Consider the following 184832-nt stretch of genomic DNA (forward strand, 5'->3'; position numbering starts at 1 on the left):
TACGGTAGTGTTTTGACCGTTCAATGCGGGCTTTTGCTCGGATACGACAGCGTTTTGCTCGCACCAGATGGTTTTGACCGGATACAGTGACTTTTTGCTCGGATACGGTAGTGTTTTGACCGTTCAATGCGGGCTTTTGCTCGGATACGACAGCGTTTTGCTCGCACCAGATGGTTTTGACCGGATGCAGTGACTTTTTGCTCGGATACGGTAGTGTTTTGACCGTTCAACGTGGGCTTTTGCTCGGATACGACAGCATTTTGCTCGCACCAGATGGTTTTGACCGGATGCAGTGACTTTTTGCTCGGATACGGCAGCTTTTTGACCGTTCACTGTCGACAGTTCTAAAACGATTTATATAACGTGTTAACTAAAAGAGATTTACTGTAGCACTTATTGATTTATCCATAGAAATAAGAAATATCTTTCTGTATAAAATTTCAAATTACTCTTAAAAAATATAGCTATATTTAACTAAATAATTTACAATATAAGTGTGAATATTCTAACATTTGAAGGAGGGATAATTGGAAGTGAAGAAAGGTATGTTGTTTATATTGTCAGTGGCATTGGTGATTTCACAATTGGTGCTGTACCCATTGGTCGGAAGTGCTGCGAGCTTAGTTCATTTTTCAAGTGAAAAGGAAGGGCAATATAACCCATTACATCCGTATATATTAAATTGGTATGGAGATGTGTTAATTAATGGTGGGTTAAATTTATCAGACATGAAATTGACAACGACTTCGAGCACAGCAGATGTCGTAATGACAACAAGTGGTTATATAGGCGCTAGCGCTATTGTCGAGTTAGGTACTGATGTGGATCTACAGGCGCCGATTGACTCTAGCAAGTTTGTAGGGAAATGGAAGACTTATTTAGAGTTGAAACCTACTATTTATTTACTTCGTACACATGATGACAAGTATGCTAAAATTCGTATCAATGACATTTTACCTGGAAAAGCTCTGTTCACCTATGTGTTGCAATCCGACTCACCAGGTGGCGAAGTCCCAACACAACAGTGGGAAACACATTACAATATCGATCCAGCCAAAATGTGGACCATCCGTTTTTCTAAAGCCGTAAATGCTACCTCGATCAACAAAAATAATATTTATGTACAATCTTCCACTGGACGTATTGTAGACACTAGGTTAGAAATATCGAGTGATGGCACTAAAGTGTTTGTCTATGCTCCAACGAACGGCTATACACCAGGCGAAACGTATACTTTATATATAAGTAATACGATCTCAGAACAATCATCTACTACAACTTTAAAAAGTAAAATTCACATGAAATTCACCATCGTAAAAAATCCACCTACTGATACAATTGCTCCAAACTCACCTACGAATGTTCGTGTCATCATGGAAGGGAATACCTACTACTTAAATTGGAATAATAATAGCGAATCTGACTTAGCAGGATACTTTATCTACTACAGTTTAAACGGCTCAAATTATACGAAATTGACAAACAATGAAGGAGGATATCTCTTCACTACGAACAAGATTTCCTTAAGTAAATGGAATGGGTCTAAAATTTCTATTTACGTTACAGCGGTAGATAAAAGTGGCAATGAATCGATAAAATCAAGCACAATCACAGCGACTCTTGAAGCAAAAGATACAACTCCACCAGCAGCACCAACTGGCGTGACAGCAGAGGCAATGGATAGTAGAGTGCAAATCGATTGGTATGAAAATATTGAATTAGATTTACTAGGTTATTATCTTTATGTGAGTGTAGGCTCTTCTAACAATTTCAAAAAAGCTTCTTATGAAGATGGTCAATCATTAATAGTGGATGAAACGATTGTCGATTTATTCGACTTACAAAATGGTACGACTTATTATTTCTATCTCACAGCCGTTGATAAAAGTTATAACGAATCGGCCCCTTCTAAAATCGTGTCTGCTACACCAACAGCTAGCTACAATACGACTTGGTCTGGATCCTGGAATTCTGATTATGGTGTTATCAAATTTACTCAATCTGGCTCAAATGTAACCGGTACTTATAGTTATGGTACTTATGGTTATGGTGAGCTCAAAGGGACAGTCCAGGGTAATACTTTAATTGGGACCTATTATGAAAACGACCTCACTTATGGTGAATTTATTTTCACGATGTCAAGTAATGGGATGAGCTTTGACGGCCAATACAGAAGTAAGGGCGGGATCGTTTGGGGCTATTGGGATGGTACAAGGTTAAAATAAAAATGTAAGTGTATGGGATGGTTATACAACACTAAAGCTTCTTAATTATTTGCAGTGAACAGAAGAGGGTGTCACAAATACCTTTGTGACACCCTTTCTGTTTTTCAGTGTAGTCACCTATTTACATTACTCCTGGCGCAACTGCTCATTGTAGTGATTATTCAATTAACGAAATTTCCTCTTTTGCACCAAATACTGTAATCGGTGTTTTTCCAATATTCTCTATCATTTTACTATCACCATTTATAATAAAATGCCCCTGTGTAATATATGCAAAATTACCTTCTTGCGTATTATTACCATCCGTCGTGATTTTATAAATCCCTTTTCCTGTTGGATCTTTTAGGTAAAGTCTTGTATCCTTATTAGCATTTACTTGCACTTTTTCCCCTGGTGCTAGTTCTAATTTTGTAAATAGCTCTTCAGTATGTTGTTCAAATGTAACCGCTCTTGTCGGTCCATATAAAAGTAGCGATGGCGTGCCTACGTTTTCAATAAGTTCTGAGAATTTCTCACTTACCGTAAACGCATCATCTCCATACTCATATACTTCTTGATTAAATTTGGCATTCATTACCTCATCTACATCGTAATGAATAGAAGAGTACACCCCTTTATTTGAAGGTTCCCTCATAAAGATAGTATGATGCTCTTTTAAATTAGACGTCACTTTCACTTTATCACCGTTATTTAACTCATAGAAAGTAAGTGGTTCTTCTTCTGTCTTCTCTAAACTAACATAGCGTGCAGGCCCTGAAATTGTTAATGGCTGATTTACTTCATTTTTAATAATTGTGTCATAACCAACCGTTACAGACGCCAATTCTTGACGATCATACCCAATACTTGACACATCATCTTTATCATAAGAGGCATAAGAAATTTTCCAATCCCCCTGTGGCACAGAATAGTTTAATTGAGTATGATATTCTGGTTCCTTAGATGTTGCTACAAGTTTTTCACTTCCTTCTATTGATAATGCGACAACTGCTTTTTCTTCAACTGCTTCCACTTGTGTTAAACCATATGTTGTTTTTGGAGCATATACATATAAAACTCCATCATCCTCATTTGTCACAATCATATTATCTAATTTAAATAACGAACTATTTTTAAACGCTTTATCTGCTTCTACTCGATATTCAAAATCACTAGCTTCTAAAGTTGAACTATATTCTGCATAGGAAGCATATACTTTTTCTGTAGCATTGCCAAAGAAGACTTGGGGGTAAGATTGTCGATCTTGACCTGTAATTTTTATATTATTACGCTCGTATAATTTATAAATGGTATGGGAAGCATCTTTAGATTCTTCTACTTTAAACCCTTCTTGCGCAGCTAAAGTCGTATTTGTCGTAAATGACACGGTCATCCGATCATTCTTTCCTAATGTTACATTTTGCTCTTGAGCTACTTGTACACCACTACGATGAGAGGTGCCACTTGTACCATATTCATCATAGGTAATGTACGTTGCCCCTACCGGCACTTTAAATGATTTCGTTTCATTTGAAGTGTTCGTTACGATATAACTATTTGCAAATAGCACTTCCTCTGGTGTTTTATAAATCATTTTAAAGTAGTACTTCGTTGGTGCAATCGCCTCTTTTGAGTCTTTTTGTTTAACACCTTTAATCGTTAACGTATAGGAATGATTATTTTCATATTCTTTCCCTTCTGCTAACTTAATCACCAATTGATGATCAGTTGCACCGATTTCTGCAACTGTCGCTACTTCCCTCTTCGCCGTTTCATCAAAAACTGTAATTTGTGCTAAAGAAGTCGGGTCTACCGCATGAGAGAATGTAATCGTCCGCACGTCATCATATAAATGATATGTATCCTCTACTTCATTCCATTTCACATACTCTACTTCTTCTGCACTAGCTACCATAGGTACAGCTGCTATTACAACCGGTAACACGAATGCTGCTTTCATATATTTATTCACTAACCCCCCCTTTAACCATATATTACAATATAATGGTTAAATTAGGTATATTCGACTTTTGTTAAAAAGTATTTTTGATTCATTCAAATGAATTTCATAATCCCGTTTCTAATTAGTACATAAGAACACTATTCAAGAAAATCGCTTTATCATTCATTCTCCACTGGATGCACTCGCTACAAGGCGAATACCATCAGCTACACTCGTCGCTCTTCACTGAGAAAATAAAAATAAACATGTTTCTAAATAGTCCAATAAAAAAACACTACTGAGAATTAACTCAGTAGTGTCATTAAAATTATTAGCAAGTCATTGTCTATTCAATCGAAAGAATCTCAAATTCAGTAGGGGAAATATCTCCTTTAACCGGAACATTATTGCCATTTGCATCGCTATAATTCCCTTGTGGAATAATGTTTTCAGGATTATTTTTATGACCATTTGCATTAGCTGCACCAATAAGCCCTAAATCATTTGCTTGTTTTAAGCTAGCTACACCTACACCTGAAAAATAAAGATAAATTTGAGCTGGTTGATTTTGGGAAAATAATGTACCTATCTTAACGATGGATAGCTTATCTAATTGAATAACCGTATAAAATTCTTTTGTCTTTTCAAAATAAATACCTTCTTTTACAGACGTTGCTGCTTGTACATTCGTGATAGGAATAACGATACATACCCCTAAAATAAAGGCAGCTAATATTTTTTTAATCTTATGATTCATGTCATTCTCCTCCAATAAATTTATATAGATTTATCATATCAATCAACATACTTTTATTACATTATATAACATTTAAGGGTTATTTGTATATATTAACTACCTATTTTAATCCATATCATTTTCAGGAGCCTAAACTGCTCTTATGAAGAAAACTTGTATTTATACATGTACTAAATTTTTGACTAAATCCTTTATCATTGGAATGCACTAACATTTTTAATATGAAATGAACGTAACTAAAAACCATTTGTAGTTAAAACAACAAAATTAAGGTAAAATAAAGGAGAGCCATTATGATGAAAGTGAGATTTTATGATGAAAAAACGCAAACTCTACTATCCTTTAATATTATCAACCTTGTTATTTGCATGTTCTGATTCAACAAATACAAATAATGAAAATAATCAAACTCAAGAACAACAAGAAATAAACGAAATTGTTGAAACACTTTCTTTATCTAGCAATGAAGATATAGTGCAAGAATTAGAATCACAAGATAAAGTAGAAAAAGTCGATATAATGATTATAGACGGCTTAAAAAAAGTATTAGCTACCATTCAAGTAACGGAAGACATGTCAAAAGAACAAGCCAATCAATTAGCTGAAGCTCAATTAGAAAAAATTAAACCCCAATACGAAAATCATTCTATTTTAATTACAATTATGCAAAATGAAGAGCAATTATCACAAAAAGTATTCGAGATTGATTGAGTACTGGTACGAAATATCAAAAGTAAGTCGAATTTCATGCCTATTTCCAAACATAAAGGGGCACTATCGAGAAGCTTTGAATCTCGATAGTGCCCTTTGAAAAACTACGCCCAACTATTCGAACATTGAGTACTCTATAGCTTTCTTAATACCTACAATGCCGTGCATAGTACTTCGTATATTAATGCCGCCATAAAAACGGATATGTCCCTTTCGGATAAATATCCGATTCTCCATATAAGTTGAATATTTCAGAACCTGTATAAATTCCTGCTTTCTGAATGATTGTATCTACATTTTCCAGCAATGGCTCTTTTCTCACTTTTCAGTAAAAAATGCTTGAGAATTTGCTGATTAACTCCTAACAAATATTTTCAACAAAAATATTTGTTACTTCAACTTATATAGTCTCATATGGTTTTATATGTGAATGCCCCTGTCGCCATATTCAAGAGTACGGTACCATCTACCGGACCTGCCGAAATAGAAATAACCTTAATTTTCCTGTTTTCAATTTCAGCTGATACAATTCCCTGTGCGGATAATTCTATTGACGTGCCCACGCTTGGTCATTGTTTAAAGTTCTCATATTTATATTCGGTACGCTATTCTCGTCTTATCCCTATTTGCCTATTGATTTTATAAAGAGCCCTCACCATGCAGGCGGCTTTCATTGCACACGGCGATCCGTCAGCAGTTTTTCTTTTAACTTATTTCCCCCCTTTATTATGATAAACAAAGGTTAAAATTCGGTAAAAAGAAAGGTGATTTTAGGTAGAATATTGGTTATTAAAGTAATTTTCGCGGTTTATCGTTTAGTTTTTCTATAACTTTATAAGAAAATACTAATGTAACTATAGCCGTTCCTTTGTGCAACGAATTTCTTTCAAAATCAGTTCTACTGACCGTGTCGCCCTAAAAACTGATATGTTCCTTTTGGATACTTATCCCACTCACCGTATAAGTCAAATCGTTCAGAGCCAGTATAAATCCCTGATTTTCTCACGATGGTTCCGCCATTTTCTAATAATTGTTCTGTCGAGTTTATATCTCCCAACACATCTACTATCCTGCCCTCTTTCTTTAAAACAAGCGCAGTTGTTTTGAATCTACCTGGATCAAATAAAAGAAACTCATCATTATAATAAGTAATGGGGGTTATATCAAATGCATTGTAAAAACTACTATTCAGAAAAATATATGGCATATTGGGTAATGCTTTAAGAATGGTTTTAGAAAAAGATCTCTTCGAATTGGTTTGTATATCGTATTGATAAACCTCCAACTCATATCCATGTAATTCCTCAGATGGATTACCGCTTCCTTTATAAAAAAGCTCTATTGCTATTCTGCCATCTCCACCATCCAAATACTCCGAAAAGAAAAGCTCGACTGCACCTTGTTGCTTAACTGACACATCCAGAATCACTGCAGTTCCATCTTCAGCTACTATCCATTCATACGTATTTATTGGCTGTGCTGTCCAGATCCTACCTGTTAATACATTTGGACCAAACAATGTGCTTGTAGGTGTTCCCTTATATACTAGAAAGCGGGTACTATTTGGAAATATTTCCGACAAATCATAAGAAACTCCTGTTACTCCTTGTTTCGTACTAATTTTTTTATAACCATTCGGAGCAAGTGGTGCGTTTCGCACAACAACAGTAGTACTTACCACTCCGCCCTGACCGTCAGTTGCAGTAATAGTAATCGTTACTTCTCCTGCATTTAAACCAGGGCTAATTTCTAAAATATTCCCCTTTATAATGGCACTAACCATTTGTGATTGATTGCTAACCGCTGAGTAGGACATTACATCTCCATCAGGATCATAAAACAGCTCATTTAAGTCAAAGATTCGTGATGGGGTAACACCTGCAGTTAATATTTGTTGGGCTATAACACTTTGCACAACTGGACTTTGATTATTCGCTGAGCTATTCTCACTTTATACCTCTCGGCTTTATAGTGAGCCTTCACCATGCAGGCGGCTTTCACCGCACACGGCGATCCGTCAATGAATCTTTCATTTCAATACCTATCTCCCTCTCCTTATGATACAACACAAAGATTAAAATTAGGTTAAATAGTGAAATCTTTCAACATAAAAAAGCTACGTAAAAATATTTAGCCGTAATATTTCGTTGAGTTGGCCCTATCTTTAATAATCTTAGGCAACAAATTTCTCCGATACTAAAATGAGATGATCCAGTACATCAATGCCTAAAATCTTACCTGCTTCTACAAGAGGCTCTGTCCCATCAATATCCTCTGGTGAACGTAATCGTCTCCCATGTAAATCTTCTCCTTGAATTGGAAAAAGCCCTCCACTCCATGACAGAATGAAAGGCTTGAACGATACTACTCATTAGTACGTTATATAGTTAAAGCTTTATTTGTTGCGATTTTGATTGATGGTGTGTGTTCATTGTCAAATCTAGATACAGCATCGTTATCAAATGGTTCTGGTTAGTATCTGCACAGGCGCGTGTTTTAGTTTTACAACTAAAGTTAACCAGGATATATTTTAGGATTACTGAAAATTAAATATCCAAGTCATTGTTCCAGTTACATTATTGCTATCTGTATAATCAAATGTAATAAAAGCTGCACCTGAACCAACTTTTGCTACATCTAAAAATACATCTCCTGAAGGATTTGGACCAGTAATCGCTGCAGTCGCAATACTTGGATCATTACTTCTTGGATTACTGAATGTTACAGCTGAGCCACTTTCCCCTGTTATTGCAACTGTTAAATTAACATTAGCTGACATTGAATATGGTCCGCCAATTGTTCCACCATCAATATGTGGTGCTGAAATGTTTACTCTTGGTGTATTCGGAATGGTAACCGTTACTGGAGCAGATTTATATGCCACTACACTTGTAGCATTATCCACAATTTTATAGGATACAGTTACATCCCCAGCTGCACTACCCCTTACAGCCCCCATACTTTGGTTAATTGTAGCCGAACCTGTACCATTCGTTACATACCAACGGATAGTTTGACCCGCACCTGGCACTGTAAAACCCGTTGCTGCTGCGCCCCATCCAATTACTGAGTAGGGCGCTGGAACTGTAGGTACTGCTCCTACGGCTGCTGGTGGATGAACCGTCACAGTTACTGTTCCTTTCTCAATGACCACTCCATTCGCATCCTTACCAACATACGTAATATTTGAAGTACCAGCTCCCACAGCTGTGACTTGACCTGTTGTAGCATTTACTGTGGCTACTCCTAATGTTCCAGATATAAAGCTCTTATTAGTGGCTGTTGCAGATAAGCCTGCTCCCACTGGTGCTGTCATTACTTCGCCCATTTGTAATACTTGCGTATACGTTGGATTTTTTGCTGTTGCTGCCGGAAATACCGTAACACTTACACTATTACTTTTAGCGTTACTTGATGTATAGCTAATCGTTGTCGTCCCTGGTGATAAAGCTGTGACTACGCCTGTAGTTGCATTAACAGTCGCAACAGCTGGATTACTTGATGACCATGTTTTTGTTCCTGCTTCCGTTGTTGCTACTGTTCTAGTAGTTGTCTCACCTAATTGTAAAACCGTTGAAGATGTACCTACACCTGTTATTGTTGCCCCTGTTGTTACGCTATTCTCGTCTTATCCTTTCTCTATCTCTTAGGTTTATAACGAGCCTTCACCATGCAGGCGGCTTTCACCGCACACGGCGATCCGTCAATGAATCTTTCATTTTAATACCTATCTCCCTCTTCTTAGCATATGACACAAAGGTTAAAGTTAGGTTAAATAGTGAAAAAATAGAGCCAAACTATGACTGTTTATTTATACAAATTTTTATAAACTTCGATGAATGACAGGCACCATACTGAAAAACACACTTAACTTTTTAAAATATGTTTGCTGCATATCATCTTCCTGATGTGCAAAAAGAAACCCCACCGAAAAAGGTGAGGTTAATTTCAAGTATTTTTTTAGGCTAATTATCGTGGAGCAGCAACTGAAGTCTGCTGCGCAGAAAAACCTGTTAATGTACTAGCTGTTGCTTTAACTCGAACTTGAGTAATATTTCCTATTGTTGTAACCCATTTAGATTCACCATCAGCATTGGTTGGATATAAGTTCATCCACTCTGTCCAAGTACTCCCTCCATCTTCAGAAACTCTACCTTCCAAATTATTAGCGTTGCCTGGTAATCCTACTAATAAATTAGTGGGACCGGCGTATGCTGCAGTAAATGTTGGAGCATTGGGAGACTCAGCGACTATTCTTACATTAGAAGGATTATTTTTTTCACGCACATAAACATTACCTACAAAAGTAGCTAATGTTACAGGTGTGTTTGATGATAATGCATCTATCCAAGTTCCATTTGTACCGTTTGTAGAATCTAAACTGTACTGCATAGTAGTAGAAGTGTTAGTGATATTCCCATCAAAAGTATTAATTCCAACACTCGATAAATCTAAAACACTATTCTCGTCTTATACCTTCTCTATCTATCAGTTTTATAACGAGCCTTCACCATGCAAGCGGCTTTCACCGCACACGGCGATCCGTCAACGAACCTTTCATTTCAATACTTATCTCCCACTTCTTAGTATATGATATAAAGGTTAAAGTTGGGTTAAATATTTAAAAGCTTTCAACATAAGTACTGGTGCTTCCCTAAACAAAAAAAGACTACTCAACAAAAGCCAAGTAGCCATTAAAATACGTATTTAAATCTTAACATCGCATGCGCTTTAAACATGCAATTATTTTACTGTGAATGCTTTTTCCCCCGATTTACTTAGTGCTTTACCGTTCGCACTTTTTACATCTTTCGTTACATATACAACATAATCACCTGCAGGATAGCCACTTGTCGGTGCTTTAATGTTAATTTCATTATCCTTTACTTCTAAAGTTACATTTTGCTTTATACCAGCTGCATTGATGACATAAACGGACTCTGACGTTACTGTTGTAGGATCAACAGACTCATTAAATGTTACTTTCCAATTTTTATTAGTAGGGGTACTCGGCTGTGCATCTACTTTACTCAATGTAAATACATTGCTTACACTTTCATAATGAGATTCTACTACTACATAATCACCTGTAACTGTATTATAAAATTTACTGCCCTTATAAGGTAATGTCGTAATGGCTTTTAATGTCGCAAAATCATAGACAATCGTGCCTGTAGGTGAGCTTACATATAAATGGTCATTATTCAATTTTGAAATTTTGAAATAGCTACTACCTACTGCAATTGTTCCACGTTTTTGACCTTGTTCATTTAAAAATGTAATAACACCTTTGTCTTCCTCTTCATAAATCGCATGAATTTCTTCGTTATAATCATAAGGTTTTACTGCTTCAATTGTCGAAATAACTTTTGCGCTATTTACATCAAAAATACGCACGCTATTGTCATTATATAAATAAATTTCTTCACGTTCTAAAGAATAGTCTGCCGAAGTATAGTCACTTGGCATCGATACTTGCTTATTCGTAAAACGATCTACAGCAACTACTTTAAAATCTACACTTGGTAAAGACAAGAAATAATATTTCGGTGTAGATTCCATATAAGTCACTTCAACCATACTTTCAATTGGTGAATCTAACGTTACACTCACTTTTTCATCATTAAGATAATCAGGAAGTTTACCATCCGCACCATATAAATGGAATTCATAACCATTATCTGTTGGATGTAAATACTCTGACCACACTGGAATTGTTAATGTTGAACTGCTTACAGTATTGCCATTATAGTCAAAGTGGAATGCATCTGCTCCATAAGGCCCCATACCAGAGTTTGCTTTTACATGTAGAATTGTAAAAGTGCTATCAGAGAAATGACGAATTGCAAAATAAGGTTTTGTATATTCCGAATTGTAATTTTCATAATTTAAATAGTTAGACCATAATCGGACGAAATTCTCATTATATCCTGTTAGTGTTTGTTTTTCATAATCTAATATTAAAATTAATAAATCTCCATTTGGCTGTTCTACTAAAAATGCTGCATCCGGACGTGTGAAATTAACTTCTTTTAATGTTTGTCCATCATTATTGTACTTAACAAGCTTATAATCACGCTCACCACTTTCTACTAACGCAATAATATCTCCTGTTGACGTAATAGCTACTTGACTACCTACAAAAGAATTACCTTCAAAGTCAAACTCAGTAAATGCATTTACCTCTTTGTATTCTGCCGCTGCATGAGAAGTCGTAGGTAATACTAGTGTAAAGATTAGTAACGCTGCAAAAAATAATTTAAAGAATCGCATCATTATACTCCTTTTTGTTTTTTTATATCATTATTTGAAAATTATAACATACAAAAATGGATTTACTTCCCTTTTTCTATTTTTTAGCAGGTGCGTTAGTAAACCATTTTGAGCCATCTCTAGTCAAGTGGGGGCTTTTCGCTACGGGATACAATTGCCAAATATATATACAGTACAAGAAAACCATCTACTAAATTCAGATGATTTAAGTGCCATTTTCTCACGGATTTACTTTTTGAAGAGGGACAATAGCTGACATTCGTACTTTTAAATTATTAGCATAATGAAGTTTAAGGATAAAAGAAAATCCCCCTCAAAAACCGAGTTTTTCATCGACTTTTGAAGGAGACTTGCTCTAATTTTTTATGGATTTTGAGCCGTTATTTTTCCGGCGTATCCACCAATACCACCAAACAGCGTAGGTTTTAAGTGTTCCATCTTCTGCTTTTACAACTACACTTACATAGGTACTGATAATATTCTCTATATTAATTAAGGTAGTATCATCGGATAATTCAATTGCGCTGTTAAATTGTTATACAGTTGTAATTTTCGGATAATTATATACTATCTTGAACGTTGCTCCTGAATGATTGGTTTGTAAAGCAGCCCTTAACTGTGCTGCCGTTATATATATGGAGTCTACTTTAATTTCTAAGATGGATTCTCTTAAATAAACAAAGTAGCCTAAACTTGCGTAACTGCTTGATAGAATGACTGTTGCATCATTGCTTACATACCCGCTATTCTCGTCTTATACCATTTTATCAATGGCTTTGGATTCGATCCGTCAGCAGTTAGTCTCCTTGTTTCCCCATGTACACCTCACATTACTAATGTTAAAAATAGGTTAAATTTCAAAAAGTTAAAACATAAGAATTAAACTACTACTCGCTATATACAAATTTCAAAAAACTTTAAAGTGTGAAATGCGCCTTACTTTAATTTACAACAACAGTATTAGATTTAGTGCCTAAATCTTCAACGCCATTAACTATTAAAATAACGTAATATTGTCCCGACCCAACATTGGTTTCGAACTTACTAACCAACGGAGTTACATTTTCAGTAAGTAATATACCATTTTTGTATAAATTAAACTTTGAACCTTGAGGTAATCCTGACACCCTTAATTTGCTTGCCGCAGGACTTGTTAAAACAATATTTACATTGCTATTCTCGTCTTATACCGCATACTTGCAGCTTTCGATTCGAGCCTTCACCATGCAGGCGGCTTTCACCGCACACGGCGATCCGTCAACAATAGATTTCTTACTTATTTCCCCTATTTTAAAAATATAGTATTCCAAAGTACTATTCAACCAAAAATTATAAAAAGAGTGTGAGCCTCTGCAGAAAACCATTTTTCCCACAGAGCGCTCTACTACACGATTATCGCTACTGCTTCACCCATTGTGAAGTCGCTTCATTTAATATAAATGTCCCTGGTGTTTGAGAGGCATCAATTGAAGCACTTATATTTGAGTTTATCCCATTCAGATTAAAAGTATTAAAATCAATTCGACTGATCGTACCTTTAAATGTAACAGATGTAAGTTTGTTTTGAATAAATGCCTTATCGAGTGTCTTTACACTACTTGGTATCATGACAGATGATAACTGATTACCTTGAAATGCACTGATCAAAATAGTTTCAATACCCTCTTCTAGCGTAAGTGATGTCAGTTGATTGGTACTAAATGCACCTTCCCCGATTACTTTAACACGACCCGGTATCGTGATCGATGCAAGTTGATTGTTACCAAATGCATTCTGACTAATTCTTAAAGCTGATCCAATACTTAGTATCGTAGCTGAGGTTAACTGATTGTTTTGAAATGCACCAATATTAATTGTTGTGACACTACTCGGTATCGTGACCGATGTGAGCTGATTATTACGAAATGCCCAATTTCCAATTGTTGTGACACCATCTAATATCACCACTTTTTCAATTCCAGATATTGTAAACTTTCCATTGTTGTCAGTATAACTAAAATTATTCATCGTTCCATTCGTACCACCACTTAAAGCTACGTACAATGTGTCATTATCTTTATACGATACAATATCTCCACCCCAAGCTATATCACTCCACAGGCTTGCTGTTTCTGGAATGCCTGGAATATTTATAACACCGCTATTCTCGTCTTATACATCATGATAGATGCTTTCGATTCGAGCCTTCACCGGGCAGGCGGCTTTCACCGCACACGGCGATCCGTCAGTGATAGATTACTTACTTATTTTCCCTATTTTAAATAGTATAGTATTTTGAAGTACTATTCAACTAAAAAAGTGTAAAAAGAGTATGAGTCTCTGCAGGAAATAATCTCTCCCACAAAGCGCTCTACTCTGAAACTTTACTAATTTTTTTGTGTATGCGGCAGCCACAACACGCTTAACGCTACTGCTTTACCCATTGTGAAGTCGCTTCATTTAATATAAATGTCCCTGGTGTTTGGCTGGCATTCATCGTAGCATGTACTCTACTATTTTTGCCATTGCCATGGAAGGCTTGCTCTGAAATCGTATTTACCCAGCCTTCAAAGGTTACAGATTCAAGTAGATTATTAATAAGCGCAATATCATTAATATACCTTACCGAACTTGGAAGCGTTACAGTATTTAACTTGTTATAACTAAATGCACCCACACCAATTGAATAAACGCCGTCTAAAATCGTAACCGATGTAAGCTCATTTCTAGGGAATGCAAATTCACCAATTGAAGTAATCCCTTCTAATATAACCACTTTCGTTATGCCATCACTTGATAATTTATTTTGATTATCACTGGCAGAGAAATTATTCATTTGTCCATTACTACCACCCTGTAAAGTTAAATACAGCGTGTCATTATATTTATAGGAGACAATATCACCGCCCCATTCAATATTCGTCCATAAACTCGCTGCCTGTGGAATGATGCTAGGGATATTGTTCGTTACTGGAATCATTTGTTCATTGTTAATTAAGTAGTTTTCTTTTTCAATGCCTACACCTATTGCATGATCTTTAGTTAATTTTGCTGCTGCCATAAAGGAAATTTCTACGTTCGCTCCGTCAATCGTTACTGTATAATCCGTACCTAAACGTAATAAATTTCCTTCTTTAAATACATAAATATTTTCAGTTGCTAACCCTGCTACGACAGCACTTAACGTAATGGTCATTTTCCCCGTTGCGGATTCGAGTACAGGTGCCGGTACTGTAATTACTATCGGTAGTATATCAGCCCTTACCCAACTATTTGATAACGTATAGTTGCCGGCTTGCGCCCCTGTAAGAGCATAGGAAACCGTTACACCTCTAGATGTTCCAGCATTTGCATTGTCAAATATCCCGACAGCACGGTCTACCGAAACCTCGTCAGAACCGATAATACCTGAAAGGGTTCCTGGTGTTACAGTTGCCGTATTTGTGCCATCATACTCCTTGTTCGCTACTGTTGGGGCTGTAATGGTTAATGCCTTTTTCGTAATTTCACCCGTAGTTAGCACGGTTGGGGCAGGCGCTGTGTATTTACTTGCATCGACCCCGCTTAAAGTATACGTTACGGTGATCATTTTACCTGTTCCGGCAGTAGCATTGTCATACACTGCTGTTGCACTTACGTTTACTACATCTCCTGCAACGACACCTCTAAGTGATCCCGCTGTTACAGTCGCCATATTTGTTCCATCATACGTCTTTTTGGTAGCTACTGTTGGAAGTGTAATGGTTAATGCCTTTTTCACAATTTCACCCGTAGTTAGCACGGTTGGGGCAGGGGCTATATATTTACTTGCATCTGCTCCACCTAATGTATACACGACTGTAATTATTTTACCTGTTCCTATATTACTATTATCAAAGGTTGCCACTGCTGAAACCATGACATCATCACCTGCTAATACACCACTTAGTGTGCCAGGTGTTACTGTCGCTGTCGTCGTTCCATCATACGGTTTCACTGTTGTTACGGTTGGTTCCGTAATGGTTAATCCTATTTGTGTGCTATTCTCGTCTTATACACATAACTGTGCTTTCGATTCGAGCCTTCACCATGCAGGCGGCTTTCACCGCACACGGCGATCCGTCAATGATAACTTTCTTACTTTTTCCCCTATTTTAATAACATGGTATTTTGAAGTACTATTCAACTGAAAAGTGTAAAAAGCGTATGGGTCTTTACAGGAAATCATCTCATCTATAAAGCGCTCTACTCCACGCATGAAATTCATTATTCGTATCTAATAGTAAGCATTGTTAGTGATTCTTTACCAATTATATTATCGGGTCCGATTGATTCATTTACTTCTAATATTTTTAAGAGTATTAAACCACTTACATCGAGACTCGTTAGTTGATTACCATTCACAAACAACCATTGCAAACTAGTTAAACCACTGACATTTAAATTTTCTAGTAGATTATTAGCCACATCTAATTTTTTTAAATTAATTAAAATACTTACATCTAGACTCGTTAATTGATTATCACGCGTTTCAACATATTCCAAGCTAGTTAAACCACTTATATTTAGATGCGTTAGTTGATTCTCATTCACATACAACTCTTCCAAGCTAGTCGAATTACTTACATCTAGGCTCACTAGTCGATTATTATTTACAGATAAATATTTTAAGCTGTTTAAATCACTGACATTTAGAGTCGTAAGCTGATTATATGACGTAGACAACCGTTGCAAGCTAGTTAAACCTCTTATTTCTAGACTCGTTAATTGATTTTCGCTCACCATCAATTGTTGCAAGCTTGATAAACCACTTACATCGAGACTTGTTAGTTCATTACTCGACGCATCAAGTTGCTGTAAGTTGGTTAAGCCAGCTACGTCTAAACTCGTTAATTGATTATATTCCACACGTAACTTTCGCAAGTTTGTTAAATCAGCTACGTTTAAGGCGGTTAGTTGACTATCATTCGCATACAACTCGTTCAATTCAGTTAAACCACTTACATCTAGATTTGTTAATCTGTTGTAGGAAACATCCAAATATTCCAAACTAGTGCCATTAAAAATATTAAACCCATCCATACTCGTAATGTCGGAAAAACTTAAGTCTATTTTGTATTCAGATGTGGCCAATTGACGATTAATATCATCCTTTGTAATTAGGGCATCAACAGTTGTTCCCATCCATGTTGCAATCACTTCTGCTAGGTTGGCATCTGGAAACTGTTGTGCGATCGTTTTTATTATCAGTCCGCTATTCTCGTCTTATACCACACTTTGGTGGCTTTCGATTCGAGCCTTCACCATGCAGGCGGCTTTCACCGCACACGGCGATCCGTCAATGATATTTCTCTTACTTTTCCCTATTTTAATTTTGAAGTGCTCTCCAGTTGTAAGATGGATGGAGCACCTTATTCACATTGGTTGAATGCCCATTTCCTAACGTGATGACTAATCTATCTGTTCTATATGCGTAATATATAAAATGGCTGGCTTCGAACCATATTCTTGGCGCATACCAGTTACTCTAATGCGTGTACCCACTTCCAAATTACTTAATGTTTGTACCAATGTTGTTGGCGTGTAATAACCGTCCCAGTTAGCAAGTTGTATCGTCGATGTGCTATTAATATTTGTATTATCGATCGTATCTGCTAGCAAATATACCGTATAAAAACCATTTCTAGTGTTTTTAGATGATAAATATCCTTCAACTATCATTTTTGTTCCTACCGATTTCGAATTGGCCGTTTGTACATTGATCGGCGTGACGTTATTTATTGTGACGGTTACATGAACATCCTCGTATCCCGTTGCCTTCACAACAATTGCGTGTGTACCGACGCTATAGTTTTGGTTAATCTTCAAATGACCAACGATATTTTTCGATATAAGAGATGAATCTACTAATACATCATTTATATACACACCCGTTATCTGACTACGCCACACGGCATCATCTTGAAATTTTAGGGTAATGCCATTGTTAAGAAATGCCTCATAACTCGTAATTGTTGGTGATTTTTTTAATGGACTATTCTCGTCTTATACCGCACTGTTACGGCTTTCGATTCGAGCCTTCACCATGCAGGCGGCTTTCACCGCACACGGCGATCCGTCAGTGATAGATTTTTAAAACTTATCTCCTTTAATACGCCATAACTGTTACAGTTACATCTTCATATCCAGTTGCTTTTATCGTCCAAGTAGAAGTGCCCCAAAGTACATATTGATCAGCATATAAGGTTAGTTCTCCTGGATTGATGTGTACGAAACGGAAAATATCGACATCTCTAGTCCCGTTCTGCTTCACAATAATACTCGTAATTGCTGCTCTCCACTCAGGATCATCTGTAAAGTATATCCAAATATGATGGTACACATCTGCAGTTAGAACTGGTGGTGTTTTTAAGCTACTGCTATTCTCGTCTTATACCGCACTATTGCAGCTTTCGGTTCGAGCCTTCACCATGCAGGCGGCTTTCACCGCACACGGCGATCCGTCAGCGGTTACTTTAATACACTTCAACGGTTTAAAATCCGTTTTACTTTTTAGGGAAAATTTTTTAAAAAGAAAATATACCACTGACTGGGTTCCTTCGCTCCTGCTAGTTTTCTCCTTCTCCCATGTTACCATGCAAGTCCAAACGGCTAGCGATCGACACTACTACGAACCCGCTGCCATCCAATCAGCCTCATCGGTGCTAATCCACCTCTTCTGATCGGACTTCAAACGTTCCATTCCATCTATCCCTTGTTTTGACAGCCTTAGGTTTCCACTATCTTATCAGGTGTGAGAAAGACGAGTTTAACAGTCAATTTTACTCATCTCCAACATATCATTCCAAATATCTGGATGAATACCGAACTCCTAGCAACTTTCGCGGTATTCACTACCTCACCCTGCCTACATGGATTCGTCTTCCTAACCATAGCTGTCTTTTAAAGAACCCCGCCTCGGGTACGCCCGAGTACGACTTCACCTGACTTAGCCCCTTACTGTGTATTAGCACATCACTGGACCCAGGAGGATTAGGCACTTGCGGTTTGACTGTTTCGCAAGAATAGGACTTGCACCTATCGATTCGATGGAGTAGTTAGAAATGATCTATAGGCATCATTTCCACTTATTTCACTAGCGCATTGGCTAGCTTATAAAGTAACGTTTCGTTTTGTTTTATTAAGGAGTGACTGCTGGTGTTACATTACTTGTTGCTGTCGATCCGTTAGCTCCGCCAATAACAACTCGTATAAATTTACCTTGCTCTGCTGAAGTTAATACAAAAGTTGAACTTGTTGCACTTACAATATTTGTATAGGTACCACCAACTGTATCGGCTACTTGCCATTGATACGTTGGGTTTGTTGCACCCTCATTTGCTACTGCCGTTAGTATTTGACCTACTTGTACTGTTCCGGTAATTGCTGCTGATGTTACGGCTGTTTTGGAAGTGACGGTAATCGCACTCGTAGCGGTTTTACCATTAACAGTCGTTGCCATAATCGTTGTGCTACCAGCGCCTACAGCTGTCACTAAGCCCGTGTTACTAACAGTCGCTACTGCTGGATTACTAGAAGTCCATGTGACCGTTTTATCTGAGGCATCGACTGGTGTTACTGTCGCAGTTAATTGGACGGTCTTCTTCGCTTCTAGTGCGCCTGATCCTACTTCTAAATCAGCCACAGTCGGTTTATCTAACGTAATACCTGCTACTGGAATTGCTGGTGGACCGGCGTATGCAGGTACGACAACTTGTGTAATCGCTCCTGCTGCATAGCCGGGTTTCGCCGCAAATCGTACTTCATATGTGCCTGCTGCTAGACCCGTAATTTCCGTTGCGGTTACTGGCGTAAATGCCGCAGCACCTTTCAGTCGGTATTCCATTGCTACGGTTGTACCTGTAATTTTCCCGTCATTGCCATTCACGGTTGGGGCAACACCTGCTAAACTTGTCGGTGCTACTTGTGGTAATACAAAAGTTACTGTTCCACCACCTGTAACAGTTGGCGCTGTTACTCCAGATGGTACCGTAACGGTTACATTCTGTCCTGCCGATACAGTTAACGTTCCTACGTTGCTGTTACCAATGACAAGGTTTTTTGGGTTAATTCCTGTTAAATCAAAACTAACACCAGGAGTAGTTGGTTCTAAAATGACTGTTGCATTGTTTAATGCACTACCTGTTTGGTCTGTCAACTGAGTGGGTGTTGTAATCCGTAATTCACCTTGCACCGTCGTGGAACCTGAAAACACAATCGCGGCATCCGCAATCATGGCAGGTGTTCCGACCGTTGCGGTGAATGCAACTGCCGATAAAACTGCATACCTTGTCGATTTTCTTTTGCTTGTCATGCACATCTTGCCTCCTTATTTTGTTATGACAAAGGTGGAGGGAGAAAAGCGTCCCTCCACCTTTTATTTCGATTATACAATTCAAAAAATATGTGGCTTATGATCATTACGGTGTTGGAATTGTTGTCACGAGCGTAATATCCCTATAACCTTCTGCTTTAATCACCACCGTATAAATGCCTGGACCATATGAAACGTCTAGTTTAACTTGACCTGCTACTGTCTGATCCACGGCTGCTTTGCTGAAATTTGTTCCATTTATAAAAAGTTCTTTTATCTTACTTCGCCAATCCGCATTATCTTCAAAGTATAGCGTAAACCCTCTTGTACTCGCTTGATGACTTGTAATCGTTGGCGGTGCGGATGGTTCCGGTACCGTCACATTCACTGTGACATCGTTATAACCTTCTGCTTTAATAACATACGTATAGGTTCCTGTGTTTGGTACTGTATTTATTCTGACCTGACCTGCTAAACTACAATTGTACCAATAATCACCAATTTTCACATTATCTCGATAGACTCCTATAATTTTATTGCGCCAATCCGCGTTGTCTTCAAAATTCAGGACAATTGCACCATTTAAGGTTGCTTGATAACTCGTAATCGTTGGTGGTGCGGATGGTTCTTGTACCGTCACACTTACTGTCACATCCCTATAGCCCTCTGCTTTGATAACATACGTATAGGTTCCTAGAGCTGGTACTGTATTTATTCGGATTTCACCTGCTGAACTGCGATTGTACCAATAATCATTAATTTTCACATTATCTCGATAGACTCCTATAATTTTATTGCGCCAATCCGCATTATCTTCAAAATTCAGGACAACTGCGCCATTTAGAATCGCTTGATAACTCGTGATCGTTGGCGGTGTGGATGGTGCAGGTGGTTCTGGTACTGTCACATTCACTGTGGCATCTTGATAACCTTCCGCTTTAATCACTACTGCGTACGTGCCTGGAGGATATAAAATGTCTAGTTTTACCTGACCCGCTACGTTTTTATTCACCACTGATGTGTTGAAATTTGTTCCATTTATAGAGAAACCTTTTATCTTACTTCGCCAATCAGCATTGTCTTCAAAGTATAGCGTGAACACGCTTGTACTCGCTTGATGACTTGTAATCGTTGGCGGTGCGGATGGTTCCGGTACCGTTACATTCACTGTGACATCGTTATACCCTTCTGCTTTAATAACATACGTGTAGGTCCCTGTGTTTGGTACTGTATTTATTCGGATTTCACCTGCTGAACTGCGATCGTACCAATAATCGCCGATTTTAACATTATCTAAATAGACCCCTAGAATTTTATTGCGCCAATCCGCATTGTCTTCAAAATTCAGGACAACTGCGCCATTTAGAATCGCTTGATAACTTGTAATCGTTGGCGGTGTGAATGGTTCTGGTACCGTAACGCTTACCTGAGTTTTTGGTGTTGTTCCGCTGGCAGAAGCAGGGGAGCGATTCCCTACTGTATCCATTAACCAACCATCTGCGAAATCAATCGAAGCGGACTGAGTTATACCGAATGCATTGATGATTGAATCCACATTTTCTTGTCCATCCGCTTTTAATGTAATGATGACGGCGTTTGCATTCGATGTGACACTAGCGATTGAATCGGCATCTAACACAACATTAGATGTTGTTAGATCATCATCTGCCGTATCGATTGTTATTTTAGTAGGGTCGATTTGCAGACCTGTTTCAAAGGCACCGGTATGTGTGAGCGTAATGGTATTTGCCTCTGTATCAAGAGCTACTCCAAATCCTGTATTTGTAACAGCTACATTTGGTGGAGTCGTATCCATATTTACAACAAGTGGTGGACTTTGCGCCCCGATATTACCAGCTGCATCGACCACACGCGTCGTAATGGACTTAGACCCATCGGCACCTAAATGACCTGGATATAATGTGAATGTCACACCATCCATGTGAGAAGGTGAATGCACGCTAAGATCTGAACCTACCACTAAGTTTCCATCAATCAGAAACTGCACTTTATCCCCAACTTGTGCGCCAGTTCCATAAAGACCACCTGTCGCAACAGGCACACCGGATGTCACTTCCTCAAGATTCAAGCCACCTAGTGCTTTACTTGACATGGGCGTATTGGGTGCGGTTGGAGCGGTAAAATCGGTGCTGAATGCTGTACTACTTGGTGCTGAAATCGCCCCATTTGATGTGATTGCGTAAACTACGTACGATTGGTTATCTCCCATTTTGGTTTCATCTACAGCCAATGTCACAACTCCTGCTGTAATCGGTGCTGAAGTTATGCTCGCTGCCTGAATCGCTGAAACGGTTTGTGCTGTATCACTCGGGACTACATAAAAAGTCCCGTTCCTTTGTGTTGAACTGACTTGTACTGTCACCCCACCTGCTTTTTCTAACCGATTTACGATGCCATCTGTTGCCACTGTCCCCACAAGGGTCGGCGCCGCTTGTGGGGATACAAACGTGACGGTTCCACCCGTAACCGTTGGCTGTGGTACGCCGTCTGGTATCGTGACGGTTAAACTCTGTCCTGGTGATACAGTTAACGCGCCTACGTTCCCATTACCAATGACAACATTCGCTGTTCTTATCCCCCTTAAATCAAAACTACTGCCAGGAATAGTTGGTGCTAAAATGACCGTTGCATTGTTTAAAGCGCCACTTATCGTTGAATCTGTCAACTGAGTAGGCGTTGTAATCCGGAATTCACCTTGCACATTTGTAGTTCCGTTAAACACCAAATCGGCATTCGCAACAAGGGTAGGTGTTCCGATCATGGCAGTACATGCAACGGTTGACAGAACTGCATACCTTGCCCGTTTACTTGTGGATATTCGCTTGCTTATCATACACATATCCCATCCTTATTTTGTTATGACAAAGGTGGAGGGGCGAAAGCATCCCCTCCACCTTTAGTTGATCGTTTTAGTGTACTGTTACATTTGTATGAGAAACAGAACTTAAATCTAAAGTAACACCTGCTTTATCATAAACTGTTAAGTTCGTCACAGTGCCATTCGATAATGTAATCGCTTCTCCTGCTGATAAACCTCTTATATCAATCGTTAAATTCGTGACCGTTTTCCCACCAAGATTAAATACAGTGCCGTTCGCTATATCCCCTCCAATGGTAATTGGTCCTGCAATTGGAGATGCTCCCGCAATCGCAGTATTAAATGTTGCTATATCACTAATAACATTGCTATTCTCGTCTTATACATCATTCGATGCTTTATAACGAGCCTTCACCATGCAGGCGGCTTTCACCGCACACGGCGATCCGTCAACAATCGTTTCTTAATTATTTCCCCATTTTCAATACTATTTCAAAGTAATATTTGACTAAAAAATTATAAAAAGCGTGGAAGCCTCTGCAGAAAATTATCCCACAGAGCGCTCTACTCTACTGTGACACTCTACTAAATGGTTTGTGTATTTCGGTAGTCACCACGGCTATCAGGGCTGCTTTACCCATGCTGGAGTCGTTTCATTTAATATAAATGTACCTGGTGTATTGGTTGCACCAATAGAAGCATTTATATTACGATTTGATCCATTCCGCTCGAAGCTATAACTACCTATATTCTCTACATTTCCATTAAATGTTACTGATATGAGATGATTCATATAAAATGCAGCTTCACCAATTGTTGTGACACTATTCGGAATCGTTACCGATGCGAGCCTATTATCATAAAATGCAATTTTACCAATTGTTGTAACGCCTTCCGGAATCGTTACCGATGTCAGCCGATTTAAACGAAATGCACCTTCACTGATTGTTGTAACACTATTCGGGATGCTTACGGATGGGAGCTGATTATTATAAAATGCATGGTCTCCAATTGTTGTCACGCTATTCGGGATTGTTACCGATGTCAGCTGATTATGACTAAATGCAGATCCACCAATGGTTGTGACACTATTCGGGATTGTTACCGCTGGGAGCTTATTTGTACTAAATGCCCATTCTCCGATTGTTGTAACTTTATCTGGGATCGTTACCGATGCAAGCTGATTATTATAAAATGCATATCTATCAATGATTGTGACACGATCTGGAATCGTTACCGATGTCAGCTGATTCGAACGAAATGCAGCTATACTAATGGTCGTAATGCTATCCGGGATTGTTACCGATGTCATTCGATTACTCTCAAATACACCATCACCAATAGTTGTTACGCTATCCGGGATTGTTACGAATGTCAGCTGATTATGATAAAATGCATGTTCACCAATTGTTGTCACGCTATTCGGGATCGTTACCGATGTCAGCTGATTCGAACGAAATGCAGATCCACCAATTGTTGTGACACCATCTAATAGAACTACTTTTTTGATGCCAGCTGTTGCTAACTTTCCGTTGTTCTCAGAAGAGTTAAAATCCTTCATCGTTCCATTCGTGCCACCACTTAACGTTAGATACAATGTATCATTGTCTTTATAGGACACGATATTGCCACCCCATGCTATGTTACTCCATAGGCTTGCTCCTTGTGGAACCCCTGGAATACTTATAACATCGCTATTCTCGTCTTATACTGCACTAGTGCAGCTTTCGATTCGAGCCTTCACCGGGCAGGCGGCTTTCACCGCACACGGCGATCCGTCAGCGAAAAATATTCTACTTTTGTTATTCCCCAAACCGTACCCAATACTATTTCAAAGTAGTATTTGACCACACCATACTATGATAGAGTGGACTTCTCCATGAATATATACTACTCGTAAGTAGTATTTGAGTAATATTGAAGGTGAGGATATTTCGCTTGTTTTTCTCACCTAATCATTCGTTATTAACAATCATTCCATACAACAATAAATACACGATTTCATTTGCGATAGCTTCCGGTTCTTTTCTTTTAGGAAGTAATTGTGTGAATGCCAGTCTTTCGATGATCCCAACTAAACATTCTGCCACCATTTCGGTATCAAGATCTGACCGGAAATAGCCTTCACTCACTTCAAAGTCTAGATTTCCTTTAATTTGTGCAACGAGTTGTGTTTTGATTTCAGCGGCTTCTGCTGAAATGTAAAAGCCAATCCGCGTTAAATCGGGATTTTTAGAAAAAAACTGCAATAAATTCGTTAAACCAAGTGCAATTCGCTCTTGTACAGTACCTAATTCGAGCGCTGGCTGTAAGCGACTTTTCTCCACAAAGTCAACGAGTCGAACATGAAATAAATCGACTAATTCCTGAAAAAGTGCCTCTTTATTTTTAAAGTACAAATAAAAAGTCGGTTGGCTCAACGATGCACTTTTGACAATCGTACTTACTTTCGTATCATGATAACCGTTTTGCGCAAATTCTTTTGCCGCCATTTCGAGTAACAACGCCCGGCTTTCCTCGCCACATGCGCCTTTTGGTCTTCCTCTTGCTGCCATAAACAAACATCTCCAAATATTTTTGAAAGAAAGATGAGCAGTTCAACTACTCATCTTCCTCCATTCTAGTTGTGTATACGCTCTAATCTAAATAAATAACAGATTACACCAAAATTGATACCTATCCATCTAAGAAAGAATTGAACAATTTCACTTTTTATTCCTTACTTTTAGGGAAATAAGTATTGAATCGATTCACTGACTGGGTTCCTTCGCTCCTGCTAGTTTTACCCTTCTCGACTGTTACCAGCCAAGTCCAAACGGCTAGCAATCAACACTACTACAAACCCGCTGCCATCAGACTCAGCATCATTGGTTCCATCTAACCTCCGCTGAGTAGACTTCAAACGTTCCATCGTGTTGGTCCCTTCTTTTAATGACCTTAGGCTCCCACTATACAGTATGTCCATCATCCGTTTAACAGTTCCAAATTGTACGGATGCTCAGATGATCATTGCAGATCACCGAAATACATGTGAACTCCTAGCCATTTCGCACATATACTTGTCACATACAGCCTACGTGGATTCGTCGTCCTAGCCATAGCCATTTTTTTAAGGAGCCCCGCCTCAGGAATTTCACCTAAGTACGACTTCACCTGACTTCACCCCTTCGCGCAGATAGACGCTCACTGGATGCAGGAGGATTAGGCTCATGAGCAGTTGGAACTGTTCCTCACGCATCAGACCTTCCCTGATGCCTCCAACCACGATAGTTAGAAAAAGACCCCATAAAGCACTACTAATAAAAGTATTGTCCATGAGGTCTAATTCCACTTATTTCACTAGTAAACTAGCTTATAAAGTAACGTTTCGTTTAGTTTTATTAAGGAGCAATTGTCCAGATAGTACCAGCTGCACCATAAGTGTATACTTTAGCAGCATATTTATTACCAGCAGCATCAGTTAATGCTGAAGCATCAGTTTTATGCGTGATAGTATTTGTATCTGCAGCATTTGCTAAAGTAAATGTTACTGTTTTTGCAGTTGCATCATAGATAGCAGTTGTAATTGCTAATGTTCCACCTGTAGCTGTAAATGCTGTTTTAACATCATCACCATTAGCTACCGCTGTACCATTGATGTAAAGTGCTTCATCAAACGTTGCAACTAATTTTGTTAAATTGTTTGTTGTTCCTGTTGTAGCTGGAAGTGTAGCAGTTGGTAAAGTATTATCAGCAACTGTGAAGTTTAAGAATGCTGATTGACTACCAGCTGTAACTACCACACGGAATTTAGCATTATCTTTAGAGAATCCAATAGCCGTAGAACTATCTGTTAGATTTACTGCTCCACCTGTGATTGCTACTGTATCACCGTCTGTATTTGTTAGTCCATCAACTGGAACAAACGATACTGTTGGAGCAATACCATAACCACCATACTGGTCAGTTACCCATACATATACATCAGTTGAACCTGTTAAATCTGTCTTAGCTGAAGTAAATGCATTTGAACCAGTAAATGTATAATCCGTATTTACTGCTTTTGCAGATGTTAAGTTAGATACACCTGCCGCTTTATCTTTTAATTCTAATTTTTGTGCAACTGGAGCTGCTACTCCTACTGTTACTTCTTTAGTGATTGATTTTACTGTGTCATCAGCATTAATAGTAGCTGTGATTGTAGCAGTAAAGTCTTTGTCTGCAGTATTATCGTCAGTTACGATATACCATTTTTTGCTTGTTGATTCTTGTTTTACTAATACATCTTTACCACCAGCAGCAACTGTCATAGTTACAATGCTAGATGAAGGTATTGTATATTTTGTACCATTAGCATCTGTAGCTGAGATTTTTACTTCTTTAGCATATCCAGCTTCGATAGCAGCAAGTAATTCTGTGTTATTTGCACCTGAACCTTGATCTACATTTGCATTTTGGTAAATTGTTGGAATATCTTCAATTGCATATGTTAAGTTAGTAGAGTTATTTGCTACTACATTTAATGCTAGCTCTTTCTTATCTACCTCAGTACCATCAGTTTTCACTAATTTTGCTACTAATACTGGAGCACCCGCACCTTTTGCAGCTACTTTAGCTGTTACGGATGTTTCGTTTGTTACATCAATAGAAGTTTGTTCTGAGCCACCACCATCAACAAGTTTTAAATAGTCAGTTGAACCAGTTTTCACTTCTAATACTACTTTATAACCAGAATCATCAGAAGATACTTTGTTGCCATATTGATCTTTAACAACGAATTTGATTTCTGATTGAGAACCTTTTACTAATGTAGTTGATGGAGTGCCATCTATTTCAATTGTTGATGGAGCCACCGCTTCACCAGCTGTTACTTCTACTTGAGCATATTGTTTACCAGTAGATGTATCTGTAATAGTAATTGTAGTTTTCGAACCTTTTGTTGCACCGGAAACTACTGGGATTTCTAGTTTACCATAGTTTGTATTTCCTACAGTATTGTTGATTTTTAAACTAGCATTGTTAGCTACTACTGATGGATTTGATGACGTAATATTGAACGATTTTCCAGCATAATCTTTAGCTGCTAGTGTTGTACCATAGTTATCAGTAACTGCTAAATCCACTACCGCTGTCGAACCAGCTGCCGCTGTTTTAGTAGTTTCAGCTGGAGTAATTGTTGAAACTACGCCTGGAGCTGCTTGAACATCAAGAGTTGTTGCAAATGATGTACCATTCGCTTTACTAATGATAGTAATTTTTACAGTGCCAGCTTTTTTGAACTTAGCAATTTTTAAAACTGTTTTACCATTTACATCTGTTGTAAATGAAACATCACCTGAGTCTAAAACTGTTTCATCTGAAATTGATAATTGATCGTCAGAAGTATTAGCCAGGTTTAAATCATTACCGTATTGATCTTTTGCAGTGTACGGTAAATTTAATGCTGTTAAATCAGCTGTTAAAATTGTTTTACCTGCAGGTAATTGTACTTCACCAAATGTTAATTCTTTTAATGAAGCTTGTGATGAAACAGTTAATGTTTTAGATGCTACTGTACCTGTTGCTTTATGAGCTACAGTAACTACTACTGAAGTCAATTTTTCTGTTTCGAAAGTATTTGTATTACCGCTGTGAGCATCGACTGTAATCAAACCAGTAGCTTTGGCATAGCTTGCTGAAGTGTTAGCCCCAGAAACTGTAATAGTAAATGCAGATGGATCTAATGTTTTAGCAATGTTTTCACCATATTGGTTAAGCACTTCTAATGCAACTGTAGCTGTTTGACCATTAGCAGCTTGTACTAAAGCATCGCCTTTTAAATTAACAGAAACGATTTTTTCTGCTTCTACAGTTGTAGCACCTGTTAGAGCTTGTCCAGTTAAACCTGTTACTGAAACTTCATAGTTACCAGCCGCTAATTTACCAACTGTTTTTTCAAGTGTTGCTACTGTTTTATCTTCATTCCACGTTGCAGCTTTGAATGATACTGTTGAACCGCCTACTTTTACAGCAAATGTTGCTTTTGAAGTATCTTCAACAGCTTTTGCAAACTTAACTTCTAATTTTGAAGCGTTAATCGCACTTACAGATTCAACTTTTAATTCAGTAGCTGCTGGTTCGCCGATTACAACAGAAGCACCATCTTTACCAACATAAGTACCACCAGGGATAACCTTTTCAGGTGCATCTTTATGGCCATTAGCATTAGCTGCAGTAATAAAGTCAGAAGCGTTCGCTTGTGCTAAGCTTGCAGTACCTACTCCTTTATAGTAGATATAAATTTTTTCAGGTTTATTTTTAGAGAATAACTCTCCGATTTGTTGAATTGATAAAGCTTCTAACTGAGTAGTTGTATAAAATTGACCCGTTGTTGAGAAATAAATACCATCTTCAACAGCTGTTGCAGCTGATGCACTCACAGGAACTACAATTGCAGAAGTCGCTAAAGCTGCTGCTAATAATTTTGACGCATTCTTGTTCATTATTAATCCTCCAATAAAAAATTATTGTTGATAATTCAAGGTTCATATAATTAAAATATGAACCTTGAATCTAGTACATTTAAAAGCTTAACTAATCATTAAAATGTGATTTCAGTTGAAGCTAATTCTTTACCGCTCGCATCATAAGCTTTTAAAGTAGCGCTTGCTGCTTTTGCATTTGATGTAACGAATTCAAATTTGCGATCTGCTGCATTGTAAGTTACATCAAGTGCATCTGTCGCTGAACCAGAAGCTGCTTTTAATACGATCTTCACAGAAGCTACTTCACCTACAGTATCAGCAATTGTACCAACGATATTGTAATCAGCTAATACACCGATTGTCGCATTTGGCGTAGCAGTTTTAGATGTAAATGTGAAGCTTTCTCCAGCAACAGGAGCCTCTTTTAGAGCTGCAATTGCTTTTTCAATTTCTTGAGCTGCTGTGCCTTTTGCTGCATCTGTAGTTGCTGCTTTCGCTGCTTCTACTGCATCAGTTACTGCTTTGTAAGATGCTGCAGTGTACTTCGTTGCATCAAGTTCTGCTGCTTTCTTAAGAGCTGCTGCTAATGCATTTGCACCTGGTGTTGGAACTTGAGCACCCTCTTCAACTGGTGCCACACCTGTGTTGCTTACATTTAAGATCGTGAATTTAGTACCAGTAGCATCTACAGTACGGTTTACTAATACTGCGCCAGAAGCGTTTTTCAGTGCAGTGATGAAACCAGTCTCATCTAATACAGTGTTATTGTAGAAGTAAGTTGCGTTTGCATAAGAAACAGGTACTTTACCACCGAATGTTAATGTTTTGTCAGCTGTGTTGAATGATGCCACTTGACCAGAATAGTTAGCTGGTACCATAGATGTTGCTACAAACTCAGCAGAAGCTGTTAATAATTGTGGTAAAGAAGCGATAGATGCAGAAGCAGTAACGTTTACTGTTGTACCTAAGCCTTTACCTGAAACGATCACTGAAGCTGTACCGTATTGGTCAGTTACAACTGTGAATGTTTCATAAACGCCACTGAAGTTACCCATGCTGTCTTGACCAACAGTTACATTTTGAGAACCTACGTTAATGAATCCAGTTGAACCTTTACCAGGTTTTACATCTACAGCATTGAAAGTAGTTGAAACTTGGAAAGTAATTGGAACATTATTTCCGTTTGGATTGTTAACATTTAGACCGTTTGCAAGTGGGCGGTATTTTTTACCGTTTTGATCCACTGTTTGGTAAGTAAATTCTACAGATTCGTTAGCTGATACAGAAGCTTTGCTTGCAGTAAGAACTGCTTTTGTTACGCGAGCATCTGAGAAGTAAACGATATCTCCAGCTACTTTTTGGTCGTTTTTATCAACTTTGCCTTGCTCATCACCAGAGTCAATTACAACTGTTGGTGTTGCATAAGCATCTTTATAACCGATTAAAGTGAATGATACTTCACCTTTAGCATCAGTAGTTAAAAGGTTAAGGTTTGAGTATTCAATAACTTTACCGTTATTAGCTGCATTAGCTGCATCAGCAGTTAACTTATGGATTTGACGAGTGTTGTTATCTACTAAGTAAACTGCGCCACCGTTTTGACGTAATGCAGAACCGATTTTAACATCGATACCTACTCTAGTTCCGATTGGAGCTAATTTACCAGTGCTGTCTTTAACAGTGATTTTGTAATCACGACCACCAGCATCAACTACTGCCGCTTTTAACTCATCAGCAGTTAAAGTACGACCGACATAAGTTTCTAAGTTGTTTGCAATATAGTCTGCATCATTGTTGTAGAATGCTGCTGCATATTGCTCACCTAATGCTTCTAATGTTAAGCCTAAAGTATGTTGTTTACCGAATGTTACTTTTGCTGCTTTAGCAAATAATTCAGTAGCTTCGAAACGACCTGAAGTACCTTTGTCGTTAGCTGGGTTTACTTTTTGGTCAACGAATACGTAAGGAGTTACTTCACCGTTTAAACCAGATAATGTAAAGATCGCTTGACCGTTATTATCAAGTTTGATTTTTACTTCTTTAACCCAAGTGTTTAAGCTATTAGAGCCAGATGTTGAAGTTGTATATTGACCTGGGTAGCCTAAGTTACGACCAGTTGCATCAATTACATCAATTGTTTTAACAGCTTTGTCTGGCGTTACGTCTGTATTTTCTTGGTAACCAACGTTTACATAGTCCCCTGCAGAGTAAACACCTTTAGCGTTGTAGTAAGCAACGTTAGCTGCATATTCTGCCGCTGTAATTGTTTCAACATGTTCTGTAGCTGCAGTCACTTTATATACTTTTTTACCACCGTTTTGAATAGCGCCGCCTTCAGTTACTTCAGTTAAAGTAAGTGGTTGGATTGAAGCCCAGTATACTTTAGAGAATGAACGTGCAGTCGGGTTACCCGTTGCATATGCTTGCACTTCATCGTGAGAAGCGATTTGGTAAGAAGTTTGCGCATAGCGAGTATAAGTATAAGTAGCTACACCGTCAGCATTAGTTAATGCTTCAACAACGATTGGTTGGTTTAAGTTTGTAGTATTTAAACCATGGTTGTTTACGATGTTGAACGTTACAGGGATATTCTCTTTAGATTGACCCTCTTTAACAGTTACTTGTGCTTTTAAAGTAACTTGAGTACCAACAGCTGCTTGTAAAGATTTTTCTGTGATATTCACAGATGTTGGAACTACCGCTTCGATACCGATGAACGTACCGATTTCTTCTTCATTTAAAAGTACTGTGTATTGTTTACCAACTTCTTGAGCAGCAGTTGTTAATACGACAGTGCTTTTGCTACCTTGTTTTAAAACAGCATTTTTCACATCTAGACCTTCGATTGCGAAGTCTAAGTTTTTAAGGTTATCTACTTCTTCTGGGAAAGTTACTTCAACAGTTGTGTTGTTGATAGCTTTCACGTTAGCGTAAGATACTGCAGTTGGCTCAAGGTTAATTGTGTTATATAAGAACTTCGCGAATTGTGCGCGAGTTACGTTTTCTGTTGGACGGAAGTTTCCGCTTGCAGTTGTAGAGATTTCAAGATCCGCTAATGCTTGGATTGCATCTTCGAATTCTGCACGAGCGTTGAATAAGTCGCGAACGTTCACGTCTTCTACTTTTTCAGCAAGCTCGATTAAAGATACTTCGTTAACAGCAGCGTAAGCACCGTTTAGTACTTTTGCCATTTGTTGACGAGTAATGTTGTTACCAGCTTGTAATTTACCAGCAGCACCAGTGAATACGCCAGAATCTTTAACTAATGCAGCATATTTTACTAATTCTGCATCTTTATGATTTACTGGCACGTCGCTGAAGCGTTGTTTTGAATTCCAGTCAGATGGAATTTCTACACCTTGAGATTCAACCCAACGACCTAACATCTTAACTACTTGGCCACGAGTTAAAGATGCGCCTGGTTTGAAAGTGCCGTCAGAGTATCCGTTGATGATACCTTCTTCCACTAATGCGTCGATGTATGGAGCGAATTCACTGTTTTCTGAAACATCACTGAATGATGCAGCTGAAGCTACAGGAACAATCGCAGATGCTACTAAAGTAGCTGTTGCAGCTGTTGCTACAAATTTTTTGTATTTCTTTGGTTGGTTAGCCATTGAAAATTTCCTCCTCGAATATCATTAATAATCTAGTTATCCGCACTAAAGATTCATAGTGTTAACAACTAAGTACACACTAAAGTTTATTAGTATATATTTGGTATGTCAAATGTTTTTTGACAAATTTCCCATATACATCTATTAAACTGTCAAATTCCATCTATACATTCCATATTATCGGATAACTTGGAATCTTTTTCATTATGCCATAAAAAAAGTATAAAAGACAGTCGTTTCTATAAAATTAATAATTTTTGTAAAATCTAGTATCCAAAAGTAATATAATTAGTTTTTTTTGGAATGCAAAAAACACATCGATACGTTATATGCAGGGAGAGATTTGAATATGAATTTTTTTAAAAAACGTTGATATACTAATGTTTTTTGAAGAAAAGCAAAAAAGGCAAAAGGAGCATTTGCTAAACAAATGCTCCTTTTGCCTCTGTCTCACTTGTAAGTATAGACAAAAATGGGCTACCAACCGTTTCCTTGCAGGGAAATTACATCTATACCTAATAAGAGGAAATCTTACTACTGTTTACAGTGTAACACTTCACCTAAAAAAGAACAACGAATTATTACAATGATTACAAAAATATTTTTAATTGTAATAATAAAACAGTTTATCTTTAACGTACTAAAGTTTATTTGGCTCTTTTATTTCTCGCTACTTCTAGTAGGAAGAGCGGTAATTTGATTTGACGCTTAATACGATGTGGTTCTTTCATTAAACGGTAAAACCATTCCATTCCGACTTTTTGGAATGCTTCTGGTGCACGTTTGACATTACCCGCTAATACATCAAATGAGCCACCTACCCCTTGATAAATCGTTGGGTGAAGCTGATCACGATTCGCATTAATCCAATTTTCTTGCTTCGGCGAGCCCATCGCCACGAATAATAGATCGGGTTGTGCCGCGTTAATTGTATCAAGTACCTTTTGATTATCCTTTTCATAGCCGTCTTGTGTTCCTGCGATTTGGATGCCTGGGTACAGTTGTTGTAGTTTTTCTGCCGCTTTTTCTGCAATGCCTGGCTTCCCACCGTATAGAAAAATCGGTTTTTGACGTTTTGCTGCTTCCTCGCAAAGGCGCAGCATCATGTCCACACCCGTCACACGCGATGTAATGTGCCCTTTTTGGATTTTCGACGCCAAAATCACCCCAATACCATCTGGAATTTGGAATTCTGCATTATTCAGCAGTGTTTTTAACGCTGGATCTTCTTTCGCCTTAATGATTTTTTCAGGGTTAATCGCCACGATCAGCGACTTATGCTTCGTTTCGATTCGCTCGAATACTTTCGGGAGTAATTCATCATAGCTTTCGGTATTCACTTGGATACCTAGTACGGTTTCTTTCATATTTATAAAGACCTTCTTTCTTTTGGTTGATTGGGCTTGCTTGGATTTTAAGTTTTGCTCGTTTGTGCGGTAGTTTTGACCGGATAGCTGGGCTTTTGGGCCGCATACGCGTTCGTTTTGCTCGGATGCTAGGTTTTTGCTCGTTTGCGCCGCGGTTTTGACCGGATAGACGGGCTTTTTGACCGCATACGCGTTTGTTTTGCTCGGATACACCGTGGTTTTGCCCGCATGCTGAGTTTTTACTCGTTTGTGCGACCGTTTTGACCGGATAGCCCGGCTTTTTGACCGCATACGCGTTCGTTTTGCTCGGATACACGGTGGTTTTGCTCGGATACACCGTGGTTTTGACCGCATGCTAGGTTTTTGCTCGTTCGCGCCGCTATTTTGACCGGATAAACCGGCTTTTTGACCGCATACGCGGTGGTTTTGCTCGGATACACATTAGTTTTGCTCACTTAGCGATTTCTAATCGGTCATTAAAAATCCTTTATCCTAAAGAAAAGCAGCGTGCCTATGCACACTGCTCCCCTATCATGTTTAGTTTTTCGCGTCGCCTAACAGATGGAACTCAAATCCTGCAGCTTCCCAAGCGCCGCGGTCTAAGCAGTTTTTCGTGTCAAAGACGATTTTGCCCTTCGATTTAATAGAAGAAACATCCATCGTTTTAAATTCATTGTGGTCTGTTAAGAAGAGTAAAATGTCCGCGTCTTTTGTTGCTTCTTCTAAGTTTTGCGTTTGTGTCGCGTGTTTATTCTCTTTAATATGTGGATCAAATGACACCACGTTTAATCCAAGCTTTTGTAGCTCGTCAACGACAATTGTCGACGGGCTTTCGCGCATATCGTCAATATTCCCTTTAAATGCAAGACCTAGTACAGCAACTGTTGCACCTGCAACGCCCGCTTTATTTAAAATGCTTTGCGTTTTTTGCGCCGTGAAGCTTGGCATAGAGTCGTTCGTGTTACGAGATAGGTGAATAATTTGCGCCGCTTCCCCACCAAGCTCCACAAGGAACCATGGATCGACCGCGATACAGTGACCACCTACACCTGGACCAGGAAGATGCACATTCACACGAGGGTGGTAGTTTGCAAATTTAATCGCTTCCCAAATATTGACCCCAAGCTTGTCTGCCATTTTTGCTAGCTCGTTCGCAAAGGCAATGTTCACATCACGGTATGTGTTTTCCATTACTTTTACTAATTCCGCCGTTGTTGCGTCTGTTAAATGAATTGTCCCTTGTACGAATGTTTCGTAAAGTTCCTTTGTCATTTCTGCCGATTTTTTATTAATGCCCCCAACGATACGGTCGTTGTTTACAAGCTCTTCAAATACTTTGCCCGGAATCACACGCTCTGGTGAATGCGATACGAATAATTCCTCGCCAATTGTTAAGCCTGATTTCACTAATTCTGGTAGCATAATATTTTCAACTGTCTTTGGCGGTACCGTTGACTCTAAAATGACAAGGTTACCTGGCTTCACATAAGGGACGATCGAAGCTGTTGCTTGACGTACATACTCAAGATTCGCTGTATTGTCTGGATTAATCGGTGATGGTACTGCTACGACGAACACATCTGCTTCTTGAGGTGTTGTCGAAGCTGTTAAAAAGCCTTCATCTACCGCTTTATTTAAACGCTCTTGTAAGCCTGTTTCCTCGATGTGTAATTGTTTTTCTTGAATACTTTTTACAGCAGCTGGATTCACGTCAACGCCGTGCACCTTAATACCGTGGTTTGCAAACATTACTGCCGTCGGAAGACCAATATATCCTAACCCAACGACACAGATTGATTTTGTCATGATGTGACTTCCTTTCTAGTTCAAAAAAAGAATAGATATTATTTTATAAACGTCTAGGAATGTAGTTTGGTTCCTAAAACTTTTCATAGCTTTTATAGCGTGAGCTCAAAATGAACTACCTTATAGTATACAACTTTGTCTAGGCTGTGGGAAATGATTTTTATTATAGATTGTTTGAGCGTTTCGGGCGGTTGTTGGGGAATCTTTGTTTTGCTTGTGTGGCTGCTTTTTGACCGGATACATGCTTGTTTTGCTCGCATAGCTGCTTTTTGACCGGATAACCTTGGCTTTTGCTCGGATAGCCTAGTGTTTTGCTCGTTCACCCGGGAGTTTTGACCGGATACACGCTTATTTTGCTCGCACAGCTGCTTTTTGACCGGATAAATCTGGCTTTTGCTCGGATAGTCCAACGTTTTGCTCGTTCAACCGCGGATTTTGACCGGATAGCCCAGCGTTTTGCTCGCACAGCTGCTTTTTGACCGGATAACTCGGGTTTTTGCTCGGATAGCACAGCCTTTTGCTCGTTCACCCGGGAGTTTTGACCGGATACACGCTTGTTTTGCTCGGACATCACCCTAATGAAGCAAAAAAACCGCTACTCTATTTGTAGCGGTAGTTCCTCAACCGATTCCTCATTTGCTTACAGCTGTAGTTTATAAATACTGTTTCGTTTAACTCCTTCTCTTTCTAGTCCGATACTTTTTAAGATTCTTGTTGCTTCTTGGCGGTTTCGCAGATGCAAAAATGCTACACATTCTCGATTTGTCATGACATTTGAAAATAGTACATAATATTCCCTTATAGCTTGAATATGGGCTACACGATCTGTGACACCGCAGCGCATACATTTCCATGTACGCTTAGTTCTTACCATTGGGATTGTTCCGCACTTTCTGCATTCTACGCCGGTTTGTAGAAAACTACGATTAATATTATAGTAGTCACATAATGGAAACCTGTGCCATGGGTCGGATTGTTTTTGTAATATACTTGCTACCTCTGCTGGATTTACAAACGTTTTTGTACTTGGTAGCAAGTGAATATAATTTAACACTTCTTTTCCTATCAGCACGGGATATTGTTTCGATTCATTTTGAATGATTGACGTATGGAATGGAAACAAAATTGCACTAAAAATCGGGAGTTCGATTTTATGCTTAGCAAACAAGCGATTTAATTCGATTTCACTTCGTTCTAACTGGACTTCTGGACTTTGGAAAACATCTTTATTGTCATCCATTTCACGAATCATTTGGCGCGGAGTTTTCATGATGGCAATATGCCCTTTAATATTTTTCACTTCTAGTACTACGCAAAAATAAGGTGTCAGGACGATACAATCGATTTGCGAAGAACCAATAAAAACATTTGAAAGCACAGTGACTTGATGCTGAAATTGTGTTTGAAGCAGCTTGGTAACATACTGTTCACCGTAGTCACCAGATTCAACATTTTTCAGCTCTTTTTGAATATGAGGATATTGATCGCAATTGGAAGAAAGTCTTTTTAGCAACGTATGCAGCCCAAAATAATGGAAAGAGCGTTGCATAATAAAAAGGCCTCCTTTTGCCTAAGCAAAAAGAGGAAAATATGGGTTGAGGAAAGATTCATTGTGTTTACATGAACCTACCCAAATTATACTGACAATACTATCGATTTTCAAATATTTTCTAGTATATTATTTTGATTTAATCGCATCAAACAGCAAAACTTAATGTTAGTATAATAGTTTTTTTGTAGTATGTATTTTTCAATTTTTTTGGCTAAAAAACACCGAGAAAAAATTTTTTCATCGGTGTTTTTTAAGTGGCGTATCTACTCACATTGCATATCCTCCGTTTAACTTTCCCTTCTGCATGATTAAATCATAAAATAACGCTTCATTGCGCTCGGCTAATGCATCATCAATTAAACGCGAAAGGTTTTCCTCTTCCAGTGATTGGATTAATCCTAAAATTTCCACGTCCATTTCCTCTACTTCATCCTTTGCTGGTTTGGCATCGGCAGCTGAGCTTTCAAGAATCGGCGTTAGATGCTCATTTACATTTGATACGAGTAACAATTGATACAATGGTAATCGAATAAAGCGATTGCCGCGCTGGAACACGAATACTTCTGATAAGTTTTCTACCTGCATCGTATTTAAATCAACAGTCATTTCTTTGCCTTCAATCGGAATGAAGTGGTAAATTTCATCGTCTTTCATAATTGAAAAATATTGATACGCAAACACTAGGCGTAGCTTCGTTCCCGATACTTTTGTGTAAAACGGTTTCATAAATTGAACAGTAATCAATGTCCACACCCTCCTAATAGTTAAAATATTCTGTGTATTGATAAAATAAAACTAATACACTGATAGGTATATTTATTCATTTTATGTAAAGCATCCTGCACATATTAGGTTTTCTCGTTAGAAAAAACATGACTAATAACAATAAGGTTACATAGTACTAATATATCCACAATTTAGTGAATTCAAACGCCCTTTTGCAGATAGATTGTGGCGTAACGGTTTATTTTTGCTCAGATATAAGCAGATTTTTTTCACTTAACCATTTACTTTTTTGCCCTAATCCAGAATGAACGTTTCATCTTTATTTACGCTTCGAAACAATTCACGTTATAATAGAAGGAACGACTTTTTTAGGAGAGGTTTTTTATGGGACTTTCGATTCCTGTCATTGCACAGGATAATGTCGATTTTATTAATAGAGAGTTAGCAAAATATGAGCGCGAGTTGCATCCTTCTGCGGCTGAAGATGAAGAGCTCGTGCGTCGTGCTGTGTTTTCAGTGCGCAATAAGTCTGTCTTATTTGAACGTTATAACACGGCATCATCCAAATTGTTTACGGTCGTGCAAGATGTGCGCCCTGCGGAAGTAACGATTGATTTCCGCTACCAGGCTACGCAATGTACATGCCCACAAAAAATGTGTCGGCACCAGCTCGGTGTACTGCTTGGCTTGTATCAATACTTTGGCTCTGTGCAAGAGTGGGCAGCGAACTGGCGTAATAAGAGTTCCGTCCAATTCGTCCAGTTAGCAACAGAGCGAACACCAGAAAGCTGGCAACGAATGGTCGAGGAAGTGATGAATCACTTACTACCAGCAGGACGCCGCATTGAAAGTTATTTAGTGACATCGATTATTGATCATGCACACGCTAAATTGCGCCGCTATATGCCACTTGAACGAGAATGGCAACCGATTTATAAGCTTTATATGGAGCTCGCCGTATTAAATAAAATTTGGTTTCACTTTATCGCAACAGCTTCACCGCTGCATTCAGATTACTTCCAATATGCGATGGATAGGCGTTATGAATATGCGCTTGATATTATCGATGAATTAAGCAGTAAGTCGAGACTTTTTGCGACGGATCCATTTTATGATGCGTTGCAACAACAGGTTCGCACACTCTTGTTGCAAGGGGAAGGATTACCGCACCTGCGAATTAGTTTTTATTTAGTATGCTGGGAAAAAATTTTCCATGACAAAAAACGAGCCGAGCAAGAGCTAGCTGCCTTAGCAGACATGAAACAAGCAGCGGATATCCCGCGTGATGCCATTAACCTGCTTTTCCATATCGTATTAAAAGATTACAAAGCACTTGAGCAAAGCTTGCAACACATACAACCTGAAGTTATTCATATTTATGAAGCCCTTGTGCATTTTGCCCGCAATGTATTCGATGAACGGGCAGCTACCCTTCTATTAAAAGCGATGTTGCCACATGTAAAACAGTATATTCAGGAAGTATTGCCTCCGCATCACCGCCAGCTCTTTACAAATACGTTAAATGATTTATATGGAGCAATTGAGCTCACCGAGGCAGAAGAACTAACCCTTTACGGTGCATTCGGCAGATATGGTATTCAACCGTATTCCGACTACTTATTGCAAAAGGGACGCTACGCGGACTGGGTAGCCCTTCATCAGCTCTACCCATCGTCTATTTCGTATTTGGAGTCGATTGGGCTCAAACAAGTATTATCAGAAAACCCGGCTGCTACATTACCGCTTTACCATCACTATGCCATGGAAGAAATTAAGCAAAAATCACGCATGAATTACAAACAGGCAGTTCGACTTTGGAAAGGGATGAAGTCTGCTGCGAAAAAAGCGGGCAAAACGGCTTACTTTGAAGCCTATATGGAAAACGTACGACTGCATTTTAAACGACTACGAGCATTACAAGAAGAGCTCGATAAAGCCAAATTATGTTAAGGAGTGATGAAAAATGATCGAGACAGTACCTTTCGTAAAAACGCTCCGCTTAAAAATCGAGTTAGTGAACGCGGGTTACTACTCCTTAACTGCATTAAATGAAGACGGGCTCATTCATGCAGCAGCGAGTTGGGCACCGCTTCTTTATTATAAATACGAACCAAACTTTTATGGGATTAGTGCGAAAATGGATGAGCGTGACCTCGTGATTTCGGCTGCTCATTTACTGGATGCCCTGTCGCCGCGCTATAAACATCCGTTTCTACACATTGAGCCGGCTGACCCAAGTTCGGCACGGCACCTTGCCCATATTAACGCTGCACTTACCTACTGGCAAGACGACACCCTGTGGCAACATGCGCATGTAACGGAAGACAAATTAACCTTTAATGTGGAACATGCAGCCATACTTGAGCAAGCTGTTACGCAGCAGTTAACAAAAGCCGGGCTGACAGTTGCAGATGTCCCTGCGCTACTGCCGTATTTTCAAAACGGGGGCTGGCCGCTACAAACAGAGCGTATGGCAGGCAATGTACAAGTTGCGCTTCGTTTAAGTGAACCGGCTGAGCAGGAGGAGGACTGGGTACTGGAAACGGTTTTGCTATCCCCTACCTCAGCGAAGCACTGGACACCCGCCATTCGTAAACGTACCTTACCTATTGAAATGGTACTTCCCGAGAAATGGGCAGAACTGACGCCAGATATTGAACAGCTACAAGATCAAATCATCAAACTGCTCACACTCGAACAGCATGCACCGTCTCCCACTTCCTTTATCCATCTACGATTGCAAGATGCGGATGTGCGGCATTTCTTACAGCATGATTTAGCGAAGTTACAAGCACTTGGATTTGAAATTATTTTACCTGCTTGGTTAAAAGAGCTAAAGCAGTCGAAATTAAAAGTACGAGTAAGCGCAGGGAATACATCCGCAAGAAAAACAGCCGGTCTGGATGATATTTTGACATTCCGCTGGCAGTTCTCGATGAATAATGAAGCCATCTCTGCGGAACAATTCCGCAAGCTCGTGGAAGAAAAGCGTGAATTTATGCGGATTGGGAACGAATGGTTCCGCATTGATGCAAACTGGCTCCAGGAGATGCGTGAGCTTATGAATCAAGCCGAAGAAGAAAACTGGACCGTTCGCGATTTACTGTTCCGTGAATTGCCGGAAACATTAATGGCACCACTTGAAGAGGAAGATGATGCAGAACGCGACGACCCGATGTTTGCCTTTGAAATGCAGAAATCATTGCAAGGGTACATTGAACAACTGCAACATAAGCAAGGGCTTCCACCTGTTGCACCTCCGATTCGTTTGCAGGCAACGCTACGTCCCTATCAGCAACAAGGATACGAATGGCTTGTCTTTATGCGACAGCAACAATTCGGTGCCTGTCTAGCAGATGATATGGGGCTCGGAAAAACGGTGCAGCTTATTTCTTATGTGCTTTATACGATTGAGACACTAGAAGTCGAAGAACCAACGATCATTATTTGCCCGACTTCCGTACTTGGAAATTGGCAAAAAGAGCTTGCGCGTTTTGCGCCAACGCTTACTGTGCATACACATTACAGCGCTAATCGTTTGAAGAACGAACAATTTGAGGGGTTCTTACAAACAGAACGCCCACATATTATTTTGTCCACATATGGAACAATCTCGCAAGATGCTGAGTTCTTACAGCATATACGTTGGGCAACGGTCGTGTTAGATGAAGCACAAAATATTAAAAATATGCAAACGTTGCAATCCCGCTCTATTCGCACATTAAAAGGGGCACATCATATTGCCTTAACCGGGACACCTGTTGAAAATCGCTTATCGGAGCTTTGGGCCATCTTTGACTTTATGCATAAAGGCTATCTCGGTAGCTTCGGCAAATTCCAAGAGCAGTTTATTTTACCGATTGAAAAGGATGAATCCGAAAAACATAAGCAAATCTTGCAGATGAAAATTCGTCCATTTTTACTGCGCCGAACAAAGCGTGACCCAGACTTAATGCTCAACTTGCCAGATAAACAGGAAACGCAAGAGTTTTGTCCATTAACACCTGAACAAGCCGCGCTATATGAAGGGTTTATTGAAGAAACTGTTGCCCAGCTTGAGAAGTTAACGGGCTTTGAGAAAAAAGGGCGCATTTTAAAAATGCTTAATAAGCTCAAACAATTATGTAACCACCCTGCCCTTTATTTAAAAGAGCCATTTGATGAAGCGCAAGTTGAGCTAGAGCGTTCTGTTAAAGTGAAACGGATCGTACAGCTGGCCGCAGACATCGTTGAAAATGGCGAGCAATGTTTAATCTTTACTCAATATATCGGGATGGGGCAACTGCTACAGCATTGTTTCTCAGAACTCTATGACCTGGACGTACCGTTTTTAACCGGCAGCATGCCAAAACAACAGCGGGACCGCTTAGTGGACAGCTTTCAAAAAGGAGAGTTCCCGATCTTTTTATTATCGCTCAAAGCGGGCGGGACAGGACTCAACTTAACAGCTGCCAATCACGTTCTACATGCCGATCGTTGGTGGAATCCAGCTGTTGAAAATCAAGCAACAGACCGCGCCTACCGTATTGGTCAAACACAGTTTGTGCAAGTGCATAAATTTATTACGATTGGAACGATTGAAGAAAAAATCGATAAAATGATCGCTATCAAATCCGCACTTTCAGAAGAATTGATTCAATCGAGTAAGTGGCTCACAGAACTGGATGATGCTGAGTTAATGAATTTAATGATGCTCGACACAGCGAATTTAACATAAAGAGGGAGAGTCTTTTTTGCCACGCGCGCAGGAAAGACTCTCTTTTTATCGGTTCTACTACTATTCAGTTGTTAAGAAGATAACGGTATAGATAGCGATATACCGTAGTTTAGTAAGTGGGGGTAAAAATTGTACAGTCTTTTGTACAGATTTGATTTGTTTGTTGCACTACTATAACGAAAGCAATTCGTCATGTTCTTTACCTTCTTACAATTGCATGTTCACCTGTCACTGACTCCGCATTTACGTCTACTTCTTGCTCCTCAGAAGGAAGCACAAAATGTTCCTCTAAGGGCGTTTCCTTTATTTCTTGCGTCGCTTTATATGCTGAAGCTTCCGATGCGAGCTGCTCTTCCCGCTGCTTCAAGGCAAAAAATCGGACATCTTCGACCAATACTTCCATTGTATATACTTTACTATTTTCCTTATTGACATACGTTTTTGATTGTAAGCGTCCACTCACCCCAATGAGCGAGCCTTTGCCGCAATATTTGGCGATACGTTCCGCAAGTTTTCCCCAAGCGATGCAAAGTAAATAATCTGCATCGACTCCGCCTTGAGTATTTCGAAAGTTTCGATTGATGGCAATAACAAAGCTTACAGTTACTTTATTGTCAGATAGTTGTCGAAGAACGGGATCTTTTGTCAATCGTCCGACTAGCCCGACTTGGTTCATTGATACACCTCCTTTCGTTGTTGTTATCTTATTACATAATGTATTTTTGAGCAAAATGCCAAAATAGAGATTTGCTATCATTTTGGCGTACCAAAAATCATTTTTGACTACACGCCAAAATAAAAAAATGCATCATTTTATATGCCTATCCTTGATTTATCAACAACGACAGAAAGAGCCGACTTTTTAAATTTGCAAAGTTTTTCTATGGTATAATGACTTCAAAAAGAAAGCCGGGTGGAGGAAAATGAAAACGTTTAAAATGATCTCTTTTGACTTACTGTTAGCTGGTCATGCACAGCAAATTCCGTTAATAGATGGCATTATTATTAATCAGGAAAATAGCCATCATTCGTGGATTTTAGAGCTATATATTCCAAACAACTTGAATGAAGTGTTTGAGCCACTGCTCACTTCTGGTGATGTGTTTGAAGCACGAGCCGTCATCTCATTCCCCGACAATGAACCCGCACCTTTTACACTAGTTGTCAGCAAAATTAAACACATCGGTGATCAGATTTCCGTTTTGTTAAAAGGGACATTAAAGGCACAGCGTAAGCGTTACGCAGAGCAATTATTGCAAGAGCTTTTAGCAGAAGGATTAGCCAGTGACCAGCTACTTGACCGCTTTAAACAAGGTATGAAAGAACGCCCAAAATTGAAAGGTATGTAAAATGGCGTGCTTAAGAGGTTGTTTTGCTTAAGGAGAGCGGATATGCGGTTGTTTTGACCGCTTAGCTGCGGCTTTTGCTCGTTAGCAATTTCCTTTTGTCCAGTTACAAATAATCATCTCAGATAACAAAATAAAAAACACGACTGCTCAATCAGCAGTCGTGTTCTTTGTTTATTTTTACCTAACCGTTCTGTCCATGCGTTCACGAGTATCAATAATGTCTTGTTCTTTATTAATGATGTCTCGTTCATCATTGATAATTCGCTGTTCCTTGTTATTTAGATCAGGAGCAGCAGCATTTTCATCGACGCCATCAATTCTTCGTTCTTCTAAACCGCGATTATTCGTCGAATTATTACCACTCATGCCATTGTTGCCCCCAGCACCATTCATGTTGTTACCACCGTTGAAGTCAGAACCACGATTATCTTTATTCGATGTTGGTGACTCAACATTGGCATTGTCCCCATTCATATAGAGACCACGATCAGAGCCGTTTGTGCCATTATTTACCCCATCAATTGTACCATTGTTGTTATCGTATGGTGTTACGATGTCACTTGCCTTTTCGTTGTTAGTCATCGGTGTTTCATGGTTGTTTGTGTTACAAGCAGCAAGTGTTGTACTAGCCAGTAGAGCAGCGGCGATTAGGCTCCCTTTACGCATAAAAAATTCCTCCTTTCTTCGGCTTCATTTGACTACAATGTAGTCAACAGTAGATTGCCCGAGAAAAGGAGGAACTATCCTAAATTTACGTATCTATTTTAATTGCTGTTTTAGTAGTTGTTCTACATATGCTGCTTCTGCTTTACAATCAAAAGTATAGTTTGTTCCAAGTTGTTTTTGCATTTTTTCAATCGAATCTATTTGCTTTTTTGTTGGTTTTTCATTTAAAATTTTTGCAATCACTTCGTCGATTTTCTTTGCCACTTCTTCATGGAACTCAGGATTCGTTAGTATTTCTTGTGGTACTTTGTCAAACCAAGCTGCATTTTCTGTAAAATACTTTTGCCAACTTGCGACAAAATCCTCCATCGAAAATTTATCTTCATCCCAGCCAATACTCCCCAAATACAATTCAAATGATGTTGAGATAGAACGGGTAATGCTTATCTTGACGCCTGAAGATAGTTCTTTATACATCTATTTTAAACCTCCTACGTTTAAAGCCAAACCTACGTACATAAACAATGTTAACCTTTGTATTTTATAACCTTTAGCTAATAAAAACAAATCAGCCTGTGACAGGGCCTAATGCAAATAAAATTTCAGCTTCACATACAAGTTCACCGTCTACTGTTGCAATCCCTTTGCCTTTACCCATTTGTCCGCGTAACTTAATAAATTCCACTTCCAAGCGTAGCTGATCGCCTGGCGTTACTTGACGTTTAAAACGACAATTGTCGATACCTGTTAAAAATGCTAAGCGTCCTTTATTTCCTTCTACGCTTAATAAAGCAACGCCACCTACTTGTGCCAATGCTTCGACAATTAATACACCTGGCATCACTGGATAACCAGGGAAATGTCCATTAAAAAAGTCTTCATTAATCGTTACATTTTTAAGTCCAACAGCACGTTTTCCTTCTTCTAATTCGACAATACGGTCTACTAAAAGAAACGGATAACGATGTGGTAAAATTGCTTGAATTTGTTCTACATTTAACATGTTAATACTCCCCTCGTGCGCTATGTATAAATAAAAAATTTGTTCGCATTATGTAAATGACGAATCGTTACATCTTCTATGTTAGAAAGATACATCTCGACCTAAAACAGGTCGAGATGTTAGCCTTGCCTTTGTTATGAATTATTCTATTCATTTTTATAAGCCACTACATATGCCTGAACTATTGTTTTACTGTTTTCCATTCAAAATATCAAGAATATGCTCCCACGTGCTCCATTTCAGGGCATCGCTCGCATTTCCTTCACCGATGACAGAATAGCCGAAAACAACACCGATTGCCCCTGCTACTACAAATAATAGTAGCACTAAAATGATACGAAGCCAAATTGGTATTAGACGAATTTGTACCCATCGTGTGGATGTTTCTTCAACCGGCGTCTCCGCTTGTCTTTTCTTTTTTGGCTGCTCTTTGGCGGTATGGTTTAATTCATTCGTCATTACTGTTCTCCCTAATTTACTTATCGGATGCCATTAATCAGGCCTAACATTTGGTCACCAATCGTAATGGCACGTGAATTAAATTGATAAGAGCGCTGTGCTGCAATTAAATCCGTCATTTCCTTCGATAAGTCTACGTTTGAAGATTCTAATGCACCAATTTGCATGCTCACTTCATTACGATTCAACCCTTGTAAATCAGTTAAAATCTCTTCTTCAGCATAACCAATTTCGTCCAAATTATTCGGTAAACTGATATATGCACCGCTGTTTACGTGCTCCATTACTTGCGGTTTTGTAATTTGTGTTACAGCTAAATCAAATTGGATGACTTGTCCATCTTCATAGTTGACATTTAATGTGCCTGCTTGTGACATCGTAAAGTCTTTCACACCATCTGGAAACGTAATCGATGTACCGTTAGCAGACAGGACCGGATAGCCATCACTTGTCACTAATACGTTTGTACCGTCTCCTTGTGGGGACATATAGAAATTCCCTTGGCGTGTATATGCTGTTGAACCATCTGCTAGCTCAACGTTAAAGTATTGATTGGACTTTGTAAAAGCAAAATCTAAGTTACGATCGGTCATTTGCAAAGAGCCTTGTGATTCATTTGATTGAATTTGGCTTATATGTGCCCCGACACCATAGCGAATGCCTACTGGTGATTGACGAAACGCTGGGTTATCTTGCTGATCATTATTAAATTGTTGATACAATAACTCTTGGAAATTTGCTTGTTTTGTTTTATAGCCAATTGTATTGCTATTTGCGATATTATTACTAATCGTATCTAGTTGAACTTGCAGTTGTCCGAGTGTGTTCGCTGCTGTATGCATTGTACGAATCATCTACTAAGCCTCCTATACTTTACCGATTTCATTTACCGCTTTGTCGATGCTCTTATCGTAAGCTTGTAGCACTTTTTGGTTTGCTTCATATGCTCGGTAAGCGGTCATTAAATTTGTCATGGATTGTGCAGAATCTACATTCGATGCTTCTAAGTATTGCTGTTGCATACTAAATGTGACCCCATCTACCTCATAAGCTGAAGGCAATGCCTCTCCCTCTAATAGACGGAATAACCCATTGTCTTGTTTCATTAAGAGATCCGTATTCGCTGCAAATGCAACGCCTAATTGTGCTATTTGCCCGCCGTCTTCATCTGTAATGATGCCATCAGGCGATATAGTGAACTGATCATTTTGTAATTGAATCGGATTGCCTTCTCGATCTAGCACATATTGCCCTAGTGCTGTGACAAGATTGCCTTGCCCATCTAATGTAAAATTCCCATTACGTGTGTAAGCCTCGTTCCCATCTGGGTGCTGTACACGGAAGAAAATTGCCCCTTGATTGCCCGATTGCTCATCCACTGGCAGTTGTCCATCAAGCAACGCGACATCTGTTAAAAGACCGGTTTCTCGTAATGCACCTTGCATATAGTTCCCCAGTGTTTCTTGTAAATACACCCCGGTATTTAATGCGCCAACAGGTGTGGCCTGTAATGCATTTAACCCTTTTTGTGTTGGAATACCATTGGATGTAATGGCTGACATCAGCATATCCGGAAATGAACGGATTGTCGATTGGTCTGCTTTATAACCTGGTGTATTAGCATTTGCCATATTATTTGTCAGAATTTCTGTTTTTCGTTGTTGAGCAGTCATACCAGACATGGCTGTATAAAACCCTTTAAACATGGAAGCTCACCTCGAGAATTAAAGTTTTGATGCTACGCGATCAATGTTATCAAGCATAATGCCTGTCCCAATGGCTACGCAGTCCATTGGATTTTCAGCGATAAATACAGGCACTTTTAATTCTTCCATTAGTAGTTGATCCATGCCATGTAATAATGCGCCGCCACCTGTTAAAATCACACCGCGGTCAATAATATCCGCTGATAACTCTGGCGGTGTTTTTTCTAGTACATTTTTAGCCGATTGTACAATCATCGCTACCGATTCCCGTAGTGCACTGTCGATCTCACTCGAATGAATCGTAATCGTGCGCGGTAAACCTGTCACCATATCACGACCGCGAATATCCATCGTTTCATCATGCCCTGCTTCTTTAAATACAGTACCGATTGTCATTTTAATTTGCTCTGCTGTACGCTCACCAATTAATAGCTTGTACTGTCTCTTTATGTATTGGAGTATATCATTGTCAAAAACGTCACCCGCTACTTTAATTGACTCACTTGTTACAATATCACCCATTGATAGTACGGCGACATCTGTCGTTCCGCCACCGATGTCGACGACCATATTGCCGCTCGGTTGGAAAATATCCATTCCTGCACCGATTGCCGCTACTTTTGGCTCTTCTTCTAAATATACTTTTTTGCCACCCGATTTTTCCGCTGCTTCACGAATCGCTTTTTGCTCTACACTCGTAATGTTTGTCGGGCAACAAATTAAAATACGTGGCTTCGATAAAAAGCCCTTTACATTTAACTTATTTAAGAAGTATTTTAGCATCGCTTCTGTCGAATCAAAGTCGGCAATGACCCCATCCTTTAATGGACGAATCGCTACGATATTACCTGGTGTACGTCCAACCATTTGACGTGCTTCCTCACCAACAGCTAGGACTTTATTTGATTTTTTATCAATTGCTACAACAGAAGGCTCATTTAACACGATGCCTTTGCCCTTCACATGAATCAGTACATTCGCCGTACCTAAATCGATGCCAATATCTTTAGAAAACATGTTTTTTTATCTCCTTCCCAGCTTCTCCAACATGTACACGTGCATATCTGTTTATCTTGAATATTTTATCATATTAAAGGCTAAATTACATCTATATTATCGGTAATACTTTCCTTTTACAACAATACCACCTACTCATTTCGACAATAAAAAAAGCATTTCGACGATTTTTGATACTCGTCAAAACGCTTTTTCGTCCATGTGGGTCTGTTGATCTTTGTGCTGTTTTTGCTGCCATTTCTTCCGTGTCGCTTCTCCTCCTCGGAGATGCCTGATTGATTTATGATACGCTAAAACTTGCTTAACATCTGTTGACAATGTCTCGTTAACTTTTTCTAGGCGTTCTGTCAGATCTTTATGGACCGTACTTTTCGAATACCCTGTCATTTTAGCGATGGCGCGAACGGTTTCCCCTGTCTCTACTAGCAGCTGCCCTAATTTCACGCAGCGATGCCGAATATGCTCGTGCACGCTCTCTTCCTTTCAATCGCGTGTTTATTCAGCTTATGCCGCGTGTAGGAACATTAGAACTTAGAATGCCAGTAACGTTCTAGGATTAATGTACTGACCGTCTTTTAATACTTCAAAATGAAGGTGAATGCCTGCTGTTGGGTTCCATTCATTTTCAATTGTCATCCCAATCGGCTCCCCTTGTACGACATTATCGCCTTCTTTTACGACAATATCCCCTACAGAAGTATACTGTGTTGTATAGCCATTTTCGTGTTCAATTGTCACTTTGTTGCCCGTAAATGCATCGAGCTTCACTTCTTTGACTGTACCACTTAATGCGGCTAACACTTGGAACGGTTCGCTATTAATAGCGATCGAAACACCATTTGACGCTGAGTATGTTTGATTAAATACAAGTAGTGCATTTTCACGTGTTTCAGCATCTGCTGTTACATCATAAAAGTCCTGTAAAATTTTCACGTTGTTTAATTGTAACTCATCAAACGGAAATTTCATTGTTTCTTCTACTGCATTTGTTTCAATAATTGTTTCCGGCTCTTGTGATACAGGTTGAAGTGTATCCGATTCCTCCGGTGTAACTAGTACATTATAAAGTACGATAAAGGCAATCATAATAATTGCAATGATTGCATAAACAGCTGGCCAAAACCATTTTTGATCGACCCAAGTTTTTGGAGAAGTAGTTTGTTTATCCTCTCGCATAATATTATCACCTCGAGTGCTATTGTTAACACATTTTGGTGATTTTAAACAAAGTTATACATAAATTTTACAATATTTTTTTGTGAAAATGTATAGTTCTTTCATAAAGGAAGAAATCATGCTGTCACCATTTTCATAAAAAAGCCTCATTGTTCTGCACAGGCAAGGGTAGCCATCTCTGTATTTGGATAATAATGCGCCAAAATTTGTTCCGCTGTTTTCCCTGTTTGGGCAAGTTCATTCGCTCCGTACTGACTCATTCCTACGCCATGCCCGTAACCTTTTGTAGCAATCGTAATGTCTGTATTCACCGTAATCGTGAAGTCTGTCGATTTTAAGTTTAACAATTCACGAAACTCGCGCCCTGTCCACGTTTTCCCGCCGATTGCAATCGTTTCGACACGCTTGGTATTGTTACGTGTTATTTTGGCTTGTTGCAGTTGAGCAAGCGTCAATGTTGTTTGTAGCTTGTCATTTAACTGCGTAAGCGTCAACGTTTGCGTATCTCGATATTCTTCAGGTGTAGAAACAGTTGTAAGATAGGCCACGGTCGTGCCACTATAGTTTTGGGCAGATTCTGTTTGGCCATTGGAAGCAGCATGAAACATTGCCGTAATCGGTTCATTATTATAAGTAAGAATTTGATTTTTCGTAGCCGTTACTGCTTCTTTTAGTTTTTCTTCATATTTCGGATCTCGTTCTTCTTTAAATACTTGGTGGGCTGTCGTTTGCTTAATGGGGGTTGTACCGAAACTAGTTTGGTGCATAGCATATGTTCTCGCCGCAATGGCTTGTGCCTTTAATGCTTCCGGATGAAAGCTTGCTGGCATTTCTCCAGCCACTACACCGATTAAATATTGCTCGAGCGGAATTTGTTCATTTGATTCGGCAAGCGTGATAAAAACTTCACAATCCTCCTCTTCCTGTAAATTTTGAGTTTGAGTTTGAGTTTTTTTGTACTGCAATGGAATGATAAATAACAAAATAATAAGGGCAACAAACATAATGTATTTTTTCATAACGCAATGTATGAGGAAAGAGCTTGTAATAATTCCGAGAAAGCTTTAAATTTTCTCCACCTGTTTTCGGCACAATTCTACTTGTTTTTTTGTGGATGGGATTGGGGGATTGATTTTTGCTCGGATAGCCTCGGCTTTTGACCGCTTACGGACTTGTTTTGCTCGTTCAGCTGCTTTTTGCTCGGATAGCCTCAGCTTTTGCTCGGATAGCACGGGCTTTTGACCGTTCAACGCGGGGCTTTTGCTGACAAATAAAAAAATTGCGAGCAAAATTAATTACTCACAATTTTTTATCATATAATTATAGAAATAAGCATAGCGTACATTTAAGCCGTTGCTTGTTTTTTGACAATCGCTTTATCTGTTACACGTTCGATATCTGCGCCTAATGCGGCAAGCTTTTCATGGAAATTGACATACCCACGGTCTAAATGATGAAGCTTTGTCACACGTGTCATGCCTTCTGATACTAACCCTGCTAAAATTAACGAGGCTGCTGCACGTAAATCAGTAGCTGCTACTTCAGCACCTTGCAAGTCTGCTTTTCCCTCAATAAACACAGAGCGACCTTCGATTTTAGACACTGCATTCATACGGCGGAATTCTTCGACATGCATAAAACGATTCTCAAATACCGTCTCCGTAATAATGCTTGTGCCTTCAGCCGTAAGCATGAGCGCCATTAACTGCGACTGCATATCCGTTGGGAAACCTGGATGTGGCATCGTTTTAATATCGACTGCTTTTAACGGACCATTGGCACGTACACGGAGTCCTTCTGCTTCTTCTGTGATTTCTACGCCCATTTCACGCATTTTCGCAATTAATGCGGTCATATGCTCAGGCACCGCATTTTCAATGACTACATCGCCACGCGTAATGGCCGCTGCTACCATAAATGTGCCCGCTTCAATACGATCAGGAATAATATAATGTGTCGTACCTGTTAATTCTGTTACACCTTCAATTCGAATTGTGTCTGTACCCGCACCTATGACGCGTCCACCCATAGCATTAATAAAATTCGCTAAATCGACAATTTCAGGCTCTTTCGCTGCATTTTCAATAATTGTTGTACCTTCTGCAAGTGCAGCTGCTGACATAATATTTTCTGTTGCCCCAACGCTCGGGAAGTCTAAATAAATTTTCGCACCTTTTAGACGATCTTTTACAACAGCTTCCACATACCCATGACCAACTGAAATTTCTGCACCCATTGCCTCAAAACCTTTTAAATGCAACTCAATCGGTCGCGATCCAATTGCACATCCACCCGGAAGTGCGACACGAGCAAACCCGTTACGTCCAAGCAATGACCCCATTACTAAAATCGAAGCGCGCATCTTGCTTACATACTCAAACTGAGCTTCACTTGAAAGGCTACCTGAAGCATCAATAACCATTTCATTTTGATCTGCTTTATATTCTACTTTGGCATTTAAGCTTTTTAGTACTTCACTAATCGTGTGTACATCTGCTAAGTCTGGTACATCTCTAATAATATGCTTTTTATTTGAAGCTAACAGTGAGGCTGCCAAGATGGGTAAAACGGCATTTTTTGCACCTTCTACTTTTACTTTGCCTGTTAATGTCCGGCCACCTGTTACAATAATTTTATCCACAATTCGTCCCTCCGAATACAATTGTTACGAAACTGCAAAACCCAATTTATAAAAAAAGTTTAATAGTCTAATTTATACAAACAATTTAATGTTAACTTGTAAGACCTCTCAATACAAGCGCCCAAATCACTATTTTACGTTATTTTGTAGAAATAAGCTACATTTTATAATACGCACGTTATACAAATATCGTGAATTACCTATTAATCAAAAAAATGTATAATTGTTTACTACACTACAGGCAAAATACTATTGTGGAAATAAAAACAAGTAACAATGTGGGCCATTATAAACTTTGTAGCGATAAACAAGGGCTTATTTCCCCCTACAATGCATATAACTTACTATGTATCCTTTTATTTATCGAAATAAATAAGGAATTTGCTGTGACCAATTCGAAAAATTGATAAAGAAATCAGCGACACTTGAACCAATCGCAATGCTTAATAAAATATAAATCAATTGAATTTGAAATACTTTCCCTTTTTTAAAAAGCTGCTCTAAGCGAAACGCTTGTAGCGCGTAAAAAGTAACGCCGATAAAAAAGAGGTACGCGCCAATCCCAAATGCAGCTTGCTGACCCGCTTCCGTATAAAAATCCATCCCGAATGCCTCCATGTTTAGAAAGACACCTCTCGACAAAAGTAGGTCGAGAAGGTGTCTTTTGCTTATGAGAAACTTATACTTCCCTGTCTGCTAAAAAAGAGCGGACAACAGTAATTGTCCGCTCCTATTTATTAGATATTACCCTCATGAACATTGATACGATTAATCGCGCGTTTAAGAGCTAACTCCGCACGGTTGAAATCAACGTTATCTTGTTTTTGTTGAAGTCGTTGCTCAGCGCGAGCTAAAGCTGCTTTTGCACGAGCGACATCAATCGATGAAGCAACCTCTGCAGATGATGCTAAAATCGAAATTTTGTCTGGACGTACTTCAATAAAACCACCGTTAACAGCCGCAAGTTCTGTTTGGCCGCCTTCTGTTTTTAGCTTCACTGCACCAATAGCAAGTGGAGCTACCATAGGAATATGGCCTGGAAGCACACCAATCTCACCTGAAGTTGTTTTCGCGATAACCATTGCTACTTCAGCATCGTATACTGGGCCGTCGGGAGTGACAATATTGACTGTTACTGTCTTCATATTTTTTCCTCCTCGCCGTTAGAATTAAACCTCTACGCCCATGCCTTTAGCTTTTTCTACTACTTCTTCAATGCCACCAACTAAACGGAAAGCATCTTCTGGTAAGTGGTCATATTTACCTTCAAGGATTTCCTTGAATGAACGTACAGTTTCTTTAACTGGTACGTATGAACCTTTTTGACCAGTGAATTGTTCCGCTACGTGGAAGTTTTGAGATAAGAAGAATTGAATACGACGAGCGCGTTCTACTGTTTGCTTATCTTCATCAGATAACTCATCCATACCTAAGATGGCGATGATATCTTGTAACTCACGGTAACGTTGGATCGTACGTTGTACACCAGTAGCTACTGCATAGTGCTCTTCACCTACGATTTCTGGTGATAATGCACGAGAAGTTGATGCTAATGGGTCAACGGCTGGGTAGATACCCATCTCAGATAATTTACGCTCTAAGTTCGTTGTTGCATCTAAGTGAGCGAAAGTTGTTGCTGGCGCTGGGTCAGTATAGTCATCGGCTGGTACGTAAATCGCTTGAATCGAAGTTACAGAACCTTTTGTAGTCGATGTGATACGTTCTTGTAATTTACCCATTTCAGTAGCAAGTGTTGGTTGGTAACCTACCGCAGAAGGCATACGACCTAATAGGGCAGAAACCTCAGAACCTGCTTGTGTGAAACGGAAGATGTTGTCGATGAATAAAAGTACGTCTTGACCTTGCTCATCACGGAAAAATTCCGCCATTGTAAGACCAGTTAACGCTACACGCATACGTGCACCAGGTGGCTCGTTCATTTGACCGAATACCATGGCAGTTTGCTTAATAACGCCTGAATCTGTCATCTCGTGGAATAAGTCATTACCTTCACGAGTACGCTCACCTACACCAGCGAATACAGAGATACCGCTGTGCTCTTGCGCGATGTTGTTAATTAATTCTTGGATTAATACTGTTTTACCTACACCGGCACCACCGAATAGACCGATTTTACCACCTTTGATGTATGGTGCTAATAAGTCTACTACTTTGATACCTGTTTCTAGGATTTCAACTGTAGTTGATAATTGATCGAAAGTTGGTGCTTCACGGTGAATTGAATCACGGCGAACTGAAGCTGGGATTTCTTCACCTAAGTCGATTACTTCACCAAGTACGTTGAATACACGACCTAGTGTTGAATCACCAACTGGTACTGAAATCGGTGCTCCTGTGTTAGTCACTTCTGCACCACGTTGTAAGCCATCAGTAGATGACATCGCAATTGTACGAACAGCGTCGTCACCTAAGTGAAGTGCAACTTCTAAAGCAAGAGTTGTTGGCTCTTCGTTTGGACGTTCAATCTTAACTGTTAATGCGTTATAGATTGCTGGTAATTGACCGTTCTCGAACTTAACGTCGACAACTGGACCCATTACTTGTAGAACGTGTCCTTTGTTCATTATGTGTACCCTCCTATCGTATTCTTATACGACATTGGCAGACTGCCGCCTATTCTAAGGCTGCAGCTCCACCAACGATTTCTGTAATTTCTTGTGTAATTGCTGCTTGACGTGCACGGTTGTATTGAAGAGATAAGTCTGAGATTAAGTCAGATGCATTATCTGTTGCATTACGCATTGCCGTCATACGAGAAGCATGTTCACTTGCTTTACCGTCTAATAGCGCACCATAAATTAAGCTCTCTGCATATTGTGGAAGTAATACTTCTAGAATTGCTTCACCAGATGGCTCGAATTCGTATGCAGCTTGAGTAGAAGCCGGTGCAATATCAGTTAATGGAAGAAGCTTTTTCTCAGTAACAACTTGAGAAATAGCACTTTCAAAGTGGTTATAGTACATATAAAGTTCATCATATGCGCCATCAATGAACATACCAACAGCATTACGAGCGATTTCTTTAATATCAGCGAATGTTGGTTGGTCAGGAAGAGCAACGACACTGCTAATAACATTATGATCACGTTTTACAAAGTAATCACGTACGATACGACCTACAGCTAAAACTACGTACTCGTCTTTTGACTTGTGACGTTGGTTGATTGTACGTTGCACTTGACGTAAAATACTAGAGTTGTAAGCACCTGCTAAACCACGGTCAGAACCGATTACAAGGTAAGCAGTTTTCTTAACAGGACGGACAGTTAACATTGGATGCCCGCTGTCTTTTGTACCTGAAGCGATTGCACCTACTACATCTTGAATTTTCTCCATGTAAGGAACGTAAGCTTTAGCGTTTTGCTCTGCACGACGTAATTTCGAAGAAGAAACCATCTGCATCGCTTTAGTCGTTTTTTGCGTACTCTTTGTAGAATTAATACGACCTTTAATTTCGCGTAAGTTTACCACTGGTATTTCACCACCTTTTGTTTTTTAATCACAGTCCGATATTACTCAGATTTAGCGAAAGTTTTTTTGAATGCGTTGATAGCTTCAACGATATCAGCATCCGCTGGAAGATCTTTTGTCGTACGGATATGATCTAAAACGTTAGTGTGGTTTGAATCTAACCAGCTTAACAATTCACCCTCGAAACGAGTGATGTCTGCTACTGGAATATCATCTAAGTGACCACGAGTTAACGCGTATAAAATAACAACTTGTTTTTCAACTTTAAGTGGTTTGTTTAGGTCTTGTTTCAGAACCTCTACCGTACGTTTACCACGCTCTAATTTAGCTAAAGTCGCTTTATCTAAGTCAGAACCGAATTGAGCAAACGACTCTAACTCACGGAAAGCTGCTAAGTCAAGACGTAATGTACCCGCTACTTTTTTCATCGCTTTGATTTGAGCAGAACCACCTACACGTGATACTGATAAACCGGCGTTGATCGCTGGACGTACACCAGAGTTGAATAAGTCAGATTGTAAGAAGATTTGTCCGTCAGTGATTGAGATAACGTTTGTAGGAATGTAAGCTGAGATATCCCCTGCTTGTGTTTCTACGAACGGTAACGCTGTGATCGAACCGTTTTGGTACGTTTCGTTTAACTTCGCAGCACGCTCTAATAAACGGCTGTGTAAGTAGAATACGTCACCTGGGTAAGCTTCACGACCTGGAGGACGACGTAATAATAATGATAACTCACGGTAAGCAGATGCTTGTTTAGATAAGTCATCATATACTACTAATACGTGTTTACCTTGTAACATGAACTCTTCTGCCATCGATACACCAGCAAATGGCGCTAAGTATAATAGCGGAGCTGGTTGAGAAGCTGAAGCTGTTACAACGATTGTGTAATCTAAAGCGCCGTTTTTACGTAATGTTTCAACTACGCCACGAACTGTAGATTCTTTTTGACCGATTGCAACATAGATACAAATCATGTTTTCACCGTTTTGGTTTAAGATTGTATCGATTGCTACAGATGTTTTACCTACTTGACGGTCACCGATGATTAACTCACGTTGACCACGACCGATTGGTACAAGCGCGTCAATCGCTTTGATACCTGTTTGTAATGGCTCATGTACTGATTTACGCGCCATTACACCGAAAGCTGGGCTTTCAATCGGACGAGATTTTTCTGTGTTGATTGGACCTAATCCGTCAACTGGTTGACCTAATGGGTTTACAACACGACCAATTAGTGCTTCACCAACTGGTACTTCCATGATACGACCTGTACGACGAACTTCATCGCCTTCTTTAATGCCAAGGTAGTCACCTAGAATAACGATACCTACGTTACCTTCTTCTAAGTTTTGCGCCATACCCATAACACCGTTAGAGAACTCTAAAAGCTCTCCAGCCATGACGTTGTCGAGGCCATGAGCAAGAGCAATACCGTCACCAACGCGGATAACTGTACCTACTTCGCTTACTTGTAATTCAGATTGGTAATTTTCAATCTGCTGTTTAATCAGACTGCTGATTTCTTCAGCTTTGATGCCCATGTATGTTCACCTCTCACATTTCTTAAAATTAACCAACTAACGTACGCTTTAGACCTTCTAGCTTAGAAGCTACTGTGTTGTCATAAATGTAGTTGCCGATTTGTACACGAATGCCACCAAGTAATGCTGGCTCGATTAAGTTTGTAATGTCTAGCTTCTCTTTTCCTACTAACTTGGCGAAAGATGCAGAAATTTCTGCGCGTTCTTCGTCAGTTAAAGCACGAGTTGAGTAAACTGTTGCTTCAGCAGCGCCTTGAGCTGATGCTGCTAGTGTTTGGAATGCTTCTGCTACTGCAGATACTTCGTTAATACGCTTACGATCTACTAATACATGTAAAAGATTCACTACTGCTGGATTTGCATTAGCAAGCACACCAGTAATCAATGCTTTTTTCTTGTCCGTAGAGATTTTAGGAGCTTGTAGTAAAGAAAGTAACTCTGGAGTTGCTTCTAAAGCTTTTGAAAGTTCCTTTAAATCTGCGCTTATTTCAGCTAGTGTGTTTTGTCCACTTGCTAATTGGAATAATGCTTCAGCATAACGCTTAGCTACAGTCGATTGACTCATTTCGCCTCGCCTGCCTTCGCAATCGTTTCTTTAATTAATGTGCTATTGTCAGCCTCAGAAATTTCTTTTCCAAGAACTTTAGATGCTGCAAGCACTGATAGTGAAACCACTTCTTCACGCACAGCAGCGATTGCTTTCTCTTTTTCTGCCTCGATATCACGAACAGCAGCTTCTTTTAAACGAGTTGCTTCATTACGAGCTGCAGATACGATTTCTTCACGAGTCACATCAGCTTGTTTCTTAGCACCTTCAATGATTGTTTGTGCTTCAGTACGTGCTTCTTTTAAAAGAGATTTTTGCTCTTCTAATACGGCATGTGCTTCTTTACGAGCTTTTTCAGCTGCATCGATTTCACTTGCAACTAACTCTTCACGTTGTTCCATGATGCCCATTAACGGACCCCAAGCGAACTTTTTAAGAAGAAGTAGTAATACTAGGAAGATAATTCCCGTTGCAAGGATATCACCAGTGTTAAGACCTGTTGCTCCAGCAGCAAGTACAAGTTTATCTAATCCCACGATTGTTTCACTCCCTTCAAGAGCTTGACTAAATTCAAAAATCTATAATGTTTAAAACTTTACGTTCAATGTCAAATACTACTTTAATATGTACGATTAAGCATTTACCTAACCATACAAAAGGAATGGCGAAGATGTGCTTCGCCATTATCATCTAATAATCCTAAGATTATTTGTTCATTACGATGAATGCTACTACTACCGCGATGATAGGAAGGGCCTCAACTAATGCAACCCCGATGAACATTGTAGTTTGAAGTACGCCACGAGCTTCTGGTTGGCGAGCGATACCTTCTACTGTTTTTGAAACGATAAGACCGTTACCGATACCTGCACCAAGTGCACCTAAACCGATTGCGATTGCTGCTGCTAATAAACCTAATGAACCTGTCATTTTAAAATTTCCTCCTTGGAATGTTTGTTTTTTGTTTGGTTCAAATTACCACGTGGTTAACGTGGAATTTTATAATTAATGGTCGTGACTCACTTTGTGCGCCATATAAACCATTGTTAACATAGTGAAAATGAAAGCTTGGATAAACCCGATGAAAATCGAGAATCCTTGCCATGCCATCATTGGTACGATTGCACCGACAGCACCAATTGCGCTAGATGTCGCTAAACCTGCGATTAACGCAAGTAAAATCTCACCAGCATAAATGTTACCGTAAAGACGTAGACCAAGAGTTAATGTATTCGCAAACTCTTCAACAATCTTTAATGGGAACATGAAAGACATTGGTTGGAAGTATGTTTCTTTTACATAACCACCAGCACCTTTTGCCTTTACACCATAGTAATGTGATAACACGATTACTAGTGCCGCTAATGTCATTGTTACTGTTGGGTCAGCTGTTGGTGATTTCCACCATAATACATCATCATAAATGATAGCGAATGGAAGACCCAGCAAGTTGGCAACTGCAACGAACATGATAAGTGTAATTCCTAGAACGTGGAATGGCTTACCTGTTTTCCAGTCCATATTTCCCGTAACGATGTTCTTTACGAAGTCCATAACCCACTCCATAAAGTTTTGCATGCCTGTTGGCTTAAGTGCTAAGCTACGTGTCGAAATAAACGCGATTAAGAACACGACTATAGCTGTTACTAATAACATCATTACTGTAGATAAGTTGAATGTAAGTGTTACAAACCCAAGATCTAAATGTGCTTCAGGACTTTTATGATTCATTTCTGCATTCACCTCTCTTTCCAATGCACTTTTTTATTGGTTTTTGATTGCATGTACAACACGTTCAATCACAAGCAATACATACGGAATCATTAAGCCTATAACCGTGCTAATTAAGTGAAAATATTGTGGCAACGAAATTGCAATTGCGACTGCCGCAACACCAGATCCGAACCGCAAAGCCGTACCGATTGATGGTGCTTTCGTCCCTTCACTTATGGAACGGTCAAACTTTTCCATTCGTCGAAGCAAAATCCAAAAGTTATACGTGCCAAAGAATGCACCGAGAGCTATTCCAGCGAATACTGTTTGATATGCAGTAAATCCCCAGCCTAAAGCACTGAGAGCAAGCAAAAAAAATAACGCTTTTTTCTGCATAGCGAAAATATGATGCAAATCTAGCATTGGCAATTAATCTCCTGAATCTTTTTTTTCGAGTAAAGAATCGTTTTAGACCATCAAGTGAACTAAATCGTAGCAAATAGATGCACTACAAGCTGTATTGCATCTAGAAATAATAGTTGCATTTTGAGCATGTCCGCTCCCTCAACAACAAGTCATGCTACTTACTAGAAAGCTAAACCACTTTTATGGACACTGATCCAGATGCATAAAAACGTTGCAAATTGACAATTTTGGTTTCAACTGTCAGTCTAGTAGAAACTTGATATAACAAGTGTTTCAACGCATTTTGACTACAAGAAACCCTTATCATTCTTACCCTTTGTTAGCATACAATAGGGGTTATTTGATGTCAATTGGTTCAGGTGAAAAACTTCACATTCTCACCTTTCTTGTCAAATTGTTGACAAATTTGTGTATGAAAATTCACATTTGCCAACAATATTTTTTATTATCGTCGTTTTTAGCTGCTTTAAGACAGTTTTCTTCTATTTTTTGTGAAATTAGCGTATTCGCAATTTTCCAATTTCTACGACAAGCATCTATTACTAAAGTAATAAGTGCATTTTCGCTACAATAGCGCAATAAATACATAAAAAAAGGGTCATATTGAGATAAAAATCGCCCGTTTCGAGTTAAAGCGTAACTCAACATTCCCCTTCATCAATATACTTTTTTTCTATTATTTCACACTATCTAAAAATTTAATAAGCGCTTCTACAATTCGTTTCGATGCAAATCCATCACCATAAGGATTGGAAGCTTGAGCCATTTTCGCATAGGCCTCTTCGTCTACGAGCAATTCTTTCGCTAATGTATAGATGGTATGTTCATCTGTACCTGCAAGCTTTAATGTACCCGCAGCAATCCCTTCTGGACGTTCTGTTGTATCGCGCAGTACCAACACAGGCTTCCCTAAAGACGGGGCTTCCTCTTGTACACCACCTGAATCTGTTAAAATCATATAGGAGCGCGCTGCAAAGTTATGGAAATCAAATACTTCAAGTGGTTCAATTAAGTGAATACGAGGATTATCCCCTAATACTTCGTTGGCTACCTCACGAACAGCTGGATTCATATGTACAGGATACACCACTTGTACATCTCCATGCTCTGCTAGTAAACGATTGATCGCACGGAACATATTGCGCATTGGGTCACCTAAGTTTTCACGGCGATGTGCTGTCAGTAAAATCATACGGTCCTGACCGACTTTCTCTAGCACAGGGTGTGTATACGCTTCTTTTACCGTCGTTTTTAAGGCGTCAATCGCCGTATTCCCTGTGACGAAAATCGCTTCAGCTAGCTTATTTTCCTTTAGTAAGTTTTCCTTTGACACTTCTGTTGGCGCAAAATGAAGATCAGCCATTACTCCTGTTAACTGGCGATTCATTTCTTCAGGGTACGGGGAGTATTTTTGGCCTGTTCGAAGCCCTGCTTCTACATGCCCAATCGCAATTTGATTGTAAAATGCAGCCAAGCTCCCAATGAACGTCGTTGCTGTATCCCCATGCACCAATACGATGTCTGGTTGTGCTTCTTTCATCACACGATCTAGCCCTTGCAATGCATTCGTTGCTACATCGACTAATGTTTGGCGATCTTTCATAATATTCAAATCGTAATCCGGTGTAATATGAAACGTCTCCAGTACTTGATCGAGCATTTGGCGATGCTGTGCCGTTACTGTTACAATCGATTCAATTTTTTCAGGATACTTTTGCAACTCCAGTACAAGCGGTGCCATTTTAATTGCTTCAGGACGCGTCCCAAAAATCGTCATCACTTTAAATTTTGCCATGATTCAATCTTGCCCTCTCTTTATTACAAAATGGGATGTCACATACGCAACATCCCTTTTGTTTCATATTATTTTGTACCAAATAAGCGGTCACCAGCGTCACCAAGACCTGGGACGATGTAGCCGTGATCGTTTAACTTCTCATCTAATGCCGCAATATAAATATCTACATCATCATGCTCATCTTGAATCGCTTTTACACCTTCTGGCGCTGCGATTAAGCACATAAACTTAATATTTTTTGCACCGCGCTTTTTCAAAGAGTTAATCGCTTCCACAGCTGAACCACCTGTTGCTAACATTGGATCTACAATAATGAAATCACGCTCTTCTACATCAGCTGGGAGCTTCGCATAATATTCCACAGGTTTTAATGTTTCTGGATCGCGGTATAAACCGATATGCCCTACTTTCGCAGCTGGAATCAGTTTTAGTACACCATCAACCATCCCAATACCTGCACGTAAAATTGGCACAATTGCAATTTTTTTACCCGATAATACTTTCGTTTTCGACGTTGTGACAGGCGTTTCAATTTCGATTTCTTCCAATGGCAAATCACGTGTAATTTCAAATGCCATTAATGTTGCTACTTCGTCTACAAGCTCACGAAATTCTTTTGTGCCTGTGTTTTTATCACGAATATAAGTTAACTTATGTTGGATTAGTGGGTGATCAAAAACATATACTTTACTCAAGGTGGATCTCTCCTAACTGTTGTTTATCTGAATCAGTATAGCATAAAAAAACAAACTGTAACATCGAGAGTTATCACAGTTTGTTTTTTGAAATATATGATTATTTTAGCTCAACATCAAAATGCATTTAGTGTTTAGTATACATGCTTACGGAAAAAATTTTAGTATAACATATGTGCTTTCAACAGTTTTCGAGTGCCCTTATAGCACTATAATATATTCTTTTCTTCGATTTCTGCCAAGGACATCGGTTTATAGAATAAGTAGCCTTGTCCACTTTTACAGCCAAGCTGATATAACAGATCTGCTTGCTCCTGCGTTTCAATGCCTTCTGCTACTACATCGATTTCTAAATTATACGCAATTTGAATAATTGATTGGACAATGACAAATGTCCCTACTTCATGGATGCGTGATGTAAAGCTCCGATCAATTTTTAATTCGGCAAACATTAACTTTTGTAAATAGCTTAGCGAAGAGTGGCCTATTCCAAAATCATCAACACTCGTTTTTAAACCACGGACAAATAAATCTCGAATGATTTTTTGTGCGCGCTTCACATCAACAAGCCCTAAATTTTCTGTAATCTCGATAATTAAATAGTTTGGATCTGCATAATATTTTTTTATTAGCCGCTCCAGTTCCTCTACAAAGTGGGGATGGTAGAAATGCTCGGGCGAAATATTAATCGCTACAGGCACAATCCGCTTTCCCTCATATTGCCGTTGCTGGAACCACTGAAGAACTTGTTCGATGATTTGCAAGTCAATTTGACGAATCAGCCCTGCACGTTCTGCAATCGGAATAAACTCAGCAGGTGAGACAAATCCAAGTACCGGTGAAATCCAACGCGCAAGCGCTTCCATACTTGTAATATACGCTTTCCCTAACGCTACTTTCGGCTGGAAATAGGCTGTTATTTCTTTATTTTTTAAAGCCTCTATAAGATGCTTTAAAACGATAAATTCTTTTTCTAATTGTCCATCGTTTTCTTGTGAGTAAAACTTCACACACGTACCAGACACTCCTTTTGCCTCCGATAGCGCATTTTCGGCGTATCGAACAGCATCTTGTACGGCTTTTTTATGTTGAAGTATGGCACTACCACATTTTAATGTAATATAAAACTCTTTTCTATCAATGACAAATGACTGTACTACTAAACCGTTTAAAAAATCTTCTGCATCCCCCTTGGTCGTTTCGATTATCTCTCGTTCCATATATAAAACAATCGATTCGCTAGAAAAACGACCGATTAAGGCTTGATTCTTCATATCTCTATGTAAAATACGTTCGTATAACTGTTTGAGTAGTTCTTCGCCTGCATCGCGTCCGTATAATTCCACAATACGTGAAAATTCACTCGGTTCTATTATTTGAATAGCTCCATCTACGACATCCAGTTCTGTTAAGCGCTCAATAAACCCCTGGCGATTCATCATGCCCGTCCGCATATCCGTATAAGCAAGCTGATAGATTTGTTTCTGTTTTTGCTCGTAAGAATGGGCCAAGATAATTAAATTTAGAATTTTTTTAATAAATAGTTTATATATTTTCGTATCATCCTGTTGTTCACTATAGTAAATCGTCATTACACCGAGCGCTTCTCCGTCTGCCTGGCGAATCGGGACAAATGCATAATTTGTTAATTCATGTTTGAGTGCGAGCTGTTTATGTAATAGATGAATGGGCATTTGATTGAGGTCATTGCCCATTGTCATATGCTCACGTTCTATTAATTGTGTATAGTAATCTATTTCTGCACATTGTTCCAGCAAATAATGCACGGGCTTTTCTGGATAAAATGCACTCGACTGCACCATGTGAAGTGCACCATCCTGCTTTAAAATAATCGATGTAAAGCTATACGGATGAAAAAAACAATCCATACTGTTACAAACAAGTTGAAGCTTTTCGATAAACGGTACTTCATGTTGAATGGCTGTAAACATATCCTTTTCGAGTCGATCTACAAAGCCATATAGGTGTGTATATGTAATGTCTTGAATACAAACAAGTACAAATTCCGTTTCATTGTCCTTGCTTTGAAGTGGAATACATGCTAATTCTGCATAAAAAGAAGCACCATTTTTTCTATTATGTATAACTTGTGCTTTCGTCATCTTGCCTTTCAGTAGACGTTGCTCCACTTCTTCCATATGTATATTACACTTTATATGCTGCAAAAGTTGTTGAAAAGGTATATACGTTATATCTTCAAAGTTGTAGTTTGTTAAATTTGTATAAAGCTCATTACAATAAATAACAGAAAATGTTTTATTTAGAATAATATACTGTTGATTCGACTTATCGCCTAAATCTCTTAATGTGCGAAAGAGAATATTCGATTCATACTCAACAAACTGAGTTAGCATCTCCCTCTCCTCCTTTCTCAATGAATGTTAAACAACAAATAATCTTTCGTCCATTATTACCCAACTCAATGCCATAAATCAACAAATAAATTATTTCCATATTACTGAAAAAAGATACTTTCCAACTAGTTGGAAAGTATCTCAAGATAGTATTTTATGCGTATAATGGGTATTTATCTGTTAACGCTTGTACACGTTGACGTGCTTCTGCTTTTACTGCTTCATCTTCTGGATTTTTTAGAACAGATGCAATAATTTTCCCAACTTCTGTTGCATCTTCTTCTTTGAAACCACGCGAAGTGACCGCTGCAGTACCAACACGGATACCAGATGTAACGAATGGTTTTTCTGTATCATATGGAATCGTGTTTTTGTTTGTTGTAATCGCTACTTCATCTAATAAATGCTCCGCTACTTTACCAGTTAAGCCTAGCGATTTCACGTTTAACAGTAATAAGTGGTTGTCTGTACCACCTGATACGATTTCAACGCCTTCTTCCATTAAGCTTGCTGCTAATGCTTTTGCGTTTGCTTTAATTTGTTTTGCATATTCTTTGAATTCCGGTTGTAATGCTTCACCGAATGCAACCGCTTTTGCAGCGATGACGTGCATTAACGGACCGCCTTGAATACCTGGGAATACAGATTTGTTTAATTCTTTTTCCCATTTCTCATCTTTTGTTAAAATCATACCGCCACGTGGACCACGTAATGTTTTGTGTGTAGTCGTTGTAACAAAGTCAGCGTATGGGATTGGGGATTGGTGTTCACCTGCTGCGACAAGACCGGCGATGTGTGCCATATCTACCATGAAGTACGCGCCTACTTCGTCTGCGATTTCACGGAATTTCGCGAAGTCGATTTCACGTGGATAAGCAGATGCGCCTGCCACGATTAACTTTGGTTTAGCTGCTAATGCTTTTTCACGCACATCGTTATAGTCGATTGTTTGCGTTTCTTCTGATACACCGTATTCTACAAAGTTATAAAGAATACCCGAGAAGTTTACTGGTGAACCATGTGTTAAGTGACCACCGTGAGAAAGGTTCATACCAAGTACTGTGTCACCCGGTTGTAAAATTGTATGGTAAACAGCCATGTTCGCTTGTGCACCTGAGTGTGGTTGAACGTTTACGTAAGCTGCACCAAATAATTCTTTTGCACGGTCACGTGCGATATCTTCTACTACGTCCACAAACTCACAGCCACCATAGTAGCGTTTGCCTGGATAACCTTCTGCATATTTGTTTGTTAAGTAAGAACCTTGTGCTTCCATTACCGCTTCTGATACGAAGTTTTCTGAAGCAATCAGTTCGATGTTTGTATTTTGACGCTTTTTCTCTGCTAAAATGCCGTCTAAAACTGCTTTATCTTGTGCTGCTAATTTTTCAAATGCCATGATAAAAATCCCCCTAAAGTTTAAGTTCTTGGCTTCCGCCATTAGTGCATCTCATATTGAGCGCGTACACCACCGATTAATTTCGGACGTGTTTTCGCCGCTGTGACAATGGCTTGTCCAATCGTTTTCACGGATGTACGAATTGGCACAGCTACTACTTTTAAATGCATACCGATTAATGTTTGACCGATATCGATGCCTGCATGTGCATGTACATATTCAACAACGACCGGATCCTTCATTTGCGTATAAGCATACGCAGACATGGAACCGCCTGCCGTTCTGACAGGAACAACTGCAACAGGCTCTAAATGATATTTTTCTGCGGCCGCTCGCTCAAGCGTAAGCGCTCGATTAATATGCTCACAACCTTGAAAAACTAAGTACAGATCATGCTTTTTCGCAAAACGTTCAAGCTCGTCATATAACAACTGTGCAACTTCTATTGCACCCGCTGTACCGATCTTCTCTCCTATCACTTCCGAGGTAGAGCAACCGATGACGAATAGCTGTTTCGGTTGAAAAGTGACTTGCTCTTCTACTTCACTTAACAATTGCGCGATTTCCTGCTTCAAATGCTGTAAAGTCATAAGCCTGTTACCCTTCTAACTCAGCAATTTTTTCAATGCGGCGAGTATGTCTGCCGCCTTCGAAATCCGTATTTAACCAAGTAGCAACAATTTCACGTGCAAGACCTGGGCCAATGACGCGCTCCCCCATGGCCAATACGTTCGAGTCATTGTGGCAACGTGTTGCCTTCGCTGAAAATACATCATGCACTAATGCACAACGAATACCTTTAAATTTATTTGCTGCAATCGATATCCCAATCCCTGTACCGCAAATTAAAATGCCGCGGTCAAACTTTCCAGCTGCAACACCTTCTGCTACTGGTCTTGCGTAATCTGGGTAGTCTACAGAATCGTTTGTTTGTGGACCGAAATCTTCATAGCTAATATTCAGCTCATCTAATAGCGCCATAATTTCTTTGCGTAAATTATTGCCGCCATGATCCGAAGAAATTGCGATTTTCACTAAGATTCCCTCTTTTCAAATATATTCATGTACAGTGTACCATTTCTGACCGCATTATGACACGTATTTTACGATAAACAAATGAATGTTTTTAGGTGAAATACGAATGTTTTCGCTTACAAAGCGAAAATCGTTCATTTTTATACCTATTTTTCGCTAGATTCGAAAGATAACATTCGCCTAAATTCGGAAAACTAAAAGAAAACTAAAAAAACGAGTTTCCTAATAACCTAACCTCTTATAGATTATTAAAAAGCTCGTTTCTCTTATTTTGTTCGATCAAATTGTAAAATGACTTTATGCAACTCATCTGACTGCTGTTGGAGGTTTTGCGATAGTTTTTCGATTTGTTCAATGGAATACGCCTGCTCCTCTGTCGCCGAGCTGACTTCTTGTGTGCTGGCCGATGTTTGCTCTGCAATGGCCGCTACTTCATGTGACTGTTGTGCGGTTGTTTCAATATTATGCATTTGTTTTTCAACAAGCTTAGAAATCGTAATGACCGCCTCCGCCATTTCATGGACATTCGCTGACATCTCCCCGACCGCAGTCGTTGTTTCTGACACGCGCGCCGACTCCGTTACTGCATACGCAACTTGTTCATTCATTTGATTTACGACAGTATCGACATTCTGTTGAATCGTTTTGATTAAGTCCGTAATCCCTTTGACTGCATTGGCACTTTCATCAGCTAATTTTCGCACTTCCTCTGCTACTACAGCGAACCCTTTCCCGTGTTCTCCTGCACGCGCTGCTTCAATCGATGCATTTAAAGCGAGCAAATTCGTTTGTGCTGCTATATCACCAACAAGACCAATAATCCGTTCAACTTGTTGTGCGTTGTTTTCTAATTCATGAATACTTTGAAGGGCCTGTTCATTTCCCATAGCGATATGCTGAATACTCTCTACTAAACTTTGAATGGCAGTCGTCGTGTGTGATAAGTTATCAATAATAACCTGTGATTTTGTTGCTGAATTGACAGCAACACTATTCACTTCACTCGCTAACATCCGGACATCTTCAATTGCCTCTACTGTATCTTGTACGGCATTGGCAGATGCATCTGCTCCACGTGAAATTTGTCCCACTGTCGTAGCAATATTCGACGCTTCGTTGCGTGCTACGACCGTTTGCTTGGATAATTGTTGAATTGTATCGTTCGTCGTTTGGAAATTTTGCTCAATGCCGTCAACCATACCACGTAAATTGATTAACATTCGTTGAAATGCCTCAGCAACCGAACGAATTTCATCATTTGTATTAGGCATCTTGACATCTTGTCCAATTTTCCCCTCTGCCACACGCGTAGCCGTCTGCTCTAGTTGTTGCAAAGGTTTCACAAGAACGATACTGAACACAGCCGCTAAAATACAGGACCATGCAATCCCTAAAATATACGTAATGATTTCAAATAGTTTACGGTTTACTGATGGAAAAAACAGAGGTTGGATAAACTCAATAAATATGAAACTCACTGAATACGTAATTAACGCTAATATCCCCACAAATAGTATTAGCTTCGTACGCAAATTGAATATTTTCCTTTCGGATTTCATAAACCTTTATCCCTCCTTATACTGAGCTTCAAATTGCTCAATTAAACGTTGCAACTCTTGATATGTTTGTTTATATGTAGTTAAATCCCCACCAAATGGATCTAATACATCTTGACTACTGTATGGGGTTACATATTCTTTTAATGTATAGGTCTTTCCTTTTGCTTCTTCAAATGTACGTAAAATCATATCTTTATGGGCGCTTGTCATCGTTAAAATTAAGTTGGCCCATTGGACATCTCGTTCATTTACTTGTTTTGAGACATGTTGATGTGGAATATTTGCTTGTATCAGAACTTCTCTTGCATTTTCTGACATTTCCCCACCTTCTAAAGCATAAATGCCCGCAGATTTCACACTAACATTCGGTAAATTTCTACTTTTTAAAATCGCCTCTGCCATCGGACTTCTGCAAGTGTTGCCAGTACATACAAAGTAAATATTCATGTCACACTCTCTCCATTGTCTTAGTTGTTTTATAACTATAGTAAATACTCATAATGAGTATTTACATAAATATATTACCATTTGAGTAACCGTTGCTTTCCGCTGCGGCACTCGCTTTCCACGGGCGAGATCAAGCCTCCTCGTCGCTCATCCTTCGCTCCTGCGGGGTCTTGATTGTCTCGCTTTTCCCGTAGGAAGCTTTGCTCTGTAGCGAAAGGCGCATGCCGTCAGCTACACTCTCGTGGCTCCGCTACAAGCAACTAGTGTTCAATAAAAAATAGGTTCTAAAAATTAATAAAATATCCTTATTGATTCTAGTAGAGACTAGGCGATTATACTTACAAATAGAAAGATAATAATTCCCTATAGAAAAGATAAATGCTTTTTCTAGAATATCGAGAAGTATTCACTTTATTTGCCGTAGCGCGCCATAGCCATAGGAGCCGTAACAGGAGATCCAAACAGGCCACGCCTGTTTTAGCTCCTGTGTAGGCTGTGGCAAAGCGCGAAGGCTACGATACCACTTTAGTTTAATTATCCTATCGATATTTTTAGGATGCACTTTTGCTCATTACCAGTAAATATATAAAAATTGATTGTATTTCATCATTAGCATATCAAATTTAAGTATAGAAGGAAAGTAATGAACTATTAAAAATGTAACATAATAGGTGAATTGTCTCATATGAGGTTGAAAATAACATTCAATAAAATTCAACACTTGAAGAGGTAAATTATGTAGAATATGAAGATAATTTTGGTTATTTACTAGTAATATATATAGTGATTTATATTCCATATAATTACTTAATTATAATATAACACTAGATAAAAAGGCATTAAAAGATAAGAATTTGCGCTATAAATAAAAAACTCCACATAAGTATGTGAAGTTTAGTCTTGCTTTTTATACCATTTATCACCAGCTGCTTTTTCTAGGCGGTTCATAATGGCCGAACCCACACCTGTTTTTGACGTAGCAGTTGCTAAAATAATCGTTGCATCTGTTTTGTCGCAGCGTCGAAGGACATCGTAAAGATTTGCGCCCATTTGTTGCTGGTTATGTTCATCACCAAATGTGAAAAAATAATCCGCTGCTATATGTGCATATGTTGTCGGTGCTAACAATGCTACTTGATGACCTTGCTGTTGTAACGTAGCCACAGCTGTTGCTATATCCGCTGTTTCTTCTATTAAATACACAGGGGCTTCTGGTGCATAATGTGTATATTTCATACCAGGAGCTTTTGGTGTTGATTCTTGTTTTTGCTCTACATAGGTTGGCTCTAGAACAGGCCCAATGACTGCTTCTAGCATATCCTTTGTCACACCACCTGGACGTAAAATCACAGGTGGATCTAGTGTGACATCAAGCACCGTTGATTCAATCCCGATCCCCGTTACTCCTCCATCTACGATACAAGGAATAATGCCGTTTAAATCTTCCGCTACATGTTCAGCCTTTGTTGGACTCGGCTTTCCACTTCGATTAGCACTCGGCGCAGCGAGCGGTTTTTTTAACAGGCGTAATAACGCTAACGCGACAGGGTGTGCTGGCATACGTAAGCCAACTGTTGATAACCCTGCTGTGACACTTGGCGCGAGTATACCTGGCTTTGCTTTCATGACAATCGTTAGTGGGCCTGGCCAAAACGCCTCCATACATTGCTTTGCCACAAGCGGAATGTCTTCAATATACGCTGTCACTTCCTCAGTTGTCCCAATATGTACAATTAACGGGTTATCAGATGGGCGGCCTTTCGCTTCAAAAATGCGCTTCACAGCCACTTCATCTGTTGCGACTGCACCTAAACCGTAGACCGTCTCCGTTGGAAATGCAACAACTTGACTAGCATTTAAAACGTCCACAGCTTGTGCATATATTTTTTCGCTATTCACATTATTATCCACAATCAGTCTATCTGTTTTCATTTTTTACCTCTTTACCTACAAGTAATTGTTCAAATAATCCACAAATTGTTAATAACTTCTAAAAGAATGTGTATAAGTTTTCTGAAAATGTGCATAACTTTACGCCATTTTTTTCTTAAGCCACTCAATCAATTTAAATCTAACTTTTTCTTTTTCCGGTTGTTCCTCATCCTCACAAACGTTTGGGAACGCTGAACAAAACCAATTTTCACCACGACCACTGCCAATAATAATGACCAATGAATCTTTGGCATGTTGTGGATAAAATGTTTGCATCATTCGCTTTGGGGGAATTAAGTTATCCCCATGCTTCATTTGAATGTCTAAATGTGCATAATTCTTTTCCACATGCAATTGAATGTGCTGAATGAGCTCATTTTTCTCTAATGTGGCTACTGTTGACTGTTTCATTAATTGATTGACATCGTGTGCCACCTGTTGTTTCACTTCTTGATCTTTCACTGTGTTGCTATTCGCAATCACCCTTACTAATAAATCCTCTGTATAGCTTGGTCTTTGATCCTCTAATAATTCTACAAAACTTGGTACCGTATGCATAATGATATACAATGCAATGGCGCTAATGAGCAGTTTCAATGTAGCTAGTAATTTATCATTTCTTACAATCTCGTAATCACGTAACATGAAAATCCCTCCTTGCCTAGCATTGTGGACAAGGAGGTGAATTTTTATTCTACTATTTTACAAAAAACTATTCGATCTTTGCCGTTAATATCTTGCACGACCTCTACAGTCGCTTGCGGAAAGGCTGTTTGAAATAGTTCTTTTACTGCCGGACCTTGTTTATAGCCGATTTCTACCGCGACAAATCCCGGCGTATTCATCAGGTGCGGTAAGTTTTCTGCTAGTTTACGATATAATAATAGCCCTTCCTCTTCAGCAAACAGTGCGGTATGTGGCTCATGTGCAAGCACCACTTCTGACATATCCTTTGCTTCATCTAATGCAATGTATGGTGGATTGGATAAAACAATATCCCATTTTTCATGTGCAATGGGCGCCGTTAAATCTCCTAATCGAAAATCGATTTCTGCTTGTAAATGGTCCGCATTTTTTGTCGCTGTCGCAAGGGCTGTTTGTGAAATATCTGTCGCCGTTACTTTAGCAGCTGCCCATTCTTTTTTCATCGTAATCGCAATCGCACCACTGCCTGTCCCGATATCTGCTAACATGACTTCTTTATCACCAAATAGCTTTTTGCCATGTTCTAGCGCACAAACAATCAATTCCTCTGTTTCAGGTCGAGGGATTAATACGGATTCATCGACTTGGAATGTGCGACCGTAAAATTCCTCGACACCTGTAATGTATTGCACAGGGCGCCCTTTCGCATATTGCTCCACATACGATTTAAATGTGAAAAACTGTTCAGGTGTTAATGGTTCATGTGTGCGCATCATTAAACCAGAATAATTTGTTTTCAAAATATGTTGCAACAGTATTCTTGCAGCATTTTCATCGCGACCGTTACTAACTAAAAAAGAAGAAGCCCCGTTTAGGGCCTCAAATACTGTTTTATGCATCTTGGTTTAATTTCTCTAGTTTAGAAGCTTGCTCTTCTAAAATAAGTGCATCGATAATTTCGTCTAACTTGCCTTCGACGATTTGATCAAGCTTTTGTAACGTTAACCCGATGCGGTGGTCTGTTACACGGTTTTGCGGATAATTGTACGTACGAATACGCTCAGAACGGTCGCCTGTTCCGACAGCAGATTTACGTGTTGCGTCAATTTCTTTTTGTGCTTCTTGACGGTACATATCTGCTACACGTGCACGTAAGATTTTTAACGCCTTGTCACGGTTTTTTAATTGTGAACGCTCATCTTGCATCGATACAACAACACCCGTTGGAATGTGTGTCATACGAACGGCAGACATCGTCGTATTTACGGATTGACCACCTGCACCCGATGATGCAAATGTATCAACACGAATATCTTTTTCATGAATGTCAACATCTACTTCTTCTACCTCTGGAAGACATGCTACTGTTGCTGTTGATGTATGGATACGACCTTGCGATTCTGTGGCTGGTACACGTTGTACGCGGTGTGCACCGTTTTCGAATTTAAATTTAGAGTACGCACCTTGCCCATTAATCATAAAGATAACCTCTTTATAACCACCTGCTGCATTTGGTGTCGCTTCCATAATATCGATTTTCCAGCCTTGTGTTTCAGCATAACGAGTGTACATACGGAATAGGTCACCGGCGAAAATATTCGCCTCGTCTCCACCAGCTGCACCGCGGATCTCCATGATTACGTTTTTGCTATCGTTCGGATCTTTCGGGATTAGTAAAATGCGCAGACGTTCTTCTAACTCCTCGATTTGCCCTTTTAATCCGTTGAACTCTTCTTTTACCATTTCAAGCATATCCGGATCTTTTTCGTTCTCTAACATTTCACGTGCATCGGCAAATTGCTGTTTTGCTTCTTTGTATTCGCGGTATGCATCGACTGTCTCTTGAATATCCGATTGTTCTTTCGAATAATCACGAAGCTTTTTGCTATCATTGACGATATCTGGATCACTTAGAAGCTCATTTAAGCGCTCATAACGATCTTCTATCGCTTGTAATCGATCAAACATATATGTTCACCTCTAGTATTATGAATTAACAAATTTTCTTTCAAATCTACCTTCATTAGTATAATGAATTCTGGTCGTTGGTGCTACCATTATTCATTACAAAGGTGGATTGTTATGACATTTACGACAAACCGGGTAATACGTATCATTCCCACCGATTTGAATTTGTTCACCTGTATACACAGGTTTTTTATTTTCATCGACCCGTAAATTCATGGTCGCTTTTTTATGGCAAAACCAACAAATTGTTTTCATTTCTTCAATTTTATCTGCATAAATGAGCATATAACGGCTACCTTCAAATAGCTCGTTTTGGAAATCATTTTTCAACCCAAAGCCCATTACTGGAATATTTAACTCGTCCACAATGCGTGTTAGTTGAAGCACATGTTCTTTTGATAAAAACTGGACTTCGTCGATGAGTACACAATAGAGCTTTTCTGGATGCGCTTTGACGATTTCATAAATATTTGTTTCTTTAAAAACAGCCTGCGCGGGGCGGCGTAAACCAATTCGGCTCGACACTATCCCAACTGCCTCACGCGTATCAATAGCAGATGTAAAAATAAGAACGGGTTTATTTTGTTCTTCATAGTTATGCGCTACTTTTAAAATTTCAATTGATTTTCCGCTGTTCATTGCACCATGTTTAAAAAATAACTGTGCCATTATGAGCCTCCTTTTCATACATGTTGATGTATCTAGTATTTTTCGTTCAGTATAAGTTATATAAATAAGGAGTTTGTATTTCCTAATCTACTAAAGAAAATGCCTGCCATACGTAATCGTTTGGCAGGCATTTTGACAATTATTTGTTAAGACCGTATTTTTTGTTGAAACGATCAACACGTCCGTCAGCAGACGCGAATTTTTGACGACCAGTGTAGAATGGGTGACACTCGTTGCAGAACTCGACAACGATTTTCTCTTTTACTGAACCAGTCTCAAAAGTGTTACCGCAAGAGCAAGTTACTGTTGCAGTTTTGTAATCTGGATGAATTCCTTGTTTCATATTCGTTTTCTCCTCTCGCCCTGAACCATCTGGAACAGAGTATTATCGAACTGCACCTTACATAGCCCGAATATGTTATTACAGTAGTTCCGTAATAAAAGCGTGAAAGCCAGCTACATATGTGCACGTTACATACTAGAGAATGATAACATATTTAAATATTTAATTGCAAGTGCTATTTCACAGATAAAATTAAATACGTAAAAATGTTATAGCAAGCCTTTTCCCTTTGTCGCCTTTTTCATATCTGCATCTAATTTTTCAAAAAACTCTTCGTTTGTTTTGCTGCCACGTAGTTTGCGTAAAAACTTCTCCGCAAAGTCTGGCGCATCGCTGAATGTTTTGCGGATCGCCCATAGCTTATCGAGTTGTTCTTGTGGAATCAGTAGCTCCTCTTTACGTGTACCCGAGCGACGAATATCAAGCGCTGGGAAGATACGGCGCTCTGCTAAGCTACGATCTAAGTGAAGCTCTAAGTTTCCTGTTCCTTTAAACTCTTCGTAAATGACCTCATCCATCCGGCTACCCGTATCAACAAGCGCTGTTGCTAAAATCGTTAAGCTACCACCTTCTTCGATGTTACGGGCTGAACCGAAGAAACGTTTTGGACGGTGGAATGCAGCTGGGTCAATCCCCCCTGATAATGTACGTCCACTTGGTGGAATGACTAGGTTATACGCACGTGCTAGACGTGTAATGGAATCCATTAAAATAATAACATCTCGTTTATGCTCTACTAGACGACGAGCACGCTCTAAAACGATTTCTGCTACTTTCACATGATTTTCTGGTACTTCATCGAATGTGGATGAAACGACATCCGCTTTGACAGAGCGCTCAATATCCGTTACCTCTTCTGGACGCTCATCAATTAATAACACAATCAATTCTGCTTCTGGATAGTTGGTTGTAATAGCGTTCGCTACCTCTTTTAGTAACGATGTTTTCCCTGCCTTTGGTGGGGCTACGATGAGACCACGTTGACCAAAACCGACAGGCGCAATTAAATCCATAATGCGTGTTGATAGTTTATTCCCTTCTGTTTCTAGCTTAATTTGACGATCTGGGTAAAGTGGAGTTAGTGCTGGGAAGTGAACACGCTCTTTTGCAACTTCTGGGTCTTCCCCGTTGACTGCTTGTACTTGAAGGAGGCCGTAATAACGTTCATTCTCTTTTGGTGGACGTACTTTCCCTGTTACCTTGTCCCCGTTACGCAAATCAAATCGGCGAATTTGCGAAGCTGAAATATAAATATCCTCTTTAGACGGTGAGTAGTTGATGGGACGAAGGAAACCAAAGCCTTCTTGCGACACAATTTCAAGGACACCTTCCATGAAGAAATAACCTTCTAATTCTGATTGTGCCTTTAAAATCGCATAAATCAATTCTTTTTTATTTAACTTACTATAATAAGAAATCTTAAATTCACGTGCTTGCGCATATAACTCTTTTAATGTCATATTTTCTAATTGCGCAATTGTAAGAGCCGACATAGCTTCTCTCCTAACTATATTTATTTTTCTTTTGGAATGTTCATAAAATGGGAGAACTTTTTAAAGAAGGGCCCGGCTAGAGATGCCGGGCAACATTGAAGTTATTTATTAAATGTTGGTTTTTTTTCGATACTGTGACGTCCCTCGATAAAACGTACTGTACCTGTTTTTGCACGCATAACAACAGAGTGTGTTAAAGCGTAAGAACCTTTATATTGAACACCTTTTAAAAGCTCGCTATCTGTTACAGCTGTTGCTGCAAAAATAGCATCATCACCTTTTACTAAGTCATCCATATAAAGTACTTTATCGACGTCAATCCCCATTGCTTTGCAACGTTCTAGTTGTTCTTCATCTTCAGGTACTAGCTTCGCTTGGAAGTCGCCACCTAAACATTTTAATGCTACGGCAGAAATAACACCTTCAGGGGCGCCACCCATACCGAACATAATATCAATGCCTGTTTCGTCAAATGCTGTATTAATCGCAGCACCAACATCACCGTCTTGAATAAATTTAATACGTGCACCTGCTTCACGAATTTCATCAACAATTACTTGGTGACGAGGACGATCTAATAATGTTGCAACGACATCTGAAATGTCTTTGTTTTTCGCCTTTGCTACTTGTAATAGATTATATGTGACCGATGCATTAATATCAATTTTACCAGCAGCCTCTGGACCAACTGCAATTTTCTCCATATACATATCCGGTGCATTTAATAAATTGCCGCGATCTGCAATGGCAAGTACTGTCATCGCACCATTTGTACCTTTTGCAACGATATTTGTCCCTTCAAGTGGATCCACTGCGATATCCACCTCTGGACCACCGTTGCGTAACCCTAATTCTTCCCCGATGTACAGCATCGGTGCTTCATCCATCTCACCTTCACCGATGACAACTGTTGCATGCATTGGAATTGTATCGAACATGTGACGCATCGCTGTTGTTGCAGCGTCATCTGCTTCATTTTTAAGTCCACGTCCCATCCATTTGGCTGAAGCAATCGCTGCTGCCTCTGTTACGCGAACAACTTCCATTGATAAACTACGTTCCATTATAAATTTGCCTCCTGTTTTCGGCTAGCTGAACAAAAAAAGATTGCTACATGCTCGCCTAAACCTTCACTTTCATTTCACTTTCATTGTAACATATTCGTCTAGCTCGTTTTATCTGATGTTAAAATTGTTTCACGACGAATATTCGCACCTAGTGTACAAAGCTTTTCAATTAAAGAGCTATAACCACGCTCAATATGATAAATATCGTGAATTTCCGTTTCTCCCTTGGCAAGCAGGCCAGCAAGTACTAATGCAGCACCTGCGCGTAAATCCGTTGCCGTTACGACCGAACCTTCTAATTGTGTTGGCCCTTCAACAATCGCCGTATTGCCTTCCACACGTGCTTTGGCACTCATCCGACGGAGTTCATCAATATGTTTAAAACGCGCTGTATAAATGGTATCCGTCACTTTCGATGCACCCACTGCTTGTGTCATTAAAACAGATAGTGGCTGTTGTACATCTGTTGGAAAACCAGGGTATACAAGTGTTTTCACATCGACAGCGTGCAATACGCCTTGCTTTGGTATAAAAACGCTTTCCTCGTCTTCTTCTATCACAACGCCCATTTCACGTAGCTTTGCAATGACAGAATCTAAGTGCAATGGAATCACATTATCAATTGTTACCCCGTCGCCAATCGCTGCTGCCATAATCATAAATGTGGCTGCTTCAATACGGTCTGGAATAATCGTATGCTTCGTACCATGCAATTCTTCTACGCCGTCAATCCGAATGACACTCGTACCAGCACCTTTAATTTTAGCCCCCATATTCGAGAGCAGGGTTGCTACATCAATAATTTCTGGCTCTTTTGCAGCATTTTCAATAATCGTCCGTCCTTTTGCAAGTACCGCTGCAAGCATAATATTAATCGTAGCCCCAACACTTGCTACGTCTAAATAAATTTTCGCCCCGCGTAACTCCTCCGCACGCAAATAAATCGCACCGTGCTCATTTGTTACTTTCGCACCTAACGCTTCAAATCCTTTAATATGTTGATCGATTGGGCGCGGCCCTAAAAAACAACCGCCTGGTAAGCCGACAACTGCTTTTTTAAAACGTCCTAACATAGCGCCCATTAAGTAATACGAAGCGCGAAGTTTTTTTACATTCCCATTAGGCAATGGCATCGCAATCATATTCGAAGGATCGATTGTCATCTTTCCGTCTTCAAATGTGACTTCGCCGCCAATTTCTTCAAGTAAAGCTTTTAACGTCCAAGCATCTGAAATTTCAGGAATCCCTCCAATAGTGACGGAAGAATTCGCCAAGATTGATGCTGGAATTAAAGCGACCGCACTATTTTTCGCACCGCTGACTTTGACTGTACCTTGTAGACGATGACCACCGTTAATTTTGTAAACATCCATACTAGCGTTTCTCCTTCATCACTTGGAAAGCTTATTTTTCTTATTATTGACCTTCACGCTTTGACCAATCCGCTAAAAATCCTTCAATTCCTTTGTCAGTTAATGGATGGTTAAATAATTGTTTTAATACCTTAAATGGTGTTGTTGAAATATGTGCACCAGCTAATGCCGCTTCTGTAATATGTTGTGGGTGGCGGATAGAGGCAGCGATAATTTCTGTTTTAATATCATGGATTGTAAAAATATCTGCAATTGTTGAAATTAATTCAACACCGTTTTGTCCGATATCATCCAGACGCCCTAAAAATGGTGATACATATGTTGCACCCGCGCGCGCAGCCATTAATGCTTGGTTCGCTGAAAAGATTAATGTAACATTTGTTTTGATGCCTTTTTCAGAGAAAAATTTACATGCTTTTAATCCTTCTGGTGTCATCGGTAATTTCACTGTAATGTTTGGGTGAATCGCTGCTAATTCTAAGCCTTCTTTCATCATGCCTTCCGCGTCTAATGAAATAACCTCACCACTAACTGACCCATCTACTAATTCAGCAATTTCTTTTAGACGATCGTGGAAATTCACACCTGGCTCTTTTGCTACCAAAGTAGGGTTTGTTGTCACACCTGATAAAATGCCCCAAGAATAGGCTTCTTTAATTTCTTCAAAGTTTGCTGTATCGATAAAGAATTTCATGTATTTATCCTCCTTGTACAAAGCTGCATAAATGTATTGTCATGATTAGAAAAACACAACTCGCGCTGAAATAGTGCGAGTTGCTATGTTTTCTTATGTGGATTTTCTTGATCACTTCTATTTTCATATCCACCAAGATAAGAGAAGGGCTGCGTATTAGACAAGGCTCCTCATCATAAAGCTCTTATATATTACGCTTTTTGAGAGCTACCAAATACACGCATTTTACCGATAACTGTTTCTTTAATCGCTTCACGTGCAGGTGCTAAATATTTACGTGGATCATACACTTTTTGATCATTGTTTAAAATGTCACGGATTACTTTTGTTGCCGCGATTTGATTTTCAGTGTTTACGTTGATTTTCGCTGTTCCTAAAGAAATTGCACGTTGAATTTGCTCATCTGGAATACCTGTACCACCATGTAATACTAAAGGCATACCTGTTTCGTTACCGATTTGTTCCATTTCAGCAAATCCTAGTTTTGGTTCGCCTTTGTATGGACCATGAACTGAACCAAGTGCTGGCGCTAAACAATCGATTGCTGTTTGCTCAACCATTGCCTTACATTCTGCTGGATCAGCATAGATGATACCGCCTGTTACACCATCTTCTTCCCCACCAACTGTACCTAATTCAGCTTCGACTGATACACCGTGAGCATGCGCATATTCTACTACTTCTTTTGTGATGTTTACATTTTCTTCAAATGAGTGGTGTGAAGCATCAATCATAACAGATGTGAAACCTGCATCGATGGCTTCTTTACATTTTTCGAAAGATGAACCGTGGTCTAAGTGGATGGCTACTGGAACTGTGATGTTATAGCTTTCGATTAATCCTTTTACCATGTGTACGACTGCTACAAAGCCGCCCATGTATTTTCCTGCACCTTCTGAAACACCTAAAATAACTGGTGAATTTTCTGCTTGCGCCGCTTGAAGGATTGCTTGTGTGAATTCTAAATTATTAATGTTGAATTGCCCTACTGCGTATTTCTCGGTTTTTGCTTTGATTAACATTTCTTTCATAGAAACTAATGCCATTATGGAAATCCTCCCTTAAGGATGCTAAATATTTTATATGAAAACATTCAATCCCATCATAACAAAAACCAACGCATCTGAAAAGCTTCAGATGCGTTGGTTTTCTGCACCGAAAGCACAGCGACAGGTGCAAAATTACTTCAATCCTAAAAGTATCTCAGACCGTTATGTTTTCTGCACCGAAAGCACAGCGACAGGTGCAAAATTATTTCAATCCCAAAAGTGTTTCAGACCGTTATGTTTTCTGCACCGAAAGCGAAGCGGCAGGTGCAAAATTATTTCAATCCAAAAAGTGTTTTAGGCTATTATGTTTTCTGTCGCAAAAACACATTAGCAATGTAGATAAAATAAGGAATTCATGCTCTCTACGCATGAATTCCCAATATAATTTCCATAAAACTACACACTTACTACATCCTTTACACTATTTAATACATCAAAAATATTAAATGGTTTTGTAAAGTACTTTGTCGCACCAAGTCGCATTGCCTCATCGATTAAATCTTGTTCCCCGTAAGCAGTCATCATCATCACCGAAATAGTTTCATTTTTAGCTTTGAGTTGTTGTAAAATTTCGATGCCATTCATACCCGGAATTTTCATATCTAGCAAAACGCAATCAATCGCTTCTTCATCGAAGATTTTCAATGCTTCCATCCCATTTTGCGCTAAATATGTCACGTACCCTTCTTTTTTAAATACTTCATTCAATAACAGTCGAATACCTGGTTGATCGTCAACGATTAGTATGTTTCGCATCATAAAATTCCCCTTATTACCATTTTTGTAATAAATTCTATAATAATATACAAATACCTTCTTATCCACTAAAATCATTTTCAAATTTTGCAATTCAGTTGCATCAAACTTATAATGGGGTGGAGGTGGAAATATGTCAAAAATTTTAACTACTCAAATGAGTGGCTTATTACAGCGTATTCAAACAAGCGAAGAAGAAGCAGTTGAAGAAACAGCACGTTTACTTGCGCAAGCTGGCATTGGACAAGGTCATGTATATTTCGCCTGTTTTGGTGAATTAAAGGCAATCGAACTGAATGCGGTGGCAAGTGTAGCGCCATTTACAAAAATTGTACCATGGACAGATGATGTGGTCGTAACAGAAGTAGACCGAGTCATTATTTTTACACGCAGTTGTCAAGATCCACAAGCACTTACGTTAGCCCAAAAATTGTACGATGCGTTTATTCCATTTGCCGCTGTGGCAAGTGAAGTGGTGAGTGCTGACAATCCGTTAAGCGAGCTTGCTTATACATATATTAGCCTGAAAGTTCGTGGCGGCATTTTACCACACCCAACAAAGCTAGGTGAGCGAATCGTCTTCCCGCATTTAATTGCCGCATTATTTATTTATGAAGCGATCAAAATGGCCTATGATGAAATGATTTCAGATGATGAAGAGTTAGAGGAGGATACACCGACTTCCCCCTTTGGTTAATAATCTGCTACTGCTCCTTCATGAGAGTGGTGGCTTTTTATTTTGCTCAAGCCCCCTTAGCAATAAAAAACTACCTCGCCCGATTGTAGCGAGGTAGTTCGTATCAAGTATTATTTACGATTCGCAAACGCTGCGCCAACAAACTCACGGAATAGTGGTTGTGGACGTTGTGGACGTGATACTAATTCTGGGTGGAATTGACCAGCGACGAAGAATTTCTTCTCTGGTAATTCAATAATTTCAACAAGCTTGTTATCAGGCGATACACCTGAGAAGACAAGACCTTCTGCTTCCATCGCTTCACGGAATTCGTTGTTGAACTCATAACGATGACGGTGACGCTCATAAACTAACTCTTCTCCGCCATAACAAGCACGTGCACGAGAACCTTCTTTTAGCTTACATGGATATAAACCAAGACGTAATGTACCACCTAAATCTACATCTTCTGATTGATCTGGTAAGAAGTCGATAATTGGGTAATTTGTTTCTTTATCAAGCTCTGTTGAATGTGCACCTTGTAAGCCAAGTACATTGCGTGCAAACTCAATTGTTGCCAGCTGCATCCCTAAACAAATACCAAAGAATGGAACGTCGTTTTCACGCGCAAATTTAATCGCTTCAATTTTCCCTTCGACACCACGATCACCGAAGCCACCTGGTACAAGAATACCGTCAGCTTGTCCTAACAGCTCCTGTGCATTTTCTGCTGTAATATGCTCTGCGTTTACCCAATCGATTTCGATATCTGAATCATATACATAGCCGGCATGCTTTAATGCTTCTGCTACTGAAATATAAGCATCTTGTAGCTCTACATATTTCCCAACTAGGGCAATACGTGTTTTATGCTGTAAATTTTTCACTTTGTGTACAAGCTCTTTCCAGTCAGACATATCTGCTTCTGGTGCTTGGATTCTAAAGTGATCAAGGACGATATCATCAAAGTCTTGTGCATGTAAGTTCAATGGCACTTCATATAAATGCTCTACGTCACGCGATTCAATGATTTCATGTGGTTGTACGTCACAGAATAACGCTAACTTGTCTTTCATATCTTGTGAAATCGCTTGTTCTGTACGGACAACGATAATGTTTGGCTGAATCCCAAGTGAACGTAACTCTTTTACGGAGTGTTGCGTCGGCTTTGTTTTCATTTCACCCGCTGCTTTAATATACGGGATTAATGTACAATGCACATACATAACATTATTATGACCAAGACTTGTTTTCATTTGACGGATCGCTTCTAGGAACGGTAATGATTCGATATCGCCTACAGTACCGCCTACTTCTGTAATCACGACATCGGCATTTGTTTCGCGACCAGCACGCTGGATGCGGTCTTTAATTTCGTTTGTAATATGAGGAATTACTTGCACCGTACCACCGTTGTAATCACCGCGACGCTCTTTTTGTAACACAGATTGATACACACGGCCAGATGTCACTGTTGAATGTTTCCCTAAGTTAATATCGATGAAACGCTCGTAGTGACCTAAGTCTAAATCAGCCTCTGCGCCATCGTCTGTAACGAACACTTCACCGTGTTGATAAGGGCTCATCGTACCTGGATCAATATTTAAATAAGGGTCGAACTTTTGAATTGTCACTTCAAGACCACGGTTTTTGAGTAAACGTCCTAAAGATGCTGCGACAATCCCTTTTCCGAGTGATGAAACAACCCCACCTGTTACGAAAATATACTTTGTCATGCTAAATTCCTCCTTGAAAATAAGAAAAGCTTAAACGTTTGGCACACCGCAAACAGTTGAAGCAATAAACTAAATGAAAACTTATATTTCGCTCGGCCATTGCAAGCGCTAATTATTAGAAAGACACATCTCGTCCCAAAGTAACCCGAAATGATGTCCGTTCTGATGCGGATATCCATGAAACTCATACTTTCCTATCCACAAATAAAAAACGCTCCTCCTGCTTGTTGCAGGGGGAGCGTATCAATCGTACGGTCAATCTCCTCTTTTAAGGAGCCCAAGTAAAAGATTATACGGAAGTGTAAAAGAAGTCAAGTACTTTTACATGGGACATTCCCTGAACAAATTTAGGTATCCCCTTGTTTGACATTACCTAAACACAAATGTAGACAAAGTCAAACTTTGACTTTGTCTACATTGCTTTCTATATCAAATCTTACACGATATGAGGAAAGAACGTGGCTTCCCGTGAGCGAGTTTACTTCTCGTCGTCTATAAACTCATCGAAATCGTCAGCTTCTTCTTCTTCCTCGTCTTCATCTTCGATAATGAATTCTTCTTCTTCTTCTGGAATTAGCTCTTCATCGATTTCTGCATCGATATCTTCAATATCTTCTTCTACAAAGTCGAGTGAATCATCTTCTTCGATCTCATCTTCTTCATCAACAAACTCATCGAAGTCTTCATCGAATGCGATATCATCTTCATCCAGTTCAAGGATTTCTTCTTCATCATCGAGTACCGCTTTTGATTTTTTCTTACGCACTTTTACTGTTGGTGCTGTTTCTTCTTCGATTGTCTCTACTTTATACCATTCGCGTAAACCCCAACCGCTCTCATGGTTTAATAAGAAACGGCCATCCACATTCATATCTGTATAAAATTGCACAAGACGAGCTTTAATCTCCTCATCTGAATAACCATTTAAATTTTGAATGGCTTTTACTAAATCATTAAATAAAATGGCTGATTTACCTTCTTCTAAAACTGCGTATGCTAAATCAATTAACGACTCTTCTGCTAATTGTTCTTTTGTCATTTCACGAAAGTTCAAATCGTGCACGTCCTTTCTTTGATTACATTACCTAAACATAATACCCATTATATACAAACTTAATAGTACTATGCTAGTTTCATTTGTTGTTTTTTATTTTCTGACATTCTTTGATGCCTACGTAAAATAAGAAAGCAGACAAAATTAGCAGTGGAATCGACGCTAATTGCTCATTATACAAAAAGAAGGTGGCGACCAAACAACCAAGTATTATGATATATCTCATATATTGCATCATCTGTGCCGCCTCCTTGCTGTCTTTAAAGCTAGTATACAAAATTAGCGAGAAATCGTCGTGTAAAAGAAAACGCGTAACTAGCCCATTATGGAGAAGAAGTCGTTAAGCGAGCATTTTTCTAATCAAAATAGAATTTTTTGTAAAAATAAATTATACATTTCGGGTAAGTTTACATATTTCGACGATATTGCCCGCCCACTTCATAAAGCGCTTGTGTAATTTGACCAAGACTCGCTACTTTCACAGTCTCCATTAGCTCCGCGAAAATATTGCCACCCGTAACCGCTGCTTGTTTTAAACGGTTAAGCGCTTGGTCAATCTGTGCTACATTGCGCTCTTGAAATGCATGTAAATTCAAAATTTGTGTATCTTTTTCTGCTTTTGATGCACGGGCAATTTCCATTGAATCAATCGCCTCATCGGAAGGTGGATTTGGATTTAAGTACGTATTTACGCCAATAATCGGCAGTTCGCCTGAATGTTTTAAGTGCTCGTAGTACATCGATTCTTCCTGGATTTTACCACGCTGATATTGCGTTTCCATCGCACCAAGTACCCCACCGCGATCATTCATCCGATCAAACTCAGCAAGCACTGCCTCCTCTACTAAATCCGTTAACTCCTCCATAATGAAAGCCCCTTGCAATGGATTTTCATTTTTCGATAAGCCATGCTCTTTTGTAATAATCATTTGAATGGCCATCGCACGACGTACCGACTCTTCTGTTGGTGTCGTAATCGCTTCATCATATGCATTTGTGTGTAGCGAGTTACAGTTATCTTGTAGTGCCATTAATGCTTGTAGTGTTGTACGAATATCGTTAAAGTCGATTTCTTGTGCATGTAAGCTTCGACCGGATGTTTGCACGTGATACTTCAGCTTTTGCGAGCGCTCATTAGCACCGTATTTATCTCGCATTGTAACGGCCCAAATGCGACGTGCGACACGACCGATGACTGTATATTCTGGATCTAGCCCGTTTGAGAAGAAGAACGATAAGTTCGGTGCAAAATCATCGATATGCATACCACGACTTAAATAATACTCTACATACGTAAAGCCATTTGCAAGAGTAAAGGCTAGCTGCGAAATCGGGTTGGCGCCAGCTTCCGCAATATGATAGCCAGAAATGGATACAGAATAGTAGTTACGCACTTTATGGTCGATAAAGTACTGCTGAATATCGCCCATCATACGTAGTGCAAATTCTGTGCTGAAAATACATGTATTTTGCCCTTGATCCTCTTTTAAAATATCGGCCTGTACTGTCCCACGCACGACTTGTAGCGTCGCTTCACGTGTTTCTGTAAACTCTTCTATCGTTAATGTGCGACCGAGCTCTTGCTCACGCTTTTTCACCTGCTGATCAATCGCTGTATTCATAAACATTGCTAAAATAATTGGTGCTGGACCGTTAATCGTCATTGATACCGATGTACTCGGTGCACATAGATCAAAGCCATTATACAACTTTTTCATATCATCTAATGTACATACATTTACACCCGATTCGCCAATCTTCCCGTAAATATCAGGACGAATATGTGGGTCCTCTCCGTAAAGAGTAACCGAGTCAAAGGCCGTCGATAAACGTTTTGCGTCATCATCCTTCGATAAATAGTGGAAGCGTTTATTCGTACGCTCCGGTGTTCCTTCACCCGCAAATTGACGCTTCGGATCTTCCCCTTCACGCTTGAACGGGAATACTCCTGCTGTATATGGGAATGAACCCGGTACGTTTTCAGCATATACCCAGCGTAAAATCTCACCGTAGTCTTTATATTTTGGCAATGCGACTTTCGGAATTTTTGTGCCTGATAATGACTTTGTTTTCAAAATCGTGCGAATTTCTTTATCACGAACCTTTGTGACAAGCTCATCACCGGCATACGCTTCTTTTAATGCTTGCCAGTTACTTAAAATCGTTTTCGATTCCTTTGTTAATTCGTCACGAACACCTGTAATAAGCGAATTTAACGAAGCAATTAGTGCTTCCTCTGTCGTAGGTAATTGCTTTAACGTACCTTCTAATTGATACAGCCTACGTGCTAGTTCTACCTGCTCTGCTGCCTTTTTATGATAACCGCGCACCGTATCTGTAATTTCACGTAAATAGTAACGACGTTCATTCGGAATAATGACATCTTGCTTTTGTGTTTTTACCGATTGTTCGTATGATGTATGCCAATTGTAATCAAATTTTTCATTGATTAAACGTACAAGCGCTGCAAATAGCGAGTTTGTACCTTTGTCATTGAATTGAGAGGCAATTGTACCGTATACCGGCATGTCATCTAAATCTGTCGTCCACGCTTCACGTGAACGTTGCATTTGTTTTTGTACTTGGCGTAGCGCATCTTCAGAACCTTTACGCTCAAACTTATTGATCGCAATAATATTTGCATAATCAATCATATCTATTTTTTCAAGCTGCGTCGGTGCACCAAACTCACTTGTCATCACATACATAGATAGATCCGTATACTTTGTAATTTCAGCGTCCCCTTGCCCGATACCACTCGTTTCCACGATGATTAAATCATAGCCTGCCGCTTTTACGACATCGAGCACATCGCCAATTGACGCAGATAACTCTGTACGCGATCCACGTGTTGCTAAGCTACGCATATATACACGCTTGTTGAAAATTGCATTCATACGAATACGGTCACCAAGTAAAGCGCCACCTGTTTTTTGCTTTGTCGGATCGACCGAAAGAATGGCCACTTTCTTATCAGGGAACTCTTGTAAAAATCGACGAATTAATTCATCTGTTAAGCTTGATTTTCCTGCGCCGCCCGTTCCTGTAATCCCTAGAACAGGTGTATGTTTCGAGTTCGCACGTGCCACTTGCAGTAATGGTGCGACATCTTCTCCCCCTATTTCAGCTGCTGTAATCAAATTAGCTAAAATTTCAGGTGTATCCGTCGAAAGCTTTTCCAGTTTTTCTAGATAGTCGCCTGCTAATGTAGAGAAGTCTGCCCCTTTTATTTTTTCATTAATCATGCCTTGTAAACCGAGGCGACGGCCATCTTCTGGTGAGAAAATACCGCTAATCCCGTACTCATGCAATTCTTTAATTTCGCGAGGTAAGATTACACCCCCACCGCCGCCGTAAATTTTAATATGTGGTGCCCCTTTTTCACGTAGTAAATCGTACATATATTTGAAGTACTCCATATGCCCACCTTGATAGCTGGATACGGCAATTCCTTGTGCATCTTCTTGAATAGCTGCATTGACTACCTCTTCTACTGAACGATTGTGTCCTAAGTGAATAACTTCTGCGCCACTTGCCTGTAAAATGCGGCGAATAATATTCACGGATACATCATGTCCGTCAAATAAACTGGATGCTGTCACAAAACGTACGTGATGTGTAGGTTTATATATTTGCACTTTGTTTTCAACTGTCATCTCCGCTTTTGTCTCTACTTGTGTTGTCATATTGAACTCCCCTTTGCTTTGTAAAATATCCCTTTGTTGATTCGCTCAGCACCCCTACTGAGCATGAAGATGAAGGTAAATAACACCGTCAATTGCCACATAATGTATGCAATTAACGGTGTTACCTTTAACTTCTAAAATGCAAAACGCCGTTTAAAAACAAATTCGTTTGCAGTTCAATATATTCTTCAATTGTGTAATGGTGTTTCATGGCCCATTTTCGGAATGCCCAAGACTGTCCCTGAACGGCTAAGTGATTCGCTGCAAGAAACAGCTCTTTTTCGTTCAGATTTAGGACGCCATTCTCTACACAATCCGCTATCATTTTTTGAAAAATCGCGACCATTTCAAGCTCTTTACTTAAAACATATTGCATCGCTTCTTTTGGCAAAGATTTTGTTTCTTGATACATGATTGTAAATTCATCCAGCATGTTATCAATAAGAAGAAAATATTGGCGAATCGCTTCTTTCAGAGACTCAATGGTCCCTGGTTTGGTCGGAAAGTGAGAAAGACGATCGATTACTTCATTAAAAATACTATCACATACTAAATACAGTACATCTTCCTTCGTGCGAATATATTCATACAGTGTACCGATACTAAATCCTGCAGCTTTGGCAATCTCTCTTGTTGTCGCACGATGAAAGCCTTTTTCGCGAAATAAATTAACACCTGCTCGGATAATTTGTTTACGACGAATCTCAATGAGGCTTTCATCTTTGACAGATGTTTCAACACGAATCTTATCTGTCATGCACTACTTTGTCAGCATACGCGAAATTACAAGGCGTTGAATTTCTTGTGTACCTTCGTAAATTTGCGTAATTTTTGCATCACGCATAAAGCGCTCTACCGGATAGTCTTTTGTATAGCCGTAACCACCGAAAATTTGTACAGCTTCTGTTGTGACACTCATCGCTGTATCCCCTGCCATTAATTTTGCCATCGCAGAAGCTTTTCCGTATGGAAGGTCATTCGATTCTAACCAAGCTGCTTGATAAGTTAGTAAACGTGACGCTTCTGTTGCTGTTGCCATATCTGCAAGTTTGAATGATACCCCTTGATTTGCTGCAATTGGCTTACCAAACTGTACACGCTCTTTTGCATATTCAACCGCTGCATCTAGAGCACCTTGTGCAATGCCAACTGCTTGTGCGGCAATCCCGTTACGACCACCGTCTAATGTTTTCATCGCAATCACGAAACCTTCTCCTTCTTCCCCAAGAAGGTTTTCTTTTGGTACACGACAGTTTTCAAACATAATTTCTGTCGTTGGGGATGAACGAATCCCTAGCTTCGATTCTTTCTTCCCAACAGAGAAACCTGGGAAATCAGCTTCTACGATAAATGCTGATGTACCTCTATGCTTAGATTCTGGATCTGTTACCGCAAATACAACATAAATATCTGCAATCCCACCATTTGTAATGAAGATTTTTGAACCGTTTAATACGTAATCATCGCCGTCTTTTACAGCGTATGTTTTCATCCCACCAGCATCAGAGCCTGAATTTGGCTCTGTTAAGCCGTACGCACCAATTTTTGTACCTTCTGCCATTGGACGAAGGTATTTTTGCTTTTGCTCCTCGTTACCGAATTTATAGATCGGCCAGCCTGCAAGAGACGTATGCGCTGATAATGTTACCCCTGTCGATGCACATACACGCGAAAGTTCTTCTACTGCGATACAATATGCTAAGTAGTCAAAGCCTGCACCACCGTATTCTTCTGGCCACGGAATCCCTGTTAAGCCTAGCTCCGCCATTTTATCAAAAATAGCACGGTCGAATGTTTCATTTTCATCACGTTCTGCTGCTGTTGGTGCTACTTCATTTACTGCAAAGTCGCGAATCATTTCACGTAATTGTTCGTGTTCTTCTGTTAATTGAAAGTTCATTCTCCAAATCCCCTTTTTGTTAAAATGAATTGTATAATAGTAAGGTCTTACAAGCCTTTGACTAACTCATCAAATGCTTACTAATCACAATGCGTTGAATTTCCGATGTACCTTCGTAAATTTCCATCACTTTCGCATCACGGAAATAACGTTCTACTGGATAATCTTTCGTGTAGCCATAGCCACCGAAAATTTGCACAGCTTCTATTGCTACATCCATCGCTGTTTTAGAAGCAAATAATTTAGCCATCGACGCTTCCTTGCCACATGGCAGACCTTTTGAACGAAGATCGGCTGCACGGTATACGAGTAAACGTGCTGCTTCAACCGCTGTTGCCATATCGGCTAATTTAAATCCTACCCCTTGATTTGCAACGATTGGCTTACCGAATTGTACACGCTCTTTTGCATAATTTGTTGCGGCTTCGAGTGCAGCTTCTGCTGTCCCTAATGCTTGTGCCGCAATACCGATCCGTCCAATATCTAAATTCGCCATTGCAATCTTAAATCCTTCTCCCTCAACGCCAAGCAAGTTTTCAGCTGGTACAATCATATTTTCAAACGTTAGCTGTACTGTACGCGAACCGTGAAGCCCCATTTTATGCTCATCTTTACCGATGATTAATCCAGGTGTTCCCTTTTCCACGATAAATGCAGACACACCGCGTGTTCCTTGCTCTGGATTTGTCGACGCAAACACAATGTATACATCAGCCTCGCCACCATTTGTAATGAATACTTTCGAACCGTTAATGACGTAGTTGTTGCCGTCTTTTACAGCACGTGTTTTTAACGATCCTGCATCACTACCTGCACTTGGCTCGGTTAAACAAAATGCACCTAAATATTCACCGCTCGCTAATTTTGGTACGTACTTTTGCTTTTGCACATCGTTACCAAAATATAGAATCGGGTTTGTTCCAACTGATGTATGTACAGAAAGTATCACCCCTACTACTGCACTGACTTTAGATAACTCATGAATGGCAATAATATAGGAAGTGAAATCCATCTCTGACCCGCCAAGACTTTCTGGTGCAGTTGTGCCCATTAAGCCAAGCTCACCCATTTTCTTTAAAATGTCACGGGGAAACTCTCCCTGTTCCATACGCTCAACAAATGGTTCAATTTCCGTTTGCGCAAAATCCCGTACCATTTGACGAATCATATCTTGTTCTTCTGTAAAACGTAGTTCCATGATGTGCACCCCTTATTCGTAAACGTAGAAACCTCGACCTGATTTTTTCCCTAACCAACCTGCTGCCACATATTTACGTAGTAATGGACATGGGCGGTATTTCGAATCGCCAAGCCCTTCGTGTAAAATCTCCATAATATAAAGACATGTGTCTAAGCCAATAAAATCAGCGAGCGTTAACGGTCCCATCGGATGATTCATACCGAGCTTCATGACATCATCAATGGCCTCTTTCGTTGCAACGCCTTCATACAGTGCATAAATTGCTTCGTTAATCATCGGAAGTAAAATACGGTTCGCAACGAAGCCTGGGAAGTCGTTTACTTCAACTGGTGTTTTATCCAGCTTGTATGTCATTTCTTCCACCGCTTGATAGACTTCATCTGCCGTTGCTAAACCACGAATGATTTCCACTAGCTTCATGACCGGTACCGGATTCATAAAGTGCATACCAATGACTTTTTCTGGACGTTTTGTGACTGCTGCAAGTTCGGTAATTGGTAAGCTCGATGTATTCGTAGCTAAAATCGCTTGCTGTGGTGCAATCTCATCTAGTTGCTTAAAAATAGATCGCTTGATTTCCATGTTTTCAACCGCTGCTTCAATCACAATGTCGACATCTGCTGCATCCTGTAAATCCACTGACATCGTGATGCGATTTAAAATCGCTTGTTTTTCTTCTTCTGTTTTACGACCTTTTTCTACATCGCGTGATAAGTTCTTTGTGATAATCCCTAAACCACGCTCGAAAAATTCTCTTTTTATATCATTCAGTTTTACATCAAAGCCAGCCTGTGCACATACTTGTGCAATACCTGATCCCATTTGCCCTGCACCGATAACCATTACCTTTTGAATTGCCATTGTTATTCATCCCCTTTGACTTCAATCATGACTGCATCTCCTTGACCGCCACCTGAGCAAATTGCTGCAATGCCGATCCCGCCGCCACGACGTTTTAATTCATACGCTAATGTTAAAATGATCCGCGCTCCACTTGCCCCGATTGGGTGTCCAAGTGCGACTGCCCCACCGTTTACATTTACTTTCTCTTCTGTAAGCCCTGCAATTTGATTACTTACGAGTGCAACTGCTGCAAATGCTTCGTTGATTTCAACTAAATCAATGTCATCTACCGTTTTGTCTGTTTTCTTTAATAGCGCATTAATAACTAATCCCGGTGTTTGTGGGAAATTTTTTGGCTCTACTGCAACCTCTGCATGTGCCAAAATCGTTGCAAGTGGTGTGCGTCCTTCTTTTTGAGCACGTTCTTCGCTCATGAGTACAACTGCACAAGCACCATCATTGATTCCTGGTGCATTCCCCGCTGTAATCGTACCATCTTTCACAAATGCCGGACGTAGCTTTCCGAGCGTTTCCATAGAAGTGTCTGGTCGAATCGATTCATCTGCACTAACAACAATCGGCTCACCTTTGCGCTGTGGAATTTCCACTGGCACGATTTCTTCCGCAAACTTCTCACGTGAAGCTTCCGCTAACTGATGACTCCGTGCAGCCCATTTGTCTTGCTGCTCACGTGTCAATTCGAATTCATCTGCCGTAGCATTTCCGTAAATACCCATATGCGGATTTTTCGGGTCAAACGCACAAGAAAGTCCGTCATATACCATACCATCCACTACACTTGCATCCCCCATACGGAAGCCAAAGCGACCTTTTGGTAAATAGTACGGTGCGTTAGACATCGATTCCATTCCACCAGCTACAATGACTTCCTCTTCTCCTAAACGAATCAGCTGATCTCCTAATGTAATACTGCGCATGCCGGAAGCACAAACTTTGTTAATCGTTTCCGTTTTCACATGCCAAGGAATATTTGCTTTAGCTGCCGCTTGTCTTGACGGAATTTGCCCCTGACCTGCTTGCAACACCGTTCCAATAATGACTTCTCCCACGTCATTCGGATGAATATTTGCTTTTTCCATCGCCGCTTTAATGGCAATACCACCTAAGTCACTTGCTTGTAAGTTTGCGAATGCGCCACCAAATTTGCCAAATGGCGTACGTGCACCGTCTAAAATAACTGTTTTATTCAATCTTCAACACCCCTTTGTTTAGATTGCGTTTATGTATTTGTTTCGCTATCGACTGAACGCTCGCTCAGTTTAACTGCAAAAAAATAACAAAAACTATTTGTATAAAATATACTAAATAATTAGAACATTTTCAAATACATTTTTTAAATTTTTTAAATTTAATAATTTTTGATACTTAATACTTGGATAATTTTGCTATATTCATTGTATGATAGCTGTAGGAGGGATAGACGTGAATTTAAAACGTAGCATTATATTGATGGCATGTTGCCTTTTTTTATGTAGTTTTACACTACCTGCGAGTGCAAAGACAGAAATTGCTTTTAACGAGCAGTGGAGTCGCACACTTGATTATAGCTTATACACAGCGCTGTCCACATCGACAGGTGATGTATTAACCATTAGCTATACAGCAGATGAAGAACAATTGCTTTTTGATTTTTATAAGTTACATCGTGATAGCGGGAAAATTCAAAAGAAACTTTTACTAAAGAGCGGTTATGTATTCCCGTTTAAGTCGGAAGATGGACAAGCCTATTTAATGTTTTATGATACAGAGCTGATGAGTCTAGTATTGTATGATGAAAACTTAAATATTGTGTGGTCACTTCAAGCTGAAAATTACCTGATGTATTTGGAGCAGGCGAGATATTGGGACATAATCGATGGGCAATTTTACTTTTATGATGGAATCAACCTTGTACCGATGCTTGGATTTAATTTAGTTGGAGAAGAATTAGTATTTCCTGCAATTATGTACGAGCGCCCTACATTAACACCGTGCGCCGGTGAAGATTTCTGTCCAGAGTTAGCTACTGTTGATGTAGATATTAAAGATCCAGTACGTAATATTAATCAAACTGTAACGCTGGAGCCTCATTTCCCAAAAGATCACATCGTCAATTTCGTTTCAGTATTCGTTTATAATTGGGAACGTTATTTTGATGCGAGTTCTTATGACAAAGTGGATTTTAGTCAACCAGATCGCTATATGATGTATATTAATTCCGTTCATAAAACAGATGATACACAGATGACACACCGTTTTATCGAATTTAATGCCCAAGGACAAATCGTGAAGGAAATGGAATTTGGAAAAGATGAGCTCTATTATGATTTCTTCTCAACAGGAAATCGCTTTGCTTTTTCCTATGATGATCAATATTTGCTACTGAATTTAGATACGATGCAACTATCTACGACAACGCTCGATAGTGACATCGCTTATTCGTCTGATTACGAATATCCAACTTATTTGATGACGGATCAATCTTTTTATTTATTTGATGAAGGGTATGCACTAGGTAAACAATTTGCTCGCCAGCACAACGAACAAGATTTATTGACACTGTTAAATGACTACGTATTGTTGCATAGCTTTAATAAATCAGTATCCACGGTAGCTTATAATCCGAAAACTGCGCAAATCGTTGGTCACTTAAAACAGGCGATTCATTTTCTTGATGTCGTCGAAACAGGAAACATTTTAGCGCATAGCTCTAACGCAAAGGATTATTCTTATACGCTAACAATGATACATCCCTCTACATTACAAGCATATGAGAACAACAAAACATGGACGATCACGTTTAGCCAACCCATTGACCCCCGCTCACTGAACGAGAATACGGTGTATGTTGTCAATGCAGCAGGTGAACGAGTGAACGGTTTAACCTTTTCAAGTGAAGGAAAAAAAGTATTTGTACATGCCCCAGATCAAGGCTATACATCTGGTGAGATTTATACACTTGTAATAACAGATGCGCTTAAATCTACTAATGGACGGACTGTAACAAGCGGGAGAACGATCACATTTTCGGTTAAATAGATGGTTTGTCTATTAATCACTCGGGTTTGTCTATTAACTACTTAAGTTTGTCTATTATCTTAGCTAAAATGAAAAAAGCATCTACTCATACGATTTCTCGTACGAGTAGATGCTTTTCATTATTTTTGTGTATCCACACCTTCTGCGATTGCAATAGCTTCTTCTACTGCATATACCTCAGATTGTACTGGCTCTTCTGTTTTTTCTTCAGTTGTTTCTGGAACTTCAACTTCTACTACGCCTGCATCTGTTTCTTCGATGATGTCTTCAACTGTTTCTTCTTTCGCAGCTTCACCATCACCAAATACAGCACGCACTAATAGCTCAGCAATGTCGAATGTACCGACTTTGTCTTCTACTTCTTTTGCTTTCGTACCATCTTGTAACATCGTTAAGCAGTACGGACAGCCTGAAGAAATAACGGAAGCTTCTGTTGCCAGTGCTTGTTCTGTACGGGCAACGTTAATACGATTCCCAACGTGCTCTTCCATCCACATTAAACCACCACCAGCGCCACAGCACATACCTGTTTCGCGGTTACGCTCCATCTCAACAAGCTCCACACCTGGAATCCCTTTTAAAATTTCACGTGGTGGATCGTATACATCATTGTAACGACCTAAGTAACATGAATCATGGAATACAATTGTTTCTTCTACACGATGATTCATCGTTAAACGACCTTGTTTAATTAAGTCATACAGCAGCTCTGTATGGTGATATACTTCACCTGACCAACCGAAATCCTGATACTCATTTTTGAAAATATTGTATGCGTGCGGATCGATTGTCACAATTTTTGTTACTTCATTTTTCTCAAACTCTTCAATATTCCCTGTCGCTAGCTCTTGGAATAAGAACTCATTTCCAAGACGACGTGGTGTATCGCCCGAGTTTTTCTCTTTATTACCTAAAATAGCAAACTTAACGCCTGCTTCGTTCAGTAAACGCGCAAAGGATAAGGCAATTTTTTGTGAGCGATTGTCGAATGCCCCCATCGAACCAACCCAGAATAAATACTCGAAACCTTCTCCAGATTTCTTCGCCTCTTTCACAGTTGGAATGTGAATCGACTCATCTAACTCGCGCCAGTTTTCTTTTTCTTTACGGTTTAAGCCCCATGGATTACCTTGACGCTCGATATTTGTCATCGCGCGTTGTGCATCTGGGTTTACTTTTCCTTCTGTCATCGTTAAATAACGGCGAAGGTCGATAATTTTATCTACGTGCTCATTCATGACTGGACATTGATCTTCACAGTTACGACAAGTTGTACAAGCCCAGATTTCTTCTTCTGTAATGACACCACCGATTAACGCGCGGTCATACACGGACTCTAATGTACCGCCTGACGCCGCAGCCATCGCTAATTGGTTTCCTTGTGTATTATTAAAGAATTGGAATGGTACCCAAGGCTTTTGTTTTGTGACGACTGCCCCTGTGAAAGTTAAATGGTCACGTAATTTCACAAGTAAGTCCATCGGTGATAACATTTTTCCTGTACCTGTTGCTGGACACATATTCGTACAACGACCACACTCTACACAAGCATATAAATCAAGTAATTGCTTTTGCGTGAAGTCTTGAATTTTCCCAACACCAAGTGCTGGCATATCTGCCTCGTCTTCTGCTTCTTCCAGTGCCGCGAAGTCAATTGGACGTAGTGTCCCTTTACGCTCTAAGCGGTTCACCCCAACGTTTACGATACTCGTAATTAAGTGGAAGTGTTTGCCTTGTGGTACATAGACTAAGAATGTTAATAAGATAACTAAGTGCACCCACCACATAACATAAAATACAGCAGCCGCTACTGTTGGTGAAATCCATTGGAATGCCCAAGCAATACTGGATGCGACTGGCTCATAGCCGTTAAAGCTATGGTCATGCCAAATTAAACTCATACCGTTACCGATTAATGTTGATGTCATTAATCCACCGATAAAAATCAGTACTAAACCATTTTTCCAACCGCGCTTTAAGCGGACGAGCTTTTCAATATAACGACGGTAAAATGCGCCAAATACAGCAACTAAAATAACGACCGCCACAATTTCTTGGAAGAACGTAAAGAACCCGTAAAGCCCACCTAATGGTAAATGCGAGCCAGGTGCTAGCCCTTTCCAAATTAAATCAATCGCGCCGAACTGGACCATTAAGAAGCCATAGAAAAATAGAACGTGGATTAACCCCATCTTCTTGTCTTTTAATAGCTTCGATTGACCGAATACTTTTTCGACTAAATCACTAATACGTTCGCTCAATTTCTGTTCGAACTCTTCTTTTCTCCCTAACTGAATAAACTGATAGCGTGTTTTTAATAAGTATGCAAATAACCCTAACGCATACAAAATAACCGCAATTGTAGCTACCCAGTTCACAATCAATAGTGTATTATTCACTACAAATCCCCCCTAAGCAAGTCACACTAAGATGATTACTCCCCTTCTACTGATCCATCATCTCCATCATAACTTACTATAAATAAATTATATTTCCATATTAATACTATTAGTATTATTGTAGATATGAATGAGCATTCAGTCAACAGTTTTTCATCACAAACGTCAGAAAATTTTGTATATATTAATTTCACAATTTCATTCTTATTAGAGAAATTCTATACCTTTTCGAGAATATCCTGCCGCCTTTTATAAAAATCCTTATTTTTTTAAAAAATACACATTAAAAAACCCTCTCAAAATGCATTGAGAGGGGAATTACTATTTATTTAAAAACATCGCCACTACGAATGTATTCTACATCCGAAATCTTTAAGCGGAAGTTCACGACACGTGCTGCAGCAAATAAATAATCCGATAAACGGTTTAAATATTTTTGCACAACCGGTGATACATCCTCGACTTCGCGCATTAATGTGACCGTTTGACGTTCTGCACGGCGCGCAATGGTTCTTGCCATGTGAAGCGTTGCTGCTGCTGGAGCACCACCTGGTAAAATAAAGCGCTTCAGAGCAGGCGCCTCTTCTGAAAGCTTATCAATCCGCTTTTCCATGACTTCGATTGGTGCTTCTGTTAGCTTATACACGCGATTTTTCATCACATTGGCTAAATCGCCGCCGCCATCAAATAACTCATGCTGAATCGCCTCAAGATCTGCTAAAATATCGGCAAAAATCCCTTTATCTAACTCTGATACAGCTTTGCCAATGACGGAATTTAACTCATCAATCGTCCCGTAGGCTTCAACTCGTGCGTGATCTTTATCTACACGCCCGCCGATAATACTTGTTTTTCCTGTATCACCTGTTTTTGTGTAAAGCTTCATCCCCATCACCCATTTCTTTAAATTTTGGATTGCTTATATCGTTGAATAGCAGCGACTGTTGTTTCAAAAACGCCCCGCCCGATTAGCTTCCCAACATCGGTAATCGGGCCTGCATAAGGCATTTCTTCACCGTATTGGGTAGCAGCAATTAACAAACTATCTGTAGATGTTCCTGTTGCTACTGTATTCGTTTGTGCATCACGAATATCCTCTTCCGCAAGCGCTTTTGTTTTTGCTTCCGTCGCTGTAATCATCGCTTGGTAAAATGCCTCATCTGATAACTTTCCATTCACAATGACCCATGTATTAATCGTGCCAATATACGGTTTGTATTCCTGTTCATACGTGCGCGTTGCATCCACTGCATTGCCTACACCTGCCGTTACAGCCACAATGACGCTAAAGCGGTCATTGCTAAATACGCGCGTCACGGCAAGATTCGCCTCAACAGCCGTTAACATGACAACAGTATTCGTTAATGAAAAGCCTTGCTCCTTCAAAAATTGGTTGGTTTCTTCTTTTACATCATTAATATTATAGTACGGTGATACAGATCGGTTTAGAAAGGTGTTATACCATCCCATCCCTGCATTATGCACCGCAGAGGAAATGACTTTTAACGGAAATTCTGTCTGTAGCTGCACATAGTCCTGCGTAATCGTTAATTGCTCTAGTGAGACAACAGGCTGATGTTGACTGATTTGGTCTGGCATCATCGTAATTTGCGGTTTCGGCATTTCTGGGTGTGCATATGTCGATACCTTTGCCTGATACACATCTGCAATTTGCTCTTGTAGCACAACTTCATGTGGTGCCCCGTACGCCCTTACTTGCCCGTTTTCCATCAATAATAGCTCATCGCAGTAAAGTGATGCTAAATTAATGTCATGAAATACGGACACAACCGTTAATCCACATTCTGTCGCTTCTTTTCGAATCATATCTAAAATTTGCTTTTGGTGTGCAATATCTAAATGATTCGTCGGTTCATCTAATAATAACACTTTGGAGCATTGCGCCAGCGCCTGTGCAATAAAAACGCGCTGCTGCTCCCCCCCAGATAAAAACTCCATCATCGTGTCACGGTATTTTTGTACGCCCGTTTGTACCATCGCATTTTCTACTGCTTCTTCATCTTCTTTCGACCAATTTGCGAAAAAACCCTTCTGATGTGGATAACGTCCTAATGAGACGGCATCATAAACGGAATTCGAAAAGGCATTGGCATGTAGTTGTGGTAAGACGGCCATTTGTTTCGCGAGCGCTTTAGCACTGTAACTTTTCATCGGTTTGCCTTCTATATAAACATTCCCTGCTGTTGGTTCAATAATGCCACTAACGAGTTTTAACAGTGTAGATTTCCCACTCCCGTTTGGCCCTAAAATACCAAGTACCTTCCCTTGCTCTACCTCAAATGATACGTTTTGGACGATTGACACATGTCCGTATCCACCTGAAATTTGTTCCACTTTCAACATTTATGCTACCCGTCCTTTACGTTGCTTAAAGAAAATATAGGCAAATACTGGTGCACCGATAAATGATGTAATGACCCCAATTGGTAATTCTGTCGGTGCAATAATGGTCCGTGATACAAGATCGCAAATGACAAGTAAACTTGCGCCATTTAAAAATGAAATTAGAAGCAAATGACGATGGTCTGCCCCTAAAATCATCCGTACCATATGCGGGACAACTAGTCCGACAAAACCAATCGTGCCGGATACAGCTACAGCAGCACCCGTTAACATCGAGCCACCGATCAAAATAATATACTTGCTTCGTTTGACATCGACCCCTAAATATTTCGCCCGTTCTTCGCCATAAATCATCGCATTTAACTCGCGGCGATTAAACCAAAGAATAATGGTGCCTATGATGACAAACGGTAAAATCATTTTGACATATGGCCAGCCGCGCATGGACACACTCCCTAACAGCCAACCCATAATCGAACGAAGCTCTTCGCCCGTAAGTGCAATCATGAGCGAAATACAGGAGCCTAAAAACGAACTAAATATAATCCCTGTTAAAATTAATGTCTCCATTTTCATTGTTCGGTCTACTACTCGTGCAAAGCCTAGAACAATTAAAAGTGTCACTAAAGCGCCTGCCATACTAAAAACAGGCAATGTAAACAGGCCAAATACCGGAATGGAGACACTAAAGAACAATGTAAAAACAGCACCTACTGATGCACCAGATGAAATCCCAAGTGTATATGGATCAGCAAGCGGATTTTTGAGCAAGCCTTGAAACGCCGCACCGGCAATTGCCAGTGAGGCGCCGACTAATGCAGCTAGTATGACGCGCGGCATTCGAATATGCCATAAAATACTATAAGCGGTTGGATTGGCTTCCACATCCCACAATGTAGAAAGTGGAACAGATACCGAACCAATCGATATCCCACACCATATACTCACTAGTAAAATAGCGATAGAAAGTACATAAGCCGCTATGTATTTTTTAGTCATTAAAGACCTCTGGATAAATTGCTTTTGCGATCGATTCAACACCATCTGCAATACGTGGACCTTGACGACTTGTTGTATTGCCATCTACGACTGTTAATGCATTATTTTTTACCGCTGTCATGTTCGCAAAGGCTGGGGTATTTTTAATTGTTTCATCATCCCCCTCATAAGTGAAAATGATGGAATCTGGATTTGCTGCAAGGAATTGTTCAGGGCTATACATTGGCCAGCCCTCTTCTTTTACGGCGTTTTCAACATGAATAAACTTCAGCATTTCATTCATAAATGTATTTTGCCCAACAACATAAATATTAGGTGCTCCTCCAACAACCATAAAGGCTGTTTTTGGTTCAACTCCTTCTAATTTCGCTTCAATATCTGCTAGTTTTGTTTTAATAGATGAGATGACTTCTTCCGCCTCATCCTCTTTTCCTGTTAATGTGCCTACCACTTCAATCGTGTCATATGTTTCTTCAAAGGTTTCTGCATTGTCAACAACGAATACAGTAATACCTGATGCCTCTAATTGTGCAATCGCACTTTCAAGTGAAAACATGCTCGATTCATGTGCAAAGACAATATCCGGCTGTAATGAAACAATTGTTTCGACATTATATTCAATACCACCTACACGTGTCTTATCCTCTACTTGCGCGGGATAATTATCATTGTCATTCACACCAACAATTTCTTCATCAAGGCCAAGACCAAATAAAATCTCTGTATTGGATGGTGTTAACGACACGATACGATCTGGTGCTTCTTCTAATGTAATTTCATTACCAAGTGCATCTACAGCTGTTACTGGAAAGACTGTCTCATTATTTTCTTCTACAACGACAGCACCTTCCTTTTGTTGTGTTTCTGTTTCCTTTTCTGTTCCACATGCTACAAGCATAGTTAATGCAAGTGTTGCTGATGCGGCTAACTGCCAAAACTTCTTCATTTGTTGTTCCTCCTATTATCCGAAAGATATCCCTTTCATCCAATTAACCTAAGATGGTGGCACGTTTGTAAAGATAGATAAATTTGTAAATAAAAAAAGCCTCTCTAGTACGAGAGACTTTGGAAAAGGCTAACATTACGTATAACATCTATACTTAAAAGCCACCTTCCTATCCTCGTAGGTTATCTTGGTGTTCATAAAGGCAGGTCTCCTGGCTTATGCATCGAACGCTGGCTTATCCCTTCCCGAATGAATCAGTGGTTTTTTATAAGCAAGCTAGCAGTTACAGTGGCGGGACCGCGTCGGACTTACACCGACTTCCCTATTATCTTTGCACACGGCAAAGAACCTTTACTACTTATCAAATTGTCTAACATTTCTATTATAGCTGAAATCTCCGTTTTGAAAAGAATAATTTTCTGAAAACTCTAGTGTTGCTTATACAATCCCCAAATACGTCGTAGAAATTAATGAAAGCCACCCATAAAGGATGGCTTACGATGATTACATTTTTTCAGGTGCACTTACGCCAATTAGTTTTAGAGCGTTTGTAGCTGTCGGCTATGCCTTTCGCTACAGAACGATGAAAGATTGCGTTCGCTTATTATTGATTACATCTTTTCAGGAGCTGATACGCCGATTAAACGTAGAGAGTTCGCTAATGTTGTTTTAACGGCTGTGATTAACGCTAAACGTGCTTCTGTTAACTCTTTATTGTCTTGGTTAATCACTTTTTCAGCATTATAGAAGCTGTGGAACGTTGCCGCTAGGTCTTGAATGTAGTTAGCAATACGGTGTGGTGTGCGGTGTTTCGCTGCATCTGCCACGACTTGCGGGAATGCTCCTACTTTTTTCAGTACCTCTTCTTCTTTTTCTGCTGTTAGTAGGCCAAGGTTATCAAGTGAAGCTGCATAGCCTTGCTCACCTGCTGCACGTAAAATTGATGCAATACGTGCATGTGCATATTGTGCATAGTACACTGGGTTTTCATTTGATTGTGATACCGCTAAATCTAGGTCGAAATCCATATGCGAGTCGCCTGCTGTTTTCACGAAGAAGTAACGAACGGCATCTAAGCCTACTTCTTCTACTAATTCACGCATTGTGACCGCATTACCTGTACGCTTCGACATTTTAAATTTCTCGCCGTTTTTGTATAACTGTACCATTTGGATAATTTCTACTTCTAATGTCCCGCGATTATAGCCAAGCGCCTCGATTGCTGCTTTCATACGCGGAATATATCCGTGGTGATCAGCGCCCCAAATATTAATCAGCTTATCGAAACCACGTTGTAATTTATCTTCGTGGTAGGCGATATCCGGCGTTAAGTATGTGTAAGAGCCATCGTTTTTGATTAATACACGGTCTTTGTCGTCACCAAATGTTGTCGAACGGAACCAAGTGGCACCTTCCTCTTCAAATACGTGACCATTTGCTTTTAATTTATCTAATGCTACATCGATTTTGCCATTGTTGTATAAAGATGTTTCTGAATACCATACATCAAATTCAACACGGAAATTCGCTAAGTCTTTTTGCAATTTCGCTAACTCTAGGCGCAGTCCATGCTCACGGAAAAATTTGAAACGCTCTTCATCTGATTTTTCTAAAATGTCTGCACCAAACTCTTCTTTTAACTGACCTGCAATTTCAATAATATCTGGACCATGGTAGCCGTCTTCTGGCATTTCAGCATCCATGCCTAAAGCCTGCTTGTAACGTGCTTCTAACGAGTATGCTAAGTTGTTAATTTGATTCCCTGCATCGTTAATATAGTATTCACGTGAAACATTGTAGCCGGCAAAATCCATTACGTTACATAAAGAGTCACCAACAGAAGCCCCGCGCGCGTGACCTAAATGTAAATCACCTGTTGGGTTTGCTGATACGAACTCTACTTGTACTTTTTCACCTGCCCCAGCGTTTGAACGACCGTAGTTTTCAGCTTGCTCAAAAGCAGCTTTCACAACACCTGCAAGGAAATCTTTACGTACTGTAATGTTCATAAAGCCAGGACCTGCGATGTCGATTTTCTCAATATCTGTCCCTGCTGTTTCAAGATTTTTTAAAATCGCCTCTGCAATCGCACGTGGCGGCTTTTTCGCAATCTTTGTTAATTGCATCGCTAAGTTTGTTGCAAAGTCACCGTTTGCTTTATCCTTCGGTGTTTCTAAATGAATAGTTAAGTCACTTGCCTCTTCTACTAAGCCTGCTTTCACAGCAGCAGCAGCAAGCGCAGCTTTAATTTGTTGTTGTAGTTGTTCTACTGCGTTCATAGTTGTACCTCCGTATAATGTATTTGTAACGTATAGTTGCCGACTGACGTACCGCCGAGAATTAAATCATACTGCGTTTTAAACTCGCCACTTGCCTCTCGTCGCTCATACGATAGTTGATAGGTTTTTGTTACTAGTGGAATCATGCCGTACGGGCTATCGTAATGACCTTGTTCCTTTTGTTTTGTGTTGAGTGGCAAGCGCATATTCAAGCCGCCCTTGCGCATAATAACCGCCTGCTCATCTGTTAATTTGACTGTCGTACGGATTGTTTTATCATCCTGTACTTCCTCATATCGTAAATAGTGCGTCCCCGCTTTTTCAATAAAGGTTCCTTGTAACCACATCTCATATGTTTCTAATTCACCCTCTGTCGGGATAATAGAAGAAACGAGCTTTATTTTCACTTCAGTTCCTACATCGTTCACCGCCTGGACAACCCCTTTAGTTCGATTATATAACCTTCTTATTATAGGATAGTTTTCTCTATTTAATCAAGAATGAACTGGCTGAATGAATGACTTTCCTCCGCAACAAGTCCATGTTAGTAATCTCTTATATGATCATGAACACTATATATGTGCATTTTAATGTTCCAGCATAATGGTTGACTTTAAAAATCAGCTTCCATGTTGCAAGCTTATCTTCTCATCCGCTTGCATTTTGGCTAAAAATAAATGTTTTTTAACGGTTCACTGCAGGATTTTGCTCGGATACGGGATGGTTTTGACCGGATGCAGTGACTTTTTGCTCGGATAGCGTAGCTTTTTGACCGTTTACCACGGACTTTTGCTCGGATACGGTAGTGTTTTGCTCGTACCTGAAGGTTTTGATCGTTCAATGTCGACAGTTTTAAGACGATTTATATAAAAAAGTGCAAACAAACCTGAACACAGGCTTGTCTACACTTTATAATAAAATCTATTATTTCACCCAGCCTAAAATCATTTCACGGGTAAATTTCGCTGCAAGGTGGAAAGTGTTATTCACACTTTCATTAATCCTTTGTGCTCCTGACGCTACGCTTTCGTCGCAAACACTGCCTTCATTGTTGCATTCTTAAAATGATTTCGTAGGAATTATTTCACCCACCCTAAAATCATTTCACGGATAAATTTCGCTGCTGCGTTGGCCGTCATTTCTGAGTGGTCGTACACTGGAGCTACTTCTACTAAGTCGAAACCTACCACATTCACTTCAGAGCGTGCGATTTCGTGGATAGATGCTAGTAGCTCTTTTGATGTAATCCCGCCGGCATCTACCGTACCTGTACCTGGTGCATGCGCTGGGTCTAATACATCGATATCGATCGTTACATATACGTTGCGACCCGCAAGTGTTGGTAATACTTTTTTCAGTGGCTCTAATACTTCAAATAATGAAATGTGCATGCCGTTTTCTTTTGCCCATTCCATTTCCTCTTTTAAGCCTGAGCGAATACCGAATGAATATACATTCGATGGTCCAATTTGGTCAGCAATTTTACGAATTGGTGTCGCATGTGAGTACGGCTCCCCTTCGTAATCTGTACGTAAATCTGTATGTGCATCAAAATGAATAATGGCAAGGTCTTCATATTTTTCATACACAGCTTCCATCACAGGTAGAGACACTAAATGCTCTCCGCCCATGCCAACAGGAATTTTGCCATCTGCCAGCAACTTACGTACCCAGTCTTTAATTTCCTTTAATGATTTTTCAGGATTGCCAAATGGTAGTGGAATATCACCAGCGTCAAAGAATTTCACATCGCCAAGCTCACGATCTAAATACAGGCTATACTCTTCTAACCCAATCGATACTTCGCGAATACGTGCAGGACCAAAACGAGAACCTGGACGATAACTTACTGTCCAGTCCATTGGCATGCCGTATAAAACCGCTGTACTTTCTTCATAATTAGGGTGGCTTTTAATAAAAACATTCCCTGAATAAGTTTCATCAAAACGCATGTTATTCACCTTCTCTAGTTATTTTTATGCTGCATTTGTACCATTTAAATTATTTCCTAGAATAATAGGAATATTCCTGTGATTAAATGTTAAAAATGCAAGTATCAATTTATCTAAACTGCAAATTTTACACAAATGAAATACTTTTGTAACACAATTGAAACTTTTCGTTTCAGTTAAACGTACTATATTATGCAGTTCAAAAAAAGTATAGATGTTTTTCTGCAAAGTGCAAGAGTTTTCGTTATTAATTCACACGAAAAGCACATACTACCATAACGAGTACAGATCGAGGTGAAATCGTATGAAACGACGTCAATATTTTAAAAAGAAAACACGTAAAAAATGGTCTAAAAATGTACTGTTAGTCATGGTTGCATTAGCTAGTGCATTTGTAGTTTCAATCCTTTCATTACGTGTTTATGCACAAATAGCTGGCGCACCACCACTGACAGTTCCGAAAGCTTCGATATTTTTAGATAATCAAAATAACCAAATCGGTGACTATTATACAGACGAACGCCGTTACTGGGTCGCAATCGATGAGTTATCACCCTATTTAATCGATGCAACGATTGCTGTAGAAGATAAGGATTTCTATGAACATGGTGGGTTTGATTACTCTCGTATCGCGGGGGCCTTATTAGCAGATTTGAAAGCCGGCTCCAAAGTGCAAGGGGCGAGTACACTCACACAACAATATGCACGAAACCTATTTTTAACACATGAAAAAACGTGGACACGGAAAATTAACGAAGCCCTGTACGCCTACCGCCTCGAAATATTTTACGGGAAAGATGAGATTTTAGAGGGCTATTTAAATACGGTTTATTACGGTCACGGAATGTACGGAGCGGAAGCGGCGAGTCGTTACTATTTTGGAAAATCCTCCAGTGATTTAACATTAGCGGAAGCAGCGATGCTTGCAGGTATTCCAAAAGGGCCAACATACTATTCGCCTCTTGCCAATGAACAAAAAGCGACAGAACGTCAGCAGCTGATTTTAAGCTTAATGGAAAGCCAAGGGAAAATTACAGCAGCAGAAAAGGAACGCGGTGTTTCAGAACAGCTGGTGTATAAAAGTGATGAGTGGATTGCATCCAAATCGATTGCCCCTTATTTCCTAGATGTTGTGTGGGCTGAAGCGAGTGAAATTTTAGAAAGCCAAAACTTAAACATTAGTGAAGGCGGTTGGAAAATTAAAACGACTTTAAATCAAGCACATCAACAGGCAGCCGAACAAGCAGTCGCCAATCATATGCCCGATAGTGAATTACAAGTGGGTCTTGTCAGTATGGATCCTACTACTGGGTTTGTCACAGCCCTTGTCGGTGGGCGTGATTATGGGACGAGCTCATTTAACCGTGTGACACTCGCACAACGGCAACCAGGCTCGACCATTAAACCTATTTTATATACGGCAGCACTGGAAAAAGGCTATACACCGATGACATTTAAAGATGTATCGCAAACGACCTTTACGTATGATAACGGTCGCCAAACCTATACACCAAAAAATGTGAACGGACAGTTTGCGACCCATGAAATGTCACTCGCACAAGCATTAGCTATTTCTGATAATGTGTATGCAGTGAAAACATTACAAGATATCGGTTACCCAAGCTTCCGTAATATATTAGAGCGTTTCCAATTAAATTCAACAAAAAGTGAGTCACCTTCTATTGCACTCGGGACAATCGAAACATCCCTATATGCCTTAACAAATGCTTACAACATACTAGCGGCTGGTGGTGAATCTCTTCATGCGACAACGATTCTTTCCATTGAAAATGCGAAAGGACAAATCGTTTATGAGTATGAGCAGCCTAAAAACGAACAAGTTGTAACAGAGGCAGATGCATACATTATGACGCAAATGCTTACAGGGATATTTGATCCTGTATTTAGCGATTATTCTCCCGCAACAGGTGTATCCATTCGACCAAAGATGACGCATACGTATGCCGCAAAATCTGGCACAACAAATAGCGACCAATGGATGGTTGGTTACTCTACTCATTTAACGACGGGTGTATGGAATGGCTATGACCATGGAAAAAATTTATCTACACAAGCAGATAATTCGACTACAAAGCAAGTATGGATTGATTTTATGGAGGCTGTGCATAAAGGATTGCCTAACGAGGAATTTGTACCGCCGTCTACTGTTGAAGGCGTAGTCATCGATATTGCTTCAGGTAAAATTGCAAACGAGGCATGCCCAGAAAATCAGCGTCTTGTCTATGTAAAAGCAGAAGATGTGCCGGAAGAAAAATGTTCAACATATTGGTTTGACTCAGATTGGTTTAATCAAGATTCATTGGAAAATTCATGGGATAGCTTACTAAACTGGCTACCATTTGAATTATTTAAGGAACCTACACAATAATGATACGTCTAATGGTATACCAGGACTTTCATTCATCCATTATGCCGAGGCGTAATGGTGTTCGGATTTTGTCTACTTGCATTCATATAGCTACCTATAGAGACGGACGTCCATCTGCCGAATGAAAATGAAAAGAGCTACTTCTTCCCCGGAAATACGATTGTTCCGTGGGAAGAAGTAGCCCTTTTTGGCAAGCGAAAGCATGAGAATCATGGGGCATTCGGCTTGGGAATGTTCAAATGCCGCATAGCTCTCATCGCTTTTCGTTTGGCCAAGTGTCCTAGCGCCTACTACCGTAAGCTCTGCTTCAAGTGTACTTTTTTTCATTAGTAGTTTCAACTACCGATTCAATACTAATTACAATTGTCACACTTTGTTCACGCATTTTTATATATTTTTCTACAAAAAGATTGACGAACATATAGCTTTTTATGTTTATGATGCAAAATTTTTATGATTTTACAGTTAAATCATCTCGTAGTTTCTGCTCACTCCGATGCCACATTTCCAAGTTATGCGTCTTAAAGAAATTAGCCAACACTTGCTTTGAAACATCATCCATAAAATCAACCATAATATGTCGCTTCATCGATTTATCCATTTTATTTACATGCTCTGGTAATAACTTATAGCCGCGACGTTTTCCACGGTTTACAACCATCTCACATGCCGTCACACCCGCAAAGTACGGGCCTTCCGCTTTATAATCAATCGTGACCCATACAAGCCAGTACGGTTTTCCGCCTTCAGAATCTTCGCGATTCGTTGTGAACTTGATACCCCGTTCTACATCACTTTTCGCATGCATCGCACCGATATCAACAGCCGCTGTTTTCTCTTGCACATCAATAATGACCGGCGATACATTTTCAAGCGTTAGCGAGCCAATCCCAAACCCGCCATGTCCATCAGTCGGATCATTTTTAATAATGGTAAAGCCCATTTTTTGTTTTGGTTTTTCTTCATTAGACATTGTAAATCCCTCCGTTTATATTATTATAAATAATATACACCATAACTCAAAGCGGGGAGGCTTTATAAGATGCCAATCGTCACAGTCAAATTATTAGAAGGTCGTACAGATGAGCAAAAACGTGCATTAGTTGAAAAAGTAACAGAAGCGGTAGCTGAAACAACAGGTGCTCCAGCACAAAACGTAACAATCATCATCGAAGATATGTCAAAAGCACACTACGCTACAGGCGGCGTTCGCGCTTGCGATAAATAAGGCTTTGAGAGAGAATTTACTTAATATAGTAAATTCTCTTTTTTTGTGAGGTGACGTATGAAAACAAAATTAATCCAAATCGGCCTTATGCTGATGTTCATTACCGGGCTTATGCTTGTTTTGATCAACCCTATCCAAAGCTTCCTTGTCTCTCACTTAAGCAAGTCGCTTGTGCCGACACCCACCCAGCAAGTAGCTGTTGAAAATAGTGAGGTAAGCTTTGATTTTGAAGCGGTACAATCACTATCGATTGTTGATGTGTTACGTGCCCAAGCGAGCAAAAGTGACTTACCTGTGATCGGTAGCATCGCTATCCCTGAAGTCGGCTTAGAGTTACCTATTTTAAAAGGGGTAGGAAAAGAGGCTTTAGCTGCTGGCGCTGGTACGATGAAACCACAGCAAATGATGGGACAAGGCAACTATTCACTAGCTAGCCATTACTTTGAAGAAAAAGATATATTGTTCGGTCCCCTTTACGAAGCTGAAATCGGCGATAAAATCTATTTATCTGATCTATCCTATGTGTATGAATACGAGCTAATAACGAAGGACATCATCGAGGAAACAGACGTCTATATTATCGATGATGTACCGAATGAAACATTGCTAACACTCATTACGTGTGCAGAAGAAGGCTCCAAACGCTTAGCCGTTCGCGCAACATTTACACAACGTTATACACCTGAAGATGTAAAAAACCTTAACGGCTAATTTGCCGTTAAGGTTTTTCATTAGGCGTTTTTACGACGACGGATTAAGAAGAATGCGCTCATTGCCATTAAAGCAAGACCTGCATACAACATTGCCGTTGTAGACGCACCATCTGTTTGAGGAAGTTTCGCTACGCTCTCGCCTGCTGTTGAAACATTATCTTTCTCCGCTGTTGTACCATCAGTCGTTGGCTCTTTCGAATCCATTGCGGCTAATGTACGCTCAAGCTCCGCTAAACGTTCCTTTAATTTTGTATACTCTACACCTAATACACGTAGAAGCTCTGCTTGTTCTTCAGGTGTAAGCTGTTCAAACATCTCTAGGAATTGCTTTAATTCTTCGATTTGCTTTTTAATATCTTCCGGATTATTTGGAATTGGATTTTCTATAATCTTTTGGATATTTGCTACCTGCTCCGATGTTACTTGAGATGGTGTGCTTGGATCTGTTGGCTCACTCGGATCTGTCGGTGGTGTGCCTGGATCTGTTGGCTCACTCGGATCTGTCGGTGGTGTGCCTGGATCTGTTGGCTCACCTGGATTTGTCGGTGGTGTGCCTGGATCTGTTGGCTCACCTGGATTTGTCGGTGGTGTACCTGGATCTGTTGGCTCACCTGGATTTGTCGGTGGTGTACCTGGATCTGTTGGCGGCGTGCCTAGATCTGTCGGTGGTGTTACAGGAACACTTGGTTTACCTGGTTGTGATGGGTCTGTTGGTTCAGCAGGCTCCACTGGCTGGCCAGGAGTTTCAGGTGTTACTGGATTTGCCGGTACTTCTTCAGTAATTGTCGTACACTCTGCTGTAATTGTTGTAACAGGCGTACCTTCCACCGTCACCGTTGTCGTTCCTTCAATAAATGTAATTGCTACAATACCATCTTCTGGAACAGTTACTGTATAAGATTCTGTACCATTTGAAACTGTTGCTTCTTTACCTATATGTTCTGATAACGAAATAGATGTTGGGTAATCACATACTTGTTTTTCATATGTGAATGTACCTTGACAATCAACTAAATTAATAGAACCAATGACTTTGTCGCCATCTTTTAATATGACTGTGCCGTTTATGAATGGCAATGTTACTTTACCATTCGGATCAAATGTAACAGTTGTTGTTGCACCATTATGTTCAGCTGTGACTGTTTTATTTGCATAATCAACTAATGTTAATTCTGTTGCAGTACATACTTTTGTAAATTCAAAAGTACCTTCACAATCTACTAATGTTACTGTACCAATTTCCTTACCATCTGCCGCTAATACTGTGACTGTACCGTTCGTAAATGGTAATTGTACCTTTCCATCTGCTCCAACAATTACTGTTAGAGCTGTTGTACCATCTGTACCTGTTACAATTTGCCCAATATAATCTGTTAACGTAATCGTGACCGCTTCACACACTTTGTCTGGTGTGAACGTAAATTCACCTGTACAATTCACTAACGTCGTTGTACCGATTTCTTTACCACTTGCATCCACTACAGTAATAAACCCATCTGTAAATGGAATAATGAGCTTACCATCCACCGCTACTTGTGCCGTAACAGCTGGCTCACCTGCTTTCGTAATTGTCACAACTTGTCCTACATATTCAACGAGTGTTACCTCTGATTGCGGACAAGATTTTGTTGGTGTAAATGTACCCTCACAGTTAATCACTGTGACTGTACCGATTTCTTTACCTGTTGTATCTTTTACTGTCGTTGTACCTGCTGGCAGATCACCTGTTGGTACGATTACTTGACCATTTCCATCCACTGTATACGGCTTGTCACCAATTGTTACCGTTGTGTTTGGTGGTAAGTTTGTGATGCTTACGCCTTCTTCACAGCTTGGTGCTGTTGGTGTAAATGTACCCTCGCAGTTAATTACTGTGACTGTACCGATTTCTTTCCCTGTTGTATCTTTTACTTTTACTGTTGTTGTACCTTCTGGCAGATCGCCTGTTGGTACGATCACTTGACCATTTCCATCAACCGTATATGGCTTGTCACCAATTGTTACTGTTGTGTTTGATGGTAAGTTTGTGATGCTTACGCCTTCTTCACAGCTTGGTGCTGTTGGTTGAACTGGTGTTGTTGCAAGCTCTAGCTTAATACAATCACTCGGATTCACTAGCTTGTCTTTTGCCTCAGTCGTTAGCTCATACTGCGTTTGTGATTCTTGTTCAACGATTGTATAGCCTAACTTCAAACCAGCTGTGATACCATTCACAAGACTGCTATCAGTAAACACTAAGTTACCAGTCGCATCTGCAGTCACTGTTGTTACTACTGTCTTATCATTTTTAATGTCAAACACTTTCCCAGCTGCTTCTGTTCCTACATTAATTGTTAAGGAAGGTTGGCAGACTGGTGGTTGAGGTGGTGCTGGTGCTTTATAAATGGCTTCACAGTTTGTTACTGTAATTACCCCTAGTAATGTCGCACCTTCATACAATTCATATTGACCGTTTTCCACTGTGTATGGAACTGTTATTTGGCCTTGTGCATCTGTTGTACCAGTTGCAATTACATTTTCATTATCATCTTTAACTGTCACTGTTACATTTTCACGAGCTTTGCCACTAGCATTTTGAACAGTTAATGTAAAGATTGGGCAGACGTTTGCAGATACTTGGACTTCAGCACCACAAATCTCGTCGATATAACTTACTGTAATATCGCCTAATTTTTGATTCGTACTGTTATACACTTCATATGTTACGCCTTGCTGTAATAAAGATTTATCATTAAATACAATTTGACCGTTTGTATCGGTTGTACCTGTTGTAACAACAGCACCAGCTTGATTTTTAATTGTTACTTGTACGCCTGAACCAACTGGCTGTAAATCTTTATTATTCACTGTTAACGTAAATGCTGGGCAAGCACCTTTTATAACAGTACCTTGGCAATCTGCTGTATACGTTACTTTTATATCCCCAATTTTTTCACCAGATGTGCCATCAGCATTTTGTTCGTACACTTTGTACGTACCTGGTGCTTGGTTTTGTGGTAATTGAATCTTACCTTCAGCATCTGTAGTATCTGTAGTTAAAATTATTGGATTTCCTTGACTATCTGTTACAACAACCTTTGTATTTTCGTAGACAGAACCATTAGGACGTTGAACCGTCATTTCAAAAATATTACAAGCTTTATATGGTTGTAATTGGCCTTGACAGTTACCTGTATAGCTCACTGTTAAATCACCAATTTTTTTGTCTGATGTATATTTAACCTCATATGTTCCTGCTACTGTTGTAGACGGTAATTGTTGTGTACCATCGTTATCTGTTGTTAATGTGTATGTTTCAGATGAAATTGTACCATCTGCATTTTTATTATTAACCGTCATTTTAAAGGTAGTGTTTTTTAACACTTCCCCATCTGCATCTTTTAATACAAATGTAAAGTAATCACAAGCAGGTGCTAATTGAAGTTCACCCGAACAATCATTTTCACCATATTTTACATTAATGGACTCAGTTAACACTAATTTATCTGTGCCATCTTTATTCAATTCAATGACTTTATATAACCCCGGAGCCACTGTATCTCTTGGAACTGAAATCGTACCGTTTGTAGCTGTTGTATATAAATATTCTGTGCCACCCTTTGACACTAATTTTACTTTTACATTCGGTCGAACTTTACCATCTACATCTTTTAACGTTAATGTATAATTTGGACACATTTTCGATGCATCCACTGTAAAATTATTAATTAACGTCGTTTCAGCTTTTGGATCTACCAATGTATCCGTAGTTTCATTTAGCTTAAACGTAACATCATCCATTTTAGTATAGCCAGTTGGTGCTGCTACTTCGCGAATCAAATACGTACCGTAGTTAATATTGTCGAATGTAAATGTACCGTCCGCTGCAGATGTCGCAGTACGCATAATATATTCTTTCGTACCAATTTTTTTAATTAATTGGAACTGTACGCCCCCAAGCTCTGTATCAATACCTGTTGCAGCATTTTTACCAATCTTCACAAACTTCGCATTTCCTTTTCTTGCAGAGAAATCAGAAGAGGAATTACTAAATGCTTGCTTATTATTTGTTACAATACTTGTTTTTTGGTTGGCACTTGTTGCACCAGAGTATGAGATTTTTGCGTTATTGCTGAACGGATCATTTAGTTCACCAAAGGCTAACGTTTCATACTGTACTTGATAGCCTCTATTCGTTAAGTCCCCTAAAGGAAGAGTGAATCCACCGTCCTCATTGTATTGTACATCCGGAGCATCTTGCCAAGCTATACCCTCAGTTACTCCTGTTGCGGTAACTGTGTAAGGTTTAATTTTAATTGACCCTGGGATAAGCATTAATGTTTCTGATGGTGTATCCGTTAATGTAACATCACCTAGAGCTGACAACGACTTATTAATATCTAATAGCCAAGTCACGACTGGTGCACTTTGATTAAAAACTTTCTTCTTAAGTAAGCTATTCGCGTCATTTACTGTTACTGGTGTAGCTAGTAGTGTAAATTCTTGTGTACCTAACGTTTTAAATTTCGCTACATTCGAATAAACATTCCCTGCTGTATTTTCATCTGTTGAACCGATCCCGATAATATCATCCGAATCTTTTGTATTGTACTCAACTAAATACGCTTTGTTGTTTACGTCTGCTGGCAAGTTATCATTGAATGTTAATGTAAATGATTTATTATCAGCCGCTAGATTTACCTGGTAATGTGTATCTGATAGTTCAGATCCTTTATCCCCTTTTGCATCATCTTCTGATCCACCATGAACTAACGTATAGTTATATACTTTTATCGATCCAGGAACAATCTCATGACCTTCTCCAAGCGTATCTGTTAATACAGCATTATTAATTTTTTGCTTATTCACATTCACTTTTACGTCCCATGTAAATGTTTGGTTGGCATAATTGTAAGAACCTGATTTACTTCCGTTATTTAAAGAAGTCTCTTTTGGCTCGTAATTACTTTGAAATTTTATACTATAGTCTATATCACTTCGCCAATTAGCTATTACTTCATTTCCATATCCTTGTTTCGCTACCTCACCATTTTCTTCAATAGCGAATGATGTAACATAAGTTATTTCCCCTGTTTTACCTTTTTTAACCGAAACATCCTTGATGATGAATCCTTGGCTCAGATCAGCAGGATTTTTAAGTTCTACATCACCTGTCATACCTTTTAAATCAATTCCAAAGTTAGCATGATCTTCAGGTATAATTAAGGTATGTTTTCCCGTACGTTCATTGTAATAAAACGTATCATCGATTGTTAAGCCTGAGATATCTTTATTGTCTGCTTTAACCTGAATTTTCCAATGAATTTCTTTCTTATCAAAGTCAATTGTACGGCTTTTCCTAAGAATTCCTTGGCGAATTTCATGTGTTGCAGTATGTTTACCTTGAGCAGTAATACCATCAGCCTTAACAGTGTTACTTAATGTTCTTTCTTGGTTATCAGTATAAAAATCTTCCTGAACCTTAGCGTCGTATGTGATATGATAGGCTTTTTCGACTGTGTCTTTAAATGTTAATTTAAAGCCATTCGCTCCCTCTGGTACAACGTCATAAAGAGTCCCTTTTTGAGTAGTTACATCTGTCTGTCCTGTAGCATTACCACTATCATCTACTGTTACTTCAAACACTCGAATTGAATCAATATCAATTTTATGTGGGTAAGGTTTTGAAGTAGAACTCGAAGATAGCTTATCTGTAATTACTGGGCTAGTACGTTTCGCTAAGTTATAATTATAGTTAATCGCCCATGAAGATATATAGTTGTCTCCATCTACCAATTCTTTTTTCAGCGCATCCCCGTATGTCAGCGTGACCGAGCCGTTTGCTGTCTCTTCTGAAATAGTATCATGCTTGAACTTAACTGTATTATTCAGTGTTGTATTTCCCTCGGGTTCAGTTAAGTTAACCTCTGTTTTATATGTCACTTTGTACGCATACTTGCCTGTTAACTTTGCATTCACATTCGACCAATTACCATTCGTTAATACCGATGTGCCTGTTCCACTTTTGTCAATAACACCTTTTAATCCAACCGTGTACTGAGCAATATTTACAGTTCCATCTTTAATCGCATGTCCTGTACCTGGTGTATCTGTTAAAGTGGCATTTTTAAGTTCTTTACCAGCCTCATTCACCCATACAGTCCATTCAATTTGGCGTTTACCATCAACTGTAGAAACAGCACCTTTAGTTTTAGTGACTTTGCTATTAGCTGTTTCTGGTAAGAACGTTAGCCTAATCGTCTTTTCTCCTGAGATTCCATCTGGAACAACTAACTCTTGCTCCAAAGAGGTACCCGAAAGTGTGAATCCAGAATTAAAATCCATCGTTATTTTAGCCTCAGGATCAAAATACGAATTATTTTCATTCCCATTAATATTTTGATTAAATGTTACGGTGACTTCATATTTCCCATCACTACCCAAAACTGTCGTATACGTGTAAATTGGATTTACTGCGTTTGGATAACTACCATTAAATTTAGAGCTATAATCAATTAATGATTTTGGTAGCTTAAATGTAAAATAATCGCCTTTATTTGCTCCTTGATCCAAATCGACCGTAAATACATAATTAACAGCTGCTGTAGTAGTTTGAGCTAATTCTTTAGTAGTTGAAGCTAAGTTTTCACCAGTACCACTTTCTTGTAAAGAAACTTTCACACCTTTAATCTTTGCACTAATATCTTGAGGCGTTGCACCTTCTTCTCCACTCGCAAATGTCACCCCATATGTACCAAATGGCCCGAGGATGGTTTGGAACAGGACGAGTACCGTGAGAAGCGCTATATTTAGTTTTCTCATTTCCTTAGGTTTTCCCTCCTTCTTCTATATTTCAGAACCTCTTTACGAGATTCCAATAGCATTATATTTAAAACCGCTTAACAATCTCTTAAATTTTACATTTAACTACCAAAAATAAAGAAAAATATAACACATTTGTTTAAATAAAACCTTTTTAGATTGTTATCTATTAAATGAAATTTCTAAAAATCAGCCTATCTTTCATGCTTGGATTGGCTCATTTTGGTGAAAAAATGAGTGGTTTTATGCAAAATGCAACATGTTGCGAATAGCTGCTGTACTAAAAAAGAGAGAAATTTACTAAAAAGGAGGCTTACGTAGAAAGCGAAAAAAGCGGCTTTTCGGCTAAAAAACGAGCATAATTGAGCTTTTTCCGAAAAAATATATCATATTCTAAAGTGGTGAATATATGTCTTTAGAATATGTCTAGCTATTAAAAAGCATAAAAATAAATGTTAACGTCCTATTTTGTCATAAAAAAATCTGCCCCCCACTTAAAAAAACGGCTAAATTTCAATTGGCCGTTTTTAATATACAACTTATTTTAGGATAAGTGCCATTTAAGTAAATAGACCTAATTTGACACTTATTTAAAATTAAGTTGTATGTCAATTTCGCAATTTGGCACTAACTAGGCATTAAAAAATCTCCTCTTGCAATTCAAGCGACGAAAAAAATTATGTAGTCACACCAGCTATATTCAAAAAAACATCCTCTTTGTAATAAATGTGTTTCTGTCTCAACATCATCAGAGAGGATAAATGCTGTACTTTTACTGATCACTTAAAGAACCCCCTACACTTGAAGTGTAGGGGGGATTGACGGTTTTCCATACGTTCGTTCCTATTAACCTAAAAAGTGAATTTCCTTCGGGTAATACACTTTATAGTCAACTTTAATATTGTTCGCCATCGCAGAGACAATATGCGATTGCTCGGCTAACTCACGGATTTCCCCGCTTGGCATTTCCAAGTAAATGGGCCTTTTCGTTGGCACGACGCCTGGACGGTAAAAGTCATATGGTAAATCCGATGTGGAATCAGGCTTTACATAGTATTCGGGGTCCAGACCAATCGCTTTTACTTGCTCGACTAGCCATGCGTAACGTTCTGGTTCCTCTGCTGGATTTAAATCCATATGTTCGAATAAATCACGGTTTATAAAGCGACGACATAAATCACTTAAAATCGGGTCAGCTTCATCCATCCAAAATTGGAAGTATGTGAGCATAATACTTTCATCTAGTGCTAAGTATTGTTGAAGTGATACTTCTCCACTGAAGAATGGCCTGAAGTGCACAGGTTCAAATGTAAATTGATAGTTTTCTTCACTTAACTTTTTCGCGCGCTTTAAAATATGATTCAGTACCGCTTCTGCACTACGAGACACGGGGTGGAAATAGATTTGTAAGTACATTTGATAGCGTGACATAATGTAATCCTCAATCGCATGCATCCCGCTCGATTTAATAACGACCATATCTTTTCGTGGACGCATAACACGCAAAATGCGCTCCATATCAAAATGCCCATAGCTTACACCTGTAAAGTACGCATCTCGCTGCAAGTAATCCATGCGGTCTGCATCAATTTGACTGGAGATCAGGCTTACGACTTGCTGGTTGGTGTAGTTATTATCAATCACTTGAGCAACAAGCTCTGGGAAACCGTTTCCTACTTTTCGGAGCACAGCATTCACTTCGGTATTGCCAAGTAAAATGTCACGTGTGTATTGCTCATGGTCTGTACCAAACACCGCTTCAAATGCATGCGAAAATGGTCCATGGCCTAAATCATGTAATAATGCCGCGCACAGTGCTAATAAGCGCTCATTATTATCCCACTCTGGTCGACCACTAAACACATCGTCAATAATACGCCGTACAATTTCATATACACCAAGCGAATGCGTAAAACGACTATGTTCGGCCCCGTGAAATACTAAATATGTAGTACCTAACTGACGGATCCTGCGTAAACGCTGAAACTCGCATGTACCGATTAAATCCCAAATGACTTGGTCGCGCACATGCACATAACGATGCACAGGGTCTTTAAATACTTTTTCTTCTGCTAGTTTCGCTGTTGCATAATCCATCTTCTGTACCTCCTCCAACTCATTGTTACTTCTATTATATGAGAGACATACTACTTTAGCATTAACAAAAAGAGATTGTTCATACTAGATGAACAATCTCATGTACATTACTTCTTTAGTTTTGCCACAACTTTTTCCATGAGCTCATCTTCTGTCAGAGCAGCTACGGGACGGTTATTGACAAATGTAAATGTTTTTTTGCGGCCTGGTCCGCAATATGAATGACAGCCAATTTCAATCGTTGCTTCTGGATCTATTTCTTTTAGCTTTGGAATTAACGTTTTTAAATTAACGGCCTGACATTCATCGCAAACGTGAAAGATGTTTGCCATAGTGTCAACACCCTTTCTATACTATTTTACGCTTTCATAAGCAGTTTTGTTGCATTTTAATCTTTCCTATTGTAGCTCATACATCCAGCTAGATTCAAGAGAAAACAGTGTTTATCGGTCAAAGGTCTGAAGCTATTTTTCACTTAAAAAAAAAAGAAGGAATAAACTCTCGTAAATCAGGTCATATTAATAGTGAAATCATAAGTTAGGGGGATTTTTCCATGGTAAAAATAAGACAAGATGCTTGGCTAAAAGAAAATGATGAACTATTAGCTGAAGCCGTATTAAGACATGTTAAAGAAGGTAGTACCCAGTTAAATGCTTTTGAGGAAGCCGGTGATGCATTAAATCGTACTGCAGCAGCCTGTGGTTTTCGTTGGAACGCCGTTGTTCGCCGTTTTTACGAGAAAGAATTATCAGAAGCAAAAAAAGAGCGGAAAGAACGCCTTCGTGTACTAGGCTCGATTGGTAAACGTCGTGCGCAACAAATCTATCTACTTCCATCTGCGAATGAAGAGGAAGGACGTACGATTCCTTTATCTGCATTATCACTCGATATTGTGATTGCCTACTTAGCACGTTTGCAACATACTAGTTCAGCAGAAACAGAAGTGGCAAAATGGCGCCATATGGCCAATATCTCAACGGACAAGTTAAAAGAGTTAGAACAGGAAGTGGCGCGACTTGAACGTGAAAACAGAGAAATCAAAGAAGACTATGAACAGTTTGTCAACATTATGAATCGTGCACGTCGCCTTGTTACATTAGATACAGAGGAAGAACGTGTAGCACCTGTATTTAAAATGGAGCGAAACGGTAATTTAATAGCTTCCGCACCACAACCAGAAAACGGGGAGCAACTGCAATAAGCAGGCTCCCTGTTTTTTTGTTTATTAGTCTGAAACTCTTGTTTATCAGCCTGTTCTGTTCATTTATCAGCCTTTCAACAATACAGCATTGCGCTTATAGATGCGCTCTAAATAATGCGCATATAATGATAACTCTGACTCTTGTAATGGTAATAGTACTGTGTTCGAATTCCATGCTAGCAATAATTGCTGAATTCGTATATTGACTTCCGCAACAGTCATCGGTTCGCCTGTTAGCTCTTGCATGGATGCCATCACTTCGGGCACTACTGTCGGATACGTAAATTTCGTTTTCTCCCCTTGTAAACTCACAGCATAAAAATCACGAATAAGCGCGGCTCGCTCACTACCACTGCCTTCAATACATAAATAGATTTGTACAGCGATGCCATTTTGCATACGACGCTGTGAAATTCCTGCAAATTTTTTGCCCCCGATACTTAAATCAAATGTACCCGGACAATAAGAGCCCACAATTTCGTATGCTTCAATTTGATCGGCTACTTCTGGAAAAATCGCTTTCACCAAATCTACCATATAACTAAACGCTCGATCGATACTTGTCGGCTCGTTCTCACTAAATACAATCGATACATTTAAAACACCAGGGTCAAGCACAACCGCTAGTCCACCAGAGTTTCGTACAATCGGCTCGTACCCGCGCGCGCGTAACAACGCCATGCCTTCCTCAATATGCGGTAAGCGATGATCCTGAATACCGAGCACAACCGCTTCCTGATGTACCCATGTCCGAATAACGGCTGGACTACTTGCATGCCCTGTTACATGGCAAAGTGTATCATCCATTGCAAACGATTCAAGCGGCGAGTGCGTAAGCATCGTGAGCGATTGATCGATAAAACGCCAGTTTGTTTCTGTCAAAAAACGATTCATTGTTTATAACTCCTTACGAATTGACTACACTTAGCATACTGTATTTTCAACTCATGTCAAATTGGTGAATTTACTTGTTTTTGTAGTTTCTCATAACGAAATGTTCACTACTTGTGTTACACTAACTGTGAATAATTATCCATAAAAGGAGTGTCTTACACAATGAATGAAGCAGCTATTACACTAGACGGCTGGTATGCTTTACATGATTTCCGTTCAATCGACTGGGCTTCTTGGAAGTTAGTTTCTGAGGAGGAGCGCAAAGCAGCAGTTGATGAGTTTATTCAATACTTAGAAAAACTAAACGAAGCAGATGTAGCAAAAACGGGTGCACATGCTTTTTACGCGATTGTTGGTCAAAAAGCAGACTTTATGCTGATGACGCTTCGTGAAACAATGGACGAGCTGCAAGAAATCGAAGCAGCGTTCAATAAATTAGCGATTGCAGACTTTACAGTGCCAACATACTCTTACGTTTCAGTAGTGGAATTATCGAACTACTTAGCAGGCGAATCAAACGAAGATCCATACCAAAATCCACATGTTCGTGCACGTCTATATCCAGAGCTACCACGTTCGAAATACGTGTGCTTCTACCCAATGGATAAGCGCCGTCAAGGAGACGACAACTGGTACATGCTATCAATGGATGAGCGCAAAAACTTAATGCGTTCTCACGGTATGATTGGTCGCGGCTACGCAGGAAAAGTAAAACAAATCATTACAGGTTCCGTTGGCTTTGACGATCACGAATGGGGCGTAACTTTATTCGCTGACGATGTATTACAATTCAAAAAATTAGTATACGAAATGCGCTTTGATGAAGTATCCGCGCGTTACGGCGAGTTCGGTTCATTCTTTGTTGGTAACCTTTTAGACAACGAAAAGCTCGTACAATTCCTGACTGTATAATAAAAAACCTCGCGTATTTCATTTGCGCGAGGTTTTTCAATTTACTGGCTTGCTTTTTAGGTTTACTTGCTTAATTTCCAGATTTACTTGCCATTTCTAAACTATCCACAATTTAAATACCTATCTAATCGCCCATACTTTATCCCCAGGCTTTTATACACTATCTTCTTCTGCCTTTAAAATAATAATGACGAGGTTAATAAACACACCGAGAACTAACATCAAAATAAATAAATACCAATGCAACGGTTGATCATACAAATGGCCAATGACAAAAGCAGCGATCGCACTAAGGAACATACCTACCCATCTCTCGATTTGCACTATATTCACTCCCTTGAGTGTTTATTTGTTTACCTTTAATGTTATTTATTCTTTATGAGTCTTTTTCATCACCTGTCACAATTCCGTCACATTATACCACTTAATGTATCATGTGTGCTTTACAATAGGAATTATTTGATCCGCATAGGTGGAAAATCCACTAGCTCTATTGGCGAAGGGCAACAGTGCGTTGATCACGCAGGCGTTACGCTCTTAATCAGCGGGACCGACTCAATACATCACGTCCGTGTAATGACATGGGCATTAGCACGTCCTGTGCGTCAAAACCTCACTAATTGAAGTTTTACTTTATTTTGTGAACTTTTTTTTATTCAAACATATATTAATGACAGAAGGAGGTACGCCTATCACTGTTGTCAATTGCGTACGTGCTCACTGTCTTGACGTTAGAGATATTCGTACCGTTAAACGAACGGTCTACTAACCTCTAGACGGTTCAAGTTACGTTATGTCTTTGCACTAATGGAATTTGATGGTTTAAAGATTTAAAAAGGAAAGGAAGAAATCATTGACTTATTATTGGAATCCACAGCAAGGCGGTTATGCAGCTCAATTTCCAGGTCAACAAATGACTGTCCCTCAAATGCGTGAGGAATCCTATATCGAAAATATTTTACGCTTAAACCGCGGCAAGCCCGGGAATTTTTATTTTTCGTTTGAAAACGTAGTGGATGGTCAGAAAACAAAAACAGTGCGTGGTGTAGTAGAAGCTGCAGGTCGTGACCATGTCATTTTACGTGAACTGCGAACAAATCACCGCTTCTTATTCCCTATGATTTATTTCGACTATGCAGAGTTTGACGAAGAATTGAATTACTTTACACCAAGACAACAATAAAAAGCGCGCGTCTCATTCATTTGAGACCCGCGCTTTTCCTTTATACTTTAAATCGTTGTACTTCCGATTGTAAGTTTTGTGCATTTTCACTTAATGTGTTGGCTACACCACTTACTTCAGCCATTGTGGAAACTTGTTCTTCCATTGCAGCTGCAATGGTAGCGATATGATCTGATGCTATTTCCGCACCATTAGAAATTTCATTGACGGAAGCGGAAACTTCCTCTGCACTTGCGGAAATTTGTTCAGCTGTGGCGGAAATCTCTTGAATTTGTGTCGTCATCACTTCTACCGCATTAACAATCCCGTGGAACGAATCCCCTGCCTCTGTAATGATATTGACACCATCTTTCACAGAAACAAGTGAGTTTTCTACAGCACGTTCTACATTTTCTGTATCTGTTTTAATTTCCATTGTTAATGCCGTAATGGAGTTTGCGGATGCTTTGGATTCCTCAGCTAATTTACGTACTTCATCTGCCACAACAGCAAAGCCTTTCCCATGCTCACCTGCACGCGCTGCTTCGATAGCTGCATTCAGTGCTAAAAGATTCGTTTGGTCTGTAATATCTGTAATGACTTTCGTGATATGACCAATTTCTTCTGTTTGTTTCGCTAATTTCCGAACTAAATCATTGACGGTTGCAGTTGAATCATTGATAATGCTCATTTGGTTCTGGGCATGTTCAATGATTTCTTGGCCATGTGTTGCTGTTTCACTTGCATCAAGCGATGAAGAATGCAGTGTTTGGGACGCTTCGGCAATCCGTTGTACACCTTGAGCTGTTTCTTCCATTGCAACAGCACTTTCACCTGCAGCACGAGACGAACCTTGTGCCGCTTCGGCTGTATTGGCTACTTGGCGTGTGACATCTTCCGTCGTTGCTGTAATTTCCTCTGCACTTGCAGATAATTCTTCCGCCGAGGCACTTAACTGCTCGGCGTTCGCTTGTACATTTTGAATCAGGTTACGTAAACTATTTTTCATGTTATTAAACACAGTAGCTAATTGACCAATTTCATCTTTGGACTTGAATGTAACATCTTGCTGAGAAAGGTCCCCCTCTGCAATCATATGTGCCGATTGCATGACTGTTTTTAATGGTGATGTAATTGCACGACGAACGTAAAGTATTAATAAGATACTAATGACTATACTGATGACTAACACAATGATGGATGTCGTGCGAGAATTTTTGATGGCGCTATTTGTGTCTTCTTTAATCCGTTCAATCTGTTCTTCCTGATACTCGACCATTTTATTAGCAGATGCTAAAATTTCTGCATTCACATGCGCTAATTGTGTATTGACCATTGTTTTTGCCCGTTCTAACTCCCCTGCGTCAACAGCTGCTAATACTTCTTTAAGGTCCTTGTTGAAGTCTTGATTATGTTTATTGATTTCATCCCAATAGCCTTGCATAACTCCACTTGTAAATAAACCTTTTAACTCCAAAATACGTTGATCTAAATCTTCCGCATACATTAATAGATTCTCGCGATTTTTATCTGTTGGCTCAATGATTATGGCACGTGCAAACAGTCCTTGCATCGCTAAATCAACGCGAACTTGGTCAATGATACGAATTTGTACGACCCGATTATTTAAAGCCTCATCGGTCTTTTCTTCTATATTGGATAAATTCCAAAAGCTTATCCCGATTGACACACAGAGTAAAATGATAATGGAATAAAAAGCTATATTTAATTTTGCCCCTACACTCATCTAAACCCCTCCTAAAACCTGATTTCATATCATTTTTTGTTATTATTTTCGTATATCTTATAATTTATATACATTCAAATGTATCATTGTTACATAAGTGATAATTTATTATCTATTTTACAGAAAACCCCTACTAATATCGTATTAGATTTATCCGACTAAATAGTCCATCGTCGCCTTCCCTAGTACTTTGGCAGCGATTAACATCGCACGTTCATCAAAATTAAATTTGGCATGATGGTGAGGATAAGTCGTTTCCCACGTCGGATTTTTTGCACCTGTAAAGAAAAACGTACCGGGTACATGTTGCATATAGTAAGCAAAGTCTTCCCCTATCATAAACGGTGGACATGTAATGACATTTTCCACCGCTGGGATGTTACGTGCGATAGTTGCTACAAAGTCGGTTTCCTTTTGGTGATTGACTACCGGTGGGTATCCTCGGTAGTACTCATATGTATATGATGCACTTGCCCCAACACAAGTCGATTTTAATAAAGCTTCTATTTCTTCTACGATTTGTTCTCGTACTGATTCTTCAAATGTACGAACCGTTCCTTGAATTTTCACGGTATCGGCAATAACATTAAATGGATTGATTGCTTCAAAATGTCCGACTGAAATAACAGCTGATTTAAGTGGATCAATCCGACGCGAAACAATCGTTTGTAGCTGTGTGACAAACTGTGCCCCTAGCACGATTGCATCAACGGAATGATGCGGCTCTGCCCCGTGTCCCCCTTTCCCTTGAATTGTTATTTCAAAACGGTCAGCTGCTGCCATAATCGCCCCATCACGGACTAAAATATCCCCTAATGGCGTCGGTGCCCAAAGATGTGTACCAAAAATCACATCTACGCCTTCTAAACAGCCATCTTCGATCATGGTCTTCGCTCCACCTGGCGCGATTTCTTCCGCATGTTGATGAATAAAAACAATATTCCCTGCGATCTCTTCTTGCATCTCCATTAAACATTTCGCTAAAACGAGCAGTGTCGCTGTATGACCATCATGACCACACGCGTGCATCACACCGTCATTTTTAGACTTATATGGAATATCGTTTAACTCTTGAATGGCTAGCGCATCAAAGTCCGCACGCAATGCCACCGTTTTTCCAGGTTTTCCTCCGCGAAGTGTCGCGACAACACCACGCTCCCCAACATGCTCCCTCACTTCTAAGCCAAGCGTGCGATGAAAATTGGCGATATACGCTGGTGTATGTACCTCTTGAAATGAAAGCTCAGGTCGTTCGTGTAAATAACGTCTAATGGCTACCATCTCTTCATAATGCTGTTCCAACAGACTAAATAACTGCTCCATTTATCCCACTCCCCCTACTCCTATACTAAATATCGTTCAATTTCAAAAATTCATTATACTTAATCCAAAAAAAATACCCTCTATTTTTAATTTACATAAAAATAAAGGGTCTTACGTCTTATTTTGTTGCTTTGAGTGTTGCAGCAATGAGCATACTCCAACCAATTAAAAATAATACACCGCCAATTGGTGTAATCGCCCCTAACACACCGATGCCTGATAACGCTAACACAAATAAACTTCCTGAGAAGAAAACAATGCCCAAATTCATACAAACCATCGCAATTTTTAATTGCTTTGCTTCTCCAAATAATTTAGTACTCATTAAAATGCCAATCAGAACAAGTGCTGTTGCATGGAACATTTGATACTGTACCGCAGTATTCCAAATGCTTTCACTATAATCATCTAATACGTTTTCAAGTGCATGTGCACCAAATGCTCCTAACGATACGGCTAAAAATCCGTGTACTGCGCCAGAAATAATTGAACCTTTCATACTAGAACCTCTTTCATGCTAAAAATCAAAAATTGAATCGCCGTTTCCATCAGACTCCTGTAGTTTATTGGAAGGATTTGCTTGTCGCATAACAGGCAGTTGTACTGTAGCTGTTGACATAGCCGTTTGTTCCATTTTTAAGGTTCTTTGTCCAAGCACAATATCACATAAAGCTTTTACCGCTGTGAGTTGCTCACGCATTTGTTGCTCGTCCTGCGCATGTTTAGCGTTTTGTACTAATTGCGCCATTTGCACAATCATCGCTTCATAGGAAATCATCATTGCCCTCCTTGCTTTGGTACAAACTTTAAGCAATCCATCCCTGACGATTGCTTCACGACGACGGAAGGAAGCTGTTTTGTTTTAAAGCCGTACGCTTGACACCCCCGTGGATTTGCGGGGTCCCATGTTACTTTAAAATGCGCACATTTAAAACAATTAATCTTCATCATACTCCCTCGCTTTCCTTACCACTTTACCACGTTTCCAATAGAGAAAAAAGGCACTTTCGTTATAACTGCCAATCGATGGGTGTTTTGCCCCAAGCCATCAGTTGAGCATTAATTTTGGAATATGGCTTACTACCAAAAAATCCACGGTGCGCACTTAATGGACTTGGATGTGGCGCTTCTAATATCACATGTTGTGGATGACGCGCAATAATCGACTTTTTCGTTTGTGCAGGTCGTCCCCATAGCACAAAAATAATCGGCTCTGGTCGCTCGGCTAATTTCGTGATGATTGCATCGGTAAACTGCTCCCATCCTTTTCCCTTATGCGAATTGGCTTCCCCTGCACGTACTGTTAATACGGTATTTAACAACAAAATCCCTTGCTCCGCCCACTTCATTAAATACCCGTGACTAGGCATCGTACAGCCTACATCGTCTTGCAATTCTTTTAGCATGTTTTTTAAGCTTGGTGGCTGTGGGACACCAGGTTTTACAGAAAAGCTCATGCCGTGTGCTTGATTTGGTCCGTGATACGGGTCTTGTCCTAAAATAACGACTTTTACATCCGAAAAGCTGGTCGTATGCAATGCATTCATTACTTCCTCTTTCGGTGGATACACAACATTTTGACTGTATTCAGCTGCAACAAATTTCCGTAAGTTTTCGTAATATGGTTTTTCAAATTCTTCTTGCAGAATATGTTGCCATTCATTTTCAAATACTTCTTTCATACAAATCACCTCATTCTTTAACGTAGTCGGTCAGTACTCTTTTCGCAAGTGAATTGTCCTCTGACCATTTATCTTTTTCATTTTCTGACCATTTTATAAAAGCCAGGGCAGCTGTATACTCATACTCAATATTATGTAGGAATTTTTAAGTAAGGAGCGAATAATGACATGGCATTAAAAAAGACATTAACAATTGCAGGTTCTGATACATCAGGAGGTGCAGGCCTTCAAGCTGATTTAAAAGCATTCCAAGAGCACGGCACATATGGGATGACAGCTTTAACCGTTGTCGTTACAATGGATCCAGATAATGGCTGGAGCCATGGTGTATATGCGCTACCAACAGATGTTTTACAGGCACAAATTAAAACGGCATTATCCACAGGAGTAGATGCGATTAAAACGGGGATGCTTGCATCTGAAGAAATCATTAAAATCGCAAGTGAAGCGATTCAACAATCAGGTACTGATCAAGTTGTCATCGATCCCGTAATGGTATGTAAAGGAGAAGATGAAGTACTCAATCCAGGCAATACAACGGCAATGATTGAGTACTTGCTTCCATATGCAACAGTTGTCACACCAAACCTGTTCGAAGCGGGTCAACTGGCTGGTACAGGCACACCGAAAACAATTGAAGAAATGAAAGCAGCAGCTCAAAAAATTTACGCGCTGGGTGCAAAAAACGTGGTCATTAAAGGCGGAAAAGCATTAGCACATGAAAAAGCAGTTGATTTATTTTATAACGGAGAAGAATTTAAGCTCCTTGCAACAGACAAAGTAGCTTCTACGTATAACCACGGCGCAGGCTGTACATTCGCTGCGAGCATTTGTGCGAACTTAGCAAATGGCATGAATGTAGAAGAAGCGGTACTGGAAGCAAAAGAATTTGTCGCAGCAGCGATTCAACACGGTTGGGCATTAAATGACTATGTTGGACCGGTTATGCACGGCGCAAAACCGCGCTTCGGTGCACCAGAAGTGACGGTTACGACAGTTTAATTGTACCACCGAGGTACCCGGTACTTCGGTGGTACTTCGGTGGCACTTCCCCGGTACTTTCCCGGTACCTCAAAAGGCGTACTTAAAAAAAGTACGCCTTTTCCTTTTCATCTATAGAAAACATTTACTATACTAATAGATAGACAGATTCGAAAGGAGAATTGAGATGAAGGAAGTACAAGTTGATGCGCTCCAGGATTTACTTAATTCTTTTGCGAACAAAGATGTATACATTCACCTAGAAACAACAAACGGTTCTTATGCCACACATTACGACGCCAATTTCTTTAATGCAGGTGCATTTATTCGGAATGCACGTATTTGCTATGAACTGGGGAAAGTCGTGGGTGAAACACCTCATCGCGTCGGGTTAAAAATGGCGCATGGCTGGGTATATGCACAAGGTATTACCCATTACCAACTCGATGAACAAGGCAGACTATTGATGGCTGGATTAGACAATACCGGGAAATTAGCGATTGCACTTGAAATTAGTGAAACGCCATTTTCATATTAAGGAGTGACGCGTTGATGACATTACAAAAAGAACGTCAAATTTTACTCGTATTCCCGCACCCAGATGATGAAGCATTTACATGTGCAGGAGCTGTTCGCCTCTCTGCTAATATGGGAGTACCTGTTACATATGCGTGTTTAACACTGGGGGAAATGGGGCGCAATTTAGGGAACCCACCTTTCGCTACACGGGAGTCCTTACCTGAAATTCGTCGTGTTGAGCTACAAGCAGCTTGCGAGGCGATGGGCATTCAAGACCTGCGCATGATGGGCTTGCGTGATAAAACAATCGAATTTGAAGATGATGAAAAAATGGTGAAACTTGTCACGGATTTAATTGAAGAGTTAAACCCATCGTTAATTTTCACCTTCTTGCCCGGCTTCTCTGTGCACCCAGACCATGAAGCGACAGCACGCGCGGTCGTAGAGGCAGTTCGTCGTATGCCAAAAAGTGAGCGTCCAAAAATTTGGGCGATTGGCTTTGCGAATGATACAGAGGCACGCAATGGGGAGGCACATATTCATTTAGATGTCAGCAGCGTAAAGATGGATAAACTAGCGGCCTTACGTGCGCATATGTCTCAAACTGCTTGGATGATGGCTGAAACGACAAAACGGATAGAAGAGGGCCAACCGATGAGCGAAAGCTGGTTAAATGTTGAAAAGTTCTATATTATCCGTCATGAAGACGAGATTAATGATTCCATGGATAGTGCATTTTTATAATGCATGCAAAAAGCGGGCTATCATATGCCCGCTTTTCCACATTCGTTTATACGTTTTTTTATACATTTTTTATACTTTTCAAACACTTCCTCTGAGCATTCATAAAACCTCAATATAGCCTTTCTTTTTAAAGTCTCCACATAGTAAATCCAAGTTTTTCTAACCGTGTATACAAATCGTATGCACTTATATTATCAGAATAATGCGTCTTTAAGCAAAATAGTAGACAAGTGTATATAAAGAATATATAGTGTATAAATATTCAACATTACAATTTAAAGAGGTTATTATACATGAAGAAATTTTCGGCTTATACGTGGTTTCTTTTCATAGCACTGTCTGCTGTTGGGGTGTTTTTATTTATTACACCCATTTCCACAGATGAAGGACTTAAAGTACCAATTGCTCTTTTAGCGAATTGGTTAGCTGGAAAAGTAGAACCATTTATTCAATGGTTTGCATTTGGCACATTTATTATTGCAGCATTAGGCTCTATTATCATGCATTTTGTCCCACAAAAAGGGCCACGTACATTAATGGATTCACTATTCCGCGTTCACTGGTTCTGGACAACGATGCGTGTACTTGCTGTTGTATTTGCAGGGATGTACTTATTCCAAGTAGGACCTGAAAGTATTATTTCTGACAATACGGCTGGTTTACTTATTACACCAGATGGCGGATTAGTCACAATGATGTTTACGTTGTTTTTATTTGCTGGACTTTTATTACCATTATTAACAGACTTCGGTTTACTGGAGTTCTTTGGTTCCATGATGGTGAAAATTATGCGTCCTGTGTTCAAAATCCCTGGTCGCGCAGCAATCGACTGCTTAGCTTCTTGGGTTGGGGATGGCACAATCGGTGTGTTACTAACAGCGAAGCAATACGAAGATAAAAGCTATACAGGGCGTGAAGCAGCTATTATTGCGACAACATTCTCCGTTGTGTCGATTACGTTCTGTATCGTTGTTTTAGATACAATTGATTTAAACAATTATTTCTTAGAGTTTTACGGCTCTGTTATTTTTGTAGGATTAATTTTAGCATTAATTATGCCACGTATTTTCCCATTAAAACAAAAAGCGAATACATTAATCGACGGTTCCAAGCTACCGGACGATTTTGAAGATGTGCCTGCTGATTTTAATGCGATTTCTTACGGTTTACACAATGCCCTATCAAAAGCAGAGGCTAATAAAAACTTAGGCAAAATTGTTGCAGGTGGTTTTAAAAACGTACTGGAAATGTGGTTTGCTGTCACGCCTGTCATTATGGCGTTCGGTACGATTGCATTAGTGCTAGCGGAGTTCACAAGCTTCTTTAAAATTTTAGGGATGCCATTTGAGCCTATTTTAGCGTTACTGCAAATTCCTGAAGCGGGTGAAGCAGCCCAAACAATGATCGTTGGCTTTGCGGATATGTTATTGCCTTCTATTTTAGGAGCGGGGATCGAATCCGAATTAACACGCTTCTTTATCGCAACGGTTTCTGTTACACAGCTAATTTATATGTCTGAAGTGGGCGGATTGATTTTAGGAACAAAACTTCCATTAAAGATTTGGGATCTATTTTTAATCTTCTTAATCCGTACAATAATTTCCATTCCAATCGTTGCAGCGATTGCACATATGCTATTTTAAAAAAACGGGACACCTCGAGTTGCGAGATGTCCCGTTTTTCTTATGCTTCTGCTAATGGTTTACCATCATGCGGTGTATTGTATATGTCTACATCTAACTCGCCTGTTAAACGTGCTGTTGTCACACCGGCTGTCATGGAACCACTGACATTTAATGCCGTACGTCCCATATCGATTAATGGCTCGACTGAGATTAATACCCCTGCAAGAGCAATCGGTAAATCAAGCGCTGATAACACTAGAATAGCCGCAAATGTCGCTCCACCACCTACACCTGCTACACCGAATGAGCTAATCGCTACAATCGCTACAACTGACACTAAAAATCCAGGTGATAATGGATTAATACCTACTGTTGGAGCAATCATCACCGCTAACATCGCTGGATAAACACCTGCACAGCCATTTTGACCAATCGATAAACCGAATGAACCTGAGAAATTAGCAATGCCTTCTGGTACCCCTAAACGAGATGTTTGCGTAGCAATATTCATCGGTAATGCACCTGCTGATGTGCGTGATGTGAACGCGAACAATAATGTTTCTGCTGATTTCTTCACATAGGTTACTGGATTTAACCCTGTTACTGCTAATATGATGAGATGAATGATGAATACAATCATTAATGCAACATAGCTCGCTAATACAAACTTCCCTAGATTATAAATCGCGCCAAAATCACTAATGGCTACTGTACGTGCCATAATCGCTAAAATCCCGTATGGCGTCAGCTGTAATACGATACGTACAACACCCATAATTAAAGCATAAATCGCATCAATCCCTTTTTTAATGACACTCGCGATCTCTTCATCCTTGCGTTTTACTTGTAAATAAGCAAAGCCAAGAAAGGCCGCAAAAATAACGACTGAAATCGTTGAAGTGGAGCGTGCCCCTGTTAAATCTAAAAAGGGATTTGCCGGGAATAGCTCTAAAATTTGAGTAGGCAGTGGTAAAACGGTCGTTTCTGCACGCTCTACGATTGACTCACCACGGGCAATCTCTGCTTCCCCTTGTAAAATTTGATCTGCTTGTAAATCAAATAATGTCGTGGCCGTAATCCCTACTACCGCTGAAACAGCTGTCGTGCCAATTAAAATAGCTAAAATGAGCCCTGCTACTTTCCCAAAGTTTTTACCAAGATTCATTTTCGTAAAGGCTACTAAAATCGAAATAAAGATTAATGGCATCGCAATCATTTGAAGTAGTTTTACATACCCTGTGCCAATAATGTTATACCATAGTACCGTACTTGTGATTTCTTCTGCGCCTGCGCCGTAAACGAACTGTAACCCTATACCTAATAAAATACCTAAGCCTAACGCAATAAATACACGCGTTGAAAATTTTAAATGCTTTTGCTTTAACACATAAAGCAGTACGACGAAAGCAAGTAGTACTACAACGTTAGCAACTATAATCCCATTCATGCTGTCTACCCCCTGAAGTTGTATTTATCTATTTATATGCATTCTATTCTTATAATACCTATTAGTCAAGTATGCTTTATTCACTATACTATATTTCAATCTCTCTATATAAAAACAGGAGCCATCCTACTTATTGGACAGCTCCTGCTTTCTAGGTATTTAATTCATCACTAAATGATCAGTTTTAATGTCGACCACTAGCCAATACATGTTACACCTGTACTTTACTTTGAAACTTCGACAGTAACTGTTCGGTAAAACAAACCCCTGGATCTTCTATGACAGTAGCCGCTACATCGTATCCTTTTTCCTTAAACAGTTCACCATGTGCTGGGGTAAACGCTAGATTCGTTAGCTCTAGCATCCCTAAGTCCATAATGGAGTCGCCCGCAGCATAATGCATTGTATACGGGATTTTCTCTAACACATATTGCACGGCTCGTTCTTTCGTCAAACATTTCGGTAACACATACAGCTTACGTCCATTTATATAACTACTCCACCCGACTCTTTCCATGCGGGCACGCAAATCATTCAGACAGTCCCACTCTATTTTCTCTTTTACAAGCATTAACACATAAAAGAGTTGATCTGCATCTGCTATTTGCTGAAACATCGGATGTTGCCAATCGGTTGCAAATACATGTGCCATTTCATGAAACGGCATGCTTTCTGCTAATAATTGTTGCATGATGGCATCCCACTGTGTGTCTCGTTGTCCATCCTTCAACACAATACCGCCGTTTGCTACAATGGCATATGGTGGTTTATAGACATGTTGAAATAACTCAATGCGCTCATATTGATGCGCAGCACGTGTCGTAACAGGAATGACGAAGGCGTCACCCGATAATTGAAGTAAAGCTTGCTCAGTTTCATGTGAAATAAAAGATAATGCTTCGCCGTCTACATATTCTACACAAATTAATTCACTTAACGGACGATTGACGGTGCGTTTTGAGAAAATAAATGTCCGATCTAAATCGGTCGTTAAAATACGCATTATTTCATCTCCTTTATCAAACCACAGCATGCATAACTCATATCGGGATACGGCTCAACCGGTACACCCCGTTCTTGTGCGAGTAAATAAATATGTGCTAAATGCTGTTCAAACGCTGGATTCACAAGAATCTTCCACGGTACCCGCCTCAATAATACCCGCGTCGTTTCGCCAATACCGGGTTTAATATGGTTGATATTTTTTATAGTAAAGCGTTGCTGGATTGTCTGTACAGATTGCATACCTTGCCAATTCGGTGGCTGTACCGGCACCTGTAATTCCTCTTTAATTGCCTTTTCGACTATGTCAAACTGTGCTACAACTGCATCGATAAAGTGAACCGATACATCCACTTGTGCGAGTTCACCGTAGTATTTTGCCCCATGAAAATCGCCCTCTTTTAAGTACCGCTTATTTAAGACGGTACGACTGACAAGCCCTGAAACCGTTGAATTTAAACAAGCAGAAGGAATGAAGAAATCTTCACGTGTGCCATAAATAGGAGCACAATAGGCTGGATCTGCTAAAACGGCTAATGTAGCATCAATTGCCTTATTATACGTCTCATTAAACGTTTGACAAGCGGCTGTTAATTCTTGTGTAATCGCCCCTTTACCTGTCCAACCATCAATAAATTGGATATGACTTTCCGGGTGATGATTAACGATATAAAGTAGCGCTGTTTCATCAACCCCTCGTTCACGAATAATTGAGATTGAGTAATGAGGCACCGAAATATGATACTTATATGCATAATAACGTTTGAGTAAAATACCAATCGGTGTACCAGCACGTGCTAAGCTAACAAGAACTAACTGTTCAAGTGGTTTCTTTTCAAGAATTTTTTCTGCTACTACGCCGACAGCCGTTGCAATGGCTAGAGCATATTGCGCTAATGTTTGATAAAACAGCGCCATATACTGTTCATTTGGTTGCACTTCTACAGGTAACATTTCAGCGTAATTAGTACCTTGTTGAATACGACGTTCTCGTTCTTCTGTACTGTGCTCCATCTCAATATGACTTAAATCCCGAAGTAAAAATGTAATATCCTCTTCGCTGTAGCTTGATGGCATATTCGGTGGCGGTATATGTTCTGTTAACTTAACGACTGTTATTTTTTCTACTCCAATAGTACTTAAACATGCGAGTAGCTCGTTTAACCCTTTTTCACTCGCTAAACGTTCTAAAATAATCACCACTTCTTGGTATCGCCCATTCGGAATGTTATATAAATAATTTTTTACCCCTGCATTTTCCGGACTTTCAAAGTGAAATTTATTATAAATTAGCGTATCCTGATGCGCATAAATGGGGCTACGTGTCGTCGATTGGAAGTAGACGTCTTCTCCAAGTGCAGCAGCAATCTGCATCGGTACATACATACATTCTCCTGTACCAATCACTAAAAGCGGGCCAGGCTGCCGCATAGATTTTAGCGACTTACTAAATGTCTGTAATTCTTGCTGTACTACATGCTCCTCTTGCTTCGTCACGCTAAACCGCCCTGTGCCGACATAATAGGGCGCTGTGCAAATACTCCCATTTTCACTAATGGAATAATACGGGCGAACAGATGGGAGGGCTGCATCGATATGCTCAATCTTCACTGGTTGAGGCTGTCGCTGAAATAGCGGCTCCGGATCTACTACCGCGCCTTCAACAGCCATTTCTCCCGTCATGAGTGACACAACATTAATTTTTACCCCTAGACGTTGTGCCTGCTCTGTATAAGCGGCACGTTGCTCGTCATTGCGCCAATCCAAAATCGACACAACTGTAAACTGTTGCAAGTGTGGATACGTCTGTTTTAATTGTTCAATGATATTTACATTGGTTTTCCCTGTAGAAATTTCATCATCTACTAAAATAATATTTTCATACGCTAACAATAGTTGCTCATTTTCTGTATACATCCGGTGACTTGTCGCATGGGAATGTTCTTCTTCAAATCGAATAATCGGCTCCATCCCACAAATATCTTCTCGCGTCGTATGGATATACGCTGCTTTTTCATCGCATGCATAAAAGAAGGCATGTCCTAATGCGGTCGCTGTTTCCGCAAAGCCGATAATCAACTGTTTTTCAGGTAGAATAATAGGTTGTTCCCCTATTTGTGCTACAATCTCTAATCCTGTACACGTTTTAATCGCTTGTACGACCTGCTCTGTTAGCGGATGCTTTTGTTGCCATAGGACTTCCGCAACACGCATTGCGAGTAGAGCACCTGTCAGAAGAGGGATTTGTGGTGGCACCGCTATATGTTTCCCTAATACTTTACTCACAAATAAAAAAGGACGTTTTTTATTAATACGTGCGGCCACATCAAACAGATTGGCACGGTCAAATTGATATGGATTTTCTTGAATGGATGTGTTCACATAAAGCTTGTCCAAAACAGCATACATCTTTAACCTCTCCCTTACAGTAAATCGTCGAACTGACATTGCGGATGAAATACACCATATACTTCGGCTCGAAGCAGTACTTTTCGTGCCCACTCATAATGCGGCTTCATTTCATTCATTTTATTGGCATACTCACTTTTCTGTACACCGACTGTCCCACGCTCGTGTTCCATAATGGAGAGCGCATCTAAATATTCTTCATGCGTCACGACATGGAGCGCGTTGACAATATTAATATGCGTCGGATGAATCACCGTTTTCCCAATCAACCCATTTAACCGATCGAGCTGTACTTCCTTGATGAGCCCTTCTGTAGCCGATACGGTCTGTTTTGCCACCACACTGCCTGTCTGCCCATTGTGTTCCATCGTTGCATCAAAGTATTCCCATACGCTACCCGACATGACAAACGGATAATCACTACGACCAAACACATTAAAAATATCAGCCAAACAATCTCGTACAACAACAATGTCATACAAGCTTGTCTGCTGTGTCCGACGAATCCCGTAAAGCCCTGAAAAATCGGTTGTACCAATTCGAATATTTAAAATCGCCTCATAATGATGCATTAATTTCTGCCGAATCATTATCAAATTATGTGCCCGTTGTTCCTTATATAAAATATCGCCCGTCTCTAAAATCGGCATCCCGTAAAGGGTATAACCTTTTTTTCGCTGTGCTTGTAATACCGTTAAATACTCGTCCGCGTTGTCCAACGAAAACTTCGGAAAGACATAGCCCGTTAACAGGTGTTGTAAAGCACCCAGCATTGCGGTTAATTGTGCTAATTGTGCGGGATGACGTACACGAATAAATAACAATGGGAGCTCTTCCTGCTTCATGTCTCCATACTGTAGCGCAATCGCAAGCACCTCTAGGGTCTCATACACATTTTGTAGTGCGCTTGCCACTTGTAAATCCCCAACTGCATCTTCCAAATCCACTACAACAGACGTGACGTTCGGAAACTTTTTGCTCATTAAATCTTGTGCTATATGTGGTTTTGTCGCAGGCATATAAAGCGTCGCACCTAAGCAATAGGCCAGATGCTCCTTACTGCTCTCTTTTGAAAAGACAGTCGGTCGCTTATAAAAAAACGTTGCTAATGCTTCGTCACGTAGATTCATAAAAAAACGCATAAAACCCTCCATTGAAAAGAAAAAGCTGCTCCTCTTGTGGAACAGCTCCCCTCTCTTGATCGATTAAAGTGGTAATGACTAGAAAAACATCGCTCAAGCAAGATGATTGCCTCATCTTTGCAAAACGCTTACCGATTCATCAAAAATCGGTTATACCGATAAGCCATACGTTCGTACTAATGCCGCTAACCCGCCTTGATAGCCTGAACCGACCGCATTAAATTTCCAGTCTTGGTTGTGACGGTATAGTTCACAGAAAACTACGGCTGTCTCAATGGAGAAATCTTCCCCTAAATCAAAACGCAGTACTTCATTATTCGTATCTTCATTAATTAAGCGCACGAACGCATTGGAAACTTGCCCAAAGTTTTGACGGCGTGCTTCTGCCTCATGAATCGTCACTGTAATCGCGATACGATCCACGGAAGCTGGCACTTTGGATAAGTCCACTTTCAGTTGCTCGTCGTCCCCATCGCCCTCACCTGTCCGATTGTCGCCTGTATGGATAACAGAGCCGTCCGTGCTTTGTAAGTTATTATAAAAAATGAAGTCTAACTCATTACGGCATTTACCGTCAGCGCCTAAAATGAAAGCACATGCATCTAAATCAAAGTCCTGGCCACCATCGAAGTTCTTCACATCCCAGCCTAAACCAATGATAATTCGCTGTAGTGAAGGGTCACTTTTTGTTAAATCAATCCGTTGACCTTTGCTTAACTGAATCGCCATAAAACCTCTCCTTTATCCAACTTGTAGACCGAAATCTTTACATAAAGCGGCTAGGCCCCCTTGATAACCTGAACCAATCGCAGAGAACTTCCACTCGCCGTTATGACGATACAATTCCCCTACTACAAGTGCTGTTTCAATGGAGAAATCTTCCCCTAAGTCATAACGAATTAATTCCTCACCTGTCGCATCATTCACAATGCGAATAAATGCATTGGATACCATACCAAAATTTTGGTTACGGCTCTCTGCTTCGTGGATCGTTACAGTAAATGTGATTTTTTGTATAGTAGCTGGTACATCTGTTAATGTCACATATACGACTTCATCATCCCCATCACCTTTACCTGTTAAGTTGTCACCTGAATGGACAACAGAACCCGCACCACCTGTTGTATTATTATAGAAAACGAAATCACTCGGGTCCTTTACTTTCCCCGTTTCATCTAATAAGAAAATCGATGAATCTAAGTCAAAATCGTTCCCTCCGTCGTATTTATTTGTATCCCAGCCTAAACCAATCATCACTTTTTTAATACCAGGGTTTGTTTTTGTTAAATCAACCTTTTGACCTTTTGCTAATGAAACAACCATTTTCAATTTCCCCCTTTAATGTTATGTAAAGCGCGCACAAACATCGCCTAATTTTAAATCTTGTGTCCCTGTACCAATTGCACCAAACTTCCATTCCCCATTGTGACGATAAATTTCGCCGGTAATGAGTGCCGTTTGATTTTGATAATCTTCTGATAAATTATAACGAATTAATTCACTATTATTTGATGGATCGATGACACGAATGTAAGCATTGCGAATCATACCGAAGTGTTGTTTACGACCTTGTGCATCATAAATGTTAACGACAAACACGAGTTTATTAAACTGCGCCGGTACAGCATTTAAGCTCACAATGATGGATTCATCATCCCCATCGCCTTGACCTGTTAAATTATCACCTGAATGGACAACAGAGCTACATACACTCGTTGTTCTACCAAAATAGATGACATTCTCTTGGCTCACTAGTTTGTCATTTTGTAACATCAGAACGGATGCATCACAGTCAATATTCGGTTGTGAACTTCCACCGCCGCCAAATAGACCGCCTAAAAAGCCACCACCACCGCTACGTTGTTCTACAGGGTCCCAGCCAAGGCCGATAATTACTTTATTTAACCCTGCATTTCCTTTGGTTAAATCGACGCGCTGTCCCTTTTGGAGATTGACTACCAATTAAACACACTCCTTTTCTATTCGAATTATCTAACAATTTAAATATTAACATCTCAAAAATTTTTTTCCAATTAATGCGCCCACTTAAAAATCTCTTCGCTTAATACGATTGAAAATATTTTTTAATGACATGCGCTTATTTTTCGTTGATTGTGTTGTTTCGACAAATACATCGTCTAATGTTAAATGAAACTCAATTTTTTCAAGACGGTGTGTCATGACAATTGGCTCTGCTAAAAATAATTCAATATTATTCCCGCCACCTGGAGAGAAAATGAACACATCAAACCCTAAAAATGCAAGAAACACTAAAAACAATGCATCGGTACGTTGCATCTTGGCATCTTCTTCTATAAAGAGAATATACTTCGGATTTTCATAGCTATAGTCAAACTGACGATACAGCTTCAGTATTTCAGTCGGGATTTTGAAAAGCTGCCCCATGATGAATCCTTTATAATCGACATCTGTTTCGTGTGGCAGACGTTGAATGATTTGCATGTCTATTAAACGGATTAATGTTTTAGCGATATTTCGCTGATTAGGGATGGGTAAATCTTTATACGGCCAGTTCACCATTTGAATCATTTTTTCGGCATCAAGTTCACCGTTTATACTCGCATCTTGCACATAAAACTGCATATTTGCTCGCTGTGGTTCGATGAGTGGAAACGTATGCTCCACATACGATAGCGCGCTTGCTTTTAATCGTTTTAGTTGATTTGCATATTCCCGCATATCCGCGGATACACCATCGATTTTCCCAAAAAGGACCGGTAAATATACATATTGTTCATCTGCATCGAACCCTTCGCGATGTTCAAGCTTTGCCTCACTTAAAATGAACATTTCATCGTACGTTGTATTTAACAAAATAGCCCTTGGTTCATGCTCCATGTATTTCCACGGATAATTAATTTTCGACGATTCATAGAAGTTTTGTTTTATATTTTCATACGTTCGGGCAGTGACTGTTTGTACTTGTAATGGTTTTTCATATGGAAACTCAAATAAGTCGCATGTTGCAGCAAGCTTTGTGACCGGTAGACCGTGTAGCCCATACTTGGCCATTGGGTCTTCCCCAGTAGGCTCAAAGATAACAATGTCGCAACCAAATAAGTACAAGAAATACATAAAGTATGCTTCACTTTCTGTCATTGGGCCATACCATAAAATTTTCGGCATCTGCACTTCATAACGTGTCTCCTCTAGCCAAAGCGGGAAGTAATGCTTAGACCACTTCACGAAATCTAACACAATTCGCTGTAAGTTCGGATGTGCTAAATGAGGATACTTGTGATCGATTAACTCTAACCATGCTTTAAAAGCTTGCATCATTTGGTCTTTATAATCCGTCTGTATTAACGGAAGCAATTGCTTTGCGACAAAAAACGCCAACATGCGGTTGAGCGATAACGGAGCTTGCTTATGTATTTGCAAAATATTAATAATTTCTGTTCTTGTTTGTGCATCTATTGTTTTTGGCAACCCGTCAAATAGTCGTGTCCAGCCAATCGGCAATGCTTGTAAGTTATATAAATATTCCTTCATCGTATGTTCATCATCAAAAACACCGAGCATTGTTTGGGCGATACGCGTATATCGAATACTTTCCCCTCTTTTTTCATACATAGGTCTTACTTGTAGCGGCTGCGTAATGACGCTTTCCCATTGTTGCTCTAAAGCATCGGTCAAATCTAGTGGTTGCAATACAATCACTATGCTCACCCCTTCATTTAACAAATAGTTCCTTAAATTATACGTTATTTCACATCTTAAGAATATGAATTACTCTTTTTTTAAAAATAGCGCATGATTTGGGCTTTAACCCTTGTCCTGAAAGAGATAACGCTTTCATTGTGACATTTTCTTTAATTTTTAGAATAAATGAAATATTAATAACATTTCGTCTGTATTTTATGATAGAATTAGTCAATGTTTTTCAATAACGGAGGTTACATATAATATGGAAGAAGTTGCTCAACCAAAAACCGTGGCGGTCGAGAACGTATTAATCGCACATCATTTTTTAAAAGATGTCGTCGTTCATACGCCACTTCAAAAAAATGATTATTTATCGGAAAAGTACGGCGCAACAATTTATTTCAAACGAGAAGACTTGCAACACGTGCGCTCATTTAAGCTACGTGGCGCTTACTATAAAATTAAAAAGATCGAAGCAGAGGCACGCGAAAAAGGCGTTGTTTGTGCCAGTGCAGGCAATCATGCACAAGGTGTAGCTTATGCATGTGCACACTTAAAAATTCACGCAAAAATTTTCATGCCAAAAACAACACCGAAACAAAAAATCGGACAAGTGCGCATGTTTGGTCGCGAATTCGTGGAAATCATTTTATCAGGTGATACATTTGATGATTCAGCAGCAAGTGCACTTGAATATTGTGAAGAACACGATATGATTTTTATTCACCCATTTGACGATATGGATGTCATGGCGGGTCAAGGTTCCGTAGCGGTAGAAGTGATGAATGATATCGAGGAGCCAATCGATTTCATTTTCGGTAGTGTTGGCGGTGGTGGTTTAATGTCTGGTGTATCCGCCTACGTAAAAAATCTATCTCCACATACAAAAGTCATTGGGGTAGAACCTGCTGGCGCTGGTAGTATGAAAGCGGCTATGGAACAAGGTGGTCCTGTGACACTGGATTGGATTGATAAGTTCGTGGATGGTGCTGCCGTACAATGTGTCGGCCAAGAAACATACAATGTATGTCAGCGTTATTTAGATGATATGGTGCTTGTACCAGAAGGAAAAGTATGTACAACAATTTTAGATTTATATAATAAACATGCGATTATTGCAGAGCCTGCTGGGGCATTACCGGTCGCTGCACTGGATTTCTATGCAGATCAAATTCGTGGAAAATCGGTCGTTGTCATTATCTCAGGTGGGAATAACGATATCGGTCGTATGCAAGAAATTAAAGAAAAATCGTTATTATATGAAGGGTTACTGTACTATTTTATCGTCAACTTCCCACAACGTGCGGGAGCACTTCGCCAATTCTTAACGGAAGTACTTGGCCCAACGGATGATATTACGCATTTCGAGTACACAAAAAAGAACAATAAAGAAAGCGGTCCTGCATTAGTCGGTATCGAAGTACTCGACCGCGCAGATTACCCTGAGCTACTCCAACGCATGAAAGCAAACGGATTTGAATATAAAGAAGTAAACAAAGACAGTACACTATTTGGGCTGTTAGTGTAAATACCACGTAGAAACCCGCGCATTTGAGTAATGCGCGGGTTTTTATCAGCGTTTTTTCCTGAGTTATCAGCGATTTCTGTGATATATCAGCGAATTCACTTCACTTATCGGCGATTTTTCAAAAATATCAGCGATTCGATAACGACGCCCTTCCAATGATAGCTTTACTATTTGAGAAAATAACGGCATATTCTATTGGTAAGGACTCCCCCGATTAACTGGTGAAGGGCTGACACGTGCGTTTTACTTGATCGATTGGGTTTCTAAATCCTTCTACCTTTCCATCTTGCTTTATTCTAATAAACTGGTGCTTTTCTTCATCGAAATGAATTTCGACTATAATATTTTTAATTTCAATGATTAACATAAACTGCTTACATACAAAAACGGTATCAACCTGATAAGAAAAACCATTGAGATCGAATGAGTAATCGTGGAATAATGCATATTCATATCTTGCCAACGCAAATCTACATACTGTTCTCCCGCATACCTAGCTTCTATTTTAAGCAACTCATCTTCTAATTCCGAAAATCCTCTTCTCATCGCACATTGCAGTTTCCTCAATTTTTCTGACACACTTCTATTGAAGATAATCATCCATCCCCCTCCTTACTTTGGAGTATAGAAAAGGCGGGATTCTTTTTCCAATGAAAATAACAAAATTCACCAAACTCGTAATTTGGTGAATTTTATTTCCTGGGTAATAGATTAAAACACGACAAAAAAAGACAATGCCACCAAGGCAGCATTGCCTCCCAATATTAACCTAATAATGCACGGTCTGAGTTCATTTTCTCGCCACGAATACGTTCGAACTCTGCCATTAAATCTGGAATCGTTAAATCTGGTTTACGATCCGCACCGACCTGTAAAATAATTTGCCCTTTATCCATCATAATGAGGCGATTGCCAAGGTCCAGTGCCTGTTGCATATTGTGTGTAACCATCAATGTTGTTAAATTATCAGCTTCTACAAGTTCCTTCGTTAAACGTGTAATCAAATCTGCGCGAGACGGATCAAGTGCTGCGGTATGCTCGTCTAGCAATAAAATAGATGGTTTCGTAAATGTCGCCATCAACAGTGATAACGCTTGTCGCTCACCACCTGAAAGTAAACCGACTTTTGCAGATAACCGATTCTCCAAATTTAGCCCTAAACGCTCAAGTGATGTTTTAAAGTAATCGCGTCGCTTCTTATCGACACCAAAACGGAGGGTACGCTTTGCATTGCGCGAATAAGCAATCGCTAAATTTTCTTCAATCGTCATCGATGGTGCTGTACCGGCCATCGGATCTTGGAATACGCGACCGATAAAATGTGAGCGTTTATATTCTGGTAAGCGCGTCACATCATTGCCATTAATCGATACGGTACCAATGTCCGGCGTCAATGCACCGGAAATCATATTCATCATCGTTGATTTCCCTGCACCATTACTCCCGATAATCGTCACAAAATCACCAGGTGCTAAATGCAAATTAATGTGATCTAAAGCCACCTTTTCATCTGGTGTACCTTCATTGAAAATTTTGTTAATACCATCTAATTTAAGCAAGTGGCTCCCCTCCTTGCTCTACTGTTCGTACTGAAGATTTACGCTCTGCAATACGTCTTGCTTTTCGTTTTTTCTCTTTTTGCTTATCGATAATTTGTGGAATGACTAACGCTAAAATAACAATTGCAGCTGTAATTAGCTTCATATCCCCTGTATCTAAAAATTCCACACGAAGAGCAAACGCATAAATGATACGGTAAATAATGGCCCCTATGACAACCGCAAACGTAGTACGTACAATTGTCTTTGTACCGAAAATAGCTTCCCCAATAATGACAGAAGCAAGACCAATTACAATCATTCCGACACCCATTTGAACGTCAGAAAACTTCGAGTATTGCGCGATTAATGCACCTGCAAAAGCGACCATCGCATTCGATAAACCAAGGCCCAGAATAATAAGTGAATCTGTATTTGCCGAAAAACTACGAATCATACGTTTGTTATCACCCGTAGCACGAATAGCTAAACCGACCTCTGTTTTTAAGAACCAATCAGCGATTAATTTGATTGCTATTGTAATAATTAATACGACTAAAATGGTCCCATATGTTGATGGAAGTGACGTAAGCCCCATCCCGCCCAACATATCGTTAATAGCGTCATCAATTCCTAATCCAGCCCAAAAGCTTTGGAACTGTGTAAAGAGCGTATCGGTTGTTAATAAAGGAACATTGGAAATACCTGTCGCGCTTTCCTTTGTTGTACCCATAATTCGAAGATTAATGGAATATAGGGCAATCATCATTAAAATCCCTGAAAGCAGTGGATTTATTTTTCCTTTTGTGTGTAAAAGTCCTGTCATACATCCTGCAATAAATCCAGCTACTATCGCGACTAATGTAGCTATGATAGGGTTGTAGCCCAGCACGATCATTGCCGCTGCTGTTGCCGCCCCTGTAACAAAGCTTCCATCAACCGTTAAATCCGGAAAATCTAACACTCGGAATGTTAAGTACACCCCGAGTGCCATAATTGCATAGATGATTCCTTGCTCAACAGAACCGAATAGAGCTGTAAACATATTGAATCATCTCCTAAGTTATTTATTCGATTACTTCTGCATTCCAAGTATCTTTAATTTTAAGGCCTAAATTGTCTGCAGTTGCTTTATTGATTGCAAGCTTTAAGTTACCTGGATATGTCGCTGGAATCTCGCCAGCTGATTTACCATCTTTTAAAATTTCAGCAGCCTTTTGTCCCGCCTCATAACCGATATCGTAATATTCAAACCCGTAAGCTGCTAATCCGCCACGTGCTACAGAGTCTAGCTCGCCAACGATTAACGGTAATTGATTTGTATTAGCTACATCGATAACTGATTCAAGTGCGTTTACAACCGTGTTATCTGTAATAATGTATAAAGAATCTACTTTACCAAGTAATGATTCTGTCGCTTGCTTTACTTCAGTTGAAGCCGATACTGCTGCTTCAACAAGCGTTAACCCTTGTGCTTCCAATGCAGCTTTTACTTGCTCCACTTGTGCAACAGAGTTTTGCTCACCTGTGTTATATACTGTCCCAACCTTTTTCGCACCTAGCTCCTCTTTTAGGAACTTCACTGTATTAGCGATTGTATCTGGGTGTAAGTCGACAGTACCTGTCACATTGCCACCTGGTGCTTCCATAGAAGCGATTAACTCTGCCCCCACTGCATCTGTTACAGATGTGAAGACAATTGGAATATCAGCTGTTGCTGATTTTGCTGCTTGCGCTGAAGGTGTTGAGTTCGCAAAAATTAAATCTACTCCGTCCCCTACTAACTTTTGTGCAATTGTTACAGTCTGGCTTGTATCACCACTTGCTGAATTGTATTGATACTCTACATCTAGCCCAGCATCTTCAAGTGCTTTTTGGAACCCTTCATATGCCGCATCTAATGATGGATGCTCAACAATTTGTGTCACACCGATTACGTATGTTTCTTCCGGTGCCGCATCACCACCTGATGAACCTGTTGATGCATCCGACGAGCTTGTGTCGTCACTGTTACATGCCGCAAGCATTAATGCTAACGCTGCTGACGATAAAAATGAAAACTTTTTCAAAGTAATAGCCATTTCTGTTATCCCCCTAGAACTATTTATCTATTTGCACTTTGCCGATTCAACTTAGCAAAGTATGAATGTACCGCTATCTTACACTCATATTATCTGACAGTCAATAACATTATGAATTTTCTAAATAATAGAAATCTACTTTCGGATATTTTTACGCTTTAAAGCGCTAAATTGATGAGTTATTTATCATGTAAATATCAAAAATACTTCTAGCAATTTTCTAATAATTAATTGTTGTTATCTAGTATTTAAGTCTAGTTCGATGGGGAAGGCAGACTTAAAAAAGAGACTTTCTTTTACGTGCGGAAAGGGTTCTATTGTTGTGGAATGTACATTTTCTAAATCCCTTTAGAATGAATGCTATTTTCAGTTACATCACGCCCTCCCTTTTAAGAGAATGATTTTATTCACACATGGCGTATAGCATGATCAGCACAAACGCCTAATGAATCATACATCTCAAATATTCTTTACTATTTATCTATTCCGATTTATAAGATATTTGACGATAGCCATCTATTATACTAAAATATTACTTCGTGCTAAGTCGCCGTGGTTCGAAACCATCCCACGTAAAAAAACTAGGAGGAATATAAATATGAAGGTTAAATTTATGGCAACGACAGGGATTATTGCAGCGCTTTATATTGCTGTGACAATGCTCGTTGCACCGTTTGGATTTACAGAAGTGCAGTTCCGTATTTCTGAAATATTCAATCATTTAGTAGCATTTAATCCTCGTTTTTCAATCGGGATTATACTAGGAGTATTTATTTCTAACATGTTTTCACCATTAGGATTGTATGACCTTATTTTCGGTGTTGCACACTCCATCATTACGATTTCAATTTTTGTATTGATTTGTAAATTTGTGAAAAATATTATAGTACGTTTAGTATTAAATACGCTCCTATTTACATTTACAATGTTTATTATTGCCTTCGAATTAAATCTCGCACTAGAGCTACCTTTCTTCTGGACATGGTTAACCGTAGCTGCGGGTGAATTTGTCGTATTGGCAGTAGGTGCACCGATTATGTACCTATTAAATAAGCGTTTAAATTTCAAAAATTTAATTTAAAATTTTTCAATCGAGCGGTGACTGTGCCGCTCGATTTTTTTGTGGATAGCATTCTTGCATATTATTATTTTCTGAAAATATTGACTTATTATTATTTTCCCCGTACAATGACAGTAGTTATATTGTTCGGGTTGGTTGAAGATTATGGGTAGCTGTAATCGCCATACGAGCAGAGTGAAGAATAGCTGAGCAAATTGATGAATAAGAAGAGTAGCAAGCAGCAAAATGTTTAGAGAGCACGTGGTTGGTGGGAACGTGTCATTTTCACTTGTGAATGGGCCTTATGAGAGTCGCTAGCATAAGTTGGCGAACGGGATATCTCACGTTAAGAGATTCGAGATGGGAGCTTTTTAGCTTCAACTTGAGGTGGCAACGCGGTTTATATCGTCCTCTACAAAAAGTATTTATGCTTTTTGTAGAGGACTTTTTTATTTTACAAGAGTGGAGTGAGGATGTTGATTAAACACACATTACGTACGACGATTAAAAGAGTAAATGGCGATTGTTTAACACCTGTATTAATTTTCAATCGCCTACAAGGGACACGAAAATTTTTATTGGAAAGTTCAGCGAAGCACGAAACGACAGGACGCTATTCATTTATCGGGGCGAACCCACGCAAAACATACACAGGATCAAATACAACATTAACAGAAAATTCGCATCTAACAGGACAGTCTTACAGCTACGAAGGGGATTTAGTGCGTTCATTAAAGCAGGTCATGCCACGTGTTTCGAATCACACAGAATATCCATTCACAGGCGGGGCAATCGGTTATATTCGCTTCAACCGTGAACAAAGCACGATTCCAGCTGTCAATTTCCATGTATATGACACCATTGTAATTTTTGATCATGTAACAGATGAATTCACAATCGTCCATACAAACATCGATGCAGAAATAAAAGAGCCCAATATCGACGACATCATTGACCAAATTTTAAACGGAACAGCAATCTCGCAAACTGAATTTTCAATGGGTGAATTCACAGAACAAACGACACTAGCCCAATTTGAAGCACAAGTAAAAAAGGCACAAGACGTGATGGTAGAAGGAGAAGCAACGGAAATCGTCCTGTCACGAAAACTGCAAGCGGAGTTCTCAGGGGATGCATTTTCCCTCTATCGTGATTTACGTGTGAAACTGCCTTCCCCTTATTTATACTATATCGAATTTGATGACCATACAGTGATTGGTGCGTCGCCAGAAAGTATTGTGACGGTATATGACGGAAAATTAAAAACAACAACCGCAACAGATATTGAAGCCATTTCTGTAAAAGAATCACTTCAATATGATGGGCATACAGCTTCCGGTATCCTCTCCCCTACTTTGCACGCGATTGATGCATTAACGCATTTATTACCTGCAGATAGTGTAACAGGAAAATCAAAAAAGGTAGCCCTACAAGCGATTCAAGAAATCGAGCCTGAACAGCGCGCGCTTTATGGTGGGGCAATCGGTTATATCGGCTTTAACGGTCAAATTGACTTTGCCTTAGCCTCTCGTACAATGCTTTTACAACACGAGCAAGCAACAACAGAAATCGGTGCGACGGTTACAGCAAATAGTAATCCGCAAGAGCTATATCAACAAACACAGGCACTTTTGCAAGTGAAGAAAGGATGAATACGATGACTTTACAAGTCTACACAACGCGTGTCACAAGCGGTGAAAACTTACTATTAGGTGAAATGGTGCAAGCCGCGCAACTTGTTTTCAATGAAGAAACGCCAAAAGAACAGATCGCAAACTTTCTTCTCGCATTACGTGCAAAAGGTGAAACAGCCCATGAAATAGCTGGCCTTGCTTCTGTGATGCGGTCGCATGCTGTGCAAGTAGATGTACCTGAAGGCATTTACATCGATAACTGTGGTACAGGTGGCGATGGGTTACAAAGCTTTAATATCTCCACAACCGCTGCATTCGTCCTAGCTGGTGGTGGACTGCTTGTCGCAAAACATGGGAACCGAAAAGTTTCAAGCTTATCTGGCAGCTCAGATGTATTAGAAGCACTTGGAATCGGGCTTTTATCCAATCTTGAACAAACAACCGAATTATTAACACAAGAAGGAATTGCCTTTTTACATGCACCGAATATGCATCCAAAGCTAGGGCGTATCGGTGAAGTACGACGCGCAATTGGCAAGCCGACGATTTTTAATATGGTTGGTCCGCTTACAAATCCCGTCCCATTACAAACACAATTTGTCGGCATTAACCGCCCTGAATTTACAACAGATTATGCACAAGTACTGCATATGCTTGGTCGCAAGCGGGCAATGGTTGTATCGGGGGCTCGCGGGATGGATGAGGCCTCACTCGAAGGGGAAAATACATTTGTCTTACTCGATCACGGCGATATTTTACCGTTTAAACTCCGCGCTGAGGATGTTGGGTTAACACCGCAGCCACTTGAAGCAATTCGCGGCGGAAATGCAGAGGAAAATGCCGTCATCTTACGCGAGCTACTTGCGGGCAAACAAAGCGCCTACTTTGACACGGTTGTGTTAAATGCGGGAATCGGCTTTTTTGCTTACGGCTTAGCAGAAACGATGAAAGAAGGCATTGAGATGGCGAAGGACAGTATTTTCTCAGGACGTGCAATGGATAAACTCCATGCCGTTGTCGCATATAGCCAAAAAATGAAGGAAGCAGGTGCCAATACATGACGATTTTAGATCAAATCCTTGACCATAAAAAAACAGAATTACCGGGCTTAAAAGCAAATACACCACAATTTAAAACGGTAGAAAAACAGCGCCCGTCTCTTTATGAAACGCTGATTCGTGCAAACCGTCTGCAAGTGATTTCAGAAATGAAGCGTGCCTCTCCTTCAAAGGGCGATATTGCGACACATATTGAACCAGTCGAGCAAGCAACACAATACGAAAAAGCAGGAGCTGCTTGTATCTCGGTCTTAACAGAGCGCAAATATTTCAAAGGCTCTTATGAAGATTTACATGCCGTCGCAAATGCTGTGAACATACCTGTATTATGTAAAGATTTCATTATCGATGAAGTGCAAATCGATTATGCGAAAGCAGCCGGCGCTTCCGTTATTTTACTCATCGTGGCGGCTTTAACAGATGAAGCATTAGCTAGACTGCATCAATACGCAAGTCAACACGGACTGGAAGTGCTCGTAGAAGTACATGACGTAGCAGAATTAGAGCGTGCCTTAGCGATTGATGCACGTATTATCGGTGTGAATAACCGGAACTTAAAAACATTTGAAGTCGATTTAAAGCAAACAGAAACGATTGCTCGTGCATTTAACCGTAACGATATTGCATTCATTTCTGAAAGTGGCATTTGGAATGAACAGGATGCCACACTTGTCGCGAGCTACGGAGCGAAAGCAGTCTTAGTGGGCGAATCGTTAATGCGCAGCGGCAATGTTGTAGCAGACCTGCAATCATTACAAATCGAGCTGAAAGTTGGCGAGGCACAATGACATTCGTCAAAATTTGCGGATTAAAGGAACCAGAGCACGTACAAACAGCTGTCGATGCAGGGGCAAATTTCATTGGCTTCGTCTTTGCGCCAAGTAAACGTGAAGTGACAATCGAACAGGCACAAACTTTAGCCAAGTACATTCCCGAAAACGTGAAAAAGGTCGGGGTCTTTGTCAATGCGGATGAAGGCTTTTTAAAAGAGGTATACGAAAAAGTACCCCTTGATTACATTCAATATCACGGCGATGAAACAAATGCGTTCATTCAACAAATCGGACTACCTGCCATTAAAGCATTTTCTATTCGCACTCAGGAAGATGTCGCAACGGCAGCGAGCTATGCTGTCGATTATTACTTATTTGATGCACCTGGTACAGATTACCGTGGTGGTAGCGGGCATACGTTTGATTGGTCATTACTTGAACAATCGAATATTCCACGTGAAAAAGTCATCTTAGCAGGTGGACTAAACCCTGCCAATATCGCCGAGGCCATTCAGCTTGTGCAACCATTTGGCGTTGATGTGTCAAGTGGTGTCGAGCAAGATGGTGTGAAAAATCATGCGTTAATCCAAAGTTTTTTACAAGCAGCTAAAGGAGCGAAAACACTATGACAACAGGACGTTTCGGGGCATACGGCGGACAATTCGTACCGGAAACTTTAATGACCCCATTAATCGAGCTTGAAAAAGCCTACAACGAAGCAAAGCAAGACCCTACTTTTACTGAGGAGTTACATTACTACTTAAAAAACTATGTAGGGCGTGAAACACCGCTTTATTTCGCTGAGCGTTTAACGGAAAAATGTGGCGGTGCAAAAATTTATTTAAAGCGAGAAGATTTGAACCATACAGGGGCACACAAAATCAATAATGCACTTGGGCAGGCACTTCTTGCCATTCGTATGGGGAAAAAGAAAATCGTCGCTGAAACAGGTGCTGGTCAACACGGAGTAGCAACAGCTACAGCGTGTGCCCTGCTCAACCTTGAATGTATCGTGTATATGGGTGCTGAAGATGTGAAACGCCAAGCACTCAACGTATTCCGTATGGAGCTTCTTGGGGCGAAAGTAGTCGCAGTGGAAAAAGGCTCGGCTACATTAAAAGATGCGGTAAACGAAGCGCTTCGTCACTGGGTGACACATGTTGAAGATACACACTATATTTTAGGGTCAGCTTTAGGTCCTCACCCATTCCCAACGATTGTACGTGATTTCCAACGCGTCATTGGGGATGAGTCACGCGCACAAATTCAAGAACAAGCAGGTCGCCTACCCGATGCGGTCGTCGCTTGTGTGGGCGGTGGTAGTAATGCAATTGGTATGTTCTACCCGTTCGTTGAAGACCACGATGTGAAATTAGTCGGAGTAGAAGCAGCAGGTAGTGGGATTAAAACAGGTAAGCATGCTGCGGCCATTGCTGGCGGACAAAAAGGCGTATTACACGGGGCATACATGTACCTACTTCAAGATGAAAATGGTTTTGTCCAAGAGGCACATTCCATTTCAGCAGGTCTTGACTACCCTGCTGTCGGTCCAGAGCATTGCTATTTATCGGATATTGGTCGTGCAACCTATGATGCGGTGACAGATCAACAAGCACTGGAAGGCGTGAAACTCCTTTGTGCGACAGAAGGCATTTTACCTGCATTAGAAAGTGCACATGCCATTTACTACACATCACAGCTAGCAGCAACTATGACAAAAGATGACATCATCGTCGTTTGTTTATCAGGACGTGGTGACAAAGACGTACACACATTAATCGACGCAATGGGAGGACAGGTGCAATGACATTACAACAAGCAATTGAACAAGTAAATGCGCGGGGTGATCAGGCATTTGTTCCTTATATTATGGCGGGTGATGGTGGACTCGAAGCGCTTCGTCATACGATTCTACGTTTACAAGAGCTTGGCGTGACGGCTATTGAAGTCGGTATCCCGTTTACAGACCCTGTGGCAGACGGTCCTACAATTGAAGAAGCTGGTGAACGTGCACTCGCAAACGGTACGAACTTACGCAATGTATTAGCGACATTAAAGGAATTTGCAGCTGAAGTCACAATTCCACTTGTTGCGATGACATATTTAAACCCTATTTTAGCTTACGGGGTGACAGCCTTTGCACGTGATGCGTATGAGGCAGGTATTCGTGGATTAATCGTACCTGATATGCCACTCGAGGAAAGTACTATTATTCATGAAGAGCTTCGTGCAGCAGGCATCTCGCTTGTACAGCTTGTCTCTTTAACAAGCCCGCCAGAACGTATTGCCAAACTAGCGAAAGCAAGTGAAGGCTTTATTTATGCGGTAACAGTAAACGGCATTACAGGTGCACGTGCCGATTTCGCTAGCAATTTAGCTACGCATTTTGCACAATTAAAATCATACAGTGCTATCCCTGTTTTAGCTGGGTTCGGTATTTCGACACCCGAACACGTTGCTAATTTTGGTGCATTTAGCGACGGAGTCATCGTTGGTAGTAAAATTGTAGACGCTTTAGCGAATGACGACTGGGACACAATTGAGCAACTTATAAAAGCATCTAAACAAATGGAGGTAAAGTAAATGGAAGCAACAAAACAACGTGGCTATTTTGGTGAATTTGGTGGTAGTCAAGTACCGCCAGAGTTACAAAAAGTATTAGATATTTTAGAGGAAAACTTTGAGAAGTATAAAGATGATGAAGACTTCAACCAAGAGTTAAACTACTATTTCGAAGAATATGTAGGACGTAAATCTCCGCTTTATTTTGCTGAAAACTTAACGAAACAGTGTGGCGGCGCAAAAATTTATTTAAAGCGTGAAGATTTAAATCATACAGGCTCACATAAAATTAACAACGTATTAGGGCAAATTTTACTTGCGAAACGCATGGGTGCCAAACGCATCATTGCCGAAACAGGTGCAGGTCAACACGGGGTAGCAACAGCGACTGTCTGTGCGATGTTCGGCATGGACTGTACAGTTTACATGGGCGCTGAGGATACAAAACGTCAAGCACTAAACGTATTCCGTATGGAGCTGTTAGGCGCAAAAGTCGTAGCGGTTGATAAAGGGCAAGGCCGTCTAAAAGATGCCGTCGATGAAGCGTTTGCAGACCTTGTGGAAAACTATGAACATACATTCTATTTACTCGGATCAGCGGTTGGTCCTCACCCATTCCCGACAATGGTGAAGCACTTCCAATCCGTTATTTCAAAAGAATCGAAAGCGCAGCATTTAGCGAAGGAAGGTAAACTGCCAACTGCGGTACTCGCTTGCGTTGGTGGCGGTAGTAATGCCATTGGTGCTTTTGCTGAATACATCGATGACGAAGACGTTCGATTAATTGGTATTGAGCCAGATAAAGCAGCGACAATGGCATACGGTACACCTGGTGATTTACACGGCTTCCGTTGCTTAGTACTGCAAGACGAAGAAGGCAATCCACTGCCAACGTATTCAATCGCAGCAGGTCTTGATTATCCTGGTGTTGGCCCTGAACATAGCTATTTAAAAACGACGGGTCGCGCTGAATATGTAGCCGTAACAAATGAAGAAGTACTGGAAGGCTTCCAAACGTTATCGAAGGTGGAAGGCATTATTCCAGCATTAGAATCTTCGCATGCGGTAGCCCATGCATTAAAATTAGCACCGACACTATCCCCAGAAGATAGTATTATCATCAACATTTCAGGTCGTGGTGATAAGGACGTTGAACAAGTATTTGAGATGTTGAAGAAGTAAAGTAACATGCGAAAAGATCCAGCTCAATTTTGAGCGGATCTTTTTTTGTTGGTTTTTGCTCGCGCCGGGGGTTTTGACCGGATACTGCCTCGTTTTGCCCGGATACCGCGGCTTTTTGACCGTTCAACGCGGGCTTTTGCTCGGATACAGTCAGGTTTTGCTCCCCCCTTCCTATTTACCCGTTTCCCTTATAAAATGAACAAAAAAAGAATCCCCCTCCTGTAACTGGAGAGAAGATTCTTTATTATTACAAACGATTAAAACTCATAATGATACGCTACTTTGTACAGAGCCATTAGTTCTTCATGTGTCGGTACTTTCGGGTTGTTGCCTGGGCTACCGCTTGCTAGCGCATCCGTTGTCATTTTCGGAATCGCCTCGTAAAATGCCTGTTCCTCAATGCCCCACTCTTTTAAGTTACCGATGCCCATCTTTTTACATAACACCTTGATTGACTCAATCGCAAAATCGGCTAGTTCTGCTTGCGTCATGCTGAGCCCTTCCGTATTAAAAAATGTACCTAAATCTGCTAGGCGATCTATGCAAGTATCCTTTGAATAGTCAAGCACTGTCGGTAGTAGCATCGCATTCGAAATGCCGTGTGGTACGTGGAATAGTGCGCCAATTGGACGCGACATCCCATGCACTAATGCGACAGATGCATTGGAAAACGCTAAGCCCGCTTGCAGAGAACCAAGAGCCATCGCCTCACGTGCATCTATATGATCCCCGTCTTCATACACTGTCAGCATATTTTCCACGATTAACTTCATCGCCGATAAGGCAAGCATATCTGTATACGGGTGGGCAAGTCGAGATAAATAGCTTTCCACCGCATGACTTAATGCATCGATTCCGGTTGCCGCTGTAATGGATGGTGGTGATGTTAATGTTAACACCGGGTCCACAATCGCCACATTGGGCATAAAGGCCGGCTGCTTAATCATCATTTTGATATCATTCGTCGTATCTGTAATGACTGTTGCATTCGTTGCCTCTGAACCTGTACCGGCTGTTGTCGGAATGGCCATATGCGGAACGGGCTCTTCACTTGCTACCTTTTTTAAATTCATATAGTCCCCGATATAGCCGCCATTTGTTGCGACAACCGCCACGGCCTTCGCTGTATCGATGCAGCTTCCACCACCAAGCGAAATGATGATGTCACATGCGGACTGCTGCAATACATCTAAAGCTTCTGTGACATACGTATCAACGGGTTCCGATGTTACCCCTAAATACGAAACCGCTTCTACCCCTTGCTCCTTCAATAAGACGCGACATTGGTCGACGAAGCCTAAACGATCCATAATCGGATCGCTCACAATCAGCGCCTTTGTACCTAGCTTTTTCGCCTGTACCCCTACCTCTTCAAAAGCATGGCGTCCATAAACTACAGTGGGTGGTGAGTATACTGTAAAAGTCGTTTTTGTTTGAATCATGTCCAGATCCCCCATTTTGATAAAGACTTTAGCTATTACTTGGGAAGGCAAATGTTGATGTATTCGTGACAGGTGCTGCCCAGCGTTCAGAAATCGTTTTTGTTTTTGTAAAGAAGCGTGCTTGGTCTGGCCCAAACATATGCCCTTCACCAAAACGAGAACCTTTAAAGCCTGCAAAATTATGATAGCCCACTGGAATTGGAATCGGCACATTCACTCCGACCATACCGACTTCAATTTCTGTTGTAAATTTGCGCGCCGCCGCTCCATCATTTGTGAAAATTGTGACACCATTTCCGAGCTCATGTTCATTAATTAACTGGATTGCTTCCTCTAGTGAGTGAACACGTACGACATTGCGTACAGGACCAAATACTTCTTGTTCGTAAATTTCCGTACCCGGTTTAACATGGTCAAATAACGTAGGACCAATAAAGAAGCCATTGGACTCTTTCACAATTTCTAACTCGCGCCCATCACATACAACGACTGCCCCTTCTTCTTCACCGCGCTTAATCGCTGCTAACACCATATCTTTTGATTGCTGTGAAATGACTGGACCAAAGTTTGTATCAGGCTCTGTATAGGCGCCCACTTTCAGTCCATCAATTTTGCGTTTTAAAATTTCTACAAGGCGCTCTGCTGTTTCCTCACCAACAGGCATAATTGTCGAAAGGGCCATACAGCGTTGTGAAGCAGCACCGTAAGCAGCTCCAATAAATGCGTCTGCTACTTGCTCTAAATCGGCATCCGGCATCACGACCATATTGTTTTTACCACCACCAAGAGCTGTCACACGCTTCCCGTATTTCGCTGCTGTTTCATAAATATATTTAGCGACTGGTGTGGAACCAACAAATGAAATCGCTTGGACGTTAGAGTTTTCTAATAATTCATTTACCGCTTCTTTATCGCCATTCACGACTGTCCAAATGCCATCTGGTAATCCTGCTTTTTTCCATAGTTCGCTCACAAATAGCGCGGTCATCGGTACTTTTTCTGATGCCTTTAAAATAACCGCATTGCCTACGGCGACAGCCATGCTCGTTTGTGCAAGTGGCACCATAATTGGGAAGTTAAATGGTGAAATAGCCGCAACAACACCTAGCGGATATTTCGCTGAGTATGCGTTAATTCCTCCACCAACATTGACCGAATACTCCCCTTTTACTAAATGCGGTGCACCAATTGCAAGATCCACCGATTCAATACCGCGCGTAATTTCCCCTTTTGCATCTTCGATTGTTTTACCGCTTTCTGTGCAAATTAGTTCTAGTAATTTATCTGTATTTTCCGTTAACAGGTTACGGAACTTTAAGACGATTTCCGCACGCTTTGCGACGGACACATCGCGCCACTGTGGGAATGCAGCCTGTGCTTTAGCGATTGCTTCACGTGTTTCTTCCGCTGTCGCTAACGGTACTTGTGCAATGACCTCTCCTGTTGTTGGATTGTACACCGAACCGTATCGTCCACTCGTTCCTTCCACCATTTCCCCACCGATGAAATGCGTTAACGTTTTTACTTCTTGTGCTGTTGGCATGCATAAATCCCCCTTAATTATGATTGAAGTGAAAATCCCCTAAGACTAAGCAAAAAATAACTAGTCAGTCTTCCTATTTTGTCGTAAGATAATAAAAACAAAATTTCGATGACCGCAGTCACTTAAATCATAATGTACGAAGTGAAATCCCGTCAACGGCTATTTTTTCTATTTTATTCTGTTTTTTTGTCGATAATTGTAAAGAGAGTAAAGGAGCGATTGGGTGGAACATTTAACAGAACGCCAACGAAAAGCACTTGAAACACGTGAAAAATTATTGAATAAATCGCTCGAGCTTTTTGGGACATATGGCTTCGAGCATGTATCGATTGAACAAATTACAAAAGCATGTGCTGTATCAAAAGGGACGTTTTATACTCATTTCCCTTCAAAATACGATGTCATTTTGGAAAAATTTAAACAGTTCGATTCATTTTACGATACAGTAGAGAAAAATATTGATCCAACACTGCCCGCTATCAAAAAAATTTTAATCATTTACGAAGAGCAAATGCGCTATCTGCTTCACGTAGTCGGGAAAGATGTATTAAGAACGGTGTATACAGCTGCGATGACCAGTCACGTAAAGCAAGATCATTACTTAATTAGTTCTGAGCGTAAAATTTTTCAAATTATTAATCGGTATATGGAGGAAGGCTTTGCATCTGGTGAGTTTAGACAAGATCTGACGATAGACGAAATGAAGTCCATGATTCAGCGTTGTATGCGCGCCAATGTGTATGACTGGCTCATTCATAATGAGACATTTGATTTAGTGAACGAAATGCGGGTGTTCACCGCTGTGATGCTCGAAGGATTAAAACATAAAAAAGGAGTTAGCGATTTTATTGAATAATCGTTAACTCCTTTATATTTTACCTACTTGGCGGTTGGTTGTGCCCAGTTAATTGGTGATAAACGGTCATTATCCGAGTTGTAGCTGCGGATAAATTTCTTGAATATTTTCACGCAGTTTCGCTTTTAGGAATTTCCCGACAGATGTTTTTGGAATCTCCTCTAAGAAGACGATATCATCTGGCATCCACCATTTCGCAAACTGCCCTTCTAAATACGTCATTAACTCCTCTTTTGTCACGGTAGATCCTTCCTTCACCACGACACAAGCAAGTGGGCGCTCCTGCCATTTCGGATGTGGGATAGCAATAACGGCTGCTTCAAATACTTCTGGGTGCGACATTAATCCGTTCTCTAAATCGACAGACGAAATCCACTCCCCACCAGATTTGATTAAATCCTTCGTGCGGTCTGTAATTTTAATGAAGCCCTCTTTCGAACGAACGGCGATATCACCTGTGTACAGCCAGCCGTCCTTCATCGCATCTGTTGTACGTTCGTCACGGAAGTATTCGCTCGCAATCCATGGGCCACGTAGGCGTAATTCGCCCATCGTCTCACCGTCCCACGGTACCTCCCCATCTTCATTGACAATGCTCGATTCGATACATGGCATCGTTAAGCCTTGCGTTGCGCGCGCTTCGATTTTGTCTTCAATAGCCCAATCATCCATTTTGCTTAAATAGTTGGATAGTGCCACGATTGGGGATGTTTCTGTCATCCCGTATACAACAACATAATTCACACCGTATTTCTCTTCAAAATGACGAATTAACGCTTTTGGTGAAGCGGAACCGCCAGCAAAAATAGTATGGAGTGAGCTTAAATCGCGTGGTTTCTTCTCGAGCTCCTGCTCTGCCCCAAGCCAAATCGTTGGTACGCCCGCTGTTTTTGTGACACCTTCTTGTTCGATAAAGTCTACAATTAATGCAGGTGTAAATTGTGGGCCAATTAAAACTTGTGTTGCCCCCACATTCACACTCGCAAATGGCATCCCCCACGCATTTACGTGGAACATTGGCACAATCGGCATAATGACGTCACGCTCTGAAATAGCCATCGAATCGGCCATCGACAGCATCATCGAATGAAGCACTATTGAGCGCTGTGTGTACACAACGCCTTTTGGATTGCCTGTCGTGGCACTTGTATAGCACATACCAGCTGGCATATTTTCATCTAAGTCTGTGGGGAACTCAAATGTCTCATCCGCTTCCGCCAGTAGCTCTTCATAGCTGAAAGCGTTCGGTAATGTCGTGTGTGGCAGTTCCCCATCTGCCATAATAATAAAATGCTCGACCGTTTTTAGCTCATCTTGTATTGATTCAATGATTGGTACTAAGTCTTCATCAATGATTAATATTTTATCTTCTGCATGATTAATAATGAATGAAACATGCTCCGGTGATAAACGGATGTTTACCATATGTAAGCATGCCCCTGCACATGGTACAGCGAAATATGCTTCTAAATGGCGATGTTGATTCCATGCAAACGAAGCGATTTTATCCCCTTTTTTCATCCCCAGCTTTGTGAGTGCATGTGCTAATTTACGCGTACGCTTTGCCCATTCTCCATACGTGAGGCGATGAACCATTGTATCGCTTGTTCGTGAAATAATTTGTTTATGTGCATAGTATGTTTCTGCACGTTTGAACATGTCCACTAATAACAGCGGTGTTTGCATCATAACCATCTTCCCCTTCTGTACATGAAATTTTTCCCAACACCTTAATTTTAATACATTATACTCGAATAAGTAAATAATCTTCTATTTCTAGCAAAAAATAGCTCTTAGATAAACTAAAAAACGGTAGCGCGTTTGCTACCGTTTTTTCCGACTGTAAACTGAACTGCCCAGAACTATTACAAGCGCAAATCCTTTCTTTTATACATTTCTTTTGTCGCTATGAGACAAAAAACAATGATTACTAGACCGATCACCCATTCTTCTAAAAGAATGCCATCTGTCATGAGCTTTTGCGTTTTAATCCAGTCCATAGGCGATACATAGTATAAGAACTGTAAAGCATCCACTACTGTACTTATGATGCCTAAAATAAACGAGCCGAACACGATGGCTATCACTACGCCCGTCGCACCTTTACTGTTTTTTAAACATACGGATAATAGAAAGCCGACCGCCATAAATACAAGACCAACATACAGAATGGCACTATAAAGAGCCCCTACTTCCTTCATACTTTCCACGTAATTATAGTCGCTAAAAGATAGATAGCCAATGACCGTTATGAGCCAAAGAACGATGAGCATAGCTACGTAAGAAACGATATGAGCCAGTGCCTTTTGTGTAAATATTGCGTTTCGGGAAATCGGCTTACTATATAAAAATTCAATCGTCCCATCTGTTTCTTCTTTCACTAAAAACAGAACTGCGGATTGGCAGACATACACCATGATCGCTAACGTTAAGTATTGTAGCACGTAACCAAAGTAGTTCGTGATGATTGTAAAGTCGGTCAGTTCCGCCAACCCAAACGCTTCTAGTAATTTCGGGTCTAAGCCTTCCATTTTCGCGCCTGCCAGTTCCTTCATTGACTCTGTTTGCATCGAGGGGAAAAAGGCAAGCAGTAAAAAGATCATGCTACTGAGGACAACCGTCCATACGAACGTACTCTTCCATGTATTTCTTAATTCTAATTGAAATACCTTCATTGCCCTGCCTCCTTTTCATACAGATGCATAAATCGGTCTTCTAAACTTTCATGTTCAATTGTAAAGTCATCGCATGCTGCTTGTTGTAATAATGGAAGCGGTACTAAATGATTCTCTCCTTCATAGCGGTACACTCGTTTCTCGTCCTTCTGCTCGATCAACTTCATCTCTTTATGTGATATTTCTTTGCCGCCCCAAGTGGTAATGATTTTTCTTGGATGACCCATTTCTTTTAAATCGGTAATAGCAACCATTTTTCCGTGTTTAATAAAACCAACCCGGTCACAATATTCTTGCACATCGCTCAGATTGTGACTGGAAAGTAAGATGGCAACACCTTTTTCGGCTTGCTTTTTTAGTTCTACAAATAATCGTTTTTGAATAATTGGATCAAGCCCATTTGTTGGCTCATCTAAAATTAATACGCTTGGTTTTACAGCCAACGCACAGACAATCGCCACTTTTTTCTTATTGCCAGTTGAAAGCTCATCAAACTTTTTCGTTTGATCTAAGTCAAACAGCTCACAAAGTCTCGCTGTTTCTTCCATATAAGCTTGATCGTAAAAACCATTGCTTACCTTGATTAAATCGTGAACCGTCATATTTCCGTAAAACCGTACATCACTTGGTACATAGCCTGTGAATCTTTTAATCTCGTTACTTTCCTTTATAATATCCTTCCCTCTAATCGTCGCATGCCCCCCAGTTGGAAAGATAAAATTTAATAGCATACGGATCATCGTCGATTTGCCCGCGCCATTCGGTCCCACAAACCCGAAAATCTCCCCCTCCTGTACAGAAAACGTCACATTTTCAACCGCCTGATTTTTCCCATAACACTTTTTTAACTGACGGATTTGAATCGCATCCATACACAATCCCCCTTCGTTATTTCTTCATGATTTCTTTATATCTAACGAGTGCATCATTTAAATCTTTCGTCTCTTTTTGCAAGCGCCAATCTAATGCAAGCCAGTAGAAGAAAAATGAAATGGTGATCATGCTATAAAAAATATATCGATACCACTCTGTATAATGACTGAACCAGCCAAACCCTTCTGAAAAGCCAACCATGATAAAAAATGCCCAAACGCTCCATAACAAAATTCGTGAAAAAGATACGTCTTTCTTATACAGTAATAATCCCTCACCCATTCCAATTAACCAACAGGCCGTAAAAATTTGCATCGCTGTCCAAAAGTCTAGTGTTGTGGCGTTTTCAGGTTCTAAGACGCCAAATACGAGATAGAAAAAAACAAACGCTAAAAAGTACATGCCTACTGTTGTTTTAATATCAAACATGAAGAGATAAAAATCTTGCCATTTTTTATTGTTCATCCGCTATTCCTCCTATTTTAATGTTCCAGACCGAGAAGACTTTTAAATGCACGTGCATAATGCCTAGATACAACTAGACGGTCGCCGCTTTCTAGCGTAATTTCTATGCGGCTATTCATAATACTCTTCAATTTTTTTATATGATGCAGATTGACTAACTGCGATTTCCCAATGCGCACTAAGCCCATATGCGAATACATCGTCTCCAAATTGTTGAGAGATTCCTGTGACTGACATACAGCATCTGCAGTATACACAAATATTTTGTTATCCACGGCCTCAACAAAAAATATTTCATTTGGCTGCAGAAAAATCATTTCTCCTTCTCTATTTACCATTAGCTTATTTGCAGGTTCTTCAATACGTTGTAGCAACGCTTCAATCTCTTGATCAAGTTGTTGACATTTTATAATTATTTCATTTTCCCCTTCCGAAACAATGTCAATAGTTACCTTCATGTCAACACCTCCTGTCAGTTATTTAAGTACAGTGTAAATTAAGGGAATCGTTCTCACAATATCATAAGGTCTAAGCTGCATCCGGGGGCAGGTTAAGTTGCATTTGTCTTTTTCGGTGAATTTGCTTATGGATATATGGAATAGCGTGTGTTGATTTCCGCTCCGGTAAAAGCAAGTACTTTTCACTATTTTCAAAGCAATCCTTTCTTTCTATGAAAGTATTTTTAACAGAAAAAAACGGTAGCACACTTGCTACCGCTCTTTTTATGAAATGGCTTTTTTCTGTTGTTTGATTTTTAATTTTTCGAGCATATCGATCGTCATTTTGGCTAAGTCGTATTGGGTTGTAAAGCCCCATTCTTCACGGGCTGCGGTGGAGTCGATGGCATTGGGCCAGCTATCGGCAATCGCTTGACGTACTGGATCTATTTTGTAGCTCAATGTAAAATGTGGCATATGCTTTTGAATTTCTGCTGCAAGCTTACTTGGCTCAACACTCATCGCTGAAATATTGAACGCATTGCGATGCACAAGCTTACTACCGTCCGCTTCCATTAAATCGACAATGGCCTGTAGTGCATCGGGCATATACATCATATCCATATACGTCCCTTGTGCAATATACGATTGATAATGACCTTCCTCAATGGCTTTATAATAAATCTCTACCGCGTAATCTGTCGTACCACCCCCAGGAGGCGTCACGTAAGAAATGAGCCCAGGAAAACGGACACCGCGTGTATCAAGGCTGTATTTTTGATGGTAATAGTCACATAATAACTCACCGGCTACTTTGTTGATACCATACATTGTTGTGGGACGTTGTAATGTATTTTGTGGTGTATTGTTCTTTTGCGTAGTTGGACCAAATGCGCCAATGGAGCTTGGTGTAAAGAACTGCATGTTTAACTCACGGGCTACTTCTAACGCATTTACTAAACCACCCATATTTAAGTTCCATGCAAGTAACGGATTTTTCTCAGCCGTCGCAGAAAGTAATGCGGCCATATGAATCATCGTATCTGCACGGAATTCTTTTGCCAGCTTATACATACACTTATCATCCATAACATCCAATACTTCAAATGGTTCTATACTATCGGTCGTGTTACGGATATCTGTTGCCAGTACAGCGTCCACTCCGTAAATCTCACGTAACTTCACGACTAATTCTGACCCAATTTGACCGAGAGCACCTGTTACAATCATTCTTTTCATCTGTTTGTTCCCTCCTCTGATGCAAAACATTTTTACACGTCAAAAATACTCCATGCTTCATTTATCGTATAATTCTAAAAAAGAATTTTAAAATAACTTCTTTTAAGACACCTTTTTGCGGATTTCCATTAAGCGTATACTTTCCTATTTGCAAAAAAATAATCCATTCACGAGGAATGGATTATACTTTCTTGCAATTTTAATGTAATCGTTATTGTTGTGCCTATATCTTCTATACTTTCAAGCTGGAATGTAGACTGTTGTAATAGTTTTAGCTTTTCAAAGGGATTTAACAAGCCGAGGCGTTGGCTCTGTCCGTTTACTAGTTGTGCTTGCTTTTCAATGGACATGCCTGCCCCATTATCCGCAATGACAATTTTCACTAAATCTTCATCTCGTTGAAGTGAAATTTTCAGTTCCGCATTTTCATGTTTATTTTTCAATCCGTGATGAATCGCATTTTCAACTAATGGCTGCAATGTCATCACGGGAATTTTAAATGATACCGTTTCATCAATGTCCATTACGACACGCAAATGCTCAAAACGAATCTGTTCAATCGCTAAATAGGCTTCAATTAGCTCCAGTTCTTCTTCAATCGGTACAATGCTCTGTTGCTTTTGGTAATCCAGTTTCGCACGAAAATAAATCGCTAAATACTCCAGCGCTTCACGCATTTTTTCTGTATTAACATAGCTTAACCCTATAATGGAGTTCAATGTATTGTATAAAAAATGTGGTGTAATTTGTGCATGATAATCATTTAATTCTTGCTGAATAGAGCGCTTTACGGCTTCACGCATATTCAGTAATGACGAGACATGGGAAAGTAACTCTTTTTGAACAACGGATTTACGAATAATGTCGTTAATCCCTTCCTCAAATAATTGCGTCATATCGCCAATTCGATCATTTTGTGAAAGCAAAATAATCGGTAACTCTACTGAATTGTATAGTTCGCGCACTTTTTTCGTCAGTGTTAATACAAACTTATCCGGCATATTGACATCAGCAATGACTAAATCTACCCGATTGTTCAATAAAACACTTAGCGTATCCTCACCGTTATTGTATGCATATACATTATAACCGTGACGGGAGAGCATCTTCATCACGTTAAATAACTGCTCTGTATCTTGATCAATGACCATAATCGTCTCTGCTCGTTCCCCTTCCACATACAGTGGATACGCCATATAGTGTTGCTCACCTAACGATGGGGTTGGTACAAATAGCGTATTGGATGCGTCTGCTGCTTTCCGTAGTAATAGTGTGACCGTTGTCCCTACACCCAATTGCGATGAAATCTCAACATGACCGTCCATTAGGTGCATATATTGTTTAACAACGCTTAATCCGAGCCCAATCCCTTGCTTCATGTGATTGGGCTCTACTTGATAGAATGTATCAAAAATCTTTACTAAATGCTTTTCCTCCATCCCAATGCCCGTATCTGCTACTTCAATCGCGATTTGTTCATGCTTTTCGTAAGCACGTATTGTAATCGTCCCTCGCTCTGTATACTGAATCGCGTTATGTATGACGTTTAATAACACTTGTCTTAAACGCTTATCATCTGCCCATACAGATGGGACATTGCTTGGGATTTCATTTCGAATGAAGACCTCATCCGGATTTTCCACTAAAAAGGTCAGCTCCTCAATTAATTCATTAAAACTTCGGAGTGATACAGGCTTTACTGAAAAACGGATATTATCCTTTTGAGCTGCCTCATAAATCGTTTGAAACATATGGCTTATCTTATTAATTGTCGTATGAATGGAGAAGGCAAGCTGTTGCTGCTCCACTTTTAATGGGCCTGCCTGTCCTTCTAGTAACTCCTTGGATTGCGCATGAATTTGTGTGAATGGCTCATGCATTTCAGACGTTACTTTCACAAGCAATTCATCTTTTAATTCATTTTGTACGAATAACTTTCGGGTGAGTCGCTGTGCTTTGCGATAGCCTTTTTCATGGCGATAGCTCACAAACAGTGTAAGCACGATATTCGTGATGAGCAGTGTAATGAGCGACCAGCTGCCCATATCGACCTCAAAGAAAAATTCAATGACGATCGTACTAAAATAACAAACACATGAAATAAACACGAGCAATAAATAATTTGCTTCCGCTTTCTCCTTTTGTGCCACGCGTACTAATAAATAAAGCGTGTAGCCAAACCCTAAAGCGACTCCGATAACTAACAATAATTGTGTCACCACTTCTGGCAATAGGGCAAATAAAACATCACGTAGCTTTGTCGGAAGCATAAGCGTCACAAGAACCGTCACCATAAATGAAAACAGGGCATAAACAAATGATGTTCTAGCATATTGAGGAAATGTTTTAGTCACAAATAACAACAAAAAACTGGTTGCTAAATACAGCGATGAGAATTGGCAAAACCAAAGTGCATTTAATGGTAAATCCGGTACATAAACCAATAATAACCGTTCGTTTTGTGTCGAACTATAGAAGCCGACTGCAAGACAATAAAGGGCAAAATACATTTCATTTGTCCAACGACCGCGTTGCAACATAATAAATATAAAAATAAAACTAATAACAATATAAGTTGTTACAATCGCATTCTCTATTAGCTGTGAGCGTTGTATATAATTTTCAATCTCTCTACCCGTTCCAATCGTTACAGGCTTAACAATGCCTGGATTCATGAAGAAATTATGCGCCACTTGAATGACAATATCCAGTTTGCCATCGTTACTTTCACCAAATACACTAAATTTTTTCTCATAAAACGCCAATTCATTCGGGTCAAATGTCGGGTTTCCTAACCCCCCCACTTCTTTTCCATTGATAAATACTTTACTGGCATGACGTATGTAGTGAAAGCGCAAACCGTAAACGCCATCCTTAGGAACGCTTACGGTTAGATGATATGTCCCCCCACTAATGCCATTTTGCTCTTCTACATTCGTCCAATTACTTGGCACATACATCGTCGTAAAATGATTATGTAATTCATTCGGGGTTAATAATTCATTCGGATAAAAACGCCAATAGCCATCTAAATTGGTCGTCTGCCCTGCCAGTATCGAATTCGTAATATCCACTTGGCCGTCTTGGATAATATTGATACTATTTTTTGATAAAAATCGGCTATCCATATAAATGAACATCGTTATAACAATTAATATGAATGAAAATAGTATGATACTAGATCGTTTCATTTCTTAGCCCTATTCGCCCTTTCGAAAAATTCTTTCTATTATGTATAATAACAGTAGTAGTATTTAAGATTCGGTGGTGACTATTATGATTTCTGCTATTTTGGTAGATGATGAACAACTTGCCTTAGCACTTCTGCAGCATAAACTAGCTGACTTCACTGAAGTCACAGTTCAACAGGCATTTTTAAATACACAATTTTCATTGGAAGTATTGAAGGATTTACCTGTGAACGTTGCTTTTTTAGATATTGAGATGGGCAAAATTAGTGGTATTGATTTAGCAGAAATGATTCAAACCGCATATCCGCACATCCATATTGTATTTGTCACAGCACATGCCGAATATGCCGTTCAAGCATTTGAGGTCAATTCCATTGATTACTTGCTAAAGCCCGTGACGACAACGCGGCTGAAAAAAACCATTGCTCGGCTGAAAACGATTGTGCCAGAGCAACTAATAGAACAAACGCAAACGACACACTTGAAGATTGAATGTTTACATGAATTTCAAGTATTTTCAAACGATGAGCTCATTGCCTTTAAAACTGCCAAAGTAAAAGAGCTCTTTGCTTACTTTATAATGCATCAAAATACACCCGTGCAGCGTGATATTTTAATTGAAACATTATGGCCTGAACAAGACTATAAAAAATCAAAAATCAATTTGCACACTTGTTTATCACACTTACGCAAGTTTTTGGCAGGGGTTGGCTTTACAGATTGCATTTCGCTCGTCAATAAAAGCTATGTATTTACACTAGAACATCTAGTCTCCGATTTCTCAGTACTAGGCAACTTGCTCTCTTCAGTCGATACTATCCATGCTGATAACTTACATATCGTCGATGAATGTCTAGCGCTTTATAAAGGGCATTTATTTGAAGTGGATCACTTTGAATGGGCAGGGCACTTCACACAACAATGGATGAATGACATGCTGCATCTATTAAACAAAGCAATCGACTACTGTATTATGCATGATAAGGAGAAAGCACTCGTTTATATGGAACGTAAACTACAATTTGATCCGTATAATGATGATACTGTCCTTACTTGCATGCAGCTCTATATTGAACTCGGTCAGCGTGTGGAAGCTGTCAAACTATACAATACGTATAAGGAGACGCTCGAAAAAGAGCTCGATCTCAAACCTTCTGAACAACTAACCATCTTATATGAATCAATTAAAGTAGCTCGTTAATACGAGCTCTTTTTATATTTGTGGCAAACCATCTGCATTTTTATCTGTCAGTTTCATCTGTTTATTGCGACACATTGCAACATGTGCGACATACAGCAACATCTCTTCTGTCAGCCCTTGATTGGGATAATGTGCGACACCGATACTAAGCGACAGCCGAATCGACTGCCCATCAATGCAGAATGGTGTCAGAAATACACGATGAAGGTTCGTCATTAAGCCATTTACATGTGCCGGCCGATCAATGAGCAGCATAAATTCATCTGCATATTTCCGAAAAACACATTGTTCATTTTTCGTTACAGTGACCAGTCTACGTGCACTCTCTTGTAGTACTGCATTTCCAATGTGGCAACCATATGTTTCATTCACTTCTGTAAACAAATCGATATTTAAACAAACGACACTAAATGTAGACTGTGGCTCTTTTATTTTTTTCTGTAATTCTTGTTGCATTTTATAGACCGTATAAACCCCTGTTATATCATCACGGTGCGATTCATTTTCTAATTGGTCTGTCTGTTCGTTTTGCCCTTGACGTCTAGCATTGATTGACTTTACACTTTGTATCGTATTTGGAAACATATGCACGCACCTTTCTATCATTCTTACATTTTATAATAGTCGATTATGCTTAAATTCCACTTAAAAAATTCCTTATAAAGTGAAACTTCAATTAGTGGGGGTTTTCCTCAGCCCTCACTAATTGTTAACCTTCACCATACAGGCGACTTTCATTGCATACGACGATCCGTCAACGTTAGCACTTCAAAACTTATATCCCTAATTTAATATATTCTTTCAACATTAAATTTAAGTTAAACTATTTTCGACATAAAAAATAACGCTAGCGTATGCTGCGTTTAAAAGTCTTACTTGGTACTTATGGGCAGTGATTTCACCGTATGGGTTACTTTCCGTAACAACCGCTAAACGTAACTGCTCAGCTGATACCCACTTTAATTTATAAGTCATTTCCCAGAATTTCTACCAATTAAGCAAACATATATAAATCGATTTAAAACTCTCGACATGTATATTCCCAATCTTTCCTTGTACATATTATCCTAAAATTAATTAAATAGGAGTGGGAAAGATGGGAAAAGGATTTCAAATTACAAATACACATGGTTGGACGATTGAACACCTTCAATTTCAAGAGAAAGCACTTCAGAAAACATCCATGGCGAAACGAGTGACGGTCATTCACTTGATTAGGCAAGTTTATTACGCGATTCAAGTAGCGGAACTGCTGAATATTCATCGTGAAACTATTTCAGACTATGTGAAAAAGTTTAACGAGGGTGGCATGGAAGCACTACTTCATCGCAACTATGCACTTGGAAGACGTCCTTAGCTATTGCCAGAAAAAGTAGAAGAAATTCGTCGAATGCTCGAATCCAGTACACCAGTTGAAGAAGGATACGGCTGCCAAACGTACTGGGATACACGTATTCTTAAAGAAGTACTAGAAGACCGTTTTTCTGTCACGATGTCGCGAGGTGGAATCCGTTACATGTTGAACCTTTGGAGAGCTATACACGACTAACTTATACATTGAAACGAGCAGATAAAAAGAAACACGCATCCTTTCCCCAACAACTCGATGTCCTAAAAAAACACCTCAGATGAAGTAGTCTTTCTCTATGAAGATGAAAGCCATATTCGTGATGATCAAGCACTTCAAGCCACTTGGCGTGTGAAGGGCAAACAGAAACAAATCCCAACGTATGGTCATCATGCGACGGTCCGTTTATTTGGCTGTGTCGATATGCGAAACGGCGAATTTTTTTGCATGGAAACAGATCGTTGCAATGCACAAACATTTCTTACGTTTCTTCGCGATGTCTTAGCGATGTATAAAAACCAGCAGATTGTCATGATTCTCGATAACGCTAAAATTCATCATGCCAAGCTCATTCAGCCATTTTAAACGTACATAAGGACCGTTTAACTTGTATTCTTACCAACCTATTCGCCCGATTTAAATGCAATCGAACGCGTGTGGGGATACTTGAAAAAAAGTATGATTGCGAATCGATTCCATGAGACACATGATGAAATCAAAGAATCGATTCTTTCCTTCTTGGCATATATCCATGAGTGCCCTGAAAAAGGGCCATGTCGAAAAATTAAAGTGGACTTATATAGTTTGTCTTTTATCCTTTTACGACTGTTTCATATAATTCCGGGCGGCGATCATCATATACAGGAATGCGTCCACGTACTTCATCGACGATTGAGAAATCGACATCGATGATCGCTAATTCTTCATCTTCTGCCCCTGTCCATAACACTTCCCCCCACGGCTGAATGACCATGGACTGCCCGTTAAAGTTTTCTACTTTATTGGCAATACGATTCACCGCAATGACAAAGCACTGATTTTCAATGGCACGTGCTTGGAGTAATGTTTTCCAATGATCGATACGTGGTGTTGGCCATTGTGCTGGTACAAATAATACTTTTGCGCCTGCTAATGCATGACTACGCAGCCACTCTGGGAAGCGAATATCGTAGCAGATAACTCCTGCTGCTTCCAAGTCACCGAGTGCAAAGCGATTCATGTCTGAACCTGCTTCTAAATATAAATGCTCATCCATTAAACGGAATAAATGGGCCTTAGCATACTCGCCTACAAGCTCGCCTTCTTGATTGACCGTATACATCGTATTGTAAAATTTGTTATCACGTTTTACAGATACAGAGCCACCGACAATATGCACACGAAGCTCTTTCGCTAAGCTCGTTAAAAATGCTTTTGTCCGTTCACCGTTCACATCTGCTAGCTCCGCTAATTTTTCAAGTGCATAGCCTGTATTCCACATTTCAGGTAAAACAATGATTTCAGCACCCTTGCTTGCTGCTTCGCGAATAAACTGCTCCGCGCGCACATAATTCTCCTCTACTTTGCCAAATGCTACATTTAATTGAATACATCCGATTTTCATCATTCCTACACCGCCTATAGACTTTTTCTCATAAATATCATAACATGATTTGTATAATTTTTATTATATTCTGAAAAAACAGGTGATTTATAAATGGAATTTTCAAAGAGACTACAACAGCTACCACCGCAATTTTTTGCTGCCCTTGCGAGTAAAGTGGCCCAAGCCATTGCGGAAGGACGAGACATTATTAACTTAGGACAAGGGAATCCAGACCAGCCAACGCCGCTACATATTATTGAAGCATTACAACAATCGGCTGAAAACCCACTCACACACAAGTACTCACCGTTCCGCGGTATACCTGAGTTACGTCAAGCAGCAGCTGACTTTTACTGGCGAGAATATGGTGTCAAGATTGACCCAGATACAGAGGTAGCCATTTTAGGCGGGACAAAAATTGGACTCGTGGAACTCCCACTCGCGATGTTAAACCCTGGCGACTATATGCTTCTGCCAGACCCAGGCTATCCAGATTATTTATCTGGGGTTGCATTAGCCGATGTGCAGTTTGATACAATGCCACTCCTTGCGGCAAATGATTTCTTACCTGATTATGATGCACTATCAGATGAAGTGAAAAGCCGCGCGAAATTAATGTATATAAATTACCCAAACAATCCGACAGGCGGGGTTGCAGACCAGGCATTTTTCGAAAAAACAGTCGCCTTCGCTCGCGAAAACAACGTGATGATCGCACATGATTTTGCTTACGGGGCAATCGGTTTTGATGGTGTGAAGCCAGCAAGCTTTTTACAAGCAGCAGGTGCCAAAGAAGTAGGAATCGAGCTTTATACATTATCAAAATCCTATAATATGGCAGGCTGGCGTGTTGGTTTTGCCGTAGGAAATGCCAAAATGATTGAAGCGATTAATATCATTCAAGATCATCTATTTTGTAGCCTCTTCCCTGCCGTACAACATGCAGCAGCAGAAGCACTCTCAGCAGAGCAAGACTCTGTGGAGGCATTACGGGTTACATACGAAAGCCGTCGCAACGTATTAATAGAAGAAGCGCGTCGCATCGGCTGGGACGTAACGGCGCCAAAAGGTTCATTCTTCGCATGGCTACCGGTGCCGGCAGGATTCACTAGCCAACAATTTACCGACTTATTACTTGATCAAGCCGATGTTGCTGTCGCATCCGGTAACGGCTTTGGTGAATACGGTGAAGGCTATGTACGTGTTGGCCTACTCGTTTCGGAAGAACGAATGAAAGAAGCCGTTGCCCGCGTGGAAAAATTAGGGTTGTTTAAAATTCCTGCTCACTAGCGGCGATTTTCTGAATTGCTAGGTTTACTTGCTTAATTTTTAGATTTACTTGCTAAAACCGTTCCTCAGCCGAGAAACGGTTTCTTCCTTTATTGAATAACCCCTAACTCACGACCGACTTTTTCATAAATCGCTAAAGCATCATCTAACATTTCTTTTGTATGGGTAGCGATTGGCATATTGCGGACACGCCCTGTTCCTTTTGGGACGGTTGGGAAGACAATCGATTTCGCATAGACACCTTCTTCAAATAAGCGCTTTGAAAAAGTTTGTGTTAATTTCTCGTCACCAATGATACAAGGAGTAATCGGTGTTTCGGAATGCCCAATATTAAAGCCAAGCTGCTGTAAACCTTTCTTTAAATAATCACCGTTTTCCCATAACTGATCGTGTAGCGCTGTCGATTCCATTAACATTTCTACCGCACGTGTAATCGCTGCCACATCCCCTGGTGGTAACGCTGTGGAAAATAAAAACGGACGGGAACGCACCTTTAACCAATCAATCAAGTTTTTCTTCCCCCCTACATAACCACCGACAACACCAATGGCCTTTGATAATGTACCGATTTGGAAATCGATGTCCTGCTGCAGACCGAAATGCTTGACCGTACCAGCTCCCTTCCCTGTCACACCCGAACCATGTGCATCATCGACGTATGTGATGCAATCAAATTCTTTTGCGATGTCTACGATTTCCGGTAGTTTAGCTAGATCGCCATCCATCGAAAATACACCATCTGTGATAATCATGATTTTCTTGTAAAGACCGGATGCCTTTGCCTCTTTTGCTTTTGCACGAAGGTCATCCATATCCGAGTGATTGTAGGCAATAATTTTTGCTTTCGACAAGCGACAGCCGTCAATAATCGAAGCGTGGTTTAATTGATCGGAAAGAATGGCGTCATGTTTATCCATAACAGCCGAAATCGCCGCCATATTACAGTTAAACCCAGATTGATAGCTGATTGCTGCTTCTGTTCCTTTGAATTTCGCGAGTGTCTCTTCTAATTTCACGTGTAAATCGAGCGTGCCGTTAATCGTCCGAACAGCCCCTGCCCCAACACCGTATTGTTCAATTGTGCGCTGTGCAATTTGTTTTAATTGTTCATTTGTTGCAAGACCGAGATAATTGTTGGACGATAAGTTAATTAAGCTTTTACCCCGCACTTGAATTACTGGACCGTTCGCACCTTCTACTGGGTCAATTTCATTGTACAGCCCTTGCTCACGTAGCGCCTCCAAGTTTTCCTCTAAAAATTGTTGTAACACTTTTGACAAAGCTCCCCACCCTTTCCCTTTTCAGATGATTAACATTTTAGCATACTCCCAATATTGTGGATGAGATGAAAAGTTATACACATTTCTTATATTTACTCACATTCTCCTGTTGATTATTCAGAAAATTTGTGCATAAGTAGTGTGTGAATCCGATTTCATTCAAAAAAGAGCTGTGGATAACTACTTATCCACAGCTACTTCGTCAATAATATGGTGCAATCTTTTTCTGAAATAATGAAGACTCGGCTGAATAATATACCCCGTTCCTAACGCTAAAATAACCGTTCCTGCTCCTACAGGACCGCCAAGTAGCCACCCTACTGATGCTGCGAGTACTTCCATCACCATACGCCCAACACGGACCGAAACACCAAAGTTCTCCACTAAAATCATCATCACGGTGTCACGTGGTCCCGCTCCAAGCTCAGCGGAGATATATAATCCACAACCAATGCTTAACACAAAAAAGCCTGCTATAAAATAAATGAATTGAAACACAAACAGATTTGCTTCTGGTAGCAACCAGTTAAACAAATCAATAAAAGAGCCAATCAGCAACATATTGAGCCACGTTGCCATTTTAGGCCATGCTTTTAAATAAACCGACGTACATAACACGATAAATAACCCGGTTAAAATCGACCACGAACCAATTGTGAGGCCGATTTGCTTAAATAAACCAATATGTAAGACATCCCAAGGGCTCGTCCCGACGCTACTTCCTTTAATCGTTAGCGTAATCCCTAGTGACATGACGATCAGGCCCGTGAAAAAAAAGCCCCATCGCCATTTAAATTGTTTTGACATGATGTACCTGCTTTCTATGAATGGATACTGCACGGTGATTTTGACCGCTGATGATTATGTTTTGATCGGATACCCCGGGCTTTTGACCGCATACGAGAATGTTTTGACCGGATAGCCGAGACTTTTGCTCGGATACGAGAATGTTTTGACCTTTCACCATGGGCTTTTGCCCGGATACACGTCCTTTTTGCTCGTTCACGGACTCGTTTTGACTGCTTGCTACTCTACAACGTTCGCAAACGTTGCTTTCGTCACACGTGCTAAATCAGTAGGAGCGAGCTTCATTTGCATACCGATTTTCCCGGCGCTGACAATCATAAACGTTAGCTGTTCGGCAGATGCCTCAATAAATGTCGGGAATAATTTCTTCATGCCCACTGGGGAACAACCACCCCGCACATAGCCTGTTAAACCGAGTAAATCTTTTACTGCCAGCATCTCAATTTTTTTCTCACCTGCCACTTTAGCCGCTTGCTTTAAGTTAAGCTCTGCCGCAACAGGTACAACAAAGACATAGTACCGATTGCCTCCTGCTGTAGCTATTAATGTTTTAAACACATGTTCAATCGGTTGCCCAATTTTAGTCGCTACTGTGACGCCATCTACTGCTTGCCCGTCTTCTGCTGTATATTCCAATAATTTATGTGGAATTTTTTGTTGTTCGATGAAACGTACCGCATTTGTTTTTGTCATCTTTTTTGCCACACGTATCCCCTCTTTCTTCTATATATTATATCGCAAAACAAAAAAGCATAGATGTCTCTATGCTTTGAAAAACATAGCTTATGCTGTTTGGGAGAATGTCGGCTCATTTAAAGAACGATAGCCGTTTTTTACCATCGCGATATGGCTTGAATAGTTCATACTGGCCTTTTTAAAAGTCCGGTTGTATAACAAGCTCTCAAGCTCACGACCCGTTAATAGTGTATCTTGTGACGCATCTCGCTCGTCGAAATGATGCATAAAGCGCGCTGGTATTTCGACGCTTGTATCAACATCTGCAAAAGGTTCCGTTTCCTCTTCGTCGGATGGAAAAGCAATCGCTGCACGTGTTTGCTCGATTTGCGCTGTTGCACTTGCCGCTACACGCAAATCTTGTAGAGATGGTTCAGCTGGTGCCAATGCTGCCGCTTTTACCTTCTCTAAAATGGTTAGCGTTTCCTCTTGCATACTAATCGGAACTTCGCCACCATCGATGTATTGCTTGTAATCTGACCCATCTGTGTACGTTATTGGTCCCGTTACACGCCCATCCATTGACTGATGTGCCATACCTTCTTTTTCCGTCCGCTCAAGCTTTTGCTCGTCACTTATAGGTGCTTCAAACTCCCTCTTCGCTTGATCAGCTGCATGCAATTCTTTTTCTGTTTTACCAGAAAGTAAGTTTTCTAATACTTCGAGCATCACATTTTTAGGCGACTGATATTGAGCATTCTTTTTGTAGGCATCGCCCATTTCACGCCGCTGTATGGCACGCTTACGCTGTTCTAAATCAAAACTCGTTCCCGTCATTAATTGAGCAATTTTCATTTTTCTCCCCCCATTCCTTTGTCAATTAAGTCGTATCGATTCTATAAATTAAATTATTAAAAAATATTTTACTAAATTTTCACAAAAACTCAATATTTCATCGTTAAAATAAAACGAAAGACCGATGATGAGGTGTACCAATGAAATCTACAAAAGTACCGGAAAACGGTAATTTTTTATCCTACAGAAAATATATTCTCGAACGCCGTAAAAATTACTTTACATATACGAAACAAGTAAACGCATTACAAACCATTTTAGAAAACAAAGCATTAAATACGTATTTCCAACCCATTTTAGATGTACAACAAGGCAAAACATTCGGGTTCGAGGCACTCAATCGGCCTGCTCTCCATACAGCATTTACAACAACAGATGCATTTTACGAATTTATCGGCGAGTCTAATAATGTATTTGCCTTTGAATGTTTATGCCGCAACTTGTCATTGCAACGTTTTCACGAACGAGCGCCGCAGCAATTTAAGCAACAACAACCCGTATTATTTTTAAATATTCATCCTCACGTATTGTTGGATGCCAACTATCATAGCGGTGCAACAAGGCAGCTGTTAAAGCAATACGGCTTATCACCAGAGCAAGTTGTGTTTGAGTTGACAGAACGTAGCGCTGTGACAGACTTCCAAGAATTTTCACGGGTACTCCATCATTATCGTCAGCAAGGATATCGCATTGCCATTGATGATGTCGGTTCAGGTTACAACAGTTTAAAAACACTCATTTATTTAAAGCCAGAATTTATTAAAATTGACCGTTCGCTCATTCAATATATTGATCAGCAACAACCACAACAATATTTGCTTGAAATCTTATTGAATTATGCCAAGCAAGTCGATACAAAAGTCATTGCAGAAGGAATTGAACGGATGGAGGAGCTTCACTACTTACAAACAGTAGGTGTGCATTATGCACAAGGGTACGCAATTGGCAAACCCGCTGAACAATTACACAAAGTACATGTATAGGAGAAGGATATGAGCATTGAAAATATCATACAGACTGTTCCTTGCATCGATGAGTATACGAAAAGTAAAAAGGTAGATCAGTTATTCGTTGAAGATCCTACATTACGAGGGATTGTTGTGCTTCGTGAAGAAAAACCGATTGGGCACATTTCGCGCACACATTTTTATGAAAAAATCGGTACGAAATATGGCTATAACTTATATATGGGGCGAGAATGTCGCTTATTATATAAATCTTCTCCGCTTATTGTTGATTATGCGATGCCTATTACAGACATCAGCCAACTAGCGATGAAACGAGAAGAGCCAGACTTATACGACGATATTATTGTGACAAAAGAACAGTGTTTTAAGGGCGTCGTGAGCATTCGCGCATTACTGTTAAAGTTAGCGGAAACACAAGTGAGAATCGCCAGTTTTATGAATCCGCTCAGCCACTTGCCAGGCAATCATGTCATCGAACAAAAAATGCAAGAGTTGCTCGATCTACCCAATTATAGTTTAATTTATTTCGATTTAGATCACTTCAAAAAATACAATGATTTATATGGGTTTAAAAAAGGCGATAAAATGCTCCTTTATTTAACGGATATTTTAAAGCACTTCATCAATATGCCGAATATGTTTTTAGGGCATATCGGTGGAGATGATTTTGTCGCGATTGTCCCTCATTACGATGTGGGACCACTTTGTAGTAACATTATTGAAGCATTTGATCAGAACATTCGTAAATTTTATGATGATTTTCATCTCCATCAAAACTTGCTTGTCCCTGGACGAAATGGTGAACTCGAACCGTTTACTGTCTCTTCATTGTCCGTTGCGGTTGTGACCAATGAGTACAAACAATACGATTCCATCGAGCAGCTTGCGACAACCGCTGCGCTCGTAAAAAAACATTGCAAAAAAATAAAAGGTAGCTGCTACCTGATTAATGAACCGATTTATAGCTAGCATGCACCTAAAAAAGGATGCGCATTCAATGTGAGATGCGCATCCTTTTCGCTTATTTATTAAAATTTCTTAGTCAAATTTCAGTCCCTTTAATGCTTCAGCGAGGGCATTGTTGACAGGCTCTTCTTGATTTTGCTGCTTCAAATATTTTTGGACACTACGCTTATCCACTTTGCCGCCGCCTTCTTTTTTACGACGTGCTTCAAATGCAGATAATTTTTCGCGGTACCCACATTTACATACAAAAATTTGTCCTTCGCCTTCCCCGCGTAACTCCAGCTTTTTCTTACATTGCGGACAACGCGCATTTGTCACACGTGAAACATTTTTACGGTGTCCACACTCGCGGTCTTGGCAGACATTCCTAAATCATATGAGAAACCAGCACCAATTAATAAAGTTTTTTCATAATGAAAATCCACTATCTAAGTATTTCATAATTATCTTATAATACCCAAAATATAAAACCAATTATTATTCCACTCTGTTTAAAATAAGTATAAGTAAAAAGCATGTGCTATATTAAACACAAGGATGTACGAAAGGATGTTATGTATGGCTAAAAGTTTAGTATTAGCAGAAAAACCTTCAGTAGCACGCGATATCGCGAATGTGCTGAAGTGTACGAAAAAAGGAAATGGTTACCTTGAAGGGGACAAATATATTGTTACTTGGGCTTTAGGCCACTTAGTCACTTTAGCTGATCCAGAAAGCTATGATGAAAAGTATAAAAAGTGGAACTTAGAAGATTTACCGATGCTACCAGAACGTTTGAAGTTAACAACAATCAAGCAATCGAGTAAACAATATAATGCGGTAAAATCGCAGCTGACACGTAACGATGTGAATGAAATCATTATTGCAACAGATGCTGGACGTGAAGGCGAATTAGTAGCTCGTTGGATTATTGATCGTGCGAAAGTGAATAAACCAATCAAGCGTTTATGGATTTCATCTGTTACGGATAAAGCAATTAAAGAAGGTTTTGCAAATTTAAAACCTGGTAAAAATTATGACAATCTGTATCATGCAGCTGTTGCACGTAGCGAAGCAGACTGGTACTTAGGTTTAAATTCGAGTCGCGCACTATCCACAAAATATAATGCCCAATTAAATACAGGTCGAGTGCAAACTCCCGTAGTAGCAATGGTCGCAGCACGTGAAGATGAAATTAAACATTTCAAATCACAAACATATTATGGAATTGAAGCTCAAACAAAAGAGCTGAAATTAACATGGCAAGATGCAAATGGGAATTCTCGTAGTTTCAATAAAGAAAAAATCGATGCGATTGTCAATTCTTTAGGAAAACAAGATGCAAAGGTTATTGATATTGAGCGTAAACCAAAGAAATCCTATGCTCCAGGTTTATATGATTTAACAGAATTACAACGCGATGCGAATAAAATGTTCGGCTATTCAGCAAAGGAAACGTTAAATATCATGCAAAAACTGTATGAATCACATAAAGTGCTCACATATCCTCGTACAGATTCGAGATATTTATCTTCAGACATCGTCGGCACCCTTCCAGAGCGTTTAAAAGCGTGTGGTGTGGGCGAATATCGTTCGTTAGCGAATAAGGTACTGACAAAGCCAATTAAAGCAAATAAATCGTTTGTAGATGACAGTAAGGTATCAGATCACCACGCGATTATTCCTACAGAGGAATATGTTAACTTCTCTGCATTTACTGATAAAGAGCGTAAAATTTATGATTTAGTTGTGAAGCGCTTCTTAGCCGTATTATTCCCAGCACATGAATTTGAGCAATTAACAGTACAAGCTCAAATCGGCAATGAAAAATTTGTTGCTCGTGGTAAAACGGTATTAAATGCTGGTTGGAAAGAAGTTTATTCGAATCGTTTTGACGATGAAGAGTCAAATGAAGATGTGAAAGAACAATTATTGCCTCGCCTTGAAAAAGGGCAAGTATTAAAAACAAACTTAATCGTTCAAACATCAGGTCAAACAAAACCACCTGCACGCTTCACAGAGGCTACCCTACTATCGGCAATGGAAAATCCTACGAAGTATATGGATACACAAAACAAACAGCTTGCAGATACGTTAAAATCAACTGGTGGACTTGGTACAGTTGCAACGCGTGCAGACATCATCGAGAAGCTATTTAACTCGTTCCTAATCGAAAAACGTGGAAAAGACATTCATATTACATCAAAAGGACGACAACTATTAGACTTAGTACCAAATGAATTAAAATCCCCTACTACAACAGCTGAGTGGGAACAAAAATTAGAGTTAATTGCTAAAGGCAAAATGAAAAAAGAAACATTCATTAACGAAATGAAGCAGCATACAAAAGAAATTGTTACTGATATTAAAAATAGTGATAAGAAATTCAAACACGATAATATTTCAACGAAGTCTTGTCCTGATTGTGGTAAACCAATGCTTGAGGTAAACGGTAAAAAAGGCAAAATGCTTGTGTGTCAAGATCGTGAATGTGGACACCGTAAAAACGTTGCACGTGTTACAAATGCACGCTGCCCTCAATGTAAGAAGAAGCTTGAGCTGCGTGGTGAAGGTGATGGTCAAATCTTTGTATGTAAATGCGGCTATCGTGAAAAATTATCTGCTTTTGAAGCTCGTCGTAAAAAAGAAGGCGGCGGTAAGGTTGATAAGCGTAGCGTGCAGAAGTATATGAAGCAGCAGGAAAAAGAGGCAGAACCGATTAATAATGCTTTTGCAGATTTATTGAAGGGTATGAAGTTTGATTAGTATATGAGTTTTAAACATATTTTAATGAAATTTATTTAATTCTATCTCCAATCTATAATAAATGTCTTTTATAGATTGGAGACAATAAATTTTTATTAAAATTCAATATATTATTTTTATAAATTTTTTAAAATCAGTTCTTTCATTTGGGCATTATATACTTCATTTTCTTTTATCATCGTTTCATAATAAAAAAACCATTGAAATTTCAAATTATTAAATTCATCCATAGTCATTTTCGTGTATTGTTTTTCATCAATAGATTTATTATGCAATCCTTCTTCTAAAGTTTCCCAACGCTCCATACTCGCATCCAATGCTTCAAAATAACTTAATGTTGCTAGTAATGCAATACCATTTAATTGATTACATTCTTCTATAATTTTTCCTTCTAGATTTCTACAATAAATTATAAAATCGTATCCCTTTTCATAAAGGGGAATTTCGTGCCAAATCTTCTTATAGAAAGTATCAGTAGCTTTTTCATTTATTTTATCTAAAGTATTTTCTAACTTAGTAATAGTTTTTTTCTTTTGAGGATATTCATCAATAAGCTTAGCGATTTTATCTTTTTCAATATTTAATAAAACTCCTTTTAAAGTCATTCCTCCGCTGATAACGCCTCCGATTATCCCTCCCATATAACTTGAAAAAAAGCCAATCCATTGATTATTAGATGAAACTTCAAATTTAATAAATGGAATATCGAATGGGAATTCTATATTGATGGTTGTTAATACTAAACTATTAATAACTATAGGTGTAGTAATAATCGTTATTAAAGCTATTACAAACCACCAGCTTGGTTTACTAATAGAGTATTTAGATTTTCTTTTCATTTTACGTAATATTTTAGCTTCTTTAGTTCCTAAATAAAATATCTCTCTATGTTTGGTTTCTCTATCATTTTTGGTGATTATTTTATTCAACCCCTATAAATATTTAATAATTATTCTATTTCGTATAGTCTATTAATAAATAGCATTTTTAAATAGATGTTCATTTTTATAATTTAGTTTTCTAACTAAAACTTGTTTTATTATCAATTCATATGAAATTATTAAGAGAAGGTTCATTATGAAATCAAATGAACCCTAGACAAACTCGTCTTGTTTTTAATATTAACCTTCTAAAAACCTACAGTTTATTGCTGATTTTTAATTTTTAGTATCCCATTTTCAATTATATTGCTGTAATTGGAATCTAGAGTGATTATTTTTATTATTTTTTTAATATAATCATCATTAATAATTATAGTTTCTTTTGCATTCATGGATTTTAACACCTCATTAATATCCTTAGAATTTATTTTATTAGGAAGAGGATTTTTTCCTACTAAATATAGTACATACAAATAAAAAACATAACGTGGATTTAACTCGTCTAATAATTTGATAAGTAACTCTAAAGTAAAATTATTTAATACTTCTTTTATAAAACGCTTTATTCCATCTAAATGAATTACACCCTCATTAAAAACCCTCAGATAATTCATCAGAACTTTTTCTTCTAGTTCTTCATAATTTTCCGTGAATTCAATTCCTGATTCTAAGTAATTTAAAAAATTTAGATACCCTAAAATGAAATCATTTAAATTATTTTCAGTCACCGCTTCACCTTTACTTATTTCATTAGAATTTAAAGAAATTGTAAACGAGTGCTGTATTAATTTCTCAAATAGCATATTTAGATTTTCTAAATTCAAAATCTTTTTTTCTCCAGTTACTTGAAACTCTTGAATTATTACATTATTTTTAAAGGCATTAGAATAATGTTCAAGTATTTGAACATTACAGACTGTAGACAAACTCGAAAATTTCGAGTTTGCCTACAGTCTTTTTTCTTTTAAAATAAAATTAGTACTTACTACTAGAGGTGATAGATATGATGACGAAAAACCATAATCATGA

The 184832-nt window shown here is 39.7% G+C and carries 155 protein-coding genes, 4 pseudogenes, 2 riboswitches and 1 other annotated feature; of the genes and pseudogenes, 35 read left to right on the forward strand and 124 right to left on the reverse strand.

Annotated elements, in window-relative coordinates; genetic code table 11:
* Positions 1-533 precede the first annotated feature (533 nt).
* On the forward strand, positions 534-2225 hold the full coding sequence (locus AC3II9_RS02155; protein ID WP_489152977.1) for a fibronectin type III domain-containing protein: 1692 nt from the start codon (positions 534-536) through the stop codon (positions 2223-2225).
* 157 nt (positions 2226-2382) lie between these two features.
* On the opposite strand, the gene AC3II9_RS02160 is transcribed toward AC3II9_RS02155, so the two are convergent.
* Both AC3II9_RS02160 and AC3II9_RS02165 read right to left on the reverse strand, forming a co-directional pair.
* Positions 2383-4176, reverse strand: a complete 1794-nt coding sequence (locus AC3II9_RS02160; RefSeq protein WP_489152843.1) for an Ig-like domain-containing domain — start codon at positions 4174-4176, stop codon at positions 2383-2385.
* A gap of 316 nt (positions 4177-4492) precedes the next feature.
* On the reverse strand, positions 4493-4903 hold the full coding sequence (locus AC3II9_RS02165; protein WP_489152844.1) for a hypothetical protein: 411 nt from the start codon (positions 4901-4903) through the stop codon (positions 4493-4495).
* A 315-nt stretch (positions 4904-5218) separates the two neighbouring features.
* Between AC3II9_RS02165 and AC3II9_RS02170 the strand changes: the two genes are divergently transcribed.
* Positions 5219-5614 (forward strand): hypothetical protein, encoded by a 396-nt coding sequence (locus tag AC3II9_RS02170; RefSeq protein WP_489152845.1) that lies wholly within the window; start codon positions 5219-5221, stop codon positions 5612-5614.
* A gap of 898 nt (positions 5615-6512) precedes the next feature.
* Here AC3II9_RS02170 and AC3II9_RS02175 read toward each other — a convergent pair.
* The 21 genes and pseudogenes from AC3II9_RS02175 to AC3II9_RS02275 form a co-directional block, all read right to left on the reverse strand.
* Positions 6513-7532 (reverse strand): annotated as a pseudogene (locus AC3II9_RS02175) (Ig-like domain-containing protein); the annotation flags it as partial.
* A 255-nt stretch (positions 7533-7787) separates the two neighbouring features.
* Complete coding sequence (locus AC3II9_RS02180) at positions 7788-7961, reverse strand: JAB domain-containing protein (RefSeq protein WP_489152978.1); 174 nt, start codon at positions 7959-7961, stop codon at positions 7788-7790.
* Positions 7962-8150: 189 nt separating this feature from the next.
* Positions 8151-8930 carry a hypothetical protein gene (locus AC3II9_RS02185; protein WP_489152846.1) on the reverse strand — a complete coding sequence of 260 codons (780 nt, stop codon included), beginning with the start codon at positions 8928-8930 and terminating at the stop codon, positions 8151-8153.
* A gap of 129 nt (positions 8931-9059) precedes the next feature.
* Positions 9060-9212 (reverse strand): annotated as a pseudogene (locus AC3II9_RS02190) (Ig-like domain-containing protein); the annotation flags it as partial.
* A 371-nt stretch (positions 9213-9583) separates the two neighbouring features.
* A complete protein-coding gene (locus AC3II9_RS02195; RefSeq protein ID WP_489152847.1) occupies positions 9584-10006 on the reverse strand; it encodes a hypothetical protein in 423 nt (140 codons plus the stop codon).
* Positions 10007-10357: 351 nt separating this feature from the next.
* Positions 10358-11887: an Ig-like domain-containing domain gene (locus AC3II9_RS02200; RefSeq protein ID WP_489152848.1), complete on the reverse strand. Its 1530-nt coding sequence runs from the start codon at positions 11885-11887 to the stop codon at positions 10358-10360.
* A 1398-nt stretch (positions 11888-13285) separates the two neighbouring features.
* A complete protein-coding gene (locus AC3II9_RS02205; protein ID WP_489152849.1) occupies positions 13286-13930 on the reverse strand; it encodes a leucine-rich repeat domain-containing protein in 645 nt (214 codons plus the stop codon).
* Between the two features lie 364 nt (positions 13931-14294).
* Positions 14295-15878, reverse strand: coding sequence for a YDG domain-containing protein (locus AC3II9_RS02210; protein WP_489152979.1), 1584 nt, complete (start codon positions 15876-15878; stop codon positions 14295-14297).
* Between the two features lie 233 nt (positions 15879-16111).
* Positions 16112-17029 carry a leucine-rich repeat domain-containing protein gene (locus tag AC3II9_RS02215; RefSeq protein ID WP_489152850.1) on the reverse strand — a complete coding sequence of 306 codons (918 nt, stop codon included), beginning with the start codon at positions 17027-17029 and terminating at the stop codon, positions 16112-16114.
* A 267-nt stretch (positions 17030-17296) separates the two neighbouring features.
* Positions 17297-17857 carry a DUF1533 domain-containing protein gene (locus tag AC3II9_RS02220; RefSeq protein WP_489152980.1) on the reverse strand — a complete coding sequence of 187 codons (561 nt, stop codon included), beginning with the start codon at positions 17855-17857 and terminating at the stop codon, positions 17297-17299.
* A gap of 136 nt (positions 17858-17993) precedes the next feature.
* Positions 17994-18227 carry a hemoblobin-interacting domain-containing protein gene (locus tag AC3II9_RS02225; RefSeq protein ID WP_489152851.1) on the reverse strand — a complete coding sequence of 78 codons (234 nt, stop codon included), beginning with the start codon at positions 18225-18227 and terminating at the stop codon, positions 17994-17996.
* Positions 18228-19025: 798 nt separating this feature from the next.
* Entirely contained in the window at positions 19026-20198 is a 1173-nt protein-coding gene (locus tag AC3II9_RS02230; protein ID WP_489152852.1) for an Ig-like domain-containing protein, read from the reverse strand.
* Between the two features lie 106 nt (positions 20199-20304).
* Positions 20305-23052, reverse strand: coding sequence for a hemoblobin-interacting domain-containing protein (locus tag AC3II9_RS02235; protein WP_489152853.1), 2748 nt, complete (start codon positions 23050-23052; stop codon positions 20305-20307).
* A gap of 607 nt (positions 23053-23659) precedes the next feature.
* A complete protein-coding gene (locus AC3II9_RS02240; RefSeq protein WP_489152854.1) occupies positions 23660-24658 on the reverse strand; it encodes a leucine-rich repeat domain-containing protein in 999 nt (332 codons plus the stop codon).
* A 334-nt stretch (positions 24659-24992) separates the two neighbouring features.
* Positions 24993-25592, reverse strand: a complete 600-nt coding sequence (locus tag AC3II9_RS02245; RefSeq protein WP_489152855.1) for a TetR/AcrR family transcriptional regulator — start codon at positions 25590-25592, stop codon at positions 24993-24995.
* Positions 25593-26417: 825 nt separating this feature from the next.
* Positions 26418-29498 (reverse strand): hypothetical protein, encoded by a 3081-nt coding sequence (locus tag AC3II9_RS02250; RefSeq protein WP_489152856.1) that lies wholly within the window; start codon positions 29496-29498, stop codon positions 26418-26420.
* A gap of 98 nt (positions 29499-29596) precedes the next feature.
* Positions 29597-33097: an S-layer homology domain-containing protein gene (locus AC3II9_RS02255; protein ID WP_489152857.1), complete on the reverse strand. Its 3501-nt coding sequence runs from the start codon at positions 33095-33097 to the stop codon at positions 29597-29599.
* A gap of 647 nt (positions 33098-33744) precedes the next feature.
* Positions 33745-34464 (reverse strand): WecB/TagA/CpsF family glycosyltransferase, encoded by a 720-nt coding sequence (locus tag AC3II9_RS02260; protein WP_489152981.1) that lies wholly within the window; start codon positions 34462-34464, stop codon positions 33745-33747.
* A gap of 537 nt (positions 34465-35001) precedes the next feature.
* On the reverse strand, positions 35002-36270 hold the full coding sequence (locus AC3II9_RS02265) for a nucleotide sugar dehydrogenase (RefSeq protein WP_489152858.1): 1269 nt from the start codon (positions 36268-36270) through the stop codon (positions 35002-35004).
* A 640-nt stretch (positions 36271-36910) separates the two neighbouring features.
* On the reverse strand, positions 36911-37819 hold the full coding sequence (locus AC3II9_RS02270; protein ID WP_489152859.1) for a nuclease-related domain-containing protein: 909 nt from the start codon (positions 37817-37819) through the stop codon (positions 36911-36913).
* 270 nt (positions 37820-38089) lie between these two features.
* Positions 38090-38566: an IDEAL domain-containing protein gene (locus tag AC3II9_RS02275; RefSeq protein WP_489152860.1), complete on the reverse strand. Its 477-nt coding sequence runs from the start codon at positions 38564-38566 to the stop codon at positions 38090-38092.
* A 366-nt stretch (positions 38567-38932) separates the two neighbouring features.
* Here AC3II9_RS02275 and AC3II9_RS02280 point away from each other — a divergent pair, with 366 nt between their 5' ends.
* Positions 38933-40498, forward strand: a complete 1566-nt coding sequence (locus tag AC3II9_RS02280; protein ID WP_489152861.1) for a hypothetical protein — start codon at positions 38933-38935, stop codon at positions 40496-40498.
* A gap of 13 nt (positions 40499-40511) precedes the next feature.
* The gene (locus AC3II9_RS02285; RefSeq protein ID WP_489152862.1) at positions 40512-43265 is read left to right on the forward strand and encodes a DEAD/DEAH box helicase; all 2754 of its coding nucleotides are present in this window, start codon (positions 40512-40514) and stop codon (positions 43263-43265) included.
* Between the two features lie 199 nt (positions 43266-43464).
* Here AC3II9_RS02285 and AC3II9_RS02290 read toward each other — a convergent pair whose 3' ends face one another.
* Entirely contained in the window at positions 43465-43941 is a 477-nt protein-coding gene (locus AC3II9_RS02290; protein WP_489152863.1) for a single-stranded DNA-binding protein, read from the reverse strand.
* Between the two features lie 247 nt (positions 43942-44188).
* Between AC3II9_RS02290 and AC3II9_RS02295 the strand changes: the two genes are divergently transcribed.
* A complete protein-coding gene (locus AC3II9_RS02295) occupies positions 44189-44614 on the forward strand; it encodes a YwpF family protein (RefSeq protein ID WP_489152864.1) in 426 nt (141 codons plus the stop codon).
* A 177-nt stretch (positions 44615-44791) separates the two neighbouring features.
* Here AC3II9_RS02295 and AC3II9_RS02300 read toward each other — a convergent pair whose 3' ends face one another.
* The 41 genes from AC3II9_RS02300 to AC3II9_RS02500 form a co-directional block, all read right to left on the reverse strand.
* Positions 44792-45280 carry a hypothetical protein gene (locus AC3II9_RS02300; protein ID WP_489152865.1) on the reverse strand — a complete coding sequence of 163 codons (489 nt, stop codon included), beginning with the start codon at positions 45278-45280 and terminating at the stop codon, positions 44792-44794.
* Between the two features lie 93 nt (positions 45281-45373).
* Positions 45374-45757 carry a hypothetical protein gene (locus AC3II9_RS02305; RefSeq protein ID WP_489152866.1) on the reverse strand — a complete coding sequence of 128 codons (384 nt, stop codon included), beginning with the start codon at positions 45755-45757 and terminating at the stop codon, positions 45374-45376.
* 91 nt (positions 45758-45848) lie between these two features.
* Positions 45849-46283 carry a 3-hydroxyacyl-ACP dehydratase FabZ gene (gene fabZ, locus AC3II9_RS02310; protein WP_489152867.1) on the reverse strand — a complete coding sequence of 145 codons (435 nt, stop codon included), beginning with the start codon at positions 46281-46283 and terminating at the stop codon, positions 45849-45851.
* A 189-nt stretch (positions 46284-46472) separates the two neighbouring features.
* Positions 46473-46742: a DNA-directed RNA polymerase subunit beta gene (locus AC3II9_RS02315; protein ID WP_489152868.1), complete on the reverse strand. Its 270-nt coding sequence runs from the start codon at positions 46740-46742 to the stop codon at positions 46473-46475.
* Between the two features lie 20 nt (positions 46743-46762).
* Positions 46763-47596 (reverse strand): flagellar hook-basal body protein, encoded by an 834-nt coding sequence (locus tag AC3II9_RS02320; protein ID WP_489152869.1) that lies wholly within the window; start codon positions 47594-47596, stop codon positions 46763-46765.
* A gap of 12 nt (positions 47597-47608) precedes the next feature.
* On the reverse strand, positions 47609-48448 hold the full coding sequence (locus AC3II9_RS02325; protein WP_489152870.1) for a flagellar hook-basal body protein: 840 nt from the start codon (positions 48446-48448) through the stop codon (positions 47609-47611).
* A gap of 18 nt (positions 48449-48466) precedes the next feature.
* On the reverse strand, positions 48467-49465 hold the full coding sequence (locus AC3II9_RS02330; RefSeq protein ID WP_489152871.1) for a rod shape-determining protein: 999 nt from the start codon (positions 49463-49465) through the stop codon (positions 48467-48469).
* Between the two features lie 180 nt (positions 49466-49645).
* Positions 49646-49936 carry a sporulation transcriptional regulator SpoIIID gene (locus tag AC3II9_RS02335; RefSeq protein WP_391367604.1) on the reverse strand — a complete coding sequence of 97 codons (291 nt, stop codon included), beginning with the start codon at positions 49934-49936 and terminating at the stop codon, positions 49646-49648.
* Between the two features lie 60 nt (positions 49937-49996).
* Complete coding sequence (locus AC3II9_RS02340; RefSeq protein ID WP_489152872.1) at positions 49997-50641, reverse strand: peptidoglycan DD-metalloendopeptidase family protein; 645 nt, start codon at positions 50639-50641, stop codon at positions 49997-49999.
* 146 nt (positions 50642-50787) lie between these two features.
* Entirely contained in the window at positions 50788-51645 is an 858-nt protein-coding gene (gene spoIID, locus AC3II9_RS02345) for a stage II sporulation protein D (RefSeq protein ID WP_489152873.1), read from the reverse strand.
* 341 nt (positions 51646-51986) lie between these two features.
* Positions 51987-53282 (reverse strand): UDP-N-acetylglucosamine 1-carboxyvinyltransferase, encoded by a 1296-nt coding sequence (gene murA / locus AC3II9_RS02350; protein WP_391367613.1) that lies wholly within the window; start codon positions 53280-53282, stop codon positions 51987-51989.
* A gap of 360 nt (positions 53283-53642) precedes the next feature.
* Positions 53643-53885, reverse strand: a complete 243-nt coding sequence (locus tag AC3II9_RS02355) for a DUF1146 family protein (RefSeq protein ID WP_489152874.1) — start codon at positions 53883-53885, stop codon at positions 53643-53645.
* A 134-nt stretch (positions 53886-54019) separates the two neighbouring features.
* The gene (locus AC3II9_RS02360) at positions 54020-54427 is read right to left on the reverse strand and encodes a F0F1 ATP synthase subunit epsilon (RefSeq protein ID WP_489152875.1); all 408 of its coding nucleotides are present in this window, start codon (positions 54425-54427) and stop codon (positions 54020-54022) included.
* 24 nt (positions 54428-54451) lie between these two features.
* Positions 54452-55867 (reverse strand): F0F1 ATP synthase subunit beta, encoded by a 1416-nt coding sequence (gene atpD, locus AC3II9_RS02365; RefSeq protein WP_489152876.1) that lies wholly within the window; start codon positions 55865-55867, stop codon positions 54452-54454.
* Positions 55868-55916: 49 nt separating this feature from the next.
* Positions 55917-56774 carry an ATP synthase F1 subunit gamma gene (atpG, locus tag AC3II9_RS02370; protein ID WP_489152877.1) on the reverse strand — a complete coding sequence of 286 codons (858 nt, stop codon included), beginning with the start codon at positions 56772-56774 and terminating at the stop codon, positions 55917-55919.
* Positions 56775-56815: 41 nt separating this feature from the next.
* On the reverse strand, positions 56816-58324 hold the full coding sequence (gene atpA, locus AC3II9_RS02375; RefSeq protein ID WP_489152878.1) for a F0F1 ATP synthase subunit alpha: 1509 nt from the start codon (positions 58322-58324) through the stop codon (positions 56816-56818).
* Positions 58325-58352: 28 nt separating this feature from the next.
* Positions 58353-58889 (reverse strand): F0F1 ATP synthase subunit delta, encoded by a 537-nt coding sequence (locus tag AC3II9_RS02380; RefSeq protein ID WP_489152879.1) that lies wholly within the window; start codon positions 58887-58889, stop codon positions 58353-58355.
* The gene (gene atpF, locus AC3II9_RS02385) at positions 58886-59407 is read right to left on the reverse strand and encodes a F0F1 ATP synthase subunit B (RefSeq protein ID WP_489152880.1); all 522 of its coding nucleotides are present in this window, start codon (positions 59405-59407) and stop codon (positions 58886-58888) included. The genes AC3II9_RS02380 and atpF overlap by 4 nt, the downstream gene beginning before the upstream one ends.
* A 169-nt stretch (positions 59408-59576) precedes the next feature.
* Positions 59577-59801, reverse strand: a complete 225-nt coding sequence (gene atpE, locus AC3II9_RS02390; RefSeq protein WP_004269474.1) for a F0F1 ATP synthase subunit C — start codon at positions 59799-59801, stop codon at positions 59577-59579.
* A 75-nt stretch (positions 59802-59876) separates the two neighbouring features.
* Positions 59877-60602, reverse strand: a complete 726-nt coding sequence (gene atpB / locus AC3II9_RS02395) for a F0F1 ATP synthase subunit A (protein ID WP_391367637.1) — start codon at positions 60600-60602, stop codon at positions 59877-59879.
* A gap of 33 nt (positions 60603-60635) precedes the next feature.
* On the reverse strand, positions 60636-61007 hold the full coding sequence (locus AC3II9_RS02400; protein WP_391367640.1) for an ATP synthase subunit I: 372 nt from the start codon (positions 61005-61007) through the stop codon (positions 60636-60638).
* 679 nt (positions 61008-61686) lie between these two features.
* On the reverse strand, positions 61687-62808 hold the full coding sequence (gene wecB / locus AC3II9_RS02405) for a non-hydrolyzing UDP-N-acetylglucosamine 2-epimerase (protein ID WP_489152982.1): 1122 nt from the start codon (positions 62806-62808) through the stop codon (positions 61687-61689).
* 65 nt (positions 62809-62873) lie between these two features.
* Positions 62874-63503 carry a uracil phosphoribosyltransferase gene (gene upp, locus AC3II9_RS02410; protein WP_391367643.1) on the reverse strand — a complete coding sequence of 210 codons (630 nt, stop codon included), beginning with the start codon at positions 63501-63503 and terminating at the stop codon, positions 62874-62876.
* Positions 63504-63712: 209 nt separating this feature from the next.
* Positions 63713-65878: an EAL domain-containing protein gene (locus AC3II9_RS02415; RefSeq protein WP_489152881.1), complete on the reverse strand. Its 2166-nt coding sequence runs from the start codon at positions 65876-65878 to the stop codon at positions 63713-63715.
* Between the two features lie 154 nt (positions 65879-66032).
* Entirely contained in the window at positions 66033-67277 is a 1245-nt protein-coding gene (gene glyA / locus AC3II9_RS02420; RefSeq protein WP_489152882.1) for a serine hydroxymethyltransferase, read from the reverse strand.
* A 41-nt stretch (positions 67278-67318) separates the two neighbouring features.
* The gene (locus AC3II9_RS02425) at positions 67319-67867 is read right to left on the reverse strand and encodes a TIGR01440 family protein (RefSeq protein ID WP_489152883.1); all 549 of its coding nucleotides are present in this window, start codon (positions 67865-67867) and stop codon (positions 67319-67321) included.
* A 7-nt stretch (positions 67868-67874) separates the two neighbouring features.
* The gene (gene rpiB, locus AC3II9_RS02430) at positions 67875-68312 is read right to left on the reverse strand and encodes a ribose 5-phosphate isomerase B (protein WP_431029069.1); all 438 of its coding nucleotides are present in this window, start codon (positions 68310-68312) and stop codon (positions 67875-67877) included.
* 266 nt (positions 68313-68578) lie between these two features.
* Positions 68579-69871 carry a methyl-accepting chemotaxis protein gene (locus tag AC3II9_RS02435; RefSeq protein ID WP_489152884.1) on the reverse strand — a complete coding sequence of 431 codons (1293 nt, stop codon included), beginning with the start codon at positions 69869-69871 and terminating at the stop codon, positions 68579-68581.
* Between the two features lie 6 nt (positions 69872-69877).
* Positions 69878-70318, reverse strand: coding sequence for a low molecular weight protein arginine phosphatase (locus tag AC3II9_RS02440; RefSeq protein ID WP_489152885.1), 441 nt, complete (start codon positions 70316-70318; stop codon positions 69878-69880).
* Positions 70319-71212: 894 nt separating this feature from the next.
* Entirely contained in the window at positions 71213-72250 is a 1038-nt protein-coding gene (locus AC3II9_RS02445) for an L-threonylcarbamoyladenylate synthase (protein WP_489152886.1), read from the reverse strand.
* A 99-nt stretch (positions 72251-72349) separates the two neighbouring features.
* Positions 72350-72895: a stage II sporulation protein R gene (locus AC3II9_RS02450; protein ID WP_489152887.1), complete on the reverse strand. Its 546-nt coding sequence runs from the start codon at positions 72893-72895 to the stop codon at positions 72350-72352.
* Between the two features lie 44 nt (positions 72896-72939).
* Entirely contained in the window at positions 72940-73794 is an 855-nt protein-coding gene (gene prmC, locus AC3II9_RS02455) for a peptide chain release factor N(5)-glutamine methyltransferase (RefSeq protein WP_489152888.1), read from the reverse strand.
* Complete coding sequence (gene prfA / locus AC3II9_RS02460) at positions 73787-74863, reverse strand: peptide chain release factor 1 (protein ID WP_489152889.1); 1077 nt, start codon at positions 74861-74863, stop codon at positions 73787-73789. The genes prmC and prfA overlap by 8 nt, the downstream gene beginning before the upstream one ends.
* Positions 74864-74959: 96 nt before the next feature.
* The gene (locus AC3II9_RS02465; protein WP_391367674.1) at positions 74960-75532 is read right to left on the reverse strand and encodes a thymidine kinase; all 573 of its coding nucleotides are present in this window, start codon (positions 75530-75532) and stop codon (positions 74960-74962) included.
* Between the two features lie 139 nt (positions 75533-75671).
* On the reverse strand, positions 75672-75875 hold the full coding sequence (rpmE, locus tag AC3II9_RS02470; RefSeq protein ID WP_391367677.1) for a 50S ribosomal protein L31: 204 nt from the start codon (positions 75873-75875) through the stop codon (positions 75672-75674).
* A 209-nt stretch (positions 75876-76084) separates the two neighbouring features.
* A complete protein-coding gene (gene rho / locus AC3II9_RS02475) occupies positions 76085-77368 on the reverse strand; it encodes a transcription termination factor Rho (protein ID WP_391367680.1) in 1284 nt (427 codons plus the stop codon).
* Between the two features lie 101 nt (positions 77369-77469).
* Positions 77470-78432 (reverse strand): class II fructose-bisphosphatase, encoded by a 963-nt coding sequence (gene glpX, locus AC3II9_RS02480; protein ID WP_489152890.1) that lies wholly within the window; start codon positions 78430-78432, stop codon positions 77470-77472.
* A 101-nt stretch (positions 78433-78533) separates the two neighbouring features.
* Positions 78534-79808, reverse strand: coding sequence for a UDP-N-acetylglucosamine 1-carboxyvinyltransferase (gene murA, locus AC3II9_RS02485; RefSeq protein WP_489152891.1), 1275 nt, complete (start codon positions 79806-79808; stop codon positions 78534-78536).
* A gap of 43 nt (positions 79809-79851) precedes the next feature.
* Complete coding sequence (gene fsa / locus AC3II9_RS02490; RefSeq protein ID WP_489152892.1) at positions 79852-80502, reverse strand: fructose-6-phosphate aldolase; 651 nt, start codon at positions 80500-80502, stop codon at positions 79852-79854.
* Between the two features lie 191 nt (positions 80503-80693).
* Positions 80694-81548 (reverse strand): class II fructose-bisphosphate aldolase, encoded by an 855-nt coding sequence (locus AC3II9_RS02495; RefSeq protein WP_489152893.1) that lies wholly within the window; start codon positions 81546-81548, stop codon positions 80694-80696.
* A 399-nt stretch (positions 81549-81947) separates the two neighbouring features.
* Positions 81948-82307, reverse strand: a complete 360-nt coding sequence (locus AC3II9_RS02500) for a response regulator (protein WP_489152894.1) — start codon at positions 82305-82307, stop codon at positions 81948-81950.
* A gap of 133 nt (positions 82308-82440) precedes the next feature.
* Between AC3II9_RS02500 and AC3II9_RS02505 the strand changes: the two genes are divergently transcribed.
* Entirely contained in the window at positions 82441-83004 is a 564-nt protein-coding gene (locus tag AC3II9_RS02505; protein WP_489152895.1) for a DUF2529 family protein, read from the forward strand.
* A gap of 110 nt (positions 83005-83114) precedes the next feature.
* Here the strand turns inward: AC3II9_RS02505 and pyrG are convergent, their stop codons facing one another.
* The 8 genes from pyrG to AC3II9_RS02545 all read right to left on the reverse strand — a co-directional run bounded on the left by pyrG (position 83115) and on the right by AC3II9_RS02545 (position 94614).
* Positions 83115-84719, reverse strand: a complete 1605-nt coding sequence (gene pyrG, locus AC3II9_RS02510; RefSeq protein WP_391367699.1) for a CTP synthase — start codon at positions 84717-84719, stop codon at positions 83115-83117.
* 478 nt (positions 84720-85197) lie between these two features.
* Positions 85198-85773 carry a DNA-directed RNA polymerase subunit delta gene (gene rpoE / locus AC3II9_RS02515; RefSeq protein WP_489152896.1) on the reverse strand — a complete coding sequence of 192 codons (576 nt, stop codon included), beginning with the start codon at positions 85771-85773 and terminating at the stop codon, positions 85198-85200.
* Positions 85774-86180: 407 nt separating this feature from the next.
* On the reverse strand, positions 86181-89429 hold the full coding sequence (gene icmF, locus AC3II9_RS02520) for a fused isobutyryl-CoA mutase/GTPase IcmF (RefSeq protein ID WP_489152983.1): 3249 nt from the start codon (positions 89427-89429) through the stop codon (positions 86181-86183).
* Between the two features lie 157 nt (positions 89430-89586).
* Entirely contained in the window at positions 89587-90216 is a 630-nt protein-coding gene (locus tag AC3II9_RS02525) for a TetR/AcrR family transcriptional regulator (protein ID WP_489152897.1), read from the reverse strand.
* Positions 90217-90219: 3 nt separating this feature from the next.
* Positions 90220-91359 carry an acyl-CoA dehydrogenase gene (locus AC3II9_RS02530; protein WP_489152898.1) on the reverse strand — a complete coding sequence of 380 codons (1140 nt, stop codon included), beginning with the start codon at positions 91357-91359 and terminating at the stop codon, positions 90220-90222.
* A gap of 61 nt (positions 91360-91420) precedes the next feature.
* Positions 91421-92557 (reverse strand): acyl-CoA dehydrogenase, encoded by a 1137-nt coding sequence (locus AC3II9_RS02535; RefSeq protein WP_489152899.1) that lies wholly within the window; start codon positions 92555-92557, stop codon positions 91421-91423.
* A 12-nt stretch (positions 92558-92569) separates the two neighbouring features.
* Entirely contained in the window at positions 92570-93421 is an 852-nt protein-coding gene (locus AC3II9_RS02540; protein ID WP_489152900.1) for a 3-hydroxybutyryl-CoA dehydrogenase, read from the reverse strand.
* Between the two features lie 2 nt (positions 93422-93423).
* Positions 93424-94614, reverse strand: coding sequence for an acetyl-CoA C-acetyltransferase (locus AC3II9_RS02545; RefSeq protein ID WP_489152901.1), 1191 nt, complete (start codon positions 94612-94614; stop codon positions 93424-93426).
* A gap of 232 nt (positions 94615-94846) precedes the next feature.
* Here AC3II9_RS02545 and AC3II9_RS02550 point away from each other — a divergent pair, with 232 nt between their 5' ends.
* Complete coding sequence (locus AC3II9_RS02550; protein ID WP_489152902.1) at positions 94847-96442, forward strand: Ig-like domain-containing domain; 1596 nt, start codon at positions 94847-94849, stop codon at positions 96440-96442.
* Between the two features lie 119 nt (positions 96443-96561).
* Here AC3II9_RS02550 and AC3II9_RS02555 read toward each other — a convergent pair whose 3' ends face one another.
* From AC3II9_RS02555 to speB, 8 genes are all read right to left on the reverse strand, one after another.
* Positions 96562-98841, reverse strand: a complete 2280-nt coding sequence (locus AC3II9_RS02555) for a (Fe-S)-binding protein (protein ID WP_489152903.1) — start codon at positions 98839-98841, stop codon at positions 96562-96564.
* A 325-nt stretch (positions 98842-99166) separates the two neighbouring features.
* Positions 99167-99727, reverse strand: a complete 561-nt coding sequence (locus AC3II9_RS02560; protein ID WP_489152904.1) for a cob(I)yrinic acid a,c-diamide adenosyltransferase — start codon at positions 99725-99727, stop codon at positions 99167-99169.
* Between the two features lie 17 nt (positions 99728-99744).
* Entirely contained in the window at positions 99745-101205 is a 1461-nt protein-coding gene (locus tag AC3II9_RS02565; RefSeq protein ID WP_489152905.1) for an adenosylcobinamide amidohydrolase, read from the reverse strand.
* Complete coding sequence (locus AC3II9_RS02570; protein ID WP_489152906.1) at positions 101206-102204, reverse strand: FecCD family ABC transporter permease; 999 nt, start codon at positions 102202-102204, stop codon at positions 101206-101208. It lies immediately after the preceding gene.
* Positions 102197-103150, reverse strand: coding sequence for an ABC transporter substrate-binding protein (locus tag AC3II9_RS02575; RefSeq protein ID WP_489152907.1), 954 nt, complete (start codon positions 103148-103150; stop codon positions 102197-102199). The genes AC3II9_RS02570 and AC3II9_RS02575 overlap by 8 nt, the downstream gene beginning before the upstream one ends.
* Positions 103151-103334: 184 nt before the next feature.
* Positions 103335-103518, reverse strand: a riboswitch (cobalamin riboswitch).
* Between the two features lie 243 nt (positions 103519-103761).
* Positions 103762-105429, reverse strand: coding sequence for an arginine--tRNA ligase (argS, locus tag AC3II9_RS02580; protein WP_489152908.1), 1668 nt, complete (start codon positions 105427-105429; stop codon positions 103762-103764).
* Entirely contained in the window at positions 105426-105857 is a 432-nt protein-coding gene (locus AC3II9_RS02585; RefSeq protein ID WP_489152909.1) for a YwiB family protein, read from the reverse strand. The genes argS and AC3II9_RS02585 overlap by 4 nt, the downstream gene beginning before the upstream one ends.
* Before the next feature lie 651 nt (positions 105858-106508).
* Entirely contained in the window at positions 106509-107381 is an 873-nt protein-coding gene (gene speB, locus AC3II9_RS02590; protein ID WP_489152910.1) for an agmatinase, read from the reverse strand.
* Positions 107382-107685: 304 nt separating this feature from the next.
* On the opposite strand from speB, the gene AC3II9_RS02595 reads away from it, so the two are divergent.
* Positions 107686-109770 carry a transglycosylase domain-containing protein gene (locus AC3II9_RS02595; protein WP_489152911.1) on the forward strand — a complete coding sequence of 695 codons (2085 nt, stop codon included), beginning with the start codon at positions 107686-107688 and terminating at the stop codon, positions 109768-109770.
* A gap of 451 nt (positions 109771-110221) precedes the next feature.
* On the opposite strand, the gene AC3II9_RS02600 is transcribed toward AC3II9_RS02595, so the two are convergent.
* Positions 110222-110743, reverse strand: a complete 522-nt coding sequence (locus AC3II9_RS02600; protein ID WP_489152912.1) for a YwhD family protein — start codon at positions 110741-110743, stop codon at positions 110222-110224.
* Between the two features lie 69 nt (positions 110744-110812).
* Between AC3II9_RS02600 and thmT the strand changes: the two genes are divergently transcribed.
* Together thmT and AC3II9_RS02610 are read left to right on the forward strand one after the other, a co-directional pair.
* Positions 110813-110998, forward strand: a complete 186-nt coding sequence (gene thmT, locus AC3II9_RS02605) for a 2-hydroxymuconate tautomerase (RefSeq protein ID WP_391367796.1) — start codon at positions 110813-110815, stop codon at positions 110996-110998.
* 57 nt (positions 110999-111055) lie between these two features.
* Positions 111056-111709: a class A sortase gene (locus AC3II9_RS02610; RefSeq protein ID WP_489152913.1), complete on the forward strand. Its 654-nt coding sequence runs from the start codon at positions 111056-111058 to the stop codon at positions 111707-111709.
* A gap of 20 nt (positions 111710-111729) precedes the next feature.
* Here the strand turns inward: AC3II9_RS02610 and AC3II9_RS02615 are convergent, their stop codons facing one another.
* The 3 genes from AC3II9_RS02615 to AC3II9_RS02625 all read right to left on the reverse strand — a co-directional run bounded on the left by AC3II9_RS02615 (position 111730) and on the right by AC3II9_RS02625 (position 120941).
* Positions 111730-118512, reverse strand: coding sequence for a collagen binding domain-containing protein (locus tag AC3II9_RS02615; protein WP_489152914.1), 6783 nt, complete (start codon positions 118510-118512; stop codon positions 111730-111732).
* Positions 118513-119358: 846 nt separating this feature from the next.
* Positions 119359-120609, reverse strand: a complete 1251-nt coding sequence (locus tag AC3II9_RS02620; protein WP_489152915.1) for an HD domain-containing protein — start codon at positions 120607-120609, stop codon at positions 119359-119361.
* Positions 120610-120716: 107 nt separating this feature from the next.
* The gene (locus AC3II9_RS02625; protein ID WP_391367807.1) at positions 120717-120941 is read right to left on the reverse strand and encodes a YuzB family protein; all 225 of its coding nucleotides are present in this window, start codon (positions 120939-120941) and stop codon (positions 120717-120719) included.
* A gap of 221 nt (positions 120942-121162) precedes the next feature.
* Here AC3II9_RS02625 and AC3II9_RS02630 point away from each other — a divergent pair, with 221 nt between their 5' ends.
* Positions 121163-121810, forward strand: coding sequence for an RsfA family transcriptional regulator (locus AC3II9_RS02630; RefSeq protein ID WP_489152916.1), 648 nt, complete (start codon positions 121163-121165; stop codon positions 121808-121810).
* Between the two features lie 66 nt (positions 121811-121876).
* On the opposite strand, the gene AC3II9_RS02635 is transcribed toward AC3II9_RS02630, so the two are convergent.
* A complete protein-coding gene (locus tag AC3II9_RS02635; protein WP_489152917.1) occupies positions 121877-122704 on the reverse strand; it encodes a lipoate--protein ligase family protein in 828 nt (275 codons plus the stop codon).
* A gap of 162 nt (positions 122705-122866) precedes the next feature.
* Here AC3II9_RS02635 and hemQ point away from each other — a divergent pair, with 162 nt between their 5' ends.
* A complete protein-coding gene (gene hemQ, locus AC3II9_RS02640; protein ID WP_391367816.1) occupies positions 122867-123616 on the forward strand; it encodes a hydrogen peroxide-dependent heme synthase in 750 nt (249 codons plus the stop codon).
* A 153-nt stretch (positions 123617-123769) separates the two neighbouring features.
* On the opposite strand, the gene AC3II9_RS02645 is transcribed toward hemQ, so the two are convergent.
* On the reverse strand, positions 123770-123940 hold the full coding sequence (locus AC3II9_RS02645) for a hypothetical protein (protein ID WP_489152918.1): 171 nt from the start codon (positions 123938-123940) through the stop codon (positions 123770-123772).
* A gap of 589 nt (positions 123941-124529) precedes the next feature.
* On the opposite strand from AC3II9_RS02645, the gene gerQ reads away from it, so the two are divergent.
* Positions 124530-124799, forward strand: coding sequence for a spore coat protein GerQ (gene gerQ, locus AC3II9_RS02650; RefSeq protein WP_489152984.1), 270 nt, complete (start codon positions 124530-124532; stop codon positions 124797-124799).
* Positions 124800-124839: 40 nt separating this feature from the next.
* On the opposite strand, the gene AC3II9_RS02655 is transcribed toward gerQ, so the two are convergent.
* From AC3II9_RS02655 to AC3II9_RS02680, 6 genes are all read right to left on the reverse strand, one after another.
* The gene (locus tag AC3II9_RS02655) at positions 124840-126525 is read right to left on the reverse strand and encodes a methyl-accepting chemotaxis protein (RefSeq protein WP_489152919.1); all 1686 of its coding nucleotides are present in this window, start codon (positions 126523-126525) and stop codon (positions 124840-124842) included.
* A gap of 150 nt (positions 126526-126675) precedes the next feature.
* Positions 126676-127848 carry a M20 family metallopeptidase gene (locus AC3II9_RS02660; protein ID WP_489152920.1) on the reverse strand — a complete coding sequence of 391 codons (1173 nt, stop codon included), beginning with the start codon at positions 127846-127848 and terminating at the stop codon, positions 126676-126678.
* Between the two features lie 118 nt (positions 127849-127966).
* Positions 127967-128347 carry a DUF423 domain-containing protein gene (locus AC3II9_RS02665; protein WP_489152921.1) on the reverse strand — a complete coding sequence of 127 codons (381 nt, stop codon included), beginning with the start codon at positions 128345-128347 and terminating at the stop codon, positions 127967-127969.
* Between the two features lie 18 nt (positions 128348-128365).
* Positions 128366-128626: a YwdI family protein gene (locus tag AC3II9_RS02670; protein WP_489152922.1), complete on the reverse strand. Its 261-nt coding sequence runs from the start codon at positions 128624-128626 to the stop codon at positions 128366-128368.
* A complete protein-coding gene (locus AC3II9_RS02675; RefSeq protein ID WP_391367833.1) occupies positions 128626-128796 on the reverse strand; it encodes a uracil-DNA glycosylase in 171 nt (56 codons plus the stop codon). The genes AC3II9_RS02670 and AC3II9_RS02675 overlap by 1 nt, the downstream gene beginning before the upstream one ends.
* A 62-nt stretch (positions 128797-128858) precedes the next feature.
* The gene (locus tag AC3II9_RS02680) at positions 128859-129530 is read right to left on the reverse strand and encodes a uracil-DNA glycosylase (RefSeq protein ID WP_489152923.1); all 672 of its coding nucleotides are present in this window, start codon (positions 129528-129530) and stop codon (positions 128859-128861) included.
* 168 nt (positions 129531-129698) lie between these two features.
* Between AC3II9_RS02680 and thiD the strand changes: the two genes are divergently transcribed.
* From thiD to AC3II9_RS02700, 4 genes are all read left to right on the forward strand, one after another.
* Positions 129699-130532: a bifunctional hydroxymethylpyrimidine kinase/phosphomethylpyrimidine kinase gene (gene thiD / locus AC3II9_RS02685; protein WP_489152924.1), complete on the forward strand. Its 834-nt coding sequence runs from the start codon at positions 129699-129701 to the stop codon at positions 130530-130532.
* Between the two features lie 166 nt (positions 130533-130698).
* The gene (locus tag AC3II9_RS02690) at positions 130699-131049 is read left to right on the forward strand and encodes a YojF family protein (protein ID WP_489152925.1); all 351 of its coding nucleotides are present in this window, start codon (positions 130699-130701) and stop codon (positions 131047-131049) included.
* 14 nt (positions 131050-131063) lie between these two features.
* On the forward strand, positions 131064-131774 hold the full coding sequence (gene bshB2, locus AC3II9_RS02695; protein ID WP_489152926.1) for a bacillithiol biosynthesis deacetylase BshB2: 711 nt from the start codon (positions 131064-131066) through the stop codon (positions 131772-131774).
* A 293-nt stretch (positions 131775-132067) separates the two neighbouring features.
* The gene (locus AC3II9_RS02700) at positions 132068-133417 is read left to right on the forward strand and encodes a YjiH family protein (RefSeq protein WP_489152927.1); all 1350 of its coding nucleotides are present in this window, start codon (positions 132068-132070) and stop codon (positions 133415-133417) included.
* 40 nt (positions 133418-133457) lie between these two features.
* On the opposite strand, the gene AC3II9_RS02705 is transcribed toward AC3II9_RS02700, so the two are convergent.
* From AC3II9_RS02705 to AC3II9_RS02740, 8 genes are all read right to left on the reverse strand, one after another.
* On the reverse strand, positions 133458-134846 hold the full coding sequence (locus AC3II9_RS02705; protein ID WP_489152928.1) for an L-cystine transporter: 1389 nt from the start codon (positions 134844-134846) through the stop codon (positions 133458-133460).
* Between the two features lie 211 nt (positions 134847-135057).
* On the reverse strand, positions 135058-135849 hold the full coding sequence (locus tag AC3II9_RS02710) for an HAD family hydrolase (RefSeq protein ID WP_489152929.1): 792 nt from the start codon (positions 135847-135849) through the stop codon (positions 135058-135060).
* Positions 135849-138257 (reverse strand): phosphoribosyltransferase, encoded by a 2409-nt coding sequence (locus AC3II9_RS02715; RefSeq protein ID WP_489152930.1) that lies wholly within the window; start codon positions 138255-138257, stop codon positions 135849-135851. The genes AC3II9_RS02710 and AC3II9_RS02715 overlap by 1 nt, the downstream gene beginning before the upstream one ends.
* Before the next feature lie 14 nt (positions 138258-138271).
* Positions 138272-139399: an HpcH/HpaI aldolase/citrate lyase family protein gene (locus tag AC3II9_RS02720; protein ID WP_489152931.1), complete on the reverse strand. Its 1128-nt coding sequence runs from the start codon at positions 139397-139399 to the stop codon at positions 138272-138274.
* A 150-nt stretch (positions 139400-139549) separates the two neighbouring features.
* The gene (locus AC3II9_RS02725) at positions 139550-140128 is read right to left on the reverse strand and encodes a TerD family protein (protein ID WP_489152932.1); all 579 of its coding nucleotides are present in this window, start codon (positions 140126-140128) and stop codon (positions 139550-139552) included.
* A 12-nt stretch (positions 140129-140140) separates the two neighbouring features.
* Positions 140141-140722 (reverse strand): TerD family protein, encoded by a 582-nt coding sequence (locus AC3II9_RS02730; protein WP_489152933.1) that lies wholly within the window; start codon positions 140720-140722, stop codon positions 140141-140143.
* 21 nt (positions 140723-140743) lie between these two features.
* The gene (locus AC3II9_RS02735; RefSeq protein ID WP_489152934.1) at positions 140744-141361 is read right to left on the reverse strand and encodes a TerD family protein; all 618 of its coding nucleotides are present in this window, start codon (positions 141359-141361) and stop codon (positions 140744-140746) included.
* A gap of 84 nt (positions 141362-141445) precedes the next feature.
* Positions 141446-143080, reverse strand: coding sequence for a YceG family protein (locus tag AC3II9_RS02740; protein WP_489152935.1), 1635 nt, complete (start codon positions 143078-143080; stop codon positions 141446-141448).
* Positions 143081-143327: 247 nt separating this feature from the next.
* Here AC3II9_RS02740 and ilvA point away from each other — a divergent pair, with 247 nt between their 5' ends.
* Positions 143328-144593, forward strand: coding sequence for a threonine ammonia-lyase IlvA (gene ilvA, locus AC3II9_RS02745; protein WP_489152936.1), 1266 nt, complete (start codon positions 143328-143330; stop codon positions 144591-144593).
* A gap of 214 nt (positions 144594-144807) precedes the next feature.
* On the opposite strand, the gene AC3II9_RS02750 is transcribed toward ilvA, so the two are convergent.
* The 4 genes from AC3II9_RS02750 to AC3II9_RS02765 all read right to left on the reverse strand — a co-directional run bounded on the left by AC3II9_RS02750 (position 144808) and on the right by AC3II9_RS02765 (position 148212).
* Positions 144808-145056 carry a nuclease-related domain-containing protein gene (locus tag AC3II9_RS02750; protein WP_489152937.1) on the reverse strand — a complete coding sequence of 83 codons (249 nt, stop codon included), beginning with the start codon at positions 145054-145056 and terminating at the stop codon, positions 144808-144810.
* A gap of 301 nt (positions 145057-145357) precedes the next feature.
* Complete coding sequence (locus AC3II9_RS02755; RefSeq protein ID WP_489152938.1) at positions 145358-146152, reverse strand: ABC transporter ATP-binding protein; 795 nt, start codon at positions 146150-146152, stop codon at positions 145358-145360.
* Entirely contained in the window at positions 146145-147176 is a 1032-nt protein-coding gene (locus tag AC3II9_RS02760) for an ABC transporter permease (RefSeq protein WP_489152939.1), read from the reverse strand. Before AC3II9_RS02760 ends, AC3II9_RS02755 begins: the two co-directional genes overlap by 8 nt.
* A gap of 22 nt (positions 147177-147198) precedes the next feature.
* A complete protein-coding gene (locus AC3II9_RS02765) occupies positions 147199-148212 on the reverse strand; it encodes an ABC transporter substrate-binding protein (RefSeq protein ID WP_489152940.1) in 1014 nt (337 codons plus the stop codon).
* Positions 148213-148758: 546 nt separating this feature from the next.
* Positions 148759-148803, forward strand: a riboswitch (PreQ1 riboswitch).
* 7 nt (positions 148804-148810) lie between these two features.
* Between AC3II9_RS02765 and AC3II9_RS02770 the strand changes: the two genes are divergently transcribed.
* The 8 genes from AC3II9_RS02770 (at position 148811) to trpB (AC3II9_RS02805) (ending at position 156481) form a co-directional block, all read left to right on the forward strand.
* The gene (locus AC3II9_RS02770) at positions 148811-149293 is read left to right on the forward strand and encodes a QueT transporter family protein (RefSeq protein WP_489152941.1); all 483 of its coding nucleotides are present in this window, start codon (positions 148811-148813) and stop codon (positions 149291-149293) included.
* 188 nt (positions 149294-149481) lie between these two features.
* Positions 149482-149688: a binding site (T-box leader), on the forward strand.
* 57 nt (positions 149689-149745) lie between these two features.
* Positions 149746-150924, forward strand: coding sequence for a chorismate-binding protein (locus AC3II9_RS02775; RefSeq protein ID WP_489152942.1), 1179 nt, complete (start codon positions 149746-149748; stop codon positions 150922-150924).
* A 5-nt stretch (positions 150925-150929) separates the two neighbouring features.
* The gene (gene trpD / locus AC3II9_RS02780) at positions 150930-151967 is read left to right on the forward strand and encodes an anthranilate phosphoribosyltransferase (RefSeq protein ID WP_489152943.1); all 1038 of its coding nucleotides are present in this window, start codon (positions 150930-150932) and stop codon (positions 151965-151967) included.
* A complete protein-coding gene (trpC, locus tag AC3II9_RS02785; RefSeq protein WP_489152944.1) occupies positions 151964-152752 on the forward strand; it encodes an indole-3-glycerol phosphate synthase TrpC in 789 nt (262 codons plus the stop codon). The genes trpD and trpC overlap by 4 nt, the downstream gene beginning before the upstream one ends.
* Positions 152749-153366: a phosphoribosylanthranilate isomerase gene (locus AC3II9_RS02790; protein ID WP_489152945.1), complete on the forward strand. Its 618-nt coding sequence runs from the start codon at positions 152749-152751 to the stop codon at positions 153364-153366. Before trpC ends, AC3II9_RS02790 begins: the two co-directional genes overlap by 4 nt.
* A complete protein-coding gene (trpB, locus tag AC3II9_RS02795; RefSeq protein ID WP_489152946.1) occupies positions 153363-154544 on the forward strand; it encodes a tryptophan synthase subunit beta in 1182 nt (393 codons plus the stop codon). Before AC3II9_RS02790 ends, trpB (AC3II9_RS02795) begins: the two co-directional genes overlap by 4 nt.
* Entirely contained in the window at positions 154541-155320 is a 780-nt protein-coding gene (gene trpA, locus AC3II9_RS02800; protein WP_489152947.1) for a tryptophan synthase subunit alpha, read from the forward strand. Before trpB (AC3II9_RS02795) ends, trpA begins: the two co-directional genes overlap by 4 nt.
* Positions 155321-156481: a tryptophan synthase subunit beta gene (gene trpB / locus AC3II9_RS02805; protein WP_489152948.1), complete on the forward strand. Its 1161-nt coding sequence runs from the start codon at positions 155321-155323 to the stop codon at positions 156479-156481.
* 257 nt (positions 156482-156738) lie between these two features.
* Here the strand turns inward: trpB (AC3II9_RS02805) and AC3II9_RS02810 are convergent, their stop codons facing one another.
* Entirely contained in the window at positions 156739-157923 is a 1185-nt protein-coding gene (locus AC3II9_RS02810) for an iron-containing alcohol dehydrogenase (protein WP_489152949.1), read from the reverse strand.
* A 28-nt stretch (positions 157924-157951) separates the two neighbouring features.
* Positions 157952-159466, reverse strand: a complete 1515-nt coding sequence (locus AC3II9_RS02815; protein WP_489152950.1) for a CoA-acylating methylmalonate-semialdehyde dehydrogenase — start codon at positions 159464-159466, stop codon at positions 157952-157954.
* A 223-nt stretch (positions 159467-159689) separates the two neighbouring features.
* On the opposite strand from AC3II9_RS02815, the gene AC3II9_RS02820 reads away from it, so the two are divergent.
* On the forward strand, positions 159690-160322 hold the full coding sequence (locus AC3II9_RS02820; protein WP_489152951.1) for a TetR/AcrR family transcriptional regulator: 633 nt from the start codon (positions 159690-159692) through the stop codon (positions 160320-160322).
* 69 nt (positions 160323-160391) lie between these two features.
* Here the strand turns inward: AC3II9_RS02820 and AC3II9_RS02825 are convergent, their stop codons facing one another.
* From AC3II9_RS02825 to AC3II9_RS02855, 7 genes are all read right to left on the reverse strand, one after another.
* On the reverse strand, positions 160392-162011 hold the full coding sequence (locus AC3II9_RS02825; RefSeq protein WP_489152952.1) for a long-chain fatty acid--CoA ligase: 1620 nt from the start codon (positions 162009-162011) through the stop codon (positions 160392-160394).
* A 176-nt stretch (positions 162012-162187) separates the two neighbouring features.
* The gene (locus tag AC3II9_RS02830; RefSeq protein ID WP_489152953.1) at positions 162188-162997 is read right to left on the reverse strand and encodes an ABC transporter permease subunit; all 810 of its coding nucleotides are present in this window, start codon (positions 162995-162997) and stop codon (positions 162188-162190) included.
* Positions 162994-163869: an ABC transporter ATP-binding protein gene (locus tag AC3II9_RS02835; RefSeq protein ID WP_489152954.1), complete on the reverse strand. Its 876-nt coding sequence runs from the start codon at positions 163867-163869 to the stop codon at positions 162994-162996. The genes AC3II9_RS02830 and AC3II9_RS02835 overlap by 4 nt, the downstream gene beginning before the upstream one ends.
* A 16-nt stretch (positions 163870-163885) precedes the next feature.
* The gene (locus AC3II9_RS02840; protein ID WP_489152955.1) at positions 163886-164335 is read right to left on the reverse strand and encodes a hypothetical protein; all 450 of its coding nucleotides are present in this window, start codon (positions 164333-164335) and stop codon (positions 163886-163888) included.
* A gap of 17 nt (positions 164336-164352) precedes the next feature.
* Positions 164353-164793 carry a LytTR family DNA-binding domain-containing protein gene (locus tag AC3II9_RS02845; protein ID WP_489152956.1) on the reverse strand — a complete coding sequence of 147 codons (441 nt, stop codon included), beginning with the start codon at positions 164791-164793 and terminating at the stop codon, positions 164353-164355.
* 264 nt (positions 164794-165057) lie between these two features.
* The gene (locus AC3II9_RS02850; RefSeq protein ID WP_489152957.1) at positions 165058-166011 is read right to left on the reverse strand and encodes an NAD-dependent epimerase/dehydratase family protein; all 954 of its coding nucleotides are present in this window, start codon (positions 166009-166011) and stop codon (positions 165058-165060) included.
* Positions 166012-166178: 167 nt separating this feature from the next.
* The gene (locus tag AC3II9_RS02855) at positions 166179-169202 is read right to left on the reverse strand and encodes a hybrid sensor histidine kinase/response regulator (RefSeq protein WP_489152958.1); all 3024 of its coding nucleotides are present in this window, start codon (positions 169200-169202) and stop codon (positions 166179-166181) included.
* A gap of 85 nt (positions 169203-169287) precedes the next feature.
* Here AC3II9_RS02855 and AC3II9_RS02860 point away from each other — a divergent pair, with 85 nt between their 5' ends.
* Positions 169288-170403, forward strand: a complete 1116-nt coding sequence (locus AC3II9_RS02860) for a response regulator (RefSeq protein WP_489152959.1) — start codon at positions 169288-169290, stop codon at positions 170401-170403.
* Between the two features lie 12 nt (positions 170404-170415).
* On the opposite strand, the gene AC3II9_RS02865 is transcribed toward AC3II9_RS02860, so the two are convergent.
* Together AC3II9_RS02865 and AC3II9_RS02870 are read right to left on the reverse strand one after the other, a co-directional pair.
* The gene (locus AC3II9_RS02865) at positions 170416-170988 is read right to left on the reverse strand and encodes a GGDEF domain-containing protein (RefSeq protein WP_489152960.1); all 573 of its coding nucleotides are present in this window, start codon (positions 170986-170988) and stop codon (positions 170416-170418) included.
* A gap of 228 nt (positions 170989-171216) precedes the next feature.
* A complete protein-coding gene (locus AC3II9_RS02870) occupies positions 171217-171378 on the reverse strand; it encodes a hypothetical protein (RefSeq protein ID WP_489152961.1) in 162 nt (53 codons plus the stop codon).
* A 121-nt stretch (positions 171379-171499) separates the two neighbouring features.
* On the opposite strand from AC3II9_RS02870, the gene AC3II9_RS02875 reads away from it, so the two are divergent.
* The 3 genes and pseudogenes from AC3II9_RS02875 to AC3II9_RS02885 all read left to right on the forward strand — a co-directional run.
* On the forward strand, positions 171500-171760 hold the full coding sequence (locus AC3II9_RS02875; RefSeq protein WP_489152962.1) for a helix-turn-helix domain-containing protein: 261 nt from the start codon (positions 171500-171502) through the stop codon (positions 171758-171760).
* A 3-nt stretch (positions 171761-171763) separates the two neighbouring features.
* Positions 171764-171952 carry a hypothetical protein gene (locus AC3II9_RS02880; protein ID WP_489152963.1) on the forward strand — a complete coding sequence of 63 codons (189 nt, stop codon included), beginning with the start codon at positions 171764-171766 and terminating at the stop codon, positions 171950-171952.
* Between the two features lie 105 nt (positions 171953-172057).
* Positions 172058-172663 (forward strand): annotated as a pseudogene (locus AC3II9_RS02885) (IS630 family transposase); the annotation flags it as partial.
* Here the strand turns inward: AC3II9_RS02885 and AC3II9_RS02890 are convergent.
* Positions 172563-173354: a carbon-nitrogen family hydrolase gene (locus tag AC3II9_RS02890; protein ID WP_489152985.1), complete on the reverse strand. Its 792-nt coding sequence runs from the start codon at positions 173352-173354 to the stop codon at positions 172563-172565. The pseudogene AC3II9_RS02885 and the gene AC3II9_RS02890 overlap by 101 nt on opposite strands.
* A gap of 93 nt (positions 173355-173447) precedes the next feature.
* Between AC3II9_RS02890 and AC3II9_RS02895 the strand changes: the two genes are divergently transcribed.
* The gene (locus AC3II9_RS02895) at positions 173448-174626 is read left to right on the forward strand and encodes a pyridoxal phosphate-dependent aminotransferase (protein WP_489152964.1); all 1179 of its coding nucleotides are present in this window, start codon (positions 173448-173450) and stop codon (positions 174624-174626) included.
* A gap of 89 nt (positions 174627-174715) precedes the next feature.
* Here the strand turns inward: AC3II9_RS02895 and AC3II9_RS02900 are convergent, their stop codons facing one another.
* From AC3II9_RS02900 to AC3II9_RS02915, 4 genes are all read right to left on the reverse strand, one after another.
* Complete coding sequence (locus tag AC3II9_RS02900; protein ID WP_489152965.1) at positions 174716-175906, reverse strand: glycine C-acetyltransferase; 1191 nt, start codon at positions 175904-175906, stop codon at positions 174716-174718.
* Positions 175907-176086: 180 nt separating this feature from the next.
* Positions 176087-176713, reverse strand: coding sequence for a YczE/YyaS/YitT family protein (locus tag AC3II9_RS02905; protein WP_489152966.1), 627 nt, complete (start codon positions 176711-176713; stop codon positions 176087-176089).
* A 219-nt stretch (positions 176714-176932) separates the two neighbouring features.
* On the reverse strand, positions 176933-177418 hold the full coding sequence (ybaK, locus tag AC3II9_RS02910; RefSeq protein WP_489152967.1) for a Cys-tRNA(Pro) deacylase: 486 nt from the start codon (positions 177416-177418) through the stop codon (positions 176933-176935).
* Between the two features lie 78 nt (positions 177419-177496).
* Positions 177497-178243 carry a putative metalloprotease CJM1_0395 family protein gene (locus AC3II9_RS02915; RefSeq protein ID WP_489152968.1) on the reverse strand — a complete coding sequence of 249 codons (747 nt, stop codon included), beginning with the start codon at positions 178241-178243 and terminating at the stop codon, positions 177497-177499.
* Between the two features lie 140 nt (positions 178244-178383).
* On the opposite strand from AC3II9_RS02915, the gene AC3II9_RS02920 reads away from it, so the two are divergent.
* Together AC3II9_RS02920 and AC3II9_RS02925 are read left to right on the forward strand one after the other, a co-directional pair.
* Positions 178384-179226, forward strand: coding sequence for an EAL domain-containing protein (locus AC3II9_RS02920; protein ID WP_489152969.1), 843 nt, complete (start codon positions 178384-178386; stop codon positions 179224-179226).
* A gap of 9 nt (positions 179227-179235) precedes the next feature.
* Positions 179236-180180, forward strand: a complete 945-nt coding sequence (locus AC3II9_RS02925; RefSeq protein WP_489152970.1) for a GGDEF domain-containing protein — start codon at positions 179236-179238, stop codon at positions 180178-180180.
* A gap of 69 nt (positions 180181-180249) precedes the next feature.
* Here AC3II9_RS02925 and AC3II9_RS02930 read toward each other — a convergent pair.
* A pseudogene (locus tag AC3II9_RS02930) lies at positions 180250-180540 on the reverse strand (DNA topoisomerase III); the annotation flags it as partial.
* A gap of 195 nt (positions 180541-180735) precedes the next feature.
* On the opposite strand from AC3II9_RS02930, the gene AC3II9_RS02935 reads away from it, so the two are divergent.
* Positions 180736-182922, forward strand: coding sequence for a DNA topoisomerase III (locus tag AC3II9_RS02935; RefSeq protein WP_489152971.1), 2187 nt, complete (start codon positions 180736-180738; stop codon positions 182920-182922).
* 116 nt (positions 182923-183038) lie between these two features.
* Here AC3II9_RS02935 and AC3II9_RS02940 read toward each other — a convergent pair whose 3' ends face one another.
* Both AC3II9_RS02940 and AC3II9_RS02945 read right to left on the reverse strand, forming a co-directional pair.
* The gene (locus AC3II9_RS02940) at positions 183039-183851 is read right to left on the reverse strand and encodes a hypothetical protein (protein ID WP_489152972.1); all 813 of its coding nucleotides are present in this window, start codon (positions 183849-183851) and stop codon (positions 183039-183041) included.
* A gap of 215 nt (positions 183852-184066) precedes the next feature.
* Positions 184067-184627 (reverse strand): hypothetical protein, encoded by a 561-nt coding sequence (locus tag AC3II9_RS02945; protein ID WP_489152973.1) that lies wholly within the window; start codon positions 184625-184627, stop codon positions 184067-184069.
* Positions 184628-184832 lie beyond the last annotated feature (205 nt).

This window comes from Lysinibacillus sp. RU7 (assembly GCF_057837305.1).

Coding starts and splice junctions, on each gene's coding strand:
- gerQ (WP_489152984.1), top strand. CDS start 124,530: ATGACTGTCCCTCAAATGCGTGAGGAATCCTATATCGAAAATATTTTA.
- AC3II9_RS02245 (WP_489152855.1), bottom strand. CDS start 25,592: ATGGCAGCAAGAGGAAGACCAAAAGGCGCATGTGGCGAGGAAAGCCGG.
- AC3II9_RS02200 (WP_489152848.1), bottom strand. CDS start 11,887: ATGCGATTCTTTAAATTATTTTTTGCAGCGTTACTAATCTTTACACTA.
- AC3II9_RS02595 (WP_489152911.1), top strand. CDS start 107,686: ATGAAACGACGTCAATATTTTAAAAAGAAAACACGTAAAAAATGGTCT.
- AC3II9_RS02300 (WP_489152865.1), bottom strand. CDS start 45,280: ATGCGTAAAGGGAGCCTAATCGCCGCTGCTCTACTGGCTAGTACAACA.
- trpD (WP_489152943.1), top strand. CDS start 150,930: ATGACTTTACAAGTCTACACAACGCGTGTCACAAGCGGTGAAAACTTA.
- AC3II9_RS02290 (WP_489152863.1), bottom strand. CDS start 43,941: ATGAACCAAGTCGGGCTAGTCGGACGATTGACAAAAGATCCCGTTCTT.
- AC3II9_RS02505 (WP_489152895.1), top strand. CDS start 82,441: ATGTCAAAAATTTTAACTACTCAAATGAGTGGCTTATTACAGCGTATT.
- AC3II9_RS02840 (WP_489152955.1), bottom strand. CDS start 164,335: ATGAACAATAAAAAATGGCAAGATTTTTATCTCTTCATGTTTGATATT.
- AC3II9_RS02325 (WP_489152870.1), bottom strand. CDS start 48,448: ATGTTTAAAGGGTTTTATACAGCCATGTCTGGTATGACTGCTCAACAA.
- AC3II9_RS02630 (WP_489152916.1), top strand. CDS start 121,163: ATGGTAAAAATAAGACAAGATGCTTGGCTAAAAGAAAATGATGAACTA.
- AC3II9_RS02830 (WP_489152953.1), bottom strand. CDS start 162,997: ATGAAGGTATTTCAATTAGAATTAAGAAATACATGGAAGAGTACGTTC.
- rho (WP_391367680.1), bottom strand. CDS start 77,368: ATGTCGGCTCTTACAATTGCGCAATTAGAAAATATGACATTAAAAGAG.
- prfA (WP_489152889.1), bottom strand. CDS start 74,863: ATGTTTGATCGATTACAAGCGATAGAAGATCGTTATGAGCGCTTAAAT.
- atpA (WP_489152878.1), bottom strand. CDS start 58,324: ATGGGCATCAAAGCTGAAGAAATCAGCAGTCTGATTAAACAGCAGATT.
- fsa (WP_489152892.1), bottom strand. CDS start 80,502: ATGAAATTCTTTATCGATACAGCAAACTTTGAAGAAATTAAAGAAGCC.
- AC3II9_RS02855 (WP_489152958.1), bottom strand. CDS start 169,202: ATGAAACGATCTAGTATCATACTATTTTCATTCATATTAATTGTTATA.
- AC3II9_RS02635 (WP_489152917.1), bottom strand. CDS start 122,704: ATGAATCGTTTTTTGACAGAAACAAACTGGCGTTTTATCGATCAATCG.
- atpE (WP_004269474.1), bottom strand. CDS start 59,801: ATGACAGGTTCATTAGGTTTATTAGCAGCAGCAATCGCAATCGGTTTA.
- AC3II9_RS02610 (WP_489152913.1), top strand. CDS start 111,056: ATGAAAACAAAATTAATCCAAATCGGCCTTATGCTGATGTTCATTACC.
- AC3II9_RS02715 (WP_489152930.1), bottom strand. CDS start 138,257: ATGTATGCTGTTTTGGACAAGCTTTATGTGAACACATCCATTCAAGAA.
- icmF (WP_489152983.1), bottom strand. CDS start 89,429: ATGACAGTTGAAAACAAAGTGCAAATATATAAACCTACACATCACGTA.
- AC3II9_RS02850 (WP_489152957.1), bottom strand. CDS start 166,011: ATGAAAAGAATGATTGTAACAGGTGCTCTCGGTCAAATTGGGTCAGAA.
- AC3II9_RS02540 (WP_489152900.1), bottom strand. CDS start 93,421: ATGGCAATTCAAAAGGTAATGGTTATCGGTGCAGGGCAAATGGGATCA.
- AC3II9_RS02265 (WP_489152858.1), bottom strand. CDS start 36,270: ATGACAAAATCAATCTGTGTCGTTGGGTTAGGATATATTGGTCTTCCG.
- AC3II9_RS02400 (WP_391367640.1), bottom strand. CDS start 61,007: ATGCTAGATTTGCATCATATTTTCGCTATGCAGAAAAAAGCGTTATTT.
- AC3II9_RS02170 (WP_489152845.1), top strand. CDS start 5,219: ATGAAAAAACGCAAACTCTACTATCCTTTAATATTATCAACCTTGTTA.
- argS (WP_489152908.1), bottom strand. CDS start 105,429: ATGAACGCAGTAGAACAACTACAACAACAAATTAAAGCTGCGCTTGCT.
- AC3II9_RS02815 (WP_489152950.1), bottom strand. CDS start 159,466: ATGCCAACAGCACAAGAAGTAAAAACGTTAACGCATTTCATCGGTGGG.
- AC3II9_RS02195 (WP_489152847.1), bottom strand. CDS start 10,006: ATGCAGTACAGTTTAGATTCTACAAACGGTACAAATGGAACTTGGATA.
- AC3II9_RS02560 (WP_489152904.1), bottom strand. CDS start 99,727: ATGAAGCTTTACACAAAAACAGGTGATACAGGAAAAACAAGTATTATC.
- glpX (WP_489152890.1), bottom strand. CDS start 78,432: ATGGAACGTAGTTTATCAATGGAAGTTGTTCGCGTAACAGAGGCAGCA.
- AC3II9_RS02725 (WP_489152932.1), bottom strand. CDS start 140,128: ATGGCGATTCAGTTAAGCAAAGGTCAACGGATTGATTTAACAAAAAGT.
- AC3II9_RS02720 (WP_489152931.1), bottom strand. CDS start 139,399: ATGCGTTTTTTTATGAATCTACGTGACGAAGCATTAGCAACGTTTTTT.
- AC3II9_RS02675 (WP_391367833.1), bottom strand. CDS start 128,796: ATGAAGATTAATTGTTTTAAATGTGCGCATTTTAAAGTAACATGGGAC.
- AC3II9_RS02230 (WP_489152852.1), bottom strand. CDS start 20,198: ATGACAAGCAAAAGAAAATCGACAAGGTATGCAGTTTTATCGGCAGTT.
- AC3II9_RS02760 (WP_489152939.1), bottom strand. CDS start 147,176: ATGTTTACAGCTCTATTCGGTTCTGTTGAGCAAGGAATCATCTATGCA.
- AC3II9_RS02905 (WP_489152966.1), bottom strand. CDS start 176,713: ATGTCAAAACAATTTAAATGGCGATGGGGCTTTTTTTTCACGGGCCTG.
- AC3II9_RS02835 (WP_489152954.1), bottom strand. CDS start 163,869: ATGGATGCGATTCAAATCCGTCAGTTAAAAAAGTGTTATGGGAAAAAT.
- AC3II9_RS02450 (WP_489152887.1), bottom strand. CDS start 72,895: ATGTTACGTGATTACGAGATTGTAAGAAATGATAAATTACTAGCTACA.
- AC3II9_RS02710 (WP_489152929.1), bottom strand. CDS start 135,849: ATGCGTATTTTAACGACCGATTTAGATCGGACATTTATTTTCTCAAAA.
- AC3II9_RS02165 (WP_489152844.1), bottom strand. CDS start 4,903: ATGAATCATAAGATTAAAAAAATATTAGCTGCCTTTATTTTAGGGGTA.
- AC3II9_RS02935 (WP_489152971.1), top strand. CDS start 180,736: ATGGCTAAAAGTTTAGTATTAGCAGAAAAACCTTCAGTAGCACGCGAT.
- fabZ (WP_489152867.1), bottom strand. CDS start 46,283: ATGTTAAATGTAGAACAAATTCAAGCAATTTTACCACATCGTTATCCG.
- AC3II9_RS02895 (WP_489152964.1), top strand. CDS start 173,448: ATGGAATTTTCAAAGAGACTACAACAGCTACCACCGCAATTTTTTGCT.
- murA (WP_489152891.1), bottom strand. CDS start 79,808: ATGGATGTTTACAAAATTAACGGTGGTCATCGTCTACAAGGTACAGTC.
- AC3II9_RS02320 (WP_489152869.1), bottom strand. CDS start 47,596: ATGATTCGTACAATGCATACAGCAGCGAACACACTCGGACAACTGCAA.
- AC3II9_RS02890 (WP_489152985.1), bottom strand. CDS start 173,354: ATGAAAATCGGATGTATTCAATTAAATGTAGCATTTGGCAAAGTAGAG.
- AC3II9_RS02270 (WP_489152859.1), bottom strand. CDS start 37,819: ATGCAACGCTCTTTCCATTATTTTGGGCTGCATACGTTGCTAAAAAGA.
- AC3II9_RS02250 (WP_489152856.1), bottom strand. CDS start 29,498: ATGAACAAGAATGCGTCAAAATTATTAGCAGCAGCTTTAGCGACTTCT.
- prmC (WP_489152888.1), bottom strand. CDS start 73,794: ATGCATAAAACAGTATTTGAGGCCCTAAACGGGGCTTCTTCTTTTTTA.
- AC3II9_RS02255 (WP_489152857.1), bottom strand. CDS start 33,097: ATGGCTAACCAACCAAAGAAATACAAAAAATTTGTAGCAACAGCTGCA.
- trpB (WP_489152948.1), top strand. CDS start 155,321: ATGGAAGCAACAAAACAACGTGGCTATTTTGGTGAATTTGGTGGTAGT.
- glyA (WP_489152882.1), bottom strand. CDS start 67,277: ATGGCATTTGAAAAATTAGCAGCACAAGATAAAGCAGTTTTAGACGGC.
- AC3II9_RS02810 (WP_489152949.1), bottom strand. CDS start 157,923: ATGATTCAAACAAAAACGACTTTTACAGTATACTCACCACCCACTGTA.
- ilvA (WP_489152936.1), top strand. CDS start 143,328: ATGGAAGAAGTTGCTCAACCAAAAACCGTGGCGGTCGAGAACGTATTA.
- AC3II9_RS02825 (WP_489152952.1), bottom strand. CDS start 162,011: ATGATGCAAACACCGCTGTTATTAGTGGACATGTTCAAACGTGCAGAA.
- atpB (WP_391367637.1), bottom strand. CDS start 60,602: ATGAATCATAAAAGTCCTGAAGCACATTTAGATCTTGGGTTTGTAACA.
- AC3II9_RS02860 (WP_489152959.1), top strand. CDS start 169,288: ATGATTTCTGCTATTTTGGTAGATGATGAACAACTTGCCTTAGCACTT.
- AC3II9_RS02440 (WP_489152885.1), bottom strand. CDS start 70,318: ATGAATATTTACTTTGTATGTACTGGCAACACTTGCAGAAGTCCGATG.
- AC3II9_RS02730 (WP_489152933.1), bottom strand. CDS start 140,722: ATGGTTGTTTCATTAGCAAAAGGTCAAAAGGTTGATTTAACAAAAACA.
- AC3II9_RS02670 (WP_489152922.1), bottom strand. CDS start 128,626: ATGATTTCCTATGAAGCGATGATTGTGCAAATGGCGCAATTAGTACAA.
- AC3II9_RS02680 (WP_489152923.1), bottom strand. CDS start 129,530: ATGAAAGAAGTATTTGAAAATGAATGGCAACATATTCTGCAAGAAGAA.
- AC3II9_RS02865 (WP_489152960.1), bottom strand. CDS start 170,988: ATGTTTCCAAATACGATACAAAGTGTAAAGTCAATCAATGCTAGACGT.
- AC3II9_RS02360 (WP_489152875.1), bottom strand. CDS start 54,427: ATGAAGACAGTAACAGTCAATATTGTCACTCCCGACGGCCCAGTATAC.
- AC3II9_RS02625 (WP_391367807.1), bottom strand. CDS start 120,941: ATGGCAAACATCTTTCACGTTTGCGATGAATGTCAGGCCGTTAATTTA.
- spoIID (WP_489152873.1), bottom strand. CDS start 51,645: ATGTTTGTTGCCCTTATTATTTTGTTATTTATCATTCCATTGCAGTAC.
- AC3II9_RS02565 (WP_489152905.1), bottom strand. CDS start 101,205: ATGTTGAAAGTGGAACAAATTTCAGGTGGATACGGACATGTGTCAATC.
- AC3II9_RS02655 (WP_489152919.1), bottom strand. CDS start 126,525: ATGAGTGTAGGGGCAAAATTAAATATAGCTTTTTATTCCATTATCATT.
- AC3II9_RS02600 (WP_489152912.1), bottom strand. CDS start 110,743: ATGTCTAATGAAGAAAAACCAAAACAAAAAATGGGCTTTACCATTATT.
- AC3II9_RS02495 (WP_489152893.1), bottom strand. CDS start 81,548: ATGGCATTAGTTTCTATGAAAGAAATGTTAATCAAAGCAAAAACCGAG.
- AC3II9_RS02575 (WP_489152907.1), bottom strand. CDS start 103,150: ATGAAGAAGTTTTGGCAGTTAGCCGCATCAGCAACACTTGCATTAACT.
- AC3II9_RS02660 (WP_489152920.1), bottom strand. CDS start 127,848: ATGGAGCAGTTATTTAGTCTGTTGGAACAGCATTATGAAGAGATGGTA.
- AC3II9_RS02465 (WP_391367674.1), bottom strand. CDS start 75,532: ATGGCACAGTTATTTTTTAAACATGGTGCAATGAACAGCGGAAAATCA.
- thmT (WP_391367796.1), top strand. CDS start 110,813: ATGCCAATCGTCACAGTCAAATTATTAGAAGGTCGTACAGATGAGCAA.
- trpB (WP_489152946.1), top strand. CDS start 153,363: ATGACAACAGGACGTTTCGGGGCATACGGCGGACAATTCGTACCGGAA.
- AC3II9_RS02380 (WP_489152879.1), bottom strand. CDS start 58,889: ATGAGTCAATCGACTGTAGCTAAGCGTTATGCTGAAGCATTATTCCAA.
- AC3II9_RS02445 (WP_489152886.1), bottom strand. CDS start 72,250: ATGAAAACAGATAGACTGATTGTGGATAATAATGTGAATAGCGAAAAA.
- AC3II9_RS02500 (WP_489152894.1), bottom strand. CDS start 82,307: ATGCGAAACATACTAATCGTTGACGATCAACCAGGTATTCGACTGTTA.
- AC3II9_RS02340 (WP_489152872.1), bottom strand. CDS start 50,641: ATGCGAGAGGATAAACAAACTACTTCTCCAAAAACTTGGGTCGATCAA.
- AC3II9_RS02620 (WP_489152915.1), bottom strand. CDS start 120,609: ATGGATTATGCAACAGCGAAACTAGCAGAAGAAAAAGTATTTAAAGAC.
- AC3II9_RS02330 (WP_489152871.1), bottom strand. CDS start 49,465: ATGTTTTCTAAAGATATTGGCATCGATTTAGGTACGGCGAATGTACTG.
- AC3II9_RS02295 (WP_489152864.1), top strand. CDS start 44,189: ATGAAAACGTTTAAAATGATCTCTTTTGACTTACTGTTAGCTGGTCAT.
- AC3II9_RS02765 (WP_489152940.1), bottom strand. CDS start 148,212: ATGGCTATTACTTTGAAAAAGTTTTCATTTTTATCGTCAGCAGCGTTA.
- AC3II9_RS02535 (WP_489152899.1), bottom strand. CDS start 92,557: ATGGAACTACGTTTTACAGAAGAACAAGATATGATTCGTCAAATGGTA.
- AC3II9_RS02775 (WP_489152942.1), top strand. CDS start 149,746: ATGTTGATTAAACACACATTACGTACGACGATTAAAAGAGTAAATGGC.
- AC3II9_RS02305 (WP_489152866.1), bottom strand. CDS start 45,757: ATGTATAAAGAACTATCTTCAGGCGTCAAGATAAGCATTACCCGTTCT.
- hemQ (WP_391367816.1), top strand. CDS start 122,867: ATGAATGAAGCAGCTATTACACTAGACGGCTGGTATGCTTTACATGAT.
- AC3II9_RS02570 (WP_489152906.1), bottom strand. CDS start 102,204: ATGACTAAAAAATACATAGCGGCTTATGTACTTTCTATCGCTATTTTA.
- bshB2 (WP_489152926.1), top strand. CDS start 131,064: ATGACATTACAAAAAGAACGTCAAATTTTACTCGTATTCCCGCACCCA.
- AC3II9_RS02845 (WP_489152956.1), bottom strand. CDS start 164,793: ATGAAGGTAACTATTGACATTGTTTCGGAAGGGGAAAATGAAATAATT.
- rpmE (WP_391367677.1), bottom strand. CDS start 75,875: ATGAAACAAGGAATTCATCCAGATTACAAAACTGCAACAGTAACTTGC.
- AC3II9_RS02925 (WP_489152970.1), top strand. CDS start 179,236: ATGAGCATTGAAAATATCATACAGACTGTTCCTTGCATCGATGAGTAT.
- AC3II9_RS02770 (WP_489152941.1), top strand. CDS start 148,811: ATGAAGGTTAAATTTATGGCAACGACAGGGATTATTGCAGCGCTTTAT.
- AC3II9_RS02615 (WP_489152914.1), bottom strand. CDS start 118,512: ATGAGAAAACTAAATATAGCGCTTCTCACGGTACTCGTCCTGTTCCAA.
- AC3II9_RS02315 (WP_489152868.1), bottom strand. CDS start 46,742: ATGACGAATGAATTAAACCATACCGCCAAAGAGCAGCCAAAAAAGAAA.
- pyrG (WP_391367699.1), bottom strand. CDS start 84,719: ATGACAAAGTATATTTTCGTAACAGGTGGGGTTGTTTCATCACTCGGA.
- AC3II9_RS02435 (WP_489152884.1), bottom strand. CDS start 69,871: ATGAAATCCGAAAGGAAAATATTCAATTTGCGTACGAAGCTAATACTA.
- thiD (WP_489152924.1), top strand. CDS start 129,699: ATGGCATTAAAAAAGACATTAACAATTGCAGGTTCTGATACATCAGGA.
- AC3II9_RS02285 (WP_489152862.1), top strand. CDS start 40,512: ATGATCGAGACAGTACCTTTCGTAAAAACGCTCCGCTTAAAAATCGAG.
- AC3II9_RS02870 (WP_489152961.1), bottom strand. CDS start 171,378: ATGACTTATAAATTAAAGTGGGTATCAGCTGAGCAGTTACGTTTAGCG.
- AC3II9_RS02355 (WP_489152874.1), bottom strand. CDS start 53,885: ATGGATTTTTATACGGAAGCGGGTCAGCAAGCTGCATTTGGGATTGGC.
- AC3II9_RS02530 (WP_489152898.1), bottom strand. CDS start 91,359: ATGAACTTTCAATTAACAGAAGAACACGAACAATTACGTGAAATGATT.
- AC3II9_RS02525 (WP_489152897.1), bottom strand. CDS start 90,216: ATGACAGATAAGATTCGTGTTGAAACATCTGTCAAAGATGAAAGCCTC.
- AC3II9_RS02425 (WP_489152883.1), bottom strand. CDS start 67,867: ATGACTTTACAGCATTTGAAGCAGGAAATCGCGCAATTGTTAAGTGAA.
- AC3II9_RS02920 (WP_489152969.1), top strand. CDS start 178,384: ATGAAATCTACAAAAGTACCGGAAAACGGTAATTTTTTATCCTACAGA.
- AC3II9_RS02700 (WP_489152927.1), top strand. CDS start 132,068: ATGAAGAAATTTTCGGCTTATACGTGGTTTCTTTTCATAGCACTGTCT.
- AC3II9_RS02215 (WP_489152850.1), bottom strand. CDS start 17,029: ATGGGAACAACTGTTGATGCCCTAATTACAAAGGATGATATTAATCGT.
- AC3II9_RS02690 (WP_489152925.1), top strand. CDS start 130,699: ATGAAGGAAGTACAAGTTGATGCGCTCCAGGATTTACTTAATTCTTTT.
- trpA (WP_489152947.1), top strand. CDS start 154,541: ATGACATTACAACAAGCAATTGAACAAGTAAATGCGCGGGGTGATCAG.
- AC3II9_RS02915 (WP_489152968.1), bottom strand. CDS start 178,243: ATGAAAATTGCTCAATTAATGACGGGAACGAGTTTTGATTTAGAACAG.
- AC3II9_RS02665 (WP_489152921.1), bottom strand. CDS start 128,347: ATGAAAGGTTCAATTATTTCTGGCGCAGTACACGGATTTTTAGCCGTA.
- speB (WP_489152910.1), bottom strand. CDS start 107,381: ATGCGTTTTGATGAAACTTATTCAGGGAATGTTTTTATTAAAAGCCAC.
- AC3II9_RS02235 (WP_489152853.1), bottom strand. CDS start 23,052: ATGATAAGCAAGCGAATATCCACAAGTAAACGGGCAAGGTATGCAGTT.
- AC3II9_RS02260 (WP_489152981.1), bottom strand. CDS start 34,464: ATGAAAGAAACCGTACTAGGTATCCAAGTGAATACCGAAAGCTATGAT.
- AC3II9_RS02280 (WP_489152861.1), top strand. CDS start 38,933: ATGGGACTTTCGATTCCTGTCATTGCACAGGATAATGTCGATTTTATT.
- AC3II9_RS02875 (WP_489152962.1), top strand. CDS start 171,500: ATGGGAAAAGGATTTCAAATTACAAATACACATGGTTGGACGATTGAA.
- trpC (WP_489152944.1), top strand. CDS start 151,964: ATGACGATTTTAGATCAAATCCTTGACCATAAAAAAACAGAATTACCG.
- atpD (WP_489152876.1), bottom strand. CDS start 55,867: ATGAACAAAGGACACGTTCTACAAGTAATGGGTCCAGTTGTCGACGTT.
- AC3II9_RS02790 (WP_489152945.1), top strand. CDS start 152,749: ATGACATTCGTCAAAATTTGCGGATTAAAGGAACCAGAGCACGTACAA.
- AC3II9_RS02415 (WP_489152881.1), bottom strand. CDS start 65,878: ATGCTAACTCAGTTTGTTGAGTATGAATCGAATATTCTCTTTCGCACA.
- AC3II9_RS02705 (WP_489152928.1), bottom strand. CDS start 134,846: ATGAATGGGATTATAGTTGCTAACGTTGTAGTACTACTTGCTTTCGTC.
- AC3II9_RS02185 (WP_489152846.1), bottom strand. CDS start 8,930: ATGACAGCACCAGTGGGAGCAGGCTTATCTGCAACAGCCACTAATAAG.